This window comes from Vogesella sp., assembly GCF_046297735.1.
Classification (GTDB): Bacteria; Pseudomonadota; Gammaproteobacteria; order Burkholderiales; family Chromobacteriaceae; genus Vogesella; species Vogesella urethralis.
The window spans coordinates 1-227,735 of record NZ_JBKBHK010000002.1 but is presented as its reverse complement, the minus strand read 5'-3'; the positions used below and the strand labels follow the sequence as shown (position 1 = coordinate 227,735).

Sequence of the window (227,735 nt, the reverse complement as noted above, 5' to 3'; positions counted from 1 at the left end):
CGGGGTTTTCTCCTCGCCAAAGCCCCACACTTCCAGCCCGTCTTCGCGCAGGCGGGTGGCGAGGCGCGAAAAGTCGCTGTCGCTGGAGATCAGGCAAAAGCTCTGGTAGCGGCCGGAGTGCAGCATATCCATGGCGTCGATCACCAGCGTGATATCGGACGCGTTCTTGCCCTTGGTGTTGGGAAACTGCTGGATGGGGTGGATGGCAAAGCGCGCGCACAAGTCGCGCCAGGCCTTGTCGTGGCGGCTGAAGTCGCCGTACACGCGCTTGAGCGCCAGCACGCCCAGCTTGCCGGCTTCTTCCAGCACGTCTTCTATCCAGGCGGGCGACACATTGTCGGCGTCGATCAGCACAGCTACGTTGGGCATGGGGTGTCCTTGCAGGTAAAAGTTGAATGCTTAGCGGCCGCCGGCCACGTCCAGCAGGTAGCCGGTGGTAAACGAGGCCGTGCCAGACTGGCCGTCAAGCTGCCGCGGCATGGTGGACAAACGTAGGGTCGCTGTGCCGATGCCATGGTTGGCACCGGTAATCAGCAACACTTTCTGTATGGCGGGGCCTTAGCCTTTCATCAGGTTCTTTAGCGCCAGGCGCACGCCGTCGCTGACGGTCACATCCAGCGGCAGGCCCTTGGTGGCGGCAGCGGCTTCCTTGTCGTTGTAACCCAGCGCCAGCAGGGCGTTGACGATGTCGCTCTTGTCGTCCGGGGTGGCGGCAAACGGCAGGCCGCCGGGCACGGTGAGGTTGCTGCCGCTGGCCAGCTTGCCGCGCAGCTCCAGCACCAGACGCTCGGCGGTTTTCTTGCCGATGCCGGGCACGCTGGACAGGCGCTTCAGATCTTCACTGGCCACCGCTACCGCCAGCTCGTCGGTGCTCATGCCGGACAGGATGGCCAGCGCGATCTTGGCGCCGATGCCGCTGACCTTGATCAGCTGGCGGAAGGTTTCGCGCTCGTCGCGGCTGGCAAAGCCGTACAGCAGATGGGCGTCTTCGCGCACCACCAGATGGGTGAACAGCGTGGTTTTCTGGCCCAACGCTGGCAGCTGGTAAAAGGTGGTCATGGTGACATCGACGTCGTAACCGACGCCGTTGACGTCCACGGTGATTTGCGGCGGCAGTTTTTCGATAAGCGTACCGCTGAGTCGTCCGATCATGGGCTGTCTTTCACAAGGTTGGCCGCAGCCACAGGCTGGCGGCCAGCAACAAAGGGTAGAGGTTGGCCGCCATGATAGTGGGAATGATGGCGGCGCGCAGTTGCCGTTGCTGCAAGGCACGCCAGGCGCGCAGGTACAGCGGCAGCAGGCACAGCTGCCACGGTTGCCCGGCGGCCAGCGGCAAAGCCAGCGCCAGCCCGGCCAGCAGCAGGTAACCGCGTACGGCAGCCGGGTGACCCAAGCGCACCACCCAATGGCGCTTGCCGGCCAGCGCGTCGGCGTCGCGGTCGGGAAACTGGTTGGCAAACAGCAGCAAGGCGGCGGCCACGCCGTAACCGGCGGCCAGCCACGGCAGCCCGGCCGGCGCAGGTGCCTTCAATACCTGCAGCACGCCCAGCGGCAGCAGGGCAAAACACAGCGCCACCGTCAGTTCGCCCAGGCCACGGCTGTTCAGGCGCAACGGCGGGGCGGAATAGCCCCAGCCCAGCACCACGCCCGCCAGACCGGTATAAAACAGGCCGGCGCCGGCTTGCCACACCAGCCACAAACCGCCCGCGCTCACCAGCGCAAACAAAGCACCAGCCAGCCACGCCATCTGCCGCCGGCTCAGCACGCCAGCCTGGATGAAACGGCTGCCGCCGGTAAACGGGTATTCGCGCTGCAGGTTGGCCGCGTCGCTGCCGTTGTCGTGGTCGGCCACGTCGTTGATCACGTTCACCGCCGCGTGGCAAAGCAAGGCCAGCAACAGCGCCAGCAGCGCCTGCGGCCAACCCTGCACTAGCGCCTGCGGGCCCGCCAGCGCCATGCCCAGCAACACGCCGCCCAGCGTCAGCGTCAGGAAAGCCGGGCGCGTGGCCAACAGCCAGCGCGCCGGGTGCGCCAGCAGCGCGGACAGGTCGGTTTCAGCTTGATGGGGCGTGGACAGATGCATGGCGGGGCCTCGGCCGGTTCATTCTTGCAGCATACGATAAGGCGGGATGGCGGCAAACGCCGGGCGCATGCTCAGGCCAGTCGCCAGCCGCCGTGGGCGCCCACCACGCCGGCCAGCACCGCCGCCAGGCTCAAGCCCAGCAGCGCCACGTGCAGCCACTGCACCCGCGCCATGGTGCCCGCCGGGTCGCGCTGTGCACGCTGCTTCAGCCAACGGTGGACGATAAACGGCTCCAGCACGAACAGCATCAGGAAGAACGGCAGCCAGGCGGCGATCATCAGGTGCAGCCAGCCGGTATCGCGCAGCCGCGCCCAGCTGTCGGTGCTGTGCAGCATCCAGCCGGCGCTGGCCAGCGCCAGCAGCACCCAACAACGCGCCTGGGCGCCGAAGCGGTGCTCCACGTCTTCGAACATCGCGTATTGCTGGTCAGCGGGAAAACGGCGGCGGATGGCGGGGATCAGCACGGTGGTAACAAAGCCGACGCCGCCCACCCACATCACGATGGCAAGGACGTGCAGCGCACGGGCAAGGGCGTAGTCGTTCCACATGGCAGGCTCCGGCAAACAAGGTTGGCCGCAGTATGCCGCCAGCGCGCTACACCGGCCTTGGTCTGGCGCAAAAGGAACTCAATGACTGGCGGGAAAGAAGCGATACCACAGCGTATATGCCCAGCAGGCAGCACAGAACGATAGTGCCCATTCCAGCGTGGCAAAAACCACTAGCACCGTCGCCGGGATCTGCCACTGCCACAGGCCGGCTGCAGCCAACAGCACGCAGGCGCTGCTGGCGATGAACAACAGCTTGTTGGCAAACATCTTGGCGCCAGCATTCTCCTTCTTGCCGGCCTTGCCCAGCTTTTGCAGCAGGGCCTGCCATACCCCGTGTGACGGGCAACGGTGATGGCCGATAAAGCCGCGTATCAGCCCCTGTGCCAGCAAGGGCAGCATCAGCCACGGGGTAGCGGTATACAGCGCCAGCGCACTGAGCGCAAAGGTAATGAAGGCTTCTACGCGGATAACATTGGACCACACGGCCGGCACATCAAAACGCAGCATAGGACACTCCTTATTCGGACAAGGCGGCCGACCCGATGCGGGGCCATGCCGATAATTACAATATATATTTTAGTATATTATAAAGCAAGTACCTCACAACACAAACCTCACCATGCCAGCCCAAAAGCAGCATGCCGCCTGTCAAAGACGGGCGGCATGCTTAGGTTTGGCCAAGGCCTGCTCACAGTGCTTTGGTTTGGGGGCGTTTGTCAGACGGTAGCAGTGCGCGAAAAACCGACTGCGGCACGCATTCAGAGCTAAAACGCCACGCTGCAGGATAGACGCTCATGAGCTACACCAGCCGCCCGCCGCGCACCTTGTAGCCCAGCTGGGCCAGCTTGCCCACCGCGCCGCCGCTATGGTTGGCGTGGGTCAGCGCCACCGCCAGCGCGTCGGCGGCGTCGGCCTGCGGCGTGCCGGACAGGTTGAGCATGGTCACTACCATGAACTGCACCTGTTCCTTCGGCGCCTTGCCCTGCCCCACCACCGATTGCTTCACCTGCAGCGCGGTGTACTCGGCCACCGGCAGGTCCTTGATCACCAGCGCCGTCATGCAGGCGCCGCGTGCCTGGCCCAGCATCAGCGTGGCGGCGGGGTTGACGTTGACGAACACCTGCTCCAGCGCCGCCTCGGTGGGCTGGTAGGTGTCGATGACCTGATGGATGCCGTTCACCAGCACCTTCACCCGCTCGGCGAGGCTAGCGCCCTGCGGTGTGCGGATGGCGCCGGACGCCACGTAATGGCGCTGGTTGCCGACGATATCGATGACCCCGAAGCCGCAGATGCGGCTGCCGGGGTCGATACCCAGAATGCGGCGCTTCACGGCTGCGCCCAGCGGCGGGCGATGGCATCGGCCTCGGCCAGCCGTTCCGGCGTGCCCACGTCCAGCCACAAACCGCGGTGCGCCTGGCCGCTGACCTGCTGCTGTGCCATCGCCGCGCGCAGCAGCGGTGCCAGCTTGGCCGGCTGGCCGGCCGGGGTATGCGCAAACAGCGCCGGGTGATACAAGCCGATGCCGGAAAAGGTCAGCCCCTCGCCATCGGCCGCGCTGGCGCTGACGCCACCCTCCGGCAGCAGGCCGAAATCGCCGGCCGGGTTGTGCGGCGGGTTATTCACCAGCAGCAGGTGCGCCAGACGGCGGCTGCCGTCCAGCGCGGCCAAGGTTGGCCGCAAGGCGGCGAAGTCCACGTCGGTGAGCACGTCGCCGTTGACCACCACAAACGGCGCGCTGCCCAGCAAGGGCAAGGCGGTGGCAATGCCGCCGGCGGTTTCCAGCGCCGTGCTTTCTGCCGAGTAGGCCAGGCGCACGCCATAGCGGCTACCGTCACCCAGCGCCGCCTCGATCCGGCTACCCAGCCAGGCGTGGTTGATGACGATGTCGGTAAAGCCGGCAGCGGCCAGGCGGCGGATATGCCACACGATCAGCGGCTGGCCGCCGACGTCCAGCAGCGGCTTGGGGGTGTGGTCGGTCAGCGGGCGCATACGTTCGCCGCGCCCGGCGGCCAGGATCATCGCGCGCATAGTTTACTGGTCCGACGCGATGCGGGTGTGGCTGAACACCGACTGGATGCTGTCGTCGTTGTCCTCTTCGTCCAGCCCTACCAGATCGGCCAGCAGCTGGAACAGCGGCAGCAGCTCGCTGTAACGGCGGGTGGCTTTCTTGAGGTAACGCAGCATGCGCGGGATCTCGTCCAGGTACTGCGTCTTGCCGTCGCGGTGCGCCAGGCGGGTGAACAGGCCGACGATCTTCAGGTGGCGCTGGATGCCGGCCCACTCGAAGTCGCGGTAGAAGTCGTCGATCTGCGCCGGTACCGGCAGGCCGGCAGCGCGGGCTTTTTCCCAGTAGCGCACCACCACGTCCAGCACGAACTCTTCGTCCCAGCCGATGTAGGCGTCGCGCAGCAACGACACCAGGTCGTAGGCGATGGGGCCGTACACCGCGTCCTGGAAGTCCAGTACCGCCGGCTGGCCGGGGGTGAGCATCAGGTTGCGCACGGTGAAGTCGCGGTGCATGAACACCTTGGCCTGCGCGTCGATGGCTGGCAGCAGCACGTTGATGCCGGCGTCCCACAGCTTGCGCTGCGAGAAGGTCAGCGGCTTGCCCAAGGCCTTGGTGGCGTACCACTCCGGCAGCAGGTTGACTTCGCGCAGCTGGAAGGCGCGGTCGAATTCGGGCAGCACGCCCGGCTGGCTGAGCTTCTGGATGGCGATCAAAGTATCTACGGCTTCCAGCAGCAGGTGTTTGTGCACCAGCGGGCGCTCGTCGTGCTGCAGCGCAGCCAGATAGGTGATCTTGCCCATGTCCTGCAGCAGCATGAAGCCTTGCTCGGCGTCACGGGCGTAAATGGCCGGTACGTTGGCCGCCGGCGCAAACAGCTCGCGTACGCTGACAAAGCTGTCGGTGTTCTTGTGCTCGGGCGGCGCGTCCATCACGATGCGGGTGCTGCCGTCGGGCAGCGTGGCGCGGAAGTAGCGGCGGAAATCGGCATCCGCGGCGGCAAACTCGACGGTCACGTCCTGACCGGGAAACTGCGTGGCCAGCCACGCCTTGAGGGCTTCTAGTCGCTGCATAGTCGCGTATATCAGTAAATTGGGTACAATGGGGCGATTGTAACCGCTTTGCCCGGCCCTCAACACGCGCCGAGCCAAACTGCCCGATGCCGCCACGCTTCCGCCTCTCGCCGCTGTCTGCGGCACTGCTACCGCTGTTCTTCTGCACCTTGGCCCAGGCCGACACCCTGCCTGCAGGCAGCCTGCGCGTTGAAGCCGACAAGATCGACGGCCAGATGAACCAGGTACTGAAAGCCGAAGGCCAGGTCCGCGCCGAACGCGACGGTCAGACTTTCGAGGCTGACTGGCTGGAATACTACGTCGACAAGCAGTATGTGCGCGCCGGGCAGCGCGCAGTAATGCGCCAGGCCGGCAGTACGGTGGAAGGCGACAATCTGGAAAGCTACCTCGACCAGGACACTGGCAGTGCCGACAATGCCGCGTTCTCGTTCAAGGACAACGGTCGCACGCTGCGCGGTAACGCCGAACGGCTGACCATGCAAGGCAAGGGCAAGTATCAGTTGCAAGGCAGCCGTGCCAATACCTGCGACCCGAATGATGACTCCTGGTACCTGAAAGCAGGCACCATCGACCTCGACTATGGCCGGAACATCGGCGTTGCCCGCCATGCCCGTGTGGAGTTTCAGGGCGTACCTATTCTGTACACACCGTGGATCGACTTTCCGCTGGATGGCAACCGCAAGAGCGGCCTGCTGTTCCCCACGGTAAAAACCGGTAGCGACGGTCTGCAACTGGCGGTGCCCTACTACTGGAATATTGCGCCCAACTACGACGCCACCATCACGCCTACCTATATGGAACAGCGCGGCACCATGCTGGGGTTGGAAGGGCGTTACCTGCAGGCCGACTATCAAGGCAAGCTCAGCACAGAACAGCTGGACGACCGCCAGTTGGGCAAGAAACGTCATCTGTGGCAGTTCTCACACCAACAAACCATCAACCCGGCGCTGGGCTTTAGCCTGAACGGCACCACCGTCTCCGACAGCGATTATTTCAAGGACTTCGGCGACCGCAATAGTGCAGCGGCCAACGTTAACCTGGAACGCGTCGCCACCCTCAGCTACAACCCGGGCTGGGCCAGCTTTACTGTCAAGGCACAGCGTTACCAGACACTACAAGACAGCACCGGCAGTGTGGATGAACCGTATGCCCGGCTACCGCAGATCATTGCGACCAGTTCGCAACAGCTGGGCAGCCTGCGCGTCAATCTGGAAAGCGAACTTACCCGTTTTTCGCATGGCAAGAAGCAGGAAGGGGTACGCAGCGTACTCTACCCCAGCGTTAGCTGGGCACTTGAGCAACCATGGGGGTTTGTGCGTCCCAAGCTTGGGCTGCACTATACGCAGTACCAGCTGGACAGCTACGGCAGTCAGGCCGCGCGTACGCTCAACCGCTCGTTACCAGTCACCAGCGTGGACAGCGGCCTGGTTTTCGAACGCGAAGACAGCCTGCACGGCCGCAGCATGACGCAAACCCTGGAACCACGGTTGTATTACGTGTACATCCCCAGCAAAGACCAGAGCGCCCTGCCGAACTTCGACACCTCGGAAAACGACTTCAACTTTGCGCAGCTGTTTACCGAAAACCGCTTTTCCGGCTACGACCGCATCAATGCGGCCAACCAGGTCACCGCCGCCGTCACCAGCCGCATGCTGGATAAGGAAAACGGCCAGGAACGACTGCGCCTTGCCATCGGTCAACGCTTCTATCTGAACAAGCGCGATACCAGCTTGTCTGGCAGTACTACCCAGCGCAGCCAGGGGGGCTCCGACCTGCTGCTGACCCTGGGGAGCGACCTCACCCAAGCCTGGCGCATGGACGGTAGCTACCAGTACAACCAGACACTGTCGAAAACCGAGCGCTACAATATACAGCTGCGCTACAACCCGGCGGCCGGCAAAACGCTCAGTGTGCGTTACCGATATGGCCGTGATGAAATCGTGGGCAGCAGCACGCAACGCGACGCACTGCGCCAGGTGGATATCGCCGGCCAATGGCCACTAGCGCAGCGCTGGTATGCCGTCGCACGCCAAAACTACTCGCTGCGCGACCGCAAGCCACTGGAGCAACTGCTAGGGCTGGAATACAACCAGGGTTGCTGGAGCACCCGCCTGGTTGGCCAGCGCTATGTAACCGACCTCACCAAGACCAAAAATGCCGTCTTCCTGCAACTGGAACTGAAAGACCTGAGCAGCCTAGGCAGCAACCCAATGGATACGCTGCGCCTGGCCATCCCGGGCTACAGCAAGATCAACGAGACTGCAGATACACAATGAAGAAGCTTCTCCTCGCCGCATGCCTTTCTGCCAGCCTTGCAGCCCCGGCGCTGGCCATCTCCACCGTCGACCGCATCGTGGCAGTGGTCAACAACAGCGTCATCACCCAGTCCGAGCTGAACAGCCGCGTCAAGGATGCGCAGGGTAATCTGCAGCGCCAGGGTATCGATGCGCCAGCCGCCGCTCTACTGCAGCGCCAGGTACTGGACATGATGATCAACGAACAGCTGCAGCTGCAGTACGCCAACAATAATGGCCTGCGCATTGGCGAACTGGAAATCGACCAGGCATTGAACAGCATCGCGCAACAAAACAAGACCGACCTCGCCGGCCTGCGCGCCCTGCTGGAAAAGGACGGCAGCAGCATTGCCAGACTGCGTGAGCAATTGCGTAGCGAACTGCTGCTGGAGCGCATCAAGGAACGCGAAGTCAACAGCCGCGTCAACGTTACCGACCAGGAAGTGGCACAGGTTCAACAAACCACAGCCGGCTTGAACCGTGTCGAGTACCGGCTGTCCGCTATCCAGGTCAATATCCCCGAGAATGCCACGCCGGCACAGGTAGAAGAACGCCGCCAGAAGTTGCTGAAAGCCCGTGCCGAGATTCAGGCCGGCAAGAGCTTTGCCCAGGCAGCAGCAGCCTACTCCGAAGCGCCGAATGCCATGCAGGGCGGCGATTTGGGCTGGCGTAATGCCAGTGCCCTGCCGCAGGACTTCATCCAGTTACTCAATACCCTGCAAGTTGGTGGCGTCACCGAACTGGTGCGTGCCAGCGGCAGCCTGTACCTGTTCAAGCTCACCGACAAGCGTGACGGCAGCGGCCCGCAGTACGTGAAGCAGTACAAGGTCCGCCACATCCTGATCAAGACCAATGAAGCCACCTCAGACGCTGACGCCTACGCCCGCATTCTGCAAGTGCAAGACCGTATCAAACGTGGTGCCAAATTCGAAGACATGGCACGCCAGTTCTCTGAAGACGGTTCGGCATCCCTGGGCGGCGACCTGGGCTGGGTAACCGAAGGCGATACCGTACCCGACTTCGAACGCACCTTCCGCCAGATGGCCGCCAAGCAGATCAGCGAACCGGTCAAGACCCCGTTTGGCTGGCACCTGATCCAGCTGGACGAAATCCGCAGCCAGGATGTGTCGAACGATCGCGAAAAACTGCTGGTGAAACAACAGATCCGTCAGCGCAAGATCGAGCAAAGCTACACCGACTGGCTGGAACAATTGCGTGCCAGTGCCTTCATCGACGACCGCTTGGTCGAGAAATAAGCCAGGCCATACTCCTCATGCCAAGCCGATCCCTGCATCGGCTTTTTTTACGGAAGCTGCCATGTCCACCTCCCGCCCCGTATTGGCTATTACCGCCGGCGAACCTGCCGGCATCGGCCCCGACCTGGTGCTACGCCTCGCCGAGCTGGCACTGCCGGCGCGGCTGGTGATCGTGGCCGACAAGACGCTGCTGCACACCCGCGCCACGCTGCTGGGGCTGGATGTGACGCTGCACGACTACCAGCCACAGGCGCCAGCGCCCGGCAACGGGCTGGAAGTGCTGCACGTGCCGCTGGCGGTGCCAGCGGTAGCCGGCCACCTGGACGCGGCCAACGGTCGCTACGTGCTGGCCACACTGGACGCCGCCATCGACGGCTGCGTGCGCGGCGAGTTTGCCGCCATGGTGACCGCGCCGGTGCACAAGGGCGTCATCAACGACGCCGGCGTCGCCTTCAGCGGCCACACCGAATACCTGGCCGAGCGCACCGCCACCCCGCGTGTGGTGATGATGCTGGCGGGTGCCGGCATGCGCGTGGCGCTGGCCACCACCCACCTGCCACTGCGCGAGGTGGCCGACGCCATCACCCGCGACAGCCTACGCGAAGTCATCGGCATCCTGCACGCCGACCTGGTAGGCAAATTCGGCCTCGCCGCGCCGCGCATCCTGGTGGCCGGGCTGAACCCGCACGCCGGAGAAGGTGGCCATATGGGGCTCGAGGAAATCGACGTTATCACCCCGGTGCTGGACGAACTGCGCGCTGGCGGCATGCAACTGATCGGCCCTTTGCCGGCCGACACGCTGTTCAACCCCGACAAACTGGCCACCGCCGACGCCGTACTGGCCATGTACCACGACCAGGGGCTGCCGGTGCTGAAGCACGCTAGTTTTGGTGCCGGCATCAACATCACCCTGGGGCTACCCATCATCCGCACCTCGGTGGACCACGGCACCGCGCTGGACCTGGCCGGCAGCGGCCGCGCCGAGCCGGGGAGCCTGTTTGAAGCTTGCCAGCTTGCCTGCCAGTTGGCACAGCACCGTCACTAGCAGAATCTGTGGTGGCCGCGGCCTGCGTCCGGAACGCATGCCACGGCACAATGCCATCACATATGCCAAAGCAGCAGCATAATGCACTGCATTTTGTAGTCATTCAGCTACATTGCTGCGCAACATCTGCAAAGAATGGTATCCAAACTACATTCTCCCTATAACCCTGACGTTAGCGGCATTTTTCGCGGCGCAACATTTCGGCTACTATTTCGGCAATTATCCAAAACTTGCCGAAGTTCAGGGACATATGAGCACCACCACCCAGCAGCGTGTGCGGGAAATTCCGTACAACTACACCTCGTATTCGGATCGCGAGATCATCATCCGCCTCTTGGGCGAACCCATGTGGCAACTGCTTGAAGAACTGCGGGCAGAGCGGAAAACAGGCCGCTCTGCCCGTATGCTTTTCGAGGTACTGGGTGACATCTGGGTGGTGGACCGCAACCCCTACCTGGTAGACGACCTGCTGGACAACCCGCAGCGCCTCACCGCGCTGGTGGGCGCGCTGCGCCACCGCCTGGGCGAAGTGGAAAAACGCCGCGACGGCAACGAAAAGGTTGGCCGCATGATCGCCGCCGCCTACAGCGCCGTCGACAGCTTCGAGCAGCAGTTTGGCGAAACCCGCGAACTGCGCGCCGCCATCCTGAAGCGCCTGGGCAAGATCACCCGCCGCGACAACATCCTGTTCGACGGCCTGGCCCGCGTATCGCACGTGACCGACGCCACCGACTGGCGCGTAGAGTACCCGTTCGTGGTGCTGTGCCCGGATACCGAGGCCGAGATCGCCCCGCTGGTAAAAGCCTGTATCGAGCTGAAACTCACCATCATCCCGCGTGGCGGTGGTACCGGCTACACCGGCGGCGCCGTGCCGCTGGACCGCCGCAGCGCCGTGATCAACACCGAAAAACTGGACCGCCACCTGGGCGTGGAATTCGTCGAGCTGCCCGGCCTGGACGGCAAGCGTGCCACCATCCAGTGCGGCGCCGGCGTGGTGACCGCGCGCGTGGCCGAAGCCGCCGGCGCGGCCGGCCTGGTGTTTGCCGTGGACCCGACCTCGGCTGAAGCGTCCTGTATCGGCGGCAATATCGCCATGAACGCCGGTGGTAAAAAAGCCGTGCTGTGGGGCACCACACTGGACAACCTGGCCAGCTGGAAGATGGTAGACGCCGACGGCAACTGGATGTTTGTCGAACGCATCGGCCACAACTACGGCAAGATCCACGACGTGGACACCGCCACCTTCCGCGTTACCCGCCTGCAAGACGACGGCAAGACCGTCATCAGCAGTGAAGAGCTGGTGATCCCGGGCAAGTCGTTCCGCAAAGTGGGTCTGGGCAAGGACGTCACCGATAAGTTCCTGGCCGGCCTGCCCGGCGTGCAGAAGGAAGGCACCGACGGCATCATCACCAGCGCGCGCTTCGTGCTGCACCGCATGCCGGCGCACATCCGCACCGTCTGTCTGGAATTCTTCGGCACCGTGGCCGAAGCCACGCCGGCGATTGTGGAAATCACCGATTACTTCAAGCCGGGCGGCGCCGGCCTGGAGGCCGGCGTGCAGCTGGCCGGCCTGGAGCACCTGGACTGGCGCTACGTACGCGCCGTGGGCTATGCCACCAAGGCCAAGGGCCGTGGCCGGCCGAAGATGGTGCTGATCGCCGACATCGTGTCCGATGATGAAAACGCGGTGGCCGAAGCCGCCAGCCAGGTAGTGCGTTACGCCAACGCCCGCCGTGGCGAGGGCTTCATCGCCGTCACCCCGGAAGCGCGCAAGAAATTCTGGCTGGACCGCAGCCGCACCGCCGCCATCGCCCGCCACACCAACGCTTTCAAGATCAACGAAGACGTGGTGATTCCGCTGGACCGCCTGGGCGATTACAGCGACGGCATCGAACGCATCAACATCGAGCTGTCGATCGCCAGCAAGATCAAACTGCTGGACCAGCTGACCGAGTTCTTCCACGGCCGCCTGCCGGTGGATACCGAAGGCGGTACCGTTTCCGCCGACGAGCTGATCGGCGATCGCCGCGAAACCGCGCTGGAGCTGATTGGCGCCGTGCGTAGCCGCTGGCAGTGGCTGCTGGACAACCTGGACAGCCCGCTGGCCGACTACACCGCAGGTTGGCCGCAAGCGGTGCTGGAAGACGACGGCGCCGACCCGGCCGCCAGCGTGTTCATCGCCATGCGCGACTTCCGCCTGCGCGTGAGCTGGAAGCGCGAGCTGCAAGGCGAGCTGCTGGCGCTGTTTGCCGGCAAGGCCGACAGCACCATCACCGAGGCCATCCACCTGATCCAGCAAAAAGTGCTGCGCGGCCGTGCCTTCGTGGCACTGCACATGCACGCCGGCGACGGTAACGTGCACACCAACCTGCCGGTGAACTCCGACGACTACGAGATGCTGCAAACCGCGCACCGTGCGGTGGAGCGCATCATGAAACTGGCGCGCAGCCTGAACGGTGTCATCTCCGGCGAGCACGGCATCGGCATTACCAAGCTGGAATTCCTGACCGAAGAAGAAATCCAGCCGTTCCGCGACTACAAGGCCCGCGTCGACCCCAACGGCCACTTCAACAAGGGCAAGCTGCTGCCGGGCGCCGACCTCAGCATGGCCTACACACCGTCGTTCTCGCTGCTGGGTGCCGAATCGCTGATCCTGGAGCAATCCGACATCGGCCAGATTTCGGACATGGTGAAAGACTGCCTGCGTTGCGGCAAATGCAAACCGGTGTGCTCCACCCACGTACCGCGCGCCAACCTGCTGTACAGCCCGCGCAACAAGATCCTGGGCGTGGGCCTGCTGACCGAAGCCTTCCTGTACGAAGAGCAAACCCGCCGCGGTGTCAGCCTCAAGCACTTTGAAGAGCTGTCCGACGTGGCCGACCACTGCACCGTGTGCCACCGCTGCGTGAAGCCGTGCCCGGTGAAGATCGACTTCGGCGACGTGTCGGTCGCCATGCGCAACTTCCTGCGCAAGACCGGCAACAAGAAGTTCAACCCCGGCACCGCGCTGGGCATGGCCTTCCTTACCGCCAAAGACCCGGCCACCATCAAAGGCATCCGCGCTGGCCTGGTGGGCGGCGCCTACAAGCTGCAGCGCCTGGGTCACAGCATCGGCAAAAAGCTGGGGCTCACCGGCAGCCAGACCGCGCAGCCGCCGGCCACCATCGGCAAACCCGAGGTCAAGGCGCAGGTCATCCACTTCATCAACAAGCCAATGCCAGGCGGCCTGCCGAAGAAAACCGCGCGTGCGCTGCTGGACGTGGAAGACGCTAACGTGATTCCGGTGATCCGCAATCCGAAGGTTAGCGAAGACGCCGAAGCGGTGTTCTACTTCCCCGGCTGCGGCTCGGAGCGACTGTTCAGCCAGGTGGGCCTGGCCACCCAGGCCATGCTGTGGCACGTGGGCACCCAGACCGTGCTGCCGCCGGGCTACCTGTGCTGCGGCTACCCGCAAACCAGCGCCGGCTACAAGGACAAGGGCGACGAGATCACCACCGAGAACCGCGTGCTGTTCCACCGCATGGCCAACACGCTGAACTACCTCGACATCAAGACCGTGGTAGTCAGCTGCGGCACCTGCTACGACCAGCTGGCCAACTACCGCTTCGAAGAGATCTTCCCTGGCTGCCGCATCATCGACATCCACGAATACCTGATGGAAAAAGGCCTGAAGCTGGACGGCATCGGCGGTCAGAAGTACATGTACCACGACCCCTGCCACACCCCGATGAAGGCCTACCAGCCGATCAAGGTAGTCAACGAGCTGATGGGCGGCGGCGTGGTACAGAACGACCGTTGCTGCGGCGAGTCCGGCACCTTTGCCGCCAGCCGCCCCGACATTGCCACCCAGGTGCGCTTCCGCAAGGAAGAGGAAATCAACAAGGACCTGGCCAAGGTCGGCGCCAGCGACAAGCCGGTGAAAATCCTCACCTCCTGCCCGTCGTGCCTGCAGGGTCTGAGCCGCTACAGCGACGACACCGGCACCCAGGCCGACTACATCGTGGTGGAGATGGCCAAGCACATCCTGGGCGACAACTGGATGAAAGAGTACGTGGACAACGCCCGTAACGGCGGCGTGGAGCGCGTGCTGCTGTAACAGCCACGTTGGCCGCAAAGCGGCGTGCCGGTGCTTTCCAGGCCGGCACGCCGCTTTTTTGCTATGCTGCGGCCAACCTTACCCGCCAGCGGAGCCCGCCATGCAAACCCCTACCCTTGTGACCCATCCCGCCTTCCGCGTTATCGGCATGGCCTGGACCAGCCCGGCTGACGGCACCATTCCCGAGCTGTGGCAGCGCTTCGTACCGCGCATTGCCGAAGCGCAACCGCTAAGCGACGCCAGCTACGGCATTTGCCAGGCGCAGGCCGACGGCCAGTTCCGCTACATCGCTGCGGTGGCCGTGGCCGCCGATACCCCGGTGCCGGACGGTATGGTCGCGCTGGACGTGCCCGAGCAAGACTACGCCATCGTCGAACACCGTGGCCCGGTACGCGGCCTGCCGGACACCTTCCGCGCCGCCTACACCGAATGGCTGCCGGAAGCCGGCCTGGCCGCCGTGGCCGGCATCGAGTTCGAATACATGGACGCCCGCTTCCTGGGGCCGGACCACGCCGACAGCGTAGTTGCGCTGTACATCCCGGTCAGTGCCGACGACAGCGACGAAGGCTGAAGCAAGCGATCTGCCATGAAAAAAGCCTGCAGCACGTGCTGCAGGCTTTTTTCATCATCAGCCGGCGCGGCGCAACGTTGGTGCTACACCAGCTCCTCCACGCGCAACTCGGCCGGCATGCCCAGATGAAAACCCTGGTACAGCTCCAGCCCCAGGCCCTGCATCGCCGCCAGCTGCTCGGCGGTCTCGACGCCCTCGATCAGCATGCGGCTACCGATCTGCCAGCCCTGCGCCAACACCCGCTGCAGGCGCCCGCTATCGCCCTGCATGTAATCCAGCAACAGGCTGCGGTCGATCTTGATGATGTCAGGGCACAGCGCCTTCACCCGCCCCTGGCTGGACGAGACTGCGCCGAAATCGTCCAGCGCCACGCCGAAACCGGCCGCCTTGGCCTCGCGCAGGCTGCCGGCCAGTTGCAACGGGCTTTGCTCGATTTCGTATTCCAGCACTTCCAGAATCACCTGTGACGTTTCCAGCCCCAGCTCGCCACAGCGGCGGGTCATCAGCTCGAAATTGTTGCCGTAGCCCTTGTCGTGCAGCAGCGTGTTGGGAATGAGGTTCAGGTTCAGACAGCCCGCTACCCGCGCCTGGGCAAAATTGCGAAAGTGCAACACCCGCGACAGCCGGTCGGCGTCGATCTGGTCGTCGGTATCCAGGCTATGGAAAAAAAGATCCGGTCGCAAAGCACGGCCCTGCTGGTCGTAGACACGCAACAGCGCCTCGTAACCGAAAATGCTGCCACTGCGGTAAAACAGCGGCTGGAACACACTCTGCAGACGGTAATCGGCGAAACGGGCGCAATAGCGGCCATCGGCATCGCGGAACAGCAAACGCTCGAAAGCTTGCTGGGTAGTAAGCTGAACCATCATCCATCCTGCAGGTACGGGTTTTGCAGCATAGCAATGCTTGTCCGACAATCGGTAAGAAACTTAGCTTGATAAGTATTTCTTACACTTTAGTCGGTTAATTTATCTAATAGCACTATAGAATCTTGTAGAGCTTGTGCTACAAATTCGCCATTCATGTCTGGAGCATGCCATGCAGTTGATGTTGACCCTGTTGCCGGGCAGGCTGCCTGCAAGATGTTACTACCGGACAGTGCTAGGTCTGTCGCGGCCGTCCACCGCAGGAATGCGCACATGAAGCGGTACTGGCTCACCCTGCCCTTGCTGGCGTGCCTGCCACTGCACGCAGCCCCGCTACGCTTTGTCGGCACCGAGTTTCCCGGTATTTTGCAAGCCAGCTCGGCAGGCGCTTATGGTCTGGCTGTCGACGTTATCGATACCTTGTGCCAACGCGAGCAGCTGCAGTGCAAAATCGAACTGCTGCCATGGCCACGGGCGCAGTCTCGCGTACAGCATGGCCTGGCCGACATCCTGATCGGCCCCTACCGTAACCGCGAACGCGCCGGCTACCTGCAGTTTTCGCGCCATCCGCTGTACGTAGATACTCTGTACTGGTACCGCCGGGAAAGCCAGCAGTTAAGCTGGAGCGGCGACCACGCCAGTCTCGCCGGTCTGCGGCTAGGCGTTACCCGGGGCTGGACGCTAGGCGAAGGCTATGAGAAGGCCAAACCAAGGCTGAATGTAGACGTCGCCGATACACTGGATCAAAGCATGGCCAAACTCCAACGCCAACGGCTGGATCTGGTCGCCAGCAACGAGCGCACTGCACGTACGGTTCTGGGTCGCATGGGCATCACTGACATCGTGCCGCTGCTGCCGGCCATCAGTCAGCAAGGCGGCTTCGTCGGCTATGGCTTGCACAGCGTGGCAAGGGATGACATCAAACGCTTCGACAAGGGGCTGTCACGCATGGCGGAAAGCGGAGAGCTGGCCAAGCTGAGCCTGCGGCACGGCTTGCTCTACCCTGGCAAACAGACCAATTGGACGGACTACCTGCGCCAGCTGCCGTAAACTGGCGGCCATCTGCCGCCCCGCGGCCAACCTTTGAGACCTAGCCATGTCGGCAACCGCCCTGCTCGTCATCGATTTCCAGTACGGTCTGATCGACCTGCCACCCCAAGCCACCCGCGGCCCGCAAACGCTGGCCCGCCTCAACCAGCTGATCGCCCACGCCCGCCAACAAGGGCACGAGGTGATCTTCATCCAGCACTACGCCGACGACCTGCCACGCGGCAGCGAAGCGTGGCAGCTGCACCCCGGCCTCGCGCGGGTCGACAGCGACGTAATCATCGAAAAAACCGCCTGCGACAGCTTTCTGGACACCAGCCTGCGCCAGTACCTGGATAGCCGTGGCATCGAAAGCCTGTGGGTGGGCGGCTACGCCAGCGATTTTTGCGTCGATACCACCGTGCGCCGCGCCGCATCGATGGGCTACGCCGTCACCGTGGTAGCTGACGCCCACACCTGCAAAGACCGCCCCCACGTCAGCGGCGAGGCGCTGGTCGCCCACCTGAACTGGCTGTGGGGCAATATGGACGTACCGGGCAACATGATCCGCGTACTGGCGCTGGACGAGCTGGCGGCAGATGCAGGCTGATCACCTCTCGCCTCGTGCTGACCCGGCGCGGGGATGAAAAGACCCGCCGTTCACAGGTAACAGGGGGGCCTGACCTGGCACCCATCCTCAGCCGGGCAGATCCAGTTGCGGCTCGCCCATGATGGTGGACGCGTCCACGATACGGCCGTACTGCACGCGGTAGATCATGGTCATCGCCACCTTGCCGCGGCCGGCCGGGAAGTTGCGGGTGACCACCTCCTCGTCGATCACCACCTCGCCGATCACCACCCGGCGCAGCAGCTGCGCATGCAGGTCCGGCTCGGCAAAGCGCAGCTTCATGCGCTGGCGGATCTCGTCATGACCCTGCGCCACCAGCGTGGCCGGGTACAGGTACATGCTGGCGTCGCTGGCGTAGCAGCCCAGCAGCGCGTCGAGGTCTTTGGCGTTGTAGGCATCCAGCTGTGCCTGAATCACGTGTTCGGGGCTCATCTTTCCTCCAGATGCAAGGCCGCACGCGCGCGGATGTCGGCCAGGGTTTCGTCTACCAGCAAGCGGCCGTTTTCCCACACCACCCGCATTTGCAGGTCGATGTCGGACACGCGCTCCAGCGTATTCACGCCCCAGGCGGCGCGGCTGTCGCGCGCGGCCACCACGCGGCCGCCCAGCGAGCGTTTGCCGGGGTCGGTGACCGGGTCCTTGAACACGTCGCGCCACTCGCCATTAATGCAGATGGCCGAGCACTTCAGCGCCATCTTGTGGGTATCGCGGTCCAGCTTCTGCAGCAGCTCGGCGCCCATGCCGAAGGCCACGTTGTCGGCGCTGTAGCCCAGCTTGGCCAGCCGCGACAGGATGGCGTCGATGCTGGCCAGGTTGACGCCGTCGCCCTGGATCACGCGTACGTGGTTCAGCACGCGGTAACCCTTGCTGTTGACGGAGGTGCCGAACGCTGCGGCCAACCTTTCCACCACTTCGGCCACCACTTGTACCGGCTCGCCGGAATCGGGGCGGATCACCACGGTGGCGCCGCTATCGATCACCTGCTGGCGCAGCTGTTCGCCCCACAGCTCGCTGACGGCGTGGAATACGTCGTAGCTGTCGCTCACCACCGCCAACAGCGCGCCGGGCTTGGCAAAGCGCGCCAGCATGTTGGCAAAGGCCTCGCCCTCTTGCGGGCGGCCCCAGGCGGTGATGGTGGAGTGCTCGGCGGCCGGAATGGAAAACGCGGCGCACGGCTCGTGGTAATGGCGGCGCGCGGCCACCAGCGCGGCCAGCGTGTCGCTGCCCTGGAAGTTCACCAGGTGCGCCAGGCCGCCGATTTCCGAGCTTTCGTAGCTGGACACGCCGCGGGCGCCGAAATCGTGCAGCTTGAACGGCAGGCCGGACAGATCGTCGGCGGTCTGTTGCAGGTAGCGGCGGATGATCTCCTTGGCGCGGAAGCTGCGGGTGGCCACGCTGATCGGGTACCACACGCGCAGCAGCGCGGTTTCCAGGAACGACACCACCCAGAACAACTCGGGGTCGGTAGATTCGATGGTGATCATCGGAATGCCGGTCGGTACCAGCTCGCCTTCCGGCACCGCGCGGATGCGCACCGGCCAGTAGCCGTCGTGCTGGCGCACGATGCGCTCGAAACCGGCGCGGTTAAACGGCAGGCCATGCTGGGTCACCACGGCCTCGGCCTCGTCGATATGCGCCAGCGTCAGGCGCTGGCTCAGGTAATCCTTCAGCAGGGCCTGCAGGCCAAAAAACAACACATGCGACGCGGTGCCGCCACGGGCCGCCACGTAGGAATACATGCCCTGGGTACCGGGCGGATATTGCGCCCAATGGCTGAGTTTGTACGAATCGCTATTGAGGATGGGATTGATGGTCATGATATCGGCACAGCCAGGAAAACCTCCCTAGCATACGCCGCCATCACGGAGCTGTCATAGCCGCTGGTTTGTAATGCAGTGGCTGCATGGCATACCATCGCCGCATTGTGCATTGCACTTGCGAAAGAAACGCCCCATGGCGCACCACCCCAACCAGTTCGACCTGTTCCGCACGCGGCGTTTCCTGCCGCTGTTTGTCACCCAGTTTTTCGGTGCCTTCAACGACAACTTGCTGAAGAACGCCGTGGTGGTGCTGATCAACTTCCACGGCATGCGCATGCTGGGCCTGGCGCCAGAGCTGATGATCCAGCTGGCCGCCGCACTGTTCATCCTGCCGTTCTTCCTGTTTTCCGCCACCGCCGGCCAGCTGTGCGAAAAGTACGACAAAGCGATGATTGCCCGGCTGGTGAAGCAAATGGAGATCGCCATCATGCTGGTAGCCGCGTTGGGCTTCTGGCTGCACAACGGCGTGATCCTGATGAGCACCATCCTGCTGATGGGCATCCACTCCACGCTGTTCGGGCCGCTGAAGTTCAGCGTGCTGCCGCAGTACCTGAAACCGCAGGAGCTGGTAGGCGGCAACGGCCTGATCGAGATGGGCACCTTTGTGTCCATCATTCTGGGCCAGGTGGCCGGCACCGTGCTGGTGGCCGCCGACGACAGCGGCATAACGCTGATTGCTGCGTTGCTGGCCTGCGCGCTGGCTGGTTACGCGTCGGCCCGCGCCATGCCGCCGGCGCCGCCGACGGCACCCGGCCTGCCGATCGACTGGCACTTCGGCCGCCAGACCTGGGCCATCATCCGCGAGGCCAAACAGAACCGCGCCGTGTGGCTGTCGCTGCTGGGCATTTCGTGGTTCTGGTTCCTGGGCGCCGTTTACCTGTCCAAGCTGCCTACCTACGCCAGCGCGGTGCTGGGCGGCGATGCCAGCGTCTATACGCTACTGATGACGCTGTTTTCGCTGGGCGTAGGCGTGGGCTCGATGCTGTGCGAGCGCCTGTCCGGCAGCAAGGTGGAGCTGGGCCTGGTGCCGTTCGGCTCGCTGGGCCTGTGCCTGTTCGGCATCGATCTGTACTTTGCTACCCCGGCCCTGCCTGCGCAGACGCTGGACTGGCTGGCCTTCGTGCACGACGCCAGCCACTGGCGCCTGATGCTGGACTTCACGCTGATCGGCATCTTCGGCGGCTTCTACATCGTGCCGCTGTACGCGCTGATCCAGAGCCGCGCCGCGCCGGCGTTCCGCTCGCGTGCCATTGCGGCCAATAACATCCTGAACTCGCTGTTCATGGTGGCCAGCGCCGTGTTCGCCGCCGTGCTGGCGGCACTCGAAGTGAGCATTCCCAAGGTGCTACTGATCGCCGCCCTGCTCAACCTGGTGGTGGCAGCGTACATCTACAGCCTGCTGCCGGAATTCCTGATGCGCTTCCTGGTGTGGATCGCCACCAACACCCTGTACCGCATCCGCGAAGAAGACCTGCAACACATCCCCGAGGAAGGCCCGTGCGTGCTGGTCTGCAACCACGTCAGCTTCATGGACGCGCTGATCCTGGCCGGTGCCGTACGCCGCCCGGTGCGCTTCGTGATGGACCACAACATCTTCAAGGTGCCGCTGCTGAACTTCGTGTTCCGCACCGCCCGCGCCATTCCGATTGCGCCGGCCAAGGAAGACCCGCACGCCAAGGCGCGCGCGTTTGACGCGGTGGCCGCCGCGCTGGCCGAGGGCGAGGTGGTGTGCATCTTCCCCGAAGGCAAGATCACCTATGATGGCAATATCAATGTGTTCAAGCCGGGCATCGAAGAGATCGTGGCCCGCACCCCGGTGCCGGTGGTACCACTGGCGCTGTGCGGCATGTGGGGCAGTTTCTTCTCGCGCCGTTACGGCCCGGCCATGTTGAGCTGGCCGCGCCGCATCCGGTCGCGCATTGCGCTGAAGGCCGGCGCACCGGTAGCGGCAGAGGCGGTCAGTGCCGCCGCGTTGCAGGCCGAAGTGGCCCGTTTGCGCGGTGACTGGTGCTGACGCGACATCCCGCTGGCCAGCCCTTGCGGCCAACCTTGGGCTGTGCCACAGTGTCGAACATAATCAACGATTTGTATAAAGATATCAGTACAAAGGAGTAGCGCCGTGACTAGCGCCAATGAGATTGTTCTATTCCACCAGCAGGAGATCACCCCGGACACCTTCGCCGCACCGCAGGAACGTCGCCTCAGCGGTGACTGCGAGCAAAGCGTGGAAATGCACTACAGCGACCCCACCGGCCAGTTCCATGCCGGCCTGTGGTCCGGTGGGGTCGGTGCCTGGCGCGTGAAGTACACCGAATGCGAGTTCTGTACCCTGCTGGAAGGCCACGTACGCCTGCTGGGCGACGACGGCAGTGTGGCCGACATCCGCGCCGGCCAGCACTTCGTGATTCCGGCCGGCTTCGAAGGCGTGTGGGAAGTACTGGAACCGGCCAAGAAAACCTTTGCCGTGTTCGAGGAAGACCGCCTGGCGCGCAAGGAAGACTGACGCCTGCCGGCGTGCCACCCAACGCAAAAGGCGCCCTACTGGGCGCCTTTTGCTTGATGCCGCCTTCACCGTACCACTCAGAACTTTTCGTTTTCCAGGAAGTAGCGCCACTGGCCTTGCGCCAGCTCGCCCAGCCGCACGCGGCCGATGCGGATGCGGTGCAAGCGTTCGATCTGCACACCAACCGCTGCGCACATGCGCTGGATGTGGCGGCGCTGCTGCTGGCGCAGCACGAAGCACAGCTGGCGGTCGCTCTGGCGGCTAACGCGTACCGCAGACAGCGTTTCGTCGTCCACTTGCACGCCCTTGCCCAGCGCCGCCAGTTGCTCGGCGCTGGCCGGTGCGGCCAACCATACCAGGTATTCCTGCTCCACTTCGCCAGCCATCAGCTTGCGCGCGATGCGGCCATCCTGCGTCAACACCAGCAGGCCGGAGGCGTCCACGTCCAGGCGGCCGGCCGGTGCCAGCTTCTGCTGGTGCTTTTTCAGGAACACCACGCCGGAGCGGTCGCTGGCGCTGCGGGTGTCGGGCTTCACCAGCAGCCAGGCCGGCTGCTCGCCCGGGCGCTCGGCCGGGCCGCTGACAAAACCCAGCGGCTTGTGCAGCAGCAGCGTCACGCGCTCGGCCTGCTCGCGGGCAGCGGCGGCAGTGAGCTCGATCTGCTGCTCGGGGCGCACACGGCTGCCCAGCACATTGACCACCACGCCATCCACCTTCACCAGCCCCTGCTCGATGAACTCGTCCGCCTCGCGGCGCGAGCACAGGCCCAGTTCGGTCATGCGTTTGGACAGGCGCACGCTGTTGTCTTCGCTCATCGCGTTTTCCTTTTCTGTTTCAGGCACGGATTATCGCTGCTTTTGGCGCACGCCGTACGGCGGAATGCAACAGGCCCGCCGAAGCGGGCCCGGGCCTTGCAAAGGCTACGCGGCTTAGAACGCGACCGACACGCCCGCGTACGGGCCATCGGCCAGCTTGATATCGCGGCGGGCATCTTCGCGCTTCACCTGTACGGTGCGGTAGCCCACTTCCACGCCCACCATTTTCAGCGGGCTCCAGCGTACGCCACCCATGGTGTCGCTGACGCGCTTGACGGTACCGCTGGCAGCAGCAGAACCGGCGTAGAAGCCGTGGACGAAGGCTTCGGCGTTCAGCGGCAGATCAACGGTGAGGCGGGCGCCCACCAGCGCAGCAGTGGCGGTACCTTCTGCCTCGACGTAGGCTGCCTTGGCACCCACATCCAGACGCAGCAGCGTGGGTACCGGCAGGCCGAACATCACACCCGCCGCGCTAAAGCTGGGCTTTTCGCCACGGCTGTCCTTGTCGTCGGCCTTTACGTGGTCCAGCGCCAGGCCAGGGCCGAGGCCGGTAGGCATGCGGGTAATAAAATTGTAGGTATTACCGCGCGCCAGCGTGGTATCGCCGGCCTGGGCCAGCAGCGGCGCGGCCAACAGCGCGGCCAGCAGGGTGTAACGGATCATATTGTTGTCTTTCAGGGTCATCAGCGTGACCGCGATATTACGCCTCGCCGCGCCCCTGCTCCAGTGCTTCGACGCGCTGCAGCAATTGCGCCAGCTGTTGCTCCAGCTGGCTGACGCGTGCCTGCAACGCGCTATCGACTGCCGGTTCTGCTTCAGTAGCAGCAACGGCCAGGTTCGCCGCCGGCGGGTGCAGCAGGTGTACCCAGCGCGCCTCGCGCTCGCCCGGCTGGCGCGGCAGTTTTTCTACCAGCGGCGGGTATTTGTCGGCCAGCGCGGCCAGCGCGGTTTCCACTTCGTCCACGCTGCTGAAGCTGTAAACGCGGCCGGCGCGGGTGCGCAGCTCGGCGCTGGTCTGCGCGCCGCGCAGCAACAACAGGCCCAGTGCGGCCAACCTGGCGCCATCGATGTTCCACGCGTAGTTCAGGCGATGCTCGTACTTGGCCACGCGGCTGCCGGCCGGAATGCGCTCGGCCACCAGCTTTTGCGCCATCAGTTCGTCCAGGGCGCTGCTGATGTCGGCATCGCTCAGGCTCAGCACCGGCTCGCGACTGGTAAGCTGGTTGCAGGCAGACTGCAGGGCGTTGAGGGTGAGCGGGTAGGTGTCGGGGGTCAGCGCCTGCTTTTCGATCAGGGCGCCGAGTACGCGTACGGCGTGCGGGTGCAGCGAGAGTGTGTCCATGCCGGTGTGCCTGGGTGGATAACAATAAGTGCACACATCATCGCACCGGCAGCGGCGGCGGCCAAGCCCGCCTTGACAGTACCGGTCCGATTGCGCACCCTTGCGCGGTTTTGACGGCAGCAACGGAGCCAGGCGCATGAAACGGGTGGATCTTCTTCTGGTGGAACAGGGGCTGGCAGCCTCGCGTACCGCGGCACAGCAATTGATCGAGGCTGGCCGTGTCAGCGTGCGCGACGGCAGCCAGTCGCGGCCGGTGGCCAAGGCCAGCCAGAAGCTGGCCGACGACACCATGTTCGACGTAGTACCGGACGAGGCCGACCGCTACGTGTCGCGCGGCGGCCTGAAAATGGCCGGCGCACTGGCCGCTGCCGGGCTGGACGATATCCGTGGCTGGCGGGCGCTGGACGTGGGGCAATCCACCGGCGGTTTTACCGACTGCCTGCTGCAGGCTGGCGCCGCGCGCGTGGTGGGAGTGGACGTGGGCCACGGCCAGTTGGCCGCACGGCTGATGGCCGACCCGCGGGTACGCTTTTTTGAAGGCGTAAACGCGCGGGCGCTGGAGCACGACGCGCTGCTGGCGGCCAACGAGGAGCACGCCTTCGACTTGATGGTGTGCGACGTGTCGTTCATTTCGGTCACGCTGATCTACCCGTCGGCGCTGCCGCTGATCCGGCCAGGCGGCTACTTGCTGAGCCTGGTAAAACCGCAGTTCGAGGTAGGCCGTGAAGGGCTGGGCCACGGCGGCATCGTGCGCGACTGCAGCTTGTACGCCGGGGTGGAGGCCAAGGTCAGCCAGTGTGTGGCCGAGCTGGGCTTCGACAAGCTGGGCTGGTTCGATAGCCCGATCAAGGGCGGCGACGGTAACCACGAGTTCTTCATCCTGGCGCGCCGGCGCTAGACGGCCATCCGGCCTGCGGCAACGACAAAAAAGCCCTGTCTGGGTAACAGACAGGGCTTTTGCATGGCGGCTGCCGACGCGGGTTTAGCCCAGCACGGCCGGCGCGCTGTCGTCGTCTACCGGGTTACGCACCACCAGTAGCGGCAGCGTGGTACGGCGCAGCACCGACTCGGCAAAGCTGCCCAGCAACAGGTGACGCCAGCCACGGTGGCCGTGGGTGCCGATGACCAGCAGGTCGGCGGCGGCCTGGGAGGCGAAATCCACCAGCTGTGCGGTAGCCGCATCGCCACCTTGCGGGGCTTCCAGCAAGTGCAGGGTGATATCTTTCACGCCCTGAGCACGCGCATAGGCCTGCGCTTCGTCCAGTACCGACTGGCCTTGCTTGCGCGCTTCGTCGTACAGGCCTTGGGTATCGAGCAGGCCAACGCTGTCGACGGCAAAATCATGCAGGCAGATGACGTGCACCAGCGACAGGTGACTGTTGGCCGCAGCCGCAATACGGACGGCTTCTACCAGGGCAGGTTGGGCATTGTGGCTGCCGTCCAGCGCCACGGTAAGGTGCTTGTACATGAAACTCTCCTTGCTGCTAGGTGTCTGTTATGTGAAAGATTCTGCTGCTAGCGGCCGCTGGCCGCTATCATTACTGCCGCCTTGCTTGATCTGATGCAAACGTATCGAATTAAGTAGTTTTACCTATCATTCATTAGGGATATTTCTATTACCATACTGGCTGTTTTTATGTCGGAGATCGAAGTGCTGGGTACGTTCATTCTGGTCGTGTGTCTGCTGTGCATCGTGTTGCTGTGGGTGTTCTTCCGCCCGCAACGCAAACCACGCAATGCATCGATCACACGCAACCAAACCGTCTATGCCCCCCACACTCAGCGCCACAGTGTGAACAGCAACAACCAGTTGACTGGCGAGGCTTACGGCAAGCTGTTGCGGGCTGCCCACGGCGACCGCCAACAAGTGGAACTGTGGATCGTGGAAGCGCAGTGCAATATGCCGGGCTATACCCGCACCGAAATCATCGAGCTGCTGGCCAAAGAACGCTGAACACGCTCCGTGCCAGACAATACGGCCCCGTCACCGGGGCCGTATGCATTTCAGGCCAGCACCCCCAGATAGCGGCGCTCCCAGGCAGTAATCTCGCCGTGGAAGCTGGCCAGCTCTACCTCCTTTACCGCCGCGTAGGCACGGGTGAACTCGGCGCCGAACAAGTTGGCCGCCGCACTGCCCTGCTGCATGCGCGCCAGCGCAGCATCCAGCGTACGCGGCAGGCTGTCGCCGCCGTCGTCTTCTTGCAGGAACACGTTGCCGGTGACGGCAGGTGCCGGCTGCAGGCCTTGCTCCATACCGAGCAGGCCGGCGCCCAGGCTGGCCGCCAGCGCCAGGTACGGGTTGGCATCGCAGCCCGGCAGGCGGTTTTCCACGCGCCGCGCCTGCGGTACCGACAGCGGCACACGCAGCCCTACCGAGCGGTTATCCACCCCCCAGCTGAGGTTGACCGGCGCCGCCAGGTTCTTGACAAAGCGGCGGTAGGAGTTGGGGCTGGGGCAGTACAGCGGCATCAGCTCGGCCAGATACTGCTGCATGCCGGCGATAAAACCGTGGAACAGCCGGCTTTCGCTGCCATCCGGCTGGCTGAACACATTGCAGCCTTCGCTATCCACCACGCTCTGGTGCAGGTGCATGGAGCTGCCCGGCTCGCCAGCCAGCGGCTTGGCCATGCACACCACGTTCAGGCCGTGACGGTTGCCGGTTTCTTTCAGCAGGGTCTTGAACAGGAAGGTCTGGTCGGCCAGCGCCAGCGCGTCGCCGTGCTTGAGGTTGATCTCGAACTGGCTGGGGCCCATCTCGTGCACCCAGGTATCGGTGGCGATACCCAGCATGTCGCAGCCGCGGTACACGTCGTCGAAAAAGGCTTCCAGGTCGTTGAGCGTGGTAAAGCTGAAGGCATCGAAACCACGCTCGCGGCGGCCGGTACGCAAGGCTGGCGGCTGGAACGGCGCGTCGCTGTCGGGGTTGGCCGCAAACAGGTAGAACTCCAGCTCCGGTGCCACCACCGGCGTCCAGCCATGCGCTGCGTAGCGTTGTAATACATTTTTCAACACTGTTCGCGGCGCCAGCGGCGACAGCTGACCGTCGTGATCGACACAATCACACAGTACCAGCGCACGCGGCGTGGTGGCCCACGGCAGCTGGCGCAACGTGGCCATGTCGGGCAGCAGCGTCACGTCCGGGTCGTGCTCGCCATAAAACCGGTAGTCGGGAAACTCGCCGATGCAGCTCTGAATCGGCACGGCGCGGGCAATTCGCAGCTGCTGGCCAGCAATGAAGGCCTGGCGCGGCAAGGTTTTGCCGCGGGCAAAACCGGTAACGTCGGCAAAGGCCAGCTCGACATCCCTGACGCCAAGCTGTTGCAGCCATTGCGCCTGGTCGGCATGGGGAACGGGGTGCGACATACGGCATCTCTCCTGATGTGTGGCCTGCCAGCGACGTTGGCCGGCAGGCTGATGAGGGGAGTATGCGCGCAATGATTCCGCAATCAAGTACATTATTCCGCAAGGCGGAACTGTTTAAAAAATTAAGCCATTCGGTCAGCTTGGCCGCAGCCTGGCCGCCACACTTTGCCGCTTACTGCTGCGCGGTGCACTGGTTACGGCCCATACGTTTGGACTTGTACATGGCCTGGTCGGCGCGGCGCAGCCAGTCGTGCAGGGTGTCGCCCTGCCGCAGCTGGGTAATGCCGAACGAGGCGGTTATCTGCAATGGCAGTGGCTGCTGTAGCAAGGGTTCGCTGGCTAACTGTTCGCACAGGCGGCGGGCTAGCTGTGCGGCGTCGTCCAGCCGCATGCCGGGCAGCAGGATGATGAACTCCTCGCCACCGAAGCGCGCCAGCAGGTCGTAAGGGCGTAACTGCGTTTGCAAACGGGTAGCCAGTGTCGACAGCACGGCGTCGCCCACGTCGTGACCATAGCTGTCGTTGACGCGTTTGAAATGGTCGATGTCCAGCATGATCAGGCTGCTGGGCTCCTGACTGACTGCCCACACGTCCAGCCTGTCGTTCAGTGCAGCCATGGCTGCACGGCGATTGGGTAGCTGAGTCAGTTCGTCTTGATGCGCCATGCTGCGAATGGTTTGCAGTGCCTGCTGCAGTCGCAAGTGTTCGTCCTGCAAAGCCGCCAGAGACAGCTCGGCGCGCACATTAGCGTCCAGCAGTTCTTCGGTCAGTAGCCTGGCCTGTAAGGCTGAACGCACGCCGGAGACCAGCTGTCGGTTCACCACGCCGCTATAAACGATCAACAAGAAAGCATAGAGCGCACCGGCAATGGCGACGTACACGTCAAGCGGTTGCGGGTATAAGCAAGCGTGCAGCAAGACCGGCAGATAGATACCAAGCAGGAATACGACGACAGAGGTCCAGAACATGGAGTGCACCAGCACCACCGTGGCGCAAATGCCACTGAGCACGATGTAGAGCATCATGCCGTACACCGGGGTGGCAATCGGCATCAGGAACCAGACGCTGGCACCCCAACCCAGACCGAACAGGCACTTGGTCACCAGGTAGAGGCGTATCCAGCGACGCCCGTCTGCCGGCGGCTCTTCACGCAAGGCTTGCGGCAAGATGCTGACCAGGCTGAGCACCACTACCAGATTGATACAGGTAAACCAGACATAGAGCGGCTGCAGGTTGCTTAGGTGCTCGGCGTGGCCCAGATACAGCAGCAAGCACGCTGCCACCGGGGTAGACAGGCTGGCGATAAAGCTGCGCCGTGCCACTAGCCGGATACGCTCGTCCCGTACCTGCGTTTCAAGCTGGCCGATATCCATGCGTGTATCGGGCGGCATGTCTGTCCCCTTCCCTGCAAAAAAATGGGCTGGCAAGCGCCAGCCCGTTTTGCCTGCGGCATCACGCCAGCAGCGGCCGGCTAGCTGCGCACCTGGCCGTCGCCCAGTACTACCCATTTCTGGCTGGTCAGCCCGTGCAGACCAACCGGTCCACGGGCGTGGATCTTGTCGGTGGAAATGCCGATTTCGGCGCCCAGACCATACTCGAAGCCGTCGGCAAAACGCGTGCTGGCATTGGCCATCACGCTGGCCGAGTCCACCTCGCGCAAGAACTGGCGACAACGGCCGTAATCGTCGCTGACGATGGCATCGGTATGGTGGCTGCCGTAATGGTTGATGTGTTCGATGGCGTCGTCGATGCCTTTTACCACCTTGATGGCCAGAATCGGTGCCAGATATTCGGTAGCCCAATCGTCGGCGGTGGCGGGTACGACCTTGTCACCCAGAATGCCGCGCGTGCGCTCGCAGCCGCGCAGCTCGACGCCCTTTTCCCAGTACGCTGCGGCCAACCTTGGCAGAATGAACTCGGCAAAAGCCGTGTGCACCAGCAGCGTTTCCATGGTATTGCAAGTGCCGTAACGGTGCGTCTTGGCGTTCAGCGCGATATTGAAAGCTTTTTCCGGGTTGGCGGTGTCGTCGATGTAAACGTGGCAGTTGCCGTCCAGGTGTTTGATCACCGGCACCCGCGCCTCGCGGCTGATGCGCTCGATCAGGCCCTTGCCGCCACGGGGTACGATCACGTCGACAAACTCGGTGAGGGTGATCAGCTCGCCCACTGCCGCGCGGTCGGTGGTTTCCAGCACCTGCACCACGTGCGGCGGCAGGTCGGCCACGCGCAGGCCTTCGTGCACGCAGGCGGCAATGGCCTGGTTGCTGTGGAAGGCTTCCGAACCGCCACGCAGGATCACTGCGTTACCCGACTTCAGGCACAGGCCGGCTGCGTCGGCGGTCACGTTGGGGCGGGCTTCGTAAATGATGCCGACCACGCCCAGCGGCACGCGCATCTTGCCCAGCTGGATCCCGGACGGCCGGTAGCTGAACTCGCCCATTTCCCCCACCGGGTCCGGCAGGCTGGCGATCTGGCGCAAGCCTTCTGCCATGCCGTGGGCAGCTTTTTCCGACAGCGTCAGGCGGTCGATCATCGCCTCGGCCAAACCGTTCTTGCGCGCAGCTTCCAGGTCCAGCATGTTGGCCGCCAGCAGGCGGTCCAGGTCGCGCTCGATAGCGTCGGCAATGGCGTGCAACGCCTTGTTCTTCTGGTTGGTATCGGCACGGGCAATGGCGCGGCTGGCCTTGCGAGCAGCCTGGCCTACCACGTTCATATAATGTTTCACATCCATGGTCTTGTCCTGAAATGCTTGGTGGTCCCTGTCTTTCAGAGTAATGCAAAGTACCGCGCTTCGGCCAGTGTTCATATCGAACGTATGGCAGCAATACTGCCTGTAGCCCACCATCCAAGCCACGGTTTTATCGGTATTTCCGCAACGTGCACAGGGGCAAAGCCAGCCGATGCTGCACTGCAAGATTGACCATTATGGTGCGCACTCCTTATTTTGTCCGACAAGCAACCGCTTGACAGACTTGTATCCAGGAGACCGGCATGACCCCGTACCAGGCGTTTTACCAGCAGTCCATCGATGACCCCGACACGTTCTGGGGGCGGGAAGCCTCACGCATCCACTGGCACAAGCCGTTCGACAAGGTACTGGCCTACGACCAGCCACCGTTTCGCGACTGGTTTGCGGGCGGCCTCACCAACCTCTGTTACAACGCGGTAGACCGCCACCTGGCCGAGCGCGCCGAGCAGACCGCGCTGGCCTACGTGTCGACCGAAACCGGCATCGAAACCGGCTATACCTTCCGCGAGCTGTACGAGGAAGTGGCCCGCTTTGCCGCCATCCTGCAGGCGCAAGGCGTAACCAAGGGCGACCGCGTGCTGATCTACATGCCGATGATCCCCGAGGCCATTTTCGCCATGCTGGCCACCGTGCGGCTGGGGGCCATCCACTCCGTCGTGTTCGGCGGCTTTGCGCCGGCCAGCCTGGCTACCCGCATCGAGGACGCCAGCCCCAAAGTGATGATCACCGCCGACGCCGGCATGCGCGGCGGCAAGGTTATCCCCTACAAGCCGCTGGTGGACGAAGCGCTGGGCTACGCTGGCGCCAGCGCACCGGCCAAAGTGATCGTGGTGAACCGCGGCCTGGCCGAAGCGCCAATGATGAAACCGGGCCGCGACCTGGACTACGACACGCTGCGCGACGCGCACCTGCACGACCGCGCCGACGTGGAATGGGTTGAATCCAGCCACCCCAGCTACATCCTGTACACCTCCGGTACCACCGGCAAGCCCAAGGGCGTGCAGCGCGACACCGGCGGCTACGCCGTGGCGCTGGCCGCCAGCATGGACTACATCTACGGCGGCAAGCCGGGCGAGTGCTACTTCTCCACGTCCGATATCGGCTGGGTGGTGGGCCATTCCTACATCGTGTACGGGCCGCTGATCAGCGGCATGACCACGCTGGTTTATGAAGGCCTGCCAGTGCGCCCCGACGCTGGTATCTGGTGGCAGCTGGTAGAAAAATACCGCGTCAGCGTGATGTTCTCTGCCCCTACCGCCATCCGCGTACTGAAAAAGCAGGACCCGGCCTGGCTGCACAAATACGACCTGTCCAGCCTGCGCGCGCTGTTCTTGGCGGGGGAGCCGCTGGACGAACCTACCGCCACCTGGATTGCCGGCGAGCTGGGCATTCCGGTGCTGGACAACTACTGGCAAACCGAAACCGGCTGGCCGATGCTGACGCTGTGCAACGGCGTGGAACAAAAAGCCGTGAAATTCGGCAGCCCCGGCCTGCCGGTGTACGGCTTCAACGTGAAACTGTTCAACGAGAGCACGGGCCAGGAAGTCGGCCCCGGCGAGAAGGGCGTGATCGGCGTCATCCCGCCGCTGCCGCCGGGCTGTATGAGCACGGTGTGGGGCCAGGACCAGCGCTTTGTCGATACCTACTTCAGCCTGTTCAAGGACAAACTGGTGTACTCCAGCTTTGACTGGGGCATCAAGGACGACGACGGCTACTACACCATCCTTGGCCGTACCGACGACGTAATCAACGTCGCCGGCCACCGCCTGGGTACCCGCGAGATCGAAGAAGCCGTCAGCAGCCACAGCGCCATTGCCGAAGTGGCGGTGGTGGGCGTGGAAGACAGCCTGAAAGGCCAGGTGCCCAAGGCGTTTGCCGTAGTGAAGGACCCGTCGCTGCTGGACGACCCGACACAGCGTGCCGCGCTGGAAAAAGACGTCATCGCCCGCGTGGCGGCGCAGCTGGGCGCCATCGCCAACCCGGCACGGGTGTACTTTGTGAACCAGCTACCCAAGACCCGCTCTGGCAAGGTGCTGCGCCGTTCCATTCAGGCACTGGCCGAAGGCCGCGACCCGGGCGACCTCACCACCCTGGACGACCCGGCCGGTATCGAGCAGATCCGCCAGATCATCCAGCAGTAATAGCAAGCGCGGCTGCGGCCGCCGGCTCCCTTTGGCTCCCCCTGTGTCGAGGCAGGGGGAGCCTTTTTTGCGGCCAACGTGGCGCTGGTGACAGGCGTAAAAAAGCCCGTCACGAAGGACGGGCCGCGTTGTTTGCCGCTCAGGCTTACTGCTTGAAGTGGGATACCGCTGCGCCAAGGTCTTGTGCGTGTGCGCCCAGCTGCCCGGCGGCAGCGGCGGTCTGGTCCACCGCAGCCTGGTTGGACTCGGTCATGCTGGAAATTACCTCGGCGCGCTGGGCGATATCGCGCACGGCCTGCTGCTGCTCGCGCAGCGCCAGTGCTACCGATTCGATGTGCTGGCGAATGTTGGCCGCATTGTCGCGAATGCCCTGGATGGCCTCGCTGGCTTGCTGGCTCTGCACCACCCCATGCTGGGTAGCGGTCACGCTGGTCTGCATGGTGTTCACCACGCCACGCATGCCGGTGCTGAGGTTGTCTATCTGGCGGCTGATATCCACAGTGGCCTGGCTGGTACGCTCTGCCAGCTTGCGTACTTCGTCGGCCACCACGGCAAAACCACGACCGCTTTCGCCGGCACGGGCGGCTTCGATGGCCGCGTTCAGCGCCAGCAGATTGGTCTGGTCGGCAATATCGTGAATGGTTTGCGTGATGCTGGCGATAGTCTGCGTCTGCACGTTCAGGCTGTCCAGCGCGGTAGCGGCGCCACCGATATGATCGGCAATACCGCGGATATCGTCGGCCGACTGGTTGATCAGGCCGGCACAGTGGTGCACGGCGCCGTCGGCGTCGCGGGCCTCCTGCTCCACGTGGCGTAGCTGCTGCGCCAGCTGGTCGATGCTCTGCAGCACTTCTTCCACCGCCACCGCGATGGCACGCGACGCCTCGCTCTGCGCGTGTGAGGCCTGCTGTACGCCGTGGGCAGACGCGTTCAGCTGGGTGGCACTGCCTTGTACCTGACCGGCCAGCTCGCGGATGCGGCCGGTGATATCGCGCAGCTTGTTCTGCATGTCGGCCAGCGCACCCATCAGGCTTTGTTCACGGCCAGAGGGTACCCGCAAGCTGTGGCTGAGGTCCCCCGCCGCAATGGCTCGCGTCTGGCGCATGGCTTCCACCGGCTCGCCACCCAGGCTACCGAATACGCGACGGTACTGCAGCACACCGCCCGCCACTACCAGCAGGATCAGCAAGCCACTGCTCAGCAGCAAGCTGAGCTGGGCTTGATCGATCTGGCTTTCGCTATCACTGACCACCTGGGCCATATGACTTTCGACACGCTGCTGCAAGCCTTCCAGCTTTTTGGTCAGCGCCTCGGCACGGTCGTCAAAACCGGCACCCGGCGCTTTCATCAGCGCATTACCGGCGTCGCGACCCTGGGTGATGTAGGCGTCGGCCATTTGGTGGCCCACCTGATAAAACGTATCCAGCAACTGGCGGGTAGCCTGCGCGTCGTCGGCGTAGATGGTATCCAGTTGCTTGAGCTCATCCAGCTTACCGACCGCGGCTTGATAGTGCTCCTTGGCGTCGCCAAAACCGTCACGATCACCCGTCGCACTGGCATCGGTAAGAAACTGCTGGATCTGCACCACATGAAAGCGCAGATCCGCCATGCGGTCGGTCAGGCCATCAGCCACCTGGTGCTCATAACGGCTGTTGGCCATGATCTTGTTAAGGCCGATGGTGACGATGATGGTCTGGGCGATGGCCAACAGCACGGTAACCGCGACAAAGCTGATCAGCAGCGGGCGTAATTGGCGAGAAGAAGAAAGGGGCATCGGTGGCTCTTACAGAGGTATCAACCTGCTTATTCTGAAGGTTTAATGCTGGACAGGCTTGTACTAAACGAAACAGCTTTGATCTGCGCCTTATTTCAATAAATAAAAATATCAGAATTGATTATCTATTCATCAGCGCTGCCATCGCGCTAGCCTAAGGCGCAGCATGGTTAGCCACGCTTGGTTAGGCGAATGGCAGCACTTTATTGCACGTAGTATTAGTTTCGATAAAAAAACTTACTCAACATAAACCGCTTAAAGGCACAGCACGACCTAGCCTTGCTGCAATGTCTGCTTTACGCGACGCATGCCCAGCCACACCAGCAGTGCCACCAGCGGAATCGACATGCCGGTCAGCAGTTCCACGTCCAGGTGCAGGCCGGCGGCCTTGCCGGCCTTGAACAGGTAGCCCAGCAAACCGACGGCGTAATAGGTCAGTACGGCAACCGACAACCCTTCCACCGTCTCTTGCAGCCGCAATTGCAGCTCGGCCCGGCGGTCCATGCTGGCCAGCAGGGCACGGTTCTGTTCTTCGTGCATGACCTCGACCCGTGTACGCAGCAAGGCGGTGCTGCGCTGCAGCCGCGCCATCAGCCGTTCCTGTCGTCGTGCGGCGGTGTCACAGGTTTCCATCGCCGGTGCCAGCCGCCGCTCCATGAACTCGTGAAACGGCTGCAGGCCGGGCAAGCGCCGCTCGCGCAATTCGGCAATGCGGCGTTCGACCAGCTTGTAGTAAGCACGGGCGGCAGCAAAGCGGTACTGGCTCTGTGCAATCAGCTGCTCGCCTTGGGCCGATAGTTCGGTCAGCTCTTCCAGCATGGCGGCGTCGTGCGCGCTGTGCTCGGCCATATGCAGGTTGACGCTGCGCAAGCGGGTACCCAGCACGTCCAGCTCGCGCATCTGGCGCTTGGCTTCCGGCAAGGCCAGCAGCGCCAGCAGGCGGTAGGTTTCCATTTCGAACAGGCGCTGCATCATGCGGCCGGATTGCGATGGCCCCATGCTACGGTCGATCACCACGTAGCGGCTGAAACCTTCAGCCAGCTTAGGGTCAGGGTGTAGGCGCAGATCGGTGTAAGCGACGCCGTTGCCGTCGCCGATTTCGGCGCCAATCAGCTCCTGGCCACCAAACCAGCGACGGGCGATGTCAAGCGCCGGTGCCTCTTGTGTGGCAGGCAGCAGCACAGCATGCATCGCCACCATGACGCAGCCCGGCAATGCGGCCAACCATTCAGCAGGCAAGCGGTCCAGCGCGGTACGCTCGAACGGCTCGGCAAAATCGCCACCCAATACGAAGGTGTAGCGGGCAAATTCGGTGTGCAGCGCCCAGCGGATGGTGAAGTCACCGGCTACGCCGGTGTAGTGCATTTGATCTGCGTCCAGCGCTGGCAAGCCGATACGCTGCAACAGGTCTTGCAGCGCGTTGCGCTGGGCACCGTCGTCTTCTTCGAAGAACAGGGTCAGTGTAGACAGCCGGGCCGGCGACGGTATCGCGATCGGCGGGCGGGCATGCGCCTCGTCATTGAGGCCACGGCGTAGAGGATGCGTTTTGAGCGTAATCATTGGTTTATCCCTGAGAGCGAAGCTCTGCGGCTTCTGCCCGGCAGCTTACCTGCCGCGCGGCAGGCGGGCTAGCTTGAGGCTTTACGGTCAGGGATAGCATGCAAGGATCACGCCAGCATGACAGTGCGGTGCGTCACTAGACCGCCAGACAGCGGCCGACCGCTACTCAGGACTTGGCGCGATGGTGGCGCAGCAGCGAATTCAGCGCGTCCTTCACTACCGGGTTACGCACCGTGTCAGCCGCCTGGGCAAAGGCTTGCAGGCCGGCATCGGACAGCTGGAACGACTTGCTGCGAACGGGCTTGGGCGGCGTGGGCAGCACCTTCACCCGCAGGCTGCGCAACGGGTAGCCTTGGCGCGTCAGCGGGGCGATCACGCTGTTGCCCAGCAGCCGCAGGCGGGCAGCCACGGTACTGTTGTGCGCATACACCACCAGCTCGCCATCGCGCACGCAGGCCACCTGGCAATGCTGGCCCAACTGGCCCGGCAGCAGGCGCTTGAAGGCCTTGTCCAGCGTCAGGATGGCCTGGGCAGCAGTAGTAAGGTCGGCCAGGCGCGCATCGCGCTGGCTGAACTGACGTAGCGGTTGTGAGGACATAGCAGGCACCAAAAAACACAGGCAGCAGAGTGTAGCCGATCTGCTGCCTGTGCGGCGCTGCAAGCCATGCAGCCGGGGCGCCGCGCAAGTTGGCCGCAGGCTTTCCGGTGCTTACGCCGGCACCGTGACTGTCGGGCTGCCGGCGGCCACTTCCAGCCGCGTAATGCTGCGCGTCGCAGGCAAAGCCGGCGCAGCACCGGCGGCCAGCGGCTTCAGCGTATGGAAGCTGCAGCTGAGCTTGGCAGGCGTCAGGGTGACGATGGCGTAGCCTTGAGCGTCGGTATTGGCCACCTTCAGCCACGGGTTGAACGTCGTCAGCGTGCTGTTGAAAGTATTGGTGCGCACCCCGCCCTGCTCGGTGTAGATCAGCGGCTTGGTCTTGGCGAAGGCGGCGTTGCCGTCCACCACGCTTTCGAAGTAGCTGTAGAACGAGTTGCTGGAAATGCCGGCGGTGACCAGATCCACCATTACCGGCACCGGGCTGGCGGCGTCGAAGTCATCCATCACGCTGCCGGCAAAGAAGGCGTGGATGTCGCCGGTGAGCGCCACCACATTGCCGATGGCGTTGTCTTTCAGGTGCTGCAGCAGCGCCTTGCGCTCGGCGTTATAGCCGTCCCACTGGTCGGCATTCAGCAGGAAGGTGTCGAAGAACTGTGCCGGCGGCAGCGCGGCGTCCAGCTGCGGCTTGATGCCGGCGTCGAACACGGTGCCGCTGACGCCGGCCAGCGCCAGCACCGCCTTGGTCTGGGTGTAAGCCGGCGCCGGCGCCTGGGTGGCTTTGCTGGCGCTGGGGACGGCGGCTGCCGCGGTGGTGAGGTCGCTCACCAATGCGGTGGTGAGCTGGCTTTGCAAAGCTGCCAGGCCCGCGTTGGCCGCAATCAGGCTTTGTACCATCATGCCGGCCACTGCCTGCGTGCCGTTTACCTGCATGCGTAACAGCGACACCTCGTTGCCCCACAGTTTCCAGGTGGTGCTGGCCGCGCTCATGCGGTCTTTCCACCACTGGCGCTGGGTGCTGCCCAGGATAGACACCGGGTCCAGGCTGCCGCCGGCGGCGGTCATCTTCTGACTTTCCACCGCGGCCAGCGTGGACTTGGGCACGAAGTAACGGCTACCCACTTCGCTGCCGGCACCGACTTCGGGAATGACGTGGTCGGCACGGAACAGGCGCTGGTCGGTCATCACCAGGGTGGCCAGGTTGCCAAAGCTGAACGCGCGGTAGATACGGATGTTCTGGAACGAAGGGTTGGCCGCGTCAAAGCTGACGTCGGCCGGCATGTACTCGAACCACGCCTGGTTGGCGTCACGGCGGCGGCTGGTGGCCTTGCTGGCGTCGTCGCCGGTGGTGTAGGTCTGGCGGTCTTGCCAGGCGTCGTCGCTGAATTCGTGATCGTCCCATACCGCAATCACCGGGAAGGCAGCGTGCAAGGCCTGCAGGCGGCTGTCGCTACGGTAGGTTTTGTACAGCGTACGGTAGTCGGCCAGCGTGGTGGCGTAGCTGGCACCATCGCTACGCTTGGTGCCGTTGGGCAGCGTGATCTGGCTGTGGCGGCTTTCTACCTTGCCGGTCTGGAACGCCGCACCGACGGTTTCGTAGATGTAATCGCCCAGGTGCACCACGAAGTCCAGGTCTTGCTGCAGTAGCTCGTCAAACGCCGCCCAGTGGTTGACGCTCCAGTCCTGGCACGACACGAAGGCGAACTTCAATTGCGACAGCGGGGTGCCGGCGGCCGGCGCCGTCTTGCTGCGGCCAACCTGGCTGACGCTGCTGCCGGCGCGGAAACGGTAGTAGTAAACGGTACCCGGCTGCAGCGCGGTCACCTTGTGGCGCACGGTGTAATCCCACTGCACCTGGGCGGTAACGGTAACGCTGTGCAGCACGCTGGCAAAGCCGGCGCTGGTAGACAGTTCCAGCGTGACGGCGGTATCGGCGCTGGCGTCGCCCAGCCGCGTCCACAGTACCAGGCTATCCGGTTGCGGGTCGCCGGAGGCCACCCCCTGCGGGAAGGTATAACTGCGCGGGCTATCGCCTCCGCCACCGCTGCCAAAACAGCCGCTCAGGCCCAGCGTGGCGGCGGAAACGGTCAGAAAGCCGCCGCGCTTCAGGAATTGTCTGCGATCCATGGGTACTTCCTCGTGTGTATTGTTATTTGTCGTTACAACGTCAAGCCAGCGCTCAGGCTAAGCTGTCTGCATGACAGCGCGTTTACGCTCATACGTTTGTTTAGAACACGGCAACGCATTTCATTAAACACACACTGGCCCATCGCACAGGCACTTGATACCGGTCAGCAATGCCCCCATTAAAAGAAGGTTTGCCTGTGCTACACTTTTAGCCATTTTTATCGGCCCGCTGGCCGCTGGATGTCCACACGATGATTTCGACGCTTCTCAAGAAAGTATTCGGCAGCCGCAACGAACGACTGCTCAAGCAATATCGCCAGGTCGCCAACCGCATCAACGGTATGGAAGACGCCATGAAGGCACTGTCGGACGAACAGCTGGCGGCCAAAACCACCGAATTCAAAGAGCGTCATGCCAAGGGTGAAACGCTGGACGCGTTGCTGCCGGAAGCGTTTGCCGTCTGCCGCGAAGCCTCGCGCCGCGTGCTGAACATGCGCCACTTCGACGTACAGCTGATCGGCGGCATGGTGCTGCACCACGGCAAGATCGCCGAAATGCGTACCGGCGAGGGCAAGACCCTGGTGGGCACCCTGCCGGTATACCTGAACGCCATTGCCGGCAAGGGCGTACACGTCATTACCGTCAACGACTACCTGGCCAGCCGCGACGCCGGCATCATGGGCAAGCTGTACAACTTCCTAGGCCTGTCGGTGGGGGTGAACCTGTCGCAGATGCAGCACGAGCACAAGAAGCTGGCCTACGCCTGCGATATCACCTACGGCACCAACAACGAATTCGGCTTCGACTACCTGCGCGACAATATGGTGTTCAGCCTGGGCGAGAAAGTGCAGCGCGAGCTGAACTTCGCCGTGGTGGACGAAGTGGACTCCATCCTGATCGACGAAGCGCGTACCCCGCTGATCATCTCCGGCCCGGCGGAAGACAACGTGGAGATGTACCGCGCCATGAACGCGGTACCGCCGCTGCTGAAAAAGCAGGAAACCGAAGACGGCGAAGGCGATTACTGGGTGGATGAAAAAGCGCACAGCGTGCTGCTATCCGAAGCCGGCCACGAACACGCCGAAGCCATCCTAAGCCAGATGGGCCTGCTGGCCGAAGGCGACAGCCTGTACTCGGCGGCCAACATCACGCTGATGCACCATCTGAATGCCGCGCTGAAAGCCCACGCCTTGTTCCATCTGGACCAGCACTACGTGGTGCAGGACGGCGAAGTGGTAATCGTGGACGAATTCACCGGCCGTCTGATGGCCGGCCGCCGCTGGTCCGATGGCCTGCACCAGGCCGTAGAGGCCAAAGAAGGTGTGCAGATCAACCGCGAAAACCAGACCCTGGCGTCGATCACCTTCCAGAACTACTTCCGCCTGTACGGCAAGCTGGCCGGCATGACCGGCACTGCCGACACCGAGGCTTACGAGTTCCAGAACATCTACTCGCTGGAAACTGTCGTCATCCCAACCAACCGCCCGATGATCCGCCAGGACCACCAGGACAAGATCTACCGCTCGGCACGCGAGAAGTACAACGCCATCATCAGCGACATCAAAGACTGCGTCAGCCGCGGCCAACCTGTGCTGGTGGGTACTACCAGCATCGAAAACTCCGAGCTGATGTCGCAACTGTTGAGCCAGGCCGGCATTGCCCACAACGTGCTGAACGCCAAAGAACACGCCCGCGAAGCGGACATCGTGATCCAGGCCGGCCGCCCGGGCATCGTGACCGTGGCTACCAATATGGCCGGTCGCGGTACCGACATCGTGCTGGGTGGCAACCCGGAACCGGAAATCAAAGCCGTGCAGGCAGATGACAGCCTGTCCGACGCCGACAAGGCCGCCCGCATCGACGCCATCCGTGCCGAATGGAAACAGCGCCACGACGCAGTACTGGCTGCCGGCGGCCTGTACATCATCGGTACCGAACGCCACGAATCGCGCCGTATCGACAACCAGCTGCGCGGCCGTGCCGGCCGTCAGGGTGACGCTGGCGCCAGCCGCTTCTACCTGTCGCTGGAAGACCCGCTGCTGCGCATCTTCGCCGGCGACCGCGTAGCCATGATCATGGACAAGCTGAAAATGCCGGACGGCGAGGCCATCGAGCACCCGTGGGTATCGCGCTCCATCGAAAACGCGCAGCGCAAGGTGGAAGGCCGCAACTTCGACATCCGCAAACAGCTGCTGGAGTACGACGACGTCGCCAACGATCAGCGCAAGGTGATTTACCAGCAACGTAACGAAATCCTGGCAGACCAGGACGTAGCCGCCATCATCAGCCATATGCGAGACGGCGTACTGAGTGATGTGGTTGATCTGCACATGCCGCCGGATTCGATGGAAGAACAATGGGATCTGCCGGGGCTGGAGCGCACGCTGGAGGCAGAATTCCAGCTGCAAGCACCGGTGGCCGACTGGATCAAGGCCGAGCCGGCGCTGGACATTCCGGACATCAAGCAACGCATCCTCGACATGGCTGCTGCCAGTTACCAAGTCAAAGTGGACCAGGCTGGCGAAGCGGCTATGCGCCAGTTCGAACACGGCCTGGTACTGCAGATGCTGGACAATCACTGGCGCGAGCACCTGGCGGCGATGGATCACCTGCGCCAGGGCATCCACCTGCGCGGCTACGCCCAGAAGAACCCGAAACAAGAGTACAAGCGCGAGGCGTTCGAGCTGTTCTCCGACATGCTGGACCGTGTGAAACGCGGCGTGGTCAGTGTGCTGATGACCGTACAGGTACGCAGCGAGGAAGACGTGGAAGCCGTGGCACCGCACCAAGTGGCCGGCATGGAAATGCACCACGACGACGCCCCCAGCGCCACCGAAGGCAACCCGTTCTCGCCGGAGGCCCTGGCCTCGCAAGGCCTGCGCGTTGGCCGCAACGACCCCTGCCCGTGCGGCAGCGGCCTGCGCTACAAACAGTGCCACGGCAAGCTGGCCTGATCGTCAGGCAACCCTGCACCAAACCGGCGCTCCGTGCGCCGGTTTTTTTTCGGCCACCGGGCAGCTGTCTGCGGCCATGAAAAATGCCGTCCACTGTTATCAGTGGACGGCATGCGTGCCAGCTAGGCCGTATGCGGCCGAGCTTTGCCTTACACCAGCAGGCAGGACGTCTGCGTGGCCGCCGTGACGGCGTGCAGCTTGATGTCTTCCTTGGCGCAACGCTCCACCGCATTCGGGCAACGGGTACGGAACACGCAGCCGGACGGCGGGTTGATCGGGCTGGGCAAATCACCCTGCAAGATCTGGATAGTCTTGTTGCGCTCCAGCTTAGGATCGGGAATCGGAATGGCCGACAGCAGTGCACGGGTGTACGGATGGGTGGGCTGATCGTATAGCGCATGCTTCTCGGCCAGCTCCATCTCGCGGCCCAGATACATCACCAGAATGCGGTCGGAGATATGCTTCACCACCGCCAGATCATGGGCAATGAAGATCAGCGACAGGCCCATTTCACGCTGCAGTTCTTTCAGCAGATTGATGATCTGCGCCTGGATGGACACGTCCAGCGCGGATACCGGCTCGTCACAGATGATGAGCTTGGGTTCCAGGATCAGTGCACGGGCGATGCCGATACGCTGACACTGGCCACCAGAAAACTCGTGCGGGTAACGGTTGATCATCTGCTCGCGCAGCCCCACTTTCACCATCATGGCGCGTACGCGCTGCATGATCTCGTCTGGCGACAGTTCGGGGCGGTGTACGCGCAGCGGTTCGCCGATGATCTGAGCGATGGTCATGCGCGGGTTCAGCGATGCCAACGGGTCCTGGAAGATCATCTGGATGTCCTTGCGCACGTTCAGCCAGTCTTTCGTACTGCCCTTGCGCAGGTCTTTGCCCATCCATACGATTTCGCCGTCGGTAGCCGGAATCAGGTTCAGGATGGCACGGCTCAGCGTGGACTTGCCACAGCCGGATTCGCCTACCACACCCAGTGTTTCGCCTTCGTACAAGTCGAAGCTGACGCCATCCACCGCCTTCAGCGTGCGTTTGGGCGTCCACGGCCAGTCGTTGTTACCCTTTACCTTGAAGTGCACCTTGACGTCGCGCACCGATAACAGCAATTTCTTGTCAGCCATGGCTCACCTCCAGTTTCAGTTCGGCCACCGGCTTGTGGCAGGCGCGCAGTACCGCAAGGTTGGCCGCAGACGGCGCCAGCGCTGGCAGCTGCTCGGCACACTGCGCCGAGGCGTGGCTGCAGCGTTCGGTAAACGGACAGCCTTTGGGCATATTGGCCATATTGGGCGGGTTGCCGGGAATGCTGACCAAGGCGTCGCCGTCGTGGTCCAACCGCGGCAGGGCACCCAGCAGGCCAATGGTGTAGGGGTGGCTGGGCTGGTAGAAGATGTCGTTGGCGGTGCCGTACTCCATCACACGGCCACCGTACATCACCATCACTTTTTCGCACAGGCCGGCTACCACGCCCAGGTCGTGGGTAATCATGACGATGGCGGTGCCGAAATCGCGCTGCAGGTCTTTCAGCAGGGTGAGGATCTGCGCCTGCACGGTCACGTCCAGCGCGGTGGTGGGCTCGTCAGCGATCAGCACTTCCGGCTCGCACAGCAGGGCCATGGCGATCATCACGCGCTGGCGCATGCCACCGGAAAACTCGTGCGGGTACATGTCGACGCGGCGGGCCGCCTCGGGAATGCGTACCGCTTCCAGCAGTTCGATAGCGCGCTTTTTGGCCTGCTTGCGGGTCATGCCTTTGTGCAGCTCCAGTACCTCGGTCATCTGGCGCTCTACCGTCAGGTAGGGGTTCAGCGAGGTCATCGGGTCCTGGAAGATCATCGAGATGCGGTCACCGCGAATGCCGTTGAGCTGCTTCGGGCTCATGGCCAGCAGGTTCTGGCCCTTGTACAGCGCCTCACCGCTGGGGCGGCCGTTCTTGGCCAGCAAGCCCATCATCGCCAGTACCGACTGGCTTTTGCCGGAGCCGGATTCGCCCACGATGCCGAGGGTCTGGCCGGCGTCCAGCTCGAAGCTGACACCGTTGACGGCATTGACCATGCCGTCCGGTGTCTGGAACTGCACGCCAAGATTGTTAACTTTCAGAAGACTCATGGCGTATTCCTCAACGGTCTTTCGGGTCCAGCGCGTCGCGCAGGCCATCGCCGATATAGTTGGCGCAGTACAAGGTAATGGACAGCATGGCGGCCGGGAACAGCAGAATCCACGGCGTGGTTTCCATCACGCCGGTACCGTCCTCGATCAGCACGCCCCAGCTGGTCATCGGCTCTTGTACACCCAGCCCCAGGAAGGACAGTACTGATTCGGTCAGAATCACGCCCGGCACGGTTACCGTGGTGTAGATCACTACGATGCCCAGCAGGTTAGGCACGATGTGGCGGAAGATGATGTTGGGGGTAGACACACCGATAGCATGCGCCGCCTCGACGAATTCCTTGGATTTGATCGACAGCGTCTGGCCACGTACCACGCGTGCCATATCCATCCACGAGAACACGGTGATGGTCAGTACCACCAGGTAGAACTCGCGGCCCAGCAGCGTCACCATCAGGATGGCGATCAGCAGGTAGGGTACGGCGTACATCATGTCGACGATACGCATCATGATGGTATCCACCTTGCCGCCGATGAAGCCGGCGGTGGCCCCCCAGACGATACCGATGGTGACCGAGGCGATGGTGGCCAGCAGGCCTACCATCAGCGAGATGCGACCGCCTATCAGGCAACGCACCAGCAAGTCACGGCCTAGCTCGTCGGTGCCGAAGTAATGGCCGCCCTCCAGGCTGGGCGGCATGCTCATCGCGTTCCAGTCGGTGTCTTCGTATGAGTAGGGCAACACCATGGGCCCGAAAATACAGGCCACGGTGATGATAGTGAGAATGATCAGGCTGATAACCGCTGCCTTGTTGCGGAAAAAACGCTCGCGCGCATCGCGCCACGGGCTGCGCCCTTCGATGGCCGCGGCATTGATGTTGGCCTCGATGGCCCCGGCCAGGTCGCGTTGTTTGCTTCGGGAAAACATGTATAACTATCCTCGCGGTTTGACGTGTGACCGATCGCGATCAGTAACGGATCTTCGGATCAAGCAGCGCATAGCACAGGTCAACCAGCAGGTTGATCAGTACGGCAACCACGGTAACCAGTACCACCAGCCCCAGTACCAGCGTGTAGTCGCGGTTGGAGGCACCGTTGATGATCAGCTTGCCCAGGCCCGGTAGCGAAAACACCGACTCGGTCACCACCGCACCGGTAATGGTGGAAATGGCGATCGGGCCCACTACCGAAATCACCGGCATCAGCGCGGGTTTGAGCGCATGGCGCAACACGATGGTACGCATCGGCAGGCCCTTGGCCTTGGCGGTACGGATGAAGTTGGAGTTCATCACCTCGATCAGGCTGCCACGCATCACGCGGCCGATGGTGGACACGTTGATGAAGGTGAGCAGCGCAATAGGCAGCACCATGTAATTGATTTGGTAGTCGTTCCAGCCGCCGGCAGGCAACCAGGCCAGCCAGATGGCAAACACCAGGATCAGTACCGGGCCGATCACGAACGAGGGGAAGGCGCTGCCAAGGTTGCCGATCAGCATCACGAAATAGTCGACAATGCTGTTCTGACGCAAGGCAGCGATAGTGCCCAGCACGATGCCGATGAACACCGACAACAGCAAGGCGGTACCACCGATCATGGCGGAAATGGGCAGCGCGTTGGCCACCAGATCGTTGACGCTCCAGTCGGCGTAACGGAAAGAAGCGCCGAGGTCGCCTTGCAACAGGCTCTTCAGGTACAACAGATATTGCTGCCACAGCGGCAGGTCAAGATGATACTTGGCCTGCAGGTTGGCCATGACGGCAGCTGAAATCTTGCGTTCGGAATCGAACGGGCCACCGGGGGTGGCGTGCAGCATCAGGTAACAGACGGTGATGACGAGCAGCAGGGTGGGGATCGTCATCAATACGCGTCGCAAAGCGTAAGACCACATGGGAGTACTCCAGGTCGGTAACGGCAACCACCAGCCCTAACAGGGGTGCTGCCAGGCTGGGCACGGGGTGCAGCGCCACTACCACTTCCAAATCAGACCGGGTGCCCTGTTGGGGTGCACCCGGTCTCGTGACGAAGGCTAGGCTTCAGGCTGTACGCATCAGCTTAGTGCTTGATGATGTACAGATCCTTGTTGCGGTAGCGATCCAGCGCGTTTTTGCCGTTGTAGCCACCAACGTAAGGTTTGACCAGACGCGGGGTGGTGTAAGACAGCAGCGGGATGATCGGGTAGTCGTCCATGATCATCTTGGTAGCCTGGGTCAGCAGTTGCTTGCGCTCTGCCGGGGTCTTGGCCTGGTTACCTTTCTTGATCAGCTCTTCTGCCTTCGGGTTGCAGTTGCCGTTGTCGTTCTGGTCGGAGCCGCACTGCACCAGGGTCAGGAAGGTGGTGGCATCGTTGTAGTCGGCTACCCAGCCGTTACGCGCGATCTGGTATTCACCGTCGTGGCGCTTTTTCAGCAGTACCTTGAACTCCATGTTTTCCAGCTCGGTGTTCAGGCCCAGCTTGGTCTTCCACTCGGAAGCGGCAAAAATGGCCATCTTCTTGTGGTATTCACTGGTGTTGTACGTGAACTTGATCTTGCTGCCCGGCTGTACGCCGGCTGCGGCCAACAGTTTCTTGGCTTCGGCCACACGTTGTGCCATCGGCCATTTCACCCAGTCGTAGCTGGTCACGTCAGCACCGGCCGTGCCTTTTACTACCACGCTGTAAGCAGGCGACTGGCCGTCAGCCGTGATCTTGGCGGCAAGAATGTCACGATCGATGACCATGGACAGCGCCTGACGCACGCGCTTGTCTTTCATCACCGGGTCTTTGGCGTTCAGGCTGTAGTAACGCAGGCCCAGCATCGGCGAGTTGCGTACATCTTTCGGCAGCTCGGCCTTGTATTTTTCGTAGGTGCCCGGGGGCAGCTGGTATACCCAGTCGTTTTCGCCGGACTGGTACAGTTTCACATCAGCGAAACCGTCTTCGATCGGCAGGTAGGTCACCTTGTTCAGTACGACGGTCTTCGCGTCCCAGTACTGCGGGTTTTTCTCAAGCACGATCTTGCTGTTAACCGACCAGTCTTTCAGTACGAAAGCACCGTTACCCACCAGTTTGCCCGGCTTGGTCCAGTCTTTGCCGTGCTTCTCGATAGCGTGACGCGGCACCGGGCCCAGCTGGTTGTTGGACATCACTTCCGGCAGGAAGGCAACCGGGTACGGGGTTTTCACTTCGATGGTGAACTTGTCTACCGCTTTGATACCGATGTCGGTCAGGGCTTTCTTGCCCTCGGCCGCCTCAACGCCGTTCAGCAGGAAAGCGCCATAGGTAGAGGCGTAGGGGGAGGCCGTTTTCGGGTCCAGAAAGCGGCGCACGCCGTACACCACGTCGTCGGCAGTCACTTGTACGCCGTCAGACCACTTGGCGTTCTTGCGCAGCTTGAATACCCAGGTGGTCGGCTCGGTCTGTTTCCAGGACTCGGCCAGGCCCGGCACGATGCGGCCTTCGTTGTCGGCGGCAGTCAGCGCCTCGAACAGGTCGCGCGCAATGTTATTGGCGCCAACCGATTCCGCCAGCGCCGGGTCCAGCGACTCCGGCTCTGAGCCGTTGTTGCGCACCAGTTCCTGTTTGGCGGCCAGTTGCACACCTGCCGGTACTTTCGCAGCAAACGCGGCACTGCTACCCATGGCCATAAGCACGGACGCGGCCAATACGCTGATAGTGATGTTCTTTTTCATATTCTCCTGCTCTCCTTGAACAGAGAAGGCCCGTCATGTGCGGGCCTTCCGAGCAAAACAAACTGTATGGATACAGTACACAAAGGCGAGGCAATTATGCACAGCACACATGGCTACTACAAGCCCAGTTTCGTCACATCACCGTTACATTACTGATCAAGCGTGGCATTTCCTGCACTTATCTATTTGAGGCAAGCAACTTTGAGCTATTTGCATGAGCATTACTCATGGCACGCATCGCCATTGCACATACTCGCCTGCGCGCAGCGGGATCAGCTCCTCGTCACCATAGGCGAGCGAGGCAGGCACCTGCCATGGCTCGCGAACCAAGCTTAGGGTATCGGTATTGCGCGGTAGTTGATAAAAGTCAGGCCCGTTGAAACTGGCAAAGGCTTCCAGCTTGTCCAACGCGCCAGCGGCGTCAAACGCCTCGGCGTATAGCTCGATGGCCGCGTTGGCGGTGTACATGCCGGCACAGCCGCAGGCGCTTTCCTTGGCATGGCGCGCGTGCGGTGCGCTGTCGGTGCCCAAGAAGAACTTGCGACTGCCGCTGGTGGCAGCGGCAACCAGTGCTTCACGGTGGGTCTCCCGTTTCAGTACTGGCAAGCAGTAGTGATGCGGGCGGATACCACCGGTAAACAAGGCGTTGCGATTCATCAGCAGGTGATGCGCGGTGATGGTGGCGGCAATATTGTCGCCGGCGCTGGCCACGTACTCGGCAGCCTGGCGGGTGGTGATGTGCTCGAACACCACGCGCAAGCCGGGCAAGCGCTTCAGCAACGGCTCGAATACGGTATCGATGAACACCGCTTCGCGGTCGAATACATCCACCGCCGGGTCGGTGACTTCACCATGCACTAGCAGCGGCATGCCCACCTCGGCCATGGCTTCCAGCGCCACCATGGCGTTGTTCACATCGCGCACGCCGGCGTCGGAGTTGGTGGTAGCGCCTGCCGGGTACAGCTTGATGCCGTGCACGAAGCCGCTGGCCTTGGCCTTGCGTACTTCTTCGGCCGTGGTAGCTTCGGTCAGATACATCGTCATCAGTGGCTCGAAGTTGCTGCCTGCCGGACGCGCGGCCAGAATGCGCTCGCGGTAGGCTGCGGCCAACTCGACAGTAGTGACCGGCGGTTTCAGGTTGGGCATGATGATGGCGCGGCCCATCTGGCGGCAGGTATCGGGCAGTACGGCGGCCAGCGCAGCGCCGTCGCGTACGTGCAGGTGCCAGTCGTCGGGGCGGGTAATGGTAAGTTTCATTGGTCGACCTTATGCAATCATCAGGATAAAGAAAAGGCGCCGACAACGGCGCCTGCAGTTCATTTGCGACGGATCAGCAGCGCAAAGCGCCCATCGTCGCGCACGCTGGATGCCAGCAGTGCATTGCCGGTCTGGCGGCAGAAGGCTTCGAAATCTTTGGGCGCGCCCGGGTCAGTAGCCAGCACCGACAATACGGTGCCGCTTTCCATGGTAGCCAGGGCTTTCTTGGCGCGCAGGATAGGCAGGGGGCAATTCAAACCGGACAGATCCAGCGCGATATCTGGCTGCATACACTCATCCTCCAGGCGTAGAGCGGTTACAATCAAACCGTTATTTTAAGGGCCTTGGGCCAAATGCCCAAGAACAGCACATGTGCATCATCGCTTTTGCCTACAAGACGCCCGCGCTGGGTCCGCTGTGCCTGCTGGCCAACCGCGACGAATATTATGCCCGCCCTGCCCTGGCGCTAGACTTCTGGCCCGACCACCCGCAGGTGCTGGGCGGCCGTGACCTGCAAGCCGGCGGCAGCTGGCTGGCCATCGATACCCGTGGCCGCTTTGCCGCCATTACCCATATTCGCGAAGGCCGTGCCACCCCCGCAGCGCGCTCGCGCGGCGAGCTGGTACAGCGTTTTGTCACCGGCAACGAAGACCCGCTGGCCTTCGCCACCTGGCTGAAAGACAACGCGGCCAACTATGGCCCGTTCAACCTGATATTCGGGCCGGTGGGTGACCTGCTGCACTTCAACAGCCGCACGCGGGCGTTAAACCGTATCGCGCCGGGTATTCACGTGCTGTCCAACGCCGACATGGATACCCGCTGGTACAAAAGCGAGCAACTGCGCAGCAAGCTGGGCACCCTCAAACGCCCGCCCGTCGAAGCCGAAGTACTGCCCTGGCTGATGAACCCGGAACAGGCGCCACCGGAACAGCTGCCCAATACCGGCGTTGGCTCGGCGCTGGAGAAAATGCTGTCGCCGGTCTTCATTGTTGGCCGCGACTACGGCACACGCTGCAGCAGCATGCTGAACGTTTCCGCCCGTGGCGATGTCAGTTTTACCGAAGTGAGCTATGGCATTGGCGGCCGCGAGAGTGGCCGTCGTCGCCATTTGCTTCGAATTGGACAACTCAGGAATCCATCGTGAAAACCCGTTTCATACTTCTGGGGCTGCTGTGTGCGGCCAACCTGGCGCATGCCGATCTGTCTGGCAAGGGCCGTGAACGCAAGCATAATTATGTTGATGAAGGGCCGTGGCAAGAACAGGCACTGCCAGTTCCGGTATTCGGATCGTGGGACTGGGTAGAGCTGGACAAGCCGGTAACCCTCAAGGGGCAACTGTTCATCGATCGCCAAACCTTGCGGCTGGCAGAGGACAGGACCGTACGCTTCAGCCTGCTGCAGCTAAGCAGCAGCGGTATTGAAAACATCAGCCATGAGGGCGTGCATTGCGGCGAACGCACCCAGCGCAGCTATGCCTACGGCGACAGTGTCAACAAGCGCTGGATCGAGTCCAAGCGTACCGAGTGGCGCAAGCTGGACCGCAACAATCTGGCCATGAAAACCGTGGTACAGGCACTGTGCCCCGATAATACGCCGCCATTGACGACGGAAGAGCTACAAGCCAACCTGAACAAGGCCAGCACTGCAGCACCGCCCGCCAGGATAGAGCCGATCCGCAAGTGAACTGGCCATGAAAAAACCGTGCATCCGCACGGTTTTTTCGTCATTCGCGTTACGCGAGCTCGGGCAAGCGATGAAAGCTGCTGGGCGCATCCTCGGGGTTATCGAAGGTGACGAATTCCCAGCTGTCGGGGTTGTCCAGCATCACCCGCAACAGCTTGTTGTTCATCGCGTGGCCAGACTTATGACCGCTGAACGCGGCGATCAGCGGATGGCCCACGATGTACAGATCGCCAATGGCATCCAGAATCTTGTGCCGCACGAACTCGTCCGGAAAACGCAAGCCTTCCGGGTTCAGCACGTACTCGTCGTCGATCACGATGGCGTTGTTGAGGTTACCGCCGCGGCCCAGGCCATGGCTGCGCATGTACTCCACTTCGTGCATGAAGCCGAAGGTACGCGCGCGACTGATTTCCTCGATATAGGAATGACGGGCAAAGTCCACGCTGACCGTCTGCGGGGCACGGTTGAACGCCGGGTGGTTGAATTCGATCGACAGCTGCACGCTAAAGCCTTCGTGCGGGTCCAGCCGTACCCACTTGTCGCCTTCGATCACTTCCACCGGCTGTTTGACCCGGATGAATTTCTTGGCAGCAGGCTGTTCCTCGATGCCCGCCGTCTGCAGCAGGAAGATGAACGGTGCCGACGAGCCATCCATGATGGGCATTTCGGCACCGGTCACATCCACAATCACGTTATCGATGCCCAGCCCTGCAAAAGCGGACATCAGGTGTTCGATCGTGCCGACACGCACACCGGTCTCGGTGACCAGTGTCGAGGAGAGGCGCGTGTCGTTCACGAGCGCAGGCCGTGCCGCCACCTCGTCCTGCGCGGGCAGGTCGGTGCGGCGGAACACAATGCCGGTATCCGGTGCAGCCGGGTGCAGGGTCAGCTTGACCCGCTCACCTGAATGCAAACCGACACCGGTGGCGCTGATGGCCTGTTTCAGCGTGCGTTGCAAGATCATGATGCGCTTCCGGACAAATTGACTGAGCACAGTTTAGCACAGGCTCACCATGCAGCTGATTGATTAAACAACCACAGTCAATTGCCCCTTGCTATCAATCTGCCTGCTTACGCAAGAACGCCGGAATGTCGTACGACTCGCTTACTTCCGGATCCGAAAAGTCGGTGGAAACCGGCGCTCGACGGCCACGGTTACGCATCACGGCGGGCGTGTTCAGGTCGTTGAAGTCCACTTCCATACCGATGTTGTCGGTGCCGGTTTTCACGATCTTGATGTAGTCAGGGCGCTCGTCGCGGCTGCTAGTCGGCTTCTGGCCCAGGCCGGTAGCAATCAGCGTCACGCGGATGGTGTCTTCCGGGATGTCTTCCACCTCGGCGGTACCGAATTTCACCTGCGCATCTTCGTCCGCGTACTGACGGATGATGCTCATGATTTCGCGGTATTCGCTCATCTTCAGGCAACCCGGCGCGGTGGAGATGTTCACCAGCACACCACGCGCACCTTCCAGCGTGATGTTGTCCAGCAGCGGGCTGGCTACGGCCTGCTCGGCGGCCACACGGGCACGGTCGATACCGGAGGCAAAAGCGGAACCCATCATCGCCAGGCCCATTTCGCTCATCACTGCGCGCACGTCGGCAAAGTCGACGTTGATCAGACCCGGGCAGGTAATCACTTCGGAAATACCGGCTACCGCGCCTTTCAGCACGTCGTCGGCCGCACGGAAGGCTTCGCGCATGGTGACGTCCTCACCCAGCACCGCCATCAGCTTTTCGTTGGGGATCACGATCAGCGAATCCACGTGCTTTTTCAGCAGCTCGATACCATCACCGGCCACACGCAGGCGCTTGCCTTCGTGTTCGAACGGACGGGTCACCACGCCCACGGTCAGGATGCCCAGTTCCTTGGCCACTTCAGCCACCACTGGGGCCGCACCGGTACCGGTACCGCCACCCATGCCGGCAGTCACAAACACCATGTTGGCGCCACGCAGCATCTCGGCGATGCGTTCGCGGTCTTCCAGCGCGGCATTGCGGCCGGTGTCCGGGTTGGCACCCGCGCCCAAGCCCTTGGTCAGGTTGGTACCCAGCTGCAGCTTTTGCGGCGCACGGTTGCGCTTCAGCGCCTGCGCGTCGGTATTGGCGCAGATGAACTCCACACCCTGTACTTGGCTGCTGATCATGTTGTCGATGGCGTTGCAGCCGCCACCGCCGACACCGATCACCTTGATGACCGCCTCGCTGGCGGTCTCCTGCATTACCTCAAATACCATGCCGCTCATTTTTCCTCTCCTGTAAAAAGATGAGCTGTTGTCGGAATATCCGCCCTTGCCTTAGAAATTACCGGCAAACCAAGCCTTCATACGTTGAAACATCTGACCTACGCCTGCGGTCTCGACCTTCTGGCCAACGCCAGGCGTCATCTGGTCTTTGCCGTACAGCAGCAGACCCACCCCGGTCGAGAACCGCGGATTCTTCACTACCTCTGCCAGGCCGCCGACGTACTTGGGTACGCCGATACGCACCGGCAGGTGGAACACTTCTTCAGCCAGCTCCACCATGCCCGGCATCAGGCTGGCACCACCGGTAATCACGATGCCGGTGGACATTTCTTCAAAACCGCTGCGGCGCAGCTCCTGCTGCACCAGCTGGAACAGCTCTTCCACGCGCGGCTCGATCACCTCGGCCAGCGTGGCACGCGACATCTGGCGCGGGCCGCGCTCGCCGACGCCCGGTACCTCGATCATCTGCGCCGGGTCGGCCATGCCCACCAGCGCCACACCGTGCTGAATCTTGATGTCTTCGGCTTCCTTGGTCGGGGTGCGCAGCGCCATGGCGATATCGTTGGTGATCTGGTCACCGGCAATCGGAATCACCGCCGTGTGGCGGATGGCGCCGTTGACGTAAACCGCGATATCGGTGGTACCACCACCGATATCGATCAGGCACACGCCCAGTTCTTTCTCGTCTTCTGACAGCACCGCAGTGGCGCTGGCCATCGGCTGCAACACCAGGTCGGACACTTCCAGGCCGCAGCGACGTACACACTTGGCCACGTTCTGCGCGGCCGAAATGGCACCGGTCACGATGTGCACCTTGGCTTCCAGCCGTACGCCACTCATGCCCAGCGGCTCGCGCACGCCCTCCTGACCGTCAATGCTGAATTCCTGGGTCAGGATGTGCAGCACCTGGTGATCAGGCGGGATCGACACCGCACGTGCCGTCTCGATCACGCGGTCGATATCGGCCTGGGTCACTTCACGGTCCTTGATCGCCACCATGCCGTGCGAATTCACGCCCTTGATGTGGCTGCCCGCGATGCCGGTGTACACCTCGTTGATCTTGCAGTCGGCCATCAGCTGCGCTTCTTCCAACGCACGCTGGATGGCCTGCACGGTAGACTCGATATTCACCACCATGCCGCGCTTCAGACCACGCGAGGGCACCTGGCCCATACCGATGATGTTCAGGCGGCCTTCTTCCAGCACTTCGGCGACGATCGCGACGATCTTCGAGGTGCCGATATCCAGGCCCACCAGCATGTTTTTGCTTTCCTTAGGTTTGCTCACCTGTCGCTCCAACGCTTAAAGCTTGTTTGTTGCCGTAGGCGGTGCCTTGTAATCGGGCATCCGCACAGCGAATCCATTGGGGTAGCGCAAATCCACATATGTAATGCGGTATGGCAAGGTTGCCAGGCTGCGCGGCCAGTGCTCGACAAACCGCGACAAGCGCTCCCCTACCGGCCCGCGGCCCAGTTCCAGCACTACCCCGTTATCCAATTGCATCCTCCACGCCCGCCGTTCGGTCAGCCAGATACGTAACGGCTGTAATCCGGCGGGCTGCAGGCGCTGCCGGAAATCCTGCAGTGCCTGCACCATTTCTTTTTCGCTGGCCGCCGGGCCGAACATCACCGGCAGCGGCTGGTCGCTAGCAGCATCGAACCAGCGGCCATGTGTACTGATCAGCCCCTGATCACCCCAGCGCGCCAGCGCAACATGCTCGGTAACCGTAATGTCGAGACGGTCCGGCCACGTCCGGCGTACTTGTACCCTGTCTACCCACGGCAGCTTTTCGAACGCCTGCCGTGTCTTGTTGATATCCAGCGTAAAAAACGTGCCAGACAGCTCGTTCTGCGCGATGTACTTCAACTGCACCGGCGTGACCTTGGTTACCGCGCCGCTGATATGAATGCGCTTTACCGGAAACAGCGGCGAATGCGTCATCCAGAACCCACCGGCGTACAACAACATCAGTAGCGAGGCCGTTAGCAACAGATTGGCGATGGCCCGCAATACAGCATGGTTATCCCACATGAGCGGCAGCCAGCACCTTCACGCACAGGTCTTCGTAGCTCAGGCCTTCTGCCCGTGCCGCCATCGGTACCAGGCTGTGGCTGGTCATACCCGGGTTGGTATTGGCTTCCAGCAGGTAGATACCACCCTGCTCGTCCATCAGGAAGTCGATACGCGCCCAGCCCTGGCAGCCCAGTACCTTGAACGCCTGCAACGCCAGGCTGCGCGCGCGCGCTTCCAGCGCATCGCTCAGGCCGGACGGGCAGCGGTATACCGTGTCGTCGCGGAAGTACTTGGCCTGGTAGTCGTAGTACTCGGTTGCCGGCTCGATCTTGATGGTGGGGTAGGCCTGGCCGTCGATCACGGCACAGGTGTACTCGCCCCCTCCGATAAACTGCTCGGCGATCACGATGCTGTCGTATTGGCGCGCCTCTTCGTACGCCGCCTTCAGGCCACCGTGCGTTTTTACCTTGGTCACACCGATGCTGGAGCCTTCGGTGGACGGCTTCACGAAAATCGGCAGCCCCAGTTCTTGCTCGATGGCGTCGAAATCGCTGTCGTCGCTCAGCAGCGCGAACGCCGGAATCGGCAGCCCGGCGCCTTTCCACAGCAGCTTGGTGCGCCATTTGTCCATGCAGATGGCCGACGCCATCACACCACAACCGGTGTACGGCATGCCCAGCGCTTCCAGCGCGCCTTGTAGCGTGCCGTCTTCACCGAACGGGCCGTGCAGGATGTTGAACACACGGGCAAAACCCTCGTCTTTCAGCGCGCCAAGCGGCTTTTCCGCCGGGTCGAACGGATGGGCGTCCACGCCCTTGCTGCGCAGTGCGGCCAACACACCGTTACCACTCATCAGCGACACTTCGCGCTCGGCGGAGCTGCCGCCCATCATCACTGCTACTTTGCCAAACTGCTTCATGCTGTCCTCACTGCCGCCCCGGCGGGACGGCGACACGTTGTGTCAGGCCTTGGCGGCCGCTACCAGCTTGGCGGGAATACCACCAATCGAACCGGCACCCATGGTGATTACCACGTCGCCGTCCCTGGCCATATCGGTAATGGCTTGCTGCATGTCGGCAATCTGCTCGACAAACAGCGGTTCCACCTTGCCGCCTACGCGCACGGCGCGGGTCAGCGCGCGGCCGTCGGCCGCCACGATCGGCGCCTCGCCGGCGGCGTAGACCTCGGCCAGCAGCAGCGCATCGACACGGCCCAACACTTTGACGAAGTCTTCAAACAGGTCGCGGGTACGGCTGTAGCGGTGCGGCTGGAACGCCAATACCAGGCGCTTGTCCGGGAAGGCGCCGCGCACAGCGGCCAACGTGGCCGCCATTTCTACCGGGTGGTGGCCGTAGTCGTCGATCAGCGTGTAGCTGCCGCCATCCTTGGCCGGCAACTCGCCGTAGCGCTGGAAGCGGCGGCCCACACCGGCAAACTCGGCCAGGCCTTTCTGGATGGCCTCGATATCGGCACCGCACTCCAGGCCGATGGCGGTGGCCGCCAGCGCGTTCAGCACGTTGTGGCGGCCCGGCATGTTGAGGGTGACCGGGAAGCGCAGGCCGTCGGCCTTCACCACCACGTCGAAATGCATACGGCCGGCGTCGGCTACCACGTTGGCCGCATGTACATCGGCGCTATCGTCCAGACCGTAGGTAGTAACCGGCTTTTTCAGCTGCGGCACGATGCTGCGCACGTGCTCGTCGTCCACGCACAGTACAGCGCGGCCGTAGAACGGCAGGTGGTGGATGAAGTCCACGAAGGCCTGCTTCAGCTTGTCGAAGCTGTGGTCGTAGGTGTCCATGTGATCGGCGTCGATATTGGTCACCACCGCCATCACCGGCTGCAGGTACAGGAAGGACGCGTCCGACTCGTCGGCCTCGGCCACCAAGTATTCGCCACTACCCAGACGGGCGTTGGTGCCGGCCGCAGTCAGCTTGCCGCCAATCACGAAGGTCGGGTCCAGGCCGGCCGCGCCCAGCACCGACGCCGTCAGGCTGGTGGTGGTGGTCTTGCCGTGGGTACCGGCAATCGCAATGCCCTGTTTGAAGCGCATCAGCTCGGCCAGCATCATCGCGCGCGGGATGACCGGGATGTGGTTCTGCTGGGCTTCGCGTACTTCCGGGTTGTCCGCCTTCACCGCGGTGGAGGTGACTACCACGTCGGCACCCTTGATATAGGTCGCGTCGTGGCCAAAATAGATGTGCGCACCCTGCCCTGCCAAACGCTTGGTGGCAGCATTGTCGGCCATGTCGGAACCGGACACGGTGTAGCCCAGATTCAGCAGCACCTCGGCAATACCGCACATGCCGACACCGCCGATCCCGACAAAGTGAATGTGTTTGACTCTATGTTTCATCGTATTTTCCTACCGGCTACCCGCATCGGGCAGCATCTCAGTTCTGGTCTGCCAACCCCTGGCACAGGTCGGCAACTGCCGCTGCGGCACCGGGTTTGGCCAGTGTTCTTGCTTTGGCGGCCAACTGCTGTAGTTGGCCGCGATCCAGGCCCGCCAGCAGCTTGGCCAGCTGCGTCGGGTTCATGTCTTGTTGCGGCAAGTGAATGGCGGCGCCGGCGGCGGCCATCCACGCTGCGTTGTCACGCTGGTGCGACGTGGTGGAAACCACCAGCGGTACCAGGACGCTGGCGACGCCGGCGGCGCACAACTCGCTGACAGTGATGGCGCCGGCACGGCACACGATCACGTCGCAAGCCGCCAGACGCGCCGGCATGTCATCGATAAACGGCAGCAAAGTGACGTCGCGGCCAACCTCCAGGCCGGCGGCCTGATAAGCAGCCTGCACCGCGGCAAAATTCTTCTCGCCAGTCTGGTGTACCAGCTGCGGGCGCTGTTCGGCAGGCAACAAGGCCAACGCCGCCGGCAAGGTATCGTTCAGTACCTTGGCGCCCAGGCTGCCGCCCACTACCAGCACTTGCAGCGGCCCGCTGCGACCGGCAAAACGCTCGGCCGGTTCCGGCAAGGCCTCGATCTCGCAGCGTACCGGGTTGCCGGTCACCACCGCCTTTTTCACCTGACGTACGGCTTCGCCATCGAAACCGCAGGCAAGATAATCGGCAAACGGCAATAGCGCCTTGTTGCTCAGCAATAAACCAGCGTCAGCATTCACCATCACCAGCGGTTTCCACAGCAATGCAGCAGCCAGGCCGGTGGGCAGGCACACATAACCGCCCATGCCCAATACCACGTCCGGACGGTGCTGGAACATCAACACCAGGCTGCGGGCAAACGCAGCCAGCAGCTGGAACATGCCTTTTACCGAGCCCAGGAGCCCCTTGCCACGGATACCGTGAAAGGCCAGGCGAATCAGCTCGAAACCGGTCGGCGGTACCAGACGGTTTTCCATGCCGCGCTGAGTACCCACCCACAGCACCTTCCAGCCACGGCTTTCCAGTTCGCGCGCAACGGCGATGCCGGGGACAATATGTCCACCCGTTCCTGCTGCCATCACCATGACCGTACGCTTTGCCATTACTTCACTTCTCTTGTTGAACGGGCACCCTGCCCGTCTTGTTCTGTCTTACCTTGCGACCAACGTTGGCCGCACCGTCTAAACCTTGAAGCCCCGCATCACGCGCCGGTTTTCATAATCCACTCGTAGCAGCACGGCCAATGACGCCAGATTGCACAACATGGCCGAACCACCAAACGACATCAGCGGCAAAGTCAGGCCCTTGGTGGGCAGCAACCCCATATTCACGCCGATATTGAAGAAGGTCTGGATACCCAACCAGATACCGATACCCTGCGCCACCAGCGCCTGGTAGTAGCGCTCCAGTTGTTTGGACTCGGTACCAATATGGAAAGCACGGCGGATGATCCAGGCATACAAACCCAGCACCACACAAATGCCAACAAAACCGAACTCCTCCGAAATCACCGCCATGATGAAGTCGGTATGGGCTTCCGGCAGATAGAACAGTTTTTCCACACTGGCGCCCAAGCCCACGCCAAACCATTCGCCGCGACCGATGGCAATCAGCGAATGGCTGAGCTGGTAACCCTTGCCGTACGGGTCGTCCCACGGATCGAGAAAACCCAATACCCGCTTCAGCCGGTACGGCGAGGTCACGATCAGTACGGTTACAGCACAAACTGCCATCAGTGCCAGGCCCGCAAAAATGCGCAGATTAATGCCGCCCAGAAACACAATGCCCATGGTGATGCACATCACCACCATCAAGGCACCAAAGTCAGGCTCCATCAACAGCAGGAAGGCCACTACCACAATGGCTGCAAAGATCGGTAGAAAGCCTTCGCGCAAGCTATGCAACTTGGCGGCTTTGCGCACGGTGTAATCGGCGGCATAAATCACGGCGGCCAACTTCATCACCTCGGACGGTTGGAAGTTGATCACGACCAGGTTGATCCAGCGCCGCGAACCATTCACCACCTTGCCGATACCCGGAATCAGTACCAAGACCAACAAGAAGCCGGCAAACAGAAAGAACATGCCCGCGTACTTCTGCCAGATGCTGGTAGGCACCTGGAAGGTCACCGCCGCTCCCGCCAGACCGATGGTCATGAAGATCATGTGGCGGAACAGGTAAAAGTAGCGGTTGTTGGTAGCAGCCTCGGCCTCGGCGTAAGCAATCGATGCCGAGTACACCATCACCAGACTGATGGACAGCAAGAGCGCAATGGCCCACATCAGTGCTTCGTCCAGCACCGTGATGGGGGCAACATTATAGCGCCGGCTGACTGTACTCATCAGGCTTGGCCCCCGCTCTTGATCGCAGCCACGGTGTCGACAAAGACCTGGGCGCGATGCGCATAGTTACGGAACATGTCCAGGCTGGCACACGCCGGGGACAGCAGTACCACGTCGCCAGACTGGGCCAGACTGGCTGCCAGACGGGTGGCGTCTTCCAGCGAGGCACAATAGTGCAGCGGCACAGCGCAGCCGCCCAGCGCGGCGCGGATGGCCGGCGCGTCGCGGCCAATCAATACCACGGCACGGGCGATGCGCTGGCAGGCCGGCGCCAGCGGCGCAAAATCCTGCCCTTTGCCGTCACCGCCGGCGATCAGTACTACCGGGCGGGTCATGCCGTTCAGCGCCGCTTCGGTAGCGCCGACATTGGTGCCCTTGGAATCATCGATGAACATCACGCCGCCGAACTCGTCGACGAATTCGACACGGTGCGCCAGACCACGGAAGCTGCGCAGCGCCGCCAGCAGCGCCGCGCGCGGCAGACCGATAGCTTCGGTCAGCGCCAATGCTGCCAGCGCGTTGGCCGCGTTATGCAAGCCTTGCAGCTGCATCTCGGCGCTATCGAACACAGGCTGGCCGGCAATGGCCAGCAAGTAGCGGCCATCTTGCTGTTGCAGCGCGTAATCGGCAGTCTCGCGCAGCGAGAACCAGCGCAGCGGACGGCCGGCACGGACCATGGCACGGCAGAACACGTCGTCGCGGTTCAGTACCTGCACGCCGGTACCGGAGAAAATGGCGGTCTTGCTGTGCGCGTAGTCCAGCAAGTCGTGGTAGCGATCCAGATGGTCTTCGGAAATATTCAGCACCGTAGCCGCGTCGGCACGCAGGCTGCTGGTGGTTTCCAGCTGGAAGCTGGACAGCTCCACCACCCACACGTCGGGCTGTTTGCCGGCAGCTTCGCGCTCGGCCAGCGCGGTCAGTACCGGCAGGCCGATGTTGCCGCACACCACGGTGTCCTGGCCGGCGGCCTCGCACAGGTGGCCTACCAGGCTGGTGACGGTGCTTTTGCCGTTGGAACCGGTAATGGCGATGACCTTGGCGCCACTACCGGCGATGGCACGCGCCCACAGTTCTACGTCGCCCACCACCTCGCCGCCACGGCGGGCGAAATCGGCGATGGCCGGGGTACGGATGCTGACGCCGGGGCTGACCATCAGCATGTCGGCGTCGGCAAAGGTGTTGGCGTCGAAAGCGCCCAGACGCAGCGCCACACCCAGCTCGGTGGCCAGGTTGGCCGCATTGGCGGGGTTATCGCGGCTGTCGGCGATGGTGACGCGCGCGCCATGCGCCAGCAGCCAGCGCGCGGCGGAAACGCCGGTGTCGCCCAGGCCGATGACGATGATGTGGCGATTGTCAAAACGCATCACGTGGTTTCCTTAACGCAGTTTCAGGGTGGCCAGACCGGCCAGCACCAGCATCATGGTGACAATCCAGAAGCGGACCACCACCTGGGTTTCTTTCCAGCCCTTCAGCTCGTAGTGATGGTGCAGCGGCGCCATGCGGAACACGCGCTTGCCGGTGAGCTTGAACGACGCCACCTGGATCATCACTGACAGCGCTTCCATCACGAACAGGCCACCCATGATCAGCAGCACGATTTCCTGACGTACGATCACCGCCACGGTACCCAGCGCCGCGCCCAGCGCCAGCGCACCGACGTCACCCATGAACACCTGTGCCGGGTAGGCGTTGAACCACAGGAAGCCGAGGCAGGCGCCACAGATGGCGGCACAGAACACCACCACCTCGTGCGCACCCGGCACAAACGGCATGCCCAGGTATTTGGAAAACACGGCGTGGCCGGCCACGTAGGCAAAAATCGACAAACCGGCGGCTACCATTACAACCGGCAGTGCCGCCAGACCGTCCAGACCATCGGTGAGGTTTACCGAGTTGGACGTACCGACGATGACGAAGTAGGTCAGTACGCAGAAACCGATGCCACCCAGCGGGTACACGATGTTCTTGAAGAAGGGCACGATGAACTCGGTGGACGCTGGCAGCTTGGCGGTAGTGATCAGGAAGACGCCAGCGGCAATGGCGATGGTGGATTGCCATACCATCTTGAAGCGTGCAGACACGCCTTTCGGGTCCTTGTACACCACCTTGCGCCAGTCGTCGTAAAAGCCCAGCGCGCCGGTACCCAGCGTTACCGCCAGCAATAGCCAAACGTACTGGTTGGACAGATCGGCCCATAGCAAGGTAGTGACCGTCATCGCCAGCAAGATCAGCGTGCCGCCCATGGTGGGGGTGCCGGTTTTCACCAGGTGGGTTTGCGGGCCATCCTTGCGCACGGCCTGGCCCACCTTCAGCTCGGTGAGCTTGCTGATCACCCATGGGCCCAGCCATAGCGAGATCAGCAGCGACGTCAACGCCGCCATCACCGCACGCAGGGTAACGTAGTTCAGTACATTGAAAGCGCGGATGTGTTCGCGCAGCAGATCAGCCAGTAACAGCAGCACCGGTCAGTCCTTTCCTTGTTCTTGTTGTTGAGGCGTTACCAGCGCGGCAACCACACGCTCCATCTGCATGAAGCGCGACCCTTTCACCAGCACGGTGCTGGCCGGCGTTACCCGCGCAGCAACGCGTGCCAGCAGCGCGGTGAAATCGTCGTCATACTCGCCACCGTCGCCAAAGGCGTCGGCCGCATGGCGCGCCAGCTCGCCGTGGCACAGCAGGTGCTCGATGCCACGGGCACGGGCGTGGGCACCTACTTCGGCGTGCAGCTGCGGCGCGGTATCGCCCAGCTCGCCGATCTGGCCCATCACGAACACGCGTGGCGCCGGGTAGGCAGCCAGCACGTCGATGCCGGCTTTCATCGAGTCCGGGTTGGCGTTGTAGGTATCGTCAATCACGATGGCGCCGCAGGCGGCCTGCTTCAACTGCAGGCGGCCTTTCACACCGGCAAAAGCGGCCAGACCGGCGGCAATGGCGGCCAACGGTACGTCCAGCGCCAACGCCACCGCTGCAGCGGCCAGCGCATTGCGCACATTGTGTTCGCCGGCGGCCGGCAGCTGGATGGCCTGCTCGCCCTGCGGGCAAACCAGTACGAAGCGGCACTCGCCTACCCCCAGCTGGATGTCGCGGGCTGTCACGTTGGCCGCAGCCCCCAGGCCAAAGCGCAGCTGCGCGTGGCCGGTAGCGGCGGCGTCGAAGATAGCCAGCTGAGCGTCATCGGCGTTCAGCACCGCCACGCCGTCTGCGGCCAACCCTTCAAAGATTTCGCTTTTGGCACGGGCGATGTCCGCCGTACTGTCAAAGCCGCCGCCCAGATGCGCGCGCATGGCGTTATTAACAACCGCCACCTGCGGCCGGGCCAGCCCGGTGAGGTAGCGGATCTCGCCAAAATGGTTCATGCCCATTTCGATCACCGCGTAGCGATGCGCGGCGGAGAGGCCCAGCAGCGTCAGCGGCAGGCCGATATCGTTATTGAAATTGCCCGCGGTGGCGTGCACGGCGGCGTCGCCGGCGTGGGCGCGCAGGATGGCCGCCACCATTTCCTTGACGGTGGTCTTACCGTTGGAGCCGGTAATGCCGATGCGCTTCACGTCGAGGCGGGCGCACCAGTCGGCCGCCAGCGCGCCCAGCGCCAGACGGGTGTCCGCCACGCGGACCATGCTGCCCTGCGCTGCCACTTCGCGGCTGACGAGTGCGCAGGCGCCTTTGGCCAGCACCTCGGGCACGAAGTCGTGGGCGTCGAATTTCTCGCCTACCAGCGCCACGAACAGGTCGCCGGCTTGCACGGTGCGGCTATCGGTCACCACGCGCTGGAAACGGACATCACCGCCCAGCAGTTGGCCGCCAAGCACGCGGGCGGCGTCAGAGAGCATCAGCATGCGCAGCCCCCCACAACGTCAGCGCTTCTTCCGCCACGCGGAAGTCGGAGAACGGCTGCTTCACGCCGCCGATGTCCTGGTATTCCTCGTGGCCTTTACCGGCGATCAGTACCACGTCGCCAACGCGGGCTTGCAGTACCGCCCAGTGGATGGCTGCTTCGCGGCTAATTTCCACGTGGCCCGGTTGCTGCATGCCGGCCAGGATGTCGTCCAGAATGGCTTGCGGCGCTTCCAGGCGCGGGTTATCGCTGGTCACCACTGCCACGTCGGCAATCTTCTCGGCAATACCGCCCATCAGCGGGCGCTTGCCCTTGTCGCGGTTGCCGCCGCAGCCGAATACGCAGAACAGCTTGCTGCCCTGCGGGCGGATCTCGGCCAGCGTGGCCAAGGCTTTTTCCAGCGCGTCCGGGGTGTGAGCGTAGTCCACCACCACCAGCGGCTCCAGGCCGTTACCGATGCGCTGCATGCGGCCGCGCGCCGGCTGGATTTTGCCCAGCACGCGCACGGCGTCGGCCAGCGAGACACCACCGGCGCACATCACCGCCAGGCACGCCAGCATGTTGGCCGCGTTGAAACGGCCCAGTAGCGGGCTCTTGATGTCGGCGTCGCCCCACGGCGTGGTCACGCGCAGTTGCAGGCCGTCCAGGTTGGCCGCCAGGCTTAGCGGGCGCACGTCGCCCTGCTCCAGGCCATAAGTAATGACACGGGTGCGGCTGGCGTCGATACCGGCAGCCAGCTGGCGACCAAAAGCGTCGTCCGCATTGATAACCGCGTGCTTCAGGCCGTCCCAGTGGAACAGTTTGGCTTTGGATGCGCCGTACGCTTCCATGCTGCCGTGGTAGTCCAGATGGTCACGGGTGAGGTTGGTGAACACCGCGGTCGTGAATTCCACGCCGTTAACGCGGAACTGGTCCAGGCCATGGCTGGACACTTCCATGCTCACCACGCTGGCGCCCTGGCGACGGTACTCGGCCAGCTTCTGCTGCACGGTGATCGGGTCGGGCGTGGTGTGAGTGGTTTCGGTCAACTGACCGTAAAACCCGTTACCTACAGTGCCGATCAAGGCGGCTTTCTCACCCAGCAACGCATACGCCTGCGCCAGCCAGTGCGAAATGGAGGTCTTGCCGTTGGTGCCGGTAATACCGACCACTTGCATATCGCGGCTGGGGTAATCGTACACATGGGCCGCTACAATGCCGGCACGCTCGCGCAGGCGGGCGATGGGCAGGTTCGGCACCTGCCATTCCGGGCGCCACTGGAAGGCGTCGTCCTGGTCCCACAACACGGCAGCCGCGCCTTTTTCCAGCGCTGCCGCGATGAAGTCGCGACCATCGGTGTACTCGCCACGACATGCCAGAAACACGTCTCCGGGGAACACGCGGCGGCTATCGCTCTCCACGCGTGCGACGGAAACGCCAAGACCCTTCAACTCGGAAGGGTCCCAATCCGGCAGATCGATCAAATTGGTCTTCATGTTTCTTCCCGCACATCCGAAATCTTTTGTTCCGGAATCAAAGTGTTGTTGGAGGGAGCGTCTGGCTCTACCCCCATGATTCTCAAACTGCCGGCCATGATGTTGGAAAAGGCCGGGCCGGCCACGGTGCCGCCGTAGTAGTAGCCGGCACCGGGTTCATCAATCATCACTGCCACGATCAGCCGCGGCTTGGTCGCCGGAGCAAACCCGACAAACAGGCCGATGTGCTTGTCGGGTGCATAACGCCCGCCAACCAGCTTGCGCGCGGTACCCGACTTGCCGCCCACGTGGTAACCCAGTACCTGGGCACGGGTAGCCGTACCCCCTTGCTCGGTGACGGTAATCATCATGTCGCGCATCTTTTTCGCCGTATCCGGGCGAATCACCGGCCGACCGGGATTAATCGCGGCCAACTTGGTAAACGACAACGGCAATAAAGCGCCATCGTGAGTAAAGATGCTGTAGGCCCTGGCCAGTTGCAGCAAACTCACGGTTACGCCATAACCGAACGACATGGTGGCCTGTTCAATCGGCCGCCAGGTCTGCCAGTCACGCAAACGCCCAGCACTCTCGCCAGGAAAGCCAGATTGCGGGCTCTGGCCAAAACCGGACTTGCGATAAAACGTCCACATATCCTCCGGCGAGAACAGGGCTGCGATCTTGGACGAGCCCACGTTCGACGACTTCTGGATAATCCCGGTCACCGTCAGCGACGGATTGGGGTGGGTATCCCTTACTGCTGCCGGCCCGATGGTGTAGGGCCGGGTATCAAACCAGGTTTGCGGGTTGATCTTGCCGGCGTCCAGTGCCATCGCCACCGGGAACGGCTTCATGGTCGACCCAGGTTCAAACATGTCCACTACGGCACGGTTGCGGCGCATTTCCGGCTCTAGTACCGCACGGTTGTTCGGGTTGTACGACGGGGTATTGGCCAAAGCCAGCACCTCGCCGGTCTGCGCGTCCAGCACTACCACACCGCCTGCCTTGGCCTTGTTCACTACCATGGCCGCACTTAGCTCGCGGTAAGCCAGGTACTGGATGCGCTTGTCGATGGACAGCGTTAAGGTCTGGCCGTCGCGCGGCGGTTCAATCACCGCAAGGTCTTCCACGATGTGGCCGCGGCGGTCTTTGAGCACAGTACGGCTGCCGTGCTTGCCGGCCAGCATCTTCTCGCGCGTCAACTCCAGCCCTTCCTGACCCTTGCCATCCACACCGGTAAAACCGATCACATGCGACAGCATTTCACCGGCCGGGTAATAGCGGCGGTACTCCTGCTGCTTGGCAATGCCCGGAATCTCCAGCGCCAGAACCTGTTGTGCCAGCTGCGGGCTGATCTGACGCTTCAGATAAACGAACTCGCGCTTTTTGTCGGCAAACCTCTCGTTCAACTCGGCAACTGGTATATCCAGCAACTTGCTCAGTGCGGCCAGCTTGGCTGCCGGCACCGGGCTCATGTCTACCGGGCTAGCCCAAATCGACTGCACCGGCGTACTGATCGCTAGCGGCTCGCCGTTACGGTCGGCAATCAGGCCACGGTTAGCTTCCAGCACCAAAGTGCGGCGAAAGCGGGCATCGCCCTGGTTTTGCAAAAAGTCCTGTTGCACGACCTGCAGGTATACCGCCCTGGCCAACAGTGCCAGAAACAGCAGGGCCAACAGGCCCAGCACGACCGTGACGCGACCCGGCGCCAGCCGCATCGGCGGTTTCAGTTGCTGACGAATGGGAGGGGTATACACCCGGCTCATCTCACCCCCTCCGGCGTAATCACATGCACCTGGCGCTGGGTCGGTGTCAGCATGTTCAACCTTGCTACCGACGATTTTTCGATCAACGCATGTGCGCCCCAGGTACTTTGCTCCAGCAGCAGCTGGCCATACTCGACATTCAACTGGCGCTGCAGCTTTTGTTCTTTTTCCAACTCGTTGTACAGCCGGCGCGACACATGCTGCGAGGTCACGACTGACAACGCACAACCGATTACCGCCAGCAACAACAAGGCATTGAGCTTGTTAAGGCTCACGCTGCCCCCTGCCACTGGCCAGCCGTGCGTTCGGCAATGCGCATGATGGCGCTACGCGAACGCGGGTTGGCCGCCACCTCTTCCTCGGAAGGCCGGACAGCCTTGCCTACCGGCTTGACCGCCGCTTCGGCGATATCACAGGCGCGCACCGGCACCCAGGACGGCAAGGTATCGGTGGTGCTGGCATCGCGGATGAAGTTCTTCACGATGCGGTCTTCCAGCGAATGGAAGCTGATCACCGCCATGCGGCCACCGGTAGCCAGCCGGCCGATCACCTGCGGCAGCACGGCTTTCAGCTCGTCCAGCTCGCGGTTGATGAAAATCCTTATCGCCTGGAAGGTTCGCGTCGCGGGGTCCTGACCTTGTTCGCGAGTGCGGACGTTTTTCCCAACGAGCACGGCGAGCTCACGCGTCGTTTCGATGGCGTGTTCAGCCCTGTGCGCAACAATGGCTGCTGCAATCTTGCGAGCAAACCGCTCTTCACCATAAGTCTTGATAACCTCTGCTATGTCCGCCTCGTCTGCACTGGCCAGCCACTGTGCCGCGGTCTGACCGCGGGTGGTGTCCATGCGCATATCCAGCGGTGCGTCAAAACGGAAGCTGAAACCGCGGCGACCGTCATCAATCTGCGGGGACGAAATCCCCAGATCCATCAGCACACCGTCCACTTGGCTAACGCCCAAAGCTGCCAGCTCGGCTTCAAAATGGGCAAAGCCGTTGTGCACGATGCAAAAACGCGGGTCTTCGGCAGCCAGCGCCGTGGCAACGGCAATGGCTTCCGGGTCTTTGTCGAATGCAATCAGCCGGCCCTGCGGGCCCAGCTGCTGCAGAATCAACCGGCTGTGGCCGCCGCGCCCGAAGGTGCAATCGACATACACGCCATCCGGACGAATGGCGAGGGCCTGCACGGCCTCGTCGAGTAACACCGTGCGGTGAACAAAAACTGCGTCGGTCAAAGCGTGAAATCTCCAAGGTGCTGAGCCAACTCAGCAGGATCAAGGTCCAGTGCGGACTGTGTCTGGGCGTCCCATTCGCGGGCGTCCCACAATTCAAAGCGGTTACCGATGCCAACCAGGGCCACGTCCTTGTCCAGCCCCACCAGCTCGCGCAAGCGGGCAGGCAGCAGGATGCGACCAGCGCTATCCATGTCCAGGGTTTCGGCATGGCCGAGCACCAGGCGCTGGTAGCGTTTCAAAGCGGGGTTACCGGTGGGCAAGGCCATCAGGCGCTGTTCAACGGGCTTCCAGTTGGGTTCGGGGTAGATCAGCAGGTGATCGGGAGCGTCGAGGGTTACCACCAGGCGTTGGCCAAACGCAGACAACAGTGTCTCCCGGTGCCTGGCCGGAATGGCCAGACGCCCTTTGGCATCGAGAGAAACGTGACTTACGCCGCCAAACATTTTGGATTTTTCACCGCGTCCGGTTAGGGGCCGTCGCCCCACAATTACCCACTTCACCCCACTTTTCGCCACTATAGGGAATCGGCTCTACCCGGTCAACATCACTTCGGCGCAATTCGCCTTTGCCGACAAAGACTTACCGGAATGCAACAGACGAGAAAGCAAGGGAAATCAGCGGCTTACAAAATGATCTGCAGAAAGGCTATGAAATGACCGTGTTACAAGGCTTTACACAACAGAAAAAACGGCGGCACACCCTGCGGTGTGCCGCCGTTTAAAGTGAATGGCAATCAGGCCAGCTTCTGCTTCAGAATCTCCTGCACCTGCGCCGGATTGGCCTTGCCCTTGGACGCCTTCATCACTTGGCCAGCCAGCGCATTGAGCGCTTTTTCCTTGCCGGCACGGAACTCTTCCACCGCCTTGGGGTTGGCCGCAATGGCTTCTTCCACCATTTTCTCGATGGCGCCGACGTCGGACACCTGCTTCAGGCCATCGCGCTCGATGACAGCATCGGCCGTCAGATCGGACTCCCACAGCGCATCGAACACCTGCTTGGCCAGCTTGTTGGACAGCGTACCGTCGGCAATGCGCACGATCAGGCCGGCCAGACGCTCGGCGCTGATCGGGCAGGCGGCGATGTCCAGACCGTCGCGGTTCAGGCGAGCGGCGATGTCGCCGTTGATCCAGTTGGCCGCCAGCTTGCCCTGTGCCGAGGCCTGCGCCACGGCTTCAAAGTAGCGCGCCTGCGCCAGGCTGCTGGTCAGCAGCGCCGCATCGTAGGCGGACACGCCGAAGGCCTCGACGAAACGGGCCTTCATCTGACCCGGCAGCTCCGGCATGTCGGCGCGGGTAGCGTCGATCTGCGCCTGGCTGATACGCACCGGCAGCAGGTCCGGATCGGGGAAGTAGCGATAATCGTGTGCGTCTTCCTTGCTGCGCATCATGCGGGTTTCGCCGCTATCCGGGTCGAACAGCACGGTAGCTTGCTGGATCTTGCCGCCATCTTCGATGGTGTCGATCTGCCACTGGATTTCGTACTTGATCGCCTGCTCCAGGAAGCGGAACGAGTTCAGGTTCTTGATCTCGCGGCGGGTGCCGAACTCGGCCTGACCGAACGGGCGCACCGATACGTTGGCATCGACACGGAAGCTGCCTTCCTGCATGTTGCCGTCGCAGATACCCAGCCAGGTGACCAGCGTGTGCAGCGCTTTGGCGTAGGCCACAGCCTCTTCCGGCGAACGCATATCCGGCTCGGACACCACTTCCAGCAGCGGGGTGCCGGCGCGGTTCAGGTCGATACCCGACAGGCCATGGAAGTCTTCGTGCAGCGATTTGCCGGCATCTTCTTCCATATGCGCGCGGGTGACGCGAATGACTTTTTCTTCTTCGCCCACCAGGATGGCCAGCTTGCCGTGCTCGACGATCGGCAGCTCCATCTGGCTGATCTGGTAGCCCTTGGGCAGATCGGGGTAGAAGTAGTTTTTGCGGGCAAACACGTTCTTCTGGTTGATGGTGGCGTCCAGGGCCAAGCCCAGACGAATGGCCTTGTCCACGACCGCCTTGTTCATCACCGGCAGCACGCCCGGCAGAGCCAGCTCTACCAGCGAAGCCTGGGTGTTGGGTTCAGCGCCGAAAGCCGTGCTGGCGCCAGAGAAAATCTTGGAGACGGTGTTGAGCTGCACGTGCACCTCAAGACCGATGACGACTTCCCATTTCATGGTCGGAAAATCCTTATGTTCTTAGCCACGAAATCCACTAACGAACACGAAAAGACCGAGGACAAGATCAAGCTGACTCAAGTCACACAGCATCATGCAACAAGCTGCTTTCGTGTTTTTCCGTGGATTTCGTGGCCAATTGATCGTTTTTACAGCGCCGGCGCCTTGCTGTGCCAGTCGGTTACTTGCTGGAACTGGTGCGCCACGTTCAGCATCTTGGCCTCGGCAAAATAGTTGCCGATGATCTGCAGGCCCACCGGGCGGCCGTTGTCGGCAAAACCGGCCGGCACGCTCATCGCCGGCAGACCGGCCAGGTTCACCGACAGCGTGTAGATGTCGGACAGGTACATCTGTACCGGGTCGCCCGACTTCTCGCCCAGATTGAACGCAGCCGTCGGCGCCACCGGCCCCAGAATCACGTCGCAGCCGGCGAAGGCGGCCTTGAAGTCCTCGGCGATCAGGCGGCGGATCTTCTGCGCCTTCAGGTAGTAGGCGTCGTAGTAGCCGTGGCTCAGTACGTAGGTACCCACCATGATGCGGCGCTTCACTTCGCTGCCAAAGCCTTCGGCGCGGGTGTTTTCGTACATTTCCACCAGGTCGCGGTACTCGCTGGCGCGATGGCCGTAACGTACGCCATCAAAGCGCGACAGGTTGGCCGACGCTTCGGCCGGGGCAATCACGTAGTAAGCCGGAATCGACAGGCGGGTATTCGGCAGGCTCACCTCTACCACCTCGGCACCCAGCTTTTTCAGCTCGGCCACGGCGTTGTCGATGATGCGGCCAACGTCGGCCGCCAGGCCGTCGGCAAAGTACTCGCGCGGCAGGCCTACACGCAGGCCGGCCAGCGGCTGCGCCAGGTCGCGGGCGTAGTCTTCGCGGGCGCGTTCCAGGCTGGTGGAGTCGCGCTCGTCAAACCCGGCCATCACGTTCAGCATCAGCGCGCAGTCTTCGGCGGTCTGCGCCATCACGCCGCCCTGATCCAGCGAGCTGGCGTAGGCCACCATGCCGAAGCGCGATACCACGCCGTAAGTAGGCTTGATGCCGGTCACGCCGCAGTGGCTGGCCGGTTGGCGGATGGAACCGCCGGTATCGGTAGCGGTGGCTACCGGCGCCAGGCGGGCAGCCACGGCAGCGGCCGAACCGCCGGACGAGCCGCCCGGAATGGCGTTCACGTCCCACGGATTTTTCACGGCGCCGTAGAAGCTGTTCTCGTTGGACGAACCCATGGCGAACTCGTCCATATTGGCGCGCCCCAGCGTTACCAGGCCGGCGGCCTGGCATTGCTCGATCACGTGCGCGTTGTACGGCGAGATGAAGTTATCCAGCATCTTCGAGCCGCAGCTGGTCTTCCAGCCTTGCTGGCAGAAGATGTCCTTGTGCGCGATCGGCACACCGGTCAGCAGGCCGGCCTGGCCGGCAGCGCGGCGCGCGTCGGCGGCAGCGGCTTCGGCCAGCGTCTTGTCGCGGTCGACGGTAATGAAGGCATTCAGCGCCGGGTTCAGCGCCTCGATGCGGTCCAGATAGGCAGTCGCCAGCTCCACGGCCGATACCTGGCCGGTGGCGAGCTGCTGCGACAGTTGTTTGAGCGTGGCGTTAATCATCTTGTCTTGATGTCCGTCCAGAATGGCCACCCGTTGCGGGTAGCTGCGGCCAACGTTGGCCGCGTTATTCGATGACCTTGGGAACCAGGAACAGGCCTTTTTCCACTTGCGGGGCCACGGCCTGGCAGGCGTCGCGGCGGTTCGGCTCGGTGACGGCGTCTTCACGCAGACGCAGCGACACGTCCTGCGGATGCGCCATCGGTTCGATACCGTCCGTATTGACGGCCTGCATCTCTTCGATAAGGCCAAGAATATTGTTGAGCTGGCTGCCGACTGCCTCGATTTCGGCGTCGGTCACGGCGATGCGGGAGAGTCGCGCAATCCGCGCAACATCCTGATGGGTCAGCGACATGGCGTCCTCGTCAAAACCTTTAATAATTCAAGCGTTGTAGGGTATCATAACTGGTTTGTTTCCCCCAAGAATACGGGGGCATCGTGCGGTAAAAAGGGGCGAATTTTTTAACCGAAAAACGTGAACCTTTCCCCGACACGCTGTCTTAAATCGCCACGCTTGCAATGCGGTAAACTCATAGCACCGCACACAAACCCATTCTCAGGATCGCCACATGTTTCGCTCGCTCACCGGCTACTTTTCCAATGATCTGGCCATCGACCTTGGCACAGCCAACACCCTGATCTACATGCGCGGCAAAGGGATCGTGCTTGACGAACCTTCCGTAGTGGCCATTCACAGCGACGCCCCCACCAACAAGAAATCCATCCTGGCCGTGGGCCTGGAAGCCAAAAAAATGCTGGGCCGCACCCCGGGCAGCATTCAGGCCATCCGCCCGATGAAAGACGGTGTGATCGCTGACTTCACCGTCACCGAGCAGATGCTGAAGCAGTTCATCAAGAAAGTGACCCCCAGCCGCTTTTTCTCCGCCAGCCCGCGCATCGTGATCTGCGTACCATGCGGTTCCACCCAGGTGGAACGCCGCGCGATCAAAGACTCGGCACTGGCCGCCGGCGCCCGCCGCGTCGAGCTGATCGAAGAGCCGATGGCGGCTGCCATCGGTGCCGGCCTGCCGGTTGAGGAGCCGACCGGCTCCATGGTGGTGGATATCGGTGGTGGCACCACTGAAGTGGGCGTGATCTCGCTTGGCGGTGTGGTGTACTCCAACTCGGTACGTGTCGGTGGCGACAAGTTCGATGAAGCCATCATCAACTACATCCGCCGCAACTACGGCATGCTGATCGGCGAAACCACCGCCGAGGAAATCAAGAAAACCATCGGCTCCGCGTTCCCGGGTGCCGAAGTACGCGAAATGGAAGTGAAAGGCCGCAACCTGGCCGAGGGCATTCCGCGTGCGTTCACCGTGTCCAGCAACGAGATCCTGGAAGCGCTGACCGAGCCGCTGAACCAGATCGTGTCTGCGGTGAAGATCGCGCTGGAACAAACCCCGCCGGAACTGGGCGCCGACATTGCCGACAAGGGCATGGTGCTGACCGGTGGCGGCGCGCTGCTGAAAGACATCGACCGCCTGCTGGCCGAAGAAACCGGCCTGCCGGTGTTCGTAGCCGAAGAGCCGCTGACCTGCGTGGTGCGCGGCTCGGGCAAGGCGCTGGACAAGATGGACAAAACCGGCACCATCTTCACCAACGTACCGTAATCTTCCGCTCCTTCTGATGGTGCTGCCCTGTACGGGGCAGCGCATGGCTGCTGCATGAACTTCGCCACCACCCCAAGCTTTGCCAACCAGGGCCTGCGCCCCGGCTCCCAGCTGTTGCTGTGCGTGTTGGCCTCACTAACGCTGATCGTTGGTGATAGCCAATTCGGCCTGATGGATCGCACCCGCGACGCACTGTCCGTGGTGTTGTACCCGCTGCAACGTGCGGTCAACATGCCATTGTCGGCAGCCGCCCATGTTGGCGAGTTCTTCGTGACCCAGACCCAGCTGAAACAGGAAAACGCCGACTTGCGCAGCCGCGAGCTGGCCCAGTCGGCACGACTGGCCCGGCTCAATACGGTGGAACAAGAACTGCTGCAACTGAAAGCATTGAACGGTTTGCGACTGGGCAACGCCCAAGGTGGCAAGCTGGGCGAGGTGCTGTACACCGCACGCGACCCGTTTTCGTACAAGATCATCATCGACAAAGGGCTGGACGCCAATATCAGCGCCGGCCTGCCGGTGGTGGACGAGCGCGGCCTGCTGGGCCAGGTCACCCGCGTGCAACCGCTGACCGCTGAAGTCACCCTGATCATCGACAAGAACCAGATGGTGCCGGTACGCAACCAGCGCACCGGCCAGCGTTCGCTGCTGTACGGCTATGGCGGCGGCGTGGAAGTACGCTACCTGCCTGCTGCGGCCGACATCCAGCCTGGCGACCTGCTGGTCACCTCCGGCATCGACAACCTGTACAGCGAGGGCATTCCGGTCGCACGCGTCACCCGCGTCGACCGCCCGGCCGGCGCCTCGTTTGCCCGTGTGCTGTGTCAGAGCATTGCCGGCGTACAGTCCAGCCGTTATGTGCTGATCTTGCCGCCACGTGCTGCCGTGCCTCCGCGGCCAGACCCGGCAGTGACCACGGCCAAAGCGCAAAAGAAAAAAAATACCGAGGATGAAGGCTGATCATGAGCTACGACCGCCCGCAAGAACTGTTACGGCCGGTAAAGCGTCGCTTCATCGCCCTGACGTTTACCCTGGCACTGATGATGGAGCTGCTGCCGCTGCCGGTAGGCTCCAACCGCTGGCTGCCCGATTTTGTCGGCCTGCTGATCCTGTACTGGGCCATCAACCAGCCGCGCCGCATCGGCATCGGCATGGGTTTCCTGATCGGCCTGATCGTCGACGTCAGTACCAATAGCCTGTTCGGCCAACACGCACTGGCCTACTCCATCACCACCTATCTGGTGATGCTGCGCCAGCGCCAGCTGGTGATGTTCAACCTGGGCCAGCAGGCACTGGTAGTCATGACGCTGATGCTGGCCAACCAGCTGATCATGGCGCTGGTCCGCATGGCGCTGGGCGCTGCCTTCGTCGGCCCCAGCTACTTCCTGCCCCCGCTGGTCGGCGCCTTGCTATGGCCGCTACTGAACAAACTGCTGCTGCTGCCCTATCGGCAGCATACGATCTAGGCCACGATGCACCGCCCCACTCGCCTGAAAAACCAGCAAGCCGAAGAGAGCCAGTTTCAGCTGCGCATCGTCATTGCCTTCGCCTTCATGGTACTGCTGCTGCTGCTGCTGGCCGCCCGCTTCATCTGGCTGCAAGTGATGCAGTACGAGCACTTTGCCACGCTGGCACAGAACAACAGCATCTCGCTGGTACCGGTACAGCCCAACCGTGGCCTGATCATGGACCGTAACGGCGTGGTGCTGGCGCAGAATCATGCCGCCTATACGCTGGAAATCACCCCTGCCAAAATGGACGATATGGAAGCCACCATCAAGGCGCTGGGTGAAATGGTGGAGATCACCCCGCGTGACGAGCGCCGCTTCCGCAAGTTTCTTTCCGAAAGCAAAGAGTTCGAGCCGGTTCCGCTGAAGCTGAAGCTCACCGAAGAAGAAGCCGCCCGCATTGCGGCCAACGCCTGGCGCTTTCCGGGGGTGGAAGTGAAGGCGCGCCTGTTCCGCGACTATCCGTACAAGGAGCTCACCAGCCACGTACTGGGCTATATCGGCCGCATCAACCAACGCGACCAGCAAAAGCTGGAAGAAGCCGGCCTGCGCGCCAATTATCGTGGTGCCACCCATATCGGCAAGCTGGGTCTGGAAGCGGTGTACGAAACCGAGCTGCACGGCAAAAACGGCTTCGAGGAAGTGGAAACCGATGCCGGTGGCCGCGCGGTGCGCAGCTTGCGCCGCACCCCACCGGTGCACGGCAACAATCTGAAGCTGGCACTGGACATCCGGGTCCAGGAAGTGGCCGACAAGCTGTTCGGCCAGCGTCGTGGTGCGCTGGTAGCGATTGACCCGCAAACCGGTGGCGTGTTGGCTTTTGTATCCAAACCCGGCTTCGACCCTAACTTGTTCATCGACGGCATCGACAGCGCCACCTGGAAAAGCCTGAACGAAGACTGGCAAAAGCCGCTGGTCAACCGTGCGTTGCGCGGCCTGTACCCACCTGGTTCCACTTTCAAGCCATTCATGGCGATGGCGGCACTGCAGGCAGGCGCCATCGGCCCCTACGACGTGCGCCCGGCGCCGGGCTATTTTACCTTGCCCGGTTCCAGCCACCAGTTCCGCGACTCCAACCCGCGTGGTAATGGCATGGTCAACATCGGCAAGGCCATCGCGGTATCCAGCGATACCTTCTTTTACAAGCTGGCGTGGGATATGGGCATCGACCGTATACACCCGCTGATCGGCCAGTTTGGTCTGGGCGAGAAAACCGGTATCGACCTGGATGGCGAAGCCCGCGGCGTACTGCCCTCAAAAGAATGGAAAGAAAAACGCTTTGCCCGCTACAAACCTGAAGTACGTCGCTGGTACCCGGCGGACGTGGTTAGCGTAGGCATCGGCCAGGGTTTCAACGCCTACACCCCGCTGCAAATGGCCAACGCCACCGCCATTCTTGCGGCAGGCGGCAAGGTGTTCCACCCCCACCTGGTGCAAGAAATCACCGAGGCCGGCAGTGGCAAGGTACGGCTGGTAGAGCCGCAGCCGGTACGCATGCTGGCCTTCCGCCCCGAGCTCTACCAGCACGTCACTGACGGCATGCTGGCGGTAATGCGCCCCGGCGGTACCGCTGCGCGCGTTGCCAGCGGCCTGACCTACAATATGGCGGGCAAGACCGGTACTGCCCAAGTGGTACAGATCAAGCAAGGCGCCAAGTACAACGCCGCCGCACTGGCCGAGCAACACCGCGACCACTCGTGGTTCATTGCCTTCGCCCCGGCGGAGGCGCCGCGCATCGCCATTGCCGTGATTGTGGAAAACGCCGGCTTCGGTGCCGCCAGCGCCGCGCCGATTGCCCGCGCAGTGAGCGACTTCGCCCTCACCGGCAAAGTACCGGCCGAACTGAAAGGCAAACTGATCACCATGCCGGAGCCGGCACAGGCAGGAGACAAGCAAGATGCAAGCGCCGCTCGGTAAACGTATCTGGGACACCATCGCCGCGCCGTTCGACGGCTGGCTGATGCTGTTTCTGGGCGGTATCTTCGTGATGAGCATGCTGGTGCTGTTTTCGGCGTCCAACCAGAGCTGGCACAAGATTGACAACAAGCTGGTCTATACCGTGATGGCACTGGCCATCATGTGGGTAATGGCCCATGCACGGCCACAGACGGTGATGAACTTTGCACCACCGCTGTACGCTGCCGGCGTGCTGATGCTGGTAGGAGTCGAACTGTTCGGCATCACCGTCAACGGCTCTACTCGCTGGCTGAACCTGGGCATCGTACGCATCCAGCCGTCTGAAATCATGAAAACCGCGCTGCCGATGATGGTGGCGTGGTACTTCCAGAAATACGAAAGCACACTCAACTGGCGCCACTACCTGTTTGCCGTGGTGCTCATCCTCATCCCCGGCGTACTGGTGTTGAAGCAGCCCGACCTGGGTACCGCCACGCTGATCATGGGTGCAGGCTTCTTTGTGCTGTTCTTTGCCGGCCTGTCGTGGAAGATCATCATTGGCGGCCTGGTCGCCTTCCTGGCCAGCCTGCCGGTGGTGTGGAACCTGATGCACGGCTACCAGCGCCGCCGCGTACTGACCCTGATCGACCCGATGGAAGACCCGCTGGGCGACGGCTACCACATCATCCAGTCGATGATCGCCATCGGCTCCGGCGGTACCTGGGGCAAGGGCTGGCTCAACGGTAGCCAGACCCACCTCGATTACATCCCGGAACGCACCACCGACTTCATCTTTGCCGTGTACTCGGAAGAATTCGGCCTGGCCGGCAACCTGTTGCTGCTGGCGCTGTACCTAGGCGTCATCGCGCGCGGCATGCTGATTACCGCGCGCGCCCAGACGCTGTATGGCCGCCTGCTGGCGGGCGCCATTACGCTATCGTTCTTCGTCTACGTCTTCGTCAACATGGGCATGGTGGCCGGCATTCTGCCGGTGGTAGGCGTACCGTTGCCGTTCATGTCTTACGGTGGCACCGCCACCGTGTCGCTGGCGGTAGCGCTGGGCATGCTGATGAGTATCGGCAACACCAAACGCTGATCCGTACCTGACTTGCCATGCGGCCAACCTGTTTGCAGGTTGGCCGCATTTTTTGTACGTCGCAGTTTTGTCACAGCCACATCCGGCAGCCGCCTCTTCAAGCAAACGATCGTTGCATACCGCCAGGACACCTACGCAAGATAGCGCTTCGGCGCCCGACGCCGCATCACACGGACCGCACCGCCATGACGGCGCGGCCACGCCCACGAGGAGGCAATATGGATTTCAGCATCGAACTGTTACTGCTGGCGCTGGCGCCGCTGTTTGTCGGCTGTGTGGCCGCCGAAGCCTGGTACTGGCAGCGCCGCGGCCGCGCCGACATCTACAGCTGGCGCGACACGCTGTGCAACGCCGGCCTGGCCCTGCTGCACCAGGGCGCCGACAAGCTGGCCTGGCTGGCGGTGATACCACTGTACCAATACGTGTACCAGCACTACCGGCTGTTCGACCTCGGCCACAGCTGGGGCCACTTTGTGCTGCTGTTTCTGGCGCAAGACTTTTTGTACTACTGGTTCCACCGCGCCAGCCACCGCGTGCGCTGGCTGTGGGCGGCGCACAGCGTGCACCACAGCTCCACCCGCATGAACCTGTCTACTGCATTCCGTCAGAGCCTGATGTACCCGCTGGCCGGCATGTGGGCGTTCTGGCTGCCGCTAGCGTGGCTGGGCTTTGCCCCGCAGCTGGTAATCGGCGTGGTGCTGCTGAACCTGGCGTTCCAGTTCTTCGTGCACACCCAGGCCGTGCCCAAGCTGGGCTGGCTGGAGTACGTGTTCAACACACCGTCCATCCACCGCAGCCACCACGCGCGCAACCCCTGCTACATCGACCGCAACTACGCCGGCGTGCTGGTGATCTGGGATCGCCTGTTCGGCAGCTACGTGGCAGAACGCGACGACACGCCGTGCGATTACGGCACCCTGAAACCGGTCAACAGCCACAACCCGCTGTGGGTGAGCGTGGTGGAATGGCGCGACATGCTGCGAGAAGCGTTGGCCGCACGCAGCTGGCGCCAGCGGCTGACACTATTGTTCGGCCCGCCCGAAGTGGCCGAGCGCGTGGCCGCGCAACTACCTGCTCAGAACAGCCAGCGCCACACGCCGTAGGCTACAAAGCCCAGCACGATGGCAGGTAGCGTCTGCCGGCTGAAAAACGCCACCGTCGCCGCCACCAGCGTGCCCGGCAGGTAAGCATTGGCCAGGCTCAGGTCGATGTCGCCCTGCGGCGCCAGCGCCATCGGCACAATCAGTGCGGTCAGCACTGCCGCCGGCACATAGCGCAGCGCCCGCTGCAAGGCCGGCGGAAACGCCAGCCGGTGGCCGAACACCAGAAAACTCAACCGGATGCCGTACGTCACCACCACCATCCCCAGGATGGCCAACCACAGTGGCTGCGTCATGCTTGTGCCTCCTGAGTACTATCTGCGGCCAACCTTTCAGCCAGCATGCCGGCGCCCACGCCAGCCAGCGCCGCCAGCATCAGCCCCAGCTTGTACGGCAGATGGCGCGCCAACAGCGCCACCACACCCGCCGCGACAGCAGCCGCCAGTACCGGGTACTGCCGCAGCTGCGGCGCCACGATGGCAGCAAAGGTGGCCACCATGGCAAAGTCCAGCCCCAGGCCTGCCAGGCCCGGCACGCTTTGCCCCAGCAGCACGCCGGCCAGCGTCCACAGCTGCCAGTTCAGGTACATCGCCAGCGACGAACCCAGCCAGTACCAGACACCGCCTTGCGCTGCCCCATGCTCGCGCAGATGGTGTTCCACCACGGCGTAGGTTTCGTCGGTCAGCCAGAACGCCAGCGGCCAGCGCCAGCGCGCCGGCAAGTCGCGCACGTAGGGCAGCAGGCTGGCGCTGTACAGGGCGTGGCGCAGGTTCACCACAAAGGTGGTGAGCCAGATCACCGGCAGCGCCGCGCCGCTACCGATCAGGCTGACGGCCACAAATTGCGACGAGCCGGCAAACACCAGCGCCGACAACGCCAGTACCGCCCAGGCGGGAATGCCGCTGGCAATGGCCAGCGTGCCGAAGATCACGCCAAACGGCGCCGCACCGACCAGCATCGGTACCGTATCGCGTACGCCCGCCAGCAAGGCGGTACGGTGAGGGTTCATGCCACACTCCACAAATTCAGGGTTGGCCGCAGGCGGCATAAGCACGCCACGCCTGCAGCAAGGGTTCCCACGCCGGCGGGTTGCCGGGGTAGCACAACACACCGTCTGGCGGCTGCCAGCCGGCCTGCGCGCTGGCGGTCCAGATATGCGCTACCGGCCGCCAGGCCGGCGCGTCGTCCAGGGTGCCGGGTTTGATACTGAGCACGTCGCCGTTACCCGAGCTACGGTGGAACAGCCGCGTGCCGCACTGCGGGCAGAAATCGCAATCCATTACCCGGCCGGAAGGGGTGTGACGCTGCCAGCGCTGCACCGCCCCCTGCAACAGCGTCAGCTGCGCCGCCCGCAGCCACAGCGCCATGCCGAAAGCACTGGCCGACTGGCGCTGGCATTCGCGGCAATGGCACGCAAACACAGTGAGCACTTCGCCGTGGACGCGGTAGCGCACGGCGCCGCACTGGCATTGGCCTTCCAGGGTCTGCATCGCTTATCTCCGGAGCAAAAGGGCATTCTGGCACGCGCCTCAAACGGCGCGATGGAACAAGCTGTTCAGTACCGACTATGCCGGCCGCCGGCACGATCTGGCTTGAACGATCTTGCGCAGCAAGCGGCTAGCGGCCGCTGACCGTACGCTGGTAGGCGGCCGGGGTAATGCCCAATGCGGCGCGGAAGGCGCGCGTCAGCTGCGGCTGGTCGGCAAAGCCCAGTTGTGCCGCCACCTGCACCGGCGCCACGCCGTGTGCCAGCAGGCTACGAGCGCGCGCCACGCGCAGCTGGTTGCGCCACGCTACCGGCGGCAGACCGAATTGCTGGCGAAAGCGGCGGTTGAGGTGCCACGGCGACAACCCGGCCTCGTCGGCCAGTTGCTGCAGCGACAGGTTGTCGGCCAGGCGGTCGGCCAGCAGGTTGCGTACCCGCAGCAGCGCCGGCGCAGCGTCGGACAGGGCTGCCTCGCGCACGCCCATGTGGCGGGTCAGTACGTCGGCAAAGATGCCCTGCTGCACGCTCTCGCGCAGCAGACGGTCGTGGCTGTCGCGCAGCAAAGGCTGCAGTTGCCACAGCCGCTGCCATAGCTCAGAGTCGTAGACGACGGTGTCGCGGAAATAAGGCTGTACCGCGCGGCCGGCGATCTGGCTGGCCAGGCCTTGTATCAGCTGCGCCGACGGGTAGTAACCGTGGTAGCCCCAGCCGGCGTCGTGCGCCGAGCGGCCAGTGTGGACCTCGCCGGGGTTGATCAGGATCAGCGCCCCCGGCCCGGCCACGTGGGTACCGCCGCGCCAGTGATAAGACTGCGCGCCCCAGTGCAAGGTGTTCACCACGTACTCTTCATGGAAGTGCGGGGCAAACACCTGGCGGGTATAGAAGGCGTCCAGCAGCTCCAGCGGCGCGATATCGTCGGCGCGGAAGAAGCGGGCGTGTTCGGGGCGGGCGGCGGTCATGTGGCAGTAGCAGCAAGGGGATGCTGCATTCTGGCACAGCGCTAGCGCGCCGTTTTGAACGATCTTGTCAGGAACCGGCCATGAAGGTGCGGATGCCGGAGCCGATGAACTGCACGCCAACGCAGATCAGCAAAAAGCCCATCAGCCGGCCCAGTACCTCGGTACCGGCGCGGCCGATGCGCTGCGCGATCCAGCCGGCAGAACGCAGCAGCAGGAAGATGCCGGCGCAGGTGGCAAAAATCGCCAGCGTGGTCATGCCCAGCGCCAGCAGGCGGGCGGTGTGGTTATCCAGTTCGGCGATTTCGGTGGCCATGCCGATCACCACCGCGATGGTACCCGGCCCGCTGATGCCCGGCATCGCCAGCGGGAAGAACGAATAATCCTCACGCCGCTTGGTGCTGGGCGCCATGCCCGGGTCTTGCGACAAAAACAGCATGCGGTAACCCAGCGTGGCCACCACAAAGCCGCCGGCAATGCGCAGCGCACCGTAGCTGATGCCGAACGCGCCCAGAATGACGTTACCCGCCAGTAGCGACACCAGCATGATGGCCGCCGCGTACACGCACGCCATGCGCGCCTGGTGCGCGCGGCGCAAGTCGCTCATGCCCTGCGTCAGGCTGACGAACAGCGGAATCTTGGACAAGGGGTTGGTAATGACCAGCAGGCTGACCAGCCCGCCAAAGAAAAACTGCAGATACAGCGCCTTGATCATGATGGACTTCACGGATGGGTTGGCCGCCATTGTAGCCAGCCTGCGCCGAGCTGCACGCCGCCACGGCCAAAGACAATAAAATTGCGGCGCTTGCCCGACATCGCGCACGCCATGCTGCCGGCTGCCCGCGCGGGCTGCGACATTTTGTCGCAGAGCAATGTGCGGCAACGCAGACAGTGTTAGCCTTGCGGCCAACCTTGATGTCATTTACTTCTGCAAAGGAATTCTCATGCGCAAACTCGCCGCCCTGGCCCTGGCCTCCCTGCTGTCGCTGCCTGCCCTGGCCCACGACTACACTGCCGACGCACTGAAAATCGGCCACCCGTGGAGCCGCGCCATGCCGGCCACCAGCCCGACTGCCGGCGTATTCATGACCATCAACAACAGCGGCAAAGACGCCGACAAGCTGCTTTCCGCCACCAGCCCGCAAGCTGGCAAAATCGAAATGCACACCCACGTCAACGACAACGGCGTGATGCGCATGCGCGAAGTACCGGGCGGCATTGCGGTACCGGCTGGCGAAACCACCAAGCTGGCCCCGGGCGGCCTGCACGTGATGCTGTTCGACATCAAGCAACAAGCCAAGGTGGGCGACAAGTTCCCGCTGGTGCTGAAGTTCGAGAAAGCCGGCGAAGTGAAGGTAGACGTGAAAGTGGAAGCCGGCGCACCGGCGGCCCACGCCCACTAAGCGACTACGCCCAATCAAAAAGGCTGCCCTCAGGCTAATGCCAGTCAGTTAGTTGAATGTACTTGGCTATCAATTGGTAGGGCGTGAGTGAAGCGCCCCATCCCGTTGGCGCGAGCCGGTCAAAATGGTGCGCCCCAGGGTTGTGCTGAGCGAATCGAAGATTCGCACGCGCAAGACGCCGATTTGTTTGAGCCCCGAGCCGTTAGCGATCTGCGTGCAAATCTATGATTTGCTCAGCGATGCGAGTTCGGCGGCGCCTGGGGCGTGCCATTTTGGACGGGGTTTCGAGCAGCCCCGGGTTGCGGGGTCTGCGTGCGAATCTTTGATTCGCTCAGCGATAGAAAAGGGGGCGGCAATCCGCCCCCTTTCCCGTCTGCCGGGCGGAACCGGCATGTAAACATCGTCCGCATCGCGGACACAATCTTCAAACACAACAACCCTCTAGCCAAAAAAACGCCAGTCAGCGTTAACGGACTGGCATTATGCCCTCAGGCAGACTTTTGGCTTTACTGGCTACGACGCTTACTTTTGCAGCAAGCGGCGCGCGGCCAGTGCGGTGTCGGTGTAGTCGGTGAACACGCCGTCCACGCCCAGTTCAAAGTAGGCGCGGTACTCTTCCAGCGGGCTGTCCTGGAAGTTGGCCGCCAGGTGCTTGGCCTCGTTGCGGAAGGTGTACGGGTGCACCACCAGGCCCAGTTTGTGGGCGTTCTTCACCACGTCGCTCGGCTCCATCATGGTCATGTCGCGCTGGTCAACCACCTTGTCGCCGTCCACGTCGGCAGCCTTGCCGGTTTTCGGGTCCACCATGGCTTGCCAGCTGATCAGGTACGGCTTCCACGGGCCGATGCCGTCGGCAAACGATTTGATCTCTTTCAGCCCCGCCGGCGTCAGCATGTCGGCGTAGGTGCGTTTGTCGCCAGACACCACGTGGTCGTACGGCACGTTGGCATCGATGGTGCCGTCCGGGCGCACGTCGTTGGCATCCAGCAGGTACACCAGTTTGTTGGCGGTGAGCTTGCGCAGCTGCTTCAGGTTGGCCGCTTCGAACGACTGGATGAACACCGGCGCGTCCTTGCGGTTCAGCTTGTACTGCTTGAGCAGTGCCACCAGCGGCTGTTCCAAGCCCAGGCCCAACTGCTGATGGTAGGTCGGGTGCTTGGTTTCCGGGTACACGCCAATCTGGCGGCCAAGCTCTTTGGATTTGGCTTCACGGAGCGCCAGCACTTCTTCAAAAGTAGGCACCTGGAACTGGCCGTCGAAGGCCTTGCTGCGATCGGCGCGCGGCTGGATGGCACGCAGGGTCTTGATCTCGGCCAGGGTGAAATCGCTGGCAAACCAGCCTTCCTCGTCGTGACCGTCTACCTTCATGGTGCGCTTGCGGTTAGCAAACTCGGGGTGCTTGGCCACGTCGGTGGTGTCTTTCAGATTGGGCTCGTGACGGGCGATCAGCACACCGTCCTTGGTGGCGACCAGATCCGGTTCGATGAAGTCGGCGCCCAGTTCGATGGCTTTGGCGTAGGCCTCGAGCGTGTGGTCCGGCATGTAGCCGGACGCGCCACGGTGGGCGATCACCAGCGGCGCCTTGCCATCCAGCGTCGGGAAAACGGTTTTCGGGCCGGCACTGGCCGGTACGGCCGCGGCGGTAGCCAGCGCCATGACGATGATGGTCTTCTTGTTCATTGCAACCCCCTGAAGTGAAACGTGTCGATGAAAACAGGGAGTCTGGCACAGCCATATGATGGTTTTTTGACAAGCCATCGATCGCTGCTACGGCCTGTTGCAGCAAGCTGCTATGCTTGCGATCTGTTCTGTCTCTGTCACCGTCATGAAGCCGCTACTGCACAAACCTCTGCACCCTGTCCTGCTGCTGGTACTGATTTTCTTGTCCGGCGCGCTGGGTATCGGCTGGCTGGCTGCCTCGGTAGCGAAAGATGTCGATGCGGAATCGCTGCGCGTCAGCCAACTGGCGCTGAACCAGGAACTGGCGCGTGAGCGACGGCAACTGGCCAGCAGCCTGCAGGACTACGCCAGCTGGGACGAGATGAACGACAAGCTCAACCGCCAAGTACCGGATATGGCGTGGCTGAACCAGAACCTCACGGCCTCGGTGTACTACAACCTCAATGTGCATCTGGCACTGCTGGTAGATGCGAACGACGGCGTATTGCTGGCGCGACGCAACGGTATGCTGAGCGCCGACCCGGCACGCGAGCTACCGCTGTCCAAGCAGCAGTGGCTGACGCTGTTGCGCAGTACCGACCGCTACGAACAGCATGACCAGACCACGCTGCCCAGTCAGTTATTGCGGGTAGACAGTATCAACCCGCAAACCGGCTACCCCGAACCACGCATCCTGCTGCTGTCGATCCAGCGCATCAAAGCCGAGCAGCTACCTGACACACCAGGCCCGTATCGCCGCTATCTGGTTTTTGCCCGCTACCTTGACCAAGCCGCACTGCAACAGCTGGCAACCGCCTTTTTGCTGCCTGAAGCACGCCTGTATTTCACCGCCGACAGCCCTGTCGGCCTGTCTTCGCTACCACTGCAGGACAATAACGGCCAGACACTGGCCTGGCTGGCCTGGCCGGCACAAACACCGGGCAATGCCATGCTGGAACGGATATTGCCGCAAAGCGCCGCGCTACTGCTACTGATCCTGCTGCTGGGCGCAGCCATCGTGCGCATGGCCGAGCGCTGGCAGCGCGAAAGCCGGCAACAAGCCAGCCGCTTGCAACAGCAAGGGGCCGCGCTGCAGAAACTGGTCACCAGCCGCCGTGACGACCAGCAAGAGCTGCGCGAGTATCTGGAAGAAGTCATGCCGCTACTCAGTCAGACCCTGCGCGTGAGCCGGGTGAGCGTGTGGCAATTCAGCCCGGACGGCAAAGAGCTGGTCTGTCTGGCAGGGCTCAATACCAGTAACGGGCAGTTCAACTACGACGATACGCTGGAGCAGACGCAACATGCCGATTACTTCCAGGCCATACGCCAGCAACGCTACCTGACTACCGACCATGCCCAGCTGGACGAACGGCTGCAGTCGCTGCGTACCTACCTGGTGGCGCGCGACGTTCACGCCATGCTGGACGCTACCATCATGGTGGGTGGCCTGCACCACGGCATCCTGTGCATGGAGTCGCAACAGCCGCAGCGACAATGGCAACAAGATGAAATCAACTTTGTCTGCTCTGCTGCCGACATCCTGGCGCTAGTCATCGAATCGCGGGCGCGCTTGCACGCAGAAGGCGAGCTGTACCGCCAGTTCTACTACGACCGCTTTACCGGCTTGCCCAACCGCAGCCGCATGCTGATGCAGCTGGACGAGCTGATCCAGCAAAAGGAAAGCCAGCCGGCAAACAACGTCGAACCACTGGGCTGCCTGATGCTGGCGGTAGAAGGGCTGACCAATATCAATGAGCTGTACGGGCGCGACAACGGCGACCTGGTCATTCGCGAACTGGGTAAAAGGCTGGAATTACTGACTGAAAACGGCGAAATGGTGGCACGCAGCGCCGACAACCGCTTTGCCTTACTGATGCTGGGCCGCGACGAAGAACGGCTATGCCGGCGCGTCGATGCCCTGGTAAGCCTGCTGAACAACCCGCTGGAGCTGCAAGGTCAGCAACTGTATATCCGCCTCAGCATTGGCCTGGCGCTGTACCCGCAAGACACCAACGACGCCGAATCGCTACTGGAACACGCCGAAATGGCGCTGCAAATGTCGCGAGAAGGCCCGGGCGACTGGGTACGCTTCCACCCCGACATCAACAGCAACTGGCGCCGTCGCAACCGGCTGCAAACCGAACTGCGCCAGGCCATTGCCCGTAACGAGATGCTGCTGAACTACCAGCCTTATGTGTCGCTGAAGACCGGCAAAGTCGCCGGCGCCGAGGCGCTGGTGCGCTGGCAGCACCCGGAGCTGGGCCTGGTATCACCAGCCGACTTCATCCCGATGGCCGAAGAAACCGGGGTTATTCACGCCATTGGCGCCTGGGTACTGGAAGAAGGCATCCGCCATGCGGCCAACTGGCGTTTGCGCTTTCTGGAAAACTTCACCATTTCCATCAACGTCTCGCTGCTGCAGCTGGAAGACCCCCATTTTGCTGAAAGCGTCACCGCGCTGCTGGCTACCCATCACCTGCCGGGTGAAGCGCTGGAGCTGGAGGTGACCGAAGGCCTGGCCTTACGCAATACACCGGAAATCGACGGCAACCTGCACAAACTGCGTGCGCAGGGCATTGCCATCGCCATTGACGACTTCGGTACCGGCTACGCCTCGTTCAGTTACCTGCGCCGTTTCCCGGTAGAAAAACTGAAGATCGACAAGCAGTTCCTCGACCGCGTACCCGACAGCGAGGCCGGCAGCAACCTGGTGCGCATGATCGTCTCCATGGGCCATACGCTGGGCGCCTCGGTCACTGGCGAAGGCATAGAAAACATCGAGCAGGCACGCTTCCTGGCACGCCACGGCTGCGACTACGCTCAAGGCTACCTGATCAGCAAACCACTAGGGGCCGGCGCGCTGGAACGCTTCCTGGTGGATGCCGAAGCACTACCGCTATGACGATTAACATCCATGTTGCCAGTATTGCTTTTTATTGAATGACATCAAGGTTGCAATAAAAACAACAATCGTTGCCGGAATGTAACATGCTGCAACGCAATATTGTCCGACAAGCAAGCACTGCGCTGGCTTGTCATGCCAACTTGATGCACACTTGCCCCACGTTGCACCCCGCCTCCCAAGCATTGCGCCAGGTTTCCAAAGAAGACCGGGTGATGGAGGAGAGACGAGCTCCACAGGAGCCACAACACATACAACACAGAAAGTAGCGGATCAAGGCGGCGGTGCAACGTCCCCCACCCTGCAGTTTGCAAGCCCTCACACCAGCATTACCATGGCCCTCTTTACCCGTTGCGGCCAACCTCCATGACACCCCCTGCCCTGCCCCGTATTGCCATTCGTTACTGCACCGGCTGCCGCTGGATGCTGCGCGCCGCCTGGATGGCGCAAGAGCTGCTCACCACCTTTGAAAAAGACCTGGGCGAAGTCGCGCTGCAGCCCGGCAGCGGCGGCGTGTTCACCGTCCATGTCGACGACGTGCTGGTCTGGGACCGCGTGGCCGACGGCGGCTTTCCCGACATCAAGGTGCTGAAACAGCGTGTGCGCGACCGCATTGCCCCCGACCGCCACCTGGGCCACAGCGACCATAGCGCCGCCGACAGCGGGCAGTAAGGCGGCGCCTTGAGCGTGCAACGCAAGATCATCCACATCGACTGCGACTGCTTTTTTGCCGCGGTGGAAATGCGCGACCACCCCGAATGGCGCGGCATGCCGCTGGCGGTGGGCGGCCAGCCCGGCCAGCGCGGCGTGATCGCCACCTGCAACTACGAAGCGCGGCGCTTCGGCGTACGCAGCGCCATGCCGTCGTCGCTGGCACTACGGCAATGCCCGCAGCTGCTGATCGTGCCCCCCGACTTTGCCCGCTACCGCGCCGCCAGCCAGGCGGTGCACGCCATCTACCAGCGCTACACCACGCTGATCGAGCCGCTGTCACTGGACGAAGCCTACCTCGACGTCAGCGGCCAACCGCACTGCCAGGGCAGCGCCAGCCTGATGGCGCAGGCCATCCGCGACGCCATCCGCAGCGAAGTAGGCATTACCGCCTCGGCCGGTATCGCCCCCAACAAATTCCTGGCCAAGATCGCCAGCGACTGGCGCAAGCCGGACGGCCAGTTTCTGGTGCGGCCGGATGAAGTAGCCGACTTCGTGCGCGTGCTGCCGGTAGACAAGATCTGGGGCGTGGGGGAAGTGACCGCCACCAAGCTGCGCCAGCAGGGTTTTTATACCTGCGGCGACCTGCAACAGCTGCCGCTGGCCGACATGCTGCGCCGCTTCGGCAAGCTGGGCAAAACACTGTACGAGCTGTCGCGTGGCCAGGACAACCGCGCGGTAGAACCGGAGCGCGAGCGTAAATCGGTGAGCGTGGAAGAAACCTACAGCCGCGACCTGCCCGACCTGGCCAGCTGCGAAGCCGAGTTGCCGGGCCTGCTGGCTACGCTGGCGCAGCGGCTGGAACGCACTGGCAGCCCGCGTTTTCGCGGGCTGACCGTCAAGATCAAGTTTGCCGATTTCACCCAGACCACGGTGGAATGCAGCGGCCAGCAGCTGGATGCGGCCAGCTTCACCCAGCTGCTGCACACTGGCTACGCCCGCGGCGGCAAGGCCGTGCGCCTGCTAGGGGTGGGGGTACGGCTACAAGAAGCCGACCCCGCCATGCAGCAGCTGGAACTGCCGCTGCAGTACCGCCAGCCGCCGGGCTGACGGCGGGCGCTACGCTGCTGGCGGCGTATTTGGCGTATCGGCCGCCATAGCGGAGGCAGCGGGCGCGTTGGGCCCCGGCGCTGACGGCATGGCGTCGTCAGGCTTGCCCCGGCCGCCCAGGCTGTTCCAGTCGATGCCGCGGGTGAAGTACATGGTGAGCGCCAGCAGGCCGAACAGGCTGAGGCTACCCATCAGCAAGGCCATGTCTTCCGACTGCAAGATCATGAACATCAGGCCGTACAGCGCGGCCAACATGCCGGCAAACACGCCGCCACCACGCCAGCTGCCCAGCACGCTGCTGCCGTAACTGCCCAGCAAGACCACCGACGCCAGTGCCGCCAGCCAATAGGCCGCGTGGAAGCCCAGATGCTCGGAGAGCGACAGCGTCAGCAGGAAGAACAGCGCCAGGCCCAGCATCAGCAAGGTGTACTGCACCGGGTGCACCGACACGCGGTGCATTACCTCCAGCAGGAACACGCCGCCCATCATCAGCAGCACGAACAGTTCGGCGTACTTCATGGTGCGCTCGTTCAGCACGTAGCGGTCCACCGGGTCCAGCAGGCGCAGGCCGACGCGATTGGGTTCGCAGCCGCTCTTGGCTTGCAGGCAGGCGTTGCCGCCGGTGGCCAGCTCGGTGGTCTGCCAGCGGGCACGAAAGCCCTGCGCGTCCACGCTGCGGCTTTGCGGCGCGAAGTTGCCACTAAAGCTTGGGTGCGGCCAATTGCCGGCCAGGTTGACCGTGGTGCTGTCGCCGGTGGGTTCCACCAGCAGCGCGCTGCTGCCGGCCAGCTGCAGCCCCAGGCGGAAGCCCAGCGTCTGGCCCTGGCCCAGTAGCGGCTCGGCCGCCACCAGTGCCAGCGGCGCGTGCACACCACGCGGGTTGTGCGCCAGCCGCGCCCCCGGCACGAAGGCCAGCGTCTGGCTGCCGACCTGGCCTTGCAGCTGCTGGATGCCGCGCACGTCGTCCACCCCCAGCGCCAGATACGGCGTGGCCCAGCGTGTGCTGCGCCGCTCGCTGTCGCTGCTGGCCTTCTCTTCGTAGCCAGCCAGCGCCGGAATGCGGAACTGCCCGGCCAACTGCAGCTGGCTCCGGTACACCGGCGCCTCGAACAGGCCGCGTTTGAGCAGCTCCACCGCCAGCTTGCCGTCCACCGTCAGCTGCGACGGGCTAAGCAACAGCTGCTTGCTCTGCTGGCTTTCCACCCAGCGCCCGCCCTTGCCGCTGTCAGCCGGCTGCCACTTGCTCACAGTCACGGTGTAAGGCAGCACCAGATAGGGGCCGCCCAACGCCTGCTCGCCGGCGCTGAACTGGGCAATCTCGTGCTGTACCGCCTCGGCGCGCTGCTGGCGTTCGTCCAGCAGGCTGCGGACCAGGCCCAGTGTCAGCAGCATCAGCAAGGCGATGCCGGCCAGGGCCAGTGCTTTCCATCCCATTTTCATCATGCTCTCCCTCCGTGATTGGCAATGCCGGCAGCTTGCCGCCGCCACGTGGAGGGAAAATGGGCGCTATGTGGGGATTGTGTGAAGACGGCCGCTCAGCCCAGCACCCGCGCCAAGGGGTTGGCCGCATCCATGGCAGGCAGCCGCAGCGTAACGCACACACCCGGCGGTTGGTTGGCCAGCGTGATGTCGCCGCCATGCAGCTGCACGATGGTGCGCGTCAGCGCCAGGCCCAGGCCGCTGCTCTTCGGCCCCTGCGGGCGCGGCAGCGAATAGAAACGGTCGAACAGCCGCGGCAGCGCGTAATCCGGCACCGGCGGGCCGTCGTTGGCCATCTGCAGCTGCCAGCCGTTGGCTACCGGCTGTAATTGCAGGCTGATGCTGCCCTGGTCGGCGGTAAAGTCGATGGCGTTCTGCAGGATATTGCGCAGCGCCTGGCGCAGCAGGAAAGCATCGCCCGCCACCATGGCCTGCGGCAGCGTGGCCACCGGCGTGACACGGCGCGCGCCCAGCTGCGGCGCCAGCGCCTGCAGTTCGCCAGCCAACAGCTCGGTAAGCGACAGCGCTTGCGGCTGCTTCAGACGGCCGGCTGCTTCCAGCGACGCCAGCTGCAACAGGTGGTCCACGATCTGCTGCAGTCGAACACTCTCACTTTCGATGTGGTTCAGAAAGCGGGCGCGCTCGGCCGGCGGCAGATCGTCCTGCAGCAGCTCGGCCGACGCACGCAGGCCGGCCAACGGCGACTTCAGCTCGTGGGTGAGGTCATGCACGTAGTGTTCCACGTAGGCCTTGCCGTCCAGCTCGCTGCGCATGCGGCCCAGCGCTTGCGCCAGCGTGTCCAGCTCGCGGTTGGCAGCGAAATGCGGCACCGGTGCGCTGCCCCCGGCGCTGACGCTGTCGGCAAAGCGCGTCAGGCGGGTAATGCCACGGCTGAGCCACCACGAAAACAGCGCTCCCAGCAACAGCGCGGCCAACAGCACCACGCCGATCAGCCGCCCCAGCTTGGCCTCGCTGCGTTCGATATGCGGCTGCATCGCCAGATTGGGCCGGCTGACGGTGAGCACGCCGATAATGCGCTGGCCATCGCGCACCGGCGCCGCCACGTACATCACGGTAGATAAAGGGTTGGCCGCATCGGCCAGCGTGCTGCGCGCACCGTACTGGCCGCGCAGCGTCAGCGCCACGTCACGCCAGCGGCTGTAGTCCTGGCCCACCGCCTGGCCGGCGGAATCCAGCAGCACCATGCCACGGGCGTCGGTGAGGTAGACACGCAGCTGGGTGTGATCCTGGCGTACGCCCCACACCTCGGCCTGCGGCTGGCGAGCAGCAAAGCGCTGCAGCGTGGCCGCCAGGCGGCCGTCGTCCAGCCGGCCGGCCACCATGTCCGGCTGCACCATCTCGGCCAGCAGGTTGGCGGTGTCCAGCAGTACCGCCTCCGCCGAGCGCCGCATCGCCGGCTTGATCTCGTCGCGCACCACGCTCACCACGTAGGCGGCCAACAGCCCCAGCAGCAGGAAGTAGCCGGCAAAAATGCGCCAGGAAAAGCGCATCAGCCCTGCTCCAGCGCGTAGCCGAAGCCACGGTGGGTGACGATGGGGTCGAGGTCGGCACGCACCTGGCGCAGCTTGGCGCGCAGGGTCTTGATGTGGCTGTCGATGGTGCGCTCGAAGCTGTCTTCGGCCGCCTCGCCCAGCGCGTCCAGCAGCTGGCTGCGGCTGAACACCTGCCCCGGCCGTGCCAACAGCGTGGCCAGCAGGCGGTATTCGGACGGCGTCAACGCCAGCGCCTGGCCGGCAAAGCGGATGCGCCGCGCCGCCGCCTCGTGACAGAACAGGCTGCCAGGGTTGGCCGCCGCCACCGCGGCAGGCTGGCTGCGCTTGAGGATGGCACGCACCCGCGCCACCACCTCGCGCGGGCTGAACGGCTTCACCACGTAGTCGTCGGCGCCCAGCTCCAGCCCCAGTACGCGGTCCACTTCGTCGGCGCGGGCGGTCAGCAGCATCACCGGCAGCTCACTGTGGCGGCGCAAGCGGCCCAGCAGCGCCAGGCCGCTATCGTCTGGCAGGCCGATATCCAGGATCAGCAGCTGCGGCGGCTCGGCCGCCAGCGCTGCTTCGGTGTCGCGCGCCAACGTGCAGTGCTGCACCTGCCAGCCCTCTCGTTGCAGGGCATACAGCAAAGTATCGGCAATGGCCGGCTCGTCCTCGGCCAGCAGGATGCGGTAAGCAGACATGGAAACGGCATGCAGCAAGGAAAACGGCAGCTTGCCCGAGCACGCTGCCGCCGTAAAGCCCGCGCCTTAACGCTGCCGCTGCTGCCACGCGGCGATGATGCGGCGGATGGCGGGGACGCCCTGTTTGCCGACGCGTTCGCCTTCGCGGATGGCGCGACGGCGCTGGTCGAAATCGGCAGCACCCAGGCCCAGCACCTGCGGGCGCAGGATGACGTCGGCGCCTTTCAGTTCGTTAGCCAGCGCGGCCTGGGTCATGATGGACAGGCTCTGGTCGAAGGTGCCCAGTACGCCGCTTTTGCGCTGCGCCGGCTTGGCGGTGATATCGACGGCGATGACGATGTCGGCGCCCAGTTCGCGCGCGGCGCTGACCGGCACCGGGCTGACCAGGCCGCCGTCCACGTAGCGGCGGCCACGGATGGTAACCGGCTGGAACACATTGGGAATGGCGGCCGAGGCGCGCACGGCGGTGCCGGTGTCGCCGCTGCGGAAGACCACGCGGGCACCGCTATCAAAGTCGGTAGCCACGGCGGCGAAGGTGCGCGGCAGCTGTTCGATGCGCTTGCGGCCAACCTCGCGGTTTACCATCGCCGCCAGTTTGTCGCCTTTCAGAAAGCCGCCACCAGACAGGGTGAAGTCTTTCAATTCGTCTTCGTTCAGCGCCAGCGCGCGGCGGCGCAGCTTGTCGGCGCTGATGCCGCTGGCGTAGATGGCGCCCACCACGCTGCCGGCGCTGGTGCCGGTGATGATGTCGGGCACGATGCCCTGCTGCTCCAGCACACGGATCACCCCCACGTGGGCAAAGCCCTTGGCGGCGCCACCGCCCAGCGCCAGCGCAATGCGCGGCTGGCGCAGCACTTTCGGCGCAGCGGGCTTGGCCGGTGCAGGGTTGGCCGCAGCAGGTTTGACAGGCGGTGTCTGCGGCACCGGCGCCTCGGCCACCGGCGCGCTGGCCGGCGTGGCCGGCAGCGTTACCGCAGGTGGCTGGGCTGGCGGCGTGACGCTGGTACACGCGGCCAACAGCAGCGGGGCGAGGGCGCGCAGGCTGCGCGGCAGCAGCTTAGGCGGCACGCTTGCGTTTCACCCAGTTATCGATGGCGGCTTTTACTTGCGGCAACATCGCTTTGGCCACTTTCTCGCCTTCGGCGATGGCGCTGGCGCGTTCGTCAAAGTCGGCCGCGCCGATGTGCAGTACCGCCGGGCGCAGCACCACGTCGGCCTGCTTCAGTTCCAGGTTCAGCGCGGTGAGGTTCATGATGTTCAGGCTGCGGTCCAGCAGGCTCAGAAAACCGCTGCTAGCCTTGCCGGTGGGCTTGGCCGAGATGTCTACCGCAATGACGATGTCGGCGCCCATTTCGCGGGCGGCCATCACCGGCACCGGGCTCACCAGACCGCCGTCCACGTAGCGACGGCCGTTCAGGCTGACCGGCTGGAACACATTGGGGATGGCAGCCGAGGCGCGGGCAGCGGTGCCGGTGTCGCCGCTTTTCAGCACCACGCGGGCGCCGCTATCGAGGTCGGTGACCACTGCGCCGAATTTGCGCGGCAGCTGTTCGATGCGCTTGCCGTCCACTTGCTGGTTCACCAGCGCGGCCAGCTTCTCGCCCTTCAGAAAACCGCTGGTGGAGAAGGTGAAGTCTTTCAGGTCGTCTTCGTTGATGCGCATGGCGCGGTAGCGCAGCGCTTCGCCGTCCACACCGCTGGCGTAGATGGCCCCCACGATGCTGCCGGCGCTGGTGCCGGTCACGATGTCGGCCTTGATGCCGTTTTGTTCCAGCACGCGGATGACGCCAACGTGGGCAAAGCCTTTGGCGGCACCGCCACCGAGGGCAAAGGCAATCTTGGGTTTGGGCAGCGGCGGCTGCACCACCGGGGCGGAAGAAGGCGTGGTGCACGCGGCCAGGCCGGCCAGTACGCCGACGGCAGCAAGGCGACGAAGGAACGACATAAACTCTCTATCTCAGCGCTTGGGCGCGTTACGGGTAAATTCGATGACCTGCCTGCCGTCGGGCAGGATGGTCGGCTTTTTCTTCGGTTCGCCCTTCCAGGCGTGGCCGTACAGCACCTCGTAGCTGGCCGGCAGCTGGCCGTTGTGGCGGCGCTGCTCGTAGGCGTCCACCACGCGTTGCCAGGCGTGCTTGCCCATCAGGCCGCGGCCACGGCCGGCGGTGGCGTTGTGGGCGCCAATGGCTTTCAGGTCCTGCATCACGTCGCGGGCATGGTCGTAGGTGAGTACGATCTTTTCCATGTCCATCACCGGCTCGCTGAACTGCGCCGCCATCAGCGCGTCGCCCAGGTCGTGCATGTCGATGAACTGGTTGACGTGGGTGGCACCGTCGGCGTGGCGGAAGGCGTCACGCAGCTCGAACAGCGTGTCCGGACCCAGCGTGGCAAACATCAGCATGCCACCCGGTTTCAGCACGCGCTGGAACTCGGCAAACACCTGGTCCGGTACGTTCACCCACTGGATGGTAAGGCTGGACCAGATCATGTCCACGCTGTTGTCGGCCAGCGGCAGGCGCTCGATATCGGCGCACAGCTGCCACGGCTGCTGCGGCTTGAACCAACGCGACAGCATGCCCTGCCCGGCGCGCTGTTTTTCGCGCGAGGCGGCCAGCATGGCGTGGGCCAGGTCCAGCTCCAGCACGCGGGCGTCGGGGTAACGCTGGCGCAGGGCGGCGCTGCCGTAGCCGGTGCCACTGCCGGCGTCCAGGATCACTTGCGGTTGCAGCTTGATGTAGTCCAGGCGCTCGGCCATGCGGTCACACACTTCGCGTTGCAGCACGGCGGCCGAGTCGTAACTGGCGGCGGCGCGCTCGAACGAGGCGCGAACGCGGGATTTGTCGGTGTAAAACGCTTCGCTCATGCGTGTTGTTCCAGGTGGTGGCGCAGCTGCGCGATGAATTCTGCCTCGTGCGACAAAAACGGCGCGTGCGAGGCGTGGGCAAATTCGTACAAGGTGGCGTCCGGCAGCGCGTCGGCCAGCCAGCGGCCTGCCCCGATCGGGGTGATGGCATCGCGGGCACCGAAGAACAGCCCGACTGGACAGTGAATGCTGGCCGCGAGTTCCCGCGCGTCGGCCGCCAGCAGGCACTCCAGCGCCGGCAGCAGCCCTTGCGGGCGCCCGTGCGAGAACAGCTGCGCCTTGAGGTCGGCCAGCGTCTGGCGCGCGGCGGGCGCACCCAGCATCTGCAAGGCCAGGAAGCGTTCCAGCGTCAGCTCGAAGGCGGTATCCAGGCTGGCGCCCACGCTTTCGATGGCGCTGCGCTGCTGCGCGTGCGGCCAACTGTCGTCGCGCACAAAGCGCGGGCTGGTGGCGATCAGCGCCAGGCTCTTCACCAGCGCCGGGTGGCGGGCCGCCCAATGCTGCGCGATCAGACCGCCCAGCGACCAGCCCACCACGTGCACCGGCAGCGGAAAGCGCGCGGCCAGCTCGGCGGCGATGGGGTCGGGGTGGAAAACGGCGGCGGCCGCACTGGCGCCGTGGCCGGGCAGGTCGACCCGATGCACGCAGAAATCGTTAGCCAGGTTGGCCGCCACGCGGTCGAACACGCCGCCGTGCAGGCCCCAGCCGTGCAGCAGCACCACGTCCGGGCCGCGCCCGTAGGTTTCGATAAAAAGGCTCATGGAACAGCCATGTGGGGGCAAAGCGGCATTTTCGCAATAACGGCGCCGGAAAGATACCGCCACCGCCCGGCAGGCAGCCAGACAGGGGGCGGGATCAGGCGCTGCGGGCCAGTTCGGCCGGCATGCCGGCCAGGCGCAGCCAGTCCAGCTCGGCGGCCGGCGCCGGGCGGGCAAAGTAGTAGCCCTGCAGGCGCGGGCAGCCCAGTTCGCGCAGCGCACGCACCTGCACCTCGGTTTCCACACCCTCGGCCACCACCTCCATGCCCAGCGCCTCGGCCAGCGCCACGATGGCGCGCACGATAGCGATGGATTCCTCCTGGCAGTGCACTTCGCGCACAAAAGCCTGGTCGATCTTCAGCACGTCGAAGTGGTAGCGGTGCAGGTAGGACAGCGCCGAGTAGCCGGTGCCGAAATCGTCCAGCGCCAGGCAGATGCCGTGGGTCTTCAGCTGGCGCATCACTTCGATGGCGACGTCTGGCACGTCGATCAGCGCGCTTTCGGTCACCTCCAGGTGCAAGGTACCCGGCGGCAGGCGGTGCTCGCGCACCAGCCGCAGCATCCAGTCCACCAGCTTGGTGTCGTGGAAGTGGGCGCTGGACAGGTTGATGTGCAGGCACACTTCGTGGTTGATGGTGCCGTCGGCGTACCAGGCGGCCAGCTGGGCGCAGGCGCGCTCGATCATGTAACGGTCCAGCTTCAGCACCAGCCCGCTTTCTTCGGCCATCGGCAGGAACACGCCGGGCGGGATCAGGCCGCGCTCGGGGTGATGCCAGCGCACCAGCGTCTCGAAGCCGGCCAGGCGGCCGCTGTGGCTGTCGACGATGGCCTGGTAATACGGCACCAGCTCGCCTTCATTGCTGAGCGCGTGGCGCAGCTCGGCTTCCAGCGCCAGCTGGTCGGCCTGATTGCAGCGCAGCTCGTGGTTGAACAGCGTGTAACCGTGACGGCCGTTCTGCTTGGTGCGGTACATGGCGTGGTCGGCATCGCGCAGCAGGTCTTCTTCGCGGCTGTAGTGTTCCTTGCTGGCCAGTACCACGCCCAGGCTGACGGTGGAAAACACTTCGCGCCCGGAGAGCACGAACGGGCGCTCGAACGCGGCCACCAGCTCGCGCGCCAGCTGCTCGCACTCGTCCATCGATTCCACCGACGACAGCAATACCGCGTACTCGTCACCGCCCAGGCGCGCCATGAAGTCGCCAAAGCGCAGGCCCTGACGGATGCGCTGGCCGGCTTCCACCAGCAGTTGGTCGCCGATCAGGTGGCCCAGCGTGTCGTTAACCAGCTTGAAGCGGTCAAGGTCGATCAGGATCACGGCAAAGCGCTGCTCCGGCGCCAGCTGGAAGTGGTCCCAGCTGCGTTTGAGCACGCGGGTGAAATGGTTGCGGTTGGGCAGCTTGGTGACCGGGTCGTGCAGGCTGTCGTGCTGCAGTTGGGCGTTGGCCGCGTCCAGCGCGTCGCTGCGCTCGCGCACGCGCTGCTCCAGGTCCATGTAGGCGCGCTGCAGGTCGTCCAGCGCCTGTACCCGCGCCAAGGCGCTGCCGATATGGTTGGCCACAAACTCCAGCAGCTCCTGGTCGCGCCAGCTATAGCGGGTGTTGTCCTGATAGCTTTGTACCGACAGCACGCCACGCAGCAGGTTACCACTGTACAGCGGCACACCCAGCCAGCTGTGCGGCGGGGTGCCGTTATCGTTCTGCAAGCCGAACAGCGGGTGGCTATGCATGTCGGCCAGCAGCAGCGGCCGCCCGCTGTGCAGTACCTGCTCTACCGGGCCACGGCCGGGCGAGCGTGGCGACAGCTCGGATAGGCGCAGATCGGAACAATACGGAAAACTCAGCTCGTCGCGGCTCTGGTCGTACAGCGCCACCATGCAGTTACTGGCGTCGATGAATTCGGACAGCAGCCGGTGCAGGCCGACAAAAAAGGCCTCCATCGACAAGCTGGTATTGGACAGCTCGGCGATGCGGAACAGCATGTGCTGCAACTGTTCGCTGCGCTGGCGTTCGGCCACCTCGGCACGCAGGCGGGCGTTGATGCCTTCCAGCTCGCTGGTGCGCTGCCACACTTGTTGCTCCAGGTGGGCGCGGTACAGCAGCCGGTCCAGCGCGCAGGAAATATGGTGGCCTACGTACAGGAAGGTGGATTCGTCGGCCAGCATCGGGGTAAAACTACTGTCGTAACCCTGCACCACCACGGCGCCCATCACCTTGCCGACACCGCTGACCAGCGGCATGCCCATCCACCACTGCGGCTGGGTACCCATGAAACGGATGCGCTCGCGCTGGCACAGCGTGGCCAGCTCGTCGCCTTTCAGCATCAGGAAGTGGTTTTCGCGGATCAGCCACGCGGTCAGCGACGCACTGGGGCCGCGTACCGGGTAAGCACGGCCAAGTTGCGGCGGCTGGCTGTCGCGCTGGTCGACAAAGTACGGGAAACGGATTTGCCCGGCCTCTTCATCGAACAGCGCGATGTAGAAATTGTCGGCCGGCATCAGGCGGCACACGGCGCGGTGCATGCGCGGCAGGAAGTCGTCCACGCTGTCGGCGTGGTTGGCCAGACGGCTGATCTCGAGCAGGGTTTCGTGGGTGGTGCGGGCGATGGACAGCTCGTCGCGCATGGCGGTGCTGACCAGGTGGCCGGACAGCAGCAGCGCCAGGCGCTGTGTCAGTTCGTCGGCCTGGCGGCCACCCTGCCACACCAGCCAGCCCAGCGACTGGCCGGGGCTACCCAGTGCATGGCATTGCACCGGGGCCTGCCACGCCAGCTCGCCCGATAGCGCCGTCGGCACTGGCAAACCAGCGCAATTACCCCGGCTGGCAAGACATTGCCAGACAGGGCCCTTTTTCCCCCAGACTGTTGCACCCTCAGGAGCCTGCAAGCGGAACAGGAAATCCAGTGCCGCTTCGGCAGCTTCTTCTGGTGTAAACAGAAAATCAGCCGTACTGTTCATAACAGTGATTTGGTAACCCACTCGTCAACATCAGCGCGGTGGCTATTATTTTCGTGTGGTCACAACCTGACGAACAGCGGGCCGCCTTAGCCTATTGCCTGATCCAGTGCTGCCAACAGCGCCTTGATGTCGTCTTCGGTATGACCTGCCGTCAGGGACACGCGCAATCTAGCCGTGCCTGCCGGAACCGTTGGAGGGCGTATCGCCGGTATCCATACGCCTTGCTCGCGCAAAGCCATGGAATAGCTTACAGCTGCCTCATTACTGCCAATAATAATCGCTTGAATTGGCGAACGGGAAGAGCGCAAGTGCAAAGATTTATCCTGCATAAATGCCGCTAATGTAACAATATGCTGCTGTATCCGTTCCCTCCGCCAGGGCTCATCACGCATCAGCTGCAGGCTGGCCATCACGGCAGCTGCCTGCGCCGGTGGATGCGCGGTGGTGAAAATATACGTCCGCGCGCTATTCACCAGCCACTGCACCAAAGCACGGCTGCCCGCCACAAAGGCCCCCGCTACCCCGGCAGCCTTGCCCAGCGTGGCCATGTACACCACCCGCGGGTGATGCAGGGCGTACTCCGCCAGCGCGCCGCGCCCTTCGCCCAGCAGCCCGAAACCGTGCGCATCGTCCAGATACAGCCAGGCATCGTAGCGTTCGGCCAGCGCCAGCAGCTCGCGCAGCGGCGCCTCGTCGCCGTCCATGCTGTACACCGCATCGACGGCGATCAGCCGCGTACGGGCCGGGGTTTTTTGCAACAGTGTGGCCAGATGGTCGAGGTCGCTGTGGCGAAAGCGCTGGAAATCGGCTCGCGACAGCACGCAGGCGTCGTTCAGCGACGCGTGGTTGAGCTTGTCGGCAAATACCGCATCGCCCCGCCCTACCAGGCTGGTAATCACCCCCAGGTTGGCCGCATAGCCGGAGCCGAACACCAGCGCCGCCTCGCAGCCTACCCAGTCGGCCAGCGCCGCTTCGGCCTGCTGCTGGATGGCGAAGTGGCCGGCCACCAGTTCGGAGGCGCCGGCGCCGACGCCCCAGTCGGCGATGGCCTGCTGCATGGCGGTTTTCAGCGCCGGGTGATTGGCCAGGCCAAGGTAATCGTTACTGGCAAAAGCCAGGTAATCGCGGCCGTCGATACGCACGCGCGGGCCTTGCGGTGTATGCAGCGCGTGGCGCTGGCGCAAGCGGTGATCATCGGCCAGGGCGGCCAGGGCGGCATCGAGCTGGTCTGGGCGCATGCGGCCAACCTTTCTGCAGAATCATGAAAAAGAGCACCGGCGTCGTGCACGGTGCTCTGCATTTAACCAGACGCTGAAACCGGCTTACAGTGGTTGCAGGCCCAGTTTGTCCATCAGCGCGCGGTCGGCGTCCACGTCCGGGTTACCGGTGGTCAGCAGCTTGTCGCCGTAGAAGATGGAGTTGGCACCCGCCAGGAAGCACAGCGCCTGCATCGCTTCCGGCATCTCGCGACGGCCGGCCGACAGGCGCACGTAGCTGTGCGGCATGGTCAGGCGCGCCACGGCGATGGTGCGCACGAACTCGGTCCAGTCCAGCGCGTCGGCGCCGTCCAGCGGCGTGCCGCTGACCTTGACCAGGTTATTGACCGGCACCGATTCCGGCTGCGGGTCCAGGTTGGCCAGCTGCAGGATCAGGCCGGCGCGCTGCTCGCGGGTTTCGTTGAGGCCGACAATGCCGCCACAGCACACCGACAGCCCGGCGCCACGCACCTTGCCCAGCGTGTCGAGGCGGTCTTCGTACTCGCGGGTCTGGATGATGTCGGCGTACTTGTCCGGCGCGGTATCCAGGTTGTGGTTGTAGAAGTCCAGGCCGGCGTCTTTCAGCTTTTCGGCCTGGCCGTCCTTCAGCAAGCCGAAGGTGGCACAGGTTTGCAGGCCCAAGGCCTTCACCTGCTGCACCATGTCCAGCGTTTTTTCGAGGTCGGCGTCCTTGGGGCCACGCCAGGCGGCGCCCATGCAGAAGCGGCCGGCACCGTTGGCCTTGGCCAGGCGGGCGGCTTCCACCACCTCGTCCACGGTCATCATCGGCTGGTTTTCTACCGGGGTGTCGTGGTGCACGGACTGCGGGCAGTAGCCGCAGTCCTCCGGACAGCCGCCGGTCTTGATCGATACCAGCGTGGACAGCTGCACGCGGCTGGGGTCGAAGTGCTGGCGATGCACTTCGGCAGCACGGAAGACCAACTCCATGAAAGGCAGGTCGTACAGGGCCTCGACTTCTTCCTGGGTCCACAGGCCGGATTCGGCGTGCGGGGAGGCGGGGCGGTGGAATGCGATGGTGGCCTGGTTCATGCGGGGCTTCCGTTTGTCATCTGAGTAAAAACACCAAGCGAATCTTGCGGGAGGGCGGTCATGCTGTCAAACCTGTTGCGCATCACAATTGACAATTGCCCATTATTTGAACAGAACTGCGTACTATGCGGCCAACGTCCAGTCATTGATGGCTTGTGTACTCCCTGCCATACCGCCCTGCCGTGGCATGCCGGGCACCGCTGCCCACGCTGCCAGTGCCCGGCTGCCAGCCCGCTCACCCCCTGCCAAGACTGTGGCAAACTGCGTCCCGCCTTCTTGCACCTGTACAGCGCGTTTGACTACGATTACCCGCTCGACGCGCTGATTACCCGCTGCAAATACCTGCCCGATGCCAGCCTGCAAGGCACACTGGCCGCGCTGATGCGGCAAGCCCACCTGCGCGCGCCAGACGCTGCCGTGCCCGACCTGATCGTGCCGGTGCCGCTGGCAACCGAACGCCTGCGAAAACGCGGCTTCAACCTGCCTGACGCCCTGGCCCGGTCGTTGGCTGCTACAATGCGCGTCCGTTTCGACAACACGCTGTGTTGGCGCAAACGCAACACGGGCCGCCAAACCCGGCGCAACCGGCGCGAAAGGCTGCGTAATGTCCGCGATGCCTTTGGCGTGAAACACCGCTGTGACGGGCTTCACATCGCCATTGTGGACGACGTGGCGAGTACCGGCGCCACCCTGCACGCACTGGCCAAAACCCTGTTAAAAGCAGGGGCCAGACAGGTCGATGCCTGGGTGCTGGCCAGGGCCATTTTTCGTCGCACTTGACCAACTTGTTGATTCATTGGAATATTCGCCCCGCAACGATGTTTACCGTTGTTCTCTACCAGCCGGAAATACCGCCTAATACAGGCAATATTATTCGACTCTGTGCCAACACCGGCTGTGAATTGCACTTGGTCAAACCGCTGGGTTTTCCGCTCGAAGACGCCAAACTGAAACGCGCCGGCCTCGATTATCACGAGTACGCACGCATGGTGGTCCACGAGAACTGGGAAGCCTGCCTTGCCCACCTGGGCACCGGTCGCCGCATCTTTGCGGCCACCACCAAAGGCGCGACGCGGCACGACCACATCGCCTTCCAAGCGGGCGATGTTTTGCTGTTCGGCCCCGAATCCCGCGGCTTGCCAGACGACATACTGGCAACCCTGCCCACGGAACAGCGGGTACGGCTGCCCATGCAGCCCGAATCGCGCAGTTTGAATCTCTCCAACGCCGTCGCCGTGCTCGTGTTCGAAGCCTGGCGCCAGCACGGTTTTGCCGGAGGGATTTAGCAATTCACGGTTGGCACAACAGCATAAGGAGAGGTCATGAAACCTTTTTACCGATGGCTGTGGCTCGTGTGTGCCAGCATTTTTCTGGTAGCTTGTACCACTGTCAGGCCGGCAACTGCGACGCAGTCCGCCAAGGCCAACGTGAAGAAACCGGGCAGCAACTCTGGGGCTTACTTCCAGAATGATGGCCCGGCAGACCGGATTCCGGTCAACCTGGATCTGGTGCCGGATGCCATACCGCAAACCGAACCCCTGATCGCTTCCGCCAACAAGCCGTACTCGGCGCTGGGCATGAGTTTCCGCCCGGATGCCTCGGAGAAGCCTTATCGCCAGACCGGCAAGGCCTCCTGGTACGGCAAACAGTTCCACGGTCGCAAGACCTCGTCCGGTGAACGCTACGACATGTTCGCCATGAGTGCCGCTCACCCGACACTCCCGATCCCGAGCTACGCCCGGGTCACCAACGTGAAGAACGGCGAGTCGGTAATTGTCCGTATCAATGATCGCGGCCCGTTCCATAAAAGCCGCCTGATGGACCTGAGCTACGCCGCCGCCCACAAACTGGGTATCGTACGCAGCGGTTACGGCAATGTGGTGGTGGAACGCGTGTTCCCGGTGGAGGGCAGCGACCGTATCGCTACCAAGCCGGCCTCGATGCAAAAGCCGGCAGGCGGTGAGCCTTACTACCTGCAGCTGGGCGCCTACGACCGCCTGGCTACGGCAGAAGCCGAGTTGCGCGAGCTGCTCAGCAACGACGCCAGCAGCTACAACGACAAGCTGGCGATCGTGAACCAGCAGGGCTTGTACCGCGTGCGCATGGGCCCGTTCAGCCAGGACAGCGACGCCATCCAGGCCGCGCTGGCGCTGGATGTACCGCCGGTGATCACCCGCTGACACCGTGCAGCAAACAAAAAGCGAGGCTTCTGCCTCGCTTTTTTTGCGCCTGCTGCCCGCTTACTGCTCTTGCTTGGGCGCCACCTTGCAAGTGTTGATGCCGAAGATCGCATATGGCGGGCACCAGCCCATCAGGCCAGTGGCCAACGGCACCAGGCCCAGTAGCGCCCACGGCGTTTGCGGGCCGACAAAGGCCAGCGCCGTGATAGCCAGGCCGGCCACGATACGGATGACACGCTCGGTACTGCCGATATTGCGTTGGAACATGATGACACCTATGCGGTTGAACTGACGCTTTCAATATACATTTAAGTAAATTGAAAACCAAGCATCATCTGCCATTCCGATCGCCAGGCCACGCAGCTGTACCCGCCATGCCACACTGCGGCAAACAGCAGGCAACAAAAAGCCCCTTCCTGCGGGAAAGGGCTTAGGCATGGTTGGCCGCAGGTGGCGGCTTATTCGGCCAGTTGCGCCAGCAACTCGGCCTGCTGTTCGGCGATCAGCGCGTTGGTCAGCTCTTCCAGGTCGCCGTCCATCGCGTAATCCAGCTTGTACAGCGTCAGGTTAATGCGATGGTCGGTAATGCGGCCTTGCGGGTAGTTGTAGGTGCGGATGCGCTCGGAGCGGTCGCCGGAGCCGATCAGGCTTTTACGTTCGGCGGCTTCCTTCTGCTGTTGGGCACGCAGCTGGATGTCGTAGATGCGTGCTGCCAGCACGCGCATGGCGCTGGCCTTGTTGGCGTGCTGCGAACGGCCGTCCTGGCACTCGGCCACGATGCCGGTGGGCAAGTGGGTAATGCGCACCGCGGAGTCGGTCTTGTTGATGTGCTGGCCGCCGGCGCCGCTGGCGCGGTAGGTATCGATGCGCAGGTCGGCCGGGTTCAGCACCACTTCGGCAATCTCGTCCGCTTCCGGCATCACCGCCACGGTGCAGGCACTGGTGTGGATACGGCCCTGGGTTTCGGTGGCCGGCACGCGCTGCACGCGGTGGCCGCCGGACTCGAACTTCAGGCGCGAGTAGGCTCCGTCGCCGGCAATGCGCACGATCACTTCCTTGTAGCCGCCCAGATCGGACTCGCTGGCGGACAGGATCTCGGTCTGCCAGCGGTTGCGCTCGGCGTAGCGGGTGTACATGCGCAGCAGGTCGCCGGCAAACAGCGCCGCCTCGTCGCCGCCGGTACCGGCGCGGATTTCCAGCAGGATGTTCTTGTCGTCGTTGGGGTCTTTCGGCAGCAGCAGTTTTTGCAGCTCGATATCCAGCGCCTCGATCCGCTCACGCGCCTCGGCGATTTCTTCCTGCGCAAACGCCTTCATGTCCGGGTCGTCCAGCAGCTCGCTGGCGGTGGCAATGTCGGCCTCGCACTGGCGGTAGGCGTTGAAGGTTTCCACCACCGGGGTCAGTTCGGCGTGCTCGCGCGTCAGCTTGCGGAAAGCATCCATATCGGCGGTGGCGTTTTCTGTTGCCAACAGGTGGGTAACCTCTTCCAGCCGTTCTACCAGCTGGGCGAGTTTGGCCGCGATCGACGGTTTCATTACTGCTCCGGGTGTAAGCGATACAAACGCGCGATCAGTTCGACCTGCGCGTCGTGCGCCGCGCCGCTGCCGCTAGACAGCGCCTGCGTCGGCGGGTGCATCAGTTTGTTGGTGAGCTGGACAGACAACGCCTCCAGCACTTTTTCGGGGTCGTCGCCACGGGCCAGCTGCTTATGCGCGGCTTCCAGTGCGTGGCGGCGGATACGTTCGCTCTCGTCGCGCAGCGCGCGGATCAGCGGCACCGACTCGCGGCGTTTCAGCCAGTCGGTAAACTCGGCCACGCGGTGGCTGATGATCAGTTCGGCTTCTTCCGCCGCCTGGTTGCGCGCCTGCTGGCCTACCTCGACGATGCCGGCGATGTCGTCCACCGTATACAGGTAGACGTCGTCCATGCGGCCAACCTCGGCCTCGATATCGCGCGGCACGGCCAGGTCCAGCATGAACATCGGGCGATGGCGGCGTGCCTTGATGGCACGCTCCACCATGCCCTTGCCGATGATGGGCAGCTGGCTGGCGGTAGAGCTGACCACCACGTCGTAGTGTTGCAGCTGATCGGGCAGCTCGGACAGCGTGATAGCCTGGCCGCCAAACTCGGCCGCCAGGCGCTGGCCGCGCTCCAGCGTGCGGTTGGCCACGGTAATGCGCGCCGGCTGGCGGGCGGCAAAGTGGGTGGCCACCAGCTCGATCATCTCGCCGGCACCGATGAACAGCACGTTCAGGCCGCCGACGCTGGCAAAAATCTGCTCGGCCAGCTTCACCCCGGCGGCCGCCATCGACACCGAACTGGCACCGACGGCGGTCTGGCTGCGCACATCCTTGGCCACCGAGAAGGTTTTCTGGAACAGGCCGTTGAGCAGGCTGCCCAGCGTGCCGGCGCGTTCGGCGGTGCGCACCGCGTCCTTGATCTGGCCCAGGATCTGCGTTTCGCCCAGCACCATGGAGTCCAGCCCCGACGCCACGCGGAAGGCGTGGCGGGCCGCTTCCGGCGCGTCCAGCAGGTACAGGTAGGGGCGCACCTCGTCCAGCGTCAGGCCGTGGTAGGCCGCCAGCCAGCGCAGCGCTTCTTCCGGGTGCTGGGTGGCACAGTACAGCTCGGTGCGGTTACAGGTGGACACAATGGTGGCCTCGCGCGCCGCCCGCGACTCGACCAGCTGGCCCAGTGCGGCCGGCAGCGTTTCTGCCGGAAAGGCCAGCCGCTCACGAATGGTGAGGGGCGCGGTGTGGTGATTGAGTCCGATGGCAACCAGCTGCATGGTGGCGAGAGAAATCCGCTATGGGAAACAGGCTATTCTAGCCGAAAACCCGCCGCCGGAGAGGGGAAGGGGCGACGATGGCGTTTGATCGTCGCCAAAGCATGGCGCGCTATTGCGTTGCTGCTTGCAGGTATTCCGCGTGGAAACGCAGCTGCGTCTCGATAAAGCTGGCCACAAAGTAATAGCTGTGGTCGTAGCCCGGGTGACGGTGCAATTGCAGCGGGTAGCCGCTGTTGGCGGCGGCCGCTTCCAGCGCCTGCGGCTGCAGCTGGCTATCGAGAAAGCTGTCAGCCAGCCCCACGTCCACCCGGCACGGCAAGGCCATCGCCGGCGTGGCGGTCGCCATCAGCTCGCTGGCGTCCCATGCCAGCCAGGCGCTGGGGTCGTCGCCCAGGTAGGCGGCAAACGCCTTCTGCCCCCACGGCACGTTCACCGGGTTGGCAATCGGGCTGAACGCCGATACCGATACGTAATCCTGCGGCCGTTTCAGCGCGCACAGCAGCGCGCCGTGGCCGCCCATGCTGTGGCCGGCAATCGCCGCGGGGCCAAAATCAAAGTGGGCTGCCAGCAAAGCCGGCAGCTCCTGGCTGACGTAGTCGTACATGCGGTAGTGCGCCGCCCACGGTGTCTGGGTGGCATTCAGGTAAAAACCGGCGCCCTGCCCCAGGTCGTACGCCGGGTCGTCGGCCACGCCGTCGCCACGCGGGCTGGTATCCGGCGCCACGATGGCGATGCCCAGCTCGGCTGCCACGCGCTGGGCGCCGGCTTTCTGCATGAAGTTTTCGTCGCTGCAGGTCAAGCCGGACAGCCAGTACAGCAGCGGCACGCGTGCACCGGCCAAGGCCGCCGGCGGCAGGTAGACGGCAAAGCGCATGCTGCAGCCGAGCACGGCCGAGGCGTGGGTGTACTGGCGGTGCTCGCCGCCAAAACTGCGATTGCAGCTGATCTGTTGCAGGGTCATGGTGGTTTCCTGACTGCGGCCAACCCCAGGTTGGCCGCAAGGCGATGGGTTACTGGTAGTGCACCACGCTGCGGATGCTCTTGCCTTCGTGCATCAGGTCGAAGGCGGTGTTGATGTCGTCCAGCGCCATGGTGTGGGTGATGAAGTCGTCGAGGCGGAATTCGCCGTTCAGGTAGCGTTCCACGAAGTGCGGCAGCTCGGAGCGGCCACGCACGCCGCCAAAGGCCGAGCCGCGCCACACGCGGCCGGTCACCAGCTGGAACGGGCGGGTGCTGATTTCCTGGCCGGCACCGGCCACGCCGATGATCACCGACTCGCCCCAGCCCTTGTGGCAGCATTCCAGCGCCGAGCGCATCACGTTCACGTTACCGATGCACTCGAATGAGAAGTCCACGCCGCCGTCGGTCATCTCCACGATCACGTCCTGGATCGGCTTGGCAAAGTGCTGCGGATTGATCACGTCGGTCGCGCCCAGCTTCTGCGCCAGCGCGAACTTGCTCTCGTTGATGTCGATGCCGATGATGCGGCTGGCACCGGCCATGCGCGCGCCGATGATGGCCGACAGGCCGATGCCGCCCAGGCCGAAGATGGCCACGGTGTCGCCCGCCTTCACCTTGGCGGTGTTCATCACCGCGCCCATGCCGGTGGTGACGCCGCAGCCCAGCAGGCACACTTCTTCCAGCGGTGCCGTCGGGTTCACCTTGGCCAGCGAGATTTCCGGCAGCACGGTGTATTCGGCAAAGGTGGAGGTGCCCATGTAGTGGTAGATCGGCTGGCCGTCTTTGGAAAAGCGCGTGGTGCCGTCCGGCATCAGGCCCTTGCCCTGGGTAGCGCGGATCTTCTGGCACAGGTTGGTCTTGCCGGATTTGCAGAACTTGCACTCGCCGCATTCCGGCGTGTACAGCGGAATCACATGGTCGCCCACCGCCACGCTGGTGACGCCCTCTCCCACCGATTCCACAATACCGGCGCCTTCGTGGCCCAGAATGCAGGGGAAGATGCCTTCCGGGTCGTCGCCGGACAGCGTAAAGGCGTCGGTGTGGCACACGCCGGTAGCCACCAGCTTGACGCGCACTTCGCCGGCTTGCGGCGGCATCACCTGCACTTCTTCGATGGACAGCGGCTGGCCGGCAGCCCAGGCAACGGCGGCTTTACAGGTAATGGTGGTGGCAGTCATGGTGGTTTCCCGTCAGTAAAAAGGTTGGCCGCATTGTATTGGGCTTTGATTGCGGGATAATCCACGCTATCGGCAAATGATTTTTTACAGGGTGCAATAATGCTGGCATGGGAAGGGGTGTGCGAATTTGCCGCCGTAGCGGAACACGGCAGCTTTACCCGCGCCGCGCAGGTGCTGGGGCTGTCGGTATCGCAGGTGAGCCGCCAACTGACGCGGCTGGAAGCGCGGCTGGGCACCCAGCTGCTGTACCGCAGTACCCGCCACGTCACGCTCACCGACACCGGCCAGCTCTACCTGCAGCACTGCCGCCAGTTGCTGGACTCGCTGGGCGAGGCCGAGCGCGCGGTGTCGCAGCACCTGTCCACGCCGCAAGGCAGCCTGAAAGTGACCGCGCCGCTAGCCTACGGCGAAAGCCACATCGCGCCGCTGCTGCTGCAGTTCGGCCAGCGCTACCCGGCGCTGGACATCAAGCTGCAGCTGAGCAACGAGGTGCTGGACCTGGTACACGACGGCTACGACCTGGCCATCCGCATCGGCCAGCTGCCCGACTCCAGCCTGATCGCGCGCCGGCTGGCCGGCCGCCACCTGCACATTTGCGCCGCACCGGCCTACCTGGCTGCGCACGGCACGCCACACACCCTGGCCACGCTGGAGCAGCACAACTGCCTGCTGGGCAGCCACGAGCACTGGTTCATCGGCGAACACGGCAAGCGCCGCCCGCTGCGGGTACACGGCCGTTTGCGCTGCAATAGCGGCCACGCACTGACCCAGGCGGCGTTGGCCGGCCACGGCATCGTGCAGCTACCCGATTACTACGTGGCCGCGCACCTGGCCAGCGGCGCACTGCAAGCGCTGCTGACCGCCTGGCAGCCGCCGGAAGAAGGCATCTGGGCGCTGTACCCGCACAACCGCCAGCTATCGCCCAAGGTGCGCATGTTGGTGGATTTCCTGGCAAACAGTCTGGGCCAGCCGCCAGCAGCCGGCGTATGATGGCGGCCAACCCCGTGCGGCGCCTGTGCCGCACCAGGCTGCAGCGCCAGGCACCGGCTAGCGCGTACCGGCCCCGGCAAAGCTGGGCCGCACCACCTTAGTCCTTGCGTCCGCAGCCTTGCTGTTTTCAAGACCCACCCGGTTTGCGCTGCCAAGCGGGTGGGTTATCGATCTCGGGCGGCGCCAACGCCGCCCTCATGCCTGTGGAGCCCGACCATGTCGCTGAACCTCGCCGATATCCGCCTCGAATACAGCAAGAAAGAACTGTCGCCCGACGATTGCCTGCCGGACGCGGTAGCCCAGTTTGAAGTGTGGCTGAACGAAGCCATCGCCTCGCAGGTGCACGAACCCACCGCCATGCACATCGCCACCGTAGACGACAGCGGCCGCCCGTCGGCGCGCATCGTGCTGCTCAAAGGCGTGGAAAACGGCCAACTGGTGTTCTACACCAACTACCTTAGCCGCAAGGGCCGCCAGCTGGCGGCCAACCCCTATGTGGCGGTGACCTTCTTCTGGCCGGAGCTGGAGCGCCAGGTACGCATTGAAGGCCGCGTGGCACAAGTGGCGCCCGAGGTATCGGACGCCTACTTCGCCAGCCGCCCGTACACCAGCCGCATCGGCGCTTGGGCCAGCGAACAGAGTACCGAGATCGACAGCAAGACCGTGCTGGTGACCCGTGCCGCCAGCTTTGGCCTGAAACACCCGCTGTCGGTACCGCGCCCGCCGCACTGGGGCGGTTACGCCATCGTGCCGGACCGCATCGAATTCTGGCAGGGCCGCCCCAGCCGCCTGCACGACCGCGTGCTGTACACGCTGGCCGCCGACGCCAGCTGGGCACGCAGCCGCCTGGCGCCCTGAAACCCCCCGTTGGCCGCACGCTGCGGCCAACCTTGATTGTGATACCACCATGCTCAACAACGACATCCTGCGCAGCGTGCGCTTCATCCTCAATATCAGCGACAAACGCATGCTGGCCATCCTGCAGCATGTGGAGCCGTACGCCGACGACGACTTTGCCGCCCTGCTGAAAAAAGACGACGAAGACGGCTTTGACAGCTGCAGCGACGAGCTGCTGTCCGCCTTCCTGGACGGCCTGATCATCGAACGCCGCGGTCGCCGCGACGACGCCCCGCTGCCTCCACCGGCGCTGCGCCTGAACAACAACGACATCCTGAAAAAACTGCGCGTGGCGTTCGAGCTGAAGCAGGAAGACATCGAAGCGCTGATCACCCGTACCGGCTTCCAGGTATCGTCGGCCGAAGTGGGCGCGCTGTTCCGCAAACCCGGCCACAAAAACTACCGCGTCTGCGGCGACCAGTTCCTGCGCTACCTGCTCAAGGGCCTGGCGATGAAGCACCGCCCGGATATGGCGCACAAAACGGGGGCGTGATGCTGCCACTGCGTTGTCTGTTTGCCTTCCACGGCGCTACCGGCAGCCTGCTGGAAATCAAGCGTCTGGACCTGCCAGCGGGCAGCCCGCCCGAGCAGGTGTACTACTGGTTGTGGAAACCGGCGGCCAGCCATAGCTGGCAGCGGCTGGATTTCGCGGCCATGCAGACCGAGCCGGTACAGTACCGCCGCTTTGCCCAGGGCGAGCTGTGGTTCGACGCCAGCCACGCACGCTTGCAACTGGCGGGTGCCGAACACACGCTGCCGGCCGGCGAGCCCGATGGCTGGCAGGCCAGCGTCAGCGCTTGGCTTACCGCCGCCTGACACCCGCCCGCAACGCGCAAGCGTTGGCCGCAGCCGCTCACGCCCCTCGCGGACAGCACCCCACTACGGCATGATGCGGCCAACCTGCCAGGAGCCCGCCATGTCCACCCTGCCGCTGTATATCTTTCGTAGCCTGCAACGCCAGCGCCTGGCGCGCGTACCGGTACTGTCCACGCTGCTGGTGGCCGTCGAACACGGCGAAAAGCAGCTGCTTACCCGCAACGGCAGCTGGCATTGCCCGCCCGGCAGCTGGCTGGTGATTCCCGGCGGTCAGGAGGTGGACATCATCAACCAGCCCGACCGCCACGGTTACCGCGCCTGGACGCTGGTGCAACCGCAACACTGGCTACAACGGCTGCTGGCCCAGTACGGCAGCCAGCTGCCGGCGCCGCCGTGGCAGGAAACTCCCCCCGTGTTCCGCCCGCACGCCGACGCCGTCGCCGCCTTGCAGCAGTTGCAAACGCTGCTGCCGCAGGCCGAGGCCGGCACGCTGGGTGAAGCGCGTGCCGAGCACGCCTGGCAGGGCCTGATGCTGGCGCTGGCCGCCGCCGGTCAGGGTGCCGGCCTGTTCCGCCAGCCGCGGCAGGACGTGCGTGCACAAATCCAGAGCCTGCTGGCCTTCGACCCGGCCCGCGACTGGCAGGCGGCCGATATCGCCCGCCATCTGGCGATGAGCCCGGCCACGCTGCGGCGCAGGTTGGCCGCCGAGCACACCTCGTTTTCCACCCTGCTGGGCGAGGTGCGCATGGAGCGGGCGCTGGGTCTGGTCAACAGCGGCAACCAGCCGCTGAGCGACGTGGCTGCCGCCTGCGGCTACCTGTCGCCGTCGCGCTTTACCGCCGCCTTCCGCCAGCGCTTCGGCGTTACCCCCAGCCAGCTGCGCCAGCAACGCGACCACGCCGCCTGACACGTGAGCGTTACGGCACAGTGGCTGCCGCTTCACGGCGCGCCACCGCCAGCGGGATACGCGATGATGTCTTCATCATCCACCGCAACGGAGCGCACCATGTCCCGTCTTGTTCTGGCCAGCCTGCTGGCCGCCCTGGCCGTTCCGGCCACTGCCTTCGAACTGAGCAGCCCCGACCTGAAAGACGGCCAGCCGCTGGCCAAGGCGCAGGAGTTCAACAGCTTCGGCTGCCATGGCGGCAATGTATCGCCGGCCCTGAGCTGGACAAACGCCCCGGCCGGCACCAAGAGCTTTGCCGTCACCGTGTACGACCCGGACGCGCCCACCGGCAGCGGCTGGTGGCACTGGGTGCTGTTCGACCTGCCAGCCAGCAGCCAGGGTCTGCCCAGCGGCGCCGGTAACGCCAAAGGCAAACGCCCGGCCGGTAGCATCCAGAGCCTGACCGATTTCGGCGGCCCCGGCTTCGGCGGCGCCTGCCCGCCACAAGGCGACCAACCGCACCGCTACATCTTCACCGTTCACGCGCTGAAAGTGGACAAGCTGGGGCTGGACAGCAAGGCCATGCCGGCGCTGGTGGGCTATATGCTCAACGCCAACAGTCTGGGCAAAGCCAGCCTGACGGCCACCTACCAGCGCTAAGCGCCCGGCAGCGGGCTAGCGGCGGCTGACACCGTAGCAAGCAGGGTTTTATCGGCCTCGGCAACGCCGGGCCGCACCCTATCCGCCGCGACCCGCTTGCAAGACCCGGCTTGTTTGCGTTGCGAACAGGCCGGGTCATCCCGCGCCAGCCCGTCGGGCCAGGCTTGACAGTGGCCCTGCCGGCCACGCAGCATGCCGCCATGTTTGCGCCCGGAGCTGCCATGACCCGCCCCACCCTGCACCCCGATACGCTGGCCGTCCGCGCTGGCGAAGACCCGTTCCGCCCGCACGACGCACTGGCCGTACCGGTGGAGTTTGCCATCGCCCACGGTTACCCCGACGTGGCCAGCTGGGAGCAAGTGGCACGCGGCGACGCGCCCGGCCCGCTGTACAGCCGTAACACCGCACAACCGGCCACACTGGCGCTGGAAGCGAGGTTGGCCGCACTGGAAGGCGCCGAGGCAGCCGTGGCGTTCAGCAGCGGCATGGCCGCCATCAGCAGCACGCTGCTGGCGCTGTTGCGCCCCGGCGCCCGCGTGGTGGCCGGCAAGGACACCTACGGCGGCAGCCATTACCTGTTCCAGCACACGCTGCCGCATTGGGGTGTGCAGGTCACGCTGTGCGACACCACCGACGCCGACGCCTTTGCCGCCGCCATGGCGCAGGGCTGCGACCTGTTGTACCTGGAATCGCCGACCAACCCGATGCTGAAAGTGCAGGACATCCGCCGCCTGGCCGCCGCCGGCCATGCTGCCGGGGCCGTGGTGGTGATCGACAACACCTTCGCCACCCCGGTGAACCAGCAGCCGCTGACGCTAGGCGCCGACCTAGTACTGCACAGCGCCACCAAATTTCTGGGCGGCCACGCCGACGCCATGGGCGGTATCGCCTGCGGCAGCCGCACGCTGACCGACAAGCTGCGCCACTACCGCGAGATCCACGGCGCCTGCCTCGACCCGATGAGTGCCTTCCTGATCCTGCGCGGCATCAAGACGCTTGCGCTGCGCATGCGCCAGCACAACGCCAACGCGCTGGCGCTGGCGCAATGGCTGCAAAGCCACCCGGCCGTGGCACAGGTGAACTACCCCGGCCTGCCCGGCCACCCGCAGCACGCGCTGGCCGCCAGCCAGATGCAGGGTTTTGGCGGCGTGCTGAGCTTCGAGCTGGCCGGCGGCTTTGCCGCGGTGCAGGCCATGCTGCCGCGCTGCCAGTTACTGATTTGCGCCGCCACGCTGGGCTCGGTAGATACGCTGCTGGGGATTCCCAGCACCACCAGCCACGTGGAATGCAGCGAGGCAGAACGGGTGGCGCTGGGCATTCCGGGCGGGCTGGTACGCTGTTCGGTGGGCATTGAAGACGTGCGCGATATCATTGCCGACCTGGCACAGGCGCTGGCGTGACTGACGCGGCGCTTGCGGCCAACCCTGGCCGCCCGTGGTTTTTGTACGTGCTGCACTGCCGAGGCGGCAGCCTGTACACCGGCATTACCACCGATGTAGAAAAACGCTACGCGGCGCACGCCGCCGGCAAGGGTGCACGCTATACGCGTAGCTTTCCGCCGCTGGGCATTGCACTGGTCGTACAGTTTGACAACAAAGGGGAAGCGCTAGCGGCAGAACATGCGGTGAAGGCAATGACCGCCGCACAGAAGCACGCGTGGCTGGTGGCACAGCGTCAGGCCGGCTGATCCTCGTTGGGCATGGCAGCCGGCAGCTGCAGGAAGCTGGCCAGATCCAGCGCCGGGGCATACAGGTAGCCTTGGGCCATGTCGACACCCAGCAACGCAACACGCTGTGCCATGGCTGGCGATTCTATGCCTTCGGCGACGACCAGTGCGCCGCTGCGATGGGCGGCCTCCACAGCCAGCGCCACCACATTACTGGCGCGCGGGTTATCCAGGTCGGCCACCAGCGACTGTTCCAGCTTTACTTCGGAAAAAGCAAACCGTGTCAGCAACATCAACGTGGAATAACCCACACCGAAGTCGTCCAGCGACAGGCTGAAGCCTTCCTGCTGTAACTGCAACATGGTGTGTTCCACCTGTGGTCGCTGCAGGGTGTCAGACCATTCCACCACCTCCAGCCGCAAGGCACTGGCCGGCAGGCCGTGGCGTGCCATCAGCTGACACAAGCCGCTGACAAAATCGGTGCGACACAGTGACTCGGTAGAGACGTTCACCGACACGCACAGGCCGGGAAAACGGTTGCGGATGCCTGCCAGCATGCCAACCACTGTCTGTAGCGACAGCCATTCGAACTCGGCCAGCCGCCCGCGCTCGCGAAACAGAGAAATGGCCCGCATGGCACCAATAGCCAAGCCATTGTCATTGCGCATGCGCAGCAGGGCTTCGGCGCCCACCAGTGCACCATCGGACAGGTTAACCTTGGGCTGCAGATACATCGGCATGGTGTATGGCAAGCGCTGCCAGCGATCGAGTGCGGTGTCGATGTGTGCGTCGATGGCACTGTCATCGCGCAGTAAATCATTGAAGTAGGCAATACCCGCATCGCGGGCACTCAAGGCCAGCGTAATGTTGCGATAGGCCAGTGCCTGTACGGTAGCCCCTTCTTCCAGCTGTACCACGGCGCAACAGAACTGCGGTGCAAAGCGTGGCCAGTCGGCCACAATGCGGCCAACGATGCCATCCAGAAAGGCATCGATCTCGCCGGAACACTCCAGGGCAGACAGCCGGGCATCATGCAACACGATCGCCAGTGAAAAATCACCGTACTGGAACACCTGTGGCCGGTAGACCTGCAGTGGCAGCCACAACCGGTGCGCCTGTCGGGTGTCATCCATGCCAACCCACAAGCGGCTGCCGTACTGTGGGCCGTAGCGCAACAAGAACTCGCGCAGATTGCGCAATTCCAGTACCAACAGGCAGCCAGCAGGGGACGGCAAAGTCGCCAGGTACTCGTCCAGCGCCAGCCGGTTGGGCAGACCACTGAGCGCGTCACTCCGCGTCAAGCGGTGTTCACGACGGCGCTGCTCGTCAACCTGGGCGTCCATGTAGATCATGCGCAAAGTCAGGTACAAAATGCAGAACGACAACGGCAACACCAGCAAGCGCAGCACGACAAACTGCTCGATCAGTGTGGCTGGCAAGTCGATGACGGTCAGGCCCAGTGCCAAACCGGCGTAGGTGGCGACAATGCGCACCAGCCACACCAGCAATACCATGCGGATATGGAACGCCTTGCGCAAGCGCGGCCACACGTAGCCGTGCAACAGGCAGCCGCACAGTACCGGTACTGCTGTATCGAGCATGCTCGCCAACAGTCGCTCCGTGCCGGCAAATTGCAGCCGCGCCAGGGTATGCAGCAGATAGCAAGTCAGCCCCCCGGGCCAGCCACCCAGCAAACCGCTGAGCAGCAACAGGTCAGTGCTGAGATTCAGCTTCACCGGCCCCTTCATCGATTCCGACACGAACCAGGCAATCAGGTACAGGGCCAGGCCCAGGGTCAGGCCAAGATGAAACTGGCGATAACGGACGGGCAAACCATGCTGGCGCGTCAGCACCAGCATGGCGCCCACCATGCCGATGGTCGCTGCCGCCTGCAACGCGAACAGGGGCAAGCTGGGCAACGACGACAGCAACTGCGCATTCAGGTCGGAAAGGGTCATGGCGATGCCACGGGGTAAGGGTGATAGCTGTCAGCATAGCCAGCCAAGGGGTAGTGCTATAAAAGCTGGCACGACAATCGACCTAGCCCATGTTTAGAATAACTAAACAGTAGCAGCAGTAATGCTGGCTTGTTGCCCCCATGCTGACCCAGCACACTGGCTTTCATCCGCCTCTCTGGAGACTGCCATGTCTTGCCCCACCTTGCCGCCAGAACTCGCTAATGCAGTACCGTTCCTGTGGCACAACCCGACGCGTCAAACTGCTGCCACCGCCTTGCGCGCCCTGCCCTACGGTTACACCGATATCGCCACTGCCATTACCCGCTGGCAGCGCTTTGCCACGCTGCTGGCACGTTGCTTTCCAGACAGCGTGGCAGCCGACGGCCGCATTGACTCGCCGCTGTTGCGTCAGCATGGCAAGGTACTGGTCAAGGCCGACCACGCGCTGCCGGTTACCGCTTGCATCAAGGCACGCGGCGGCGTCTACGAGGTGCTATGCCAGGCAGAGACGCTGGCACACGCCGCCGGCTTGTTACCTGCGGGCTGCAGCTATGCCATGCTGGCGGATGACGCGGCCCGCGCACTGTTTGCCCGCCACACCATTCTGGTGGGCAGCACCGGCAACCTGGGTTACAGCGTAGGCGTGATGGCGCGGGCGCTGGGGCTACAAGTGGAAGTCCACATGTCCAGCGACGCCAAGGCCTGGAAGAAAGACCGCCTGCGGGCACTGGGTGCCCGTGTAGTGGAGCACGCCGGCGACTACGCCACCGCCGTGGCCAGCGCCCGTACGTTGGCCGCCGCCGACCCGGCCAGTTATTTCATCGACGACGAGAGTTCGCTGCTGCTGTTTTTCGGCTACGCGGCAGCCGCCCACGACCTGAAAGCCCAGCTGGACGCCAGCGGCCTGCAACCCACCCAGGCAAAACCGCTACGGGTGTTCATGCCCTGCGGCGTCGGCGGGGCACCTGGCGGGGTGGCGTTCGGGCTGAAGTGCCTGTACGGCGACGCGGTGCAAATCGTGTTCGTGGAGCCGGTGGCATCGCCGTGCTTCCTGCTGCGGCTGGCTAGCGGCGACGACGCGCTATCGGTCTACGATATCGGCCTCAATAACCGTACGCTGGCCGACGGTTTGGCCGTGCCACGCGCGTCTGCCACCGTAGCCGGCATCGTGCAACACCTGGTAGATGCCGTAGTCACCGTCAGCGACGACAGCTTGCTGACCGAAGTACGCCATCAATGGCAACAATATGGCCTGAGGCTGGAGCCGTCGGCAGCCGCCGGCTTTGTGGCCCACCGCTTGGCCGCCAGCCAATGGGCGCAGGACGTGATACCGGTGGTGTGGACGACCGGCGGCAACGGGCTGCCGGACGAGGTATTCCTGCCGTTGCTGGCAGACTGAATCAAAAACCGGCCGCGTCGGCGGCCAACTCCTCGCCCAGCCAGCTGGCCAGCGTGGCCGCAGCCGGATTGCCCGCGCCGCCATACAGCGCATAAAAGCCCAGCAATAGTGGCGGGTAGTCATCCACCCGGCACAGACTGCCTGCCTGCAAGGCTGTTGCCACCAATCGCCAGCGCCCCAGCGCCACGCCCGCGCCAGCCTCCGCGCTACGATATGCCAACTGCGCCTGGTTGAAGTGCCGCTCGTCACGGCTGCAGCAGGCGGGACGGCCGTGAACTGCCAGCCAGCGCGCCCATTCGCTACCGGGGCTGGCCGGTACGCCCCACGGACTATCATCGTGCAGCAAGGGCAAGGCCAGCCCTGCCTGTAGTGCGGCCGGTGCCAGTACCGGAAAGCCATACTCCGGCCAGTGCGGTACGTCGTCCTGCGGCGGCTGAGGCAAGTAGCACAACAGTAAACGCGCCGGGTCGGACGACGGTGGTGGCGCGACAGTCTCTGCTTGCAGATCGACACGGATATCCGGATTCAGGCGGGCAAAGCGACCCAGCCGCGGCAACAACCAGCCCAGCGCCAGTGAAGGCGGTGCCACCAGCTGAACGCTGGCGGCCTGATTATGCAAAGCAGTCAAGCCATCACCCAGTGCACTAAAGCCCTGCTGGGTAACGGCGTACAGCTGCAGCCCCGCCTGGGTCAGCACGAAACCGCGCGGGCCGCGCTGCATCAGCACCAGGCCCAGCCTTGCCTCCAACCGCTGCATGCGCTGGCTGACGGCGCCCGGCGTGATGGCCAGTACCGTCGCCGCACGGCGAAAGCCGCCGGCTTCGGCCACAGCGTGAAAGAACCACAGGTCGGCCAGCAGGCTGGCGTCGAGGCGGCGCGGCAACATGGTGGCGGGCTCAGTAGGCGAAGCGTTCGCGCAGTGCTTCCAGGTTCAGCTCGCGCAGGATCGCTTCCTGACGTTCGCGGGCACTCTTCTTGCCGCCGCCTACCTTCTTGGCAATGATCAGCTCGTTTTTCATCGAGTGTTCCCAGCCTACCAGCTCGGTAACGGTCACCTGATAGCCGCGCGCCTCCAGCTGCAGACAGCGCAATACATTGGTGAGCTGGCTGCCGAACTCGCGGGTATGGATGGGGTGGCGCCACAGCTCGGACAGCGGCGTCTTGCCGAAAGTCTCGTTCTTTTTCTGGCGCAGGACGGCGGCCACTTCGGCCTGGCAGCACGGTACCAGCACGATGTAACGGGCGTCCTTGGCTAGCGCAAAGCGAATGGCGTCGTCGGTGGCGGTATTGCACGCGTGCAGCGCGGTGATGATGTCGACCTGGGCCGGCAAGGCATCGGAGGTGATGGACTGCTCGACGGTCAGGTTCAGGAACTGCATGCCGGCAAAACCCAGCCGGTTAGCCAGCTCGACCGACTTGTCCACCAGGTCCTGCCGCGTTTCCACACCGTAAACGGTGGCGTCGGCTTTGTCCTTCAGGAACAGGTCGTACAGGATGAAACCGAGGTAAGACTTGCCGGCGCCGTGGTCGGCCAGGCTCAGGCTGCCTTTCTGCGCCAGCACGTCCGCCATCAGCGGCTCGATGAACTGGTACAGGTGGTACACCTGCTTCAGTTTGCGGCGGGTATCCTGGTTGATCTTGCCGTCGCGGGTAAGGATGTGCAGCTCTTTCAGCAGTTCGATCGACTGCTGCGGTTTGATTTCGGGGATCAGGCTCATGACGGCTTCCGCAAATAGGGGTTGCCGCTATTGTAGCAGTGCCGTCAATCCGCCCACTCGCTGCGATTGCGGCCCAATGCCTTGGCGCGGTACAAGGCGCGGTCGGTACGTTGCTGCAGCTGCTCCAGCGTTTCGCCACTGCGCAGGCACCCCATGCCGACACTGGTAGTCAGCCGCACCCCGGGCTTGATGCACATTGCCGCTACCGCCAAGCGTATTTGCTCGGCCAGGTCATGCAGCCTGCCCGCCGTCATCGCCGGCAGCAGCACAGCAAACTCCTCGCCACCCAAACGTGCCGGATACCCCCCTGGCGGACAATGCAGGCTGAGAATACGACCAAGCTCCTGCAATACTTCATCGCCCACGCTATGGCCGAAAGTGTCGTTTACCTGTTTGAAGTGATCAAGATCGAGTAGCAGCAAAGCCAGACCATGGCGCTGCATGTCTGCCCCCAGCCGATTGAAATGGCGGCGATTGAACAGCCCGGTCAGCTCGTCGGTATTGGCCAGGCTTTGCAGCTGCTGGTGCACACGGCGAGCGTGGCGCATCAGGCTGAACACACCGCCCGCTACCAGCACCATGCCGAATACCCGCATCAGGTCTTCGCCAAAAGCCGACAGCCAGCGCGGCTGTTCCACTACTTCATCCATGATGTCGGCCACCGCGCTGACCAGCCACAGGCTGAGGCCACAAGTCAGCCAGTTATAGGCGGCGTCGGGTAAGGGTTCGCGCTGGGCACCCCAGAACATCAACACGATGATGGCGAGTACCGTCAGCTCAGCCAGGCCCCCGACGCTGAACAGCCAGCTCTGCGGCAACCACGGCAACCACAGCAGATGAAACAGGATTTCAGCCAACAGCAGAATACCCAAGACCAGCATGAAACGGCGCCGGTGCTGCAGTAAATACGGCTTTTTCTCGGAAAAATCGGGCATGATGAATACAGTAATGCGGTGATTGCTGTCGGTAGCATCCCCGTTTCCCTCGCTGGCGGCAAGCAACAAAAGCACTTTTGCCGACCGCTGCGCGCTGTCAAAATTTCATACACCTTAAATCCACCAGGATTCTATAACCATGGCTTTACAACTAAAGGTCATTCCAGTCACACCCTTCCAGCAGAACTGTTCGGTGATCTGGTGCGATGCAACGCGTCAGGCGGCGGTGATCGATGCCGGTGGCGACATCGCCCGCATCCGCGCATTCATCGATGCCCAAGGGCTGACGGTAGAAAAGCTGCTGCTCACCCACGGTCATATCGATCACGCTGGCGCCGCACGCGAGCTGGCAGATGCGCTGGGCGTGGCCATTGAAGGGCCGCATCCGGCCGAAAGCTTCTGGCTTGACCAGCTGCCCAGCCAGGGCACCATGTTCGGCTTTCCGCGGGCCGAGCCGTTGACGCCGGAACGCTGGCTGCACGAGGGCGACAGTGTCACCGTCGGCCAGCAACAACTGGAAGTCCTGCACTGCCCGGGCCATACCCCTGGCCATGTGGTGTTCGTTAGCCGTGCGGCCAACGTCTGTATCGTCGGCGACGTACTGTTCCAGGGCAGTATCGGCCGCACCGACTTCCCGATGGGCAACCACGAGCAACTGATCGACGCCATCCGCAGCAAGCTGTTCGCGCTGCCGGATGACATGACCGTGGTGCCCGGCCACGGCCCGTTCACTACCATTGGCGACGAGCGCCGCAGCAACCCGTTCGTGGCCGACCGCCGCTACGGCTGATGGACGCCGCCTTCACAAACGCCGTGCTGGCGCAACTGCTGGCCATCCCGCCGGGGCGGGTCAGCAGCTACGGCGTACTGGCGGCGCTAGCCGGCTACCCGCGCCACGCCCGCCACGTGGGCAAGCTGCTGGCCAGCGCGCCCGACGGCGCCGGCTGGCCGTGGTTTCGCGTGGTTAGCAGCAGTGGCCACATTGCCCGCCCCGGCACGCCGCAAGCGGATTACCAGCGCCTGCTGCTGGAAGAAGACGGCGTCGAGGTTGGCCGCAACGGCCGTATCGATTTGCGCCGTTACGGCTGGCCGGTGGCCGGCGAGTAAGACTCATGCAAAAATCATGAGCCATCGTCATGTTATGACGGCGATCGTGCAGGAATCACACAGCATTTGTCCTAAACGGGTGTTTGACTGCGCATCGCGCCCGCTTTCTGCTATGCTCCGCGTCCCCGTTTTGCCGCCAACCGGCTACCCGCCGGCATCAGCAGCAAAACGGTTTGCTTTTTTAACGACTTAGCAGCAGAACAACATGACAACTCGCACTACTCTGATCGCCCTGGCACTGGCTTCCTGTGCCGGCTTCGCACACGCCGATTACACCTTCAGCAACGTCAGCGCCAACTGGCTGGACTGGTCGTCCAACACCCAGGACCGCACCAACAAGGGCCCGTTCGGCGGCAAGGCCGACTTCGCCTACCTGGAAGCCGAAGGCGGCATGGGCGGCAACTGGGGCGATGTGTACGGTTTCGTCGATATCGAGAACCCGGATCAGAACACCCGCGAGCAAGGTGGCCAGAACCGTCGCTACGCTTCCAAAGTGGTCGCCCGCGTGAATGTGGCCCAAATCGGCAACCTGCCGGTACAGGCTTACGCCCACGTATACGACTTCCGTGAAGGCAAGTTCTACGACCAGAACCGCGTACTGGGTCTGGGCACCAGCTTCTCCGCCGGCAACCTGTGGGTGAAGCCGTTCCTGGGCGCGCACCAGGAATTCAAACAGGGTGTTGGCGCACACCGCAACGGCATGATGGCCGGCTGGGTACTGGGCTTCCCGTTCAAGGCCGCCGGTCAGGACCTGATGGTGACCCAGTGGCACGAAATCGAATTCGACCGTGAAGACCGCTACCTGGCCATGGCCAAGGACGGCAAGGTAGTGAATGCCCGCAAACTGGCCAATAACGGCGCCGTGTCGCTGTGGTGGAACGCTACCAAGAGCGTGACCGGTGGCCTGACCTACCGCTACGCCGACCAGAAGCTGGGCTCCGCCACTTACCAGCGCGCGCTGATCACCACCATCAAGTACAACTTCTGATTGTCTGCGGCCTGCGGCGACTGCGGCAGGCTGGCGGTGGGCCGCATGGCCACCGGCCGGCCGCAGCTGTAGCGCGCAGGGAAGGCAGCATCGACTCTGCAACCTGTCCGGCCACGCTGGGCAGGTTTTTTTACGCCCGCAGCTTGGCTTGCCTTGTCAATGCCGCTGCAACAAGCACGCGACGTACTGGCGCTTTTTCACCGCAAGTATTCGTTTATGACAAGGCAAAGTTGCCGTATGCAGCAAAAATATGTTAAAGACTCGAGGTAATTTTCGATTCCGAACTTAGCCCCATGAGCCGATCACCTAGACACGACAAAATCCTGCAGTTGGTGCGCGAGAATGGCTTTATGCCCATCGAGGAGCTGGCGCGCATTCTGGACGTGACGCCACAGACCATCCGCCGCGACATCAACCAGCTGTGCGAGGCCAACCTGCTACGCCGTTATCACGGTGGCGCGGCGCTGGGTAACAGCGTGGAGAACGAGGATTACTTCTCGCGCAAGGGCAAGCTGCAAAGCGAGAAAGCGCACATTGCCGACATGATCGCGGAAAACATTCCCGACCATGCCTCGCTGTTCATGAGCATCGGCACCACCATCGAAGCGGTGGCGCAGGCGCTGACCGCCAGCCACAAGGGCTTGCGCGTCATCACCAACAACATCCACGTGGCGTCGATCATGTCGGCCAACCCCGACTTCACGGTGATGATCACCTCGGGCGTGGTACGCGCCTCCGACGGCGGCATTACCGGCGTGGCCACGCTGGACTTCATCAACCAGTTCAAGGTGGACTACGCCATCATCGGTGTGTCGGGCATAGAGACTGACGGTTCGCTGCTGGACTTCGACTACCGCGAAGTGCGCGTGGCGCAGGCGATGATGAACAACGCCCGCCATCGTTTCCTGGCCGCCGACCACAGCAAGTTCGGCCGCAATGCGCTGGTGCGCATGGGCCATATCAGCGAGTTCAACGCCATCTTTACCGACGCCATGCCGCCGGAAAGCCTGAAGAAGCTGCTGGACGACCACAACGTACGCATGTACCTGGCCGACCCGGTATAAGGTTGGCCGCTGTAGCAAGCAACAAGGGCGCCGCAGGCGCCCTTGTTGCTTGCTACTGGCCGACACACTAAGGCATGCGGGGCAAGGCGGCAGGCAAACGGTCCTGCTGCTCGGCACTCCACGCCACAACCAGATTACGGCCCAGCTCCTTGGCGCGGTACAGCATGGCGTCAGCGCGTTGCACCAGCGCCACCACATCCGGCACACCGTCCACACCGCAGACGCCAGCGCTGAAAGTCTGGCGAAAACGACCTCGAGGCGATTGCTGATCAAGGCGCTCGAAATCAGCACGAATTTCCTCCATCAGCCGGTAAGCCTGGTCCACCGTCATGCCCGGCAACACCAGCGCAAACTCCTCGCCGCCGTAGCGGCCGATCAGGTCGCTGCGACGCAGGCGCTCGCGCAGGAAGCGCGCCAGGTTAACCAGCACCTCGTCGCCCGCCTGGTGGCCGTAGTTGTCGTTGATGCGCTTGAAGTGGTCCAGGTCCAGCATCACCATCGCCAGCGGCAGCCGTTCGCGCTGGGCACGGGCAAACTCGTACTCCAGCCGCGCAAACAGGTGGGTGTGGTTCAGCAGGCCGGTAAGACTGTCGGTGCTGATGTAGGACCGCAGCTTGCGGTAGCGGCGGGCGCGGGTGGTAACGGTGACGACCAGCTCGTCGCTGGACACCGGCTTGGTGAGGTAACCATCCACCCCCAGCGCCAGCGTGTCCAGCTGGATGTCCTGCCGTTTTTCCATCGACAGGAAAATGATGGGTATACCGTCCATCAGGCCTTGCTGGCGGATGATGCGCGCCAGATCCTTGCCGTCGCACTCCGGCATGTACATGTCCATCAGGATGAGGTCGGGGCGAAAACGCTCGATTGCTTCCAGCGCCTGGCTGGGACGTGTCACTTGCTCGGTGAGGATGCCGTGCTGCCCTAGCACTGCCGAATACAGCCCGGCCAGCGAACCCATGTCCTCGATCAGCAACACACGCAGCGGGTTACGGCGGTCTTGTGGCTGTGGCACCGCCAGCGCGTCCAGCAACTCGCGTATGCTCAGCGGCCAGTTCAGATAACCCTGCCCGCCATGACGCACTGCCTTCAGCCTGGCTTCGAAATCACGACGTGGACTGGCGTACAGCAGGGGGCAAGGCAACGGGTTGCCGGCAGGGAACAGCACCTCGTCACCAACAAAGTCGCTGTACACGATCAAGGCTCCCGGCGTGTGCTGACGCAAAGCCTGCTGCAGTTGCAAGGCGTCACGGAACACGTCAAGCCGGTAACCAAAGCAGGCCAGCTGCTCGATCAGATAGTCATCCATCTCGCGCTCGCCAGCCCACAAGAACAAGCGATGACTCTGCCTGGGCGACAAGGCCGTGGCCTGGCTTTTGGGCGGAGCCGGCATGCTGGCCAACTGTGTCACCAGCGACAGTTGCTGGCGCAAACCCAGCACGTCATCGGGCGCCCGACGGCGCTTGACCCAAGCACGCAACTGCGTAGCCAGCTCTTCGTTGGCACGCAACAGCTCATCAGCGGCGGCCTGCTCGGCCACGCCCTGCAAACACTGACTGAGGGCAGTAAAACGACGGGCCAGTTCCGGGTCCCAGCGATCCAGCAGCTGGCGGCCAACGTGGTCCATTTCCTGGGACAAGCCCAGCAGGGTTTGCGGAAGCGTCTGAGCAGACATGGTTATGTTAAATGAACATTTATACAAACGCTCGCAGTATACCGGCAGTAAAGCGGTATGACGCAGGCTGCTGTTATAATCTTCCGTTTCATTGATAGCTCGGGGCAGCCCCGGTCCCGCCAGAGGCAGTATGAACGTCTTTTACGAAGAAAGCGGCAGCTTCAAGGTAGGCAGCGTGGTGTCCCGCGCTGACGCCAGCCTGCAAATCGACACCCAGCACGGCAAACGCACCAAATTGAAGGCGGCTAACGTGTTCCTGGAGTTCAGCAGCGCCTTGCAGGACTTTCTGCCAGCGGCTGAAGCCATTGCCGCAGACATCGACGTCGACTTCCTGTGGGAATGTTGCGGCGACGACGAATTCGGTTTCGACACCTTGGCCGCCGACTACTTTGGCCACGCCCCCAATGCGCTGGAAAACGCGGCCATCCTGCTGCGCCTGTACGCCGCGCCGATGTACTTCTACAAGAAGGCCAAGGGCCGCTTCAAGGCTGCACCGGAAGACACGCTGAAAGCCGCGCTGGCCGGTATCGAGCGCAAAAAGCGCGAACAGGAACAGATCGACGCCTGGGCCGCCGAGCTGGCCGCCGGTACGCTACCGGACGCCATCCGCAGCCACCTGATGGCCATCCTGTACCGCCCGGACAAGAACACGCTGGAATACAAGGCCTTCGACCAGGCCAGCCGCGCCACCAGCCTGCCGCCGCTGCGCCTGGCCGACAAAGTGGGTGGCATTCCGTCGGTACCGGCCTACCTGATGGCCGGCTTCCAGATGGAGCACTTCCCCAAAGGGCTGGGGTTTGGCAACTATGCCCCCGCCACCCTGCCGGAGGCGCTGCCGCTGGCCGAGGTACAGGCGTTCTCCATTGACGACGCCGCCACCACCGAAATCGACGATGCGCTGTCGGTACAGTGGCTGGACAACGGCAATATCCGCGTCGGCATCCACATTGCCGCGCCCACGCTGGGCATTGCGCCGGGTAGCGATCTGGAAAAGATCGTGCACCAGCGCCTGTCTACCGTGTACTTCCCCGGCGACAAGATCACCATGCTGCCCGACGACGTGGTGGCACAGTTCACGCTGCAGGAAGGCCAGGCTTGCCCTGCACTGAGCCTGTACGTGGAAGTGAGCCCGGCCTTCGAGCTGGTGGATTTCGAAAACCGCGTCGAGCGCGTGCACATTGCGGCCAACCTGCGCCACGATCAGCTGGAGCAGGTGTTCAACGAAGACACGTTGGCCGCACCCGGCTTCGGCCCCGACTACGCGTTCAAGCGCGAGCTGGTCTGGCTGTGGCAGTTTGCCAACGCCCGCGAAGCCTTCCGCGGCAAGACGCCGGACCCGAACCGCCCGCCGCAGGTGGACTACAACTTTGCCGTAGAAGACGGCAAGGTGCGCATCACCATCCGCAAGCGCGGTTCGCCGATGGACAAGCTGGTTTCCGAGCTGATGATCCTGGCCAACAGCGAGTGGGGCCGCATGCTGGCCGAAGCCGACATCCCGGCCATGTACCGTGCGCAAAGCATGGGCAAGGTACGCATGACCACCCGCCCCGAGCCGCATATCGGCCTGGGCGTAGCACAGTACGCGTGGAGCACCTCGCCGCTGCGCCGTGCGTCCGACTTTGTGAACCAGCGCCAGCTGGTAGCGATGATCCGCGGCGAAGACCCGCAGTACGCGCAAGGCGATGCCATGCTGTTTGCGCTGCTGCGCGACTTCGACGCCGCCTACAGCGCCTACCTGGGCTTCCAGGACAAGATGGAGCACTTCTGGTGCCTGCGCTGGTTCAGCCAGGAAGGCGTCACCGAGCCGACCGCCACCTTCATCAAGGAAGACCTGGTACGCATCGACGGCGTGCCGCTGCGCCTGCGCATTGCCGGCCTGCCGGAGCTGGAAAACGGCGACCGCATCCAGCTGCAGATCATCCGCATCGACGAGCTGATTCTGGAGCTGGAATGCCGCTTTGTGGCGGTGATTTCGCGCAAGACACCGCCGGCGGACAACGCCGAGCAGCCAGCTTGAGAATGCACAAGGCCCCGCGATGCGGGGCCTTGTTTTTTCTGCCGGACAGCGCCTACAGCAGGCTGTCGATCTGGGTACTCATTTCCTTCAGGTGACCGATGGCGCCTTCCAGCTGCTCGGCGCTGATGTTCAACGCTGACACCACGCGCTGCGGTACCGTTTCCAGCATGTCCTGCTCGCTCATCCCGCGGTTGAAACCGGCCACGATGTACGATGCCAGGCCGATCAGCAGCGCGTACGGCGACGCATCGGCCGGCGGCACCAGATTGTGCTGGTTACGGATGGCGTCCTGGATGGCATCGGGGAAGTTCCAGCGCCGGGCCAGCTCGGCACCGACTTCGGTCAGATCCATGCCCAGCACCATGCGCTCGGTAGCCAGGCGGTCGGCCCCACCATCGACCACGCGGTCGATCTGCACCGCTTTTTCCGGCTCGGCCACATGCAGCACCAACTCGCCGATATTCGACATCAGGCCACAGGTATACCCCAGCTGTGGCTCCAGCCCTGCCAGCTTGGCCAGCGCCTTGCTGGTATTGGCCATCTCAAAACTGCGGCCCCAAAACGCCTTCATGTCGAAACCGGGAATGTTGGCCGTGGCGCCGCTGACACCAGAGGCGATCACCAGTACCCGCAGGTTGTCAAACCCCAGAATCACTACCGCGTCTTCCAGCGAGCCGATCTTGCGGCTACCGCCAAAGCGCGCGGTATTGGCCAGCCGCAGCACACGGGCGCTCAGCACCTGATCATGCGCCACCTTGTCGGCCACGTCGTCCATATTGACATTGTTGTCGCTAAAGCTGGCAATCAGCTCCTGCACTACCTTGGGCACCATCGGCAGCTTGCCGGATGCCTTATCGAATAGCTCTGCCACCTGCATGATCGGTCTCCTTGTCGTGATGGGCCTATACAGAAGCCGCTAACAAAACCGCCGGGCCAGCGAGGCCTGGCCGCGCAGTTTTCTTAGCGACTCTCAGTGAGCTTAGGCAAGGAACGGCAAAAAAACAGCCGGTATTTTCCGATCACCACCATGCACAAGGCATGACACTGTCGGGCTACCGGCCCAAGGTACATAACAACTCAACACAGCATGCTACTTTGCTACTACTACCGGCCGGGCTGGCTCAAGGCCCGGCCTGGGCCCTACACAATCAGGTCAATGGCACTGCCTACCGCCTTGCTGATTGCCTCGCCACTGACAGAAAACGCCTCCACCACGGTATCGCCTGCCTCCTCGATACCACTGACGATGCCACTGCCGATATCCACCACGCCACCTGCGATATCGCTAGCACCGTCGGCAATCTTGCCGACACCGGTGCCGATATTGCTGTAGCCGGCGTAAATGGTGGATGCTGCTGCCGACATGCCGGAAATACTCATGATGTGCACCTCCATGCTGACCCGGCACCCCGTGCGCCGGTAACAAACAGACTAGCCCAGCAGCATGCAAGGCATGCTGTCGCTTTGTATCAAAACACACGCACAGCGCTACATACCCACGGAACCACGCTACACTAAGCAGCCATGCCAGCCCCAATACGACCAATGCCTGCTCCCCACACCCTGGTGTTACACCGTTTTCACAGCCCGCTGGGGCCGATGTTTGTCTGCACCAGCGAACAGGGCGTCTGCCTGCTGGAGTTTGCCGTCAGCCAGCGTAAGGAACGCGAGTTTGCCGACCTGCAACGGCTGCTGGGCTGCCGCATCGTGGCCGGCGAAAACGAGCACACGCGCCAGACCGAGCGCGAAATCGGCGAGTATTTTGCCGGCAGCCGCCAGCGCTTCGACGTGGCGCTGCACCTGCCCGGCACCGCCTTCCAGCAACAGGTATGGCAGGCGCTGCAAACCATTCCCTACGGCGATACCGTCAGCTACCAGCAGCAGGCCGACCGCCTGGGGAAACCGGCCGCCATCCGCGCCGTCGCAGGCGCCAACGGTGCCAACCGCGTCGCCATCATCGTGCCCTGCCACCGCGTCATCGGCAAAGACGGCAGCCTGACCGGCTACGGCGGCGGCCTGCAGCGCAAAGCCTGGCTGCTGGCGCACGAACAGCGCAGCCGCTTTGGCGACACCCAGCCGCAGCTGTTCTAAGCCTGCGGCCAACGTTGGCCGCCGCGTGCATGACAAAGCCTTGGCCGCAGCCGATACTGGCGCTTTAGCCACAGGAGCATGCGTCATGATCAAGCAAGTAGGCGACACCCTGATCCAGCCGGTGCATACCGCGCGCTGCCACTGCGGCGGCGTGGTGCTGGCGCTGACGCTGCCCAACGGCATTGAACGCCCGCGCCGCTGCGATTGCTCGATCTGCCGCCGCAAGGGCGCCATCGTGGCGTCGGTAAAGCTGGACGGCATCCGCATCGAGCAAGGCGCCGAGCTGCTGCGGCTGTACCAGTTCAATACCCACACCGCCAAGCACTACTTCTGCTCGGTATGCGGCATCTACACCCACCACCAGCGCCGCTCGCATCCGGACGAATACGGCTACAACGTCGGCTGTCTGGACGGGGTGAACCCCTATCTGCTGGGCGATATCCCGGTAAACGACGGCGTCAACCACCCGGCCGACCGCCAGGGCTAGGCAAAGTGCACCTGTGCCATCGGGCAGCGCATACATAAGACCCGTTGCCCGGTAGCCTCAAAACAACATATCTATAAGATGTTGTGATCATAACCATTAGCTTTCGCTAACAGATTCACCTGATCGTCACACAGGCTGACTAGCTTGGGGTCTTCGCCATTTCCCTCACAGGCAGACTGCGATGGTCACCCCTCATGCCAGATGGGCACTCATTGCCGCAATAGTGCTACTTGTTGTGTATCTGTTGATAGCGCCGGCGGTTCAACCCAGTGAGCAACAGCATGCCATCACATACGATGTCGACCACAATCGTAGGCTATTGCCCAATGCAGACAGCCACGTATGGCCAAGTGGCCGTACCGGCCCGCATACCAGAATGCCGCTTGCAGTGGAAACGCGCCCTGCTGAGCTAACGCACTGGACCAGCCTGAAGCAGATCGCCAGCGAAAACCTGCAACTGCAACGCCCAGCAGCAAAGCTTGGCCCAGCGCTGGCACTGCACGCACTAGACAGCGACAGGCTGATAAGCAGCCAAGACCCGATCGCGCAACTCAGCCAGCCCGCGCAACGCTGGCAATTTCTGGTTAGCGAACAGCAGCAGGTAGCAGGCCTGCTACAAGTCGAACTTGAACATGACGGCCAGGCCGAAGCCGGGCGATTGGGCATGGTCAACCTGGCGCGGGCCCTGCAACAGAGCCTGAATACCCTGCCGGGAGGCCTTGCAGCCCAGCACTGGACTCACGTCGAAGAAACCGATGCCTACTTTGTCACCGCCCGGCAGCAGCCCGGCGGTGCGCTGTACTTCCACCCCCTGTCGGTTTCCGGCAATACCGCCTGGCAACAAATGGCAATCGCCAACCAAGCCTGGTTTCCCGAAGTACGTTTCCGTGAGCTGCTCAGAAGTACCGTGTTGCAGTCGCGAAACGCAGGCGAATAGCGCTAGGTGTAGGCCATCACCCCATTTTTACCCACCACCACAGAGAAACTGTACATGAGTCAGCCATCCCATCAGCCTGATGCCGATCGTCGCAAACTGCTGCGCGCACTGGGCGGAGCCAGCCTGGCAGGTATCGCCACACACCAAGCTTGGGCGTCCGGCTTGCTACCCACACCGCCCAATCTGCAAGCGGCCAACGGTAGCATGCTGAAAATCAGCCCCAGCCGCGCCGTTGGCCCGCTGCAAGCCGCAGATGCCAATGGCGTGCGCCTGCCACAAGGTTTTACCTCGCGTATCGTTGCCCGTAGCGGCCAGCGCGTAGCCGGCACCCACTACACCTGGCATTCAACACCGGATGGCGGGGCCACCCTGGCACGCCCCGAAGGTGGCTGGATTTATGTCGGCAACAGCGAAGTCGACAAAGGCCAAGGCGGCGCATCGGCACTGGTCTTCAATCGCCATGGCGAAATCACTGACGCCTATCGCATTTGTAGCGGCACCAGTCGCAACTGTGCCGGCGGCATGACGCCCTGGGGTACCTATCTGTCTTGTGAAGAAGTGTCGCGCGGCCGTGTGTACGAGTGCGACCCGCTAGGCAAAAAAGCGGCGCAACGCCGCGATGCCATGGGCTTGTTTGAGCACGAAGCCGCCGCAGTCGATCCGCAAACCGGCTACGTCTACCTTACCGAAGACAAACCCGATGGTTGCCTGTACCGCTTTGTGCCGACGCAATTCGGCAACCTGGCCAGTGGCACGCTGGAAGTAGCATGCACCGCCAGCGCCGATACGGTGACCTGGAAGCGCGTGCCCTATCCGGTACCGCGCTCCACCAGCAGCCGGGACAGTACCCGCAACCAGGTGGCAGGCGCTCGCCGCTTCAACGGGGGTGAAGGCTGCTGGTGGCACGAGGGCACGGTTTACTTCACCACCAAAGGTGACGACTGCGTCTGGTCACTGGAGGTCAAACATAACCGGGTACAGAAAATCTACGACGCCGCCAGCCACGCCAGCCCGATCCTGGATGGCGTTGACAACCTGGTTGCCGCGTCAAACGGCGTGCTGTACGTCGCTGAAGATGGCGGCAATATGCAGGTCTGCCTGTTGGGTCAGAACGGCAAAACGGCAGCCGTGTTGCAACTGGTTAACCAGCCCAGATCCGAACTGACTGGCGTAGCCTTCAGCCCGGATGGCAGCCGGCTGTACTTCAGTTCGCAACGCGGCACTACCGGCAGCGGCAGTGGCGGCATTACCTACGAAGTGAGCGGCCCGTTCCTGAGCCTGGGCGTTTGATGCGGCCAACGTTGGCCGCACGTGACAACGCCGCCCCCGAGGGCGGCGTTTTACTGGTGGCAGCACCAGCTCAAGCCGGTGGCAACAAGCCGTCGGCGCGGAACATCGCCTTGATGCCGCGGATGGCCTGGCGGATGCGGCTTTCGTTCTCGATCAGCGCAAAGCGCACGTACTCGTCGCCGTAGTCGCCAAAGCCCACGCCCGGCGACACCGATACCTTGGCCTTGTCCAGCAGCAGGTTGGCAAACGCCAGCGAGCCCAACTCACGGTAGTGCTCGGGAATACGCGCCCAGATGTACATCGACGCCTTGGGCAGGTCTACCTGCCAGCCCGCCTCCATCAGCCCCTTGTACAGCACGTCGCGGCGCTTCTGGTAGGTGGCGGCAATGTCGAGCACGCATTGCTGGTCGCCTTCCAGCGCGGCGATGGCGGCAATCTGCAGCGGGGTGAAGGTGCCGTAGTCGTGGTAGCTCTTGATGCGCGCCAGCGCGGCCACCAGGTCGGGGTTGCCCACCATGAAGCCGATGCGCCAGCCGGCCATGTTGTAGCTCTTGGACAGGGTGAAAAACTCCACCGCGATGTCCTTGGCGCCCGGCACCTGCATGATGGACGGCGCTTTCCAGCCGTCGAACACGATGTCGGCGTAGGCCAGGTCGTGTACCACGAAGATGTCGTGCTTCTTGGCCAGCGCGATCACGCGCTCGAAGAAGTCCAGCTCCACGCACTGCGCGGTGGGGTTGGACGGGAAGCCGATGACGATCATCTTGGGCTTGGGGTAGCTGCCGCGAATGGTTTTTTCCAGCTCGGCAAAGAAGTCCACCCCCGGCACCATCGGCACGCTGCGGATGTCGGCGCCGGCGATCACCGCGCCGTAGATGTGGATGGGGTAGCTCGGGTCCGGCACCAGCACGGTGTCGCCACGGTCCAGCGTGGCCAGCATCAGGTGCGCCAGGCCTTCTTTGGAGCCGATGGTGACGATGGCCTCGCTGTCCGGGTCGATATCCACCGCGTAGCGCTGCTGGTACCAGCGCGCAATGGCGCGGCGCAGGCGCGGAATGCCCTTGGACGCCGAGTAACCGTGGGTATCGGGCCGCTGCGCGGCTTCGGTGAGCTTGGCCACGATGTGCGGCGGCGTGGCCCCGTCGGGGTTGCCCATGCTCATGTCGACGATATCGTCGCCACGGCGGCGGGCAGCCATTTTGCGTTCGGCGGTGATGTTGAAAACGTAAGGGGGGAGACGATCGATGCGCGCAAAGCGGCGCTTGCCGGTAGACGACATGGGAAACCTTTCAACGTAAGCGCCCGGAACCGTCCGAGCGACGTTCCCCCGACACAGGGGAAGGGCCATCGTAAGCGGCTGGCATGGCCGCTGTCTAGCGCCATAAAAAAAAGCGGCCCACGCGGGGCCGCCTAACGCAACAACACAACGATACAACAGAAAAATCAGGCCACCTCGTGGCCGCGTGCCGCCTGCAGCAGCGCAAACCACTGCTGGCGGTCAAGCTCCAGCCGGCAGGCCGCCGCCGCCTCATCCAGCGAAGCCAGACGGCGCGAGCCGATAATGGGCAGCGGCTTGCACGGCTGCTGCAGCAGCCAGGCCAGCGCCACCGTGGCCACGCTGACGCCCCGCTCGCCAGCTACTTGCTGCAGGGCAGCGTGCAGCACGGGGTTGGCCGCCGCGTCCAGCAGGCGGCCGCCGGCCAGCGGCGACCACAGCATCGGGCGCACCCGCAGCTGCTGGCACTGGTCGAAGGTGCCGTCGAACAGCGGGTCCAGGTGCAGCAGCGAGGCCTCCACCTGGTTGGTCACCAGCGGGAAACGGCTGGCCAGCAGCGCGTACTGCGACGGCGTGAAATTGGACACGCCGAAGTAGCGCACCTTGCCGGCCTCGAACAGGCGGCGGAAGGTGTCGGCCACGTCATCCGCATCCAATAGCGGGTCGGGGCGGTGGATCAGCAGCAGGTCGAGGTAGTCGGTGCCCAGGTGGCGCAGCGAGGCCTCGACACTGGCGGTGATGTGCGCCGCCGAGGTGTCGTAGTGCTTTACCTGCCAGCCGCGCTCAGCCATCGGCGGCTTGATGCCGCACTTGCTGACCAGTTGGATGTGGTCGCGGCGCGAGGGGTGGGCCTTCAGCCAGCGACCGAACAGCGCTTCACAGGTGAAGCCGCCGTACAGGTCGGCGTGGTCGAAGGTGGTGATGCCCAGCGCCAGGGCGTACTCCACCCAGGCGGCCAGCGCGGCGTCGTCAAATCCCCATTCGTCCAGACGCCAGACGCCGGCCGCCACCGGTGATAGCAGCGGCCCCGATGCGGCCAACCCTTGCTTGCCCAGCGCCGTCATTACACGATCCGGGCTTCGGTTTTCGGGTCGAACAGCACCGCCTTGGACACGTCGAACACCAGGTCCATGCTCTGCCCCGGGCGCTTGGCTTCGGTGGGGTGGGTACGGCAGCACACTTTGGTGTTGTTCAGCGACACGAATACCAGGGTGTCCGGGCCGGTAGGCTCGATCACGTCGATGTGGCAGCTCATCACCGGCAGGCCTTCGCGGTGCGCGGTGCGAGCGTCGGTGATCTGCTCCGGGCGGATGCCGAAGATCACTTCCTGGCCGACAAACTGCGCCAGCTTGGTCTTGTCGTGCGGCAGCGGCAGCACCACGCAGCCTTTGTCGTCGCAGATCTTCACGCCGATACTGTCGCCGGTCTGGATGACGGTGGCCGGGATGAAGTTCATCGACGGCGAGCCGATGAAGCTGGCCACAAACAGGTTGGCCGGGTTGTCGTAGATGTCTTGCGGGCTACCGAACTGCTGCACGATGCCGTCTTTCATCACCGCGATCTTGTCGCCCAGCGTCATGGCCTCGATCTGGTCGTGGGTCACGTACACGATGGTGGACTTCAGGCGCAGGTGCATCAGCTTGATTTCGGTACGCATCTCCACGCGCAGCTTGGCGTCCAGGTTGGACAGCGGCTCGTCGAACAGGAAGATGGACGGGTTGCGGGCCAGCGCACGGCCCATGGCCACGCGCTGACGCTGGCCACCGGACATCTGGCCCGGCTTGCGGTCCAGCAGGTGGGTGATCTGCAGCATCTCGGCCACGCGGTTAACGGTGGCGTCGATCTCGGCCTGCGGCACCTTGCGGATTTCCAGGCCGAAGCTGATGTTCTGGCGCACGGTCATCGACGGGTACAGCGCGTAGCTCTGGAACACCATGGCGATGTCGCGATCTTTCGGCGACAGGTCGTTGACCCGTTTGCCGCCGATTTCGATATCGCCGCTGGTGATGTCGTCGAGGCCGGCGATCATGTTCAGCAGCGTGGATTTGCCGCAGCCGGACGGGCCCACCAGAATCAGGAACTGGCCGTCTTCGATGGCGATATTGATGCCTTTCAGCACGTCGGTGCCGTTGGCGTAAGTCTTGCAGACGTTATTGATGGAAAGTGCAGCCATCGCATTAACCTTTCACGGCACCGGCTGTCAGGCCACGCACGAAGTAGCGGCCAGCAACCATGTAAACAAACAGAGTCGGCAGCGCAGCAATGATGGCTGCGGCCATGTCCACGTTGTATTCCTTCACCCCGGTAGAGGTGTTCACCAGATTGTTCAGCGCCACGGTAATGGGCTGCGATTCGCCGCTGGCGAATACCACGCCGAACAGGAAGTCGTTCCAGATCTGGGTGAATTGCCAGATCACGCACACCACGAAGATGGGGCCCGAGATCGGCAGCAGGATGCGCAGGAAGATGGTCCAGAAGCCGGCGCCGTCGATGCGCGCCGCCTTCACCAGCTCGTCCGGCACGGTGATGTAGAAGTTACGGAAGAACAGCGTGGTAAACGCGGTACCGTACACCACGTGCACCAGCACCAGGCCGGTGGTGGTGTTGGCGATGCCGAGGGTACCCAGCAGTTGTGCCATCGGCAGCAGCACCACCTGGAACGGGATGAAGCAGCCCACCAGCAGCATGGTGAACAGCGCATCAGACCCACGGAAACGCCACATCGACACCACGTAGCCGTTGACGGCACCAATCAAGGTGGAGATCAGCACTGCCGGCACGGTCATCTTGATGGAGTTCCAGAAGAAGCCCTGCATACCGTTGCATTCCACGCCGGTGCAGGCCGTGGCCCAGGCTTTGACCCAGGCACCGCCTTCCCACGCTTGCGGCAGCGACAGCATGTTGCCGGCGCGGATGTCGTCCAGGCTCTTGAACGAGGTGGTCAGCATCACGTACAGCGGCAGCAGGTAGTAAATGGCCATCAGGAGCAGCGCGGCGTACACCAGCGCGCGGCCAACGGTGAGGTTTGGCAAACGGATAAAACCGGCCTGCGCAGTTCGAGAGCCAGGCGCCCGCAGCGCAGGGGTCGAGACAGTACATGGAGTACGGCGAGACCCCGAGCAGCGCGCAACGCCGCTATCGGGCTGCGCAGCCGTGTTTTGTGCAGAATTAAACACGTTTGGCACTCCTTGTTTCCAGATACATCAGCGGTACGAGCACAGCGACGATGGTGAACAGCATCATCATGGCCGAGGCGGCACCCTGGCCCAGCTGGCCACGGGTAAAGGCAAACTGGTACATGAAGATGGCCGGCACGTCGGACGAGGTACCCGGGCCACCACCGGTCAGCGCCATCACCAGGTCGAAGCTCTTGATGGCGATGTGCGACAGGATCAGCAGCACGCTGAAGAACACCGGGCGCAGGCTGGGGATGAGGATGCGGCGGTAGATGGTGGGCAGGCTGGCGCCATCCACCTGGGCGGCCTTGATGATCGAGTCGTCAATGCCGCGCAGACCGGCCAGAAACAGCGCCATCACGAAGCCCGAGCTCTGCCACACACCGGCAATCACCACGGTGTAGATGGCCATGTCGGGGTTCACCAGCCAGTCGAAAGTGAAGTTGGCAAAACCCAGGTCGTTCATCACCTTTTGCAGGCCCATGTCCGGGTTCAGCATCCACTTCCAGGCGGTACCGGTCACCACGAAGGACAGCGCCATCGGGTACAGGTAGATGGTGCGCAGTGCGCCTTCGGCGCGGATTTTCTGGTCCAGCAGGATGGCCATCAGCAGGCCTACCAGCAGGCAGATCAGGATGAACAGGCCGCCGAAGATGCCAAGGTTGGCCGCAGCGGTCCACCAGCGCTCGTTTTCGAACAGCGCTTGGTATTGCACCGGCCCGGCCCACTCGAAGCGGGGCATCAGGCGGGATTCGGTAAAGGATAGCCAGCCGGTAAAGGCGATAAAGCCGTAGACGAACACCAGGCTCGCCAGCAACGTGGGCGACAACACCAGCTTGGGCAGCCAGCGGTCGGCCAGTGCACTGAGACGGCCTTGCGATGCGGAGGCAGACATGTGTGATTCCTTGCTGTCTCGTTTAGGGAAAACACGCCCGCTTGCCCGGCAGCCGGCAACACACCGCCCTGCCGCAAGCATGCAGCATGACGGGACGGACGACGGACATGGGGGGGCGGGTTACAGGCCGCCAGGCGGCCTGTCGTGACACAATTCAGGCAACACCCTGCTGCCGCACCGGCGGCAGGGTGGCGGCACTTAGCGTACCGCGCTGGCCTTGGCCAGACGCTCGGCAGCCTGAGCCGGGGTCATGTTGGAGTTCATGAACTGGGAGATCACGTCCACCATGGCACCTTCGGTAGCCGACGGCATGGCCATCTTGTGCGCGAAGCTGGGCACCAGCTTGTTGCTCTTGGCCGCAGCGTTCATGTCAAAGCTGGACTTCTTGGCACACACGTCAAACTTGGCCATCGGGGTATCCAGACGCGCCGGGATGGAACCCTTGTTCAGGTTGAACACTTCCTGGAAGGCCGGGCTCATGATGGTGGCAGCCAGGTCGGCCTGGGCTTTCACCGCAGCCGGAGACTTCTGCTGGAACATGGCCATGGAGTCGATGTTGAAGGTAAAGGCATTCTGGGTGCCCGGTGCATCGGTACAGATGAAGTCTTTGCCCGGTACCTTGCCAGCGGCGGTAAATTCGCCCTTGGCCCAGTCACCCATGAACTGCATGCCGGCCTTGCCGTTGATCACCATGGCGGTGGCCAGGTTCCAGTCGCGGCCAGCGGCGCCCTTGTCAATGTAGGTCTTGATCTTGGCCATGGTCTCGAACACCTTCACGGTGGTGGGGCCGCCAACGGTGGCACGATCCAGCTTCACGAAGGCCTTGTTGTAGTAGTCGGCACCACCTACACCCAGCGCCACCGATTCAAACAGAGTGGCGTCTTGCCACGGCTGGCCACCATGAGCGATCGGCTGAATGCCGGCTTTTTGCAGCTTGTCGGCGGCAGCAAAGAATTCCGGCCAGGTTTTCGGTACGGTAGCGCCGGCTTTCTTGAACGCCTCCGGGTTCACCCACAGCCAGTTCACGCGGTGTACGTTCACCGGGGCGGCTACGTACTTGCCTTTGTACTTCATCACGTTGCTGACCACGGTGGGCAGCTGTTTGTCCCAGTTGCCGGCTTTGGCCACGGCATCGATATCAGCCAGCACGCCTTCGGCACCCCATTCCTGGATGGCCGGGCCTTTGATCTGGGCGGCGGTCGGCGGGTTGCCGGATACAACACGGGTTTTCAGCGCCGTCATGGCGTTGTCACCACCACCACCGGCTACGGCGAAATCTTTCCAGGTGTGACCCTTGGCGGTCATCATCTTTTTCAGTTCGGCAGCGGATTTGGCCTCGCCACCGGAAGTCCACCAGTGCAGGACTTCAACGTCACCGGCAAAGGCAGCGGCGGGCAGCAGGGAGGCGGCGAGAACGGCCGCGGTCAGGCGCTTCAGCTTCATGTTTATCTCCGTGTTTGTGTCGCATCTGTCCGCCGTGCCGTTGAGGGTTGCCGGCGGCTCTGTGTGGTCAACTACGGGCGCCACTCTCCTGGCGCCGCTGCAGTTGGCTGAACTATAGCCGCAAGCTGTAAGTGTTGTGTAAGTTTTAAGTGAAGAAGACGTAAGTTTTGCACCACCCTGGCCCGCAGCACAACATGACATCCAGCTGAATCAAGCAGATACAAGGTATGCAAGCAATGCGGCAGCGCACCATTGCGGCGCGCTGTAATGTGGCAACTACACGACGATGCCCCGTTATGGGCAGTTGTCAGTCCGGCAGCAAGGCCAGTTGTAGCACGGCGCTGAGGCCGCCACCCGGAGTGTCAGTCAATTGCAGGCTGCTGCCGTGACGGCGGGCGATCTCCTGCACGATGGCCAAGCCCAGGCCGCAGCCCTTGCCCTTGCCTTCGGCGCTGCCACGGTAGAAGCGCTCGAACACGCGCTCGCGCTCGGCAGGCGGAATACCCGGCCCATTATCGCGCACGGTCAGCTGTAAACCGGGACCACGGCGCTGCAGCAATACCGTCACTTCGCCGCCAGCTGGCGTGTACTGGATGGCATTGTCCAACAGGTTGGCCAGCAGCTCGCGCAGCAGGCCAGCGTGACCACTGACCAGCATGCTGCCGGGCTCCGCCTCCAACCCGAGGTCAATACGTGCCGTCAACGCACGCGGTACGGCCTCGGTGGTCACTTCGCGTACTAACTGGGCAAAGTCCAGCGGCTGCAAGCTGAGGCCGGCTTCCGGCTCGGCACGGGCCAGCGCCAGCAGCTGGTTTACCAGCCGGATCGAGCGCGCGACGCTGGTTTCCACCTGCGCCAGCTGCCGGCTGACTCGTGGCAGATCAGGCTGCGCTTCACGCAGCTCGGTGCGTACCAGCTCGGTTTGCGACTTCAGGCCGGCCAGCGGCGTACGCAACTGGTGGGCGGCGTCGGCAATAAAGCGGCGCTGCTGCGCCACCTGGGCGTGCACCTCGCCCAGCAGCGCATTGATGGCCGCAGTCAGCGATCGTACTTCGTTGGGCGCGTTGTCTACTTCGATGGGGGCCAGATCACGCGCGCTGCGGTCTTCCACCCGCCGCCGCAGGCTGCGCAGCGGCGACAGGCCACGGCTGATGCCGGCCCACACCAGCACGCTGGTCAGCAGCATCATGCCCAGCAACGGCAGGCCCATGTCGACCAGGATTTTGCGCGCCAGCTCGGCGTTCAGCGCCCGGCTTTTGGCCACTTGCACCAGCATCAGCTGCGGCCGCTCGGCGGTACCGGCCATCAGGTACTGGGCGGCGACGCGCACTTCCTTGCCTTTCATGCGCGCATTGTAGAAAAAACTGTCACCGGCTTTGGCCGGGGTGCCGGCCGGCGGGCGCGGCATCGCCGGCTCGCCCAGCAGGAACGCCTCAGGCGGCGAGCTCACCATGTAATGAACACGGTCGTCCGGGTCTTGCTCCAGGATATCACGGGCAGCGCTGGGAAAATCGACGTAAAAGCCGTTGCCGAACGGTTTGACCTGACGCGCCAGCGCGCTGCTGGATTTGGCCAGCGTGCGGTCGATGACCTCGTTGGTGTAGGCCAGCGCCATGTTGTAGGCCAGAAAGGCGGCGGCCAGCCACAACACCAGTTGCGGTAGCAGCAGCCACATCAGCAGCTGACGGCGCAGCGACAGTTCACGGCGACGGGGCATGGCAGACTCTCGCGAATACAAGGTTAGCCGCCACGGCGGCAGGCGGCTTAGTGATCGTCGGTAGCGGCCAGCAAATAGCCGAGGCCGCGTACGGCGCGGATGCCGACGCCGCTGCCATCCAGCTTCTTGCGCAGGCGATGCACGTAGACTTCCACCGCGTTGACACCCACCTCTTCGCCGTCTGCGGCCAACTCGCCGGCGATCTGCTCCTTGGTCACCACGCGTTCGCCATTGCTCATCAGAATATCCATCAGCTGCAGCTCGCGCGCCGACAGGTCCAGCGCCTGCTCGCCGGCCCACACGCGCTGGCCGGCACGGTCCAGGCGCAGGCCGGCAAAGTGCAGTTCATCCCGCACCGCCTCGGCCACGCGATGGCGACGCAACAGGGCGCGGATGCGCGCTTCCAGCTCGGGAAATTCGAATGGTTTGACCAGGTAGTCGTCGGCGCCGGCATCCAGGCCGGCAACGCGGTCTTCCATGCTGTCCAGCGCGGTGAGGATGAGGATGGGTAAAGCCGGTTTGTGCACGCGCACGTTGCGCAGCACCTGCAAACCGTCCAGGCCGGGCAGGCCGATATCGAGAATGACGGCGTCGAAGGCCTCCGCCAGCAGCAGTTGCTGCGCCTGCAGGCCATCCGGCGCGTGGGTGGTGGCAAAACCCAGCCGATCCAGCCGCGTCAGCAGCGCATCGGCCAGGACGGTATCGTCTTCGGCGATCAGCAGTTTCACTCCACACCCTTCGATGAGTTCAGCTTTTCAATACGAGCCAAGGCTCGTGCCTTGGCTTGCTCGTACGCACCATGCAACTGCATATGCCGCTCGTGTCTAACCGCCAGGTCCGCCGGTACGCGGAACAGCGAAGTGGTTTTGGCAATATACTTGAACTGGCGGCCATGGCAGAAGCGCAACCACAGGTTCCAGTCTTCCAGGTAGTCCATGTCTTCCTCAAAACCGCCACACTCCAGGAAAATGCTGCGCTTGAACAGCACAGACTGAATCGGCAGGAAGTTATGGTCACGTAGCACCTCATAATCAAACGGCTGATGGAAGGTTGCGGGACAATCGAACTCTACCTCTACATAGCTGCGTTTGTCCGGCGCCACATTGGTAAAAACCTGAGTAGCCAACGCATAGGCGCCATCCAGCGCAGGATCACGGCACAACTCTGCCATCAGCGTTTCAACATGATCAGGATAAATCAGGTCATCATCATCCAGAAACATCATGTAGTCACCGCTCGCTGCGGCCATGGCACGGTTACCGGTGACCGAGCGGCCAACCTTATCGCAGGCCAAATACACAATCGTGTGGCCGGTAGTGGCCGCCAGTTGCGTCACAAGTGCACGGTGAGTGTCCCCACCATCCTCAACGACTAACAGTTCGATATTCTGGTAAGTCTGGTTAAACACCGAGAGAATAGCTTGCTGTAGTAAGTACTGACGATCGCGATAGGTACGCATAATGACGCTGACCCGGGGGCCACTGCTGCAACGGGTACCGGTATGGAACGCCCCTTCCCGAACCATCTCGTAATCGAAAGCACGGAAAGGGTACACACCGCGCACCGGGCCGGCACCACGACGGAAGTGGCGATAATTTCTCACGATCTTGCGCATATTACCCAGCACGGTACGACGGGCACCATGGTATGGTGCGGGTGCCAGCAGCAAGGCGGCATACAGCGGCACAATCGCCAGCCGGTCTTTCAGCGCTCCGTAACGCAGGCGCAAGTAGGCATTGCCCAGCGTGCTGCCACTAAACTGCACCGGTTTGACCTCGCCCGCCTTCTCATAGCTGAAGTGATGTACGATTGCCGATGGGCAGTACTGCAGCAGATAGCCGTGCGAACGGTAGCGATAGGATAGCTCCACGTCCTCGCAGTACATGAAGATGCGTTCATCGTAGCCCCCCACCTGCTGGTATGCATAACGCCGCATTAGGATGCAAGCATGAGATGACCAGCTGACTTCCAAAGTAACGGGGTCATAATGCTTGGGATGCTCGTAAGGCAACTGGCGCAACTCCCATGAAGCATAACGACCAGCGCTATCATGCATCGCTTGACGCACAACCTGCTTTAAGGCGTCGGGCTCGAACTCTAGGTCCATATTGCTAACTAGCACGTAGTCTGCACTACCTTGGGATATCGCGAGGTCATGCCCAGCACCAAAACCTAGGTTAGGTTGTTGCCGCAAGGTAAAACCGCCGAACTGCCCTTGATAAGCGTGGACGCCCGCCTGCAGCAAAGCCAAGTTTTGGGCGTCGGAGCCGTTATCCACCAAGTGCAGGAATAATCGGGAACGAGGATAGTCGAGCGCAGCCAGACTTTTCAGAAAATTATCCAGCCAGCGCGCATTATTGTAGGCCACGACGGTAATGTCCACGGCAGGCCAGTCCTGTACCGGCTGCGGCTGAAGGCTGTCCCAGGACACGTCACGCCGCATCGCCATCGCACGCAGTTGTCTACTGTTGTCAGCTGAGTCCACCAGATACCACAAGCCGTTGCGCACATTCTGCAACGCATGACGAGCCAGCATCCTGACTTGTACTAGCCCTCGGAAACGCTGATAGATGCGACGAGCCACGTCACGCGGTTCAACCATTAAACGCCGCACGAAGCGTATCGGCCGGGTAATGCGCCAAGACAAGGTATGGTGTACACGATACAACTCATCACGCAGCCATGCTGCCTCCGGCTCCAAGGCCTGAAATTGCTGCTTGCATTGCTGCAGCTGCTGCTCGACCGCAAGCTTGTCATCAATAGCATTAGCATAACGCTCGCGCTGCGATGCGGCCTCCTGCTCCAAAGCTTGCAATTGCTGCTCGCATCGTTGCAGTTGTTGCTCGATCATAACCTTGTCATTGATAGCAATGGCATAACGCTGACGCAGCCAGTGACCCTCCTCCACTGCAATGCGGCACTGCTCCTGACTGCTTTCTTTGGCTTCCAGGGTCTGATTCAGCAGGTTCAGTGCAGCATCGAGAGACTGCAATGCTTGAAGTAACTCAGCGGAAGGTAGCGCCTCCCGAAGCACAGAACGCGAGCAGGCTCCCTGTAGAATGAGGCGGAACAATAATGGAAAGCGGGACAATGACAGCGTCTGCCACAGACACAACGTTTCTTCCTCGGCACGAGGCGGCATCGGATTAACAAACGCCGGCAAATCCGCCACACCGCACAGCAACGCTGTGAACACCAGCATCTCACGCTGGCCAGCGAGCAAGGCACTCAAGTCAAAATGCGGGTCTGCCGCCAACTCACAAGGAAACAACAACCCTTCTTGCAAGTCGAGCGGGTACATGCCCCGATCCGCCATGTCGCGCAGCCGCAAATCATCACTGTGAGAAGAGCGGAATACAGGCCGCGAGTGGATGCGGACCGCATGCTGCTGCCACAGTGCTAGGCAGGTAGCGGCCGCAATGCCCATACTCATGTCGACAGGGACAAAATAGCTGAAACCTGCCAAGTACGCTGCCAGATTGGTACGATCCTCACGGGCAAAAATCTGCTGTCGTGGCTCAGATGCAAAACCAGACTCGCCAACCACAATTGCACAAGGCAGCGGGGCAGCGTGCTGCTGAAGAAACGCGCGAGCAACCGCTAGGTCTTCCGCATGCGGTAGCAACAACAACAGACACAACCCCGGCTGTATAACCGGGATAGGCACTGGCAAGGCTTGAGGGAAAGCCTGCTTGCGGAATGCCCTGACAAACTGATAAGTATCGGCGGAGTGACGCAGCCGCCCGCTCAAATCCCGTAACAGACCACCAAGGCCCAACTCGCGATTAAGTAGGTAATCTGGCGCCAAGTTATATTGCTCTGAAATTTCCAGCTTGTAGTCACAAGCAGACAACGCCCGCCAACCGGTCACCAGCATTAGCTGCGTCAAGTGGCCTTCGGTAAAAACAATGTGGTGGGTATCGTCCAGTAAGCCAGTCTTAGCGTAATGCCAGCGCCCGTGGAACAACTTCACCGCCACGTCGAAATGGCTGAAATTGGGAACGCTGAGCACCAACACCGCGTCCTCCGGCAGCAAGCTGTGCAGGGTGTGCAACAAAGGCTGTGGTTGCGGCAGATGCTCGATGACATCAAGCAGACTAACCGAGCTAATCGTGCGACCGGCCACAACTGCGGCGACTTCACGCCTCACCGCCTCCGTATCAGAAAGATCAAGCAGATGCGCCTCAATACCACGCTGATGCAAGGTGGCAACGGTATCGTGATTACTGTCAAAACCGATATAATGGCAGCCATCTTCCATGATTTTCGCGGCAATCGCAGCATGGCCGCAACCAAAATCCAAGTGCAGTCCTGCTACCTTGCGGTGTCGCGCTAGCAGACTCAACACATTGGAATAGACGCTGACGTCTTCCAGTGCAAAATTGTACTTTTCCACGCCCAGATCATTCCATTATCATTTTAAAATGGGGCACGCCCAGAAGGCCGGTACTGACACAGGTCGAGTGTGAGCGGAACACCAGCGCGTCGTTGATCCAGCAATGCACGGTATGTTGCTCCTGAGTACCATCAGCAACCGCCACCGAGATCACATAATCCCCACCAGGCATCACCGGCATCAGGAATTCAAATACCGCAAGGAAGGACTCCCCGGCGCTCTTGCTCACGATGTGCCCCATTTGCGAAAACAACACGGTGTTCTCGCCGAACAGGTTCTGACCACGCTTGTCTTTCACTACGTAGCCAACAATAAGACGGGCAATATCTGTCTGCACCGTCCCCTGTACCACCAACCTGGCGACCTCTCCTCCGATGATCCAGGACAACGCACGGCCATCAGTACTTTCGATGTGGACATCGATAATGCTGGCGCCCTGAGTACCGAAGCGTTCTGCTTCCGGCTTGAACAACTCAAAAGCAAGCTCGTTACGCTGGGGATGGTGCAACATGAAGTCACGGCGCATATCGTGGAAGTACTCTGGCACGACAACCCGGCTTCGCACAGAGGGAGCGGATGTCGCCTGAACATGACTGGCCTGGTGCAGTGCCTGCTGGTAGTGCTCACAAACCTGGCGAGCCGACCCATACAGCCTTACCCTGCCTCCTTCCAGCCATACTGCCTTGTCACACAAACTCATAACACTATTAGTGTCATGGGATACAAACAGTAGAGTGCCTTTCTTAATGAAGTCACGGATAAAACGCATGCACTTCTGAGTAAAAAAAACATCACCGACTGCTAAAGCCTCATCAATTACAAGCACATCCGCATCAACGTGGGCAATTACCGAAAAGGCCAAACGCACAAACATGCCACTAGAATAAGTTTTAACCGGCTGTTCAATAAAATCACCGATGTCTGCAAATGCTACGATATTATCAAAGCGCGCCTTTGTTTCTTGCTGTGACAGGCCGTAGATGGCTGCCGACAAATAGATATTTTCTCGACCTGTATACTCCGGATTAAAACCCGCACCCAATTCTAGCAGTGCTGCAATCTTACCTTGCACACGAATACTACCAGTACTTGGCTGCAACGTGCCGCAAATAAGCTGAAGCAAAGTAGACTTACCGGAACCGTTCTTACCGATGATTGCAACAGCCTCACCACGCGCCACGGAAAAACTGACATCGCGGTTAGCCCAGAATTCTTTATACCACTTGCGATGGCGGAATAATGACTGATAAAAGCGGTGGCTAGGCTTTGCAAATACTTGGTAGCACTTGCTAACCTCGCATACATCAATGACAGACTCAGAGTACATCTGCAAAACCTCGCTGCAGTTTGCGAAAGGCTGCATAACCCGCACAAGCGAGTAGAAAAGACACTAGCAGTAGTAAACCGTAAGCAGGCCAATACGGTGCTTGGCCGAAATAGAGCGTGTTACGACACATCTCTATGGCCAAGCCAAGCGGATTCAAGTACGCCAAGAGACGGAATTCTGCCGGAAGCATGGACAAGGGATAAAACACAGGAGATAAGAAACACAACGCCATAGCCAGCATATTCACCATTTGGCTGGCATCGCGAAAATACACACCAATTGCGGCTAGCAACCAGGAAATTCCCAACGTGGCAAGCAGCACCGGCAACAGCACCAATGGAAATAACAGTGCTGAAATCGGCGGCCAACCTTGCAATAATATGTGAAATACTATCCAGACCAGTAGGCTCAGCAACAAACTGAATAAGGCTGAGAATACTGATACAACCGGCAGAATGGCAACTGGAAAGATCACCTTCTTTACATAGTTACCGTGATTGACAATCAGGTTACAAGAGCGGGTGAGGCACTCGGAAAAAAAGTTGAAAACCATCAGACCGGAAAACAGAATCAATGCAAAGCTTCCAGTACTGTTTGTCACCCCAGTCCAGCTAGAACGGAAGATCAGCCCAAAAAAAAAGGTGTAAACCACCAACATAAATACTGGATGCAAAATGGCCCATATCAAACCAAATGATGAGCCCTTGTACTTCAGGCCGATTTCGCGCTGCAATAAGCGCCAGAACAAATCTCCGTGCGGTATTTGCGCCACAATTCTGCTCAGCAACCTCATGCAAAAACCTCAGCGTCTTGCCACAAGGGTAACGCAGCATCTTTTGGAGACAAGCACACATTAACAGCTAGCGGCCATGCAATGGCTAGCGATGAGTCATGCCACAGAATCCCAGCATCGTGAGATGGCGCATAGTAATTTGTTGTTTTGTAAAGAAACTCGGCGTGCTCGCTGAGGGTGATAAAGCCGTGGGCGAAACCTTCCGGAATCCACAGCTGGCGCTTGTTGTCGGCAGACAGATTGACGCCGACCCACTGCCCGAAGGTAGGCGAGCTACGGCGGATATCCACCGCTACGTCAAATACCTCACCAACGGTACAGCGCACCAGCTTGCCCTGGGCAAACGGCGGCAGCTGATAATGCAGGCCGCGCAGCACGCCGCGCACCGAACGGCTGTGGTTGTCCTGTACGAAGACCACATGGCGGCCAACCGCCTCGTCAAACAGACGCTGGCTGAAACTTTCGTAAAAATAGCCGCGCTCGTCACCAAACACTTTGGGCTCGATGATTTTGACGTCGGGGATGGCGGTATCGATGATGTTCATGCAGCAGGTACCCCTACTCTTTGCAGGCGGCCAACGGGCCTTGCAGCTCAGGACAGCAAGGCCGACAAGTACTGCCCGTAGGCATTTTTCTTCAGCGGCGCCGCCAGCCTGGCCAGCTGCTCGGCGCTGATCCAGCCGGCGTTGAAGGCAATTTCTTCCGGACAAGCCACTTTCAGCCCCTGGCGCTTTTCCACGGTAGCGATGAACTGGCTGGCTTCCAGCATCGACTCGTGGGTACCGGTATCCAGCCAGGCGTAACCGCGGCCCATGGTCTGCACATTAAGCGTGCCTTGCGCCAGATAGGTGGCGTTGACGTCGGTAATCTCCAGCTCGCCACGCTTTGACGGCTTGATTGCCTTGGCAATGTCCACCACCTGCTCATCGTAGAAGTACAGGCCGGTGACGGCGTAATTGGACTTCGGCTGTACCGGCTTTTCCTCGATGCTAACGGCCTGACCATCGGCATCAAAATCCACCACACCATACCGCTCCGGATCATTGACATGGTAGGCAAACACCGTTGCGCCATCCGTTTTGCTAGTGGCACGTTTCAGCAGCTTCTGGAAATCATTGCCATAGAAGATGTTATCGCCCAGCACCAAGGCCGACGGTGCGCCGTCGAGGAAGGCCGCGCCCAGGATAAAGGCCTGCGCCAGGCCGTCCGGGCTGGGCTGCACCGTGTATTCGAGGTGGATGCCCCACTGGCTGCCGTCACCCAGCAACTGCTGGAAGCGCGGCGTGTCCTGCGGCGTGGAGATGATCAGGATGTCGCGGATGCCGGCCAGCATCAGCGTGCTGAGCGGGTAGTAAATCATCGGCTTGTCGTAGATCGGCAGCAACTGCTTGCTCACCGCCAGCGTGGCCGGGTACAGCCGGGTGCCGGAGCCGCCGGCCAGGATGATGCCCTTGCGTGCTTTTGTGCTCATTTGAGGTTGTCCAGCGTATCGAAAATCTGTTTCACCGCCTGCTGCCAGTGTGGCAATTGCAGGTCGAAAGTCTGCATCAGCTTGCTGCAATCCAGCTGCGAGTTGGCCGGGCGGCTGGCTTTCTGCGAGTAAGCGCTACTGGGGATAGCCTGCGGCGCGGCGGCCAACTGTAGCGGCCAGCCGGCTTCGCGCGCCAAGTCGATCACGTAACTGGCGTATTCGTGCCAGTTGGTGCGCCCTTGTGCCGCCACGTGGTAGGTGCCGTAGGGCTGGTCTGCCGTGGAGCGGGTACGCTGTACCAGGTTGGCCACCACGTCGGCCAGCAGGCTGGCCGGCGTCGGCGCGCCGAACTGGTCGGCCACCACCGCCAGGCTGTCGCGGCTGGCTGCCAGCCGCAACATGGTTTTCAGGAAGTTCTGACCGTAGACGCCGGCCACCCACGAGGTACGCAGGATGAAATGACGGCAGCCGCTGGCGCGGATGGCCTGTTCGCCCTGCCATTTGCTGCTGCCGTACACCGACTGCGGGTTGGCCGCATCGTCTTCGCGCCAGGCACCTGGCTTGTTACCGTCAAACACGTAATCGGTGGAGTAATGCAGCAGCAGCGCGTCGTGCGCCACTGCCCACTGCGCCATCACCGCCACCGCGTCGGCATTGATGGCCTGCGCCAGCGCCGGCTCGTCTTCGGCCTTGTCGACGGCGGTGTACGCCGCCGGGTTGACGATAATGTCGGGCTGCCACGCGTCGAGCGCGGCGACGAGACTGGCCGGCTGCGACAGGTCGAACTCGGCTCGCAGCGGACAGATCAGCTCGCCGTGCAGCGCCAGCGCCCGTTTCAGCTCGAAACCGACCTGGCCACTGCTACCGGTAATCAGAATGCGCGTCGGCATGCTCAAGCACCGTACTGCTGCTGCAGCCAGTCACGGCAGCTGCCGCTGGTAACGCCGGCCACCCAGTCCTGATTGTCGAGGTACCACTGCACCGTTTTGCGGATGCCGCTATCGAAGGTTTCGGCCGGCTTCCAGCCCAGCTCGCGTTCCAGTTTGCGCGCGTCGATGGCGTAGCGGCGGTCGTGACCGGGGCGGTCTTGCACGAAGGTGATCTGGCTGGCGTAAGACTGGCCGTCGGCGCGCGGTCGCAGCTCGTCCAGCAGCGTGCAGATAGTGTGCACCACGTCGAGGTTGGCTTTTTCGTTCCAGCCGCCGACGTTATAGGTCGCGCCCAGCTTTCCGGCGTCCAGCACGCGGCGGATGGCGCTGCAGTGGTCCTTCACGTACAGCCAGTCGCGCACCTGCTGGCCGTCGCCGTAAATCGGTAGCGGCTTGCCGGCCAGCGCATTGAGGATGACCAGCGGAATCAGCTTCTCGGGGAAGTGGTAAGGGCCGTAGTTGTTGCTGCAATTGGTGGTGAGCACCGGCAGGCCGTAGGTATGGTGCCAGGCGCGCACCAGATGGTCGCTGGCGGCTTTGCTGGCCGAGTACGGGCTGTTGGGCTCGTAACGGTTGTCTTCGGCAAACGGCGGGTCTTGCGGCGACAGCGTGCCGTACACTTCGTCGGTAGACACATGCAGGAAGCGGAACGCAGCCTTGGCCTCTGCCGGCAGCGCGTCCCAGTAGCCGCGCACGGCCTCCAGCAAATTGAAGGTGCCCAGCACGTTGGTGTGGATGAAGTCGCCCGGGCCGTGAATGGAGCGGTCCACATGGCTTTCGGCGGCAAAGTTCAGCACCGCGCGCGGCTGGTACTGCGCCAGCAAGCCGGCTACCTGCTCACGGTCGCCGATGTCGCCGTGTACGAACACGTGGTGCGGGTTCTGCTGCAGGCTGGCCAGCGTTTGCAGGTTGCCTGCGTAGGTCAGCTTGTCCAGATTGACCACGGTTTCATCGTGTGCGGCCAACCAGTCCAGCACGAAGTTGCCACCAATAAAGCCGGCACCTCCGGTTACTAAAATTGTCATTCTATATAGCCCTAAAATCAGTATTTAGTCCAGAAATCAGGCTGGCAGCAGGCAATCAATGCTTTGCCAGCATGCACCATGTGTCGTCAGGAATCTCCACTGCATCATGCATGAGGCGAGACAAGCCGACAATCCAGCCAGCATTGAAATACCCATCCCAGGCAAAACCGGACATGCCTTTTGTGCCCACAGTTGTTATCACCTGTTTTCACTTGCCAGTAGGCAAGCCATCCTCCTGCGCACAACTTACAACGCTACCAAAGCTGGCCATGCATGATCCGAAAACCACAGCAAATAGCCAGCTCATTACGAGCAGACCCTCACCACAGTAGCAACACCATGAGAATAAAACCATTCTCCGGCCCGATTTACTATAACCGCCTCAGTAATACGGCAAGTAGCAAACCGGCATTACCCACTATTGTCTGCCGGTAAAATGGGCTGCGCAGGTAAAAAAATAACCGGGAAGCGAAACGTGCTGTTTTTATTTTCTTGAAAAGTAACAACTGCCGGCGCGCACTCGGGGTCAACAAATGAGCATAACGCTCCAATTGCTCGATATGATTTTTATTCCAATCAGAAAACTCTCCCAAAAACAGCAGCTGCAACCTTGAAAAAAATGCCCTCATTCCTTTATTGGAACCTACCTGGTTATTTTCGTGTTGCCGGTAATCAACAAAGGCCTCCGAATCATAATAGCAAGCAGCACCAACCGCCGTTGCCACAATATATGCCCACCAATCATGAGAGCGCAGCGCGGCTCCCTCGCTCAGCACTACCAGCACCCTGCGCATGGCATCGTTCATCGCCATCGTATTACCACCGGCCAAGCTCTGCACCATGGCATTGGCGAAGGCTGGCGTGCGCGAAAATAATGGTGAGTACCCTAATGGCTGGCCTGCCTCGTCAATCAGGCGGGTTTTGGAGCAGTACAGGGCAGGCTGGTCTGCTGGCTGCAGCTGCAACCACTCGATGGCACGACGCATCTTGTCCGGGTGCCATACATCATCCTGATCCGAGAAAAAATAATAGTCGGCTACAATTTGCGGCTGACTTAGCAAGGAAAGAAAGTTTCGGCAAAACCCTTGGCAAGGGCCATCCAGCCATGTCACCGGCTGTCTGACATGCGTTGAAAATTTTCTTATTATTTCAGACGTATTATCGAAAGAGCCATCATCAGAAACCCAAAGCGCCCAGTCGCCGTAGCTTTGCGACGCCAGAGATTCCAATTGCTGCTGTAAAAATTTTGCACCATTGTATGTGCACATCAGCACTGCAGCGCTGGATTTGATCATTACTCTCAATCCAAACATCATTCATCGCTGCAATGTAAGCGTGTAAAAATACCCCACTCAAGACATCTATAAAAAGGCCTGCTTATCAGGCCTAACTAGTATGTATCTTTATCGCACCGCTATAAGAATACATAATTCTGAACCCCTATATTCTATGAATAAAAACTAATTGCTCGGCAAAACCGACACATTCGATTCGAGTCTTCTTGGCCAGACCGATGGGAAGGGCGGTCTCATGAAGCATGTGCAACACCCGGCGGTCTCAGTAACCAAGTGCAACACTCTGATAAGGTGTCGCCATGGCATACCACTACCACCAACATTGCGCAGAAGAACGCGCCTGCATCATGTAGATGACTGCTCAAGGGCGCACCATGCCCCAGATTGCTGTGCTGCTGCGGTGTGCACCCAGTTCGATCAGTCGCAAGGTCCGTCGCCATACCACCGCAACCGTAGCTTACGATGCGGCAGTCGCCAGGCGTCAGGCAAAGCAGCGACGACGTCCTCGCAAGCTACAGTCTCACACCGCCGCCTTCCTGCACTTGGTTATTGAGATCGCCGAGGCAGATGCCGGCCAGGGTAGCCTTGTCTTATAAACAGCCCGGCAATAAAACCCTCGGGAAGAGCCGAGGTGAACAGCAGCCACCATAAGGCTATCGGGCCGCGGTACCGGTGACAGCCCCGATAGCACAGCAAGACAATCCCTAAGACATGCGATGGCAATAAAAAAAACGCTCTGCCGGGGAGAATCGGCAGAGCGCTACAAGAAAGCAACAAACTACAGCCCGCCAGTCGCGTCGCAACGACCGGCAGCGATCACGGGGTACGCCTCACCTTGCGGCCGCGTGCTTCCGTCCCGTTGCCGCCACAGGCCCGCGAGGGCACCGGCAACCGGATGGCACGGCCCTGGGGCCTTAGCGTACCGCCAGCGCGCTGGCCGCGCGGGCCAGTGCGGTGATGCGGTCCCAGTCCTGCGCAGCGATGGCGTCGTCCGGGGTCAGCCAGCTGCCGCCCACCGCCAGCACATTGGGCAGGGCCAGGTAGTTGGGGGCGCTGTTCACGTCGATGCCGCCAGTGGGGCAGAAACGCAGCTCCGGCAGCGGGCCGGCCAGCGATTTCAGCAGCTTCACGCCGCCGACGGCTTCGGCCGGGAACAGTTTCAAGATATTGAAGCCCTCGTCCTGCGCGTGCATGGCTTCGGACGGGGTGGCGATACCGGGGATGAACGGTACGCCCGAGGCGCGGGCGGCAGCGGCCAGCTCGGCGGTCAGGCCCGGGCTGATGCCGAACTGGGCGCCGGCGTCCAGCGCCGCCTCCAGATGGGCACGGGTACGCACGGTACCAGCACCTACCAGCGCGTCCGGCACCTCGTCACGGATGCGACGCATGGCGGCCAGCGCAGCCTTGGTACGCAGCGTGATTTCCAGCGTGCGGATGCCGCCGGCAACCAGCGCATGCGCCAGGTCTACCGCCACGGCGGCGTCGTTAACCACGATAACCGGTACTACCGGGCCTTGGCGAAGCAGAGACAGTGCGTCCATTGTGTGTCCTTTGCAGGGGTTGGCCGCGGCCAACCCGGTCAATGATCGATGCAGTTTTTATAGCCCACCGCCACACGGCAGCGGGCTCTGGCGCTTAGCGGGCCGCCCACAGCGGGTGGGCAAAGCTCATCGCGCCGTCTTCGGCAGCGGTGGCCAGTTGGCGGAAGCCGGCGAACAGTTCGCGGCCGACGCCGTGCTGGTTGGCGCTGAGGTCAATCTGTACGTGCTCGCGCGCCGCCCATTCGGCCGCGTCCACCAGAATGCTCAGCTCGCCAGTGTTGGCGTCCAGGCGTACCAGGTCGCCATTGCGTACTTTGCCGATATCACCGCCCAGCAGCGCTTCCGGCGACACGTGGATGGCGGCCGGTACCTTGCCGGACGCACCGGACATGCGGCCGTCGGTGACCAATGCCACCTTGAAGCCGCGCTCCTGCAGCACGCCCAGCGGCGGCGTCAGCTTGTGCAGCTCCGGCATGCCGTTGGCGCGCGGGCCCTGGAAGCGGATCACCGCCACAAAGTCTTTTTCCAGCTCGCCGCGCTTGAACGCCGCCAGCAGTTCGTTCTGGTCGTGGAACACCACCGCCGGTGCTTCCACCACGCGGTGCTCGGCTTTCACCGCCGACACCTTGATCACGGCGCGGCCGATATTGCCGGTCAGCACCTTCAGGCCGCCGTCGGCGGAGAACGGGTTGGCCGCCGGGCGCAGCACGCCGTCGTCGCCAGAGACCGCCGGCGCGTCGCGGAACGCCGCCTCGCCGTCCTGCAGCCAGGCTTCCTGGCTGTGGGCGCGCAGGCCTCGGCCCATGATGGTGGTGACGTCGTCGTGCAGCAGGCCGGCGTCCAGCAGTTCGCGAATCACAAAGCCCATGCCGCCAGCGGCATGGAAGTGGTTCACGTCGGCCTTGCCGTTCGGGTAGGCGCGCACGATCAGCGGCACCACGGCGGACAGCTCGTCGAAATCGTCCCAGTTCACGTTGATGCCGGCCGCGCGGGCGATGGCATTGATGTGCAGGGTGTGGTTGGTGGAGCCGCCGGTAGCCAGCAGGCCGACGATGCCGTTGACGATGGCTTTCTCGTCGATCACCTCGCAAATCGGGGTAAAGCGGCTGCCCTGGGCCGAGATCTCGGCGGCCACACGGGCGGCGCGGCGCGTCAGCGCGTCGCGCAGCGGAGTATTCGGGTTGACGAAGGCAGCGCCCGGCAGGTGCAGGCCCATCACTTCCATCAGCATCTGGTTACTGTTGGCGGTGCCGTAGAAGGTGCAGGTGCCCGGGCCGTGATAGGAGGCCATTTCGGACTCCAGCAGCGCGTCGCGGCCAACCTTGCCTTCGGCGTACAGCTGGCGCACCTTGGCTTTTTCGTCGTTGGCAATGCCGGTGGTCATCGGGCCGGCCGGTACAAACACCGCCGGCAGGTGGCCGAAGGCCAGCGCGCCGATCAGCAGGCCGGGCACGATCTTGTCGCACACGCCCAGGTACAGCGCGGCGTCGAACATCTGGTGGCTCAGCGCGATGGCGGTGCTCATGGCAATCACGTCGCGCGAGAACAAACTGAGCTCCATGCCCTCGAAACCCTGGGTCACGCCGTCGCACATCGCCGGCACGCCGCCGGCAAACTGGGCGGTGGCCCCAGCCTTCAGCGCTTCGGCCTTGATGATGGCGGGGAAGGTTTCCAGCGGCTGGTGCGCCGACAGCATGTCGTTGTAAGCGGACACGATGGCCAGGTTGGGGCGGGCCGCCTCTTTCAGGTGGATCTTGATCCCGTCCGGCATGGCGGCGAACGCGTGGGCCAGGTTGGTACAGGACAGCTGGGAACGCTCGACCTTGCCCTGGCGCATCGCAGCGCGGGCCGTCGCCAGGTAGGCCGCGCGAGTATCGCGGCTGCGTTCGATGATGCGCTGGGTAACAGCGTGCAGTACGGGATGCAGACTCATTGGTATCGACCCTGATGAAGGTGCTTGAATGGTAGTTTTACTACAGTCTGTTTGCAAGGCGCTACACCACAAAAAGCTGACGCCAATGGAAAAATTTGCCACAAAAACCTGATATATCAATGCAATGCTGACTTGTTGGCCGCTCACAACACGCCACCAGGCAACGGTATGGCCTGAATAATCGACATAGACAAGCGGGGCTTGTTTGGTAATATAACTACATCACAACCTTGTGCGAGAACAATCAGGATGGAGAACGCAAACCTGCACACCCCGGCCTTCGATATGGTGCTGTTCGGGGGCACCGGCGACTTGGTGATGCGCAAGCTGCTGCCGTCGCTTTACCAGGCCCACGCCGCCGGCCTGCTGCACGAAGAAGGCCGTATCCTGGCGCTGGGCCGCCGTGACATGAGCCGGGAAGACTACCTGGCCATGGTAGAAAAGAGCGCGCGCGTACACGTGAAGGAGCACTTCTCCACCGAACACTGGAACAGTTTCCTGGCGCGCATCGAATACCTGAAAGTAGACGCTGCCACCCCGGAACACTACCCGGCGCTGGCCGAGGCGGTAAAAGCCGGCGGCGACCGCGTTACCGTCTGCTACCTGGCCACCGCACCCGACCTGTTTGAAGGCATCTGCGACAACCTCGCCGCCGTCGGCCTGAACCACGACAAGGTGCGCGTGGTGCTGGAAAAACCGCTGGGCCACGACCTGGAATCGTCCAACGAGATCAACGAAGCCGTCGCCCGCCACTTCAAGGAAGAGCAGCTGTACCGTATCGACCACTACCTGGGTAAGGAGTCGGTACAGAACCTGCTGGCCATCCGCTTTGCCAACGCGCTATTCGAGCCGCTGTGGCGCCGCGAGTGGATTCACGACGTGCAGATCACCATCTCGGAAGACCTGGGCGTCGGCACCCGTGGCGACTTTTACGACAGCACCGGCGCGCTGCGCGACATGGTGCAAAACCACCTGCTGCAGCTGCTCTGTATCGTGGCGATGGAGCCGCCGGCCAACCTGGGCGCCGACGCGGTACGCGACGAAAAGCTGAAAGTGCTGAAAGCGCTGCGCCCGTTCGGCGAGCAGGACGTGGCCAACAAGACCGTGCGCGGCCAGTACAAGGCCGGCGCCGTGGCTGGCCAGCCGGTGATCGGCTACCTGCAGGAGCAGGGCATTCCGGCCGGCAGCCAGACCGAAACCTTCGTCGCCATCAAGGCCGAGATCGACAACTGGCGCTGGTCCGGCGTGCCGTTCTTCCTGCGCACCGGCAAACGCATGCAGGAACGTCTGGCCGAAATCGTCATCAATTTCCGCGACGTGCCGCACCACCTGTACGCCAACCCCACCGGCCAGAACATCGCCAACCGCATGGTGATCCGCCTGCAACCGGAAGAAAGCATCCGCTTGTACTTCCTGTCCAAGGAGCCGGGCGACACCCAGCGCCTGCAGCCGGTACACCTGAACCTGGACTTCCACGAATCGTTCAAAGCCCGCCGTGCCGACGCTTACGAGCGCCTGCTGCTGGACGTGATCCGTGGCAAGCTGGCGCTGTTCATGCGTCGCGACGAGCTGGTGGAAGCCTGGCGCTGGGTCGAGCCGATCATGGACAACTGGGCGCGCAGCACCACCCCGCCCAAGCAGTACACCGCCGGTACCTGGGGCCCCGCCGCCTCCAGCGCACTGCTCAGCCGTGACGGCATCAGCTGGCACGAAGAGTGTTAATCAAGGTATAAGGCTGGCCCGCCCCCGCGCTGCGGCCAACCTGGCACCCGGCAGCACCGGGTAGCAACGCGGCCATCACCCTGCCCCACCTTTGCGCAGGGCGGTGGCCGACAACACTGTCGAGCCCGGCCCACCGGGCCGATCAGGTCGCCGCAAGACGACCCCTGCATGGACGATACAGAGATGCTTCTGAACGCATTCCCCCAGGCCGCCGACGCGAGCGCGGCCCTGGCCCAAGCGGTAGCCGCCGACCTGGCCACCGCCATCGACAACCGTGGCCGCGCCACGCTGGCCGTGTCCGGCGGCCGCTCGCCGGTGCCGTTCTTCCAGGCGCTGGCACAAACGGCGCTGGACTGGCAACGCGTCACCATCACGCTGGTAGACGAGCGCGTGGTGCCGCCCGAGCACGCCGATAGCAACGCCGGCCTGGTGCGCCAGTACCTGCTGCAAGGCCAAGCCGCCGCGGCCGCCTTCCTGCCGCTGGTCAACACCGCGGCCAACCCCGAGCAAGAGCTGGCCACCGCGCAAACGCTGTGGCAAACGCCGGACGTAGTGGTACTGGGCATGGGCGACGACGGCCACACCGCGTCGCTGTTTCCGGCTGCCGATAACCTGGCCGCCGGCCTGGACGCGGCCAACCCGCAGGCGCTGATCGGCATCGTGCCGCCAGCGGCACCGCACCGCCGCATCAGCATGACGCTGGCCGAACTGCAACGCAGCGGCAAGCTATATCTGGCCATTGCCGGCGCCGGCAAACGCGCCGTGCTCGACACCGCCGCGCAAGCCGTGGACGCCACCTACCCCATCAGCTACCTGCTGCAGCCTTCGGAGAAACCGCTTCATGTCTACTGGGCAGCCTAATCCCTTCCCGCGCCTGCTGGCCGACATCGGCGGCACCAACGCCCGTTTTGCCCTGGAAACCGCGCCGGGCGTCATCGAAGACATCGACGTGCTGCCGTGCAAGGACTACGCCACGCTGGCCGACGCCATGCGCAGCTATCTGGAAAACGCGCACACCCGCGCCGTGCACCACGCCGCCATCGGCATTGCCAACCCGGTTAACGGCGACCGCGTGCAGATGACCAACCACCACTGGTCGTTCTCGATCGAGGAAACGCGCCAGGCGCTGGGCTTCCACACCCTGCTGGTGCTGAACGACTTCACCGCGCTGGCGCTGTCGCTGCCACACCTGCCGGCCGAGGAGCTGGTACAAGTGGGCGGTGGCGACGCCAAGCCGGGCGCCAAGGCGCTGATCGGCGCCGGCACCGGCCTGGGCGTGTCCGGCCTGCTGCCGGCAGGCGGCGACTGGGTGGCCATCGCCGGCGAAGGCGGCCACGTGGCGTTTTCGCCGCTGGACGACGACGAAGCCGCGCTGCTGCGCTATGCGCAAACCCGCTTTGGCGAGCATGTCTCCGCCGAGCGTTTGCTGTCCGGCCCCGGCCTGGAACTGATTCACGACGCACTGAGCGTGCAGGCAGGCGAAGCCGCCGGCCAGCTGTCGGCAGCGCAGATCAGCGAACGCGGCCTGTCCGGCCGTGATGCGCGCTGCGTGCGCGTGCTGGAACTGTTCTGCGCCATGCTGGGCACCGCGGCGGCCAACCTGGCGCTGACGCTGGGCGCTGTCGGTGGCGTGTACATCGGCGGCGGCGTGGTACCGCGCCTGGGCGACTTCTTTGCCCGCTCTGCCTTCCGCGCCCGCTTCGAAGCCACCGGCCGCTTTGCCGGCTACACCGGCGCCATGCCGGTGTACGTGATCCACAGCCCCTACCCTGCGCTGGTTGGCGTGCGCGCCGCGCTGCGCAGCCATCTGGGAGAGCACGATGCTTGAGAAAATCCGCAGCGAGCTGGACAAGCTGTCCGGCGCCGAGCGCCGGGTGGCCGAGCAGGTACTGGCGCAACCGTATACCGTGATGCAATCGGCGGTGTCCGACATCGCCGCCAGCGCCGGCGTCAGCCAGCCGACGGTGATCCGCTTCTGCCGCAGCATGGGCTTTTCCGGCCTGTCCGACTTCAAGCTGAAGCTGGCCGGCACCCTGGTGGGCGGCGTACCCTACGTGCACTCCAGCGTGCGCCCGGAAGACCCGGTGTCGGAGATCACCGCCAAGGTGTTCGACAACACCGTCACCGCGCTGCTGAAGTGCCGTAACGACGTCAACCCGCAAGCGGTAGACGCCGCCGTCAACCTGCTGTCGCACGCCCGCCGCATCGAGTTTTACGGCCTGGGCAACTCCGGCATCATCGCCGCCGACGCCCAGCACAAGTTCTTCCGCTTCGGCATCCCCACCGTGGCCTATGCCGACAGCCACATCCAGATCATGGCCGCCACGCTGCTGACGCCGGACGACGTGCTGGTAGCCATTTCCAGCTCCGGCCGCTCGCGCGAGCTGATGGACGCCGTCAACGCCGCGCTGGAAAGCGGCGCCAAGGTGATTGCCATCACCGTGCCGGGCACGCCGCTGGCCGAACGCGCCACCGTGACGCTGGAAGTGGACTCACCGGAAGACAACGAAACCTACAGCCCGATGCTCAGCCGCATCCTGCACCTGGTACTGATCGACATCCTCACCGTGGGCGTGGCGCTCAAACGCGGCCCTGGCCTGGCCACGCAACTGGAAAAAGCCAAACGCAGCCTGAGGCAAAAACGGCTGCGCAACGACAACGACGACGAATAAGCTGCGCCACGGGTTGGCCGCAGACACACAGAAGATGGAGAAAACATGAGCGCCCTCACCCAGCTCCCCGCCTGGCACGCCCTGTGGGACCATTTTGCCGAAGCCAAAAACGTGCACATGCGCGACCTGTTTGCCAGCGACCCGCAGCGCGCCGAGCGCTATTCGCTGGAAGTCGGCGGCCTGTTCCTGGACTACTCGAAAAACCGCATCACCGACGAAACACTCGCCGGCCTGATGCAGCTGGCGCGCGAAGCCGGCCTGCCGGCCAAGCTGAAAGCCATGTTCAAGGGCGAAAAAATCAACCGCACCGAGAACCGCGCCGTGCTGCACGTGGCGCTGCGCAACCGCACCAACTCGCCCATTCTGGTGGACGGCGAAGACGTGATGCCCAAGGTGAACTCGGTGCTGGCGCGCATGGGCAAGTTCTGTCATGCGGTACGTAGCGGCGAATGGCTGGGCTACACCCACCAGCCGATTACCGACATCGTCAACATCGGCATCGGCGGCAGCGACCTCGGCCCGCTGATGGTGTGCAGCGCGCTCAAGCCGTTTGGCCACCCGCGCATGAACATGCACTTCGTGTCCAACGTGGACGGCGCCCAGCTGAAGGAAACGCTGAAGAAAGTGCACCCGGAAACCACCCTGTTCGTGGTGGAATCCAAAACCTTCACCACCCAGGAAACGCTGACCAACGCCCTCACCGCCCGCGAATGGTTTGTCGCCCGCGCGCGTGACGAAAAAGCAGTGGCCAAGCACTTCGTGGCGGTGTCCACCAACAAGAAAGCCGTGGCCGAGTTCGGCATCGACCCGGCCAATATGTTCGAATTCTGGGACTGGGTAGGCGGCCGCTACAGCCTGTGGTCGGCTATCGGCCTGCCCATCATGCTGTACCTGGGCGAAGAAAACTTCACCGAGCTGCTGAACGGCGCCCACATCATGGACCAGCACTTTGCCAACGCCTCGTTCGAACAGAACATGCCGGTGCTGCTGGCCATGATCGGCATCTGGTACATCAACTACTACGGCGGCGGCAGCCACGTCATCGCCCCGTACGACCAGTACCTGCACCGCCTGCCGGCTTTCATTCAGCAACTGGACATGGAATCCAACGGCAAGCAAACCTGCCTGGACGGCAGCCCGGTCGACTTTGAAACCGCGCCCATCATCTGGGGCGAAACCGGCATCAACGGCCAGCACGCCTTCTTCCAGCTGCTGCACCAGGGCACCCACATCTCGCCGATCGACCTGATCTGCTCGCTGAAAAACAGCTCCAGCCTGCCGGGCCACCACGAAATCCTGCTGGCCAACGTGTTTGCCCAGGCCGAAGCCTTCATGCGCGGCAAAACCGCCGAAGAAGTGCGCGAAGAGCTGACCGCACAAGGCCTGAAAGGCGAGGCGCTGGAAGCGCTGGTGCCGCACAAGGTGTTTGGCGGCAACCGCCCTACCAACGCGCTGCTGATGGACCGCCTGGACCCGCGCAACCTGGGTAGCCTGATTGCGCTGTACGAACACAAGATCTTCGTGCAAGGCGTGATCTGGGGCATCAACAGCTTCGACCAATGGGGCGTGGAGCTGGGCAAACAGCTGGCCAAAACCATCCACGCCGAGCTGGCCGGCAAGCTCAAGAGCGCGCCGCACGACAGCTCCACCACCGCGCTGATCGAACGCTACCGCCGCGCCAACGCCGGCCACTAAGCCTGCGGCCAACCTGGCCCTGCCACAGCAAAACGCCCCGTCGAGACGGGGCGTTTTTTGTTTGGGCGCTGACGCTGGCGCTTGGGCAACGGCGCACGAGGTACACACCCCAGCCGTAGCCCGGATAAGCCGCAGGCGCATCCGGGGGAAATCAGCAAGTAGGGTGGGCAAAGGCCACAGGCCGTGCCCACCGGCCAGACGTCGTGGTGGGCACGCTACGCTTTGCCCACCCTACGCCTCCGCCTCGCGTACCAGCAGCCATAGCCGCATGTCGAACTCCAGCTGGTGGTAGTGCGGCTCCATGTGGCAGCACAGCTGCTAGAACGCCTTGTCGTGGTCTTCTACCTTCAGCCCGTAGCCCGGATAAGGCATAGCCGCATCCGGGGTTATCTCCGGCACCCACCTGGCTCGGTCGCTATGCGCTGCCCTCCCCGGATGCGCCTGCGGCTTATCCGGGCTACCAAAGCACCAAACGGCTACGCTTCCGCCTCGCGCGCCAGCAGCCATAGCCGCATGTCGAATTCCAGCTGGTGGTAGTGCGGCTCCATGTGGCAGCACAGCTGGTAGAACGCCTTGTCGTGGTCTTTTACCTTCAGGTGGGCCAGCTCGTGTACCACGATCATGCGCAGGAAGGCTTCCGGTGCGTCGCGGAACAGGCTGCCGATGCGGATTTCGTTCTTGCTTTTGAGCTTGCCGCCTTGCACCCGCGACACAAAGGCGTTGGTGCCCAGCGTGCCGCGCATCGGGTGCAGGTTGTTGTCGTACACCACCTTGGCCAGCGCGCCGGCGTTTTTCATGTAGCGCTGCTTCAGCTCGGTAACGTAGTCGTACAGCGCGCGGTCGGTCTGGATGTCGTGGCTGTCGGGGTAGCGGCTGGCCACCCAGGCGCCCAGCTTGCCGGCCTGCAGCAGGCCGGCCACTTGTTCGATGAGGTGCGGCGGGTAGCCCGCCAGGTATTTGATGTCTGCCATGCGGCATTGTAGCGCGGCGGTGGCTGTTGGCCGCAGCGCGGCGGCACTAGAATCGCCTGTCCCCTTTTATTGCGGCCAACCTGTATGCAAATCACCGTGCTGTTCCCCACTGCCACCGAAGCCAGCCTGTTCCAGCGCGACGGCGTTACCACCCTGGTCAGCGGCGTGGGGCTGACCGCTACCGCCTACCAGACACTGAAAACGCTGCACGCCGGGCGGCCGGACTGGCTGATTCTGGCCGGTGTAGCCGGCTACTACCCGCACGCCAACCTGGCCATTGGCGACGTGGTGCTGGTGGAAAGCGAAGTGGAGGCCGATTTGGGCTTTCACACGCCGGACGGCTTTGTACACCTGTCGCACCTGCCGCTAGACATGGATTTCGAGCGCCGCCACACGCTGGCCTGCCCGCACCTGCCGGCAGAGGGCGGCTGGCGCACGGCGCGCAGCGCGTCGTTGAACGTGGCGATGGCACCGTTTATCGATAGCAGCGCGGTGGACATCGAAAACATGGAGGGCGCGGCGTTTTTCCACGTCTGCCTGCAGGAGCAGCAGCGCTTTCTGCAGCTGCGCGCCATCTCCAACGTGGTGCAGCCGGGCGACGATAACTGGGACCTGCCCGGCTCGGTACGCGCGCTGACCGACGCGCTGCACCGGCTGATCGACCAGCTGCAGGCGGCCTGAGCGGCGCTTGCGGCCAACCTTGTGCCGCCTGGCAAACAAAAAGCCGCTATCCATCGAAGCGGCTTTTGCGTGGTAGCTGCCCAGCTTATTTTGCTGCCAGGCGCTGCAGGATGTTGGAAAACTCTTCCATGAACGAATCAAAACGGCCAGCCAGACGGTCCACATCGGCGGCAAAGCGGTTGTAGGCCACCACGGCGGGGATGGCGGCAAACAGGCCGATGGCGGTGGCGATCAGCGCTTCGGCAATGCCCGGTGCCACGGTAGCCAGCGTGGCCTGGCCGGCGTTACCCAGGCCGATAAAGGCGTGCATGATGCCCCAGACGGTACCGAACAGGCCGATGTAGGGGCTGACCGAGCCAACGGTAGCCAGAAAGCTGTTGTGATGGTCCAGCGCGTCCAGCTCGCGCTGGGCGGCGGCGCGCATGGCGCGGCGGGCACCGTCCAGCTGGTCGGAGATGTCCACCCCCGGCTGGCGGCGCAACTTCACGAATTCGGCAAAACCGGCTTGAAACAGTTTTTCGGTGCCTTGAGCGTCACCCTTGCCACGGGTTTTCTCGTACAGGCTGTTCAGGTCGGTGCCGCTCCAGAACTGCTGCTCGAAATCCTGGGTGGCACGGCGGGCGCGGCCAAGCACCGCCAGTTTGTTAAAGATGATGCCCCACGATACCAGGGACAACAGCACCAGGCCGGCCATCACCAGTTGAACCGGCAGACTGGCGAGCATGATCAGGCTGAGAACGGAAATTTCCTGCACGGGTGGCTCCTTGCAGCGTCAGCGCAGTACGCGCCCGCTGTCGAGATCGATAATGGTAGACGGTTTGCGGCGCTTGCCGATGCGGCCCTGCAGGGTCAGTACCTGTTCGCGGCCGAAAGCCTGGCGGCAGGCGCGGGCGGTTTTCAGCGACTTCTGCCCGGCACGGTTGGCCGAGGTAGACACCAGCGGCGACCCCAGCGCGCGGCACAGCGCGGCGGCTTCGCCATGGGCGCTGATGCGAACGGCAATTTTATCATGCCGCCCGCGCAGCAGCGTGGGCACGCGGCGCGACGCCGGCAATAAAAAGGTGTACGGGCCGGGCCAGTAACGCTGCACGGTGGCCAGCTGCGCCGGCGTGAGCGGGCGGATCAGCGGCCGTAGCTGCTGCAGGTTGGCCGCAATCACGATCAGGCCCTTGTGCGTGGGCCGGCCCTTGATGGCCAGGATGCGGCGGATGGCACGCACGTCGAACGGGTTGCAGCCCAGGCCGAAGCAGGACTCGGTGGCGTAGGCCAGCACCCCCCCGGCGCGCAAGCGGCCGCGAGCAGCGTCCACCTGCGCCCGGGCGGGCAAACGGGGAAACGGTGTTTTCACGGTAAACGGCAATGGTTAGCGGTAGTGAACAGACCGGCGGCAAACAACAGGGTTCCGGCTGGCCAAGAGAGTCACGGCTGCCGATTGTAGCGACTGGGCAAGTGTTGTGCACTGCCAAAGCCACCTTCAGGGCTGTAGCTGCTGGTATCTGGCTTGAATACGCGCCACGCTGCCATCACGGCGCATGCGTTCCAGCGTGTCGTTAAGCAGGCTGACGGTACGGTCATCCATGCGCGGATTGCAGGCCAGGTACATCAGCGTGGTATTGAAGGTGAGCACCGGACGGATGCTGGCGCCGGCTTTTTCGCGCTCGGCCAGCAAGGCGCCGCTGTACTTGCCGGTGGCCCAGAAGTCGATGCGGCCCGCAAGTAGCTTGCGTACGTTCTGCACGTCGGCGCTGGCAAGGTCTACCTCGAAGTTCTTGCCGATCAGGAACTGGGCGATGGCGTCACCGCTGTAGCCGCCCAACCGGTAGGGTCGCACCGCCTCCAGAGCCGGCACCGGGATCTTGCTGTCGTTGCGGGCGTACAGTACCCACGGGTTCTCCACTACCGGGCCTATCCATTTGAACTGGTGCTCGCGCTGCTCGGTGCGGGTGGTGGAATACACGCAGGTGTGAGGTTCCAGCACCGCGCGGTTGAAAGCCCGCACCCATGGCAGCAGCTCGATATCGTGGCTGATGCCGGCGCGCTGCAGCAGCTGGCGCACGATATCGGTGGATAAGCCGACAACGCGGCCGCCACTGTCGGCCATATTGAACGGCGGGTAGTCTTCGGTCAGCAGTGTCAGGTGTGCCGCATCGGCGGCCAGTGCGCTACTGCCACAGCACAGCAGCGCCAGCATCAGCGTCTTCATGCCTAGCCCTCCTACAACCGGGTTCCTTTACCAGTGTAGGCGCTGCTGTGGTCACGCTGCCCGCTAAAGTGGTTCGGCTAACCCACGGCCACCAAAGAAAACACCCTGCTTGCCGGGCAAACAGGGTGTCGATAGCGGGGCCGCCCGCATGGGCGGTAGCACGCGGCTTACTTGTTGCGGTTCAGCGCCTTGCCGCCGATATCGCGGCGCAGCTGCTTGCCGGCAAACTGGATCTGGTCGGCCACGGCGTAGGCTTTCTGCTGCGCCATTTTCACGCTGTCGCCCAGGCCTACCACGCACAGCACGCGGCCACCGTTGGTCACCAGCTGCTTGTCGGCGTCAAAGGTGCTGCCGGCGTGGAAGGTCATGGTGTCGTCGGTGTGCGCCGGAATGCCGCTGATCAGGTCGCCCTTGCGCGGCGCTTCCGGGTAGCCTTCGGCGGCCAGTACCACGCCCAGTGCCACGCGACGGTCCCAGTCGGCTTCAACCGTATCCAGCTTGCCGTTGACGCCGGCTTCCAGCAGCACGGTGAAGTCGGACTTCAAACGCGCCATGATGGGCTGGGTTTCCGGGTCGCCAAAGCGGCAGTTGAACTCGATGGTGAACGGGTTGCCGTCGGCGTCGATCATCAGGCCGGCGTACAGGAAGCCGGTGTAGGTGTGGCCGTCGGCTTTCATGCCGCGTACCGTTGGCAGGATGATCTCGCGCATCACGCGGGCGTGGATTTCCGGCGTCACCACCGGTGCCGGGCTGTACGCGCCCATGCCGCCGGTGTTGGGGCCCATGTCGCCGTCCAGCAGGCGCTTGTGGTCCTGGCTGGTGGCCATGGCCAGCACGTGCTCGCCGTCTACCATCACGATGAAGCTGGCTTCCTCGCCTTGCAGGAAGTCCTCGATCACCACACGGGCACCGGCGTCGCCCATCTTGTTGCCCACCAGCATGTCGTCGATGGCAGCGTGCGCTTCGTCCAGCGTCATCGCTACCACCACGCCCTTGCCGGCGGCCAGGCCGTCGGCCTTGATCACGATCGGCGCGCCCTTGCGGCCAACGTAGTCGTGGGCGGCAGCGGCGTCGCTGAAGGTTTCGTAACCGGCGGTGGGAATGCCGTGGCGCTGCATGAAGGCCTTGGCAAAATCCTTGGAGCTTTCCAACTGCGCAGCGTACTGGGTGGGGCCGAAGATCTTCAGGCCGGCGGCGCGGAAGGCGTCTACCACCCCGGCAGCCAGCGGCGCTTCCGGGCCGACCACGGTCAGTTCGATTTTCTCGTCGCGGGCAAAGGCCACCAGCTCGGGAATGGCGGTGATGGCCACATTGGTCAGGTTCGGGTCCAGTTCGGTCCCGGCGTTACCCGGTGCCACAAACACTTTGGATACACGGCGCGACTGGGCAATGCGCCAGGCCAGGGCGTGCTCGCGGCCACCAGAGCCGATTACCAGGATTTTCATCTGCATTCCTCAAACAGGGTGTTCGTGTCGCTGCCGGCTAAGCCGGCAGCGTTCAATAAGCGATACGGCCAAATACAAAGAGCACATTGCCGTTGCCCTTCGGGCCCGGCATGAAGGAAGCCATCACCGCGCTCTTGCGGTACTGCAACGACGCCAGCGGCAGCACTACCGGTACCGGAAAGCCCTTCAGCGTATCGGTGCGGCTAGTCAGAAAAGCAGTAAAACCGCCCCCCAGCTGCCAACGGCCACCGATGGGTACCATGCTCTGGTAGGCATAACCGGCCGCCGGCTCAACATGCTTGTGCGAGTCCAGAAAGGCGATCGCATACACACCATGCCAGTCACCGTCTTCGTCATACAGGCTCTTGCCGATACCGCCGCCCCAGGCGCGTTCGTTGAACGACTTGATCTTTTCTTCGCTATACATGCTGCGCAGGTGGTAGGCGTAACCGGTAACGTAGACGCCGGTTTCGCCCTGCTGCATTACCTGTTCGGCACGGCGACAGCCTTTGTCCAGCCAGCTGTCGCTATTGCCACAGGTCACAGCATGTGCGCTGGAAGCCAGCAACAGGCCACTTAATATAAAACTTTTTTTTATCAAAACAACTGCCCTCAAAAGGTTGGCCGCAAGGAAGGCGGCCAACCCTGCGGCAAATTGCTTAGTGACGGAAGTGACGTACGCCAGTCAGTACCATGGCGATGCCGTGCTCGTCGGCAGCGGCAAACACTTCTTCGTCACGCATGGAGCCACCCGGCTGGATGATGGCCTTGATGCCTTGCTCGGCAATCACGTCGATACCGTCACGGAACGGGAAGAACGCGTCGCTGGAGGCCACGGCGCCTTGCAGGCTCAGGCCGGCGTCCTGCGCCTTGCGGGCAGCGATGCGGGTGGAGTCCACACGGCTCATCTGGCCGGCGCCGATACCGGCGGTCTGGCCGTTCTTGCAGAACACGATGGCGTTGGATTTCACGTACTTGGCCACGCGCCAGGCGAACAGCAGGTCGGCCATTTCCTGTTCGGTCGGGGCACGCTTGGTCACCACGCGCAGCTCGTCCAGGCCCACGTTGCGGATGTCCGGGGTTTGCACCAGTACGCCGCCACCCACGCGCTTCAGCTCGAAATGGTTGGCACCGGCCAGCAGCGGAATCTCCAGCACGCGTACGTTTTTCTTGGCGGCGATGATGGCCTTGGCTTCGTCGGTAAACGACGGCGCCAGCAGCACTTCCAGGAATTGACCGGTTACCGCTTCCACGGTTTCCGCGTCTACCGGGCGGTTGAAGGCGATGATGCCGCCGAAAGCGCTGGTGGTATCGGTAGCGAACGCCAGGCGGTAGGCGCTGAGGGTGTCAGCAGCCACAGCCACGCCACACGGGTTGGCGTGCTTAACGATGACGCAGGCCGGGGCGTCGAAGGTTTTGACGGCTTCCCAGGCGGCATCGGCGTCGGCGATGTTGTTGTACGACAGCTCTTTGCCCTGCAGCTGGCGGTAACCGGCGATGGAACCGGCAGCCGGGTGCAGGTCGCGGTAGAAGGCGGCGGCCTGGTGCGGGTTTTCGCCGTAGCGCATGTCCTGCACTTTGACGAACTGCATGTTCAGGCGGTTCGGGAACGCGGCACGGTCCGGCACGCCGGCGTCCACGCCTTCGGCCAGGCTGGTCAGGTAGTTGGAGATGGCGCCGTCGTAGGCCGCGGTGTGGGTGAACGCTTTCTTGGACAGGTTCAGGCGGGTCAGCTTGGACAGCTGGCCGGCGTTGGCCTGCATTTCACCCACCAGCGCGTCGTAGTCTTCGGCGTCGGTAACGATGGCCACGTGCTGCCAGTTCTTGGCTGCGGAGCGCACCATGGTCGGGCCGCCGATATCGATGTTTTCGATGGCGTCTTCCAGCGTGCAGTCTGCCTTGGCGATGGTGGCTTCGAACGGGTAGAGGTTCACGCACACCAGGTCGATGTTGCCGATGCCGTGTTCCTGCATGGTGGCCACGTGTTCCGGCAGGTCGCGACGGCCCAGAATGCCGCCGTGCACTTTCGGGTGCAGGGTTTTGACACGGCCGTCCAGCATTTCCGGGAAGCCGGTGTAATCGGATACGTCGATTACCGGCACACCGGCATCACGCAGCAATTTGGCCGTACCGCCAGTGGACAGGATTTCTACGCCGAAACCTGCCAGGGCCTGGGCAAATGCCAGTACACCGGTTTTGTCAGACACGCTGATCAGCGCACGTTCGATCTTGGTCATGGTTCTCTACCGCTCATCAAAACACTGGCAAGGCACGATGCTTTGCCAATTCAAAAAAACACGGGCAGGCTGCCAGGCAGCGCCACCGCTCTCAATGATCCCGTCCCCCGCCCCTGCCTTGCAGGGGAGTTCGCGGCAGCCGTGGCTGCCTGTGGTGTTGGTATAGGCCGCCTGGCAGGCGGCCAGTAAAACAAAAGCCACCCGTGACACGGGTGGCTTGGCTGTCAGATCAGGTCGTAGGCCTTCATCTTCTTGCGCAGGGTATTGCGGTTAAGGCCGAGCAGTTCGGCCGCACGCGTCTGGTTACCCTGGGTATGGTTCAGCACGACTTCCAGCAGCGGCTTTTCGACACAGGCCAGAACCATATCGTAGATGGCTGCCGGCGCTTCGCCGTCCAGGTCGCGGAAGTATTGCTCCATGGCCAGGCGCACGCTGAGGGAAATGTCGTCGTTGTTTTGCATGATGTTATTGTTGTGTCGAGTGGCTTATGCCAGCGCGGCCGCGTCGGCGTCCGCACTGCCTTGTTCTGCGTCTTGTTCTACGTATTGCAGCCGGTCCGAATGCTGCGCCAGGCCGGCAAAGTAATCGGCCACCGCCACTTGCTGCGCGGCGGTGCTTTCCAGCTTGTACATGGCCTGGCGGAACTCGTTGCTGCCGCGCAGCCCCTTGGTGTACCAGGCAATGTGCTTGCGGGCGATGCGGCAGCCGCTGTATTCGCCGTAAAAGTCGTACAGCTCGGCCAGGTGCGCCTGCATGATGGCGTCGATCTCGGCAATGCGCGGCGGCGGCAACAGCTCGCCGCTATCCAGGTAATGCTGGATTTCGCGGAAGATCCACGGCCGGCCCTGTGCCGCACGGCCGATCATGATGGCGTCGGCGCCGGTGTAATCCAGCACGTACTTGGCTTTTTGCGGGCTGTCGATGTCGCCGTTGGCCACCACCGGAATGCGCAGCGCCTGCTTGACCGCGGCGATGGTGTCGTACTCTGCCGCGCCGCGGTACATGTCCTCGCGGGTGCGGCCGTGCAGGGCCAGCGCGGCAATCCCGGCGTCTTCGGCCATGCGTGCCACCTGCAGCGCGGTTTTCACCTCGCTGCTCCAGCCGGTGCGGGTTTTCAGCGTCACCGGCACGTCCACTGCTTTCACTACCGCTTCCAGGATGCGGCCAACGTTGTCCAGGTCGCGCAGCAGCGCGCTGCCGGCGGCCACATTGCACACCTTCTTGGCCGGGCAACCCATGTTGATATCGATGATCTGCGCGCCGTGCTCCACGTTCAGACGGGCGGCGTCGGCCAGCATCTGCGGGTCGCCGCCGGCGATCTGCACCACGATGGGCTCCACCTCGCCTTCATGGTTGGCGCGGCGCAGCGTCTTCGGCGTGGTCCACAGCGCCTTGTTGGCGGTGATCATTTCCGATACCGCCATCCCCGCGCCCAGCTTCTTGCACAGCATGCGGAACGGCCGGTCCGTGACGCCGGCCATGGGGGCGACGATCAGACGGTTCTTGAGGACGTAGGGGCCGATTTGCATCGCAAAAAGAAGGACATGGGGTGAAAAGGGTCGCCATTGTACTGCCTTTTACGCGGCGGGTAAAAAGCTTTTTGCCTATTTTTTAAGCGATATCGATAGCCGAAAGAAATGCCCCGTGGCGGGGCATTGTCAGATACCCGGCATGGGTATGCCGGGCGATAGAATGGGGGGGGAAGTTGGCCGGTAAGCCGGGTTCTGTCGTTGGACAGCCATTCCTCTAGTCTTGCCGTTACCGACAAGCTCAAGCAACCTACCCGGGTACAGCGCGGGCCACGCCAATGTACCCCTATTTGGTCTTGCTCCGGATGGGGTTTAGCCTGCCGTCCGCATCACTGCGTCCGCGGTGCGCTCTTACCGCGCCGGGGTTCCCCCCGGCGGCTCCCGAAGGAGTCCACCTTTTCACCCTTGCCTGTGCCACCGGCGACCCTTGCGGGCGCACCGGCCGGCCATCGGCGGTTCTGCTCTCTGTTCCACTTTCCGTCGCCTCGCGACGCCTGGCCGTTAGCCAGCATCCTGCCCTGTGGAGCCCGGACTTTCCTCCCCGTGCAAGCACGCGGCGGCTGTCTGTCCAACTTCCCGGCGCGGATTGTAACGCAAACGCTGTCATAACGCCCGCGCCACTGACAAATATCAAAGTCGCGACAGCAGGGATTCTTATAATCCACGCTCCCCCATCGTGTTTGCTACAGGTACCGCCGTGTCCCGCTTACCGGACCAGAACAGGCTCATCCGCATCCAGCGCGCCGGCATGCTGAGCCTGGTGATTACCGTCGTGGTGCTGCTGGCCAGCTACTTCTTCTACCAGCAATGGCAGGACTACCAGCAAAGCCGCGCCACGCTGCAGCAGCAGTCGCGCCAGCACGGCCTGACCTTCCTGCGTACCTGGAGCGAAGACGCCATCATCACGCTGGACACGCTGCACCGCCAGACGCAGGACATCCTGCGCCAGCGCATCCACGAACACGTGGACCAGGCGCACGCGCTGGCCACCGCGCTGTACCAGACCCATGCTGGCTCCGGGCAACCGGATGCCCGCGCCCGCCACGAGATCATCGAGGCACTGCGCCCGCTGCGCTACTTTGACGGCCGCGGCTATTTCTTTGTCGATACCCTGCAAGGCGACTGCGTGCTGCTGCCGACCCAGCCCAAGCTGGAAGGCAGCTCGCTGCTGAACAACCGCGACGATACCGGCGCCTACATCATGCGCAACCTGATCACCGCCACGCAAAACCCGCAGGGTGCCGGCTTTACCAGCTACCGCTGGTACCGGCCGGGCGAGAAAAAAATGGCAGAGAAAGTGGCGTACGCGCGCCGCTTCGAACCATTCGGCTGGCTGATCGGCGGCGGCGAATACGTCAGCAACGTGGCGGCCGACCTGCAAAAGCAAGGCCTGGCCCTGCTGGCGCAGATGCGCAGCGACAAACGCGGCGGCTTTATCGTATTGGACGGCCAGGGCCGCGTGCTGCTGGGGCTGGACGGGCAGCAGCGCCCGCTCCCCGACGCGCTGCGGCAGCGGCTGTGGCACGCCCCGGCCGGTAGCGTGCTCGACTTCCAGTTGCCCGGCAGCCACGGCACACGTGCCTACACCGCCTACGTTGGCCGCATGACCGCGTGGCAGTGGCAGGTGATTGCCGTGTCGCCCGCCAGCCTGCTGCAAGCCGACGACGCCGCACAGCAACAATTGCTGGGCGAGCAGACCGAGCAACGGGTGCTGGCCACGCTGGCCATCTTTGTCACCGCGCTAATGCTGGCGGTGATGTTCTCGCTGCTGTTTGCGCGCTGGCTGCGGCAGTTGGCCGACGCCTACCAGCGCCAGATCGAGGAAAAACAAGCCGCGCTGGAACAGAACGCCCGCGAAATAGAGCTGACCCGCTACATGAGCGACAGCGCGGCCGACATCATCGTGCTGCGCGACGCACGCGGCAACATCGCCTACCGCAACCAGCGCGCCCGCGAATGCTTTGACGGCTGCAGCGATGGCAGCGAACAACAGCTGTTTGCGCTGCGCCTGGAAGACGGCGAATGCAGCGAGCGGCAGATCCAGTGCTGCCACGGCCCGCGCACCCTGGAAATCCGCCACAGCAGCGTGCACTACCGTGGCGAGCACTACCTGTGCGCCACCGCGCGCGACATCAGCCAGCGCCTGGAACAAGAGCGTGCGCTGCGACTGGCGTCCAAGGTGTTTGAAGCCAGCACCGAAGCCATCCTGATCACCGACGCCGACAGCCGCATCGTGGCGGCCAACCAGTCGTTTACCGCCATCACCGGCTACAGCGAGGCCGAAGCGCTGGGGCAGACCCCTGCCCTGCTCAGCTCCGGCAAACACGACGCCGCCTTCTTCCGCGACATGTGGCAACAGCTGCAGCTGCGCGGCCAGTGGTCCGGCGAGATCTGGAACCGGCGCAAAAGCGGCGAAATCTACCCCGAGTGGCTCAGCATCAACGCACTGCGCGACAGCCACGGCAAGCTCAGCAACTACATCGCGCTGTTCTCCGACATCAGCGAACGCAAGGAAGCCGAGGCGCGGGTGCAGCACCTGGCCGAGTACGATTACCTGACCGACCTGCCCAACCGCCTGCTGCTGATGGACCGCCTGCAGCAGTCGCTGCGCGTGGCCGAACGCAGCCGCCACAAGGTGGCGGTGCTGTTCCTCGACCTCGACCGCTTCAAGAACATCAACGACACCCTGGGCCACGCTACCGGCGACACCCTGCTGCAGGAAGTGGCGCGCCGCACCCGCCACGTGGTACGCGAGATGGACACCGTTGGCCGCACCGGCGGCGACGAGTTCGTGATGATCCTGCCGGAGCTGGCCGACAACGCGCAGGCGGCGCTGATCGCCGAACGCGTGCTGGACGCGCTGCGCCAGCCGTTCCAGCTGGACGGCCACCAGCTGGTGATTACCGCCAGCATCGGCATCTCGGTCAGCCCCGACGATGGCCGCGACGCGCAACTGCTGCTGAAAAACGCGGACATGGCGATGTACGAAGCCAAAGCCCAGGGCCGCAACAACTACCGCTTCTTCACCGAACGCATGACCGCCGAGGTCCGCCAGCGCCTGCTGCTGGAAAACCGCCTGCGCGGCGCGCTGGCGCGGCAGGAGCTGCACCTGATGCTGCAACCCAAGTTCTGGGTGGCCGACCGCCGCCTGTCGGGCTTCGAGGCCTTGCTGCGCTGGACCGACGATCACGGCGTGTCGGTACCGCCGGCGCAGTTCATCCCGGTGGCCGAGGAGTCGGGGCTGATCATCGATATCGGCAGCTGGGTGCTGCGCGAAGCCTGCCGCCTGGCCGCCGCCTGGCCGCAACACGGCGAGGACGCGCTGACCATGGCGGTGAACGTGTCACCGCGCCAGCTGGCGCAGCCCGATTTTGCCGGGCTGGTGGCCGGCATCCTGCAGGAAACCGGGCTGGCACCGGCACAGCTGGAGATCGAGGTTACCGAAAGCGCGCTGCTGGAGCGCACCGGCCACGTCAAGGCGGCGCTGGACGGCCTGAAGGCGCTGGGGGTACGGCTGGCGGTAGACGACTTCGGTACCGGTTATTCCAGCCTGGCCTACCTGAAAGACTTTGCCCCGGACACGGTGAAGATCGACCGCTGCTTCGTCACCGACCTGCAACACCGCGACGACAACGCCGCCATCGTGCTGGCCATCATCACGCTGGCCAAGAGCCTGAAAATGGAAGCGCTGGCCGAAGGGGTGGAAACCGAGGAAGAGCTGGCCGCGCTGGCGCGGCTAGGCTGCGAGGCGGTACAGGGTTACCTCACCGGCCGCCCGCTGACGCTGGGCGCCGCCGCCAAACTGGTGGCAAACCACGGCATACCTGCAGCCGCTGTCAGCTAACAAAAGCATGACGGTAAAAGCAACGCCCCCGGTTTGCCATACAGACCGGGGGCGTTGCACGATGGTCGCCAATCAGTCAAAGCGCAGCGTGTAACGCAATTCCGACGACGCCTCGCGCCCGGCGCGGCCCACCAGCGACAGCTTCTGCGACAACTGGTAATTGATGCGGATGGCCTGCTCGGCGCTGCGCAGGCCGTACTCGTAGCCCACGTACAGCTCGCGTGTCAGCTGTTTGCCCAGCATCACCACCTGCTCGGCCGGGTTCACCGTGCCGCTAGCGCTGGTGCTTTCGGCGCGCGACACCACCCCCACATCGTCGAACAGGCCGATCTTGTCGTTGACCATACCGGCCAGCAAGCCACCGGCCGACGCGCCGGCGATGTCGCTATCGCGCTCGTCGCTGGTGGCGGCGCGGTTCAGCACCAGCCACGACAGTTTGTCTTTTTCCGACATCGCCTCGTCGGCCACCAGCTTGATCGCCGGGTTCAGCACCGAGCCGCTGATTTCCACGCCAGCGCCCACTTGCGAGAAACGGCGCTTGGCGCGGATGTCCAGCACCGGGTTGTCCAGCGGGCCGGTAAAGCTGACCACGCCACGGTTGATGTCCAGGTCCTGGCCGTAGGCCTTGAAGCGGCCCTTGTCGACACGGATCTGGCCGCGCGCCTGTAGTTGGCCGCCGGGTTCGGCCAGCAGGCGGACGCTGCCGCCCAGCCAGGCGTCCAGGCCGTTACCGGCAAAGCGCACGTCGTCGGACAGCGTGACGGTGATGTCCAGCCCCAGCGGCAGCGCCTTGCCGCCCTCGTCGTACACGCGCCCGGCCACGAATACGTCATCGGACAGTTTCGGGCCGCCCAGCCGCGGCAGGTCGAAGCGGCCATGATCCACGCTGAAGGCACCGCGCACCATGGCACGGCCCTGCTCCAGCGTGATGCGGCTGCTGCCGGACACCAGCAGGCGGCGCCCCGGGCGGTCCAGTACCGCAAAGCGTTTCAGCGTCAGCGTCACCGCCGCCAGCGGGATGTCACCGTCCAGCGCCAGCTGGCCGTTGGCGCCGATTTCGCCATCTTTGCCGAACTGCAGGGTGTCGATCTGCAGGCTACGGCCCAGCAAGCGCGCGGCCAGCACGCCCTGCTCCAGCCGAATGCCGTTGCGGCGCTCGACAAAGCGCAGCTTCTGCCCGCTCAGTGTACCGCCCAGCTGCGGCGCCAGCAGCGGCCCGTTCAGGGTAAGGTTGGCCGCCAGGCTGCCGTCCAGCTCGGTACCGGCCGGCATGCGGCTTTGCAGTACCGACAGCGCCGGCACGCTGGCTTGCAGCCGGCCGCTGATGGTAGCGGTATCCAACGGCGCCGCGGCGGGCAGGTTCAACGTGCCGTCGCCGCTGACGCGGCCAAAACGGGTATCGAGCTGCAGGCTGAACGGCGCGGCGTCGCCCAAGCCCAGTTGCAGCTGGGCACGGCTGAGGCCCACAGGCTCGGCCGGATGGGCGCCTTGCGCCGGCAGCATCAGGTCGCCACTGATGCGCTGCAGGCTGAGGCTGCCCTGCGGCAGGCCGTGCTGCCCGGCCAGCGACCACTGCGCGGCCAGCACCAGGTTTTGCTGTAACGGCGGCGTCCACCACGGCGCCAGCGCGTCCAGCGCCAACGACCGTACCTGGCCCTGGCTGCGCCAGCCGCTGGCCTGCTGCCACGCGGTGTCACCCAGCTGCCAGCCGGTGCCCAGCGCCTGCCAGCGGCTGGGTGCCAGCTGCACGCTGTCTGCGGCCAGCTGCAACGCCACTGGTGCTTCCAGCCGTAACGGCAACGCGCCGCCGGCTTGCAAGCTGGCCAGCGTGCCGCGCCAGCGCATCTGCTCGCTGTCCAGGCCGCCTTGCAGTGCCAGGTTCAGCGTTTGCGGCTTGGCCTGCAGTTCGCCACGCAAGGCCAGGTTGAGCTGGTGCGCCTGGCGCGTGCCGCTGGTAAGCAGGCTGATTTCGTCCAGACGTTGGCCGCCGGCCTGCAGGCCACGGCCTTGCAGGTTCAGGCGGAACGGGCTGTCCGGCGTGATGCCGCTGCGGCCGTCGGCATTCAGGCTGGCCACCTGTACGCCGCCGGGCAGCGCCAGGCGATTGGCCTGCAGCTGGGCGCTAATGTCGGGCCGCGCCGGGGTGCCGGCCAGCGCCAGCTGGGCGTTCAGCTCGCCGGCAAACGCTGCGCCCAAGGGGCTGAGGTCGGGTGCGGCCAACTGCAGCTTCAGCACGTCGCCGGCCACGCCGTAGGCGCCCTGCGCCTGCAAGCGGTTACGGCCCAGTGTCAGGTTGGCGTTGACGGCGCTGACGCGCTGCGGCTGCCAGGCCAGTGCCAGCTGGCCGCCCAACGCTTCGCCACCGAGCTGGCTGGCAGTAAAACGCAGGCCGACGTCGCCTTGCGGCTTGGCGCCCAGGCTGGCCCGGGCCTGCAGCTGGCCGTTGACGTTGCCGCGCGGCAGGCGCGGGTCCAGCACCGCCGGGTCGAAGCGCTCGAAACGGCCGTCGAAGCCCAGTTGCTGGCTATCCAGCCCGAACTGGCCCTTGCCCTGGAAGCGGCCGGCGCCGGTACGGAGCAGCAGATCGTCCAGCAGCAGGCGGCGTGGCGCGTCGCGCAGCGCCACCCGGCTGTCCAGCGCCAGCTGGCCACTGGCCAGTTTGACCAGCATGTCCGGCTGGCGCGGGCTACCGCCCAGCGCCACGCTGCCGGACACGCGATGCGCCGGCAGCGCCGGGTCCAGCGCCTGGCTAGCCAGGCGATCCAGCCCCAGTTGCAGGGCCAGCTTGTCGGCACTGGCCTGCCCCTTCAGGCTGAGCTGGCCGTCGGCCAGCAAAGCTTGCAGGCCGGGCAGGTACAGCGTATCGCGCTGGATGCGGAACTCGCCCCAGGCCAGCGACAGCGGCAGCCGTTTGGCCGCCAGCGTGCCGGGCTGGTTGTTGACCACGCTGATACCGCCCTGGATGGTGTCGGCGTTTTGCGGCGTCAGTTGCAGCGCCAGCGCCAGGCTGGCCTGCGGCCACTGCGGCTGCAGCGCTTGCGGGTTGACGCCGCCCACGCGCAGGTCCAGCTGGCGCAGGCGGCGCAACGGTGTCACGTCGAACGGCGCCAGCTTGCCCTGCAGCGCTAGCAGCAGGCCTTTGGCACTAACTTCGCCACGCAGCTGCGGAAACAGCAGGCTGCCGCTGTAGGCCAGTTGGCCGCGGGTGGCCAGGCCATCGATATCGCCCTGGAAGCGGCTGCTGCCGTGCAAGGCAAACGGCGCGGCATCGCCCAGCGCGAACTCGCTCTGCAAACGGCCCCACGGCGTGTCCAGCTGCGTCAGCTGCAGCTGGTGGCGGCCGCTGTCGTAGCGGTAGCTGGCCTGCAACGGCCCCAGCTGCAGCTGGCTGTCCGGCAGGCTGAGGCTGGCCACGCGCAGGGCATCGACACGTAGCGTCAGCGGCAGGCTGAGATCGGACGGTGCCTGCAGCGGCTTGGGCTGCGGGTTGGGCCGGCTACGCCAGCTCACCGGCCCCAGTTGCAGGCTGCGAATATGCAGCTGACGCTGCCACAGCGCCTGGGCGTCCCAATCCAGCACCAGCTGGCTGAGTGCCAGCTGGCTGTCGGGCGTTTGCCAGTGCAGGCGCTGCAGCGTAAAGCCCTGCCATAGCGTGCCCTGCACGCGGCCAACCTTGAGTTGGCCGCCGCTGAGCTGGCCGGCCCATTGCCACAGGGTGGCAAAGCCGGCCGGCGTGGCGGTAAGCCACCAGCCGCTGCCGCCGAGCAACAACAGCGGCAGCAGAAACAGCAGCCAGAACACGCGGCCCAGCCGGCGGCGGCGCGGCAGCGCCGGCATGGTGTCTTCCGGCGTCGGGTCGGAGGTGGGCGGGGTCATCGGGGCGTGCGAGGTCAAAATGCCAATCCCAGGTTAAGGTTCCAGCGCCAGCGGTGATCGCGTTCACCGCGCGCAATGTCGAAAGCCAGCGGGGCAATGGGGCTGAGCCAGCGCACGCCGGCGCCCCAGCCCGTGGCCACGCGCAGGTCTTGCCAGCTGTTGGCCGCGTCGCCGGCGTCGTAGAACAGCGCGGCGCGCCAGTCACGCGTCACGGCGTACTGGTACTCCAGGCTGGCCGTGGCCAGCACACGGCCGCCCGTCACGGTGCCGTCGGTGTCGATCACCCCCAGGCTTTGGTAGTTGTAGCCGCGTACGCTGTTGACGCCACCGGCCTTGAACAGGCGCGAGGCGGGCACTTCGGAGCTGTCCTGGGCCCACACCTGGCCGGCTTCCAGCCGCGACACCAGCGTGCTGCGGGTCATGAACGATGGCGTCCAGTAATTGGCCAAGCGCAGGTAACCGCGACTGAAACGGGTATCGCTGGCCACATTGCCTACCGTGGTGGCGGCCTGGGCTTCGATCAGGTAGCCGCGGCCGGGGCGCAGCGCGTTATCGATGGCGCGCTGGGTCCAGCCGTAAGACAGCACCACCGCCTTGTTATTGCGGGTGAGCTTTTGCGCCAGCGATTCGCGTTCGATCAGGTACTCCAGGCCGATGCGCGCCTCGATATTACCGTCCTTGCGGATACGGAAGCCGCCCAGCTCGCTGGCGTCAGTAACGGTGTTGTCTTCTTCACTATGGCTGCGGCGCAGGTTGATGGCATGCGAGTAGCCGCTGGCGGTACGCGGAAAGCCCAGGCCGAGATCCAGCTGCTGGCGCGACTTTTTCCAGTCGTAAACCACCGAGCCGGTATAGCCGCGCTTGAAAATGTTGTAGTGCTCGTAACCCAGGCGCACGCCGGGGCCGTCGCCGGTACTGAAGTTGAAACCGGCGTCCAGCTTTTGCCGCTTCACCTCGTTAACGATCACCTGGATCGGCACCTGCTCGCCATCGCGTTCCTCCCACAGCGGCGCCACCACCACGTTGCTGTAGTGGCTGTCGGCTTCCAGGCTGGACTGGTAGGCCAGCAGGTCGGCCTGCTTGTAGGGGCTGCCCTGGCGGAAGTTGGCCTGCCCCAGGATGACGGATTCGGGGTAACGCTGCGCCCCTTCGACACGGATGGGGCCAAAGCTGATGCGCGGGCCGCTGTCTACCGTGACGTTCAGTTCGGCGCGCCGCGCCACCGGGTCGATATCGGCTCGCGCCTCGGTAATGCGCGCCAGCGGAAAACGCTGCAACAGCAAGGGGCGCAGCACGCCCTTCTTGCTGCTGTCCCAGTCGTCCTGGCGGAACTGGCCGCCAATCGGCAACAGCCACTCTTCCAGCGCGGTGCGGATGAACTGGCTGTAATCGGCCTCCTGCCGCACCGGGCCGGTGAAGGTGACGTTGACGTCGAACACCATCACCGGCTCGCCCGGCACCACGCTGACCCGTACCGTATTCCCCTCCTGCTGCACGCTCACTTGCGGCGAGAAATAACCCTCGGTTTCCAGCAGCTTTTTCACCTCGTCCGGCGTGCTGCCCACCATCGCTTGCAGGTCGCTGTCGCGCAGCGCCTCGTCCTCGCGCAGCTGGGTGAGGTCGAGGTTGGCCTCCAGCAAGGCTTTAAGGTTGTCCGGCGCCACAATGTCGACGCGGTAGTCGAGGGCAGCGTGGGCGGTCAACGGCAACAGGGCAATGAACAGCAGGCAACGGCGCATGATGAAAGGGGCAAGGCGGGGTGGACGCTCCATGTTAGAGCAGAAGCCGGCAAAGCAAAACACCAGCGCAAGACAGCGTAAATTTCGATAAGTTTCTGCCATAAAATGACGCATGTTTGGCAAGCTTTGCCATCAGTTTGGCCCGCTGCCGCCAAAGCGGTCATACTTGCCGGTTTGGGGAGAAAACCGATGCCAACACAGCTATCCCGCGTGGCCCTGGTGGTGCGTGACTACGACGAAGCCATCGCCTGGTACCGCGACAAGCTGGGCTTTCACCTGCTGGAAGACACCCCGCAAGGCCACAAGCGCTGGGTGGTGGTGGCCCCGCCAGGCGGCAACGCCGCGCTGCTGCTGGCGCGCGCGGCCAACCCCGAGCAAGCCGCCTTCATCGGCAACCAAGCCGGCGGGCGCGTGTGGCTGTTTCTGGAAAGCGACGACTTCCAGGCCGACTACCAGCGCATGCTGGCCTCCGGCGTGAGCTTTTGCGAGCAGCCGCGCCGCGAGGATTACGGCTGGGTGGTGGTGTTCGAAGACCTGTACGGCAACCGCTGGGACCTGCTGCAGCGCTTGCCAGCAGATGCTGTCTGACTTTCAAGGTGCCTGGCGCGACCGTTGGCACCGCCAGCCCTGCCATCCCGCAGCTACCGTCTATTGAAAGTGTCTGGCCATACCACCATGTCCGTCGGGTCACCCCAAGGAGAATGCCGATGACCACCCCCGACGCCCGCCATCTGGTGTGCCCGCACTGCGACGCCATCAACCGAGTCCCTGCCGCCCGGCTGCGAGACCAGCCCAACTGCGGCCAGTGCCACCAGCCTTTACTACACGGCAAGCCACTCAAGCTGACTGTCGATAACGCCGAGCGCCATCTCACGCGCAACGATATCCCGGTACTGGTAGATTTCTGGGCGCCGTGGTGCGGCCCTTGCCAGATGATGGGGCCGGCGTTCGACCAGGCAGCCGCCGCGCTGCCGCAACTGCGTTTTGCCAAGATCGACACCCAGACCGAAACCACGCTGGGACAGCGCTTCAACATTCGCAGCATTCCCACACTGGTACTGTTCGTGAATGGCCGCGAAGTAAAGCGCCAGGCCGGCGCCATGGACGCCGCCAGCATCCAGCGCTGGGTGATGGCCGCACTGCATCAGGGCTAAGCGCTTACACCCCGACCGGCCACACCTCGGCGATATCCCGCACGCACTGTTCGAAGCGGGGCTGACCAAACAGATAGCCTTGTACCAGATGGACGCCCATCTCCTGCAGGCAGCTCAGTTCGGCAGCGGTTTCCACGCCTTCGGCAATCACCTTCACCCCCAGCTCGTCGCACAGGCGTGCCACGTTGGCCACAATCACGCGGCTGGCCCGCTTTTGCTCCACGCCGCGCACCAGCGCCATGTCGAGCTTGACGATGTCGGGCTGAAAATCGGCCAGCAGCGTCAAGCCGGCGTAACCGGCGCCAAAGTCGTCAATGGCGGTCATAAAGCCGATGCGGCGGTACTCGCGAAACACTTGCGACAACCAGTTGCCGTCGCTTACCTGCTCGCTCTCCACCGTCTCAAAGATGATTTGCTCAATGGGGAAACCATGGTCGCGCGCTGCCTGCAGCGTTGTGCGGATGCATACCTCGGGGCGGTAAATGGCATTCGGCAGAAAGTTGATCGATAGCCGGCTCTGCATGCCCAGCCGCGCGGCAATCTCGATCGCTTTGACGCGGCAGGCCTGATCAAAACGGTAACGGTTGCTATCGTTGACGCGGGACAAGACCGTCATGGCCCCTTCGCCAGCCGGCCCGCGCACCAGCGCCTCGTGCGCAAACACCGTGCGCTGGCGCACATCGATAATGGGGTGAAAGGCGTAACTGAAGGCAAAATCCAGTGCCGCACCATCGCGGCAATCACCGCATTGCTGCAGGCGGGTACCGTCTTGGGAAACCAGGTTGAGCTTGTTCATCGGCAGGCAGCCTCGGTGGGCGGATGGCAATAAGAGTTGTCATTATAGCGAACCCGGCAGTCTCACCCTTGCCGGCTGCATGCCGCAGTTTAGCGTACAGCGGTCTGCTATCAGAACAGTCTGTCAGCCGATATCGATAAATAGCTTCATGCTTATGTCACATGGTAGCGCAAGCATGGCAGCACCTACCTTGTTACGGAGCTTGCCATGTCGATGCGTCCCCCCTCCCCCGTGCTGGCCTTTGCCTTGCTGGGTAGCCTGCTGCTGACCGCCTGCGGCGGGTCCGGCACCAGCCAGGCTGAAGAACAACCGGTCTTTACCCTGCAACTGCTGCATTTTTCCGATGCGGACGGTTCCGACAGCACAGCGCTGAATTCGGTCGCCCATCTGTCCGGCTTGATCAACGAATTCCGCAGCAGCTACCCGCAGCAGACCCTGCTGGTCAGCTCTGGTGACAACTACATCCCGGGCCCCCGTTTCAATGCGGCCAACGATAGCTCACTGACCAGCCTGCTGGGTACGCCCGAGGTTGGCCGCGCCGACATGGCGCTGCTGAATGCATTGGGTGTGCAAGCGTCCACCATTGGCAACCACGAACTGGACCTGGGCACCCGCCAGTTCACCGACATCATCAAGCCGTCCGGCAACTGGGTGGGGGCGCAGTTTCCGCACCTCAGCTATAACGTCGACTTCAGCCTGGACAGCAACACCCGTAGCCTGGCAGTCGCCAACGGCGGTAGCGTCAATGATCAGAAGGGCAAGCTGACCGGCTGGAGCACGGTACGGGTGGGTAACGAAACCATCGGCCTGATCGGTGCCGGCTCGCCGGTATTCAAGAACATCACCACTACCGACGGCCTGGACTTCAAGCCCACCATCGCCGGCAGCAATGTCGATATCGATGGTCTGGCCTCCGTGCTGCAGCGCGGCGTCGACGAAATGAGCGCGGCAGGCATCAACAAAATCGTGCTACTGGCCCACATGCAAACGCTGGACACCGAAAAAGCGCTGGCGCGCAAACTGCGCAACGTCGACATCATCGTAGCTGGCGGCTCCAATACCCTGCTGGCCGACGCCAACGACACCCTGCGTAGCGGCGACACCGCTGCCGGCAGCTACCCGTATCAGACAACCGATGCCGCCGGCCAACCGGTAGTGGTCGTGAATGTGGACGCCGACTACAAGTACCTGGGCCGTTTCATGGCACCATTCAACGCCAAGGGCGTGCTGATGCCGGCTCACTTCAACAACAAGCTGTCCGGTGCCTGGGCCACCAGCGAAGCCAGCAACCGGCCCGCCATTACCCGCGTAGTGGAACTGCGTGAAGGGGTAAAGAACGTGCTGCGCAGCAAGGACGGCAATGTGTTTGGCAAGACCGATGTGTTTCTGGAAGGCCGCCGCCTGGCCGTGCGTAACCAGGAAACCAACTTCGGTAACCTGAGCGCCGATGCCAACCTGTGGTACGCCCGCCTGCACGACAGCTCGGTACAGATTTCACTGAAGAACGGCGGCGGCATCCGTTCCGAAATCGGCGAAGTCGTCGCGGCTGCCGGCAGCACTGCCAGCGCCACGCTGGCACCACCCAAGGCCAACCCGGACAGCAACCGTGCCGCCGGCGAAATCTCGCAACTGGCCATCGAAACTGCGCTCAAATTCAACAACAAGCTGTGGGTGATGGACATCAGTGCCCAACAACTGAAACAGCTGCTGGAACACGGCATGGCCAGCCTGGGCAGCCAGGGCCGCTTCCCGCAAGTGGGCGGTATGAGCTTCAGCTATGACGCCAGCCAGACCGCCCAAGTACTGGACGGCAGCTTCAACGTCACCACCGCTGGCCAGCGCATCCGTTCACTGAAAGTAGGTAACGACGTGGTGGTGCAGAACGGCGTGCTGCAAGGCGACCCCAACCGCACCTTCCGCCTGGTGACGCTGAACTTCCTGGCAAACCGTGGCGACGGCTACCCGTTCCCGGCCACGCTGAGCAACCTGATCGACCTCACCAGCGCCATGAGCAGTGCCAGTGCCGGCGGTGCGGCCAGCACCAGCACCGCCACGTTGGGCAGCGAACAGGACGCGCTGATGAAGTACCTGAAGAGCCTGCACGCCAACAGCGCCTTCAACGTGGCAGACACCCCGGAAGAGAGCGACACCCGCATCCAGAACCTGGCCAAGCGCAGCGACAGCGTGCTGAACTGAGCCTGGTAATAGCAAACGCCGCACGGTTGGCCGCCGTGCGGCGTTTTCATTTGCTGCAGGCCAGGAAAACCACAGCTGCGCCCGATAATGCCAGCCGTATTTGATGCAGTGCAAACCGGCTGCACCTAGCAGGGGAATCTTATCGAGATGGCAACTAGCATGACAGGTGAAAATGCATTCATCGTCCAGACTGAGGTCACCATCATGCGCCACCGTCACCACACAGCCCTGCCTGAGCCGCTGCCCATCGAGCAAAGAGACATCCTGCGCCAGTTACTCACCGCCCTGCAAGACGGCGGCAGCTTCCAGCCCGCGTTGCTGTACCGGCTGGACTACCCGCTATTCGAGCTGGCGCTGCAGCTGCTGGAAGACTGGCGTCTGGGCTGCCATCTTGGCAGCCACAACGCGCTGCATCAGCGCCTGTTTGCCGACTACCCTACCGACCTGCTAGCCGACACACCCTCCACTACCACGCTACCGCACGTGGCCTGAACCGGAGCACAAGCAAACCTTGCGCAGCCGGACACCCGCTTGCCACTTCGGCCTATCCATCCGCCTCGCGTAGCAAACAGGCAGCATCAGTAACAAGGGCAAGCCCGTGGGCTTGCCCTTTTTGCGTTACCTTGCCGTGCGGCCAACGTTGGCCGCAGGCGCGGGGTTTACTTCTTGCGTTGCGGCGGCAGGTCGGTGCAGCTGCCGTGTGCCACTTCGGCGGCCATGCCGATGCTCTCGCCCAGGGTCGGGTGCGCATGGATGGTCTTGCCGATGTCGGTGGCGTCGCAGCCCATTTCGATCGCCAGGCAGATTTCGCCCAGCATGTCGCCGGCGTGAGTACCCACGATGGCGCCGCCGATTACCTGATGGGTCTCGGCGTCGAAAATCAGCTTGGTGAAGCCTTCGTCGCGACCGTTGGCGATGGCGCGGCCGGAGGCAGCCCACGGGAACACCGCTTTTTCGATCTTGATGCCATCACGCTTGGCGCTCTCTTCGGTCACGCCTACCCAGGCCACTTCCGGGTCGGTGTACGCCACACCCGGAATCACGCGGGCGTCGAAGTAGGATTTGCCGCCGGCGCAGTTTTCGGCTGCCACGTGCGCCTCGTGCACCGCCTTGTGTGCCAGCATCGGCTGGCCAACGATGTCGCCGATGGCGTAAATGTGCGGCACGTTGGTGCGCTGCTGTTTGTCCACTTCGATGAAGCCGCGGTCGGTCACGGCCACGCCGGCGTTCTCGGCGCCGATCAGCTTGCCGTTCGGCGCACGGCCGGCGGCCACCAGTACCAGGTCGTAACGCTGCGGCTCTTTCGGGGCCTTGGCGCCTTCAAAGGTCACGTAGATGCCGTCTTCCTTGGCTTCTACCGCCACGGTTTTGGTGCCGGTCATGATGTTGTCGAAGCGATGGGCGTTGTACTTTTCCCATACCTTCACCAGATCACGGTCCGGGCCTTGCATCAGGCCGTCCATCATTTCCACCACGTCCAGGCGCGCGCCCAGCGTGGAGTACACGGTGCCCATTTCCAGGCCGATGATGCCGCCACCAATCACCAACATCTTGCCGGGGACGGTTTTCAGCTCCAGCGCGCCGGTGGAATCCACGATGCGCGGGTCTTGCGGAATGAACGGCAGGTTCACCACGCGGCTACCGGCGGCGATGATGGCGTTCTTGAACTTGATCACCTGCTTGGCGCCGGTCTTGTCCTGACCGCTGCCTTCGGTGGTTTCCACCTGCAGGTGGTACGGGTCCAGGAACTGGCCGACACCACGCACCACTTGCACCTTGCGTGCCTTGGCCATGCCGGCCAGGCCACCGGTGAGTTTGCCGATGACTTTTTCCTTGTAGCCACGCAGCATGTCGATGTCGATTTCCGGCGCGGCAAACTTGATGCCGTTGGCGGCCAGGTGTTTCACCTCGTCGATCACCGCCGCGTTGTGCAGCAGCGCCTTGGACGGGATGCAGCCCACGTTCAGGCACACGCCGCCCAGGGTGGCGTAACGCTCGACCAGTACCACTTTCAGGCCCAGGTCGGCCGCGCGGAAGGCGGCGGAGTAACCGCCAGGGCCGGCGCCCAGTACCAGCACGTCGCATTCGATGTCGGCAGCACCGGCGTGGCTGGCCGCTTGCGGCGCAGCAACCGGGGCCGGGGCAGCTTTCGGTGCCTCGGCGACCGGCGTAGCTGCCGGTGCCGGGCTGGCGGCCGCAGCGGCGCCAGCGGCTTCGATCACGGCAATGACGTCGCCTTCGGAAATCTTGCCGCCCACGGCGGTACGCAGCTCTTTCACCACGCCAGCGTGTTCGGCCGGCACTTCCATGGTGGCCTTGTCGGTTTCCAGCGTGATCAGGCTGTCGTCCTTGGCAACGGTGTCGCCCACTTTCACGAACACTTCGATCACGTCCACATTGCTGTGGCCGCCGATGTCCGGCACTTTCAGTTCAATCAGATTGCTCATGGTTTTCCATCCGCAATATAGGGCGGGCAAGGCATCGCCTACCCGCCATTACTGTGTGGCGGGCACGGCCATGGGCCTTTGCCCACCCTACCGGTGATTACAGGATCAGGCGACGTACGTCGGACAGCAACTTGCCCAGGTACACGGTGAAGCGGGCCGCAGCGGCGCCGTCGATCACGCGGTGGTCGAAGGACAGGCTCAGCGGGCACATCAGGCGCGGTGCAAACTCCTTGCCGTTCCATACCGGCTTGATCTGGCTCTTGCACACGCCGAGGATGGCCACTTCCGGCGCATTCACGATCGGGGTGAAGCTGGTGCCGCCAATGCCGCCCAAGCTGGAGATGGTGAAGGTAGCGCCTTGCATGTCGGTCGGCTTCAGTTTGCCGTCGCGCGCCAGCGCGGACAGCTCGGTCAGCTCCTTGGCGATCTGCTTGATGCCCTTCTGGTCCACGTTCTTGATCACCGGTACCACCAGGCCGTTCGGCGTGTCGGCAGCAAAGCCGATGTGGTAGTACTGCTTCAGCACCAGGTTGTCACCGTCCAGCGAGCTGTTGAAGGTGGGGAACGCCTTCAGCGCTTCGGCGGCGGCCTTGATGATGAAGGCCAGCGGGCTGATCTTCAGACCGGACTTTTCCCATTCCTTGCCGATGGTCTTGCGGAAGTCTTCCAGCTCGGTGATGTCGCACTCGTCGTTGAACGTGACGTGCGGAATCATCACCCAGTTGCGGCTGAGGTTGGCGCCAGAAATCTTCTGGATGCGCGACAGCGGCTTGGTTTCGATCGGGCCGAACTTGGCGAAGTCCACCTTCGGCCACGGCAGCAGGTCCAGGCCCACGCCGCTGCCTGCCGGTGCGGCGGCAGCCGGTGCCAGGGCAGCCGGGTTCTGCATGATGGCTTTCACGAAGCCCTTCACGTCGTCTTCAACGATACGGCCTTTGCGACCGGAACCCTTCACCTTGGACAGGTCCACGCCCAGTTCGCGAGCCAGCTTGCGTACCGACGGGCCGGCGTGCGACTTGGCAAAACCGGCTTCGTTGAACGCGGCAGCCACGGCAGCGGCCACCGGGGCCACCACCGGTGCGGCGGCCGGGGCGGCTACCGCGGCAGGGGCGGCGGCGGGAGCCGGCGCAGCGGCTACAGGGGCCGGCGCGGCAGCAGCCGGTGCAGCGGCGGCGCCGGCACCTTCTACCACCACGATCAGGTCGCCTTCGCTGGCCTTGTCGCCTACTTTCACTTTCACTTCCACCACGCGGCCGGCGGCGGTAGCCGGCACTTCCATGGTGGCCTTGTCGGTTTCCAGCGTGATCAGGCTGTCGTCCACCTTGATCTCGTCACCTACTTTTACCGATACCTCGATCACGTCCACACCGCTGTGGCCGCCGATGTCCGGAATGCGGATCTCGCTGCGGCCAACGTTGGCCGCAGCGGCCGGGGCAGCAGCAGGGGCCGGTGCCGGGGCTGCTACCGGAGCCGGAGCAGCAGCCACCGGGGCAGCAACGGCAGCAGCCGGCGCCGGCGCGGCCGCCGCAGCGCCCACTTCGATGATGGCGATCACGTCGCCTTCGGAGATCTTGCCGCCCAGTACCGCGCGCACTTCTTTCACCACGCCAGCGGCTTCGGCCGGCACTTCCATGGTGGCCTTGTCGGTTTCCAGCGTGATCAGGCTGTCGTCAACGGCAACGGTCTGACCCGGCTGGATGAATACTTCGATGATGTCTACATTGCTGTGCCCACCGATGTCGGGCACTTTCAGTTCGATCAGATTGCTCATGGCTTTATCCACATCGTGGGGCAGCAGGCGCCAGGGCGCCGGCTGCCTCTATTCGGCTAGTGCAGGGGCGCCGTGCGGCGCGCCCTGCCCCAAGGTTGGCCGCAGGCGGCTTATACCTTCCAGCTCGGCAGCTTGTTCACGTTGATGCCGTACTTGGTGATGGCTTCCTGTACGCGGGCGCCGTCTACCTTGCCCTCGCGTGCCAGTGCCGACAGGGCGGCAACCACCACGTAGTAACGGTTCACTTCGAAGAACTCGCGCAGCTTGGCGCGGCTGTCGGAGCGGCCGAAACCGTCGGTACCCAGCACCACGTAGCGACCCGGCACGTATTCGCGGATCTGGTCGGCGTAGTTGCGGATGTAGTCGGTTGCTGCCACCACCGGGCCACTACGGCCGGCCAGTTGCTGTTCCACGTAAGACGCGCGTTGCTCGCCTACCGGGTTCAGCAGGTTGTGGCGGGCGGCTTCCATGCCGTCACGACGCAGCTGGTTGAAGGAGGTGACGCTCCAGATGTCGGACGCGATGCCGAAGTCGTTGCGCAGCAGGTCGGCGGCGGCAATCACTTCGCGCAGGATGGTACCGGAGCCCATCAGCTGTACTTTCACCTCGGCGTCGCCGCCGTCCTTGAACAGGTACATCCCTTTCAGGATGCCGTCTTCGGCGCCCTGCGGCATGGCCGGGTGGGTGTAGTTCTCGTTCATCAGGGTGATGTAGTAGAACACGTCCTCTTGTTCCACATACATACGGCGCAGACCGTCCTGCAGGATCACGGCCAGCTCGTAGGCGAAGGTCGGATCGTAGCTGATGCAGTTCGGGATCAGGCCGGCCTGGATGTGGCTGTGGCCGTCTTCGTGCTGCAGGCCTTCACCGTTCAGGGTGGTACGGCCGGCAGTGCCGCCCAGCATGAAGCCGCGGGCACGCATGTCGCCCGCTGCCCAGGCCAGGTCGCCGATACGCTGGAAGCCGAACATCGAGTAGTAGATGTAGAACGGAATCATCGGGATGCCGTGGTTGGCGTAGCTAGTGGCTGCCGCAATCCACGAGGACATCGCGCCCGGCTCGTTGATGCCTTCCTGCAGCATCTGGCCGTCTTTGGATTCCTTGTAGAACATCAGCTGGTCGGCATCCTGCGGTACGTAGTTCTGACCTTGGGTGGACCAGATGCCGTACTGGCGGAACATGCCTTCCATACCGAAGGTACGCGATTCGTCCGGCACGATCGGCACGATCTGTTTGCCGATGTTCTTGTCCTTCAGCAGGATGCCCAGCTGACGCACGAAGGCCATGGTAGTGGAGAACTCGCGCTCGCCGGAATCGGTGAACTGGCTGTCGAACACGTGCAGGCCCGGTACCGCCAGCGGGGTTTTCACCGGTTTGCGGGCCGGCAGGTAGCCGCCCAGCGCGGCACGGCGCTCGCGCATGTACTGCATTTCCGGGCTGTCTTCGGCCGGCTTGTAGTACGGTACTTTTTCCAGATCTTCATCGGAGATCGGGATGGCAAAACGGTCGCGGAACTTGCGCAGGTTTTCCAGCGCCATTTTCTTGGCCTGGTGCGCCACGTTCTGGGCTTCGCCGCTGGAACCCATGCCGTAACCCTTGATGGTCTTGGCCAGGATCACGGTCGGACGGCCGTTGGCGTTGTGAGTGGCTTCGTAGTACGCCGCGTACACTTTGTGCGGGTCGTGGCCGCCGCGGTTGAGGTTGAAGATCTCCTCATCCGACATGTTGGCCACCATCTCGCGCAGCTCCGGGTACTTGCCGAAGAAGTGTTCGCGAACGTAGGCGCCGTCTTTGGATTTGAAGGTCTGGTAATCGCCGTCCACGCACTCGTCCATGCGCTTCTTCAACAGGCCTTTGGTGTCCATGGCCAGCAGCGGGTCCCAGCGCGAGCCCCAGATCACTTTCAGCACGTTCCAGCCGGAACCGCGGAAGTCGCCTTCCAGTTCCTGGATGATCTTGCCGTTACCGCGAACCGGGCCGTCCAGACGCTGCAGGTTGCAGTTGATCACGAAGACCAGGTTGTCCAGGCCTTCGCGCGCCGCCAGGGCGATGGCACCCAGCGATTCCGGTTCGTCCATCTCGCCGTCGCCGCAGAAGCACCACACCTTGCGACCCGGGGTCTTGGCCAGGCCACGGCTTTCCAGGTACTTCAGGAAACGGGCTTGGTAGATGGCCATCAACGGGCCCAGGCCCATCGATACGGTAGGGAACTGCCAGAAATCTTCCATCAGCCACGGGTGCGGGTAGGAAGACAGACCGTTGCCGTCCACTTCCTGGCGGAAGCTGTCCATCTGTTCTTCGGAGATGCGGCCTTCCAGGAAGGCACGAGCGTACACGCCCGGGGCAATGTGGCCCTGGAAGTACACCAGATCGCCTTCTTGCTCGTCGTTATGGGCGCGCCAGAAGTGGTTGAAGCCTACGTCGTACAGGGTGGCGGACGACTGGAAGGAGGCAATGTGGCCACCCAGTTCCAGGTCTTTCTTGCCGGCGCGCAGCACCATGGCCATCGCGTTCCAGCGGTTGATGGAGCGGACACGGTGTTCCAGCTCGTGGTTGCCCGGCGACTTCTGTTCTTTGCCTACCGGGATGGTGTTCTGGTAAGCCGTGGTGGCTTCGAATGGCAGGTGGGCGCCGCGACGACGGGTGCGCTCAACCATTTTTTCCAGCAGGAAATGGGCGCGTTCCGCACCATCGTTGTCCAGTACGGACTCCAGCGCATCGGTCCATTCGTGGGTTTCAACCGGATCGATATCGTCAGGGTAGATTGCTGCCATCTCACATCCTCACATTCTTGTTTGGGGCACCTTGTCGCGACGCCCTGCATTTTGCTTCTGGCCCGGGGGTACGGGCCGCTTTGGTACAACACGGATTATAAGCGAACATTTTCGCAAATAAAATTTGCGGAAACGAAAACTTTCTTACACGGTGCAGAGTGTAAATCGTGCCTGCAATCAGGCGGAATAGGCTATTGGGGTTTTCACTGAAAAGCAGCTTTAAAATCAGGGATATTGCGCCGCATCATGTTGTATTTTTGCGATTGCTACAGGCAGCTAACCTTGTTGTGACGCGACTACGCGCAAAGCGCCGCCAGACGGCGTCGGCGCGGAATCGCGCCTGGGCGGCCAACCGTTGCCGCGCCCCTGCCACCCCGCGGTACAAAAGCGGCTCAGGGTGCGCTCTGGCGCTGGGCGTCCAGCTCGCGCAAACGGGCTTCGATGGCCGAGCGCAGGTAGAAGTCTTCGCCCTTGGCGCGGCTGGCCAGCTGGTATTGCAAGCGTGCGGAATCGAACTTTTGTTCGAAAAAGAACGCGTTGCCCAGCGCAGCGTGGTAACGCAAGGGGTCGGCTTCGCCATAACTGCGGGCCGCCAGCCGCCACAGCAACGGGTCGTCGCCATAGCGCTGCAAGGCCTGGTCGATGGCCTGGCGCGCCTCGGCAGCACGGCCGGCTTGCAACAGGGTATCGATCAGGGCCAGCCGCAAGCCGCGTCGCGCCGGCCACGTTTGCATGGCCTGCTGGTAAGTCTGGACTGCCGCGGCCAACTGGCCGTTGGCACGCTGGACATCTCCGGCCAACAGCCATACCGACGGATGGTTGCCCAATGTTTGCTGTACCGCCGGCAAAGCAGCACCCGCAGCAGCGGCATCGCCTTGCGCCAGCCAGGCCCGTGCTTGGCCGAACAGCATGGCGCCCTTGTCCAGATAGCGACCGGCAGCTAATGCCTGGCGATAATAAGCGATCGCATCGACCGGACCCAGCGTAGCAATGCGCAATTTTTCGCGTACCAGCAGGAAGTCCTGACTATTGGCGCGCATTTTCAGAGGGTAGCTTTGGGCGCGCGCCTGGCTCTCGCTGATGCGCTCCCCGGTGAGCGGGTGGGTACGCAGGAAACCGAAACTGTTGTTGTCATTGTGGCGCTGCTCTTGCTGCAGGCGCTGGAAGAAAGCCGGCATGGCGCGCGGGTCGAAGCCGGCTGCGGCCAGGTACTGCATGCCCAGCCGGTCGGCCTCGCGCTCGAAATCCCGGCTATAGGCCAGTTGCTGGCTGGCGGACAAGCCAACGCCGGCATTGATGGCGGCAAAGGTCGCATCACTATTGCTGCTGCGGGCACCGGCCAGTGCACCGGCCAGTACCGCGGCCAACAGCCAGAGCTGGCTGCGTCCCTGGTTTTCCTGCATGCGCGCCAGATGGCGCTGGGTAACGTGGGCAATCTCGTGCGCCAGCACAGCGGCCACCTCGGCTTCGCTTTGCGCGCTCAGCAACAGGCCGCTGTGGACGCCAATGACACCGCCAGGCAAGGCAAACGCGTTGATGCTGCGGTCGTTGACGGCGAAAAAGTTGAACTGCAGCTGCGGCGCCTGCGCGGTGGCCGCCAGGGTTGTCCCCAAATCATTGAGGTAAGACACCACTTCGGCGTCGTCGATGACGTCGCCTTCGTCGCGCAGCGAACGCAGGATGTCACGGCCAATGCGGTTTTCCTCGGCCTGGGGCAACGCTGATTCGGCAACGGTACCAAGATTGGGCAGGTCATGGGAGGCAACGGGCGCAGCCGGCCACAGCAAGGAGCAAACGGTCGCCAGCGCGACCAGGCGGGAAGGCAGTGTCATGCCACTATGATAGAACGCCCGACAGAAAAGTTGCAGCCCGCCTGGCACGGTTACCGCAGCGGCAGTAACTGCGGGGCGAGCCGGGGCAGATCTAGACGCGCTCTTGCTCAGGCTCGCACACGGTGTTGGATTTCTGACCGCAGTACAGACCGTACAGCGTTTCCAGGATGGACAGCGCCTCCTGGCTCGCGACACGGTAGTAAATCCACTTGCCTTCGCGGCGGGTACTGACCAGTGCTTCGGTACGCAGCACACCCAGTTGCTGCGACAAGGTGGGCTGGCGGATGCCGGTGAGCTTTTCCAGCTCGGACACCGTGCGCTCGCCGGCAACCAGCTGGCACAACAACAACAACCGGTCCGGATTGGCCAGGCTCTTGAGCAGGCTGGCCGCGCGGTTGGCGTTATCGTGCAACACAGTCAAATCCATGTGATGACCCTCTATGGTGTGTCATGTCTCGCCACGTCAGTAGCGTGAATATTATCTAATTATTGATAGTGTAAAACCAATGCGGCAGCCAAGCTTTGTGATGTGGCGGCAGTACCATGCTGTGGCAACCGCTACGAGTACAGCACCTATGCCCTGAATGTAACAAAACCTGACAGATAACTGCAGTCATTACGTACAAAATCTGGGTAGCAGCGCCAATTTTCCGCTCGACATCGCAGCTGTATCATCAACACAATTGCAGGCTAAGGACATCATCTGGCCGCCAATATGCCGCCATCTCACGCCAACGCGGTATTCTGCGCTAGACTGTGTCGGTGTCCACTGCTGCGGTAGCCCGCCGCCATCGCCACCATGGCTTTCAGTGCTCTCCCTCCCGCCCCGGCACGGCTGGTACATGAACGCGGCATTCCCGCCTTCGGTACTTATTGTGGCCATATCGGCCAGCTATCCTGGCAGGCGCTACCGCTGACGGCGCTACAGCGCGTGCTGCGACCACTGCGCCACAAGCGCTGGCAATACGCTGCCATCGCACACGACCATTACTTCATTGGTGTCGCCGTGGTAGACGCAGGCTGGATCAGCACGGCCTTTGCCTACCTGTTCGATCGCCGTCAGCACAGGTTACTGGCTGACTTCAGTGCCGATGGCTTGCCGCTGCTGTCGGCCCGGCTGGAAAACCGTGCCTTCGGCGATGCCACTTTCCAGCGCGGCCGCGACCGCATTGCCTTCCGCCGCGCCGAACAGCGGCTGGAGCTCACCATCAACACCTCAGCCCTGCAACTGGCCGCCCACATCGCCCTGCCGACAGCAGCGCAAACGCTAGCCGTCATCGCCCCGGCCAACTGGCAAGCACATGCCACCCACAAAAGCAGTGCACTGGCAACCAGCGGCTTTGCAGACTGTGCCGGGCACCGCTTTTCGCTGGATGGCGCGGTAGCCAGCCTGGACGCGTCCAACGGCCTGCTGGCCCGCGAAACCTGCTGGCGCTGGGCCAGTGCCCATGCCCCCGGGCTAGGCTTCAACCTGCAGGCCGGTTATATGGGCAAGGCCGAAAACGCGCTCTGGCTGGATGGCGAGCTACTAGCGGTGGGGGCAGCCCATTTCGAGTACAACGCGGCCAACCCGCTGGCGCCCTGGCACATCCACACCGAAGATGGCACCGTGGATCTGCAGTTCCAGCCCGAAGGCGCCCGCGCCGAAAACAAAGACCTATTCATCGCCGCCAGCCGCTACATCCAGCCCATCGGCCACTTCAGCGGTACCCTTACTCACCCCGATACCGGGCGCAGCCATCTGGTAAAACGGTTGGCCGGCGTCACCGAAGACCACTATTCGCGATGGTAGGCCTGCACTGCACCCGGCTTGAAAATACCAGCAGCAGGCTGATCAGACAGCAAGGGCACACGCGGTATAGCGCAAGCAGCCCACGCCATCCGCCCCAGCGTCGTGGTAGCATGGCGCCCGCTATCGATAGAGCAAACATACCAATCATCCGGTAGCGGCAAGCCGCCATCCGCGGCCACGCAACCGTGCCGCCCGGCCAGACCTGGCTGCGGCCAACGCTACCCCCCTGCCGACCGCCACCCTGCCCCGTGCCCGGGCCGGCAGCGAAAGGAGAACCCGATGGGACTGCTGCATTCCCTGCTGACACACAACCGTGCCTTTGTAGCAGCACGTGAGTATGAACAATTTCAGACCGACAAGTTTCCGGACAAAAACCTGGCGGTACTGGCATGCATGGACGCCCGCCTGGTAGAACTGCTGCCCAAGGCCATGGGCCTGAAGAACGGCGACGCCAAGCTGATCAAGAACGCCGGCGCACTGGTTACTCATCAGTGGGGCTCGGTGATGCGCAGCCTGCTGGTGGCCGTGTACGAACTGCGCGCCGAAGAAGTGTGCGTGGTAGCACACCACGACTGCGGCATGCGCGCCATCGACCCGGCCCGCATTCTGGCCAACGCACAAGAACGTGGCGTCAGCGCCGACACCATCAGCACGCTGCGCGGTGCAGGTATCGATCTGGATGGCTGGCTGAAAGGCTTCGATAACGTGCAAGACAGCGTACGTCACACCGTCAGTACCATCCGCAGCCACCCGCTGATGCCCAAAGACATCCCGGTACATGGCTTGGTCATCCACCCGGCTACCGGCCAGCTCGACCTGATCGTGGATGGCTACGCCAGCTGACCCGACGCCACGCTGCGTGGGCGTGTTCGGCGGCACCTTCGACCCGGTGCACGCTGCCCACCTGCGCATGGCCGACGCTTTCTGGCAGCAATGCCGGCTGACACAGCTGCACCTGGTGCCGGCCGGCCAACCCTACCACCGCGCCCAAGGGCCGCAGGCCAGTGCCGAACAGCGGCTGGCCATGCTGCAGCTGGCCATTGCCGGCCGCCCCGGCTGGCTGGCAGACGACCGCGAGGTACACCGCCCGCGCCACGCCTACACCATCGAAACACTGGAAGAAATTCGCGCCGAGCTGCCCGCCGGCAGCGCACTATGGTTTCTGGTGGGTGGCGACTCGCTGCAAAACCTGCACACCTGGCACCGTTGGCGCGAGTTGTTCGACGTGGCCAACCTGGCGGTGGCCGTGCGACCCGGCTTCGACCCCGCACACTTGCACCCCGACATCGCTCGTCGCTGGCAGGCGGCGCAAGTGGCTGATTTTTCAAACAGCGCGCCTTCCGGTACAATGCGCGCCCTGACCTTGCCACCCGTCCCCCTCTCCGCCACCCAGCTGCGTACGCAACTGGCCCAGGGCGAAGACTGCAGCGGGCAGATTGCCAAGCCGGTTCTGGCCTATATCCGCCAGCACCAACTATACCGGTAGACAGTGGCAGGCAGCACCCGCACGCGCCGCTGTCCGCGGCCGTTCGTTCTTTACGGGACCTCTTTCGACACCGGACGCTGACGTGCCATTACGTCCCCGAAAAAATGACTCAAGGAATACCATGGAAGTTCAAGACATCGCCAAACTGGCCATTGAAGCCCTCGAAGATGTAAAAGGCAAAGACATCGTCGAGATGGATACCACCCAGCTGACCTCGCTGTTTTCCCGCCTGATCGTCTGCACCGGCGACTCCAACCGCCAAGTAAAAGCCCTGGCCAACAACGTGGCCGTCTCGCTGAAAGAAAAAGGCATTGAACTGGTGGGTACCGAAGGCCACGAAAGCGGCGAATGGGTACTGGTCGACGCCGGTGACGTGGTAGTACACGTGATGCTGCCGGCCGTGCGCGACTACTACGATATCGAAGCCCTGTGGGGCGGCCAGAAGCCGTCCTTCGTACCGGTGGGCGGTCGCCCCTGGAACGCGGCCGTTTAAGCCTGTTGTCACGGCCCGGCATGGGCACATCAGCGCCATGGCGACAACGCCGGGCGGGCCGTACACACACCAAGCCGTAGCCACACAAGGTTGGCCGCAATGCCGCAAGGCGTTGCGGCCAACCGCGTTTCAGGAGCAAGCATGAAGATCACCCTGCTGGCCGTGGGCAGCAAAATGCCGCGCTGGGTCGACGACGCCTTTGCCGATTACAGCAAGCGCTTCGGCCGCGACATCCAGTTCGAGCTGAAAGAAATCAAGCCGGAAAAACGCGGCGGCGGCGTCACCGCCGAAAAAGGCATTGCCGCCGAGCACGAGCGCATCGTGGCGGCCATCCCCCCGCGCAGCAAGCTCGTCATCCTGGACGAGCGCGGCAAGAACTGGACCTCGGTGCAACTGGCCGGTGCCATGAAAGACTGGATGGCCGGCGGTGACGACATCTGCATCGTTATCGGCGGTGCCGACGGCCTGTCACAAGCGCTGAAAGCGCGCGCTGACATCATGCTGCAGCTGTCTGCCATGACGCTGCCGCACGGCATGGTACGCGTCCTGCTGGCCGAACAGCTGTACCGTGCCTACTCCATCCTGAACAACCACCCCTACCACCGCGAGTAAGCTGCGCTGCCAGATTAAGCATTCAGTTTAAAATGGCAAAATATGGCATACGAGTTCAATGCAACAAGGCACTATGCCTGGCCGAGGCATGATCGCTGGCAGACTAGCGTAGCCCAATGACCGTTAGCAACGTTAGCTGCAAGCCGGGTTGCCTGTTTTTCAGGCAGGGCATGCGGCCTACTGCAACACCCCGCAAAGCCAGCTATAGCTAGCGTTAAGCCATAAGGATGGCTGGCTGTTACCCTTCTCTGAAGCACAAAAAACGGCAAAAACTGGAAATTACCTCAAAGAATCAGTACCATGCGTGTTCCGCCCGCAAGGGCATTGGTTCTTTACTCATGACGAAACGACCGATACTGGCCGGCCTGATCGCCGCTTTTGCCGTTTCTGCCGCTTGGGCAGACAGCTGGAGCGATATCCAAACCGATCATGCGCTGGGCCTTTACCGCGAGCTGGATGACGCCATTGCGCCGGGTCTGGGCACCAAGCTTAGCCCCGAAGCAGTACCGCCTTTCCGTAAGCCCCCGGCCGTCGCAGCCATCAGGAAGCTCGATATCCCGGCAGCCACCGCGCCGTCCTACGACAAGCGCCAGGCTGCCACTTTCAACAAACTGATCGCCAAGGTTGCCCGCGAGCAAAAAGTCGATCCCCAACTGTTGCATGCCATCATTGCGGTGGAATCGGGTTACGACCCGACAGCACTGTCCCCCAAAGGGGCACAAGGCCTGATGCAACTGATGCCGCAAACTGCTGCCCGTTTCGGGGCCAGCAATCCGGCAGACCCGCTGGAGAACCTGCGGGCAGGCGCGCGCTATCTGCGCTTCCTGCTGGCAGAGTTCAAACATGACATGCCCCTGGTGATCGCCGCCTACAACGCCGGCGAAGGCAGTGTCAGCAAATACCGCAACAGCATCCCGCCCTACCCGGAAACCCGGAAGTACGTGGCCAAGGTGCTGGCTTCCTACGAGAAGCGCACAGGTCAGAGCCTGTTGCTGGCGGCACCGGCCACCCCGAATGGCCGGGTACGCGTGACCCTGTCTGCGGATACTCCGCTATAAGCCAGACGCCTGCGCCCCGCGCAGCAAAAAGGCCGGATCGTACGATCCGGCCTTTTTTTCATCTTGCCTCCGTCAGCGTGCCGCCAGACTGGCGGCCAACCGTTTCAGGCTATGCCAGGCCTCGCCTTGCTCGACACCCTTGATCTGGCGGTCGATACGCGCGCATTCGGCCAGCGCCTCGGTCAGACGACGGGCACCGATGCGCTGTACTGCCGGTGCGGCCAACCTTTGCTTGTCGCCCCACAGCCGCAGCTCGCCGGCCATGTCGCGTACCTGGCGGCCCTCCTTCAGGCCACGCCCCAGCTTGATCAGCATGCGCACGTCTTCGGTAAACGACCACAACACCAGCACCGGCGCCTCGCCTTCCGCTTCCAGCCCGTCCAGCATGCGCATGGCACGGGCGCTATCGCCGGCCAGCCAGCTTTCCGACAAATGGAACACGTCAAAGCGCGCCACGTTGGCTACCGCGTCGCGGATGGCGTCCAGCCCCAGTTCGCCCTTGGGGTACAACAGCGCCAGCTTGTCGATTTCCTGGCGGGCGGCCAGCAGGTTGCCTTCTACACGGTCGGCAAAGAACGACGCCGCCTCGCTGCCGATCTGCTGGCCCTGCGCCTTCAGGCGGCGGCTAATCCAGGCCGGCAGCTCGTTACGGCCTACCGGGCGTGCCTCCACCAGCACGGCGTGCTTTTCCAGCGCGGCAAACCACTTGGCCTTCTGCTGGGTTTTATCCAGCTTGGGCAGCTGGATCAGCGTCACCGTATCCTGCGGCGGGTTGGCCGCCAGCTGCTGCAGCGCCTCGCCGCCTTCCGTACCCGGCTTGCCGCCGGGAATGCGGATCTCCAGCAGCTTCAAGCTGGCAAACAGCGACACGCTGCTGGTGGCGTCGTGCAGGCGCGACCAGTCGAAGTGGCCGCCCTCGACGGTGAGCACCTCGCGCTCGTCGTAACCTGCCGCCCGTGCCGCCGTACGGATGGCATCGGCGGCTTCCAGGGCCAGCAGTGCCTCGTCACCAAACACCACGTAAAGCGGCGCCGGCGCCGCACCGCGCGCCAGCTGCTCTTTCAGCGCCTCAGGGCTGAGATGCTGGCTTGGCATGGCCATCGGTACCAGGTTTGGGCAGGTAGGACAGGCGACGGATCAGCTGTTCAGCCGCGTCGCGGCGCATGTCGGCCCACAGCATGGCTTCTTCGCGTTCCTTCCCCAGCACGTCAGCATCGCTATAGCTCAGCTCGCGGCGCACCACCACGCTCAGCGGCAGCGGGGCATCGTCCTGCCGGCGCTGTACCGTCGCGTCGGCGCGGTACACCAGCAGGTACTCGTTGACCTTGCCGCCACGGTTGATGGTCAGGATGTCCTTACGGCTTTCTTCGCCGGTCACACGGAACACCGCCTCCGCCGGGCTGCTCAGACTCAGGCGGCCGTCACGTTGCAGCGCCACTTTCAGCGCCTCGTCCAGCGAGCCGGTTTCCTGCAGGCTGATGCTGCTGAAGGACAACGGCGCCAGCGGTGCCGACATGCCGCGCAGGTGAAAGCCGCAACCGGCCAGCAGGCTCAGGCCCAGTGCCAGAACGGCGCAATGCAGGGTTCGCTTCATAAGGGGTTTCCAATAGCAAACAGGCGCGGCCGGTGCCGCGCCTGGTGGGTCAGCCCCGCTGCCGGGCAGCGGGGCAAGCAGGCGGCGGCCGCCTTACACCACGATGTTGACCAGACGGCCCGGCACCACGATGATTTTCTTGGCCGGCTTGCCTTCCATGAACTTGATCACGTTCTCGTGCGCCAGCGCGGCGGCTTCGATCACGTCCTTGCCGGCGTCGGCAGCGACGGTCACGCTGCCACGCAGCTTGCCGCATACCTGCACCATCAGTTCGATCTCGCTCTTCACCAGCGCAGCCTGGTCTACCTGCGGCCAGGCCTGGGCCAGCAGCTCGGTACCCGGCTTCAGCGCGGTCCACAGCGCGTCGGTCACGTGCGGCACGATCGGCGCCAGCAGCAGCACGGCGGCTTCCAGCACTTCCTGCGCCACGGCGCGGCCAACGTCACCGCTGGTATCGGCCTTGTCGTAGGTGTTCAGCAGCTCCATCACCGCCGCGATGGCGGTGTTGAACTGCAGGCGGCGGCCGTAGTCGTCGGTCACTTTCTGGATAGTGCTGTGCAGCTTGAAGCGCAGCTCTTTCTGGCTGGCGTTCAGCTCGCCAGCGCTGTACGGCGCTACCACGCCGGCTGCCACGTGTTCGCGGCCCAGCTTCCACAGCCGCTTCAGGAAGCGGTGTGCGCCTTCCACGCCAGCGTCGGACCATTCCAGGCTCTGTTCCGGCGGGGCGGCAAACATCATGAACAGACGCGCGGTGTCGGCACCGAACTTCTCGATGAACTCTTGCGGGTCCACGCCGTTGTTCTTGGACTTGGACATCTTCTCGATGCCGCCGATGGCTACCGGCTGGCCGTCCACGCGATGGGTAGCGGCGATGATCTTGCCCTTGGCGTCGCGCTCCAGCACCACGTCTTGCGGCGCGATCCAGTCCTTGCTGCCGTTGGGCAAGTCGCGATAGAAGGTTTCGCAGATCACCATGCCCTGGGTCAGCAGGCTCTTGAACGGTTCGTCGCTGTCTACCAGGCCTTCGTCACGCATCAGCTTGTGGAAGAAGCGCGCGTACAGCAGGTGCAGAATGGCGTGTTCGATACCGCCGACGTACTGGTCTACCTGCAGCCAGTAGTTGGCCGCGTCTTTGTCCAGCATGGCAGTGTCGCATTTCGGGCTGGCGTAGCGGGCGTAGTACCAGCTGGATTCCACGAAGGTGTCCATGGTGTCGGTTTCGCGCTTGGCCGCACCGCCACACGTCGGGCACGTGGTTTCGTAGAATTCCGGCATCTTGGCCAGCGGGCTGCCGGCGCCGTCGGGGATGACGTTTTCCGGCAGTACCACCGGCAGGTCTTTTTCCGGTACCGGCACGTCGCCGCAGCTCGGGCAATGGATGATGGGGATCGGGCAGCCCCAGTAGCGCTGGCGGCTGATACCCCAGTCGCGCAGGCGGTACTGGGTTTTCTTGGTGCCGGCGGCCTTGGCTTCCAGGTCGGCCACGATGGCGTCGAAGGCAGCGCTGAAGTCCAGGCCGTCGTACTTGCCGCTGTTGCGGGTGATCAGGCCTTCCTTGGCGCCATACCAGTCTTGCCAGGTGCTGGCGTCGAAGTTGTCATCGCCGGCGGCCGGGGCGTACACCTGGGTGATCGGCAGGCTGTATTTGTTGGCGAATTCGAAGTCGCGCTCGTCGTGCGCCGGCACCGCCATCACAGCGCCTTCACCGTAGCCCCACAGCACGTAGTTGGCCACCCATACCGGCAGCTTGGCGCCGGTGAGCGGGTGAACCACGAACAGGCCGGTGTCCATGCCTTTCTTTTCCATCTTGGCCACGTCGGCCTCGGCCACGGAGCCGGCCTTGCATTCGGCGATAAAGGCCTGCAGCGCCGGGTTGGCCGCCGCAGCCTGGGTGGCCAGCGGGTGCTCGGCCGCCACCGCCACGTAGGTGGCACCCATCAGCGTGTCCGGGCGGGTGGTGTACACCTTCAGCTGGCCGTCATGACCGATGCTGTCCACGTCGTAGGCAAAGGCCACGTCGGAGCCGAAGCTCTTGCCGATCCAGTTGCGCTGCATGGTCTTCACTTGCTCCGGCCAGCCGTCCAACTTGTCCAGATCGTTCAGCAGCTCGTCGGCGTAGCTGGTGATGGCGAAGTAGTACATCGGGATCTCCCGCTTTTCCACTAGCGCGCCGGAGCGCCAACCGCGGCCATCCACCACCTGCTCGTTGGCCAGCACGGTCTGGTCGACCGGGTCCCAGTTCACCACGCCGTTCTTCTTGTAGATGACGCCCTTCTGGAACAGGCGGGTGAACAGCCATTGTTCCCAGCGGTAGTAGTCGGGCTTGCAGGTGGCCAGCTCGCGCTCCCAGTCCAGCGCAAAGCCCAGGCTATCCAGCTGCTTTTTCATGTATTCGATGTTGGCGTAAGTCCACGCCGCCGGCGCGCCGCCGTTTTTCATGGCAGCGTTTTCTGCCGGCAGGCCGAAGGCATCCCAGCCCATCGGCTGCAGTACGTTAAAGCCCTGGGCGCGCTTGAAGCGGGCCAGCACGTCGGTAATGGTGTAGTTACGCACGTGACCCATGTGCAGCTTGCCGGACGGGTACGGGAACATCGACAGCGCGTAGTACTTGGGACGGGTGGTATCTTCCACGGCCTTGAAGGCAGCGGTTTTTTGCCATTTCTGCTGGGCGGCGGCTTCAAGCTCGCGCGGGCTGTATTGTTCTTGCATGGGGATCTCTTGGCGCAAAAAAGCGTGAAAATTCAATCGGACCATTATAACGACGCAGGCTGCCAGTGCCTACACGGCGTCTGGCAGCCTGCCGAAAAAGACCTTTGCCGGCCGGCACTCAGGGGCAGGGCTTACGCTGCCAGCCCTGCGCGCCACGGTAGCAGCGCTGCTCTGCCAGCTGACGGGTGATGTACCAGCGGCCATCGCCACCACGAATCAGCTGCAGCGTCCAGCGCCGGGCGCGCACGCTGTCGTCCAGCAGGCCATCCTGCTGGATGCTGACGCTGACGCGGTCGAACGATTCCGGCTGGCTGCGCTGGCTGATACGCAGGCGTGCGTACTCGAACTGGCCGTCGCGGCCCATATCGGGCGCCAGATAGGCCAGCGCCACCTGCACAGGCAGCTCGCCGGGCTGGCCGGTGTACAAAGGCCCGTTGTCGGCAGCATGAACAGCTGCGGCCAACCCTGCCAGCAGCAAGCCGGCGATAGTGCGCTTCATGGCGTCTCCTTTCAGCCGTGCCGCAGCAGCGTCCACAGCATCTCGGTTGCCATCACCGTCATCAGCACGGCAAAGGCCTTTTTCAGTTTCGGCACCGGCAAGCGGTGCGCCGCACGGGCACCCAGCGGCGCGCACAGCACCGTGATCACCATCAACGCGGCCATGGCTGGCAGATAGATGAAGCCCAGGCTGCCCCACGGCAAGCCGGTCGCCCCCCAGCCGCTGGACAGGTAACCGGCAGCACCGGCTACCGCGATCGGCCAGCCCAGCGCGGCACTGGTAGCGATGGCGGTATGCACCGGCACATTGCACCAGCTCATGAACGGCACGCTCATCGAGCCGCCACCGATGCCCACCCAGCTGGAGACCATGCCGATCACGCTGCCAGCGCCTGCCTGCCCGATGCGGCCTGGCAGGTTGCGGCTGGCCTGCGGCTTGGCCCCCAGAAACATTTGTGCGCCGATCACATAGGCATATACCACAAAGAACCACTTCAGGCCGTTACTGGGGATAAAGCCCGCCAGCAGGCTGCCGGCAAACGTGCCCAGCACCATCGCCGGGGCCATGCCGCGCACGATGGCCCAGTTGACGGCGCCTTTCTTGTGGTGCTCGCGCACGCTGGCAAAGCTGGTGAACACCATCACCGCCAGCGAAGTCCCCACCGCCAGATGCTGCACGTACTGACCACCCAGGCCAGCGGCTTCCAGCACCCCCACCACCACCGGCACGATCACCAGGCCACCGCCTACCCCCAGCAGGCCGGCCAGGAAACCGGCCAGCGCACCAAAGCCCAGCAATACGGCAAACATCGTCAGCGACAACATCAGAGTACGTGCTCCTGCAGATAGGCCCACTCTTCGGGTGTGACCGGGGTAATGGACAGCCGGTTGCCGCGCGCCAGCACGGTCATGCCCAGCAAGGCCTCATGCTGGCGCAATTCTGCCGGCGACACCAGCCGCGTCTTGCGCACGAAGCGTACATCCACGCATTGCCAGCGCGGCTTGTCGGGGTGGGACTTGGGGTCGAAGTAAGGGCTGGCGGGGTCGAACTGGCTGGGGTCGTCGTGCGCCGGTGCCACCACTTCGGCAATGCCGGCAATGCCCGGCTCGGGGCAGGAGGAATGCCAGAACAGCAGCAGGTCGCCCGGCTGCATCTGGTCGCGCATGAAGTTGCGCGCCTGGTAATTGCGCACGCCGGTCCACACGAAATGGCGCTGCGGCTCGGCTTGCAGGTGGTCGATCCCGACGTCGTCGGGCTCGGATTTCATCAGCCAGTAGGCCATAACGCGTCCTTTGCTGGATGGGGCCAATCAGACAAAGCGGTGCAGGCCGCTCTCGGTCAACAGGTAATCGAGACGCACGTCCCACGGTTCGCGCGGCACACGGGCCACGCGCTGGCAGTCGTAGGCCACACCCACCAGCAATGGTTTGCCGTAACGCGGGTGACGGCGACGAAAAGCCAGCGTGCTGTCGTAAAAACCGCCGCCCTGCCCCATGCGATAGCCATCGGCGTCGATGCCCAGCAGCGGCACAAACAGCACGTCCAGCCGCTCGGCGCGCAGCTGCGGGCCGGCGTACTCGGCAATGCCGTAGCGCGGGTGGGTGTACCACAGCTTGGCCGCACCCAGCCGGGCAAACCACAGCCGGCGGCCGCGTTGCGGAATCACCGGCAGGTACAGGGCCACACCACGGGCATGGGCTGTCGCCATCAGGGGTGCCATGTCCAGCTCGCTACCGGCGGCAATATAGGCGCCCAGATGCTTGCCCCGCCGCAGCAAACGCGAGGCATGGCGGGCAATGGCGCGGGCAGCCTGCTGGCGATAGGTACGCGGCAAAGCCATACGCGCACGACGCAAGGTTTTGCGCAGCTGGGCCTTGTCGCGGAGCGGGTCGGCAGCGGTCATCGGAGTTCAGGGGAAAAACAGGGGGAGGGAGTCCCCCGCGAGTGTCGATCGGGCAAAATTCGCTTGTACCCTGTTTCCAGGGTGGTCGCCCGCCCGTTGCTTCGGGCACATCCGGCTAAGGGACGCGGCACACCTGCAACCATGGCTAGCAACCGTAGCGAACGCATTGGTACAAAGGAATTTGGGAGCCTTCTCGAACACCGCAGGGGGTAGACGGATGTTCTGTACTAAGCGCTGAGGCCTGACTGACCGGCGTTGAGCACCTGGTCAGCGGCTTCGCTCATACTGCGTATTTTACGCTGGATTATTGCCATCTCCAAGCCACCATCGCCTACTTTCACTTTCAACAGATCGTGAGCAATATTCAGCGCCGCCATGATCGCCACCTTGTCGGTGTCCATCACGCGGCCAGAGGCTTGAATGGTATCGATTTTTTCGCCCAGCAGGCGCACCGCCTGCTCCAGCGTTTCGCGCTCTTCCACCGGCGTGGCGATGGAAAACTGGCGGCCCAGCAAGGTGATATCGAGTTGAACCACGTCACTCATGCTTCCTCCTCCTTGGGCAGGCGCTCTACCAGCAGCGCCACGCGGCGGCGCGTTTCTTCCAGGCCGAACTTCATTTCGGCGTTCTCGCGCATCGCTTCGGCCAGGGCGGCGGCGAAGCGGCTGTTTTGGGTTTCCAGCTCGTGAATGCGTGCGATCAGCGCAGCGACACGGCCTTCCAGATATTCGAGTTCGTGTTCCATGGCGGCGAGCATAGCCAAGCGCTACCGGGGCGTCAAACCCAGCTTTTGCCTGGCAAGATCCAGAGTGGTACAGAGTTGTTCGGCAGCGCCGGCCAGACGGGGGCCGGGCCGGCTAATCGTGTCCTGATCCACGGTAACTTGCAAGCCTTTTGCCACTGCCGGCAGTTGCGGCCAACGTTGCCACGCCACGTGCAGCGCCGGGCTGAAGGCCAGCATCAGCTGCGGACGGGCCAGGATCACCGCCTCGGTGCTCACTTGCGGCGCCGGCAACGCCAGGCCGGCAAACACGTTGCGGCCGCCGCACTGGGTTATCAGTGCGCCCAGAAAGCTCTGCCCGCTGACGGTAAAAATGGGCTGCTCGCCGATCTGCATGAACACCCGCACCGAGGCGCTGTGGCGATAACGCTGCTGCAGCCGGCTCATGCGCTGCTCGAACTGCGCGGCCTGCGCCTCGGCCCCGGCCTGCTGGCCGGTCAAGGTACCCAGGGCGCGCATCTCGCGCGGGATGTCGGCCGGCAGCACCGGCGCACTGTAGTAAACCGGTATCCCCATCTCGCGCAGCTTCTGCACCGTGCGCAGGTTGCCACCGTCGCGCCAGGCCACGATCAGGTCTGGCTGCTGTTGCAGGATGGCTTCCACGTTCAGGCCGCTATAGCCGCCCACGCGCGGCAACTGGCGTGCCGCAGGCGGGTAATCGCTGTAATCCACCGCCGCCACCAGCTGTTTGCCGGCGCCGATGGCGTACAGCGTTTCCACCGCGTGCGGCACCAGTACCACGATGCGCTTGGCCGGTGCCGGCAGTACCACGCTATTGCCCATGCCGTCACGTACCGCCACGCTGGCTTGGGCAGTCGTAGCCAGCAGCAGGCCGGCGGGGGCCAACCCGCGCCGCATCATGGCTGGCCTTTCAGCAGCAACGGTTGGCCGCAGGCCACCAGGCTGACGCGCTGGCACACGGCTGCCACGTCCTGGTTGAGCCGGCCTAGCTCATCGACAAAATGACGGGTTTCGGCACCCAGCGGCACCACGCCCCAGCCCACCTCGTTGCTGACCAGCACGATGCTGGCCGCTGGCGCGGTCAATAAGGCCAGCAGCGCGCTGCGCTGTTGCTGCCAGGCGTAGGCGTCAAAGCGGCCATCGGCATCAAAAAAGCGCATCAGCCACATGCCCAGGCAATCCACCAGCTGCAAGCTGCCCGGGGCGGCCTGTTGCAGCACGCTGGCCAGCTCGCGGCCGGCCTCGGCCAGCGCCCAGTGCGCCGGACGCCGCGCCTGATGGTGGGCGATGCGCTCGGCAAAGGCGGCGTCGGGGCGACGCTCGGCGGTGGCCACGTAGCACACTGCGCCGGCGTGCTGTAGCGCCAGGCTTTCGGCGTAACGGCTCTTGCCGCTGCGGGCGCCGCCACTTATCAGGTGGGTAGTGGTCATGCTGTGTCTGCTTTCAATAAAAACGGCCCGCCCGGCAAGGGCGAGCCGCATGGCCTGATGATAACAAGGCTTACTGGGCGTAGCGTACGCCCACAAACCAGCCACGGCGCGGCTGATTGTAATCTTTTACCGTTTCGTAGCGCTTGTCACCCACGTTGGTCAGCTTGGTGTTCAGCGTCCACTGCTTGTCCAGCTGGTAATCGGCACCCAGGTTCACCACGCCATAGCCTGACAGGTACTGGTTTTTTCCTGCATCGACCACGCGCTTGCTGCTGGCACGCCATTCTGCACTGAGCAGGATACGGTCCAGCTGCCAGCCCAGGGTCATGCCACCAAAGCGCTTGGCACGCGCTGCCAGTAGCCGGCCGGTTTTCACATCGCGCGCGCGCTGCGAGGTCACGTTGGCCGCCAGACTGATCTCGCCAATGACCGTGCCGATTTCAACGCTCTGACCCAGAATGCGGGCCCGGTCGAGGTTGACTTGCAATTTGTCGGTATCAGACTTGTTGGCAATCATATTGTCTATGCGGTGATCAAACGCCACCATCTTGGCGTACTGCCCTGCCTGTTGCCATGTCAGGCCCAGCTCGCGCGTGCTGGCGGTTTCGGGCTGCAGATCGGGGTTGCCGCGATAATTCGGTGCCACGTCCGGCCAGTACAGCTGGTTAAAGGTCGGGGCCTTGATGGCGGTGCCGTAGGCTGCACGCCAGGACCACGCCGGGCTCAGGGCCATGCCGTACGCCAGCTGGCCGGTGGTTTTGCCACCGAACTGGCTGTTATCGTCGTAACGGGTACTCCCCTGCAAACGATGGATGCCAAACTCGCTCTGATACGCAGCAAAGACCGAATCAACACGACGATAACGCTGGTTCATCTTGGCGCTGCCATGGACAAACTGCTCCACGTTGGCCGCCCCCAGGGTCAACTGGCCTGCCTGGCCCAGCTGCAAGTCGTTTTGCCACTGCCACTCGCGCAAACGCGTGTCGAAGGTACCGCTAGGGGTCAGGAAATTACTCTTGGTATAGGTCTGCGATTTATCCGTGCTGTAGTTGTAACGCAGCGTGCTATGCCAGGTGGTATTGATGCGGTTTTTCAGCTCGATGCTCTGGGCTGACATTTGTGAGTGACCTTCATCCGCCTGGGTAGCGGCCACGCCAGTGGACGCACTGTCATATTCGCTGACGGCATCGGCATGGTAGGCGTTCAACCCCACGGTATGCCCTGGCGCCAGCTCGTGCTGCACGTTCGCGGTATAGGTGGTGTTTTCATAGCCATCACGGTCCCTGTTGTAGGGCAGCCGGCGCGCAGAAAAACCATCAGACTGATTGTGATCTACCGCCAGGCTGAAAGCGGTACGGTCTACCTTGCCCGCCAGCCCCGCCCCGGCGACACGCTTGCCCTCGGCTCCGGCACCCGCATGCAGGCTAAGCGCAGGGCGATCGCTACCGCGCTTGGTAAAGATCTGGATCACGCCACCCAGTGCGTCCGCACCGTACAAGCTGGAGGCTGGGCCACGCAGGATTTCCACACGCTCGATCAGGGCCAGGGGAATATGCTCCAGCGACGTGGTGCCTTTGGTGCCCGACACGATACGCACGCCGTCAATCAGCACCATGACATGATCTGCCCGGCTGCCACGCAGGCTCAGGCGCGCTTCGGTCCCCTCGCCGCCATTGCTGACCATATCGATGCCGGTTTGACGGCTCAGCAGATCAGGCAGGTTCACACTGCCGGACTGGGCGATTTCTTCACGGCCCAGCACGGTCACGTCGGACAGCACTTTGGCTACCGGGGTGGTGGTACGGGTGGCGGTCACCACCACTTCATCGAGGGTAACGGGCTGCTTGGCCACGGCCGCCTGGGCACAGGCCAGGGCCACCAGGGTGGCCAGGGGTTTGTTGCTGAAAGACATGTAGACACACTCCGTAAGGACAAAAAGGGAGTGCGGAGAAATAAAGGACACGGCATACCGCCGGCAGGTGCCGGTAGCAGGCTGTCAGATCGCCTCCCCGCGATACTCCAGCTGAGCGCGATTCCGCCGCGCTCGTCGCAGGCCGGTCTCCGGGCTTGGCCATGCCAGCATCGCACCTTCCCGCCATGTAGGCAGTGGTTATCGCGATGCCTGGGGCGTATACGCCCAGGCCTTACCGTTGCGGGGGCAGCGCCGGTCTTGCACCGGCTTCCCGTTTCATCCGTCGCTGCCATGGCAGGACGGACACCTGCAAGCACACCTCATACCGGGCAGCATCCAGACTGGATGCCGCTCTGACACATTGGCGCACTACGGTCGAACATACGCCCCCAAGACAGAATCGGTCTGCCCGGGGGCGCGGTACAAACTGGTCAATACTTGATCGTCACGGACGCCTGCATATTGCGGCCCGCTTCCGGGTACAGATTGTATTTACCGGTCGCGCCAGTAGAGCCGGAACGGATACCGTAGGACGCATACTGTTTGTCCAGCAGGTTATTCACGCTCAGCGACACGCCCACCGTCTTGCTGTAGTCGTGGCTGACTTTGGCATTGATCAGGCTGTAAGCCGCGAGCTTGTGGGCAAACTGGTTGGCCTGGTCGTTATCCAGCCGCTGCGAGCCGACGTATTGCCACTGCACGCCCACACGCGTTGCCTCGGACGGTGCCCAGCCCAGCGACAGGTTAGCCATGTGCCGCGGCACCAGCGGCACGGTTTTGCCGGCCAGATTGACGCTGTTGGCCACGCCACTGCGGAACGTGGCTTGCTGCCATGTCACGGCGGCGCTCAGGTCAAGGTTGGCCGCAAGCGGTGTCTTGCCTTCCAGTTCCACGCCCTGGCGACGGGTGGGTTCGAGGTTGACGTTGGCAAATGTGAGCGAGTTGTAATGAATTTCACGGTTCAGGTCGTAACGGAACCAGGCCGCACGCACGGCACGCCCGGCTTGCTGCCAGGACACACCCAGTTCTTTATCGTGCGAGGTCTGCGGCAACAGCGGGGTAGTGACAGAGGCCTGCTCGTCGGCATTGGCCATACGGAAACTACGGCCCAGCTTGGCATAGCCATCGAGCTGCGGCAGCAGCGCCTGACGGAGACCCAGCTGCCAGGCACGCAGCTCTTTATTGCTGCGGTAGCTGTTTTCATAACTACTGCTGACCTTGGCACTGTCTTCAACGTGCTGCGAGCGGACACCGGCATTGATCGACGTGCCCTCTGCAGGCCGTAGCAGCACATCCACAAAGCCACCGGCGTGGCGCTGCTTGATCTTTTTGCTGCCCGTACCGGAGGTATCCACACTGTCCACCGCGGCATCACCGGACATGGCGTCTACACCCAGTACCAGGCGATGGCGCGCGACATCCTGCTCATAACGCAAGCTGGCGGTCATTTCATCGGTTTTCTGCTGACGCTTGCTGCTGTAGCTGGCACTGATATTTTCGGCTTGCAGCTTCTTGGTCACGCTCGCAACATCCAGCAGCACCATGCCCTCGCCTGCAGCTTGCTTCACCTGTACGCCCCAAGTGTCGGTCTGGGTGCTCATGTAATCGTTAGGCTTATTGGTACCGCGCGGGTTGCTGGCAAACTCGTCCACGCCATTAGCCGTGTCCACGCTACGCACACCGGGCAAACGCGTATCCTGGTTGGCGGTGCGGGCGTAGAAGCGCAGCGTGCCATCCTCGTGGCGTAGCGTGGTGGTCAGGCCGCCGCTATCGTTGCGCTCGGCATTGTTCTGCCGGTAGTTGTCGGTGGTGAGCGACTTCACATAAGCATCCAGTGCCACATGCTGGCTACTGGCGTGGCCGGACAAGTCGATTTTTTTCAGGTTATAGCTACCGGCAGTCAACGTCGCCTGCACGCTATCGGCCGCCTTGAAACCGCTGCGGGTAATGATATTGATGACCCCGCCAGTCGCACCGCCACCATAGGCTACGGCACCACTGCCGCGTACTACTTCGATACGCTCTATCTGGCTCAGCGGCACCACGCCCAGATTGGGAGCAGACAAATCGTTGGTGTTCTGTTTGACGCCGTCCACCAGAATCAGGGTATTGCTCAGGCCGGTAATGCCAAAACCACGCAGGTCTACTGCTGCCGTATCGGCAGCACCGCTGCTGTTACGAATCTGGATACCCGCCAACCCGGACAGCACATCCTGCACCGTACGCGCCGTGCTGCTAGCAATATCTTTGGCGGTGATGACAGACACATTCACCGGCAGCTCACGCACGTTGTCCTGGCCACGGGAGGCAGTGACCACCACTTCATCGAGGGTAACGGGCTGCTTGGCCACGGCCGCCTGGGCACAGGCCAGGGCCACCAGGGTGGCCAGGGGTTTGTTGCTGAAAGACATGTAGACACACTCCGTAGGGACAAAAAGGGAGTGCGGAGAAATAAAGGACACGGCATACCGCCGGCAGGCGCCGGTAGCAGGCTGTCAGATCGCCTCCCCGCGATACTCCAGCTGAACGCGATTCCGCCGCGCTCGTCGCAGGCCGGTCTCCGGGCTTGGCCATGCCAGCATCGCACCTTCCCGCCGTGTGGGCAGTGGTTAACGCGATGCCTGGGGCGTATACGCCCAGGCCTTACCGTTGCGGGGGCAGCGCCGGTCTTGCACCGGCTTCCCGTTTCATCCGTCGCTGCCATGGCAGGACGGACACCTGCAGCCCGCCATTATAGCGGGGCTGACACAATCCAGAATGGCGTCATGCAAATTACTCCGCCGGCATGGCCCCGTTGCCAGCCGGCAGCGGCTGGCGTATGGTCTGCCGGTTCGCCTGCCCGCCAGGCTCTGCCACACCGCAAGGAAACCTCATGCCACGCATTCCCGCCCCCGACCTCGGCGCCCGCCAGGCCGCCGACGCCCGCCAGCAACAACTGACCAAACCGGCCGGTAGCCTGGGCAAACTGGAGCAGCTCGCCATTACCCTGGCCGGCCTGCAAGGCCGAGACATCCCGCTGCCGCTGGTACCGGCCATTACCGTGTTTGCCGGCGACCACGGCGTCTGCGCCGAAGGCGTGTCGGCGTTCCCGCCGGAAGTAACCGGCGCCATGGTAGCCAACTTCGTCCACGGCGGCGCCGCCATCAGCGTGCTGGCACGCGTCAACCAGGCGCGGCTGGAGGTGGTGGATGCCGGCGTGGCCAGCGACCTGTCCGCGCTGCCCATCGTGCACGCCAAGGTACGCGCCGGTAGCGGCAACCTGCGCCGTGAAGCCGCGATGAGCCGCCAGGACGCCGACGCCGCGCTGGAGGTTGGCCGCAACGCCGCCCGCCGTGCCATTGCCGACGGCGCCACGCTGCTGATCGCCGGCGATATGGGCATTGGCAATACCACGCCGTCGGCGGCGCTGATCTGCCGCCTGACCGGCCATGACGTGGCCGCCATCGTGGGCCGCGGCACCGGTGTCGACGACGCCGGCCTGGCCATCAAGCGCCAGGTGGTGGCCGACGCGCTGGCGCGTGTGGCCGGGCAAACGCTGGACGGCCACGGCGTGCTGGCCGAGCTGGGCGGGCTGGAGATCGCCGCCATGGCCGGCTTCTACCTGGAAGGCGCCCGCCAGGGCGTGCCGCTGCTGCTGGACGGCTTCATCAGCACCGCCGCCGCGCTGGTGGCCCGCGCCATCGACGCCGACATCGCGCCGTGGCTGCTGGCCAGCCATTGCTCGCAGGAAACCGGCCACGCGCTGGCCTTGCAGGCGCTGGGCCTGAGCCCGCTGTTGGACCTGGGCTTCCGTCTGGGCGAAGGCAGCGGTGCCGCCGCCGCACTGCCGCTGCTGCAGCAAGCCATCGCGCTGCACGCCGGCATGGCCACCTTTGCCGAAGCAGGCGTGGCCGGCAAAAACGCCTGATCGCGCCCGCCAGCATCGCCCGCGCGCCGGCCAGGCGGTATGCTTGGCCTAGCGCCGCCGGCCAGCCGCACGCGCTGGCGGCGGCGTGCGTTTTTCTTGCCTGCTTTTGCGGTAAAAGGTTGCCACCATGAACCCCTACACCCTCACCCTGCTGCGCCACGGCGACATCGACCACCAAGGCCGCCTGATCGGCCATACCGACCTGCCGCTGACCGAACGCGGCCGCGCCGACATGGCCGCCAGCTGGCAACGCATCGTGCAGCTGGCGCCGGTGACCTGCATGGCCACCTCGCCGCTGCAACGCTGCCGCGAGTTTGCCGTACAGCAGGCGCTGGCCAGCCGCGTGCCGCTGCACGTGGCGCCGGGGCTGACCGAGTGCCACTTCGGCAGCTGGGAAAACCGCCCGCTGGCTGATATCTGCGCCACCACGCCCGACTGGCAGACGCTGCTGGCGCGCGGCCTGCTAACCCCGGAAGGCGGCGAAGGCTTTGACGCCTTCCGCACCCGGGTGCTGACCGGCTTTGCCGAGTGGATGCAGCAAGCGCGCGGCAGCCACCGCGTGCTGGTCAGCCACGGCGGCGTCATCAACGTGCTGCTGGCCGAGCTGCTGGGCACCGAATTCAACGTCGCCCGCTTGATGGCGGTACAGCGCGGCGGCTTTGCCCAGCTGTCGATCCTGGACGGCCACCCGGCTTACCTGACGCGGCTGGAGTCGCCCCCCGTGGCTGGTTGATCCACACACCACGCACAGCTTGCCCCCTGCCCATGCACTGCCTTTCCACACACTTATCCACAGCCTTATGCGATCGCTGATTCTTGCCATCCAGTTCCTGACCCGCCTGCCCACGCCGCAGCTGAAAACCTTCGACCCGGCGTGGCTGGCCGACGCCGCACGCTGGTTTGCGCCGGTGGGCGTGCTGGTGGGCGCCATCGTGTGGCTGGCGGTGCTGGCCGGCAGCCTGGTGGACCCCTGGTTGGCCGCACTGGCCGGCCTGCTGGCCTGGCTGTGGGTGACCGGCGGCCTGCACATCGACGGCCTGGCTGACCTGGCCGACGCCCAGGGCGCGGCGCACCGTTCGCGCGAGCGTTTTCTGGAGGTGCTGAAAGACCCGCATCTGGGCAGCTTTGGCGTGCTGAGCCTGGCCACGCAGCTGATCGTGAAACTGGTGCTGCTGATGCTGCTGGTGAAGCTGAGCTTGGCGGGGCTATCGGCGGTACCGGATGGGATGATGTCACCGGGTACGCCGGCTTCCCTGGGTGCACTGCCGTTACCCGCTTCCCCGGATGCGCCTGCGGCTTATCCGGGCTACCACGGTTACCACAGCGGCCACGGGCAGCACGGAGACCAAGGCGGCATCGCGGCAACGACAGGGTTGGCCGCAACACTAGCCGGGCTGCTACTGGTGCCGGCCTGGGCGCGGCTGTTTACCGTGGCGTGGTCGGCCACGCTGCCCAGCCTGGCGGCCGGCAGCGGCGAACGCTTTGCCTGGCGCCCGCACTGGCCCAACTTCTGGCTGTGCAGCCTGCTGTTGGCCGCTGCCAGCGCCTGGCTGGCGCCGGTGTTACTGCTGGCGCCGCTGGCCGGGCTGTGCTGGTGGGCCTACCTGAAGCGCAAACTGGGCGGCATGACCGGCGATTGCCTGGGCGCCGGCATCGAGGTGTGCGAAAGCCTGCTGCTGCTGGCGCTGGTGGTAGCGGCACGCCAATGGCATTGACATGACGCATGGCATCATGCTGAGATATTGAAAACCATTCTCAATAATCAGCATGAAACTCGACACCTTTGGCCTGGCGGCCGTCATCATTATTCCGGTCACGACCGTACTCGTGTGGGTGGTCGCACACTACAGACTGCCTGCCCTGCCCGTCTTGCTCGGCGGCGTTTTGCTCAGCCTGCTGCTGGCACTGCACATCAAACCGCTGCCCCGCTCAGCCTTGCCTGCCGCGCCGTCGCGCTGGCAGCAGGCACTGAACTTGGCCGTGTGGCCCATCCTGGCGCTACCGTGGCTGCTACCGCACGCCACGCTGCTGTTCTATGTCGTGTTAAGCGGTTGGATAGTCGCCACGCAAGCGCTGGCTTGGCGTCAAGAAGGCACGCTGGCGCTGGCTTGGCCGCAACGCACGCTATGGCTGATCGCGGCCGCCATGCTCCTGCTGGCCGGCCTGCTCGCCAATGATAGAAGCGTACTGGCGCTGGTATGCGGCGTCTTGTGCGGCTGGGTAGGCCTCAGCGGCCGCCGCCCGCGCTGGGGCAGCCCGCCGCCGCAGGCATGAAAAACCGCGCCGGGCAGGCTGCCGGGCGCGGTGCGGGTAGTGCGGCCAACGTTGGCCGCATTGGCTGGCGTCAGAGCTGGCCGGCTACCTTCTTGTTGCGCATCAGGCACAGCATGTCACAGGCGATGTGCGCCGCCGCGATGGCGGTGATTTCGCTCTGGTCGTAGCTGGGGGCCACTTCTACCACGTCCATGCCGACGATGTTGAGGTCGCCCAGGTTGCGGATGATCTTCAGCGCCTGCGCGGTGGTCAGGCCACCCGGTACCGGCGTGCCGGTGCCCGGCGCGGCGGACGGGTCCAGACAGTCGATATCGAAGGTGACGTACACCGGCGCGTCGCCGATGGTCTTTTTGATTTCGGCGATGGTGGCGTCCACGCCGTTATCGTGTACCCACGGTGCGCCCAGCACGTTCAGGCCCATGAAGTCGTCGTTCCAGGTGCGGATGCCGACCTGTACCGATTTGGCCGGATCGATCAGGCCTTCTTTCACCGCCTTGTAGAACATGGTGCCGTGGTTCAGGCTGTCCGGCTCGTCGTCCGGCCAGGTGTCACAGTGCGCATCGAAGTGCAGCAGCGCCAGCGGCTTGCCGTACTTTTCCGCGTGTGCAATCAGCAACGGGTAGGTGACGAAGTGATCACCGCCGAAGGTCAGCATCTTGGCGCCGCTGGCCAGAATGGTGCGCGCGTGTTCGATGATGGACGGCTTGATGGTGAGCGGGTTGTGCGCGTCGAACCAGCAGTCGCCGTAGTCGATGACCGCCAGGTCGTCGAACGGGTCGAAGCCCCACGGGTAGGGCTTGAGCTCGGCCAGCTGCACGCTGGCGGCGCGGATGGCCTGCGGGCCTTGGCGCGCGCCACTGCGGAAAGTCACGGACAGGTCCAGCGGAATGCCGGATACCACCACGTCCACGCCTTCCAGATTGCGCGTGTAGTTGCGGCGCATGAACGACAGCACGCCGGCGTAGGTGTTTTCGATGGAAGAGCCGTACAGGCTTTGACGACGGATGGCACCGTCACCGCGGATTTGATCGTCAGACATGTTCGCTCCCGAAAAGAGCACGCCGTGGTGACGCCACGGCGATTACCGTCCATCTGTACAGCCGACGGTTTGAGGCTGGCGCACACCGCGGCACGCAGCGCGAAGTGTGACGCCAGCCGCGTACAACAGCAAGTTTTATCGCGTCAAATTACCGTGGCATACTTGCACGCTTGAGTTTCTGCCCGGTAACCGCCATGAGCCAGCCTGAGGCCAACAGCAACATCCTGATTCCACACCGTCTGCCGTTTGCGTTCAGCGCGACCACCGGCGGCTACGCCCGGCTGTGGCTGAGCAACCTGGTGCTAAGCGTGCTGACGCTGGGCATTTATTCGGCGTGGGCCAAAGTCCGTACCCTCAAATACCTGTACGGCCACACCAAAGTCGCCGGCGGCCGCTTCGGCTACCACGCCAGCCCGATCGCCATCCTGAAAGGCCGGGCACTGATGGTGGGCTTGTTTGTGCTGTGGCAGCTCTCTGCCGAGTTCTCCCCCGTACTGCAAGGTCTGCTCGGCGCGGGGGCGGCGGGGCTGGCCCCATGGCTGGCAGTGCAAGCCATGCGCTTCCGGCTGGCCAATACCAGCTGGAGCGGCATGCGGCTGCATTTTGACGGCCAGACAGGTGCCGCCTACCGCGCTTTTTTCAAATCCTGGCTCACGCTGCTGTTGTCGCTGGGCCTGCTATGGCCGCTGGCCACGCTGCAAAAGCAACGCTACTTGCTGCCGCACAGCCGGCTGGGGCAGGCGAGCCTGGCAGTGGCACCATGTAGTGGCCAACTCTATCTGGCCGGACTAGGCAGTTTGCTGATCAGCGGCTGCTATGCAGCATTAGTCACCCTGCTATGCTGGAGCCTGCTACAAATTGGCCATAGCCTCGTATCCGGGGACGCCACTTCCACGCTTAGCAGCACCATCAGTATCGTCGGTGGTGCTATCTGGCTGATTGCCACCCTGGGCTACACGAGCCTGTCCATTAGGAATGTCCTGATCAACCATACCTCGCTGCTACTGAACGGGCGACACCATACCCTGTCTTGGCGTCTACCAGCCTACCAGCGCATGGAAATGGCGCTGATCAATACCCTGGCGTTGGCTTTCAGCCTGGGGCTGGCCTGGCCGTGGGTACGCATCCGCACCCTGCGCGCCACCTTCGGGCAACTGACGCTGCAAGGCGGGGCCGACCTGGCCCAGCTCTATACCCAGGGCCAGTCGCAGCACGACGCCCGCGGCGACGAACTGGCCGAGCTGCTGGCACTGGATCTGGGATGGTAAGCCTCGATGCACTGTGGCGCGACGGCCACACGCCACGGCCGCAGGCGGTGAAGGTTGGCCGCGACGGCGACGAGCTAGTGGTCAGCGGCAGCAGCGGCCAACGCCGCTTCCTGCTGGCGGACTGCCGGCTGGAGGCCGGTATCGATACGCTACCCGACAGCGTATACCTGCCCGACGGCAGCACGCTGGAAGTGGCGCAAAAAGTGGCCATCCGCCGCCTGCTGGGCGGGCTGCCACCGCTGCAAGCCGGTGGTCACTGGCTGCAGCAAAGCTGGCGCGCACTGGCTGGCGGCCTGCTAGCCGCCCTCGTCATCCTGTGGCTGGGCTGGCGCTTCGTGCTACCGGCGGCTGCCGGCTGGCTGGTTCCGCTGATTCCGCTCAGCGTCGAGCAACAGTTGGCCGCACAAACGCTAAGCTGGCTACAAAGCAACACCGAGCTTGCCCCCAGCCGCCTGCCGGCTAGCCGCGCCGCCACATTGCAAGCGCAGGTCGCCCGCTTGCAGCCAGCGGCCAGCCGCTATCGCTATCAGGTACTGCTGCGGCACGCGCCCGACATCGGCCCCAACGCCTTTGCGCTGCCCGGCGGCACCATCGTGGTGACCGACCAGCTACTGGCGGTTGTCACGCAGCCAGACGAAATACTGGCCATTCTGGCGCACGAAGCCGGCCACGTGGAACACCGCCACGGCCTGCGCAGTGCGGTGGAAAGCGTGGGGGTACTGGCCGCACTGACGCTGATGACCGGCGATGCCAGCAGCCTGACGCTAGCGCTGCCGGTGGCGCTGGCCAACGCCAGCTACAGCCGCGAGCACGAACGCGAAGCCGACCGCTTTGCCTACACCGCCTTGCAGCTGCAAGGCCTGTCGCCCTGCCTGCTGGGCTATGGCCTGCAGCGCATCGAAGCCAGCCTGAAACAGCAGCATGGCGACGACGCCATCAGCAGCGGCAGCTGGTTTGCCAGCCACCCGGCCACCGCCGAACGCAGCAAACCGCTGGGCCAGACTTGCCCGCCATCACCATAAAAGATGCCCCGCCAAGGCGGGGCCAAAGGGGATGAACCGGATACGGTACCTTCCCGAGATAAACGTAAACACTCACCCTAGCCGTGTTGCCATAACAGCATGATCGCTGTCAGCAGCATGACGGCACCAATGACCGCGTCCAGCCGCTGCCAGTTTTCCGGGCGGTTAAACCACGGTGCTACATAACGCGCACCCAGCCCGATGGCCGAGAACCACAGCAAGGACGCAGCCAGAGCACCACCCATAAACCATAGCTGGCCATCGCGCCCGTAAGCAGCCGAGATGCTGCCGATCAGCACCACGGTATCCAGCCAGACGTACGGGTTCAACAAGGTCACCACCATCAGGCGGCGAAATACGGCCCGACGATCCTGTGGCACATCGTCGCCCACCAGGCTACGCTGCTGCCAAGCGGTGCGGAATGATTGCCAGCTCAACCAGAACATCAGCGCCGCACCGAGCCACACCAGCCACTTCAGCAACTGTGGCTGGCTAGCCAGCATGCCGCCTACGCCAAACACGCCAGCACCAATCAACAGCACATCACACAACACGCAAAACACCACCACCTCGGCAACATGGCGGCGTAACAAGCCCTGCTTCAATACAAAGGCGTTTTGCGGGCCGATGCCGATGATCTGGCTAGCTGCCAGCGTGAAAGCGGAAAGAAAAATCTGGGTGCTCATGATGGATGCCGACTTAGCGATAATCACGCAAAATTACGCCAATAGCATTGCAAATCGATGGCAGCCAGATCGCGTAATAGCGCGTCATGGTCTGATCAACCCGGCGCGTTGATGAAGGTTTGTACGTCCAGCAGCCAGCCATCGGCCTTGGCGGCTTGCCAGCGTTTGACAAAAGTCTGGTACAGCTTGTCATCAGCCGGTTTGCCTGCCAGCTGCTGGTATTGCTGCTGAAAGGTAGCGCTGCTAGGCGGCTGCAGGCGCTTGTTGTGGGCAATGCGGTTGGCCGCGGCCGGGTCGGCCATGGCTACCTGGCACATTACGGCAGCGGCTGCTGCCACCATCATCCATTTGCTGCGCATTCTGGTTTGCTCCTGAAATGTCAATTTATCAAGCAATCGCAGCAATTCCTGCGTCACTTACAACAGTCCGCATCAGCAGAATTGCCATTAGCAATGTAATTCAACTGCATCCATTGTTTCATCATCAGAAGTGATGAAAAATCTATACATAAAATCTAAAGAAACACTGGTTGTTTTTACAAATAACAGGACAAGAGGAAGGGATATGAGTCGGGACAAGGCGACCACGCAGGGCAGAACAGATAAGGCAAGGCGTTTGCTGCGGCCAGCACGCGCCACATGAACGACGCACAGCGCGACCAGCTACTGTTGCAGCTATACAGCAGCGTGCTGCAGCCCCACACCATCCCGGCCGTACTGGATGCACTGGATGGTTTTCTGGACAGCGATGGCATTCATTTGCTTGGCTGGCACCAGACCCACAACGCCGCTACGCTGAGCATGGGCACCCAACGCATCAGAGAGATACACGGTGTTTACGATGCAGAGGCAAGGGCTTTGGACCCACGCATGGACGCCGGGCTAAAGCAGCCTATCGGCACCATCTTTGCCTGCCAGCAGCATTTCGATGACCGCTTTGTCAGCCGCGACTGCTTTTATCAGGAGTATCTGTTACCCCTGGCCGGCATGCGCTACATCATGGGCGGGCGCATCCACAGCCACGCAGGCGAAGACGTGTTCATCGTGTTTAACCACGAGCACGGCAGGCCACCCTTTTCCGATCTGCAGCTACAGCAGTTTCAGCAGCTGATCCCTCATCTGAGGAACTGGTTTACCCAGTTGCGGCAAACCGAAGCTCTGCGTGCAGCGGCATGGGCTGGCGAGCAAGGCCTAGCGGCACTGGAACAAGGCGTGATCCTGCTCGGCCACATTAACCAGCTGCTATACGTGAACCCGGTGGCAGAACGCTGGCTGCAACAGTCACCGTGGCGTAATGCCAGCGACTGGCTACGGCAACGGCCACTGGAAATGGCGCTGCAGCGTACCAGGCGCCAACGCGTGGCCACCAGCTTGCCGCTCGTACTACCCCACGGCCAGTTTGTGCTGCATATGTTACCGGTGCCACCAGAGGGATTTGAGCGGCAGATCGTACAGAGCGGCCAGGGGGCAAACCGTACCGGCCATGGCCTGAACCTGCACCCTTGTGGCGATATCTTGCTGCTGATCCGCCCCCGCCACCGCCAGCAGCAGCCTTCTGCGGCCAACCTGGCGACGCTATTTGATCTGAGCCCGGCCGAAAGCCGCCTGGCGCAGGCATTGGCTGGCGGGCTGAGCGCAGAAGGTTACGCCCAGCAGCAGCAACTAAGCTTGGCTACAGTACGCAGCCAGATACGCGCCATCCTGATGAAAAGTGGCGAAGACAATCTGCAAAGCCTGCTGCGACTGCTAGCCGCCCTACCTGCGGTATGAACAGACATGCAGGTACACTCCGCCACTAAGTAGCCAGGCGCTGCAGCCGGGACAGCGCCAGCCACGAGGTTGCCAGCGCCAACAGCAGATACACCGCAGGCATCCACGCGCTGCCGGTCACGGCCAACAACTTGAACACGATGGCCCCGCTGAAGCCGCCAAACAGCGTGACGCCCACGCTGTAAACAATGCCGGTCGCCAAGGTGCGGTGCGCCGGGGCAAAACCCTGCATCAACACGGTTAGGCCGCTGACCGTCATGGCAACGGTAGCCAGCATGTACAGCACCACCAGCGGCAACAGCAGCCACTGCAGGCGGTCTTGCTGTACAAACCAGAACAGTAGCGGCACCAGCAGCATGGCGCAGGCCAATGCCGGCCGCACCAAGCTGGCCGGTTCACGTAAACGGTCGGCCAGGCGGCCAAACCAGGGGGAAGCCAGCATGATGGTGATACCGGCAGCCAGCGCCGCAAGCTGGCCTATCATCTTGGGCCAGCCACGCTGCTCGGACAGATAAGCAGGCAGGAATGTCAGCAACAAGTAAACGCCGGCGGTAGAGCCGGTAATCAGCAAGGTAGACCATAGCAACCGCTGGCGCTGCGCCGGCCATAAACCAGAAGCGGCTGGTGGTGGCGGCATATGACCTGCGGCCAACTGCCGTCGCATGGCCCAGGCAACCGGCACCAGCAGCAAGCCCAGCGCGAATGCCAGACGCCAACCCCAGCTGGCAAACGCTGCTGCAGACAACCACTGCCCAAGCAGCAGTACGACAATCGCCGCCAACGTACTGCCGGCCCCTTGGCTGGCAAATTGCCAGCTGACACGACGGGTTGCCGAGCTGGCCGGCCCGGCTTCCAGCAAGGCCACCGCAGAGGCGCTGATTTCCCCGCCCATGGAGAAGCCCTGCAACAGACGGCCAAGCAGCAACAGCCACCCGGCAGCAGTACCGATCTGGGCATAAGTGGGCGCCAGGACAAAGATCAGCGTGCCGGCCCCCATCAGGCCGATACTCCATTGCAAGGCGATAAGCCGGCCATGGCGGTCGGCGAGTCGACCGAGCACCACGGCACCCAGCGGCCGCATGATGAAACCGGCACCAAACACCATGAAGGTGAGCAGCAAAGATGACAAAGGGTCGGCAGCAGGAAAGAACTGCTGGGCCATCACGGGTGCCAGAAAGCCATACAACAGGAAGTCATACACTTCGAGCGAGTTGCCAAGGGCAAGGGTAGCGGTCTGGCGTCGGTCAATCGTGGCCGACGCATCATCAGGGCGGCTGCTCACATCACTCCATTTGCATTAATTATGCATTTATAAATATGAAATGATTTTATATATAAAAAATACTTAAAGCGATAAAAAACGCCCGCGAGCACCTGCCTGCGGGCGTTTCTGCTGTAGCAATGTTGCAGTAAGCGATTAGCTGCCGATCACACCACCGTCCAGCTTGCGTACCACTACGGTACCGGCGCGCGGGCGGCCGGCTTTCGGGCCGTCCGGCCAGGTGGAGATGGCAGTCGGCTTGGCGGGGTCGTTACGCTCGTTGGCCGGCTCACCCGGGTGCTGGATGTTGACGAACATGGTTTTCATGTCCGGGGTAAAGGCCAGGCCGGTAATTTCGCAACCATGCGGGCCGGTGAGGAAGCGGCGGAACTCGCCGGTTTCCGGCACCACCGCCACCATCTGGTTGTTGCCCATGTCTTTGTACTCCTTGGCGTTCACCGTGGAGGTGGACACGTCGGTCTGTACCCACAGCACGCCCAGGCGGTCGAATACCAAGCCATCCGGGCTACCGAAGGCGTCGCCCTTGATATTGCCTACGTGTTCCGGCTTGGCGGCGTCCGGGCGGCCGGCCAGGACGAAGATGTCCCACTTGAAGCCGGTAGCTGCAGCATCGGCACCGTTTTCCTGCCAGCGGATGATGTGGCCGAACAGGTTGCCATTACGCGGGTTGGCCGCATCGGCACCCGGCTTGCCTTCCTTGCCTCGGTCGCTGTTGTTGGTCAGCGTGCAGTACACCTCGCCGGCCTGACGCGGGTTGACGGCAATCCACTCCGGACGGTCCATCTTGGTGGCGCCTACCTTGTCGGCGGCCAGGCGCGCCATGATGGCGATCTCGCCCTGGTCAGCAAAGCCGTTTTCAGCGGTCAGGCCGTTCTGGCCGTGTACCAGTGGCAGCCAGGTGCCGTTACCGTCGGCGTCGAAGCGCGCCACGTACAGCGTACCTTCCGACAGCAGGCTCATATTGGCCTTGCGGTTTTTCGGGTTGTACTTGTGCTTGGACACAAACTTGTAGATGTATTCGAAACGCTGGTCATCCCCCATGTACACCACGGCGTGGCCGCTCGGGGCGATGGTAACGGTGGCGCCTTCGTGCTTGAAGCGGCCCAGCGCGGTGTGTTTTACCGGCTTGGACTTCGGGTCGAACGGGTCGATTTCCACTACCCAGCCAAAGCGGTTGGCTTCGTTGGGGTTCAGCTGCAGGTCGAAGCGGAAGTCTTCTACCGCCCAGTCGTAACCGGCGCCGGTGGCGCTGATACCGTAGCGCTTTTCGTTGGCGTTCAGGGTGCCGGAGTTATTGACGAAGTAGCCGTCCCAGTTTTCTTCACACGTGAGGTAGGTGCCCCACGGGGTCTGGCCGTTGGCACAGTTATTCAGCGTACCCAGCACTTCGACGCCCTTGGGGTCGGCCTCGGTCTGCATCAGTTTGTGGCCACGGGCCGGGCCGCTGATGGCCATCGGGGTATTGACGTGAATGCGGCGGGCGTACTTGGACGGGCGCACCACTTGCCAGCCTTTGGCAGTGGCTTCTACTTCGATCACCGACACGCCGTGCGCATGCTGCGATTTCAGCACCTTGTCGGCGTTCCACGGCTTCATGCCACCCACGTGCAGCAGGCCATCGTCAGTGTATTCGTGGTTCATGGCCAGCAGACCATGCTTGGAACCGGTAGCGCCCATCGGCAGCGGGAAGTAGCTCATGCCGTCGTGGTGCATGCCGGCCTGGGCTGCTTGCTCGGCGGCGGTATTGGACGCGTCTTGCTTGAAAGCGGGCATATTGCCCAGGATGCCTACCGGGTCGCCCCAAGCGTACAGGACTTCGGCGCTGTAGCCGGCCGGTACCACCACTTTGTCTTCAAAACCGAACGGCACCGGAGCAAAGCCCAACTTGGGTGCCGGCATTTTACCTACCCCCTGCGCGGCTTCTGCCAGCGTAGCAAAGCTGCCAGAGAACAGGCCGGCCACGCCGAGTGCACCTGTGCCTTGCAGAATGCCGCGGCGGGAAAAGCGCGCTTCCAGCACATCGGACAGTGCCGGGTTGTTACAGGTATTGGAGGTGTCGTTCACACCGTATTGCTTGAATTTGTAACTGTCAGACATGTTGGAACCCCATTGCGGCGAACGTTGAGTAAACGTTGCAACCATAAGGTATCCATGTGACAGAACCATCAACGCAATATGTCAGCAGCGTGACACGTCATGCTGCCACGCTGCAGCAGTCATCCGCTGCTTTATCGCAGCATGGCTCAGGTGGCTGACAATGCGCCACCTGAGGTGTGCCAAACAGGTTGAAAGCAGGTTTGTCACCCGGGGTGCCCCGTCGCAGCCCTGTTGTTAAAAACCCCCTGCTTACCGCGTAAACAGGGGGCTCTATCAAGACGGGAGCTGGCTAGCGGCAGCTGGCCAGCGGCTTGCCCGGCAACAGGCGTTTTTGCAGTGCCTTCAGTTTTTCGGCCGTCGCGTCGTCCAGCTGACGGAAGGTCAGCGTGGTCACCTTGACCACATCGCCGCGGCTATCCACTTTTGCCTTGTCGTAGCCGGCGGCTTTCAGGCGTTTCACCAAAGCCTGTGCGCCTTCTTCGCGCGAGAACAGGCCCATCGACAGGTAACCTTTGTACTCGCCGGCCGTCTGTACGATGTAGCTGTCAAAGCCCTTGCCCTTCAGCTCGGCCACCAGGGTCTGGGTTTCGGCTTGGGTCGCAAGCGGCGGATAAAACACCCACGCCTTGCCGGAGCCACGCTTCTCGTCCACCACGCTGGCTTGCGGCGGTGTCGCCAGTTTCAGCAACGGCACGCCGCCTTGTACCCGCTCCAGCTGTTTCGGATCGAGACCGCCCCAGCTGTAACAGAGGTTGGCCGCAGCAGCTTGGGTATCGACTGGTTTGGCTTCCGGCAACTTGCTTTCCGGTGCGGTCTTGGCGAGCACGGCCGACGCCAGTTTCACGTCCACCTTGACGGGATCCGCCGCTTTAGCCGGCGCTTTCTCTTCTTTGACAGGCTGCGGTACGGCGGCAGTAGCGCTGGCTACCTGCGGCGCTTGCGCCTGCGGTGCGCTGCTGGCCACGTCGGGCAGGGGCGCACTCGCCAACGGCGCGCTGGCCTGCGGTGGCTTCCAGTCGGCCGGCAGCAATTTCAGCTGCGCTGCATTGACGTCTTGCGCGTGGATGTCTGTCTCGGGCTTCTGCTTCAACGCGCCATACAGCGCGGTGAGCATGTTGAGCACCAGCAATGTTCCGATAAACCACTTCATGAGCCGTTCGCCACGTTAGCTAAACCGTAAAGCACCAGATTATCCACCATCCTCGCATCATGCGGGAGGTGGGGCTGCAACAAAGCCGCGTCGCCTCCGGTCAGCAACAGTTGCGGGCTGCGGCCGGTATGGGCGGCCAGACGGCGCTGCATGCGCTCGATGGCGCCGCACAGGGCATCGATGGCACCGGTTGCCAGCGCATCTTCGGTGCCTTGCGGGAACGCACACACCTCGCCGGCCCGGCGGTCGAGCTGGGCAGTATTCTGCGCCAGCGCCTGCAACATCAGGCGATAACCGGGCAAGATATCGCCGCCCAGATAATCGCCTTCAGCCGTCAGTAGCTCGATGGTCAACGCCGTGCCGGCACTGGCGATCACCAGGTCACCGCCATACAACTGGCGGGCACCCAGCACCGCCAGCCAGCGGTCCGCGCCCTGCTCGTTGACATTGCGGTAGTGATTACGCACCCCCTGCGCAGCGACCTGCGCCCGCTGCCATTGCACCGCGCCAGGCGCCAGCGCCTCGATCGCTTGCTTTACCTGGGGATGGGCTACGTTGGCCGCCAGAATGGCCTTAGGTGCCAGTGCGGCCCACTGTCCGGCCAAGCGGCCCAGCTCGGCATGGGGCAAGGCATGAACCGGGGACAGCACCGAGCCATCCCATAGCGCCCACTTTACCCGGCTGTTACCGGCATCGATCAGCAATTTCACGCTTGCGGCCTCAGGCTGACTTCGCCCACGTGGAATACGCGCCGCCCACTGGCGGTATCCACCAGCAACGCGCCACTGTCATCGACACCGACCGCCACACCGTCTACCGGCTCGCCATGGCTGAAGCTCAAGCGCACCGGTACCTGCAGATAGGCGGCCATCTGGTGCCATTCGTCGCGGAAAGCGGCAAAACCGTCACGGTCAAACTGTTGCAGCACCTGCGCCAGCTGGTTCAGCAGCGCGGCCAGCAAGGCATTGCGGCCAACCTTGATGCCGGCGTCGGCCAGGTTGGCCACCGGCTGATCCACCTCGCCAGGGTTGGCCACATTCAAGCCAATGCCGACCACCACTGCCGCCGGGCCCAGCGCATCGCCGGACAGCTCGATGAGGATGCCGGCCAGTTTGCGGCCATCCAGCAGCACATCATTCGGCCACTTCAAGGCAACCGGGGCGCCAAACTCGCGCAACGCGCGCACGATGGCAATGCCCACCACCAGCGACAGGCCAGCCAGGCCGGACAGCCCGCGCTCGAAACGCCACAGTAGCGAGAACGTCAGCCCGGCCCCCAGCCGCATCTGCCAGCGCCGGCCTAAACGACCACGGCCGGCTGTCTGCCGCTCGGCAGCCAGTACCAGCCCATGCGGCGCACCGTGTGCCGCACGCGTCATCAGCTGGGTATTGGACGAATCGATTTCCTCTGCCAGCGCCAGCGTAAACACCGACGCTGCCTGTTCATCCAGACCGGCGCGAATGCTGGCCACCTCCAGCAGCGTAAACGGCTGCGGCAACCGGTACCCCTGCCCGCGCACACTGAAAACGGTCAGGCCAAACTCGCTTTCCAGATGATGCACCGCTTGCCATACCAGGGTACGCGAACAGCCCAGCTGCTGCGCCATCGCCTCGCCGGAATGGAACTTTCCATCCGCCAGCGTACGCAGCACTGCAAACGCCAGATCGCTCATTGGCCTTCCACGCTGCGGATCTTGCGGATAGTGGCGGTTGTAGAGGTATCAAACAGGAAGGGAATGGAATGCACGCTGCCACCCCGCGCCAGCGTCTCGGCGCTGCCAACGATCTTGTCTACCGTCCAGTCGCCGCCCTTCACCAGCACGTCGGGCTTCACCTGCTCGATCAGCGCTGCCGGGGTATCGTCGTCAAACCAGGTCACCAGATCCACGCATTGCAGTGCCGCCAGCACTGCGGCACGGTTCAGCTCGTTGTTGATCGGGCGATCGTCGCCTTTGCCCAGCCGCTTGACCGAGGCATCGGTATTCAGACCCAGCACCAGGCTGGCGCCCAGCGCACGCGCCTGCGCCAGGTAGGTAACATGGCCGCGATGCAGGATATCGAAACAGCCATTGGTAAACACGATGGGGCGCGGCAAGGCCGCCAGCTTGTCAGCCAGCGCCTCTGGCGGGCAGATCTTGTTTTCGAAATCCGGTGCGGGGTAGCTCATGCTCATCCTTCCTGTGCCAGGCCAGCGCCTGCGCATGTGACTCTTTGATTGCAACGGCGCAAGGATACCATTGCCCCCGTGCCATCCCAAATGCAAAAAGCCCGAACCTGGCGGTTCGGGCTTTCACAATGGGGTTCTGGCAATGTCCTACTTTCACACCGGCAATCGGCACTATCATCGGCGCTAGAGCGTTTCACGGTCCTGTTCGGAATGGGAAGGCGTGGAGCCACTCTGCTATGGTCACCAGAAAAAACTGGGGGTTTACCTGCAGCAGGTAAACCAACGCCCAGACCATCGGTCTGGGCGTCTGTATGGGGAGTCTGGCGGTGTCCTACTTTCACACGGGTATCCGCACTATCATCGGCGCTGAGGCGTTTCACGGTCCTGTTCGGAATGGGAAGGCGTGGGACCACCTCGCTATGGCCACCAGACATA

Annotated in this window: 204 protein-coding genes, 2 rRNA genes, 2 other RNA genes and 2 riboswitches (1 of these 210 running past the window's edge); of the genes, 70 read left to right on the top strand and 138 right to left on the bottom strand. The window is 63.2% G+C overall.

The genetic code is table 11. The features are described from left to right. The 9 genes from ACK4FZ_RS03640 to amgK form a co-directional block, all read right to left on the bottom strand. Nucleotides 1-369 carry the 5' portion of an NYN domain-containing protein gene (locus ACK4FZ_RS03640; RefSeq protein WP_409818336.1) on the bottom strand. The gene continues 414 nt to the left of window position 1, outside the view, so only the first 369 of its 783 coding nucleotides appear in the window; it begins with the start codon at nt 367-369; the stop codon falls past the left edge of the window. Between the two features lie 30 nt (nt 370-399). Next, nucleotides 400-537 carry a hypothetical protein gene (locus ACK4FZ_RS03635; RefSeq protein ID WP_409818335.1) on the bottom strand — a complete coding sequence of 46 codons (138 nt, stop codon included), beginning with the start codon at nt 535-537 and terminating at the stop codon, nt 400-402. Between the two features lie 21 nt (nt 538-558). Beyond that, on the bottom strand, nt 559-1,152 hold the full coding sequence (ruvA, locus tag ACK4FZ_RS03630; RefSeq protein WP_272750799.1) for a Holliday junction branch migration protein RuvA: 594 nt from the start codon (nt 1,150-1,152) through the stop codon (nt 559-561). 10 nt (nt 1,153-1,162) lie between these two features. Further along, nucleotides 1,163-2,083: a prenyltransferase gene (locus ACK4FZ_RS03625; RefSeq protein WP_409818334.1), complete on the bottom strand. Its 921-nt coding sequence runs from the start codon at nt 2,081-2,083 to the stop codon at nt 1,163-1,165. 71 nt (nt 2,084-2,154) lie between these two features. Beyond that, nucleotides 2,155-2,631, bottom strand: coding sequence for a hypothetical protein (locus ACK4FZ_RS03620; protein ID WP_409818333.1), 477 nt, complete (start codon nt 2,629-2,631; stop codon nt 2,155-2,157). 78 nt (nt 2,632-2,709) lie between these two features. Further along, nucleotides 2,710-3,138, bottom strand: coding sequence for a DUF4395 family protein (locus ACK4FZ_RS03615; RefSeq protein ID WP_409818332.1), 429 nt, complete (start codon nt 3,136-3,138; stop codon nt 2,710-2,712). Between the two features lie 292 nt (nt 3,139-3,430). After that, nucleotides 3,431-3,961, bottom strand: coding sequence for a crossover junction endodeoxyribonuclease RuvC (gene ruvC, locus ACK4FZ_RS03610; protein ID WP_409818331.1), 531 nt, complete (start codon nt 3,959-3,961; stop codon nt 3,431-3,433). Next, nucleotides 3,958-4,659 (bottom strand): N-acetylmuramate alpha-1-phosphate uridylyltransferase MurU, encoded by a 702-nt coding sequence (murU, locus tag ACK4FZ_RS03605; RefSeq protein ID WP_409818330.1) that lies wholly within the window; start codon nt 4,657-4,659, stop codon nt 3,958-3,960. Before murU ends, ruvC begins: the two co-directional genes overlap by 4 nt. Nucleotides 4,660-4,662: 3 nt before the next feature. Continuing rightward, on the bottom strand, nt 4,663-5,709 hold the full coding sequence (gene amgK / locus ACK4FZ_RS03600) for an N-acetylmuramate/N-acetylglucosamine kinase AmgK (protein ID WP_409818329.1): 1,047 nt from the start codon (nt 5,707-5,709) through the stop codon (nt 4,663-4,665). An 86-nt stretch (nt 5,710-5,795) separates the two neighbouring features. Here amgK and ACK4FZ_RS03595 point away from each other — a divergent pair, with 86 nt between their 5' ends. From ACK4FZ_RS03595 to ACK4FZ_RS03575, 5 genes are all read left to right on the top strand, one after another. Then, nucleotides 5,796-7,985 (top strand): LPS-assembly protein LptD, encoded by a 2,190-nt coding sequence (locus tag ACK4FZ_RS03595; RefSeq protein ID WP_409818328.1) that lies wholly within the window; start codon nt 5,796-5,798, stop codon nt 7,983-7,985. Further along, the gene (locus ACK4FZ_RS03590; RefSeq protein WP_409818327.1) at nt 7,982-9,259 is read left to right on the top strand and encodes a peptidylprolyl isomerase; all 1,278 of its coding nucleotides are present in this window, start codon (nt 7,982-7,984) and stop codon (nt 9,257-9,259) included. Before ACK4FZ_RS03595 ends, ACK4FZ_RS03590 begins: the two co-directional genes overlap by 4 nt. A gap of 61 nt (nt 9,260-9,320) precedes the next feature. After that, on the top strand, nt 9,321-10,304 hold the full coding sequence (gene pdxA, locus ACK4FZ_RS03585) for a 4-hydroxythreonine-4-phosphate dehydrogenase PdxA (RefSeq protein WP_409818326.1): 984 nt from the start codon (nt 9,321-9,323) through the stop codon (nt 10,302-10,304). A 250-nt stretch (nt 10,305-10,554) separates the two neighbouring features. After that, on the top strand, nt 10,555-14,400 hold the full coding sequence (locus ACK4FZ_RS03580) for a DUF3683 domain-containing protein (protein ID WP_409818325.1): 3,846 nt from the start codon (nt 10,555-10,557) through the stop codon (nt 14,398-14,400). 100 nt (nt 14,401-14,500) lie between these two features. Next, entirely contained in the window at nt 14,501-14,971 is a 471-nt protein-coding gene (locus ACK4FZ_RS03575; protein ID WP_409818324.1) for a GyrI-like domain-containing protein, read from the top strand. Between the two features lie 83 nt (nt 14,972-15,054). Here the strand turns inward: ACK4FZ_RS03575 and ACK4FZ_RS03570 are convergent, their stop codons facing one another. Further along, entirely contained in the window at nt 15,055-15,840 is a 786-nt protein-coding gene (locus ACK4FZ_RS03570; RefSeq protein WP_409818323.1) for an EAL domain-containing protein, read from the bottom strand. Between the two features lie 270 nt (nt 15,841-16,110). Here ACK4FZ_RS03570 and ACK4FZ_RS03565 point away from each other — a divergent pair, with 270 nt between their 5' ends. Together ACK4FZ_RS03565 and ACK4FZ_RS03560 are read left to right on the top strand one after the other, a co-directional pair. Then, nucleotides 16,111-16,887 carry a substrate-binding periplasmic protein gene (locus ACK4FZ_RS03565; RefSeq protein WP_409818322.1) on the top strand — a complete coding sequence of 259 codons (777 nt, stop codon included), beginning with the start codon at nt 16,111-16,113 and terminating at the stop codon, nt 16,885-16,887. Between the two features lie 46 nt (nt 16,888-16,933). Continuing rightward, the gene (locus ACK4FZ_RS03560) at nt 16,934-17,473 is read left to right on the top strand and encodes a cysteine hydrolase family protein (RefSeq protein ID WP_409818321.1); all 540 of its coding nucleotides are present in this window, start codon (nt 16,934-16,936) and stop codon (nt 17,471-17,473) included. 87 nt (nt 17,474-17,560) lie between these two features. On the opposite strand, the gene ACK4FZ_RS03555 is transcribed toward ACK4FZ_RS03560, so the two are convergent. Next, nucleotides 17,561-17,923: a nuclear transport factor 2 family protein gene (locus ACK4FZ_RS03555; RefSeq protein ID WP_409818320.1), complete on the bottom strand. Its 363-nt coding sequence runs from the start codon at nt 17,921-17,923 to the stop codon at nt 17,561-17,563. Then, nucleotides 17,920-19,308 (bottom strand): nicotinate phosphoribosyltransferase, encoded by a 1,389-nt coding sequence (locus ACK4FZ_RS03550; RefSeq protein WP_409818319.1) that lies wholly within the window; start codon nt 19,306-19,308, stop codon nt 17,920-17,922. Before ACK4FZ_RS03550 ends, ACK4FZ_RS03555 begins: the two co-directional genes overlap by 4 nt. A gap of 136 nt (nt 19,309-19,444) precedes the next feature. On the opposite strand from ACK4FZ_RS03550, the gene ACK4FZ_RS03545 reads away from it, so the two are divergent. Continuing rightward, nucleotides 19,445-21,325 carry an MFS transporter gene (locus tag ACK4FZ_RS03545; protein WP_409818318.1) on the top strand — a complete coding sequence of 627 codons (1,881 nt, stop codon included), beginning with the start codon at nt 19,445-19,447 and terminating at the stop codon, nt 21,323-21,325. Nucleotides 21,326-21,430: 105 nt separating this feature from the next. Then, complete coding sequence (locus ACK4FZ_RS03540; protein ID WP_144371043.1) at nt 21,431-21,814, top strand: cupin domain-containing protein; 384 nt, start codon at nt 21,431-21,433, stop codon at nt 21,812-21,814. Nucleotides 21,815-21,891: 77 nt separating this feature from the next. On the opposite strand, the gene ACK4FZ_RS03535 is transcribed toward ACK4FZ_RS03540, so the two are convergent. The 3 genes from ACK4FZ_RS03535 to ACK4FZ_RS03525 form a co-directional block, all read right to left on the bottom strand. After that, complete coding sequence (locus ACK4FZ_RS03535; protein WP_409818317.1) at nt 21,892-22,629, bottom strand: pseudouridine synthase; 738 nt, start codon at nt 22,627-22,629, stop codon at nt 21,892-21,894. A gap of 114 nt (nt 22,630-22,743) precedes the next feature. Then, nucleotides 22,744-23,313, bottom strand: coding sequence for a YfaZ family outer membrane protein (locus ACK4FZ_RS03530; protein ID WP_409818316.1), 570 nt, complete (start codon nt 23,311-23,313; stop codon nt 22,744-22,746). A gap of 16 nt (nt 23,314-23,329) precedes the next feature. Continuing rightward, nucleotides 23,330-23,971 (bottom strand): YceH family protein, encoded by a 642-nt coding sequence (locus ACK4FZ_RS03525; protein ID WP_409818315.1) that lies wholly within the window; start codon nt 23,969-23,971, stop codon nt 23,330-23,332. 136 nt (nt 23,972-24,107) lie between these two features. On the opposite strand from ACK4FZ_RS03525, the gene ACK4FZ_RS03520 reads away from it, so the two are divergent. Next, nucleotides 24,108-24,869, top strand: coding sequence for a TlyA family RNA methyltransferase (locus ACK4FZ_RS03520; RefSeq protein WP_409818314.1), 762 nt, complete (start codon nt 24,108-24,110; stop codon nt 24,867-24,869). Between the two features lie 84 nt (nt 24,870-24,953). Here the strand turns inward: ACK4FZ_RS03520 and ACK4FZ_RS03515 are convergent, their stop codons facing one another. Then, entirely contained in the window at nt 24,954-25,439 is a 486-nt protein-coding gene (locus tag ACK4FZ_RS03515) for a universal stress protein (RefSeq protein ID WP_409818313.1), read from the bottom strand. Between the two features lie 168 nt (nt 25,440-25,607). On the opposite strand from ACK4FZ_RS03515, the gene ACK4FZ_RS03510 reads away from it, so the two are divergent. Then, complete coding sequence (locus tag ACK4FZ_RS03510) at nt 25,608-25,925, top strand: hypothetical protein (RefSeq protein WP_409818312.1); 318 nt, start codon at nt 25,608-25,610, stop codon at nt 25,923-25,925. Between the two features lie 50 nt (nt 25,926-25,975). On the opposite strand, the gene ACK4FZ_RS03505 is transcribed toward ACK4FZ_RS03510, so the two are convergent. From ACK4FZ_RS03505 to ACK4FZ_RS03495, 3 genes are all read right to left on the bottom strand, one after another. Next, nucleotides 25,976-27,334, bottom strand: a complete 1,359-nt coding sequence (locus tag ACK4FZ_RS03505; RefSeq protein ID WP_409818311.1) for a glutamine synthetase family protein — start codon at nt 27,332-27,334, stop codon at nt 25,976-25,978. A 172-nt stretch (nt 27,335-27,506) separates the two neighbouring features. Further along, a complete protein-coding gene (locus ACK4FZ_RS03500; RefSeq protein WP_409818310.1) occupies nt 27,507-28,724 on the bottom strand; it encodes a GGDEF domain-containing protein in 1,218 nt (405 codons plus the stop codon). 80 nt (nt 28,725-28,804) lie between these two features. Beyond that, nucleotides 28,805-30,064, bottom strand: coding sequence for a glutamate-5-semialdehyde dehydrogenase (locus ACK4FZ_RS03495; RefSeq protein ID WP_409818309.1), 1,260 nt, complete (start codon nt 30,062-30,064; stop codon nt 28,805-28,807). Nucleotides 30,065-30,324: 260 nt separating this feature from the next. Between ACK4FZ_RS03495 and ACK4FZ_RS03490 the strand changes: the two genes are divergently transcribed. Further along, a complete protein-coding gene (locus ACK4FZ_RS03490) occupies nt 30,325-32,223 on the top strand; it encodes a propionate--CoA ligase (protein ID WP_409818308.1) in 1,899 nt (632 codons plus the stop codon). A gap of 145 nt (nt 32,224-32,368) precedes the next feature. On the opposite strand, the gene ACK4FZ_RS03485 is transcribed toward ACK4FZ_RS03490, so the two are convergent. From ACK4FZ_RS03485 to ACK4FZ_RS03470, 4 genes are all read right to left on the bottom strand, one after another. After that, nucleotides 32,369-33,997: a methyl-accepting chemotaxis protein gene (locus tag ACK4FZ_RS03485; RefSeq protein WP_409818307.1), complete on the bottom strand. Its 1,629-nt coding sequence runs from the start codon at nt 33,995-33,997 to the stop codon at nt 32,369-32,371. A gap of 273 nt (nt 33,998-34,270) precedes the next feature. After that, entirely contained in the window at nt 34,271-35,557 is a 1,287-nt protein-coding gene (locus ACK4FZ_RS03480; RefSeq protein WP_409818306.1) for a DUF3422 family protein, read from the bottom strand. A 166-nt stretch (nt 35,558-35,723) separates the two neighbouring features. Continuing rightward, a complete protein-coding gene (locus ACK4FZ_RS03475) occupies nt 35,724-36,155 on the bottom strand; it encodes a DciA family protein (protein ID WP_144371014.1) in 432 nt (143 codons plus the stop codon). 111 nt (nt 36,156-36,266) lie between these two features. Continuing rightward, nucleotides 36,267-38,279, bottom strand: a complete 2,013-nt coding sequence (locus ACK4FZ_RS03470; RefSeq protein WP_409818305.1) for an alkaline phosphatase D family protein — start codon at nt 38,277-38,279, stop codon at nt 36,267-36,269. A 251-nt stretch (nt 38,280-38,530) separates the two neighbouring features. Between ACK4FZ_RS03470 and secA the strand changes: the two genes are divergently transcribed. Next, nucleotides 38,531-41,233, top strand: a complete 2,703-nt coding sequence (gene secA / locus ACK4FZ_RS03465) for a preprotein translocase subunit SecA (RefSeq protein ID WP_409818304.1) — start codon at nt 38,531-38,533, stop codon at nt 41,231-41,233. A 149-nt stretch (nt 41,234-41,382) separates the two neighbouring features. Here the strand turns inward: secA and oppF are convergent, their stop codons facing one another. The 7 genes from oppF to ACK4FZ_RS03430 form a co-directional block, all read right to left on the bottom strand. After that, nucleotides 41,383-42,369, bottom strand: a complete 987-nt coding sequence (oppF, locus tag ACK4FZ_RS03460; RefSeq protein ID WP_409818303.1) for a murein tripeptide/oligopeptide ABC transporter ATP binding protein OppF — start codon at nt 42,367-42,369, stop codon at nt 41,383-41,385. Further along, a complete protein-coding gene (locus tag ACK4FZ_RS03455; protein ID WP_409818302.1) occupies nt 42,362-43,354 on the bottom strand; it encodes an oligopeptide/dipeptide ABC transporter ATP-binding protein in 993 nt (330 codons plus the stop codon). The genes oppF and ACK4FZ_RS03455 overlap by 8 nt, the downstream gene beginning before the upstream one ends. A gap of 10 nt (nt 43,355-43,364) precedes the next feature. After that, nucleotides 43,365-44,282, bottom strand: coding sequence for an ABC transporter permease subunit (locus ACK4FZ_RS03450; protein WP_409818301.1), 918 nt, complete (start codon nt 44,280-44,282; stop codon nt 43,365-43,367). A gap of 40 nt (nt 44,283-44,322) precedes the next feature. After that, nucleotides 44,323-45,243 (bottom strand): oligopeptide ABC transporter permease OppB, encoded by a 921-nt coding sequence (gene oppB / locus ACK4FZ_RS03445; protein ID WP_409818300.1) that lies wholly within the window; start codon nt 45,241-45,243, stop codon nt 44,323-44,325. Nucleotides 45,244-45,407: 164 nt separating this feature from the next. After that, entirely contained in the window at nt 45,408-47,024 is a 1,617-nt protein-coding gene (locus tag ACK4FZ_RS03440; RefSeq protein WP_409818299.1) for a peptide ABC transporter substrate-binding protein, read from the bottom strand. A 225-nt stretch (nt 47,025-47,249) separates the two neighbouring features. After that, the gene (pyrC, locus tag ACK4FZ_RS03435) at nt 47,250-48,281 is read right to left on the bottom strand and encodes a dihydroorotase (protein WP_409818298.1); all 1,032 of its coding nucleotides are present in this window, start codon (nt 48,279-48,281) and stop codon (nt 47,250-47,252) included. A gap of 59 nt (nt 48,282-48,340) precedes the next feature. Beyond that, nucleotides 48,341-48,571 (bottom strand): sulfurtransferase TusA family protein, encoded by a 231-nt coding sequence (locus ACK4FZ_RS03430; protein WP_409818297.1) that lies wholly within the window; start codon nt 48,569-48,571, stop codon nt 48,341-48,343. 80 nt (nt 48,572-48,651) lie between these two features. On the opposite strand from ACK4FZ_RS03430, the gene ACK4FZ_RS03425 reads away from it, so the two are divergent. Together ACK4FZ_RS03425 and ACK4FZ_RS03420 are read left to right on the top strand one after the other, a co-directional pair. Beyond that, on the top strand, nt 48,652-49,425 hold the full coding sequence (locus ACK4FZ_RS03425) for an NRDE family protein (protein ID WP_409818296.1): 774 nt from the start codon (nt 48,652-48,654) through the stop codon (nt 49,423-49,425). After that, nucleotides 49,422-49,964: a CNP1-like family protein gene (locus tag ACK4FZ_RS03420; RefSeq protein ID WP_409818295.1), complete on the top strand. Its 543-nt coding sequence runs from the start codon at nt 49,422-49,424 to the stop codon at nt 49,962-49,964. The genes ACK4FZ_RS03425 and ACK4FZ_RS03420 overlap by 4 nt, the downstream gene beginning before the upstream one ends. 49 nt (nt 49,965-50,013) lie before the next feature. Here ACK4FZ_RS03420 and lpxC read toward each other — a convergent pair whose 3' ends face one another. The 19 genes from lpxC to gatC all read right to left on the bottom strand — a co-directional run bounded on the left by lpxC (nt 50,014) and on the right by gatC (nt 71,347). Next, nucleotides 50,014-50,925 carry a UDP-3-O-acyl-N-acetylglucosamine deacetylase gene (gene lpxC, locus ACK4FZ_RS03415; protein WP_409818443.1) on the bottom strand — a complete coding sequence of 304 codons (912 nt, stop codon included), beginning with the start codon at nt 50,923-50,925 and terminating at the stop codon, nt 50,014-50,016. Nucleotides 50,926-51,022: 97 nt separating this feature from the next. Then, on the bottom strand, nt 51,023-52,207 hold the full coding sequence (ftsZ, locus tag ACK4FZ_RS03410; protein WP_144371001.1) for a cell division protein FtsZ: 1,185 nt from the start codon (nt 52,205-52,207) through the stop codon (nt 51,023-51,025). A 51-nt stretch (nt 52,208-52,258) separates the two neighbouring features. Then, complete coding sequence (gene ftsA, locus ACK4FZ_RS03405) at nt 52,259-53,467, bottom strand: cell division protein FtsA (RefSeq protein ID WP_240802272.1); 1,209 nt, start codon at nt 53,465-53,467, stop codon at nt 52,259-52,261. 42 nt (nt 53,468-53,509) lie between these two features. Further along, nucleotides 53,510-54,238, bottom strand: a complete 729-nt coding sequence (locus ACK4FZ_RS03400; protein WP_409818294.1) for a cell division protein FtsQ/DivIB — start codon at nt 54,236-54,238, stop codon at nt 53,510-53,512. Beyond that, entirely contained in the window at nt 54,228-55,139 is a 912-nt protein-coding gene (locus ACK4FZ_RS03395; protein ID WP_409818293.1) for a D-alanine--D-alanine ligase, read from the bottom strand. The genes ACK4FZ_RS03400 and ACK4FZ_RS03395 overlap by 11 nt, the downstream gene beginning before the upstream one ends. Nucleotides 55,140-55,181: 42 nt before the next feature. Continuing rightward, nucleotides 55,182-56,576 carry a UDP-N-acetylmuramate--L-alanine ligase gene (murC, locus tag ACK4FZ_RS03390; protein ID WP_409818292.1) on the bottom strand — a complete coding sequence of 465 codons (1,395 nt, stop codon included), beginning with the start codon at nt 56,574-56,576 and terminating at the stop codon, nt 55,182-55,184. 37 nt (nt 56,577-56,613) lie between these two features. Beyond that, nucleotides 56,614-57,708: an undecaprenyldiphospho-muramoylpentapeptide beta-N-acetylglucosaminyltransferase gene (gene murG, locus ACK4FZ_RS03385; protein ID WP_409818291.1), complete on the bottom strand. Its 1,095-nt coding sequence runs from the start codon at nt 57,706-57,708 to the stop codon at nt 56,614-56,616. Nucleotides 57,709-57,786: 78 nt separating this feature from the next. Next, nucleotides 57,787-58,947: a putative lipid II flippase FtsW gene (gene ftsW / locus ACK4FZ_RS03380; RefSeq protein ID WP_409818290.1), complete on the bottom strand. Its 1,161-nt coding sequence runs from the start codon at nt 58,945-58,947 to the stop codon at nt 57,787-57,789. Continuing rightward, nucleotides 58,947-60,311: a UDP-N-acetylmuramoyl-L-alanine--D-glutamate ligase gene (murD, locus tag ACK4FZ_RS03375; protein WP_409818289.1), complete on the bottom strand. Its 1,365-nt coding sequence runs from the start codon at nt 60,309-60,311 to the stop codon at nt 58,947-58,949. Before murD ends, ftsW begins: the two co-directional genes overlap by 1 nt. 12 nt (nt 60,312-60,323) lie before the next feature. Beyond that, a complete protein-coding gene (gene mraY / locus ACK4FZ_RS03370; RefSeq protein ID WP_409818441.1) occupies nt 60,324-61,406 on the bottom strand; it encodes a phospho-N-acetylmuramoyl-pentapeptide-transferase in 1,083 nt (360 codons plus the stop codon). Nucleotides 61,407-61,412: 6 nt separating this feature from the next. Then, on the bottom strand, nt 61,413-62,783 hold the full coding sequence (murF, locus tag ACK4FZ_RS03365) for a UDP-N-acetylmuramoyl-tripeptide--D-alanyl-D-alanine ligase (RefSeq protein WP_409818288.1): 1,371 nt from the start codon (nt 62,781-62,783) through the stop codon (nt 61,413-61,415). Next, complete coding sequence (locus ACK4FZ_RS03360; protein WP_409818287.1) at nt 62,767-64,257, bottom strand: UDP-N-acetylmuramoyl-L-alanyl-D-glutamate--2,6-diaminopimelate ligase; 1,491 nt, start codon at nt 64,255-64,257, stop codon at nt 62,767-62,769. The genes murF and ACK4FZ_RS03360 overlap by 17 nt, the downstream gene beginning before the upstream one ends. Continuing rightward, the gene (locus ACK4FZ_RS03355) at nt 64,254-66,002 is read right to left on the bottom strand and encodes a peptidoglycan D,D-transpeptidase FtsI family protein (protein WP_409818286.1); all 1,749 of its coding nucleotides are present in this window, start codon (nt 66,000-66,002) and stop codon (nt 64,254-64,256) included. Before ACK4FZ_RS03355 ends, ACK4FZ_RS03360 begins: the two co-directional genes overlap by 4 nt. Beyond that, complete coding sequence (gene ftsL / locus ACK4FZ_RS03350) at nt 65,999-66,277, bottom strand: cell division protein FtsL (protein ID WP_409818285.1); 279 nt, start codon at nt 66,275-66,277, stop codon at nt 65,999-66,001. Before ftsL ends, ACK4FZ_RS03355 begins: the two co-directional genes overlap by 4 nt. After that, a complete protein-coding gene (gene rsmH, locus ACK4FZ_RS03345) occupies nt 66,274-67,233 on the bottom strand; it encodes a 16S rRNA (cytosine(1402)-N(4))-methyltransferase RsmH (RefSeq protein ID WP_409818284.1) in 960 nt (319 codons plus the stop codon). The genes ftsL and rsmH overlap by 4 nt, the downstream gene beginning before the upstream one ends. After that, a complete protein-coding gene (mraZ, locus tag ACK4FZ_RS03340; protein WP_409818283.1) occupies nt 67,230-67,676 on the bottom strand; it encodes a division/cell wall cluster transcriptional repressor MraZ in 447 nt (148 codons plus the stop codon). Before mraZ ends, rsmH begins: the two co-directional genes overlap by 4 nt. A gap of 290 nt (nt 67,677-67,966) precedes the next feature. Beyond that, a complete protein-coding gene (gatB, locus tag ACK4FZ_RS03335) occupies nt 67,967-69,394 on the bottom strand; it encodes an Asp-tRNA(Asn)/Glu-tRNA(Gln) amidotransferase subunit GatB (protein WP_409818282.1) in 1,428 nt (475 codons plus the stop codon). A gap of 149 nt (nt 69,395-69,543) precedes the next feature. Continuing rightward, nucleotides 69,544-70,995, bottom strand: a complete 1,452-nt coding sequence (gene gatA / locus ACK4FZ_RS03330; RefSeq protein WP_409818281.1) for an Asp-tRNA(Asn)/Glu-tRNA(Gln) amidotransferase subunit GatA — start codon at nt 70,993-70,995, stop codon at nt 69,544-69,546. Nucleotides 70,996-71,059: 64 nt separating this feature from the next. Next, the gene (gene gatC, locus ACK4FZ_RS03325) at nt 71,060-71,347 is read right to left on the bottom strand and encodes an Asp-tRNA(Asn)/Glu-tRNA(Gln) amidotransferase subunit GatC (RefSeq protein ID WP_144370984.1); all 288 of its coding nucleotides are present in this window, start codon (nt 71,345-71,347) and stop codon (nt 71,060-71,062) included. A 214-nt stretch (nt 71,348-71,561) separates the two neighbouring features. On the opposite strand from gatC, the gene ACK4FZ_RS03320 reads away from it, so the two are divergent. The 6 genes from ACK4FZ_RS03320 to ACK4FZ_RS03295 all read left to right on the top strand — a co-directional run bounded on the left by ACK4FZ_RS03320 (nt 71,562) and on the right by ACK4FZ_RS03295 (nt 78,208). Further along, the gene (locus ACK4FZ_RS03320; RefSeq protein WP_017507473.1) at nt 71,562-72,605 is read left to right on the top strand and encodes a rod shape-determining protein; all 1,044 of its coding nucleotides are present in this window, start codon (nt 71,562-71,564) and stop codon (nt 72,603-72,605) included. Nucleotides 72,606-72,659: 54 nt separating this feature from the next. Beyond that, nucleotides 72,660-73,565, top strand: a complete 906-nt coding sequence (gene mreC, locus ACK4FZ_RS03315; RefSeq protein ID WP_409818280.1) for a rod shape-determining protein MreC — start codon at nt 72,660-72,662, stop codon at nt 73,563-73,565. Nucleotides 73,566-73,567: 2 nt separating this feature from the next. Continuing rightward, the gene (gene mreD, locus ACK4FZ_RS03310; RefSeq protein ID WP_409818279.1) at nt 73,568-74,071 is read left to right on the top strand and encodes a rod shape-determining protein MreD; all 504 of its coding nucleotides are present in this window, start codon (nt 73,568-73,570) and stop codon (nt 74,069-74,071) included. 6 nt (nt 74,072-74,077) lie between these two features. Then, nucleotides 74,078-76,030, top strand: a complete 1,953-nt coding sequence (gene mrdA, locus ACK4FZ_RS03305; RefSeq protein WP_409818278.1) for a penicillin-binding protein 2 — start codon at nt 74,078-74,080, stop codon at nt 76,028-76,030. Further along, nucleotides 76,011-77,105 carry a rod shape-determining protein RodA gene (gene rodA / locus ACK4FZ_RS03300; protein WP_409818277.1) on the top strand — a complete coding sequence of 365 codons (1,095 nt, stop codon included), beginning with the start codon at nt 76,011-76,013 and terminating at the stop codon, nt 77,103-77,105. Before mrdA ends, rodA begins: the two co-directional genes overlap by 20 nt. 218 nt (nt 77,106-77,323) lie before the next feature. Next, nucleotides 77,324-78,208 carry a sterol desaturase family protein gene (locus ACK4FZ_RS03295; RefSeq protein ID WP_409818276.1) on the top strand — a complete coding sequence of 295 codons (885 nt, stop codon included), beginning with the start codon at nt 77,324-77,326 and terminating at the stop codon, nt 78,206-78,208. Here ACK4FZ_RS03295 and ACK4FZ_RS03290 read toward each other — a convergent pair. From ACK4FZ_RS03290 to ACK4FZ_RS03270, 5 genes are all read right to left on the bottom strand, one after another. Beyond that, the gene (locus tag ACK4FZ_RS03290) at nt 78,181-78,501 is read right to left on the bottom strand and encodes an AzlD domain-containing protein (protein ID WP_409818275.1); all 321 of its coding nucleotides are present in this window, start codon (nt 78,499-78,501) and stop codon (nt 78,181-78,183) included. The two genes, ACK4FZ_RS03295 and ACK4FZ_RS03290, sit on opposite strands and share 28 nt — an antisense overlap. Continuing rightward, nucleotides 78,498-79,214, bottom strand: a complete 717-nt coding sequence (locus tag ACK4FZ_RS03285) for an AzlC family ABC transporter permease (protein WP_409818274.1) — start codon at nt 79,212-79,214, stop codon at nt 78,498-78,500. Before ACK4FZ_RS03285 ends, ACK4FZ_RS03290 begins: the two co-directional genes overlap by 4 nt. 16 nt (nt 79,215-79,230) lie before the next feature. Continuing rightward, on the bottom strand, nt 79,231-79,695 hold the full coding sequence (locus ACK4FZ_RS03280) for a GFA family protein (RefSeq protein ID WP_409818273.1): 465 nt from the start codon (nt 79,693-79,695) through the stop codon (nt 79,231-79,233). Nucleotides 79,696-79,822: 127 nt separating this feature from the next. Continuing rightward, nucleotides 79,823-80,650 carry a helix-turn-helix domain-containing protein gene (locus ACK4FZ_RS03275; protein ID WP_409818272.1) on the bottom strand — a complete coding sequence of 276 codons (828 nt, stop codon included), beginning with the start codon at nt 80,648-80,650 and terminating at the stop codon, nt 79,823-79,825. A gap of 67 nt (nt 80,651-80,717) precedes the next feature. Then, complete coding sequence (locus tag ACK4FZ_RS03270) at nt 80,718-81,362, bottom strand: MarC family NAAT transporter (RefSeq protein ID WP_144370973.1); 645 nt, start codon at nt 81,360-81,362, stop codon at nt 80,718-80,720. A 229-nt stretch (nt 81,363-81,591) separates the two neighbouring features. Between ACK4FZ_RS03270 and ACK4FZ_RS03265 the strand changes: the two genes are divergently transcribed. Beyond that, nucleotides 81,592-82,050, top strand: a complete 459-nt coding sequence (locus tag ACK4FZ_RS03265; protein WP_409818271.1) for a copper chaperone PCu(A)C — start codon at nt 81,592-81,594, stop codon at nt 82,048-82,050. Nucleotides 82,051-82,572: 522 nt separating this feature from the next. On the opposite strand, the gene ACK4FZ_RS03260 is transcribed toward ACK4FZ_RS03265, so the two are convergent. Continuing rightward, entirely contained in the window at nt 82,573-83,730 is a 1,158-nt protein-coding gene (locus tag ACK4FZ_RS03260) for a glycerophosphodiester phosphodiesterase (protein ID WP_409818270.1), read from the bottom strand. Between the two features lie 145 nt (nt 83,731-83,875). Between ACK4FZ_RS03260 and ACK4FZ_RS03255 the strand changes: the two genes are divergently transcribed. From ACK4FZ_RS03255 to dinB, 3 genes are all read left to right on the top strand, one after another. Further along, nucleotides 83,876-86,611, top strand: coding sequence for an EAL domain-containing protein (locus tag ACK4FZ_RS03255; RefSeq protein WP_409818269.1), 2,736 nt, complete (start codon nt 83,876-83,878; stop codon nt 86,609-86,611). A gap of 366 nt (nt 86,612-86,977) precedes the next feature. Beyond that, nucleotides 86,978-87,283, top strand: coding sequence for a SelT/SelW/SelH family protein (locus ACK4FZ_RS03250; RefSeq protein WP_409818268.1), 306 nt, complete (start codon nt 86,978-86,980; stop codon nt 87,281-87,283). A gap of 15 nt (nt 87,284-87,298) precedes the next feature. Next, nucleotides 87,299-88,372, top strand: coding sequence for a DNA polymerase IV (gene dinB, locus ACK4FZ_RS03245; RefSeq protein WP_409818440.1), 1,074 nt, complete (start codon nt 87,299-87,301; stop codon nt 88,370-88,372). Between the two features lie 9 nt (nt 88,373-88,381). Here dinB and creD read toward each other — a convergent pair whose 3' ends face one another. The 10 genes from creD to bioB all read right to left on the bottom strand — a co-directional run bounded on the left by creD (nt 88,382) and on the right by bioB (nt 100,925). Beyond that, a complete protein-coding gene (gene creD / locus ACK4FZ_RS03240) occupies nt 88,382-89,815 on the bottom strand; it encodes a cell envelope integrity protein CreD (protein WP_409818267.1) in 1,434 nt (477 codons plus the stop codon). Between the two features lie 92 nt (nt 89,816-89,907). Further along, entirely contained in the window at nt 89,908-91,362 is a 1,455-nt protein-coding gene (gene creC / locus ACK4FZ_RS03235) for a two-component system sensor histidine kinase CreC (RefSeq protein ID WP_409818266.1), read from the bottom strand. Continuing rightward, nucleotides 91,362-92,045: a two-component system response regulator CreB gene (gene creB / locus ACK4FZ_RS03230; RefSeq protein WP_409818265.1), complete on the bottom strand. Its 684-nt coding sequence runs from the start codon at nt 92,043-92,045 to the stop codon at nt 91,362-91,364. The genes creC and creB overlap by 1 nt, the downstream gene beginning before the upstream one ends. Nucleotides 92,046-92,111: 66 nt before the next feature. Next, nucleotides 92,112-93,011 carry a patatin-like phospholipase family protein gene (locus ACK4FZ_RS03225; RefSeq protein WP_409818439.1) on the bottom strand — a complete coding sequence of 300 codons (900 nt, stop codon included), beginning with the start codon at nt 93,009-93,011 and terminating at the stop codon, nt 92,112-92,114. 91 nt (nt 93,012-93,102) lie between these two features. Further along, entirely contained in the window at nt 93,103-93,990 is an 888-nt protein-coding gene (locus ACK4FZ_RS03220; RefSeq protein ID WP_409818264.1) for a patatin-like phospholipase family protein, read from the bottom strand. 12 nt (nt 93,991-94,002) lie between these two features. Further along, nucleotides 94,003-94,908, bottom strand: a complete 906-nt coding sequence (gene bioC, locus ACK4FZ_RS03215; RefSeq protein WP_409818263.1) for a malonyl-ACP O-methyltransferase BioC — start codon at nt 94,906-94,908, stop codon at nt 94,003-94,005. Next, complete coding sequence (bioH, locus tag ACK4FZ_RS03210; RefSeq protein ID WP_409818262.1) at nt 94,905-95,669, bottom strand: pimeloyl-ACP methyl ester esterase BioH; 765 nt, start codon at nt 95,667-95,669, stop codon at nt 94,905-94,907. The genes bioC and bioH overlap by 4 nt, the downstream gene beginning before the upstream one ends. Before the next feature lie 94 nt (nt 95,670-95,763). Continuing rightward, on the bottom strand, nt 95,764-98,457 hold the full coding sequence (locus tag ACK4FZ_RS03205) for a putative bifunctional diguanylate cyclase/phosphodiesterase (protein ID WP_409818437.1): 2,694 nt from the start codon (nt 98,455-98,457) through the stop codon (nt 95,764-95,766). Between the two features lie 248 nt (nt 98,458-98,705). Continuing rightward, the gene (gene bioF, locus ACK4FZ_RS03200) at nt 98,706-99,857 is read right to left on the bottom strand and encodes an 8-amino-7-oxononanoate synthase (protein ID WP_144370956.1); all 1,152 of its coding nucleotides are present in this window, start codon (nt 99,855-99,857) and stop codon (nt 98,706-98,708) included. Between the two features lie 84 nt (nt 99,858-99,941). Then, the gene (gene bioB / locus ACK4FZ_RS03195) at nt 99,942-100,925 is read right to left on the bottom strand and encodes a biotin synthase BioB (protein WP_409818261.1); all 984 of its coding nucleotides are present in this window, start codon (nt 100,923-100,925) and stop codon (nt 99,942-99,944) included. 276 nt (nt 100,926-101,201) lie between these two features. Between bioB and ACK4FZ_RS03190 the strand changes: the two genes are divergently transcribed. Genes ACK4FZ_RS03190 through ACK4FZ_RS03180 form a run of 3 tightly spaced genes read left to right on the top strand, consistent with a single transcriptional unit; the run spans nt 101,202 to nt 103,105 of the window. Beyond that, the gene (locus tag ACK4FZ_RS03190) at nt 101,202-101,705 is read left to right on the top strand and encodes a ComF family protein (RefSeq protein WP_409818260.1); all 504 of its coding nucleotides are present in this window, start codon (nt 101,202-101,204) and stop codon (nt 101,703-101,705) included. A gap of 38 nt (nt 101,706-101,743) precedes the next feature. Next, nucleotides 101,744-102,211: a tRNA (uridine(34)/cytosine(34)/5-carboxymethylaminomethyluridine(34)-2'-O)-methyltransferase TrmL gene (gene trmL, locus ACK4FZ_RS03185; RefSeq protein ID WP_409818259.1), complete on the top strand. Its 468-nt coding sequence runs from the start codon at nt 101,744-101,746 to the stop codon at nt 102,209-102,211. 36 nt (nt 102,212-102,247) lie between these two features. After that, nucleotides 102,248-103,105, top strand: a complete 858-nt coding sequence (locus ACK4FZ_RS03180; protein ID WP_144370953.1) for a septal ring lytic transglycosylase RlpA family protein — start codon at nt 102,248-102,250, stop codon at nt 103,103-103,105. Between the two features lie 60 nt (nt 103,106-103,165). Here ACK4FZ_RS03180 and ACK4FZ_RS03175 read toward each other — a convergent pair whose 3' ends face one another. The 5 genes from ACK4FZ_RS03175 to ACK4FZ_RS03155 form a co-directional block, all read right to left on the bottom strand. Beyond that, on the bottom strand, nt 103,166-103,372 hold the full coding sequence (locus tag ACK4FZ_RS03175) for a DUF2892 domain-containing protein (RefSeq protein ID WP_144370952.1): 207 nt from the start codon (nt 103,370-103,372) through the stop codon (nt 103,166-103,168). Between the two features lie 191 nt (nt 103,373-103,563). After that, complete coding sequence (gene prfA, locus ACK4FZ_RS03170) at nt 103,564-104,640, bottom strand: peptide chain release factor 1 (protein ID WP_144370951.1); 1,077 nt, start codon at nt 104,638-104,640, stop codon at nt 103,564-103,566. After that, nucleotides 104,640-105,893 carry a glutamyl-tRNA reductase gene (gene hemA, locus ACK4FZ_RS03165; protein WP_144370950.1) on the bottom strand — a complete coding sequence of 418 codons (1,254 nt, stop codon included), beginning with the start codon at nt 105,891-105,893 and terminating at the stop codon, nt 104,640-104,642. The genes prfA and hemA overlap by 1 nt, the downstream gene beginning before the upstream one ends. A 109-nt stretch (nt 105,894-106,002) precedes the next feature. After that, entirely contained in the window at nt 106,003-106,848 is an 846-nt protein-coding gene (gene fghA, locus ACK4FZ_RS03160) for an S-formylglutathione hydrolase (RefSeq protein ID WP_409818436.1), read from the bottom strand. 55 nt (nt 106,849-106,903) lie between these two features. Then, the gene (locus ACK4FZ_RS03155; protein ID WP_144370948.1) at nt 106,904-108,031 is read right to left on the bottom strand and encodes an S-(hydroxymethyl)glutathione dehydrogenase/class III alcohol dehydrogenase; all 1,128 of its coding nucleotides are present in this window, start codon (nt 108,029-108,031) and stop codon (nt 106,904-106,906) included. A gap of 99 nt (nt 108,032-108,130) precedes the next feature. Between ACK4FZ_RS03155 and ACK4FZ_RS03150 the strand changes: the two genes are divergently transcribed. From ACK4FZ_RS03150 to ACK4FZ_RS03115, 8 genes are all read left to right on the top strand, one after another. Next, entirely contained in the window at nt 108,131-109,021 is an 891-nt protein-coding gene (locus ACK4FZ_RS03150) for a LysR substrate-binding domain-containing protein (protein ID WP_144370947.1), read from the top strand. A 216-nt stretch (nt 109,022-109,237) separates the two neighbouring features. Next, nucleotides 109,238-109,879, top strand: a complete 642-nt coding sequence (gene pdxH / locus ACK4FZ_RS03145; protein ID WP_144370946.1) for a pyridoxamine 5'-phosphate oxidase — start codon at nt 109,238-109,240, stop codon at nt 109,877-109,879. A 49-nt stretch (nt 109,880-109,928) separates the two neighbouring features. Further along, nucleotides 109,929-110,411, top strand: coding sequence for a DUF1456 family protein (locus ACK4FZ_RS03140; protein WP_409818258.1), 483 nt, complete (start codon nt 109,929-109,931; stop codon nt 110,409-110,411). Next, a complete protein-coding gene (locus ACK4FZ_RS03135) occupies nt 110,411-110,734 on the top strand; it encodes a hypothetical protein (RefSeq protein ID WP_409818257.1) in 324 nt (107 codons plus the stop codon). Before ACK4FZ_RS03140 ends, ACK4FZ_RS03135 begins: the two co-directional genes overlap by 1 nt. Nucleotides 110,735-110,834: 100 nt before the next feature. Continuing rightward, on the top strand, nt 110,835-111,641 hold the full coding sequence (locus ACK4FZ_RS03130) for a helix-turn-helix transcriptional regulator (protein ID WP_409818256.1): 807 nt from the start codon (nt 110,835-110,837) through the stop codon (nt 111,639-111,641). Nucleotides 111,642-111,740: 99 nt separating this feature from the next. Beyond that, nucleotides 111,741-112,280 carry a YbhB/YbcL family Raf kinase inhibitor-like protein gene (locus tag ACK4FZ_RS03125; protein ID WP_144370941.1) on the top strand — a complete coding sequence of 180 codons (540 nt, stop codon included), beginning with the start codon at nt 111,741-111,743 and terminating at the stop codon, nt 112,278-112,280. Between the two features lie 221 nt (nt 112,281-112,501). Continuing rightward, on the top strand, nt 112,502-113,680 hold the full coding sequence (locus ACK4FZ_RS03120) for an aminotransferase class I/II-fold pyridoxal phosphate-dependent enzyme (RefSeq protein ID WP_409818255.1): 1,179 nt from the start codon (nt 112,502-112,504) through the stop codon (nt 113,678-113,680). Continuing rightward, nucleotides 113,677-113,967: a GIY-YIG nuclease family protein gene (locus tag ACK4FZ_RS03115; RefSeq protein ID WP_409818254.1), complete on the top strand. Its 291-nt coding sequence runs from the start codon at nt 113,677-113,679 to the stop codon at nt 113,965-113,967. Before ACK4FZ_RS03120 ends, ACK4FZ_RS03115 begins: the two co-directional genes overlap by 4 nt. Here ACK4FZ_RS03115 and ACK4FZ_RS03110 read toward each other — a convergent pair. Next, a complete protein-coding gene (locus ACK4FZ_RS03110) occupies nt 113,955-115,904 on the bottom strand; it encodes an EAL domain-containing protein (protein WP_409818253.1) in 1,950 nt (649 codons plus the stop codon). The genes ACK4FZ_RS03115 and ACK4FZ_RS03110 overlap by 13 nt on opposite strands. 187 nt (nt 115,905-116,091) lie before the next feature. On the opposite strand from ACK4FZ_RS03110, the gene ACK4FZ_RS03105 reads away from it, so the two are divergent. Then, nucleotides 116,092-117,303 carry a D-serine ammonia-lyase gene (locus ACK4FZ_RS03105; protein WP_409818252.1) on the top strand — a complete coding sequence of 404 codons (1,212 nt, stop codon included), beginning with the start codon at nt 116,092-116,094 and terminating at the stop codon, nt 117,301-117,303. A gap of 1 nt (nt 117,304) precedes the next feature. Here the strand turns inward: ACK4FZ_RS03105 and ACK4FZ_RS03100 are convergent, their stop codons facing one another. From ACK4FZ_RS03100 to ACK4FZ_RS03090, 3 genes are read right to left on the bottom strand one after another with little or no spacing between them, the layout of a single operon-like run. After that, nucleotides 117,305-118,189 carry a LysR family transcriptional regulator gene (locus ACK4FZ_RS03100; RefSeq protein WP_409818251.1) on the bottom strand — a complete coding sequence of 295 codons (885 nt, stop codon included), beginning with the start codon at nt 118,187-118,189 and terminating at the stop codon, nt 117,305-117,307. A 10-nt stretch (nt 118,190-118,199) separates the two neighbouring features. Further along, nucleotides 118,200-119,021 carry a class I SAM-dependent methyltransferase gene (locus ACK4FZ_RS03095; protein ID WP_144370935.1) on the bottom strand — a complete coding sequence of 274 codons (822 nt, stop codon included), beginning with the start codon at nt 119,019-119,021 and terminating at the stop codon, nt 118,200-118,202. Nucleotides 119,022-119,065: 44 nt separating this feature from the next. Beyond that, a complete protein-coding gene (locus ACK4FZ_RS03090) occupies nt 119,066-119,956 on the bottom strand; it encodes a GGDEF domain-containing protein (RefSeq protein WP_409818250.1) in 891 nt (296 codons plus the stop codon). 139 nt (nt 119,957-120,095) lie between these two features. Here ACK4FZ_RS03090 and ACK4FZ_RS03085 point away from each other — a divergent pair, with 139 nt between their 5' ends. The 4 genes from ACK4FZ_RS03085 to ACK4FZ_RS03070 all read left to right on the top strand — a co-directional run bounded on the left by ACK4FZ_RS03085 (nt 120,096) and on the right by ACK4FZ_RS03070 (nt 123,115). Next, on the top strand, nt 120,096-120,746 hold the full coding sequence (locus ACK4FZ_RS03085) for an MBL fold metallo-hydrolase (RefSeq protein ID WP_144370933.1): 651 nt from the start codon (nt 120,096-120,098) through the stop codon (nt 120,744-120,746). Continuing rightward, a complete protein-coding gene (locus ACK4FZ_RS03080) occupies nt 120,746-121,063 on the top strand; it encodes an MGMT family protein (RefSeq protein ID WP_409818249.1) in 318 nt (105 codons plus the stop codon). The genes ACK4FZ_RS03085 and ACK4FZ_RS03080 overlap by 1 nt, the downstream gene beginning before the upstream one ends. A 205-nt stretch (nt 121,064-121,268) precedes the next feature. Next, the gene (locus ACK4FZ_RS03075; RefSeq protein WP_409818248.1) at nt 121,269-122,051 is read left to right on the top strand and encodes an outer membrane protein OmpK; all 783 of its coding nucleotides are present in this window, start codon (nt 121,269-121,271) and stop codon (nt 122,049-122,051) included. Nucleotides 122,052-122,344: 293 nt separating this feature from the next. Continuing rightward, complete coding sequence (locus tag ACK4FZ_RS03070) at nt 122,345-123,115, top strand: DeoR/GlpR family DNA-binding transcription regulator (protein WP_144370930.1); 771 nt, start codon at nt 122,345-122,347, stop codon at nt 123,113-123,115. A gap of 67 nt (nt 123,116-123,182) precedes the next feature. On the opposite strand, the gene ACK4FZ_RS03065 is transcribed toward ACK4FZ_RS03070, so the two are convergent. Further along, a complete protein-coding gene (locus tag ACK4FZ_RS03065) occupies nt 123,183-124,787 on the bottom strand; it encodes a diguanylate cyclase (protein WP_409818247.1) in 1,605 nt (534 codons plus the stop codon). A 130-nt stretch (nt 124,788-124,917) separates the two neighbouring features. On the opposite strand from ACK4FZ_RS03065, the gene ACK4FZ_RS03060 reads away from it, so the two are divergent. Next, nucleotides 124,918-126,804 (top strand): ribonuclease catalytic domain-containing protein, encoded by a 1,887-nt coding sequence (locus tag ACK4FZ_RS03060; protein ID WP_409818246.1) that lies wholly within the window; start codon nt 124,918-124,920, stop codon nt 126,802-126,804. 52 nt (nt 126,805-126,856) lie between these two features. Here the strand turns inward: ACK4FZ_RS03060 and ACK4FZ_RS03055 are convergent, their stop codons facing one another. Together ACK4FZ_RS03055 and ACK4FZ_RS03050 are read right to left on the bottom strand one after the other, a co-directional pair. Then, nucleotides 126,857-127,681: an HDOD domain-containing protein gene (locus ACK4FZ_RS03055; protein WP_409818245.1), complete on the bottom strand. Its 825-nt coding sequence runs from the start codon at nt 127,679-127,681 to the stop codon at nt 126,857-126,859. Between the two features lie 263 nt (nt 127,682-127,944). Beyond that, nucleotides 127,945-128,184, bottom strand: coding sequence for a hypothetical protein (locus ACK4FZ_RS03050; RefSeq protein WP_409818244.1), 240 nt, complete (start codon nt 128,182-128,184; stop codon nt 127,945-127,947). 165 nt (nt 128,185-128,349) lie between these two features. Between ACK4FZ_RS03050 and ACK4FZ_RS03045 the strand changes: the two genes are divergently transcribed. The 4 genes from ACK4FZ_RS03045 (at nt 128,350) to ACK4FZ_RS03030 (ending at nt 131,609) form a co-directional block, all read left to right on the top strand. Continuing rightward, the gene (locus ACK4FZ_RS03045) at nt 128,350-128,895 is read left to right on the top strand and encodes a methylated-DNA--[protein]-cysteine S-methyltransferase (RefSeq protein ID WP_409818243.1); all 546 of its coding nucleotides are present in this window, start codon (nt 128,350-128,352) and stop codon (nt 128,893-128,895) included. An 85-nt stretch (nt 128,896-128,980) separates the two neighbouring features. Beyond that, a complete protein-coding gene (locus tag ACK4FZ_RS03040) occupies nt 128,981-129,382 on the top strand; it encodes a GFA family protein (RefSeq protein WP_409818242.1) in 402 nt (133 codons plus the stop codon). Nucleotides 129,383-129,563: 181 nt separating this feature from the next. Further along, nucleotides 129,564-130,319: a hypothetical protein gene (locus ACK4FZ_RS03035; RefSeq protein WP_409818241.1), complete on the top strand. Its 756-nt coding sequence runs from the start codon at nt 129,564-129,566 to the stop codon at nt 130,317-130,319. 54 nt (nt 130,320-130,373) lie between these two features. Continuing rightward, on the top strand, nt 130,374-131,609 hold the full coding sequence (locus ACK4FZ_RS03030; RefSeq protein ID WP_409818240.1) for an alkaline phosphatase PhoX: 1,236 nt from the start codon (nt 130,374-130,376) through the stop codon (nt 131,607-131,609). Between the two features lie 70 nt (nt 131,610-131,679). On the opposite strand, the gene alaC is transcribed toward ACK4FZ_RS03030, so the two are convergent. From alaC to edd, 18 genes are all read right to left on the bottom strand, one after another. Beyond that, complete coding sequence (alaC, locus tag ACK4FZ_RS03025; RefSeq protein WP_409818239.1) at nt 131,680-132,888, bottom strand: alanine transaminase; 1,209 nt, start codon at nt 132,886-132,888, stop codon at nt 131,680-131,682. 164 nt (nt 132,889-133,052) lie between these two features. Continuing rightward, nucleotides 133,053-133,949, bottom strand: coding sequence for an aldo/keto reductase family oxidoreductase (locus ACK4FZ_RS03020; protein WP_409818238.1), 897 nt, complete (start codon nt 133,947-133,949; stop codon nt 133,053-133,055). After that, entirely contained in the window at nt 133,949-135,058 is a 1,110-nt protein-coding gene (locus tag ACK4FZ_RS03015; RefSeq protein WP_409818237.1) for an ABC transporter ATP-binding protein, read from the bottom strand. The genes ACK4FZ_RS03020 and ACK4FZ_RS03015 overlap by 1 nt, the downstream gene beginning before the upstream one ends. Nucleotides 135,059-135,062: 4 nt before the next feature. Next, on the bottom strand, nt 135,063-135,866 hold the full coding sequence (locus tag ACK4FZ_RS03010; RefSeq protein WP_409818435.1) for a carbohydrate ABC transporter permease: 804 nt from the start codon (nt 135,864-135,866) through the stop codon (nt 135,063-135,065). Nucleotides 135,867-136,053: 187 nt separating this feature from the next. Next, nucleotides 136,054-136,956, bottom strand: coding sequence for a carbohydrate ABC transporter permease (locus ACK4FZ_RS03005; protein ID WP_144370919.1), 903 nt, complete (start codon nt 136,954-136,956; stop codon nt 136,054-136,056). 198 nt (nt 136,957-137,154) lie between these two features. Then, entirely contained in the window at nt 137,155-138,399 is a 1,245-nt protein-coding gene (locus ACK4FZ_RS03000) for an ABC transporter substrate-binding protein (protein WP_409818236.1), read from the bottom strand. 307 nt (nt 138,400-138,706) lie between these two features. Next, entirely contained in the window at nt 138,707-140,116 is a 1,410-nt protein-coding gene (locus tag ACK4FZ_RS02995) for a sensor histidine kinase N-terminal domain-containing protein (RefSeq protein WP_409818235.1), read from the bottom strand. Nucleotides 140,117-140,163: 47 nt separating this feature from the next. Beyond that, nucleotides 140,164-140,844 (bottom strand): response regulator transcription factor, encoded by a 681-nt coding sequence (locus tag ACK4FZ_RS02990; RefSeq protein WP_409818234.1) that lies wholly within the window; start codon nt 140,842-140,844, stop codon nt 140,164-140,166. Continuing rightward, nucleotides 140,841-144,512: a glycosyltransferase gene (locus ACK4FZ_RS02985; RefSeq protein WP_409818233.1), complete on the bottom strand. Its 3,672-nt coding sequence runs from the start codon at nt 144,510-144,512 to the stop codon at nt 140,841-140,843. The genes ACK4FZ_RS02990 and ACK4FZ_RS02985 overlap by 4 nt, the downstream gene beginning before the upstream one ends. A gap of 7 nt (nt 144,513-144,519) precedes the next feature. Then, complete coding sequence (locus ACK4FZ_RS02980; RefSeq protein ID WP_409818232.1) at nt 144,520-145,839, bottom strand: ABC transporter ATP-binding protein; 1,320 nt, start codon at nt 145,837-145,839, stop codon at nt 144,520-144,522. Continuing rightward, nucleotides 145,829-146,632: an ABC transporter permease gene (locus ACK4FZ_RS02975; protein WP_409818231.1), complete on the bottom strand. Its 804-nt coding sequence runs from the start codon at nt 146,630-146,632 to the stop codon at nt 145,829-145,831. The genes ACK4FZ_RS02980 and ACK4FZ_RS02975 overlap by 11 nt, the downstream gene beginning before the upstream one ends. Then, nucleotides 146,629-147,177 (bottom strand): dTDP-4-dehydrorhamnose 3,5-epimerase, encoded by a 549-nt coding sequence (rfbC, locus tag ACK4FZ_RS02970; protein WP_409818230.1) that lies wholly within the window; start codon nt 147,175-147,177, stop codon nt 146,629-146,631. Before rfbC ends, ACK4FZ_RS02975 begins: the two co-directional genes overlap by 4 nt. A gap of 47 nt (nt 147,178-147,224) precedes the next feature. Beyond that, nucleotides 147,225-148,103, bottom strand: coding sequence for a glucose-1-phosphate thymidylyltransferase RfbA (rfbA, locus tag ACK4FZ_RS02965; RefSeq protein ID WP_409818229.1), 879 nt, complete (start codon nt 148,101-148,103; stop codon nt 147,225-147,227). Continuing rightward, a complete protein-coding gene (gene rfbD / locus ACK4FZ_RS02960) occupies nt 148,100-148,993 on the bottom strand; it encodes a dTDP-4-dehydrorhamnose reductase (RefSeq protein ID WP_409818228.1) in 894 nt (297 codons plus the stop codon). The genes rfbA and rfbD overlap by 4 nt, the downstream gene beginning before the upstream one ends. Before the next feature lie 2 nt (nt 148,994-148,995). Continuing rightward, a complete protein-coding gene (gene rfbB / locus ACK4FZ_RS02955) occupies nt 148,996-150,057 on the bottom strand; it encodes a dTDP-glucose 4,6-dehydratase (protein ID WP_409818227.1) in 1,062 nt (353 codons plus the stop codon). Between the two features lie 371 nt (nt 150,058-150,428). Next, the gene (locus tag ACK4FZ_RS02950; protein ID WP_409818226.1) at nt 150,429-151,352 is read right to left on the bottom strand and encodes a glycosyltransferase family 2 protein; all 924 of its coding nucleotides are present in this window, start codon (nt 151,350-151,352) and stop codon (nt 150,429-150,431) included. Between the two features lie 914 nt (nt 151,353-152,266). Continuing rightward, nucleotides 152,267-152,893 carry a bifunctional 4-hydroxy-2-oxoglutarate aldolase/2-dehydro-3-deoxy-phosphogluconate aldolase gene (gene eda, locus ACK4FZ_RS02945; protein WP_144370911.1) on the bottom strand — a complete coding sequence of 209 codons (627 nt, stop codon included), beginning with the start codon at nt 152,891-152,893 and terminating at the stop codon, nt 152,267-152,269. Nucleotides 152,894-152,987: 94 nt separating this feature from the next. Next, nucleotides 152,988-154,826, bottom strand: coding sequence for a phosphogluconate dehydratase (gene edd / locus ACK4FZ_RS02940; RefSeq protein WP_409818225.1), 1,839 nt, complete (start codon nt 154,824-154,826; stop codon nt 152,988-152,990). Nucleotides 154,827-155,075: 249 nt separating this feature from the next. Here edd and zwf point away from each other — a divergent pair, with 249 nt between their 5' ends. The 5 genes from zwf to pgi all read left to right on the top strand — a co-directional run bounded on the left by zwf (nt 155,076) and on the right by pgi (nt 160,915). Beyond that, nucleotides 155,076-156,548 (top strand): glucose-6-phosphate dehydrogenase, encoded by a 1,473-nt coding sequence (zwf, locus tag ACK4FZ_RS02935; protein WP_409818224.1) that lies wholly within the window; start codon nt 155,076-155,078, stop codon nt 156,546-156,548. Between the two features lie 183 nt (nt 156,549-156,731). After that, nucleotides 156,732-157,409, top strand: a complete 678-nt coding sequence (pgl, locus tag ACK4FZ_RS02930) for a 6-phosphogluconolactonase (RefSeq protein WP_409818223.1) — start codon at nt 156,732-156,734, stop codon at nt 157,407-157,409. Then, the gene (locus tag ACK4FZ_RS02925; protein ID WP_409818222.1) at nt 157,390-158,376 is read left to right on the top strand and encodes a glucokinase; all 987 of its coding nucleotides are present in this window, start codon (nt 157,390-157,392) and stop codon (nt 158,374-158,376) included. Before pgl ends, ACK4FZ_RS02925 begins: the two co-directional genes overlap by 20 nt. Beyond that, nucleotides 158,369-159,220 carry a transcriptional regulator HexR gene (hexR, locus tag ACK4FZ_RS02920; protein ID WP_144370906.1) on the top strand — a complete coding sequence of 284 codons (852 nt, stop codon included), beginning with the start codon at nt 158,369-158,371 and terminating at the stop codon, nt 159,218-159,220. The genes ACK4FZ_RS02925 and hexR overlap by 8 nt, the downstream gene beginning before the upstream one ends. Before the next feature lie 45 nt (nt 159,221-159,265). Then, nucleotides 159,266-160,915, top strand: coding sequence for a glucose-6-phosphate isomerase (gene pgi, locus ACK4FZ_RS02915; protein WP_409818221.1), 1,650 nt, complete (start codon nt 159,266-159,268; stop codon nt 160,913-160,915). 476 nt (nt 160,916-161,391) lie between these two features. Here the strand turns inward: pgi and ACK4FZ_RS02910 are convergent, their stop codons facing one another. Beyond that, nucleotides 161,392-161,886: a YgjP-like metallopeptidase domain-containing protein gene (locus ACK4FZ_RS02910; protein WP_144371092.1), complete on the bottom strand. Its 495-nt coding sequence runs from the start codon at nt 161,884-161,886 to the stop codon at nt 161,392-161,394. Between the two features lie 84 nt (nt 161,887-161,970). On the opposite strand from ACK4FZ_RS02910, the gene ACK4FZ_RS02905 reads away from it, so the two are divergent. Continuing rightward, complete coding sequence (locus ACK4FZ_RS02905; protein WP_409818220.1) at nt 161,971-162,567, top strand: purine phosphorylase; 597 nt, start codon at nt 161,971-161,973, stop codon at nt 162,565-162,567. Between the two features lie 85 nt (nt 162,568-162,652). On the opposite strand, the gene tolQ is transcribed toward ACK4FZ_RS02905, so the two are convergent. The 9 genes from tolQ to rnpB all read right to left on the bottom strand — a co-directional run bounded on the left by tolQ (nt 162,653) and on the right by rnpB (nt 170,557). Then, on the bottom strand, nt 162,653-163,312 hold the full coding sequence (tolQ, locus tag ACK4FZ_RS02900) for a protein TolQ (RefSeq protein ID WP_409818434.1): 660 nt from the start codon (nt 163,310-163,312) through the stop codon (nt 162,653-162,655). A 27-nt stretch (nt 163,313-163,339) separates the two neighbouring features. Continuing rightward, nucleotides 163,340-163,915, bottom strand: a complete 576-nt coding sequence (locus ACK4FZ_RS02895) for an L-threonylcarbamoyladenylate synthase (protein WP_409818219.1) — start codon at nt 163,913-163,915, stop codon at nt 163,340-163,342. 126 nt (nt 163,916-164,041) lie between these two features. Continuing rightward, a complete protein-coding gene (locus tag ACK4FZ_RS02890; protein ID WP_409818218.1) occupies nt 164,042-164,770 on the bottom strand; it encodes a substrate-binding periplasmic protein in 729 nt (242 codons plus the stop codon). A 167-nt stretch (nt 164,771-164,937) separates the two neighbouring features. Then, a complete protein-coding gene (purD, locus tag ACK4FZ_RS02885; protein WP_144370900.1) occupies nt 164,938-166,215 on the bottom strand; it encodes a phosphoribosylamine--glycine ligase in 1,278 nt (425 codons plus the stop codon). 52 nt (nt 166,216-166,267) lie between these two features. Continuing rightward, nucleotides 166,268-166,783 (bottom strand): lipid IV(A) palmitoyltransferase PagP, encoded by a 516-nt coding sequence (gene pagP, locus ACK4FZ_RS02880; protein ID WP_409818217.1) that lies wholly within the window; start codon nt 166,781-166,783, stop codon nt 166,268-166,270. Between the two features lie 91 nt (nt 166,784-166,874). Then, nucleotides 166,875-168,452 (bottom strand): bifunctional phosphoribosylaminoimidazolecarboxamide formyltransferase/IMP cyclohydrolase, encoded by a 1,578-nt coding sequence (gene purH / locus ACK4FZ_RS02875; RefSeq protein WP_144370899.1) that lies wholly within the window; start codon nt 168,450-168,452, stop codon nt 166,875-166,877. A gap of 224 nt (nt 168,453-168,676) precedes the next feature. After that, entirely contained in the window at nt 168,677-168,913 is a 237-nt protein-coding gene (locus ACK4FZ_RS02870) for a helix-turn-helix domain-containing protein (protein ID WP_017507566.1), read from the bottom strand. Nucleotides 168,914-168,937: 24 nt separating this feature from the next. Continuing rightward, nucleotides 168,938-169,981, bottom strand: coding sequence for a tRNA dihydrouridine synthase DusB (dusB, locus tag ACK4FZ_RS02865; protein ID WP_144370898.1), 1,044 nt, complete (start codon nt 169,979-169,981; stop codon nt 168,938-168,940). A 168-nt stretch (nt 169,982-170,149) separates the two neighbouring features. Then, nucleotides 170,150-170,557, bottom strand: an RNA gene (gene rnpB / locus ACK4FZ_RS02860) — RNase P RNA component class A. 121 nt (nt 170,558-170,678) lie between these two features. Here rnpB and ACK4FZ_RS02855 point away from each other — a divergent pair. Then, complete coding sequence (locus ACK4FZ_RS02855) at nt 170,679-173,825, top strand: EAL domain-containing protein (RefSeq protein WP_409818216.1); 3,147 nt, start codon at nt 170,679-170,681, stop codon at nt 173,823-173,825. 72 nt (nt 173,826-173,897) lie between these two features. Here the strand turns inward: ACK4FZ_RS02855 and ACK4FZ_RS02850 are convergent, their stop codons facing one another. Together ACK4FZ_RS02850 and ACK4FZ_RS02845 are read right to left on the bottom strand one after the other, a co-directional pair. Then, nucleotides 173,898-177,701 (bottom strand): translocation/assembly module TamB domain-containing protein, encoded by a 3,804-nt coding sequence (locus tag ACK4FZ_RS02850; protein WP_409818215.1) that lies wholly within the window; start codon nt 177,699-177,701, stop codon nt 173,898-173,900. A gap of 14 nt (nt 177,702-177,715) precedes the next feature. Continuing rightward, nucleotides 177,716-179,440 (bottom strand): autotransporter assembly complex protein TamA, encoded by a 1,725-nt coding sequence (locus ACK4FZ_RS02845; protein ID WP_409818214.1) that lies wholly within the window; start codon nt 179,438-179,440, stop codon nt 177,716-177,718. Nucleotides 179,441-179,629: 189 nt separating this feature from the next. Here ACK4FZ_RS02845 and ACK4FZ_RS02840 point away from each other — a divergent pair, with 189 nt between their 5' ends. Together ACK4FZ_RS02840 and trxC are read left to right on the top strand one after the other, a co-directional pair. Then, entirely contained in the window at nt 179,630-180,028 is a 399-nt protein-coding gene (locus tag ACK4FZ_RS02840) for a VOC family protein (RefSeq protein WP_409818213.1), read from the top strand. Between the two features lie 119 nt (nt 180,029-180,147). Continuing rightward, nucleotides 180,148-180,594, top strand: coding sequence for a thioredoxin TrxC (gene trxC / locus ACK4FZ_RS02835; RefSeq protein ID WP_409818212.1), 447 nt, complete (start codon nt 180,148-180,150; stop codon nt 180,592-180,594). A gap of 4 nt (nt 180,595-180,598) precedes the next feature. Here trxC and ACK4FZ_RS02830 read toward each other — a convergent pair whose 3' ends face one another. Further along, nucleotides 180,599-181,390, bottom strand: a complete 792-nt coding sequence (locus ACK4FZ_RS02830) for an EAL domain-containing protein (RefSeq protein WP_409818211.1) — start codon at nt 181,388-181,390, stop codon at nt 180,599-180,601. A gap of 207 nt (nt 181,391-181,597) precedes the next feature. Between ACK4FZ_RS02830 and ACK4FZ_RS02825 the strand changes: the two genes are divergently transcribed. Beyond that, nucleotides 181,598-183,586, top strand: a complete 1,989-nt coding sequence (locus tag ACK4FZ_RS02825; protein ID WP_409818210.1) for a bifunctional metallophosphatase/5'-nucleotidase — start codon at nt 181,598-181,600, stop codon at nt 183,584-183,586. Nucleotides 183,587-183,745: 159 nt separating this feature from the next. Then, a complete protein-coding gene (locus ACK4FZ_RS02820; RefSeq protein WP_409818209.1) occupies nt 183,746-184,078 on the top strand; it encodes a hypothetical protein in 333 nt (110 codons plus the stop codon). A 167-nt stretch (nt 184,079-184,245) separates the two neighbouring features. On the opposite strand, the gene lpdA is transcribed toward ACK4FZ_RS02820, so the two are convergent. The 5 genes from lpdA to ACK4FZ_RS02795 all read right to left on the bottom strand — a co-directional run bounded on the left by lpdA (nt 184,246) and on the right by ACK4FZ_RS02795 (nt 192,837). Continuing rightward, complete coding sequence (lpdA, locus tag ACK4FZ_RS02815; protein WP_409818208.1) at nt 184,246-186,033, bottom strand: dihydrolipoyl dehydrogenase; 1,788 nt, start codon at nt 186,031-186,033, stop codon at nt 184,246-184,248. A 97-nt stretch (nt 186,034-186,130) separates the two neighbouring features. Continuing rightward, complete coding sequence (gene aceF, locus ACK4FZ_RS02810) at nt 186,131-187,804, bottom strand: dihydrolipoyllysine-residue acetyltransferase (RefSeq protein ID WP_409818207.1); 1,674 nt, start codon at nt 187,802-187,804, stop codon at nt 186,131-186,133. A gap of 110 nt (nt 187,805-187,914) precedes the next feature. Then, nucleotides 187,915-190,578, bottom strand: coding sequence for a pyruvate dehydrogenase (acetyl-transferring), homodimeric type (gene aceE / locus ACK4FZ_RS02805; RefSeq protein WP_144370880.1), 2,664 nt, complete (start codon nt 190,576-190,578; stop codon nt 187,915-187,917). A gap of 392 nt (nt 190,579-190,970) precedes the next feature. Continuing rightward, nucleotides 190,971-192,410: a M48 family metalloprotease gene (locus ACK4FZ_RS02800; protein ID WP_409818206.1), complete on the bottom strand. Its 1,440-nt coding sequence runs from the start codon at nt 192,408-192,410 to the stop codon at nt 190,971-190,973. A 91-nt stretch (nt 192,411-192,501) separates the two neighbouring features. Further along, nucleotides 192,502-192,837: an ArsR/SmtB family transcription factor gene (locus tag ACK4FZ_RS02795; protein ID WP_409818205.1), complete on the bottom strand. Its 336-nt coding sequence runs from the start codon at nt 192,835-192,837 to the stop codon at nt 192,502-192,504. A 372-nt stretch (nt 192,838-193,209) separates the two neighbouring features. On the opposite strand from ACK4FZ_RS02795, the gene ACK4FZ_RS02790 reads away from it, so the two are divergent. The 6 genes from ACK4FZ_RS02790 (at nt 193,210) to ACK4FZ_RS02765 (ending at nt 197,851) form a co-directional block, all read left to right on the top strand. Beyond that, entirely contained in the window at nt 193,210-194,202 is a 993-nt protein-coding gene (locus ACK4FZ_RS02790; protein WP_409818204.1) for a DUF2804 domain-containing protein, read from the top strand. Between the two features lie 279 nt (nt 194,203-194,481). Next, nucleotides 194,482-195,045 carry a beta-class carbonic anhydrase gene (locus ACK4FZ_RS02785; RefSeq protein ID WP_409818203.1) on the top strand — a complete coding sequence of 188 codons (564 nt, stop codon included), beginning with the start codon at nt 194,482-194,484 and terminating at the stop codon, nt 195,043-195,045. Further along, a complete protein-coding gene (gene nadD, locus ACK4FZ_RS02780) occupies nt 195,029-195,688 on the top strand; it encodes a nicotinate-nucleotide adenylyltransferase (RefSeq protein ID WP_409818202.1) in 660 nt (219 codons plus the stop codon). The genes ACK4FZ_RS02785 and nadD overlap by 17 nt, the downstream gene beginning before the upstream one ends. A 121-nt stretch (nt 195,689-195,809) precedes the next feature. After that, nucleotides 195,810-196,181, top strand: a complete 372-nt coding sequence (gene rsfS, locus ACK4FZ_RS02775) for a ribosome silencing factor (protein WP_144370874.1) — start codon at nt 195,810-195,812, stop codon at nt 196,179-196,181. A gap of 141 nt (nt 196,182-196,322) precedes the next feature. Beyond that, nucleotides 196,323-196,793 (top strand): 23S rRNA (pseudouridine(1915)-N(3))-methyltransferase RlmH, encoded by a 471-nt coding sequence (rlmH, locus tag ACK4FZ_RS02770; RefSeq protein ID WP_144370873.1) that lies wholly within the window; start codon nt 196,323-196,325, stop codon nt 196,791-196,793. Between the two features lie 338 nt (nt 196,794-197,131). Further along, entirely contained in the window at nt 197,132-197,851 is a 720-nt protein-coding gene (locus tag ACK4FZ_RS02765) for a lytic transglycosylase domain-containing protein (protein WP_409818201.1), read from the top strand. A 72-nt stretch (nt 197,852-197,923) separates the two neighbouring features. On the opposite strand, the gene holA is transcribed toward ACK4FZ_RS02765, so the two are convergent. The 14 genes from holA to ACK4FZ_RS02695 form a co-directional block, all read right to left on the bottom strand. After that, nucleotides 197,924-198,946 carry a DNA polymerase III subunit delta gene (gene holA, locus ACK4FZ_RS02760; protein WP_409818200.1) on the bottom strand — a complete coding sequence of 341 codons (1,023 nt, stop codon included), beginning with the start codon at nt 198,944-198,946 and terminating at the stop codon, nt 197,924-197,926. Then, nucleotides 198,921-199,445 (bottom strand): LPS assembly lipoprotein LptE, encoded by a 525-nt coding sequence (lptE, locus tag ACK4FZ_RS02755; RefSeq protein WP_409818199.1) that lies wholly within the window; start codon nt 199,443-199,445, stop codon nt 198,921-198,923. Before lptE ends, holA begins: the two co-directional genes overlap by 26 nt. A 93-nt stretch (nt 199,446-199,538) precedes the next feature. Next, nucleotides 199,539-202,154: a leucine--tRNA ligase gene (gene leuS, locus ACK4FZ_RS02750; protein ID WP_409818198.1), complete on the bottom strand. Its 2,616-nt coding sequence runs from the start codon at nt 202,152-202,154 to the stop codon at nt 199,539-199,541. Between the two features lie 118 nt (nt 202,155-202,272). Beyond that, nucleotides 202,273-202,653, bottom strand: coding sequence for a hypothetical protein (locus ACK4FZ_RS02745; protein ID WP_409818197.1), 381 nt, complete (start codon nt 202,651-202,653; stop codon nt 202,273-202,275). Between the two features lie 11 nt (nt 202,654-202,664). Beyond that, nucleotides 202,665-203,477 (bottom strand): sulfite exporter TauE/SafE family protein, encoded by an 813-nt coding sequence (locus ACK4FZ_RS02740; RefSeq protein WP_409818196.1) that lies wholly within the window; start codon nt 203,475-203,477, stop codon nt 202,665-202,667. Beyond that, nucleotides 203,477-203,935 carry an EVE domain-containing protein gene (locus ACK4FZ_RS02735; RefSeq protein WP_409818195.1) on the bottom strand — a complete coding sequence of 153 codons (459 nt, stop codon included), beginning with the start codon at nt 203,933-203,935 and terminating at the stop codon, nt 203,477-203,479. The genes ACK4FZ_RS02740 and ACK4FZ_RS02735 overlap by 1 nt, the downstream gene beginning before the upstream one ends. Before the next feature lie 27 nt (nt 203,936-203,962). Beyond that, nucleotides 203,963-204,556: a 5-formyltetrahydrofolate cyclo-ligase gene (locus tag ACK4FZ_RS02730; RefSeq protein WP_409818194.1), complete on the bottom strand. Its 594-nt coding sequence runs from the start codon at nt 204,554-204,556 to the stop codon at nt 203,963-203,965. 28 nt (nt 204,557-204,584) lie between these two features. Then, a non-coding RNA gene (gene ssrS / locus ACK4FZ_RS02725) (6S RNA) lies at nt 204,585-204,768 on the bottom strand. Nucleotides 204,769-204,783: 15 nt separating this feature from the next. Then, entirely contained in the window at nt 204,784-205,101 is a 318-nt protein-coding gene (locus ACK4FZ_RS02720) for a cell division protein ZapA (protein WP_409818193.1), read from the bottom strand. Next, entirely contained in the window at nt 205,098-205,301 is a 204-nt protein-coding gene (locus ACK4FZ_RS02715) for a hypothetical protein (RefSeq protein ID WP_144370863.1), read from the bottom strand. The genes ACK4FZ_RS02720 and ACK4FZ_RS02715 overlap by 4 nt, the downstream gene beginning before the upstream one ends. A gap of 21 nt (nt 205,302-205,322) precedes the next feature. Continuing rightward, on the bottom strand, nt 205,323-206,198 hold the full coding sequence (locus tag ACK4FZ_RS02710) for a cobalamin-binding protein (protein ID WP_409818192.1): 876 nt from the start codon (nt 206,196-206,198) through the stop codon (nt 205,323-205,325). Next, nucleotides 206,195-206,728 (bottom strand): bifunctional adenosylcobinamide kinase/adenosylcobinamide-phosphate guanylyltransferase, encoded by a 534-nt coding sequence (gene cobU / locus ACK4FZ_RS02705; protein WP_409818191.1) that lies wholly within the window; start codon nt 206,726-206,728, stop codon nt 206,195-206,197. Before cobU ends, ACK4FZ_RS02710 begins: the two co-directional genes overlap by 4 nt. Before the next feature lie 70 nt (nt 206,729-206,798). Continuing rightward, entirely contained in the window at nt 206,799-208,640 is a 1,842-nt protein-coding gene (locus tag ACK4FZ_RS02700; RefSeq protein ID WP_409818190.1) for a TonB-dependent receptor domain-containing protein, read from the bottom strand. Nucleotides 208,641-208,762: 122 nt separating this feature from the next. After that, a riboswitch (cobalamin riboswitch) is annotated at nt 208,763-208,966 on the bottom strand. A gap of 105 nt (nt 208,967-209,071) precedes the next feature. Beyond that, on the bottom strand, nt 209,072-211,051 hold the full coding sequence (locus tag ACK4FZ_RS02695) for a TonB-dependent receptor (RefSeq protein WP_409818189.1): 1,980 nt from the start codon (nt 211,049-211,051) through the stop codon (nt 209,072-209,074). A gap of 122 nt (nt 211,052-211,173) precedes the next feature. Then, a riboswitch (cobalamin riboswitch) is annotated at nt 211,174-211,377 on the bottom strand. Nucleotides 211,378-211,512: 135 nt separating this feature from the next. Here ACK4FZ_RS02695 and cobT point away from each other — a divergent pair. The 4 genes from cobT (at nt 211,513) to ACK4FZ_RS02675 (ending at nt 214,821) form a co-directional block, all read left to right on the top strand. Continuing rightward, entirely contained in the window at nt 211,513-212,547 is a 1,035-nt protein-coding gene (gene cobT / locus ACK4FZ_RS02690) for a nicotinate-nucleotide--dimethylbenzimidazole phosphoribosyltransferase (protein WP_144374103.1), read from the top strand. A 127-nt stretch (nt 212,548-212,674) separates the two neighbouring features. After that, nucleotides 212,675-213,280 carry a histidine phosphatase family protein gene (locus ACK4FZ_RS02685; protein ID WP_409818188.1) on the top strand — a complete coding sequence of 202 codons (606 nt, stop codon included), beginning with the start codon at nt 212,675-212,677 and terminating at the stop codon, nt 213,278-213,280. Nucleotides 213,281-213,347: 67 nt separating this feature from the next. Continuing rightward, nucleotides 213,348-214,262, top strand: a complete 915-nt coding sequence (locus tag ACK4FZ_RS02680; RefSeq protein WP_409818187.1) for an adenosylcobinamide-GDP ribazoletransferase — start codon at nt 213,348-213,350, stop codon at nt 214,260-214,262. A gap of 52 nt (nt 214,263-214,314) precedes the next feature. Continuing rightward, on the top strand, nt 214,315-214,821 hold the full coding sequence (locus ACK4FZ_RS02675) for a hypothetical protein (RefSeq protein WP_409818186.1): 507 nt from the start codon (nt 214,315-214,317) through the stop codon (nt 214,819-214,821). 70 nt (nt 214,822-214,891) lie between these two features. Here the strand turns inward: ACK4FZ_RS02675 and speB are convergent, their stop codons facing one another. Then, nucleotides 214,892-215,860 carry an agmatinase gene (speB, locus tag ACK4FZ_RS02670; RefSeq protein ID WP_144374099.1) on the bottom strand — a complete coding sequence of 323 codons (969 nt, stop codon included), beginning with the start codon at nt 215,858-215,860 and terminating at the stop codon, nt 214,892-214,894. A 194-nt stretch (nt 215,861-216,054) separates the two neighbouring features. Between speB and ACK4FZ_RS02665 the strand changes: the two genes are divergently transcribed. Further along, entirely contained in the window at nt 216,055-217,128 is a 1,074-nt protein-coding gene (locus ACK4FZ_RS02665; protein WP_409818185.1) for a YjgN family protein, read from the top strand. After that, nucleotides 217,122-218,150, top strand: a complete 1,029-nt coding sequence (locus ACK4FZ_RS02660; RefSeq protein WP_409818184.1) for a M48 family metallopeptidase — start codon at nt 217,122-217,124, stop codon at nt 218,148-218,150. The genes ACK4FZ_RS02665 and ACK4FZ_RS02660 overlap by 7 nt, the downstream gene beginning before the upstream one ends. 77 nt (nt 218,151-218,227) lie before the next feature. Here the strand turns inward: ACK4FZ_RS02660 and ACK4FZ_RS02655 are convergent, their stop codons facing one another. Next, nucleotides 218,228-218,836, bottom strand: coding sequence for a LysE/ArgO family amino acid transporter (locus ACK4FZ_RS02655; RefSeq protein ID WP_409818183.1), 609 nt, complete (start codon nt 218,834-218,836; stop codon nt 218,228-218,230). A gap of 95 nt (nt 218,837-218,931) precedes the next feature. Next, entirely contained in the window at nt 218,932-219,195 is a 264-nt protein-coding gene (locus ACK4FZ_RS02650; RefSeq protein ID WP_409818182.1) for a hypothetical protein, read from the bottom strand. Between the two features lie 279 nt (nt 219,196-219,474). On the opposite strand from ACK4FZ_RS02650, the gene ACK4FZ_RS02645 reads away from it, so the two are divergent. Beyond that, nucleotides 219,475-220,605, top strand: a complete 1,131-nt coding sequence (locus tag ACK4FZ_RS02645) for a helix-turn-helix transcriptional regulator (RefSeq protein ID WP_409818181.1) — start codon at nt 219,475-219,477, stop codon at nt 220,603-220,605. 25 nt (nt 220,606-220,630) lie between these two features. Here ACK4FZ_RS02645 and ACK4FZ_RS02640 read toward each other — a convergent pair whose 3' ends face one another. The 8 genes from ACK4FZ_RS02640 to rrf (ACK4FZ_RS02605) form a co-directional block, all read right to left on the bottom strand. Further along, nucleotides 220,631-221,887, bottom strand: a complete 1,257-nt coding sequence (locus ACK4FZ_RS02640) for an MFS transporter (protein ID WP_409818180.1) — start codon at nt 221,885-221,887, stop codon at nt 220,631-220,633. A 135-nt stretch (nt 221,888-222,022) separates the two neighbouring features. Next, nucleotides 222,023-223,984: a PhoX family protein gene (locus tag ACK4FZ_RS02635; protein ID WP_409818179.1), complete on the bottom strand. Its 1,962-nt coding sequence runs from the start codon at nt 223,982-223,984 to the stop codon at nt 222,023-222,025. A gap of 289 nt (nt 223,985-224,273) precedes the next feature. Continuing rightward, entirely contained in the window at nt 224,274-225,134 is an 861-nt protein-coding gene (locus tag ACK4FZ_RS02630) for an SPOR domain-containing protein (protein WP_409818178.1), read from the bottom strand. Further along, nucleotides 225,131-225,844, bottom strand: a complete 714-nt coding sequence (locus ACK4FZ_RS02625) for a type III pantothenate kinase (RefSeq protein WP_409818177.1) — start codon at nt 225,842-225,844, stop codon at nt 225,131-225,133. The genes ACK4FZ_RS02630 and ACK4FZ_RS02625 overlap by 4 nt, the downstream gene beginning before the upstream one ends. After that, nucleotides 225,841-226,806, bottom strand: a complete 966-nt coding sequence (locus ACK4FZ_RS02620) for a biotin--[acetyl-CoA-carboxylase] ligase (protein WP_409818176.1) — start codon at nt 226,804-226,806, stop codon at nt 225,841-225,843. The genes ACK4FZ_RS02625 and ACK4FZ_RS02620 overlap by 4 nt, the downstream gene beginning before the upstream one ends. Beyond that, nucleotides 226,803-227,300 (bottom strand): D-glycero-beta-D-manno-heptose 1-phosphate adenylyltransferase, encoded by a 498-nt coding sequence (gene rfaE2, locus ACK4FZ_RS02615; protein WP_144374092.1) that lies wholly within the window; start codon nt 227,298-227,300, stop codon nt 226,803-226,805. Before rfaE2 ends, ACK4FZ_RS02620 begins: the two co-directional genes overlap by 4 nt. 134 nt (nt 227,301-227,434) lie before the next feature. Beyond that, nucleotides 227,435-227,548: ribosomal RNA gene (gene rrf, locus ACK4FZ_RS02610) — 5S ribosomal RNA — on the bottom strand. Between the two features lie 70 nt (nt 227,549-227,618). Beyond that, nucleotides 227,619-227,731, bottom strand: a 5S ribosomal RNA gene (rrf, locus tag ACK4FZ_RS02605). Nucleotides 227,732-227,735: the final 4 nt, after the last annotated feature.

What these genes read in the sequence shown, in the direction of transcription:
- ruvA (WP_272750799.1), bottom strand. Translation starts at nt 1,152, where the DNA reads ATGATCGGACGACTCAGCGGTACGCTTATCGAAAAACTGCCGCCGCAA.
- ACK4FZ_RS03625 (WP_409818334.1), bottom strand. Translation starts at nt 2,083, where the DNA reads ATGCATCTGTCCACGCCCCATCAAGCTGAAACCGACCTGTCCGCGCTG.
- ACK4FZ_RS03620 (WP_409818333.1), bottom strand. Translation starts at nt 2,631, where the DNA reads ATGTGGAACGACTACGCCCTTGCCCGTGCGCTGCACGTCCTTGCCATC.
- ACK4FZ_RS03615 (WP_409818332.1), bottom strand. Translation starts at nt 3,138, where the DNA reads ATGCTGCGTTTTGATGTGCCGGCCGTGTGGTCCAATGTTATCCGCGTA.
- murU (WP_409818330.1), bottom strand. Translation starts at nt 4,659, where the DNA reads ATGCGCGCGATGATCCTGGCCGCCGGGCGCGGCGAACGTATGCGCCCG.
- amgK (WP_409818329.1), bottom strand. Translation starts at nt 5,709, where the DNA reads ATGCAGCGACTAGAAGCCCTCAAGGCGTGGCTGGCCACGCAGTTTCCC.
- ACK4FZ_RS03595 (WP_409818328.1), top strand. Translation starts at nt 5,796, where the DNA reads ATGCCGCCACGCTTCCGCCTCTCGCCGCTGTCTGCGGCACTGCTACCG.
- ACK4FZ_RS03590 (WP_409818327.1), top strand. Translation starts at nt 7,982, where the DNA reads ATGAAGAAGCTTCTCCTCGCCGCATGCCTTTCTGCCAGCCTTGCAGCC.
- pdxA (WP_409818326.1), top strand. Translation starts at nt 9,321, where the DNA reads ATGTCCACCTCCCGCCCCGTATTGGCTATTACCGCCGGCGAACCTGCC.
- ACK4FZ_RS03580 (WP_409818325.1), top strand. Translation starts at nt 10,555, where the DNA reads ATGAGCACCACCACCCAGCAGCGTGTGCGGGAAATTCCGTACAACTAC.
- ACK4FZ_RS03575 (WP_409818324.1), top strand. Translation starts at nt 14,501, where the DNA reads ATGCAAACCCCTACCCTTGTGACCCATCCCGCCTTCCGCGTTATCGGC.
- ACK4FZ_RS03570 (WP_409818323.1), bottom strand. Translation starts at nt 15,840, where the DNA reads ATGATGGTTCAGCTTACTACCCAGCAAGCTTTCGAGCGTTTGCTGTTC.
- ACK4FZ_RS03565 (WP_409818322.1), top strand. Translation starts at nt 16,111, where the DNA reads ATGAAGCGGTACTGGCTCACCCTGCCCTTGCTGGCGTGCCTGCCACTG.
- ACK4FZ_RS03560 (WP_409818321.1), top strand. Translation starts at nt 16,934, where the DNA reads ATGTCGGCAACCGCCCTGCTCGTCATCGATTTCCAGTACGGTCTGATC.
- ACK4FZ_RS03555 (WP_409818320.1), bottom strand. Translation starts at nt 17,923, where the DNA reads ATGAGCCCCGAACACGTGATTCAGGCACAGCTGGATGCCTACAACGCC.
- ACK4FZ_RS03550 (WP_409818319.1), bottom strand. Translation starts at nt 19,308, where the DNA reads ATGACCATCAATCCCATCCTCAATAGCGATTCGTACAAACTCAGCCAT.
- ACK4FZ_RS03545 (WP_409818318.1), top strand. Translation starts at nt 19,445, where the DNA reads ATGGCGCACCACCCCAACCAGTTCGACCTGTTCCGCACGCGGCGTTTC.
- ACK4FZ_RS03535 (WP_409818317.1), bottom strand. Translation starts at nt 22,629, where the DNA reads ATGAGCGAAGACAACAGCGTGCGCCTGTCCAAACGCATGACCGAACTG.
- ACK4FZ_RS03530 (WP_409818316.1), bottom strand. Translation starts at nt 23,313, where the DNA reads ATGACCCTGAAAGACAACAATATGATCCGTTACACCCTGCTGGCCGCG.
- ACK4FZ_RS03525 (WP_409818315.1), bottom strand. Translation starts at nt 23,971, where the DNA reads ATGGACACACTCTCGCTGCACCCGCACGCCGTACGCGTACTCGGCGCC.
- ACK4FZ_RS03520 (WP_409818314.1), top strand. Translation starts at nt 24,108, where the DNA reads ATGAAACGGGTGGATCTTCTTCTGGTGGAACAGGGGCTGGCAGCCTCG.
- ACK4FZ_RS03515 (WP_409818313.1), bottom strand. Translation starts at nt 25,439, where the DNA reads ATGTACAAGCACCTTACCGTGGCGCTGGACGGCAGCCACAATGCCCAA.
- ACK4FZ_RS03510 (WP_409818312.1), top strand. Translation starts at nt 25,608, where the DNA reads ATGTCGGAGATCGAAGTGCTGGGTACGTTCATTCTGGTCGTGTGTCTG.
- ACK4FZ_RS03505 (WP_409818311.1), bottom strand. Translation starts at nt 27,334, where the DNA reads ATGTCGCACCCCGTTCCCCATGCCGACCAGGCGCAATGGCTGCAACAG.
- ACK4FZ_RS03500 (WP_409818310.1), bottom strand. Translation starts at nt 28,724, where the DNA reads ATGCCGCCCGATACACGCATGGATATCGGCCAGCTTGAAACGCAGGTA.
- ACK4FZ_RS03495 (WP_409818309.1), bottom strand. Translation starts at nt 30,064, where the DNA reads ATGGATGTGAAACATTATATGAACGTGGTAGGCCAGGCTGCTCGCAAG.
- ACK4FZ_RS03490 (WP_409818308.1), top strand. Translation starts at nt 30,325, where the DNA reads ATGACCCCGTACCAGGCGTTTTACCAGCAGTCCATCGATGACCCCGAC.
- ACK4FZ_RS03485 (WP_409818307.1), bottom strand. Translation starts at nt 33,997, where the DNA reads ATGCCCCTTTCTTCTTCTCGCCAATTACGCCCGCTGCTGATCAGCTTT.
- ACK4FZ_RS03480 (WP_409818306.1), bottom strand. Translation starts at nt 35,557, where the DNA reads ATGATTACGCTCAAAACGCATCCTCTACGCCGTGGCCTCAATGACGAG.
- ACK4FZ_RS03475 (WP_144371014.1), bottom strand. Translation starts at nt 36,155, where the DNA reads ATGTCCTCACAACCGCTACGTCAGTTCAGCCAGCGCGATGCGCGCCTG.
- ACK4FZ_RS03470 (WP_409818305.1), bottom strand. Translation starts at nt 38,279, where the DNA reads ATGGATCGCAGACAATTCCTGAAGCGCGGCGGCTTTCTGACCGTTTCC.
- secA (WP_409818304.1), top strand. Translation starts at nt 38,531, where the DNA reads ATGATTTCGACGCTTCTCAAGAAAGTATTCGGCAGCCGCAACGAACGA.
- oppF (WP_409818303.1), bottom strand. Translation starts at nt 42,369, where the DNA reads ATGGCTGACAAGAAATTGCTGTTATCGGTGCGCGACGTCAAGGTGCAC.
- ACK4FZ_RS03455 (WP_409818302.1), bottom strand. Translation starts at nt 43,354, where the DNA reads ATGAGTCTTCTGAAAGTTAACAATCTTGGCGTGCAGTTCCAGACACCG.
- ACK4FZ_RS03450 (WP_409818301.1), bottom strand. Translation starts at nt 44,282, where the DNA reads ATGTTTTCCCGAAGCAAACAACGCGACCTGGCCGGGGCCATCGAGGCC.
- oppB (WP_409818300.1), bottom strand. Translation starts at nt 45,243, where the DNA reads ATGTGGTCTTACGCTTTGCGACGCGTATTGATGACGATCCCCACCCTG.
- ACK4FZ_RS03440 (WP_409818299.1), bottom strand. Translation starts at nt 47,024, where the DNA reads ATGAAAAAGAACATCACTATCAGCGTATTGGCCGCGTCCGTGCTTATG.
- pyrC (WP_409818298.1), bottom strand. Translation starts at nt 48,281, where the DNA reads ATGAAACTTACCATTACCCGCCCCGACGACTGGCACCTGCACGTACGC.
- ACK4FZ_RS03430 (WP_409818297.1), bottom strand. Translation starts at nt 48,571, where the DNA reads ATGCAGCCAGATATCGCGCTGGATCTGTCCGGTTTGAATTGCCCCCTG.
- ACK4FZ_RS03425 (WP_409818296.1), top strand. Translation starts at nt 48,652, where the DNA reads ATGTGCATCATCGCTTTTGCCTACAAGACGCCCGCGCTGGGTCCGCTG.
- ftsZ (WP_144371001.1), bottom strand. Translation starts at nt 52,207, where the DNA reads ATGAGCGGCATGGTATTTGAGGTAATGCAGGAGACCGCCAGCGAGGCG.
- ftsA (WP_240802272.1), bottom strand. Translation starts at nt 53,467, where the DNA reads ATGCTGGTGGGCCTGGATATCGGCACCTCGAAGATCGTCGCGATCGTC.
- ACK4FZ_RS03400 (WP_409818294.1), bottom strand. Translation starts at nt 54,238, where the DNA reads ATGTGGGATAACCATGCTGTATTGCGGGCCATCGCCAATCTGTTGCTA.
- ACK4FZ_RS03395 (WP_409818293.1), bottom strand. Translation starts at nt 55,139, where the DNA reads ATGAAGCAGTTTGGCAAAGTAGCAGTGATGATGGGCGGCAGCTCCGCC.
- murC (WP_409818292.1), bottom strand. Translation starts at nt 56,576, where the DNA reads ATGAAACATAGAGTCAAACACATTCACTTTGTCGGGATCGGCGGTGTC.
- murG (WP_409818291.1), bottom strand. Translation starts at nt 57,708, where the DNA reads ATGGCAAAGCGTACGGTCATGGTGATGGCAGCAGGAACGGGTGGACAT.
- ftsW (WP_409818290.1), bottom strand. Translation starts at nt 58,947, where the DNA reads ATGAGTACAGTCAGCCGGCGCTATAATGTTGCCCCCATCACGGTGCTG.
- murD (WP_409818289.1), bottom strand. Translation starts at nt 60,311, where the DNA reads ATGCGTTTTGACAATCGCCACATCATCGTCATCGGCCTGGGCGACACC.
- murF (WP_409818288.1), bottom strand. Translation starts at nt 62,783, where the DNA reads ATGCTGATGCTCTCTGACGCCGCCCGCGTGCTTGGCGGCCAACTGCTG.
- ACK4FZ_RS03360 (WP_409818287.1), bottom strand. Translation starts at nt 64,257, where the DNA reads ATGAAGACCAATTTGATCGATCTGCCGGATTGGGACCCTTCCGAGTTG.
- ACK4FZ_RS03355 (WP_409818286.1), bottom strand. Translation starts at nt 66,002, where the DNA reads ATGAGCCGGGTGTATACCCCTCCCATTCGTCAGCAACTGAAACCGCCG.
- mraZ (WP_409818283.1), bottom strand. Translation starts at nt 67,676, where the DNA reads ATGTTTGGCGGCGTAAGTCACGTTTCTCTCGATGCCAAAGGGCGTCTG.
- gatB (WP_409818282.1), bottom strand. Translation starts at nt 69,394, where the DNA reads ATGAAATGGGAAGTCGTCATCGGTCTTGAGGTGCACGTGCAGCTCAAC.
- gatA (WP_409818281.1), bottom strand. Translation starts at nt 70,995, where the DNA reads ATGATTAACGCCACGCTCAAACAACTGTCGCAGCAGCTCGCCACCGGC.
- gatC (WP_144370984.1), bottom strand. Translation starts at nt 71,347, where the DNA reads ATGTCGCTGACCCATCAGGATGTTGCGCGGATTGCGCGACTCTCCCGC.
- ACK4FZ_RS03320 (WP_017507473.1), top strand. Translation starts at nt 71,562, where the DNA reads ATGTTTCGCTCGCTCACCGGCTACTTTTCCAATGATCTGGCCATCGAC.
- mreC (WP_409818280.1), top strand. Translation starts at nt 72,660, where the DNA reads ATGAACTTCGCCACCACCCCAAGCTTTGCCAACCAGGGCCTGCGCCCC.
- mreD (WP_409818279.1), top strand. Translation starts at nt 73,568, where the DNA reads ATGAGCTACGACCGCCCGCAAGAACTGTTACGGCCGGTAAAGCGTCGC.
- mrdA (WP_409818278.1), top strand. Translation starts at nt 74,078, where the DNA reads ATGCACCGCCCCACTCGCCTGAAAAACCAGCAAGCCGAAGAGAGCCAG.
- rodA (WP_409818277.1), top strand. Translation starts at nt 76,011, where the DNA reads ATGCAAGCGCCGCTCGGTAAACGTATCTGGGACACCATCGCCGCGCCG.
- ACK4FZ_RS03295 (WP_409818276.1), top strand. Translation starts at nt 77,324, where the DNA reads ATGGATTTCAGCATCGAACTGTTACTGCTGGCGCTGGCGCCGCTGTTT.
- ACK4FZ_RS03290 (WP_409818275.1), bottom strand. Translation starts at nt 78,501, where the DNA reads ATGACGCAGCCACTGTGGTTGGCCATCCTGGGGATGGTGGTGGTGACG.
- ACK4FZ_RS03285 (WP_409818274.1), bottom strand. Translation starts at nt 79,214, where the DNA reads ATGAACCCTCACCGTACCGCCTTGCTGGCGGGCGTACGCGATACGGTA.
- ACK4FZ_RS03280 (WP_409818273.1), bottom strand. Translation starts at nt 79,695, where the DNA reads ATGCAGACCCTGGAAGGCCAATGCCAGTGCGGCGCCGTGCGCTACCGC.
- ACK4FZ_RS03275 (WP_409818272.1), bottom strand. Translation starts at nt 80,650, where the DNA reads ATGACCGCCGCCCGCCCCGAACACGCCCGCTTCTTCCGCGCCGACGAT.
- ACK4FZ_RS03270 (WP_144370973.1), bottom strand. Translation starts at nt 81,362, where the DNA reads ATGATCAAGGCGCTGTATCTGCAGTTTTTCTTTGGCGGGCTGGTCAGC.
- ACK4FZ_RS03265 (WP_409818271.1), top strand. Translation starts at nt 81,592, where the DNA reads ATGCGCAAACTCGCCGCCCTGGCCCTGGCCTCCCTGCTGTCGCTGCCT.
- ACK4FZ_RS03260 (WP_409818270.1), bottom strand. Translation starts at nt 83,730, where the DNA reads ATGAACAAGAAGACCATCATCGTCATGGCGCTGGCTACCGCCGCGGCC.
- ACK4FZ_RS03255 (WP_409818269.1), top strand. Translation starts at nt 83,876, where the DNA reads ATGAAGCCGCTACTGCACAAACCTCTGCACCCTGTCCTGCTGCTGGTA.
- ACK4FZ_RS03250 (WP_409818268.1), top strand. Translation starts at nt 86,978, where the DNA reads ATGACACCCCCTGCCCTGCCCCGTATTGCCATTCGTTACTGCACCGGC.
- creD (WP_409818267.1), bottom strand. Translation starts at nt 89,815, where the DNA reads ATGATGAAAATGGGATGGAAAGCACTGGCCCTGGCCGGCATCGCCTTG.
- creC (WP_409818266.1), bottom strand. Translation starts at nt 91,362, where the DNA reads ATGCGCTTTTCCTGGCGCATTTTTGCCGGCTACTTCCTGCTGCTGGGG.
- creB (WP_409818265.1), bottom strand. Translation starts at nt 92,045, where the DNA reads ATGTCTGCTTACCGCATCCTGCTGGCCGAGGACGAGCCGGCCATTGCC.
- ACK4FZ_RS03220 (WP_409818264.1), bottom strand. Translation starts at nt 93,990, where the DNA reads ATGTCGTTCCTTCGTCGCCTTGCTGCCGTCGGCGTACTGGCCGGCCTG.
- bioC (WP_409818263.1), bottom strand. Translation starts at nt 94,908, where the DNA reads ATGAGCGAAGCGTTTTACACCGACAAATCCCGCGTTCGCGCCTCGTTC.
- bioH (WP_409818262.1), bottom strand. Translation starts at nt 95,669, where the DNA reads ATGAGCCTTTTTATCGAAACCTACGGGCGCGGCCCGGACGTGGTGCTG.
- bioF (WP_144370956.1), bottom strand. Translation starts at nt 99,857, where the DNA reads ATGCGCCCAGACCAGCTCGATGCCGCCCTGGCCGCCCTGGCCGATGAT.
- bioB (WP_409818261.1), bottom strand. Translation starts at nt 100,925, where the DNA reads ATGAACCAGGCCACCATCGCATTCCACCGCCCCGCCTCCCCGCACGCC.
- trmL (WP_409818259.1), top strand. Translation starts at nt 101,744, where the DNA reads ATGTTTACCGTTGTTCTCTACCAGCCGGAAATACCGCCTAATACAGGC.
- ACK4FZ_RS03180 (WP_144370953.1), top strand. Translation starts at nt 102,248, where the DNA reads ATGAAACCTTTTTACCGATGGCTGTGGCTCGTGTGTGCCAGCATTTTT.
- ACK4FZ_RS03175 (WP_144370952.1), bottom strand. Translation starts at nt 103,372, where the DNA reads ATGTTCCAACGCAATATCGGCAGTACCGAGCGTGTCATCCGTATCGTG.
- prfA (WP_144370951.1), bottom strand. Translation starts at nt 104,640, where the DNA reads ATGAAACCGTCGATCGCGGCCAAACTCGCCCAGCTGGTAGAACGGCTG.
- hemA (WP_144370950.1), bottom strand. Translation starts at nt 105,893, where the DNA reads ATGCAGCTGGTTGCCATCGGACTCAATCACCACACCGCGCCCCTCACC.
- ACK4FZ_RS03155 (WP_144370948.1), bottom strand. Translation starts at nt 108,031, where the DNA reads ATGACTGCCACCACCATTACCTGTAAAGCCGCCGTTGCCTGGGCTGCC.
- ACK4FZ_RS03150 (WP_144370947.1), top strand. Translation starts at nt 108,131, where the DNA reads ATGCTGGCATGGGAAGGGGTGTGCGAATTTGCCGCCGTAGCGGAACAC.
- pdxH (WP_144370946.1), top strand. Translation starts at nt 109,238, where the DNA reads ATGTCGCTGAACCTCGCCGATATCCGCCTCGAATACAGCAAGAAAGAA.
- ACK4FZ_RS03140 (WP_409818258.1), top strand. Translation starts at nt 109,929, where the DNA reads ATGCTCAACAACGACATCCTGCGCAGCGTGCGCTTCATCCTCAATATC.
- ACK4FZ_RS03135 (WP_409818257.1), top strand. Translation starts at nt 110,411, where the DNA reads ATGCTGCCACTGCGTTGTCTGTTTGCCTTCCACGGCGCTACCGGCAGC.
- ACK4FZ_RS03130 (WP_409818256.1), top strand. Translation starts at nt 110,835, where the DNA reads ATGTCCACCCTGCCGCTGTATATCTTTCGTAGCCTGCAACGCCAGCGC.
- ACK4FZ_RS03125 (WP_144370941.1), top strand. Translation starts at nt 111,741, where the DNA reads ATGTCCCGTCTTGTTCTGGCCAGCCTGCTGGCCGCCCTGGCCGTTCCG.
- ACK4FZ_RS03120 (WP_409818255.1), top strand. Translation starts at nt 112,502, where the DNA reads ATGACCCGCCCCACCCTGCACCCCGATACGCTGGCCGTCCGCGCTGGC.
- ACK4FZ_RS03110 (WP_409818253.1), bottom strand. Translation starts at nt 115,904, where the DNA reads ATGACCCTTTCCGACCTGAATGCGCAGTTGCTGTCGTCGTTGCCCAGC.
- ACK4FZ_RS03105 (WP_409818252.1), top strand. Translation starts at nt 116,092, where the DNA reads ATGTCTTGCCCCACCTTGCCGCCAGAACTCGCTAATGCAGTACCGTTC.
- ACK4FZ_RS03100 (WP_409818251.1), bottom strand. Translation starts at nt 118,189, where the DNA reads ATGTTGCCGCGCCGCCTCGACGCCAGCCTGCTGGCCGACCTGTGGTTC.
- ACK4FZ_RS03095 (WP_144370935.1), bottom strand. Translation starts at nt 119,021, where the DNA reads ATGAGCCTGATCCCCGAAATCAAACCGCAGCAGTCGATCGAACTGCTG.
- ACK4FZ_RS03090 (WP_409818250.1), bottom strand. Translation starts at nt 119,956, where the DNA reads ATGCCCGATTTTTCCGAGAAAAAGCCGTATTTACTGCAGCACCGGCGC.
- ACK4FZ_RS03085 (WP_144370933.1), top strand. Translation starts at nt 120,096, where the DNA reads ATGGCTTTACAACTAAAGGTCATTCCAGTCACACCCTTCCAGCAGAAC.
- ACK4FZ_RS03080 (WP_409818249.1), top strand. Translation starts at nt 120,746, where the DNA reads ATGGACGCCGCCTTCACAAACGCCGTGCTGGCGCAACTGCTGGCCATC.
- ACK4FZ_RS03075 (WP_409818248.1), top strand. Translation starts at nt 121,269, where the DNA reads ATGACAACTCGCACTACTCTGATCGCCCTGGCACTGGCTTCCTGTGCC.
- ACK4FZ_RS03070 (WP_144370930.1), top strand. Translation starts at nt 122,345, where the DNA reads ATGAGCCGATCACCTAGACACGACAAAATCCTGCAGTTGGTGCGCGAG.
- ACK4FZ_RS03065 (WP_409818247.1), bottom strand. Translation starts at nt 124,787, where the DNA reads ATGTCTGCTCAGACGCTTCCGCAAACCCTGCTGGGCTTGTCCCAGGAA.
- ACK4FZ_RS03060 (WP_409818246.1), top strand. Translation starts at nt 124,918, where the DNA reads ATGAACGTCTTTTACGAAGAAAGCGGCAGCTTCAAGGTAGGCAGCGTG.
- ACK4FZ_RS03055 (WP_409818245.1), bottom strand. Translation starts at nt 127,681, where the DNA reads ATGCAGGTGGCAGAGCTATTCGATAAGGCATCCGGCAAGCTGCCGATG.
- ACK4FZ_RS03050 (WP_409818244.1), bottom strand. Translation starts at nt 128,184, where the DNA reads ATGAGTATTTCCGGCATGTCGGCAGCAGCATCCACCATTTACGCCGGC.
- ACK4FZ_RS03045 (WP_409818243.1), top strand. Translation starts at nt 128,350, where the DNA reads ATGCCTGCTCCCCACACCCTGGTGTTACACCGTTTTCACAGCCCGCTG.
- ACK4FZ_RS03040 (WP_409818242.1), top strand. Translation starts at nt 128,981, where the DNA reads ATGATCAAGCAAGTAGGCGACACCCTGATCCAGCCGGTGCATACCGCG.
- ACK4FZ_RS03035 (WP_409818241.1), top strand. Translation starts at nt 129,564, where the DNA reads ATGGTCACCCCTCATGCCAGATGGGCACTCATTGCCGCAATAGTGCTA.
- ACK4FZ_RS03030 (WP_409818240.1), top strand. Translation starts at nt 130,374, where the DNA reads ATGAGTCAGCCATCCCATCAGCCTGATGCCGATCGTCGCAAACTGCTG.
- alaC (WP_409818239.1), bottom strand. Translation starts at nt 132,888, where the DNA reads ATGTCGTCTACCGGCAAGCGCCGCTTTGCGCGCATCGATCGTCTCCCC.
- ACK4FZ_RS03020 (WP_409818238.1), bottom strand. Translation starts at nt 133,949, where the DNA reads ATGACGGCGCTGGGCAAGCAAGGGTTGGCCGCATCGGGGCCGCTGCTA.
- ACK4FZ_RS03015 (WP_409818237.1), bottom strand. Translation starts at nt 135,058, where the DNA reads ATGGCTGCACTTTCCATCAATAACGTCTGCAAGACTTACGCCAACGGC.
- ACK4FZ_RS03010 (WP_409818435.1), bottom strand. Translation starts at nt 135,866, where the DNA reads ATGGCCATTTACTACCTGCTGCCGCTGTACGTGATGCTGACCACCTCG.
- ACK4FZ_RS03005 (WP_144370919.1), bottom strand. Translation starts at nt 136,956, where the DNA reads ATGTCTGCCTCCGCATCGCAAGGCCGTCTCAGTGCACTGGCCGACCGC.
- ACK4FZ_RS03000 (WP_409818236.1), bottom strand. Translation starts at nt 138,399, where the DNA reads ATGAAGCTGAAGCGCCTGACCGCGGCCGTTCTCGCCGCCTCCCTGCTG.
- ACK4FZ_RS02995 (WP_409818235.1), bottom strand. Translation starts at nt 140,116, where the DNA reads ATGCCCCGTCGCCGTGAACTGTCGCTGCGCCGTCAGCTGCTGATGTGG.
- ACK4FZ_RS02980 (WP_409818232.1), bottom strand. Translation starts at nt 145,839, where the DNA reads ATGTACTCTGAGTCTGTCATTGATGTATGCGAGGTTAGCAAGTGCTAC.
- ACK4FZ_RS02975 (WP_409818231.1), bottom strand. Translation starts at nt 146,632, where the DNA reads ATGAGGTTGCTGAGCAGAATTGTGGCGCAAATACCGCACGGAGATTTG.
- rfbC (WP_409818230.1), bottom strand. Translation starts at nt 147,177, where the DNA reads ATGAACATCATCGATACCGCCATCCCCGACGTCAAAATCATCGAGCCC.
- rfbA (WP_409818229.1), bottom strand. Translation starts at nt 148,103, where the DNA reads ATGAGCACAAAAGCACGCAAGGGCATCATCCTGGCCGGCGGCTCCGGC.
- rfbD (WP_409818228.1), bottom strand. Translation starts at nt 148,993, where the DNA reads ATGCCGACGCGCATTCTGATTACCGGTAGCAGTGGCCAGGTCGGTTTC.
- rfbB (WP_409818227.1), bottom strand. Translation starts at nt 150,057, where the DNA reads ATGACAATTTTAGTAACCGGAGGTGCCGGCTTTATTGGTGGCAACTTC.
- ACK4FZ_RS02950 (WP_409818226.1), bottom strand. Translation starts at nt 151,352, where the DNA reads ATGATCAAATCCAGCGCTGCAGTGCTGATGTGCACATACAATGGTGCA.
- eda (WP_144370911.1), bottom strand. Translation starts at nt 152,893, where the DNA reads ATGGACGCACTGTCTCTGCTTCGCCAAGGCCCGGTAGTACCGGTTATC.
- edd (WP_409818225.1), bottom strand. Translation starts at nt 154,826, where the DNA reads ATGAGTCTGCATCCCGTACTGCACGCTGTTACCCAGCGCATCATCGAA.
- zwf (WP_409818224.1), top strand. Translation starts at nt 155,076, where the DNA reads ATGGAGAACGCAAACCTGCACACCCCGGCCTTCGATATGGTGCTGTTC.
- pgl (WP_409818223.1), top strand. Translation starts at nt 156,732, where the DNA reads ATGCTTCTGAACGCATTCCCCCAGGCCGCCGACGCGAGCGCGGCCCTG.
- ACK4FZ_RS02925 (WP_409818222.1), top strand. Translation starts at nt 157,390, where the DNA reads ATGTCTACTGGGCAGCCTAATCCCTTCCCGCGCCTGCTGGCCGACATC.
- hexR (WP_144370906.1), top strand. Translation starts at nt 158,369, where the DNA reads ATGCTTGAGAAAATCCGCAGCGAGCTGGACAAGCTGTCCGGCGCCGAG.
- pgi (WP_409818221.1), top strand. Translation starts at nt 159,266, where the DNA reads ATGAGCGCCCTCACCCAGCTCCCCGCCTGGCACGCCCTGTGGGACCAT.
- ACK4FZ_RS02910 (WP_144371092.1), bottom strand. Translation starts at nt 161,886, where the DNA reads ATGGCAGACATCAAATACCTGGCGGGCTACCCGCCGCACCTCATCGAA.
- ACK4FZ_RS02905 (WP_409818220.1), top strand. Translation starts at nt 161,971, where the DNA reads ATGCAAATCACCGTGCTGTTCCCCACTGCCACCGAAGCCAGCCTGTTC.
- ACK4FZ_RS02890 (WP_409818218.1), bottom strand. Translation starts at nt 164,770, where the DNA reads ATGAAGACGCTGATGCTGGCGCTGCTGTGCTGTGGCAGTAGCGCACTG.
- purD (WP_144370900.1), bottom strand. Translation starts at nt 166,215, where the DNA reads ATGAAAATCCTGGTAATCGGCTCTGGTGGCCGCGAGCACGCCCTGGCC.
- purH (WP_144370899.1), bottom strand. Translation starts at nt 168,452, where the DNA reads ATGACCAAGATCGAACGTGCGCTGATCAGCGTGTCTGACAAAACCGGT.
- ACK4FZ_RS02870 (WP_017507566.1), bottom strand. Translation starts at nt 168,913, where the DNA reads ATGCAAAACAACGACGACATTTCCCTCAGCGTGCGCCTGGCCATGGAG.
- dusB (WP_144370898.1), bottom strand. Translation starts at nt 169,981, where the DNA reads ATGCAAATCGGCCCCTACGTCCTCAAGAACCGTCTGATCGTCGCCCCC.
- ACK4FZ_RS02850 (WP_409818215.1), bottom strand. Translation starts at nt 177,701, where the DNA reads ATGACCCCGCCCACCTCCGACCCGACGCCGGAAGACACCATGCCGGCG.
- ACK4FZ_RS02845 (WP_409818214.1), bottom strand. Translation starts at nt 179,440, where the DNA reads ATGCGCCGTTGCCTGCTGTTCATTGCCCTGTTGCCGTTGACCGCCCAC.
- ACK4FZ_RS02840 (WP_409818213.1), top strand. Translation starts at nt 179,630, where the DNA reads ATGCCAACACAGCTATCCCGCGTGGCCCTGGTGGTGCGTGACTACGAC.
- trxC (WP_409818212.1), top strand. Translation starts at nt 180,148, where the DNA reads ATGACCACCCCCGACGCCCGCCATCTGGTGTGCCCGCACTGCGACGCC.
- ACK4FZ_RS02830 (WP_409818211.1), bottom strand. Translation starts at nt 181,390, where the DNA reads ATGAACAAGCTCAACCTGGTTTCCCAAGACGGTACCCGCCTGCAGCAA.
- ACK4FZ_RS02825 (WP_409818210.1), top strand. Translation starts at nt 181,598, where the DNA reads ATGTCGATGCGTCCCCCCTCCCCCGTGCTGGCCTTTGCCTTGCTGGGT.
- ACK4FZ_RS02820 (WP_409818209.1), top strand. Translation starts at nt 183,746, where the DNA reads ATGACAGGTGAAAATGCATTCATCGTCCAGACTGAGGTCACCATCATG.
- lpdA (WP_409818208.1), bottom strand. Translation starts at nt 186,033, where the DNA reads ATGAGCAATCTGATTGAACTGAAAGTGCCGGACATCGGCGGCCACAGC.
- aceF (WP_409818207.1), bottom strand. Translation starts at nt 187,804, where the DNA reads ATGAGCAATCTGATCGAACTGAAAGTGCCCGACATCGGTGGGCACAGC.
- aceE (WP_144370880.1), bottom strand. Translation starts at nt 190,578, where the DNA reads ATGGCAGCAATCTACCCTGACGATATCGATCCGGTTGAAACCCACGAA.
- ACK4FZ_RS02800 (WP_409818206.1), bottom strand. Translation starts at nt 192,410, where the DNA reads ATGACACTGCCTTCCCGCCTGGTCGCGCTGGCGACCGTTTGCTCCTTG.
- ACK4FZ_RS02795 (WP_409818205.1), bottom strand. Translation starts at nt 192,837, where the DNA reads ATGGATTTGACTGTGTTGCACGATAACGCCAACCGCGCGGCCAGCCTG.
- ACK4FZ_RS02790 (WP_409818204.1), top strand. Translation starts at nt 193,210, where the DNA reads ATGGCTTTCAGTGCTCTCCCTCCCGCCCCGGCACGGCTGGTACATGAA.
- ACK4FZ_RS02785 (WP_409818203.1), top strand. Translation starts at nt 194,482, where the DNA reads ATGGGACTGCTGCATTCCCTGCTGACACACAACCGTGCCTTTGTAGCA.
- nadD (WP_409818202.1), top strand. Translation starts at nt 195,029, where the DNA reads ATGGCTACGCCAGCTGACCCGACGCCACGCTGCGTGGGCGTGTTCGGC.
- rsfS (WP_144370874.1), top strand. Translation starts at nt 195,810, where the DNA reads ATGGAAGTTCAAGACATCGCCAAACTGGCCATTGAAGCCCTCGAAGAT.
- rlmH (WP_144370873.1), top strand. Translation starts at nt 196,323, where the DNA reads ATGAAGATCACCCTGCTGGCCGTGGGCAGCAAAATGCCGCGCTGGGTC.
- ACK4FZ_RS02765 (WP_409818201.1), top strand. Translation starts at nt 197,132, where the DNA reads ATGACGAAACGACCGATACTGGCCGGCCTGATCGCCGCTTTTGCCGTT.
- holA (WP_409818200.1), bottom strand. Translation starts at nt 198,946, where the DNA reads ATGCCAAGCCAGCATCTCAGCCCTGAGGCGCTGAAAGAGCAGCTGGCG.
- lptE (WP_409818199.1), bottom strand. Translation starts at nt 199,445, where the DNA reads ATGAAGCGAACCCTGCATTGCGCCGTTCTGGCACTGGGCCTGAGCCTG.
- leuS (WP_409818198.1), bottom strand. Translation starts at nt 202,154, where the DNA reads ATGCAAGAACAATACAGCCCGCGCGAGCTTGAAGCCGCCGCCCAGCAG.
- ACK4FZ_RS02745 (WP_409818197.1), bottom strand. Translation starts at nt 202,653, where the DNA reads ATGAAGCGCACTATCGCCGGCTTGCTGCTGGCAGGGTTGGCCGCAGCT.
- ACK4FZ_RS02740 (WP_409818196.1), bottom strand. Translation starts at nt 203,477, where the DNA reads ATGTTGTCGCTGACGATGTTTGCCGTATTGCTGGGCTTTGGTGCGCTG.
- ACK4FZ_RS02735 (WP_409818195.1), bottom strand. Translation starts at nt 203,935, where the DNA reads ATGGCCTACTGGCTGATGAAATCCGAGCCCGACGACGTCGGGATCGAC.
- ACK4FZ_RS02730 (WP_409818194.1), bottom strand. Translation starts at nt 204,556, where the DNA reads ATGACCGCTGCCGACCCGCTCCGCGACAAGGCCCAGCTGCGCAAAACC.
- ACK4FZ_RS02720 (WP_409818193.1), bottom strand. Translation starts at nt 205,101, where the DNA reads ATGAGTGACGTGGTTCAACTCGATATCACCTTGCTGGGCCGCCAGTTT.
- ACK4FZ_RS02715 (WP_144370863.1), bottom strand. Translation starts at nt 205,301, where the DNA reads ATGGAACACGAACTCGAATATCTGGAAGGCCGTGTCGCTGCGCTGATC.
- ACK4FZ_RS02710 (WP_409818192.1), bottom strand. Translation starts at nt 206,198, where the DNA reads ATGATGCGGCGCGGGTTGGCCCCCGCCGGCCTGCTGCTGGCTACGACT.
- cobU (WP_409818191.1), bottom strand. Translation starts at nt 206,728, where the DNA reads ATGACCACTACCCACCTGATAAGTGGCGGCGCCCGCAGCGGCAAGAGC.
- ACK4FZ_RS02700 (WP_409818190.1), bottom strand. Translation starts at nt 208,640, where the DNA reads ATGTCTTTCAGCAACAAACCCCTGGCCACCCTGGTGGCCCTGGCCTGT.
- ACK4FZ_RS02695 (WP_409818189.1), bottom strand. Translation starts at nt 211,051, where the DNA reads ATGTCTTTCAGCAACAAACCCCTGGCCACCCTGGTGGCCCTGGCCTGT.
- cobT (WP_144374103.1), top strand. Translation starts at nt 211,513, where the DNA reads ATGCCACGCATTCCCGCCCCCGACCTCGGCGCCCGCCAGGCCGCCGAC.
- ACK4FZ_RS02685 (WP_409818188.1), top strand. Translation starts at nt 212,675, where the DNA reads ATGAACCCCTACACCCTCACCCTGCTGCGCCACGGCGACATCGACCAC.
- ACK4FZ_RS02680 (WP_409818187.1), top strand. Translation starts at nt 213,348, where the DNA reads ATGCGATCGCTGATTCTTGCCATCCAGTTCCTGACCCGCCTGCCCACG.
- ACK4FZ_RS02675 (WP_409818186.1), top strand. Translation starts at nt 214,315, where the DNA reads ATGAAACTCGACACCTTTGGCCTGGCGGCCGTCATCATTATTCCGGTC.
- speB (WP_144374099.1), bottom strand. Translation starts at nt 215,860, where the DNA reads ATGTCTGACGATCAAATCCGCGGTGACGGTGCCATCCGTCGTCAAAGC.
- ACK4FZ_RS02665 (WP_409818185.1), top strand. Translation starts at nt 216,055, where the DNA reads ATGAGCCAGCCTGAGGCCAACAGCAACATCCTGATTCCACACCGTCTG.
- ACK4FZ_RS02660 (WP_409818184.1), top strand. Translation starts at nt 217,122, where the DNA reads ATGGTAAGCCTCGATGCACTGTGGCGCGACGGCCACACGCCACGGCCG.
- ACK4FZ_RS02655 (WP_409818183.1), bottom strand. Translation starts at nt 218,836, where the DNA reads ATGAGCACCCAGATTTTTCTTTCCGCTTTCACGCTGGCAGCTAGCCAG.
- ACK4FZ_RS02650 (WP_409818182.1), bottom strand. Translation starts at nt 219,195, where the DNA reads ATGCGCAGCAAATGGATGATGGTGGCAGCAGCCGCTGCCGTAATGTGC.
- ACK4FZ_RS02645 (WP_409818181.1), top strand. Translation starts at nt 219,475, where the DNA reads ATGAACGACGCACAGCGCGACCAGCTACTGTTGCAGCTATACAGCAGC.
- ACK4FZ_RS02635 (WP_409818179.1), bottom strand. Translation starts at nt 223,984, where the DNA reads ATGTCTGACAGTTACAAATTCAAGCAATACGGTGTGAACGACACCTCC.
- ACK4FZ_RS02630 (WP_409818178.1), bottom strand. Translation starts at nt 225,134, where the DNA reads ATGAAGTGGTTTATCGGAACATTGCTGGTGCTCAACATGCTCACCGCG.
- ACK4FZ_RS02620 (WP_409818176.1), bottom strand. Translation starts at nt 226,806, where the DNA reads ATGAGCGATCTGGCGTTTGCAGTGCTGCGTACGCTGGCGGATGGAAAG.
- rfaE2 (WP_144374092.1), bottom strand. Translation starts at nt 227,300, where the DNA reads ATGAGCTACCCCGCACCGGATTTCGAAAACAAGATCTGCCCGCCAGAG.